Here is a 227720-nt window from a genome sequence, read left to right as displayed (position 1 = left end):
CGTCAACGATGCGCCGAACAACCGCCTCGTCTCCGACAACCCGTTCATCGAATACGTGCCGGCGTCGCCGCTCGCGATCGCGAGGACGATGGCGGAGATCATCGATCGGCCCGATGCAGTCGAGCGATCGATCGCGATGTCCAAGTCGCTGGCCAACGTCGACTGGGCGGACTCAGGGGCACAGTTCGTCGAAGCGTTCGAAAGGGTGATGAGTGCCTAAGACCCTCGTGATCGGTGCGAACGGATTCATCGGTTCGCACCTGGTGGATGCGCTCGTCGCCGCGGACCACGAGGTCCGCGCCTTCGACCGCTTCAGCTCCCGCACCCCGACCTTCGCCGCCACCGACGTGGAGATCATGCAGGGTGAGTTCCTCAGCCGGTCCGACCTCGAAGCTGCCGTGCAGGGCATGGACTTCGTCGTGCACGCCCTCTCGACGACGACCCCCGCGACCGCCGAGAGTGATCCGACCCTGGACATCCGCACCAACGTCGCGCAGACAGTCGAACTCCTCGAGTCCTGCGTCGACGCCAACGTCGGCCATCTCTATTTCACCTCGACCGGAGGCGCCATCTACGGGCCCCAGGGCAAGGCGGAGTACTCCGAGTCCGACCGCGCCCTGCCGATCTCGCCGTACGGCATCGGAAAACTGTCGATCGAGCACTACCTGCAGTACTTCAAGACCAAGCACGGTCTCGCGTCGACCTCGTTCCGGGTCTCGAACCCGTACGGAACCCGGCAGCACCCCAACCGCAAGCAGGGTCTCATCCCGATCGCGCTGCGGCAGATCGCGCTCGGGCGGCCGGTGATCCGGCTCGGGGACGGGTCGATGGTCCGTGACTACGTGTACGTAGAAGACCTGGTGAGGATGCTCGTCCCTGTCCTGGGGCGCGCGACCGAGTACGGTCTGTACAACGTCGGCAGCGGGACGGGGACGACCGTCAACGAAGTCCTGGAATCGCTTCGCCGCGTCGTCGGGGCCGACTTCGCGGTCGAGGAACGCCCCAAGCCGCCGACGTTCGTCGACACCGTGGTGCTGAACACCGCGCGGTTCCGCACGGAGTTCGGCGAGGTGCCGATGACGCCGATGGATGAAGGGATACGCCGGACCTATGACGAAATCCGATCCGCAACCGACCGCTGACACGTCGTCGTCTGCGACGCCGCTCGCCACGGTCGCGATCCTCACCTATAACGGCGAGACCTACCTTCGGCGGATCCTCGAGCAGGTCAGCGCCCAGGAGGTGGACGGCGAGGTCGAGATCCTCGTGATCGACTCCGGATCGACCGACGGGACGCTCGGCATCGTCGCAGAGTTCCCGCACGTCCGCCTCCACCAGATCCCGAACAGCGAATTCGGTCACGGCCGCACCCGCAACCTCGCGGCGGAGTTGGCACGCGGCGAGTTCATCGCCTTCCTCACCCACGACGCGATCCCCGTCGACCACACGTGGCTGCGCGAGCTGCTGGCCCCGTTCGCGATCGACCCCTCGATCGTCGCTGTCATGGGCAAGCAGGTTCCCCGCCGTGGCGCGTTCCCCCTGCAGAAGTACGAGATCCAGGGCGTCTTCCGCAACTTCGGCCCGGACTTCGGCACGTCCGTCTTCTACAAGGACTCGTTCGTCACCGACGATGGCGTGCTCGGGGCGATCAGTTTCTACTCCGATGTGAACTCGGCCGCCAGGCGCCGCTTCCTCCTCGATGTCATCCCGTACCGCGACGTGCGCTACGCGGAGGACCAGCTCTTCGGCAAAGACCTGATCGAGGCGGGATACCGCAAGGCGTACGCGCCCCGGGCGAGCGTCGAGCACTCGAACGACCTCACCCGCGACGAGTACCGGCAGCGGATCTTCGACGAGACCGTCGGCCTGCGCCAGATCGGGACGCCCATCCAGCCGCTGAGCACGAAGGGACGCCTCCGCCTGACCGTGCGGGGGATCGCCGGCGACAGCCTGCGCATCGTGCGCGACCCGGACTTCGGCTGGAAGCGCAAGCTCTACTGGCTCGCACTGAATCCGGCCTACCAGGTCACCAAGTGGGAGAGCTACCGCAGGTCGACGCTGGTCGACCTCGACGACCCCGACGCCATCCGGGCGGGTTCGCTGGAGCATTCCCGCAAGAAGTGAAGGGTGCCCGCCCGCTGCGGCGCGACTACTCGATGGTGAGGGTCGGCGACAGGCGCAGGATGCCGTGGCCGATTGCGCCACTCGGGCTGTCGAAGCTCACCGCGGCCGGCGCCTGGTCGAAGTTGCGGCCGGTACGGTCACCGAGACCGACATTGACCAGGTACTTCCCCGTTCCGATCCGCACATCCGGGAAGGTCATCGTGAGCACGTGCTTGCCCTTGGCGTTGGGGAGCGCGACGTTGGTGTCCCACGTCGTGGCCTCGTAGAGACGCGTTCCGAGCGGGGTGTCGATCGACATTCCCATTCCCCAGTCGGGGACGGGCTTGCGGATGTCCACTTCGACGGTCAGCGTGAGGTCCGACCGGCCGTCGCGCACATCCATGCGTGCACGGACGTCGTCGATCAGGTAGGGGAAGTCGTCGCGAAGGGTGCCGTGGCGCCGGTTCGACGCGAGGCGGTCCTCCTCGTAGCCGTTGCGCAGGATCCGGATGCCTTCGGCCGGGTCGCCGTCGTGCTGCACGATGCCGCCGTGGAGCACGAGCACGCGGTCGCACAGGTTGCCCACCTGGTCGGCGGAGTGGCTCACGAGGACGATCGTGCGGCCCTCGCTCTGGAACTGCGAGATCTTGTCCATGCACTTGCGCTGGAAGGGCTCATCCCCGACGGCGAGCACCTCGTCGACGAGCAGCAGGTCGGGATCGACGTGCACCGCGACGGCGAAGGCGAGCCGGACGTACATGCCGGAACTGTAGAACTTGACCTGGGTGTCGATGAACGACTCGATGCCGGAGAACTCGACGATCTCGTCGAAATGGCGGTCGGTGTCGGCGCGCGACAGGCCCAGGATCGCGGCGTTGAGGTAGACGTTCTCGCGACCGGTCAGGTCCTGGTGGAAGCCGGCCCCGAGCTCCAGGAGGGCCGCCATGCGGCCGCGCCGGGCGACGGACCCGTCGCTCGGCTGGAGGATGCCGCCCATGATCTTGAGGAGCGTGCTCTTGCCCGAGCCGTTGTGGCCGACCAGTCCCACGGTGGAGCCCACTTCGATCTCCGTGCTCACGTTCCGGAGCGCCCAGAAGTCCTCGCGGTGCTTGCGGGACGCTTTGAAGTTGACGAGTCGCTCTTTCAGCGACTTGTCTTTGTGCAGGACGAAGCGCTTCGAGACGTCATCGACGCTGACCAGGATCGGTGAGGTCATGGTTAAAGCTCCTGTGCGAAGTTGCCCTGAAGGCGGGAGAAGATGCGCTGGGCGAGCCACACGAGCACGAGGCTGACGACGAGCGTGATGGCCAGACGCAGCTCGAGGTGATCGGGCCAGGCCTGGGTGAAGGACCCGGTCGCCTCGCTTCCCGCAGCCCACAGCGCCTTCTGCATGGCGATGATGCAGATCGTGACGGGGTTGGCGAGGTACAGCTGTTCGAGCCAGTTGCCGTGAAGGGCTTTGTGCACGAACGTGAACGAGTACACGATCGGGGAGGCCCAGAAGAGCACGACGAGGGCGATCTCGACAAGGTGCTCCGTGTCGCGGAGGTAGACGTTGACCGCGGACAGCACGAGGCCGACAGCCGTCGAGAAGACGATGAGGGTGACGATCGCGACCGGCGCGAACCAGAGCCGGCCGTCACTGGGGAACGATGCGAGGAACGTGATGGCGACCAGCAGCACGACGGCCTGGACCGCGAAGTTGAAGATCGCGCCTCCCACCGAACTGAGCGGGAAGATCTCGCGCGGAAGGTAGACCTTCTTCACCAGCCCGGCGTTCGAGACCATCGAGGTCGTCATGCTCGACACGCTCTCGGCGAAGAGTCCCCACGTGGTCAGGCCGATGAACACGAAGATGGCGAAATCGGGCACGGCGCGCGCAGCGCCGAGGATCTGGCCGATCGCGAAGTAATAGATGAGAAGCTGCACGAGCGGACGCACCAGGCTCCACACGATGCCCAGCGAGCTGTCCTTGTAGCGCGCACGAATCTCGCGGCGCACGAGCAGCCAGAGGAGCTCGCGCCGTCCCCAGATCTCCGCGAAGGACTTGCCCGTACCCGTGATGAAGCCGGTCTTCTGGCCGACGTGCTGCATCGGAAGTACGGCGATTCGGGACGCGCGCTCCTGAGCCTCTGCGTCCATAGTGGTCATAGCTGTACTTGTCACTCGCCTCACCGACGCGTTCGCGGTGCCTTCGTTCTCGGGTTCACAGTCCGTTCGACGAACAGACAGGCTTGATTCTAAGGGAAATATCTGTACGTGTTGTGAGACGGTCCGCGCGCGCCGGAACGATAGCCTGATCAAGCCGCACCGACCGAGCGGCACGAACTCACGGGGACCCGATGACAACACGGTGGTGGAGTGCGCGCGCTATCGCTTCCTGCGCGCTGCTCACTCTCGCGCTCACCGGCTGTACGTCCGGTGGGATCGGGTTGCCCACGGACTCGAGGGCACCGTCGGCCACGTCGCGGTCGAACACTCCGACGCCGACACCGACGGCTGAGCCGGACGCCGTCATCGTCGTCGCGTCCGACGATGCGGACGGGAAGGCCGTGACGACCTCCGGCTATGTGGACGGGATCATCGAGGACGGCGGATCCTGCGCGTTCACCCTCACGTCCGGGAGTTCCAGCGTGACCACGACGACGATCGGTCAGGCGGACACCTCGACGACGTCGTGCGGCCAGGGGATCACCCCGATCGAGAAACTGTCCCGCGGCACGTGGAACGTCGTTCTGACGTACACCGCCGTGTCCCAGAGAACCGTGGTGTCAGAGCCCGTGAGTGTGGAGATCCCGTGAAACCCTTCCGACTCCTGGCGGCGGGCCTCGCGATCGCGCTCGCAGTCACGGTCATCAGTGCCGTCCGCTCGGAGCAGCCGGCCGCCCAGGCCGCCGACGGCAGGCAGTTCGATCCCGGCGACATCATCAGCGATGCCTTGTTCTTCGACGGGAGCGTCCTGAGCGCCTCCGACGTGCAGACCTTCCTCAACGGCAAGGTCGGAACCTGCCGCTCCGGCTACACGTGCCTCAAGGACTACCGCCAGACGACGTCGTCCAAGGCCGCCGTCGCCGGACGGTGCGCCGCATACACCGGCGCGGCGAATGAGCCAGCCTCGGCGATCATCGCGAAAGTCGGCGCCGCCTGCGGCATCAGCCAGAAGGCCCTGATCGTGCTGCTCGAGAAGGAGCAGAGCCTCATCACGGACGACTTCCCCGGCTCGGGGCAGTACCGTTCGGCGACAGGATACGGATGCCCGGACACATCCGTGTGCGATACGCAGTACTACGGCTTCTTCAACCAGGTCTACAACGCCGCGCTCCAGTTCAAGCGGTATGCGGCGACCCCCGCGAGCTGGAACCACGTCGCCGGGCGGGTGAACGCGGTGCGCTTCAGCCCGAACGCTGCCTGCGGTTCCAGCAACGTCTTCATCCAGAACCAGGCGACGGCCGGCCTGTACAACTACACGCCATACCAGCCGAACGCTGCAGCCCTCGCGAACCTGTACGGAACCGGTGACGGCTGCAGTTCCTACGGCAACAGGAACTTCTGGCGGATCTACACCGACTGGTTCGGATCGACCATCTCCGGCACGAGCCTGCTGCGCACCGTCACCGACTCGACCGTCTACCTGGTCTCCGGTACGAACAAGTACCCGATCGCGAACGCGCAGATGCTGGCGGCGTATGCGCCGCTCGGCCAGATCGGCTACGTCTCGGCCCAGTACCTGAGCGCTTACAAGACGATGCAGCTCGCCGGGAGGGTCATCCGTTCTCCGGGCGGCACCATCTATTTCACGGACGCGGGCCTGAAGTTGCCGTTCACGTCGTGCGGACTGGTCGTCGACTACGGCGGCAAATGCGACGTGTCCGGCTTCGTGCAGTTGACCGACGAGCAGTTGAGCCACTTCGCTCCCGGGCCGAACATGGGGCCGATCCTCGGCACGACGGCGGGTGCCAGGTACTACGTGACGGCGGGCACCAAGCGCGAGATCCTCGACGACCAGTCGCAGGCCGCGGCGGGACTTCCCGCCGGCTTCAACGTGCTCACCGAGTACGCCGTCGCAACGCTGCCGTACGGCAACCCCGTGATTCGCGACTCGGTCTTCGTCTCGGAGCGCGGGACGTCCAACTACTCGTACCTCGGAAACGCGGCCCGCTATCCCGTCGCTGCCAACACTGTGGCGGCCGTCGGGCTGCCGAAGAGCGCGGCAGGGAGCCTCAGCACGGCGAGCCTCGCGAAGATCCCCGCCGGCGCCACCGGCTTCACCGGGATCGTGACGGCCGCGCCGACCGGACCCGTGTCGATCGTCACCGCCGCCGGACGGTTCACCTGGAGCGGCTCGGCCGCCCTGCCGGCGGTCACCGTGCCGCAGGCGTTCCTGGATGCGCGTCCCGTCGTCGGCGACGTCGCAGCGGGCGCGTCGATCAAAACGGCGTCGAGTGCGACCGTCTACATCGTCATGACAGACAAGATCCTCCCGGTCGGGGCGTGGGAGTCGCTCCTGGCGCTCAACGGGGGCAAGGCGCCGACGATCAAGACGGTGCCGGATGCACTGGTCGCCGCATTGCCCACGGGACCGGTGGCGCTCACGGCGGGCACACTCGTGCGCACGCCGACCAATGCGACCGTGTATCTGGTCAACGGCGTGACGAACAAGATCCCGCTGTCCGACTTCAACTACACGACCGCGGCAGGCATCACGACCTGGACGATGACGACCCAGGCCAGACTCGATGCCTATGCGCTGGCACCGGGGCTGCTGGGATTCGGCGTCACGTGCGGAACCCAGAACTACGTGAGCGCGGGCGGGTCGCTGCACGCCGTGAGCGCCGACCTGCAGCCCGCCTATCCGTTCGCGTACATGCAGCTCGACGCCTTCACCTGCAAGCTGCTGAAGGTCGGCACGAACGCGACGGCGTTCATCCGCACGCCGGACGGGTCGATCTACTTCCTCGACGCCGGCAAGAAGCGCCCGATCACCACGTGGGCGAAGTACGTCGCGCTCAGCAAGGGAGCGCCCTTCCTGAACGTCCTGGCGAAGTTCGGGCAGGTGATCCCGACCGGACCCGCCGTGTGAGCGAGCGCCGTGCGCCGGCTGGCATTCCCGCAGAAAGCTGGCGCTAGGCTTCTCTGGTGCCCACCCCAGAAACCGCCTCGAAGCGTGCAACGCGCTTCCGGTCGATCGTTCTCGTCCCGGTTCTCGCCCTGATCGCGCTGCTGTGCTGGGCTGTCGCCTCACCGATCGGCTCGAGCCCGGACGACGACTTCCACCTGACGAGCATCTGGTGCGGTCTGGGCGATCGCCCGGGGCTCTGCGAGTCGGTTCCCGGCCACCCCGAGCAGCGGGTCGTGCCGTATGCGGTCGGCCAGACGAACTGCGACCGACACTTCGCCGGAAGCGAGGAGACCTGCCCGGTCGACGGGCTCGCCCCCGATTCGTCGATCGCCACCACGCGCGGCAACTTCGTTGGAACCTACCCGCCCGTGTACTACGCCTTCATGGGATTGTTCGCCAGCACGAACTACACGGTCGCAGCCCTCGTCATGCGCATCGTCAACATCGTCCTCTTCGTCGGTCTGAGCTCACTGCTGTACTTCCTTCTCAGCCCCAGCAGGCGGCGGACACTGTTGTGGGCGTGGTCCATCGTCATCGTGCCGCTCGGTGCGTTCCTCGTCGCGTCCAACAATCCGAGTGCGTGGGCGGTGATCTCGGGAGGCACGCTCTGGCTCGCTCTTGTCGGCTATCTCGAGCAACGCGGCTGGCGCAGCATCGTGCTCGGTGTCCTCGCTGCCGTCTCCCTGATCATGGGAGCAGGAGCGCGCGCGGACTCCGCCGTGTACGGGGTGATCGCCGTAGGGGTTGCTGTCTTCATGACCTTCGAACGGACCAGGGCCTTTCTGCTCAAGGCGCTCGTTCCTGTCGTCTTCGTGATCGTCGCCGCGGCCTTCTACCTGTCGGCGAACCAGTCGTCGGTCGCGTCAGGGGGCCTGTCCGGCGAGCACGCCGCCAGCGGTGCCGGCGGCCTCTCGCTGGTCTGGAACAATCTCCTGCAGGTGCCCAGCCTCTGGGCAGGAGTACTCGGCACCTGGGGCCTCGGCTGGCTCGACGTCCTCATGCCGGCGGTCGTCCCGGTTCTCGGCATCCTCGCGTTCGGAGCGGTGACGTTCACCGGGCTGATCTCGATCACGGTGCGCAAGATCATCGCGCTCGCGGGAATGGGTGTGCTCCTCGTGGCGATTCCGTCGTGGATCCTGTACAAAGGCCACGCGACCGTCGGCCAGGAGGTGCAGCCCCGGTACATCATGCCGCTCGTCATCATCTTCGCCGGGATCGCCCTGCTGCAGGCCGGCCCGCGACTGATCCGCTTCACACGGGTTCAGACCCTGGTCGTCATCATCTCCGTCGCGATCGCCAACACGATCGCCCTCCACACGACGATGGCGCGCTACATCACCGGTCCGGGAATGCATAGCTTCAACCTGAACCATTCCGTGCGCTGGTGGTGGAACACGCCCGTGTCGCCCACCATCGTGTGGCTGATCGGAAGCCTTGCGTTCGCGGCCGCCGTCGCGATCGCGCTCTGGCAGGCGTCGGCGCGTCGCCTTCCGGACGACGTGATCGTCGGCGAACGACGGTCAGCGGTAACCGTCTGAACGGATCGCCTAGGCGACACCGATCACGCGGTAGGTCACACCCGGCCATGTGTCGGGAGCGCTCACACGCCTCCCGTCGATGAAGGCCTTGACGCCAGGCAGGTCGGCGGGACCGGTCGTGCGGTAGTCCGCGTGGTCGGTCTGCACGATCGCCGCGTCGATCGCGTCACCGAAGTGATACGGCTCGAAGCCGAGTGCGCGCAGCTCGTCGTCGGTGTACAGGGGGTCGTGGACCAGCGGCACGGCGTGGCGCGACCGGAGGGCGTCGACCGTCGGGAAGACGCCGGAGAACGCGGTCTCCTTGACCCCGCCGCGGTAGGCGGCACCGAGGACGACGACGCGCGCCCCGTCGATCGAGCCGTAGGCGCCTTCGAGCATCGAAACCGCGTGCGACGGCATCGCTGCGTTCGCTTCGCGTGCCGCCTTCACGATCGTGGCCTCCGGATCGTTCCAGAGGTAGAGGCGGGGGTAGACGGGGATGCAGTGGCCGCCGACGGCGATGCCAGGACGGTGGATGTGGCTGTACGGCTGCGAGTTCGACGCCTCGATCACCTGGTAGACGTCGATCCCCGAGCGCTCGGCGAATCGTGCGAACTGGTTCGCGAGGCCGATGTTGACATCGCGGTAGGTCGTCTCGGCGAGCTTGGCGAACTCCGCGGCCTCCGCCGAGCCGAGGTCCCACACGCCGTTCGGCCGGGCCAGATCGGCGCGCTCATCGAAGTCGAGCACCTCGCGATAGAACTGCGTGGCCTTCTCGGCGCCCGAGGCGGAGAGCCCGCCGATCAGCTTCGGATACTTGCGGAGATCCGCGAAGATGCGACCGGACAGCACGCGCTCGGGAGAGAACACCAGGTCGAAGTCTTCGCCCTCGACGAGGCCGGACACCGATTCGATCAGCGGCTTCCAGCGGGTGCGCGTCGTGCCGACGGGGAGCGTGGTCTCGTAGGAGACGAGCGTGCCGGGGGTGAGCGTCGCGGCGAGGGATTTCGTCGCGGCGTCCATCCAGCCCCAGTCGGGCCTGGCATCCAGGTCGACGAAGAGCGGGACCACGATGACGACGGCGTCGGCGTCTGGCACGGCATCGGCGTAGTCGGTCGTCGCCCGCAGATTGCCCGAGGCGACCACACCGGAGAGGAGCTCGGCCAGGTCGGTCTCGCCGGGGAACGGCTCGACGCCCGCGTTGATCAGTTCGACGGTTCGCGGATTGACGTCGACACCGACGACCTCGTGGCCTTTCGTCGCGAACTGGACCGCAAGCGGAAGTCCGATCTTTCCCAGTGCGATAACCGCGATTCTCATGTGCGAAGTGGTCCCTGAATACGTCATTCACCGATATTGTCTAGGCTTTCAATCCTATTCGTGACTGATGGCGCGAACGAACGAGAGCGCTCCACGCTTCGGGAAGGACACGGTTCGAGGATGGGGAACCCCCTGAAGTCCCTGGCCTCCACGGTCGCCAGGAAGGCGGCCGCGAATCGTCACCGACTGCCCAGCTGGGTCACCTCGGGCCTCGACCGGGCGATCGAACGGCCCAACACCCTGTACGGCTCGCTCGCGTACCGGATCATCGGAGCGGAGGACGGGCCGGCAGGCCCGAACCCGGTGCTCGGCGCGGAGTCGACCCGGGTCTACATCGGGCCGGCGAACTATGCAGGCCAGGGTCGTGAATGGGCCGCCGCCGCCGAAGCAGGTCGCGATGACACGAGGGCCGTGAACATGGTCGTCGGCGTCCCGGGGATGATGCGCTTCGACGCCGACATCGAGGTGCCGCTGCGCACCTACATGGGCAGCGAGAAGTGGCAGCACGACCAGTTCACCTACGTCGCTGGTTTCACCCACAGCATGATCGAGAGCGGCCGGTCGCTCTTCGGTGCCCTCTACGAGCACGATGCGTTCCGGGAGGCCTCCGCCCTCGCCGCTGCGGGAGTGAGCGTCTCGATGATGTGCCACGGCTCCGACGTGAGGCAGCACACCCGTCACCGGGAGAACCATCCGTGGTCGCCCTATGCCGACCGCTCGCTCTACAGCCGTTCAGCCGAGCGCAGGGCCGCCCTGCTCGTCGAACGCCTGGGAGCGTTCAGCGGCCCGGTGTTCGTCTCGACTCCGGACCTCCTCGACGACGTCCCGTTCGGCATCTGGTGCCCCGTCGTCGTCGACACCGAACGCTGGCACCGAGGCGCGGACCCCCTGGAACGCGACCGTCCGCTGGTCGTGCACTCGCCGAGTTCGTCGTCGATCAAGGGGAGCGACCTTATCGAACCGCACCTGCGACAGCTCGAAGCCGAAGGACTGATCGAGTACCGGCGACTCGAAGGGGTCCCGTGGGAGCGGATGCCCGACATCGTCAGGGACGCAGACATCGTGCTCGATCAGTTTCGCATCGGAAGCTACGGTGTCGCCGCGTGCGAGGCGCTGGCGGCCGGCCGGGTGGTCGTCGGCCAGGTGGCTCCGCACATCCGGGCACGCGTGCAGGAACGCTCCGGCCTGGACCTGCCGATCGTCGAGGCGAGCGTCGAGACCGTCGGAGACGTCGTGAGGGCGCTCGTGGAGGATCGGGACGAGGCCCGCCAGACAGCGGCGCGCGGCGTGGACTTCGTCGCGGCGCTCCACGACGGGTTCGCTGCGGCGGAGTCCATGAGCCGGAGTTGGCTCGGCTCCTCCGGCCTGCGCGCCCGTCCCGCGCGATGACGGTCCTGGCGCATCCTGCGAATAGGCTTGGTCCATGCGTGTCCTGAGCGTCGTCGGCGCCCGTCCCCAGTTCGTCAAGCTCGCGCCGATCTCGGCGGCGATGAGCGGCCGGGCCGACCATATCGTCGTCCACACCGGCCAGCACTACGACGAGCTGATGAGCGATGTCTTCTTCCGCGATCTCGGCATCCCGGCGCCGGATGTCAACCTCGCCGTCGGGTCCGGAAAGCACGGGGCGCAGACGGGGGCCATGCTCGCCGGCCTGGAGCCGGTGTTCGAGGAGTACCAGCCGGACTGGGTCCTCGTGTACGGCGACACCAATTCGACCATCGCCGCAGCCCTCGCCGCGGTCAAGCTGCACCTGCCCCTTGCCCACCTCGAGTCCGGCCTTCGTTCCTTCAACCGGCGCATGCCTGAGGAGCACAACCGGGTGCTCACCGATCACGCGGCCGATCTGCTCCTCGCTCCGACGGAGGTCGCGATGCAGCACCTCGCCGATGAGGGACTCGGCGATCGCAGCGTTCTCGTCGGCGATGTGATGACGGATGTGCTCTACCGGGTCCGCGACTCAGCCCTGGCCGAGAACCCGGCACCGCCGCACGGACTCACAGCCGGCGAGTACTACGTCGCGACGATCCACCGTCCTGACAACACCGACGACGGCCCGCGCCTCGAGCGGATCATCGCGGGTCTCGCCGGGCTCGACCGACCGGTGCTACTCCTCGCCCACCCGCGCCTGGTCGTCGCCGCCGCCTCCGCGGGCGTCTCGCTCGAAGGCGGATCGATCGTCCTCACCTCCCCGCTCGCCTATCCGGACCTGGTCAGGGCCGTGAGCAGCAGCCGCGGTGTCGTCACCGACTCCGGTGGGCTGCAGAAGGAGGCCTTCCTGCTCCGCGTTCCCTGCACCACCGTGCGCCCGGAGACGGAATGGGTCGAGACGGTCGAGCTGGGCTGGAATGTCCTGGTGGGGTCGGAGGTCGAGCGCCTCGCCGAGGCGGTCGAGCGTCCGAGGCCGGCGGACACCACAGCCGCACCCTACGGCGACGGCAATGCGGCCGAGCACGTCGTCGACGTGCTCATCGACCGCGCGAACGCCTCCTGAGCGCTTTCAGGGTCACCTCGGCGGCGCGGTGCCCGGTCGCTGCGATCGAGGCGTGTTCACGCACCCACGCCACGCGCGCCTGGGCTGCCAGGGCCGAATCCCCGCTCCGCCATGCGCGCGCGGCCGTCAGCATCGCCTCGGCGACGGCCGCAGGGTCGTAGTCCGCACGCCAGCCCAGGCCGCTCTGTTCGACGAGCTGTGCACCGACGCCGATCCCGGCGAACACGACAGGCGTTCCGCAGGCGGCCGCTGCGTAGGTCTTGGTGGGCTTCGCGAAGTCGTAGCCCACTCCGGGCCGGATACTCGCCAGCGCGGCCGTGGCGCCCCTGATCCATGCGGCGGTCTCCGCCGGGGGGATCACGCCATGCATGTGGACGCAGGTGAGCCCGAGCCGCTCCGCCACATCGCGGATCGCCGGCTCCTCGACGCCCTGGCCGAAGAAGTGGAGGCTGGCTGACGGGAAGTCGTGCAGGATGTGCGGCATCGCCTCGACGAACACGGTCGGTCCCTGCCATTCGGACATGGCACCGGTGTACACGAAGGTCGGTGAGACCGTGTCGGCGACGGGTCCGTCCGGACGGAAGATGTCGGTGTCGACGCCGTTGCCGATCGAGCTGACCCGATCGCCGGGCACGCGGAACGACCGCACCTTCTCGGCGACCTCGTCGGAGACGGCGATCACGGCTGCGGCCCTGCGCATGACGAAGCCTTCGACGCGCCGCATGACTGCGATGACCGGTTTCGGCGCACCGAGGGCGATCAGTCCATCCGTCCAGACATCCGCCGCGTAGTAGACGAACGGGCGCCTGCGGAGCCAGGAGGTCACCGCGACGACGAGTCCCGTCGTGGGCGGCGGCTCCGAGACCACGAGGTCCGCGCGGGCGACGAGCAGACGGAAGAAGAGCGGGATGTCGAAGCTCAGGTACTGCACGTAGCCGCGGACGTTGCCGCCCGCATCCCGCAGCACGGCCGCACGTGCCGTCGACACGCCGGGGTCGACCGGCTCCGGAGCCGAGCCTGTGGGCGGTGTCGTCGTGACGACGCGCACCGTCGCACCGGCGGCGGCCAGGCCGCGCGCGAGAGCACGGAGACGGAACGAGGCCGCGCCGACTTCGGGCGCGTAGAGCCGGGTCGCGATGACGATGCGCGGGGTGGCCCCACTCACTCGGTGACGTTCACCGTCCTCGACTCGTTAGCGGAGGTGATCACGGCTTCGGCCACACGGACGTTCGCGAGACCTTCCCGCATGGTCACGATGTTGCCCCCTCGACCGAGGATCGCGTCGCGGAACGCTTCGTGCTCGAGCCGGAGCGGCTCGCGCTTTGCGAGTGCGTAACGGGTCATGGTGCCCTCGGAGACACCGCGGAAGGCCATGACGGACTCCCACTCGGTGTTCACGGTGCCGTTCTCGTAGAACGTGAGGTCGCCGCCGATGGTGTCGGCGACGAATGCGCCGCGCTCGCCGGTGACGACGGTGACGCGCTCCTTCATCGGAGAGAGCCAGTTGACGAGGTGGTTGGTGATGACCTGGTTCTCGAGGCGTGCGGTGAAGGAGACCATGTCCTCGAACTCGCGGCCGCTGCGCACCGTCGTGTGCGCCGAGACCGAGGCGAACGGGCTCTGTGCCAGCCAGGAAGTGAGGTCGATGTCGTGAGTCGCGAGGTCCTTCACGACGCCGACGTCCGCGATGCGGGCGGGGAACGGTCCCTGCCTGCGGGTCGCGATCTGGTAGACCTCGCCGAGCACGCCCGCCTCGATGCGCTCGCGGAGGCTCTGGAGGGCCGGGTTGTAGCGCTCGATGTGGCCGACGGCGCCGACGAGACCGCGGGACTCGAAGGCCTCGACGATCCGTGTGCTCGACTGGACGTCGCCCGAGATCGGCTTCTCGACGAGGGCGTGGATCCCCGCGTCCGCGAGGCGGAGGGCGAGATCTTCGTGGTAGGCGGTCGGGACGGCGACCACGGCGGCGTCGATGCCCGACGAGATCAGATCTTCGACGGATGCCGAGACCTCGAGGTCGCCGGCGACCCGGTGGGGATCTCCCATCGCGTCGGCGACACCGGCCAGCACGACGCCGTCCGTCTCGCGGATCACGCGCGCGTGGTGCCGGCCCATCATCCCCAGGCCGACGAGACCGATTCTCAGGTCTGCCATCACGAACCCGCCTTCGCGAGGGCGTTGACCGCCGAGACGATGCGCTCCAGGTCGCCGCGCGACAGCGAGGGGTGCACGGGGAGGGACAGTACTTCTGCAGCGGCCCGCTCGGTCTCCGGCAGGTCTTCCGTGCGCTGGAAGGAGGGAAGGCGGTGGTTGGGGATCGGGTAGTAGACGCCGCTGCCGACCGCATACTCGTCGCGAAGGGCCTTCGCGAAGCCGTCGCGGTCGCCGGCGACGCGGATCGTGTACTGGTGGTAGACGTGCGTCGCGTCCGGCGCGACCGGAGGGATGACGACGCCCTCGAGTTCGGCGTCGAAGAATGCGGCGTTGTCGCGGCGCTGCTGCGTCCAACCGTCGATCTTGGTCAGCTGCACCCGGCCGATGGCGGCGTGCAGGTTGGTCATCCGCGCGTTGAAGCCTACGATCTCGTTCTCGTACTGCTTCTCCATGCCCTGGTTGCGCAACAGGCGGAGCCTGCGGGCGACGTCGTCACTGCCTGTGGTGACGATGCCTCCTTCGCCGGAGGTCATGTTCTTCGTCGGGTAGAGGCTGAACATTGCGAACGAGCCGAAGGCGCCGACCGGGACGCCGGCCTTGGTGGCGCCGTGCGCCTGGGCCGCGTCTTCGAAGAGCTGGAGGCCGCGGCTGGACGCCAGGTCGCCGAGAGCGACCACGTCGGCCGGGTGGCCGTACAGGTGCACCGGCATGATGCCCACGGTGCGCTCGGTGATCACCGATTCGACGGCAGCGACGTCGAGCGCGAAGTAGTCCGGCTCGATGTCGGCGAAGACGGGCGTTGCGCCGGTCAGTGCGACGGAGTTGGCGGTCGCGGCGAAGGTGAACGACGGCACGATGACCTCGTCGCCAGGGCCGACGCCCGCCGCCAGGAGGCCGAGGTGCAGGCCGGCCGTGCCGGAGTTGACGGCGACGGCGTGACGGCCGTCCACGAGGTGCTCCGAGAACTCGGTCTCGAAGGCGGCCACTTCGGCGCCCTGTGCGAGCATGCCGGTCGCGAGGACGGCGTCGACCGCCGCCCGCTCTTCGTCGCCGATGATCGGCTTGGCGGCCGGGATGAACTCCAGTTGGTCGCTCATTCGGAAACCTCCCTCAGTTCGTCGTTCTCTTCGCGGTAGCGTGCGCCCGTCACCGGGCAGACCCACTCGTCGCCGTCGGGCTCGAGCGGGACGCCTGCGCGCCCGACCCAGCGGATGCGTCGCGCAGGTACCCCGGCCACGAGCGCGAAGTCCTGGACATCCTTCGTGACGACGGCGCCGGCGGCCACGGTCGCCCAGCGGCCGATGGTCACCGGGGCGACGCACACCGCCCTGGCACCGATGGAGGCGCCTTCGCGGATCGTGACTCCGACCGGCGTCCAGTCGTGGGCGCTCTTCAGTTCCCCGTCCGGCGTGACCGCGCGGGGATAGGTGTCGTTGGTGAGCACGACGGCCGGACCGATGAACACGCCGGCTTCGAGCACAGCGGGCTCGTAGACGAGGGCGTAGTTCTGGACCTTGCAGTTGTCGCCCATCACGACGCCCGTACCGATGTATGCGCCCCGGCCGACGATGCAGTCCCTGCCCATCCGCACGCCTTCGCGCACTTGAGCGAGGTGCCAGATCTTGGTGCCTTCGCCGATCGTCGCTTCATCCGACACATCGGCCTCGGGTGCAATAAAGACCAACGCGTCTGGTCCTCTCGGGTGATTCGGGAGTCGGAAGGCGGGCGCTTCCGCAAAGAAACTACCATGTGAACCTCGGGTGACGCCGGGCGGCGGACCCCTCGGCCAGCGTGTGCACAGGGGGCCATCAGGCCGGGCCGGTTAGGATTGGGGCAGTCCGTCAGGCCGAGCCGACCTCGTCGGGGCAGCACACGCGCGAACCGAAGCAACCGAGGAGTCACCATCAGCACGCCCGTCGAGCAGCGTACCTGGCTCGTGGTCCCACTCTTCAACGAAGCCCCGGTGGTCCGCGGCGTCATCGAACAGGCCCGTGCGACCTTTCCGAAGGTGGTCTGCGTCGACGACGGCAGCTCCGACGATTCCGTGGGGGAGGCGACGGCGGCCGGTGCGATCGTGGTGCGTCATCCGATCAATCTCGGCCAGGGCGCATCCCTCCGGACAGGGCTCGACTACGCGCTGCGCGACCCGGAGGCCGACTATTTCGTCACCTTCGACGCCGACGGGCAGCATCTCGCCGAGGATGCACTCGCCATGGTGAAGATGCTCGACTCCCAGCCACTCGACATCGTCGTCGGTTCGCGGTTCCTCGACGGCCGCACCTCCGTCTCTCCGCTGAAGCGGGTCGTCCTGAAACTCGGCATCCTGTTCGAGCGGCTCAGCACGGGCGTCCGGCTGACGGATGCGCACAACGGCCTCCGCGCCCTCAACCGTCACGCGGCTCAGACCATCGCAATCACGCAGAACCGCATGGCCCACGCTTCCGAGATCGTGTCGGAGATCGGCCGCAACGACCTGAGGTGGGCCGAAGCGCCTGTCCACGTCATCTACACTGACTACTCCCGTTCGAAGGGCCAGTCCGTGTGGAACTCGGTGAACATCCTCAGCGATCTTTTCTTGAAATAGGAGCCCAGTGTGGACAACGGGCAATTTGTAATCAAAGTCATCCTGGTGCTGGCGTTCGCCGCCTTCGCCGTCTTCCTCATGCTTCCCGGGCGCGGCGTCCGGCACGCGGCGATCCGGCGCCTCACCATGGTCGGCCTTCTCGCGGTGACGGTGCTCGCGGTGGTCTTCCCGTCGATCGTGAACGAGGTGGCGCACTTCGTCGGCGTCGGGCGCGGCACCGACCTGCTCCTGTACGGGCTGATCGTCGTGTTCATCGGCAACTCGATCCTGGTCCAGCGCAGGCACCGCAACACCGAGCGGCAGATCACCGAGCTCGCACGCCAGCTCGCGATCCTGCAGGCGCCGTCGCCCGATTCGGTGGACACCGCCGTCGAACGCGTTGCCGAACACCCGGCCGACACCGCTGGTGGCCCCCGGCCCATCCCTTAGGATCGGTCGTATGCGGACCCTGATCACCGGCGGAGCCGGCTACATCGGCTCGCACGTCGCCCGGCTCCTCAGGAACCGCGGCGACTCGGTCGTCGTCGTCGACGATCTCTCGACGGGCTTCGCCGACCGGCTGGGCGACGCCCGATTGGTCAGGCTCGACCTCGCGTCCGACACCGCCCCCGCGATCCTCGACGGTGTGCTCCGGGAGGAGCGCATCGACGCCGTCCTGCATTTCGCCGCGCGCAAGCAGGTCCACGAATCGGTGCAGCGGCCCGCGTGGTACTACGCGCAGAATGTCGGTGCGCTCGCCAACCTGCTGCTCGCGATGGAGTCCGCCGGGGTCTCCCGCCTCGTGTTCTCCTCGTCGGCCGCCGTCTACGGCGCCGTCGAGGGAGACGCAGTCTCCGAGTCCGCGCCGACGCATCCGGTGAACCCGTACGGACGGACCAAACTCGTCGGCGAGCAGCTCATAGACGACGCCGCGATCGGCTCCGGGGTCTCAGCGGTCAGCCTCCGGTACTTCAACGTGGGCGGGGCAGGGTGGCCCGAACTGGCGGATCGCGCGGTCCTGAACCTCGTGCCCATGGTCTTCGAGCGCATCGACGCAGGCCTGCCGCCGGTGATCTTCGGAGACGACTATCCCACTGTCGACGGCACGTGCGTGCGCGACTACGTCCATGTCCTCGACCTCGCGGACGCGCACATCGTGGCACTCGACCACCTCGCCTCGGGCGCGCACGGGCACGCCGTCTTCAACGTCGGCACGGGCGAGGGGACGAGCGTCAAAGCGATGGTCGACGAGATCCTCGCCGTCGCAGGCTCCGGGCTGCGCCCGGAGATCCACCCCCGGCGACCGGGAGACCCGGCGAGCGTGGTGGCCTCGCCCGCTCTGATCGCCGAGAAGCTCGGCTGGCGGGCCGAACGCGGTCTGGATGAGATCGTCCGCTCGGCCTGGGACGCCCATCTGACATGACTCCTGGGATCTCGGTCGCGCTCTGCACCTACAACGGCGCCGCCTTCATCGAGGAGCAGCTGACAAGCATCCTCGATCAGGGCCGCGTCCCCGACGAGCTCATCGTCTCCGACGACGGATCGGACGACGGGACGCTCGAGATCGTCGCCGCGACGGTCGAAGAAGCCGCGGCGCGCGGTGCCACGACCGAGGTCGTGGTGCTCGCGGGAACCACACCATCCGGCGTCACCGCCAACTTCGAAAGGGCCGTCGCCCGAGCGACGTGCCCGCTGATCGCGCTCAGCGACCAGGACGACGTCTGGCACCGGGGGAGGCTCGCGGAACTGGCGGCACGGTTCGACGACGACCGCCTGACCTTCCTGCACACGGACGCGCGGCTGGTCAGCGAGAACGGTTCGCCGCTCGGCGCCACCCTCTTCGAATCCCTCGAGCTCTCCGAGAACGAGCTGCGCCTCGAAGAGACGGGGCGAGCGTTCGATGCGCTGCTGCGCCGGAATCTCGCGACCGGCGCGACCGTCGTCTTCCGCCGCGAGCTCCTCGACGTGGCGCGCCCGTTCCCGCCCGAGTGGGTGCACGACGAGTGGCTCGCCATCATCGCGGCGGCGACCGGTCGCGTCGGTGTCCTCCCGGAGACGACGATCGACTACCGCCAGCACGGCGGGAACCAGATCGGTGTCACCAACCCGACGCTGCGATACAAGGTCGGGCGCGTACTCCAGCCGCGTGGAGAGCGCAACGTGAAGCTCGCGCGGCAGTTCCGGGTGCTCGCCGTACGGCTCGAAGCACTCGGGGATGCCGTTCCGCGCAGCTATGTGGATGCGGCGCGACAGAAGGCGGATTTCGAAGAGCGGCGTGCGGCGATGGCGCCCAATCGCCTTCTCCGGGTCGGTGCCGTGTTCGGGCTTGCGCGCCGGGGACTCTACGGCCGGTACGCCAGCCGGGGACGCTCGGACATCATCCGCGACCTCCTGCAACCGGCTTAGGCTCGTGCCGGGGCAGGGCGCTGCGCCAGCTCATGCCCTGCGACGCCTTGACCGCGCAGACGACGAGGAGCAGCCAGCCCGCCTCGACCAGGATCGAGCTCTCGAAGACGCTGGTCACCAGGAGCGCGACGAGCACCAGGGGCGCCCACACGTAGACGACGCTGCGTTTGTTGGACGCGAGCAGCCATGAGCGGCCGAACGCGAGCGCGATGAGGGCGACGAACAGGATCAGGCCGATCAGGCCGATCTGGAGGTAGACATCCAGATAAGCGTTGAGCCCGTTGGCGTGCTCGGCGCCGGTGTTGGCCTGGATTGCGGTGAACGGGTACAGGTCTTCCGGCCATCCGCCGACCCAGCCCCAGCCGAGGATCTGGTCGACGGGGATGAGCTGCCAGATCTGGATCCAGAGCCGGTAGCGCACCGAGAAGTCGGCTCGCGCGTTCAGGAGGTCGATGACGCGCGTGCGGTAGACGTAGGCCAGCACGAGGCTGAGCACCGTGATGGCGGCGAGGCCCCACTGGTAGAAGGGCCGCAGGCGGGCGGGAACCTTTCTCACGGCGAAGAGGGCGAGCGTCGCGAGGCCGACGATGACGGAGACGGCTGCGATCACAGGGGAGTGGGTGAGGAGGATGCAGAGCACCGCCAGCGCGATAGACGCCGCGGCCGTCGCCGGGCGGACGGACCGCGTGCGCAGTTCGACCAGGAACGTGACGAAGGCGATGAGCGCGACGATGCTGAGCTGGTTGCGGCTGCCGAAGATCCCCTGGATCGGTCCACCGAGCCCGATGTCGCCCTGGATGCCGAGGAACCGGATGGGCAGGTCGATCAGCAGTCCGCTGAGCACCTCGAGGGCGAGCGACACCGACAAGAGCACGCGCAGAACGTCACCGACGACCCGGACGATCTGGATCGCATCGCGCACGAGGGCGATGTAGATGCCGAGGAATGCGAACGTGAGCTGATAGCCGATCCCGGCGAACGTCGCCCACTGGTAGTTGCTCCAGAAGATCGAGAGAGCGCACCAACCGACGAAGACGAGGATCGAGATCGGGAGGAGACCATGCCATTCGATCGTCTCGCGTTGCGCGATGAACGAGATGGCGGCGAGCAGGACGAGAGCGGACAGCGCACCGATCAGCCCCGGCCAGCCCATGACGCTCCGGATGGCGTGCGTCGAGAACCCGACGCCGACGGCGACGAGCGAGAGGGCGGAGGCGAATCGCGCTGAGCCGAAGAACTCCGTGAGCGCGGCCGGCACCAGGGGTCGACGGGTCACGGCCATGCGCCAATCCTACGGCGCGGCACGTTTCGTCTTCACGGAGATCACGACCAGGAGCATCCAGCCGGCTTCGACGAGCATCCTGCTCTCGGCCGCGCTCTGCGCGATGAGTGCCGAGATGAGGAGCAGGGGGAGCAGGGTGAGCGCGGTGTACGGCAGATCGTCTGCGACCCGCACCCTCGGACGGTCGACGGCGGTGAACCAGCTGCGTTTCAGGGTCGTCGCCACGAGGAGGATGAAGATCACGAGGCCGATGACCCCGAGTTGGAGCCAGACGTCGAGCCAGGCGTTGTGCGCCTGCAGGTAGGTCACACCCTTGCGCACGGCGAGGGTCTTGAAGGGCTCGACCCACGGAGCCCAGTAGCTCACCCATCCCCAGCCGAACACGGGGCGCTGGGATGCCAGGGCGGTCACCGAGTGCCAGATGTCGAGCCGGCCGGTCAGGTCCTCGCTCTTGCCGAAGAGTTTCAGGAGCTGCCCGGAGAACGCCCAGATGAGTCCGACGGCGGCGACGACGGCGGCGAATATCGTCAGGTAGACGGGTCGCCGACGGTCGGGGCGCACCCTGCGCATCCACAGGGCGAAGAGAAGGACGACGGCGGTGAACACCCCGGCGATGATGACGGTCGCCGACCGGGTGAGCACGAAGGTCGCGCCGGCGATCACGAGCCAGGCGATGCCCCAGCCGCGACGGACGACGCCGTCGGCGAACTGGATGCCGAACACGACGAGCGCGAGGAGCGCGACCATCGCCAGGAGGTTGCTGTTGCCCTGGATGCCCTGGATCTGGCCGCCGTGGAACAGGAGACCCCGGCTCCAGTAGAACGCCTGGGGCACCTTCCCGGTTCCGTAGTCTGTCCAGAAGGGCAGCACAGGATGCCGGACGAACGCGGCGACGATGAACTCGAACAGCAGGGAGAGGCCGAGGATCCAGCGGAACGCATGCGACAGTGCGCGCAGGAGCTGCGGCCACTCGAGGCAGAGCGCGAGGAAGAGGGCGGCGACGGTCGTGCACCATTGGAGCGCGACGCCGATGGCGCTCGCTCCGGGGTAGTCCGACCAGGCGATGGAGAGCGTAGCGAGGAGCAGGAACAGCGCGAGCGTCACCGGCAGCCGGCGCCAGAGCAACGGCGGGCCGATGCGCGCGAGAAGCACGATGCTGCCGACCACGAGAGCGGCCGCGATCAGCCCCCAGCCCCACCAGCTGAGCAGGTTGCGCCAGAAGTCGCCGGCGAACAGCGTGAAGACCAGGAGGGTCGAGAACGCACCGACGGCGATCGGTTTACGCGCAGTGCTCATTGGGCAAGGGTATTGGACTTCGCGGCGGTGCGCGGTCGCGCGCCTCAGGCGAACGCGGCGTGGCCGGTGATGCTCCGGCCGACGATGAGGGTGTTCATCTCGCGCGTCCCCTCGTAGGAGTAGAGGGCCTCGGCGTCGGCGAAGAACCGGGCGACGTCGTAGTCGATCACGATGCCGTTGCCGCCGAGGATCTCGCGGCACCAGGCGACGGTCTCCCGCATCCGGGCCGTCGCGAACGCCTTGGCGAGCGCGGAGTGCTCGTCGCGCTGCTCACCGCGGTCGAGCATCTCGGAGACGCGCGTGCACATCCCGATGCTCGCGGTGATGTTGGCGAGGGACTTCACGAGCATGTCCTGGATGAGCTGGTGCGAGGCGAGCGGCTTGCCGAACTGCAGGCGCTCCGTCGCGTACTTCAGCGCGGCCTCGTACGCGCCGACGGCGACGCCGATCGCCGCCCAGGCGACCTCAGCGCGGGTGAGGCGGAGCACTGCTGCCGTGTCCTTGAAGCTGTTGGCCCCCTGCAGGCGCAGGCGTTCGGACACCACGACGTTCTCGAGCGTGATGTCGGCGTTCTGGACGATGCGCAGCGACTGCTTCCCCTCGATCTTCGTGGCCGAGTACCCGGGCGTGGAGGTCGGAACGATGAACCCCTTGACCTGGCCGTCCTCGGCGCTCTTCGCCCAGATGATGGTGATGTCGCTGAACGTGGCATTGCCGATCCAGCGCTTCGACCCGTTGAGCACCCAGTCGTCGCCGGAGCGAGTGGCAACAGTCTGGAGCCCGCGCGCCGAGTCGGAGCCGGACTGGGGCTCGGTGAGACCGAACGCGCCGATCACCTCGCCGGAGGCCAGTTTCGGAAGCCATTCGGCGCGCTGCTCGGCCGAGCCGCAGACGCCGAGCGCGCCGACGACGAGGCCGTTCTGGACGCCGACATAGGTGCTGACGCTGGCATCGACCCTCGCCAGCTCCAGTGCGACCCAGCCGCGGAAGACCGCCGAGTTCTCGAACCGCTTGGTCTCGTCGAAGCTGAGGCCGACGACGTCCCGGCTGTGCAGGCCGTGGATGATCGAGGTGGGGAACTCCGCCCGCTCCCAGTGCTCGTTCACGATCGGCTTGACATCGTTCTCGAGATACGCGCGGAGTTCGGTGACGAAGTCCTTCTCGCGGTCGGTGAGGAGGTTCTCGTAGCCGTAGAAGTCGCTCGCGAGGGTCTCGAATGGCATGGGTGCTCCGTTGCGGTGGGAGGGGGATGGATGCGCAGGCCAGCCTATGCAGGCGCGAAGGAGCGGCAAAAGCAGTTGGTAGTTTGGTCTAACGATCGAAAGGGACCGTCTCGGATGTTTGTGCGCATCAGCAACACCCCCCGCGACTACGCCTGGGGGTCGACGACCGCCATCGCCGAGCTCCTCGGGCACGCCCCGTCGGGTGGCCCGGAGGCAGAGCTGTGGCTGGGCGCGCATCCCGGGTCGCCGAGCGTGATCGTCGACCCGGCGGCGACCAACGGGGCGCGCACGCTGGCCGAGTGGATCGACCGCGTGCCTGCAGCCGCACTGGGTGCGGATGGGACGCGTCTTCCTTACCTGCTGAAGGTGCTGGCGGCCGCGGGACCACTGTCGCTCCAGGCGCATCCGTCGTCCGAGCAGGCGCAGGAGGGCTTCGCGCGGGAGAACGCTCTCGGCCTGCCGCTGGACTCGCCGGATCGCAACTACAAGGACCCGTTCCACAAGCCGGAGCTGATCTACGCCCTGAGCGACACCTTCGACGCTCTCAGCGGCTTCCGGGAGCCCGAGGCGGCCGGGCGTGTTCTCCGGTCGCTCGCGGAGGAGGCCGATGAGGCAGGGCGAGCGCTCATCGGACGACTGGCCGCTCTTCTGCAGGCCTCGGATGCGCGTGACGCCCTTCGGGATGCGACGGCCTGGCTGCTCAGCGGCGAGCCCGCCGTCCGGCACCTGGTCGATGTCGTCGTGGCCGCGGCGGAGCGATCCGGCGCTCGTGGCGATTCCGAGCTCGCATCCGCCGTCGACACGGTCGGACTGCTGGCCCGCGCGTTCCCCGGCGATCCCGGCATCGTCCTCGCCCTGCTGCTCAACCGCACCACGCTGCGACGGGGTGAGGTGCTCTACCTGCCCGCCGGAAACATCCACGCCTATCTCGGCGGGGTCGGGATCGAGCTGATGGCGGCCTCTGACAATGTGCTGCGCGGAGGGCTGACCGGCAAACGCGTCGACGTGCCCGAACTGCTCGCCGTGCTCGACTTCTCCCCGTTCACCGTGACGCCGCTCGCGCCGGCGTCGAGCGGACCCGGACTGGAGGTGTTCCGGCCGGACGTCGAGGACTTCGCCCTGGCTGTCGTGCACGTCGACGCAGGGACGCCGTCGACGGCCGTCGTGCTCCCCGGCGCCGCCACGGCGATCTGCACAGACGGATCGGTCGTGCTGACGGGAGACGCCCACAGCATCCGCCTGGCCCGCGGCGAGGCCGTCTTCATCACGCCGGACGAGCGGGAACTCGGCGTCGCCGGAACGGGCACCGTGTTCATCGCCACGCCCAATGCGTAGCGCGCGGTAGGGTTCTTTTTCCGGTCCATCGAGGAAGGCGACGCATGGCGTGGTTGGTGACAGGCGGCGCGGGATACATCGGCGCGCACGTGGTGCGGGCGTTCCGTGACGAGAGCATCGAGGTCGTCGTGGTCGACGACCTCTCGAGCGGGCACGCCGAGTTCGTGCCGGCGGACGTTCCTTTCTATCGGGGCACACTGCTCGACGGTGAACTCCTCGAAACGGTCTTCCAGGAGCACACGATCACGGGCGTCGTGCACATCGCCGGTTTCAAGTACGCGGGCGTCTCCGTGCAGCGACCTCTGCACACGTACGAGCAGAACGTCACGGCGACCGCGATCCTCCTCGCGGCGATGGAGGAGGCCGGCGTCGACGCGATCGTGTTCTCGTCGAGCGCGGCCGTCTACGGAACGCCGCACACCGACCTCGTCACCGAGGAGACTCCGAAGGCGCCGGAATCGCCGTACGGCGAGACCAAGCTGATCGGGGAGTGGCTCCTGCGCGACCAGGGCGTCGCAGTCGGCCTCCGCCACACGTCGCTGCGCTATTTCAACGTCGTCGGCTCCGGATCGGACGACCTCAGGGACACGAGCCCGCACAATCTCTTCCCGATGGTCTTCGATGCCCTGGTCGAGGGGCGCACGCCGCGGATCAACGGTGACGACTATCCGACCCCGGACGGCACGTGCATCCGCGACTACATCCATGTGTCCGACCTCGCGGCCTCGCACGTCGCGGCGGCGAAGCGCCTCGATGCAGGCCTCCCGATCGAGCCGGTGTACAACCTCGGCAGCGGCGACGGGGTGTCCGTCGGCGAGATCATGGCCGCCGTGGCGTCGGTTACCGGAAAACCTTTCACCCCAGAAGTGGGGCCGCGACGAGCGGGGGATCCAGCCCGTATTGTCGCATCAGGCGAACTCGCGGCTCGAGACCTGGATTGGCGCATGCGGCACACGCTCGCGCAGATGGTAGCCAGCGCATGGGCTGCACGACAGGCCGTTTCCTGATCATTCTCAGGAAACAGGGGTAGAACACCCGGGCGTGTCGCGATTGTTGCCGTCCATCGGCGCGTCGCGAACCCTCGACGGCCAGTTGAGCCTTTACGATTCGCGACTTGACTACTTCGAACTACACCGGTGTAATTACTGTTAACACGTTCGTTGACGTGGGATGCACGACATGGGTGGGAGATCGATATGGCTGGTCCCGAATATCGCTCTGGAGTACCCGACGACTGGTTCGTCGATCCCGTCAGACTGGGCGTGCCAGGGGTTCGACAGGCTGTCGACGACGACAATCCGCTGGCCTGGCAGTCCGACTCGCTCTGCGCACAGACCGACCCGGAGGCGTTCTTCCCCGAAAAGGGTGGATCGACCCGCGACGCGAAGAAGATCTGCGCCTCCTGCGAAGTGCGCACGCAGTGCCTCGAGTACGCGCTGGCGAACGACGAGCGGTTCGGTATCTGGGGCGGGCTCTCCGAGCGCGAGCGCCGCAAGCTGCGCAAGCGCGCCGTCTGATTTCCGGCGCGCCCGCAGACTGACGCCCGATCGACAGGCGCCAACTTAGGCTGTCTCCGATGTATCCGAGAGTCACAGCCATCATCGTCGCCCGCAATGGAGGCGACCACCTTCAGCGCACTCTCGACGCCCTCAAAGCCCAGACCCGCCAGCCCGATGTGGTCGTCGCCGTCGACTGCGCGTCGACGGACGATGCCGCGCAACTCCTCGCCGACTTCGCGCCCACCCACCTGGTCTCCGTGCGGGAGAGGCTGCCCTTCGGCGCAGCGGTGGCGACAGGTGTCCGGGTAACGCCTCCGGCCGCCGGCGACCACGACTGGCTGTGGCTGCTTGCGCAGGACACGGCGCCGGAGCCGGGTGCACTCGAGGCCCTCCTCGGAGCCGTCGAGGTCTCTCCGTCGGTCGCCGCGGCCGGGCCGAAGCTCGTCGAATGGGTCGACCCGCACACCATCCGCGAATTCGGCGAAGCGATGACCCAGTTCGGCGCCGCGGTCAATCTCGTCGAGAACGAACTGGACCAGGCGCAGCACGATGGTCTCAGCGATATACTCGGCGTCTCGCCGGCGGGACTGATCGTGCGGCAGTCGCTGTGGGATGAGCTCGGCGGGTTCGATCCCGCGCTTCCGGCCGTCGACGACGGGCTCGACTTCTGCGTGCGCGTCCGGCTGGCCGGCTTCCGCGTGGTTCTCGTCCCCTCGGCACGGATCGCTGTCGCGGGAGACGGCGTCGCCGGGCCCAACACCTCGCGCAAGGGACGCGTGCGCCGCCGACTATTACGCGAACGACGGGCGGCGCAACTCCACCGCCGCATGGTCTACGCGCCCGCCGCCGCTGTGCCCGTCCACTGGCTCACGCTCGTACCTCTGGCGCTGTTCCGCTCGATCGGCCGCATCGTCGGCAAGGAGCCCGGCGCGATCGGCGGGGAGTTCGCGGCCGCGTTCCGCACGGCCTTCGCCGGCATCCGCGTGGGCTCCGCCCGACGCAACCTCGCCCGGCACCGGGTGGTCGGTTGGGCGGCGATCGCTCCGCTGCGCATCCCGATCGCCGAGGTGCGACGCGCACGAGCGCTGAAGCGGGAGGCCGCATATGTCGCACTGCGCGGGGAGCGGCGCGAGCTCAACTTCTTCGGCGGGGGCGGCGCCTGGACCGTGCTCGCCGCAGCTGTCCTCGGAATCGGCCTGTTCTTCCCTCTGCTCGGTGCGAACGCCCTCGGTGGTGGTGCCCTTCTTCCCATGCCGTCGAGCGTCGCCGACCTCTGGACCACACTCGGCTACGGCTGGCGTGACATCGGACTCGGATTCGTCGGTGCCGCCGATCCGTTCGCCGCCGTGCTCGCCGTCCTCGGAACCGTGACGTTCTGGCAGCCGACGTTCTTCCTCGTCGCCCTCTATTTCGCTGCGCTTCCGCTGGCCGCACTCGGCGCCTGGTTGCTCGCATCCCGGCTCACCCAGCGATCCAGCCTCCGCGTGTTCGCGGCGCTCGCCTGGACGATCGCACCGCCGCTGCTCATCGCGATGCAGACGGGACGCCCGGCCGCGATCCTCGTGCACATCCTCCTTCCCTGGCTGTTCTACGCAGGAATGGCCGCTGCCCGGTCCTGGGCGCCAGCCGGCGTGACCGCGCTCCTGGCTGCGGCGACCGTGGCGTGCGCGCCGTCGCTGATTCCCGCGCTCCTCGTCGTCTGGGTCATCGCACTCGTCCTCAGCCGGCGGCGGTTCGCGCGGCTCATCCTGACGCTCCTGCCCGCTCTGGTGCTCTTCGCTCCACTCGTCTGGCAGCAGGCGCAGCGCGGCGCGTGGCTCTCGATCTTCGCGGACCCCGGAGTCGTGATCCAGAGTCGGCCGGTCCCTGCGTGGCAACTCGCGCTGGGGTTCCCTGACGGGATGCTCGGTGGCTGGCACACGCTGGCGGCCCAGTTCCACATCCCCGGCGTCGGCCCGAGCGTCGTCGTCGCCATCCTGCTGGCGCCCCTCGGAGTGCTCGCGCTGCTGTCGCTGTTCCTCCGCGGCTCCGCCCGCGCCGTCGTCGCCCTCGTCGTCGCGTTGCTCGGCTTCGCGACCGCAGTCGCGGTGACGCTCGTCTCCGTCTCGGTCGCGGCCTCGACGGCAGTGCTGATCTGGCCGGGTGCGGGAGTCAGTCTCTACTGGCTGGGCCTCGTCTCGGCAGCCGTCATCGGACTCGGCCCGATCGGACGGTTCGCCGCCCTCCCCGCCTTCGCAACCCTCGCCACGATCGCCATCGCGGCGACTCCCGCCGCCATCGCGATGCCCGTCGGCGCATCCTCCGTGCAGGCGACAGACGGGCGCACCCTTCCCGCCGTCGTCACCGCCAACGCGGCGAGTGCTCCGCGGACGGGGACGCTGCAACTCACAGCGCAGCCGAACGGTGGGATCGCAGCGGTCGTGCTGCGCGGGTCCGGCATGACGCTGTCGGGGCAGAGCACGCTCAGCAGCACCGATCGGACGCTGTCCCCGGAAGAGCAGTCGCTCGCGACCCTTGCAGGAAACCTGGCGTCGCAGAGCGGGTTCGATCCGACGCCGCAGCTGAAATCACTCGGAATCGACTACGTCCTGCTCGCCCCAGCCGCGACGTCGATCGATTCTCGGACCGCGACCTCCCAGGCGAAGGCCACCAGCCTGCGGGCGACCATCGCGCTCGATGCCGACGCTGCGCTCGTATCGGTCGGGAGAACCGCGACCGGCACGCTGTGGAGCTTCCAGCGCGGAACCACCGACGTACCCCCGGCAGCACAGATCCCGCCGGACGCGGGCGGCGTCTGGCGGACGATCATCCTCACGGTGCAGGCCGTGGTGATCGGTCTCATCCTCCTGCTCTCGATCCCCGCGCGACGCACCTACGAAAGCCTCGTGGCGGAAGGGATGCGCCGCCCGAAGCGGGCGACGAAGCCCGGCAGCGTGGATGCGACGGAAGCGGACGAACCCGAGACGGCCTCCGATGACGAGGACGACGCTGACGAGGATGCAGACGCCGACGAGGACCGCGGCGACGCCCGCTCCGAGCTCGACGCCGACCTCGAGGATGATGACGTCGAGCCGGTCTCGTGGCCGGATGAGCGGGAACATCCCGCCGGCCGCGAAGACGACGAAGCCTGGGACCGCCAGGAACCTGCTGTCGCCCGTGCGAACGGAGGCGAGAATGCCGAGTAGACGAGGAATCGCCCGCGAGAGTGCGCGCGCCATCGCCGGCGTTGCCGGGATCGGTGTCGCGGTGCTCGCGATCGCCGGTGCGACCTGGCTTCCGCTTCCGAGCTTCTCGGTGACTCCGCCGACTGCGACCGTGGCTCCCGTTCCGACAGCGCAGGAACGGACCTGCCCTGGCCCGCTGCTGACGCTGGCCTCCGACGCGTCGGCCGCCACCGGCGCCGCGGCCTTCGCGCCGCCGACCACGGTCTACGGGACGGATTCCGGTGCCCAGATCCGGACCAGGCCGATCACCCCCGTCGACAACACCCAGGGCGAGAGAAACGGCACACCGATCACGTTGACCGTGCCTGCGCCGTCGGGGTCATCGGTTCCGCCGCTCATCGGCGCAGCCCAGTCCCAGCAGGCCGCTCTCGAGGACTTCGCAGGAATCGCAGCAGCGTCGTGCGAGGAGGCGCAGGCGGACAGCTGGCTCGTCGGCGGGGCGACCACACTGGGCCAGACGAGCCTGGTGCTCCTCTCCAACCCGAGTACCGTGCAGGCGACCGTCGACCTCTCCATCTTCTCGGAGGCGGGCGCCGTCACCGCTCCGGGCGCGACCGGGATCACCGTGGCCGCCGGGACCCAGCGGGTGGTCCCTCTCGCCGGACTCGCACCTTCGATCGCCGCTCCCATCGTCCACGTCGTCTCCACAGGTGGTCGCGTCGTCGCCTCGCTCGAGCAGAGCGACATCGTCGGGATCGCCCCGCACGGGGTGGAACTCGTGGGTGCGACGACTGCGCCCTCGACCCACCAGGTGATCCCTGGGATGCTCATCCGGACGCTGGCCGCAATCCAGTCCGCCCAGGGTGGGGAGGGCTACGGGAGCGACCTGCCCGCCGTCCGGCTGTTCGTGCCCGGCACCGAGGCTGCGACCGTACGGATCGGCGCGCTCGGCGAGAAAGGGACGGTGATGGGCAACTCCTACTCGGCGACCGTGAAGCCGGGCGTTGCCACCGAGATCCCGCTCGACCATCTGAGCGACGGTAACTACACCGTCACCATCGACTCGACGCAGCCCCTCGTCGCGGCGGCACGCACCTCCACCGTTTCGGGCAAAGCGTTCGACTTCGGCTGGTTCGTCGCCACCCAGCAGGTGGACGACTCGCTCCTTGCGGCCGTGCCGCCCGGCCCCGGCGGTTTCCTGCACTTCGCGAACAGCGGCGAAGACGGTCCCGACGTCACCGTGAAGGTCGTCGTCAAGGGTGCGGCGAAGTCGGTGGTCGTGCCGTCCGGGGGAAGCGCCGGCATCGCGCTCGCGACGGGAACCTACCAGGTCACCGGTGCCAAAGGACTCTACGTCTCCACGAGCTTCAGCGGCAAGGGTCTCGTCTCGTCGTTCCCGGTCGGGCCGCCCGGCCCACTTGCCAAGCCGATCGAGGTCTACCCGAAATAGCCGTGCCGCCGGTCGCGGCTCAGTAGTGCCGGAAGCGCTCGGGCGCCAGGTCCCAGGGATCTTTGCCGAGAAGCTCGGCGACGGCCCGGAACACGCAGCTCTCGACGAGCATCCGCTGGTGCAGTTCGTCGTTGCGGTGAAGTTTGCTGAGCCGCTGGATCGGGACGCGGTAGAGGATGATGCGTCGCTCGCGCGGGTCGACCCGCCAGCGCTCGACGCCATCCGGACCCATCGCGTTGATCGGGGCGGCCGCCACCTCGAATCGCACGTGCTCCAGCTCCGCGGGCCAGATGCCCTTCAGATAGTCGGCGGTCGCCGCGACGGTCATGTCGAAGAGGTCGATGCGGTTGTGCAGCATGGGCAGGTGCGGCCCCGTGACAGGCCCGCGCGCACCCCGTCCGTGGCGGTTCCGCCAGCGTGCGGCGGTGGGCGGCTCACTGCTTGCGCGGCGGGAACGGGGCATGTCGTCATCCTACGTCGCCTGACCCTCCGGTAGTCTGGGCGCGATGCTGACCCGACCGTGTTCCCGTGTCGCGTGCCCCCGAGATGCGGTGGCGACGCTGACGTACGTCTACGCCGACTCGATGGCCGTCCTCGGTCCGCTCAGCAACGCGCACGAGCCGCACTCCTACGACCTCTGCGCCATTCACGCCGAACGGCTCTCAGCGCCGCAGGGCTGGCAGGTCGTGAGACACGCCGTGCTCGGTGAAGTAGGTTATGGGGCGTGAACAGCTCCCTCTCGCCTGACCGGATCCACGCCGATTTCGATGCAGCAGTCAAGACCTACGACGTTCGGGGGCTCGTCGGCAAGACGCTGACCGTCGAGATGGTCGAAGCGATCGGCGCTGCCTTCGTGGATGAACTCGGCGCGGCCGGACAGGATGTGGTGGTGGGCCACGACATGCGGGACTCGTCGCCCGGCTTCGCAGCGGCCTTCTCCGACGGCGTTCGCGCCAGGGGTGGGAACGTCGTCTCGATCGGGCTGTGCTCGACCGATGAGTCGTACTTCGCATCGGGCTACCTCGCGTCAGCCGCCGCGATGTTCACCGCCAGCCACAACCCGGCGACCTACAACGGGATCAAGCTGTCGCGCGCCGGCGCGCAGGGCCTCAGCCGCGACACCGGTCTGGCAGCGGTCAGGGAGCGCGCAGAGAAATACGTCGTCGACGGCATCGACCCGGTTGCGGCGACCGGCAGCATCCGCGAGATCGACGTCCTGGCCGATTACGCCGCGTTTCTGCGGGGGCTGGTCGACCTGTCCGGTATCCGCCCGATCAGGGTCGTCATCGACGCGGGTAACGGGATGGGCGGTCTGACCGTTCCCGCCGTCCTCGGCCAGGCGGCCGGACTGCCCGCCCTGCCGATCGAGATCATCCCGCTCTACTTCGAGCTCGACGGGACGTTCCCGAACCATGAGGCGAACCCGCTCGAGCCGTCGAATCTCGTCGACCTGCAGAAGGCGGTCGTCGACAACGGGGCCGACCTCGGGCTGGCCTTCGACGGGGATGCGGACCGCTGTTTCGTCGTCGACGAACGGGGCCGGGCGGTCAGCCCCTCCGCCGTGGCCGCGATCGTCGCGCTGCGGGAGATCGCGCGGGCCCGCGCCTTGGATCCGGATGCGGACATCGTTGTGATCCATAACCTGATCACATCGAAGATCGTGCCCGAGACGATCGTCGCCGCCGGCGCGACACCGGTTCGCACGCGTGTCGGCCACTCGCTCATCAAGGATGCGATGCGCGAGACCGGTGCGGTCTTCGGCGGCGAGCACTCGGCGCACTACTACTTCCGCGACTTCTGGAGTGCGGACAACGGGATGCTCGCGGCGATGCACCTGATCGCGGAGTTCGGTGCGCAGGACGGACCGCTGTCCGCGCTCTCCGACGCATACACGCCGTACGCGTCATCCGGCGAGATCAATTCCACCGTGGAGGACGTGCCCGCCGCCTTCACCCGCGTCGTCGAGGCGTTCACCGGTCGCGGAGAGTTCGACGAACTGGACGGGCTCACTGTCACCGGGTTCGTCGCAGGAGACGAGCCGTTCTGGTGGTTCAGTGTTCGTCCGTCGAACACCGAGCCGCTGCTCCGGCTCAACGTCGAGGCGGCGGACGCGGCCACGATGGCGCGCATCCGCGACGAGGTCCTCGAACTCATCCGCCACTGAGCCGCACGGACCGGCGCCCTGCTTCCGAATGAGAGAATGACTGCATGGTCAACGCACCCTCCTTCGCCGCATCCGACACCGCTCTCCCGTTCAAGGTCGCCGACCTCGCCCTCGCCGAAGCGGGCCGTCACCAGATCCGTCTTGCGGAGAACGAGATGCCGGGGCTCATGGCGCTCCGTGCCGAATTCGGCGAGACGAAGCCGCTGGCCGGCGCGAGGGTCGCGGGATCGCTGCACATGACGGTGCAGACGGCGGTGCTCATCGAAACCCTCGTCGCCCTCGGCGCGCAGGTGCGCTGGGCCAGCTGCAACATCTTCTCGACCCAGGACGAAGCGGCCGCAGCCATCGCGGTCGGGCCGCGCGGAACGGTCGATGCACCGGCCGGTGTCCCGGTGTTCGCCTGGAAGGGCGAGACGCTCGAGGAATACTGGTGGTGCACGCAGCAGATCTTCGACTGGACCGGTGAAGCGGCCGCTGCAGGAGCCGACTGGGTCGGTCCCAACCTCATCCTCGATGACGGCGGGGACGCCACGCTCCTCGTCCACTCGGGGCGCGACTTCGAGCTCGCAGGTGCGGTGCCGGCCGACGCCGTCGGTGACAGCCACGAATACCGGGTCATCCTCGCGGCGTTGCGCGCATCCCTGGCCACCTCGCCCGACCGGTGGACGCGGATCGCGGCCGGGATCATCGGGGTCACGGAAGAGACCACGACCGGTGTTCACCGCCTGTACGAGCTCGCGCGCGACGGCAAGCTGCTCTTCCCTGCGATCAACGTCAACGACTCGGTCACGAAGAGCAAGTTCGACAACAAGTACGGCATCCGTCACTCGCTTCCCGACGGGCTCAACCGGGCGACCGACGTGCTCATCGGCGGCAAGGTCGTGTTCGTCGCCGGTTACGGGGACGTCGGAAAGGGAGCTGCAGAGGCTCTGCGCGGACAGGGCGCCCGCGTGATCGTGAGCGAAGTCGACCCGATCAACGCGCTCCAGGCGGCCATGGACGGCTTCCAGGTGGCACGGATCGAGTCGGTCGTCGACCAGGTCGACATCTTCATCACCGGAACCGGGAACCTGAACGTCATCACCACGGAGCACATGCTCCGCATGAAGCACCAGGCGATCGTCGCCAACGTGGGGCACTTCGACAACGAGATCGACATGGCGCGCCTCGAGGAGATGGCCGGCGCTGAGAAGGTCGAGATCAAGCCGCAGGTCCACGAGTGGCGGCTGCCGACGGGCCGCAGCGTGCTCGTGCTCTCCGAGGGCCGCCTGATGAACCTCGGGAACGCGACAGGGCACCCCAGCTTCGTGATGAGCAACTCGTTCACGAACCAGGTGCTGGCCCAGATCGAACTGTACTGCTACCCGGAGAAGTACCCGGTGGGCGTGTATGTGCTCCCGAAGCACCTGGACGAGAAGGTCGCCCGGCTCCACCTCGACGCGCTCGGCGTCGAGCTGACCGTGCTCACGCCGGAGCAGGCGGCGTACATCGGCGTCAGCGTCGATGGTCCCTACAAAGTGGACCACTACCGGTACTGAGGCCCCACAGGTTCGGGGCTCAGGGAAGTTCCGCGAACGCTCGCACCGGGAACGTCCCGAAACCCTCGACCTTCGGCGGCGCGGCTGTGAAGCGGGCACCATGGGCTGGAACGCCCTCGAGTCCGGTCAGGTGCTCGACGACGTGGATCCCCGCCGCGAGCAGTAGGCTGTGCGCCGGCCGGGAACCACCGGACTCGGTGTCATCGATGTTCAGCGCATCGATCCCGACCAGGGCGACGCCCGCATCCACGAGGTGACGCGCTCCCTCCTCGGTGAGGAAGGGTGAGCCCGACGCGTAGGCCGGCGTGCCGAAATGCCGGTCCCAGCCGGTGTGCAGGAGCACCGCCGTCCCCTCCAGGCCGCGGTCGAAGAACACCGACGCCGGGATGCCGCGCTCGATGGCACCGGTCAGGTGGATGACCTCGGCAGGAAGCCCGACGAGCGTCTCCAGCCGGAGCGAAGCGAGGTCGCCGCCGTCGGCATAACGGTGGAACGGGCTGTCGAGATAGGTGCCGGTGTTGCCGATCATCGTGATGACATCCATCGCGAACTCGGTTCCCGGGGCATACCTGGTGCGGGAGTCCTCCCGCGTCAGGTGCGGGGTGATGACAGGTTCGGGAAGGCCGGGGTAGGTGACGAGTCCAGCCCGGATCGTGTGACTGAGATCGACGATCCGCGGTCCATTGCGCTCTTCTCGTTGCTGGTTCATGTCACCTTTCCGGGAAACCATGGGGCAGGGCGTCGAGAACCGGTGCGAGACGTTCGAGCCGTTCGCGTTCGAGTTCGAGCGCTCGGAAGTCCCGTTCGCGCCGCAGGGCGGCGACGCCGACGAGGAAGGTCTCGGAGTCGACTGCCGGCACGGGTGAGACGAACGCGGACGCCTCGCCTGCGAGCTCTGCGCCGAGCCCCGCTCTGGCTGCGGGGGTCATTCCCGGGGCCTGGTGGAGGAACTGGGCGACGCGGCGCGAGAGACGGTCGGGCAGCCGCGCGACATCGGCGATCGCTGCCCAGCCGGCCAACTGGGGCGGCATCGCGAACCCGACGACGTCGACGGACGGAACCCTCTCCAGCTGGCTGTAGGTGCCCGCGATGAGGTCGCCGAGACGTTTGGACCGCGCGTTCAGCAGGCCGACGAGTGCGGCGAGGCCGCCGAAGGTCATGTAGATCTCCACGACGCCCGTCAGCGCCCGGATGAACGCGTGCCGCAACTGGGTGGCGCCCCCATCGTCGCGGACGATCCTCCCGCCGACTGCGAGCTTGCCGAGCGATCGCCCGTGGGTCGCGACCTCGACGGTCATCGGCGCGATCACGAAGGAGAACACGAGGCTCACAGTGACCAGCGCACGCTGCAGCGCCTGGTCGAGCGCGCCGGACGAGAAGACGATCACGAGGACCAGCACGACGAACAGCAGGACGTAGACGAGCCAGTCCAGGGCCGCTCCGGCGGCGCGGAGAATGTAGGACGTGGGCCTGACGTCGAGCGCGACCGCTTCACCCGTGACGAGTTCGTGTTCGACTCCACCGTCGACGAGGTCGATGCGCGGAGCGCCCGGGGCAGCCATGGCTATCATCTAAGCAGATGGATCTCGACGCATACTCCGCAGCGCACCGCGCCGAGTGGGACCGGCTTGCCGCTCTCGCCAGGCAGCGGACGCTCGACGGCGAGCAGGCGGACGAACTGATCGAGCTGTACCAGACCGGTGCGACGCAGCTGTCGGCGATCAAGACGCAGGCAGGGTCGACCAGCCAGGGCGACCGGCTGTCCGTGGCCCTCTCGACGGCCAGGCTCCGGTTCACCGGCACCGGCGCGAACATCCTCTCGCAGCTGCCGCGGTTCTTCGTCCTGCAGCTGCCGGCGGCGCTCTATCGGCTCCGCTGGCTCACCCTGGCGGTCGCCGTCGCGTCGCTCGTGGTGGCCGGCCTCTTCGCCTGGTGGGCTCTGGGCGACCCGCAGGTGATGGCGAACTTCGGCACGGATGCGCAGCTCAGGCAGATCGTCGACCACCAGTTCATCGACTACTACTCGAGCAACCCCGCGGCGTCGTTCGCCGGGCAGGTCTGGACCAACAACGCGTGGATCGCAGCCCAGTGCATCGCGTTCGGGATCGTCGGGTTCTACGTCCCGGCCGTGCTGCTCCAGAACGCGCAGAACATCGGAGTCTCCGCCGCCGTCCTGTTCGCGTACGGCCGCGGCGACGTGTTCTTCCTCTACATCCTCCCGCACGGTCTGCTCGAGCTGACGTCCATCTTCGTCGCCGCCGCCGCAGGCCTGCGGATCTTCTGGGCGTGGATCGCACCCGGTCCCCGCACGCGTGCCCAGGCGCTCGCCGAAGACGGACGTGCGCTGTTCACCGTCGCGGTGGGGCTGGTGCTGACACTCTTCGTGTCCGGACTCATCGAAGGTTTCGTCACCCCCTCCGACCTGCCGTGGCCGGTGAAGATCGGCATCGGCGTGCTGGCCCTCGCAGCCTTCCTCGTCTACATGCTGGTGGTCGGCCGGCGCGCGGTTCGGCTCGGCGCATCCGGTGACCTGGATGCATTCGAGGCCGGGGCACGGAGGGTCGTCGCCGGCTGAAGGCCGGTCAGTCCTTGCGGACGCCGTCGAAGATCAGCTTGAAGGTGGAGCCCGCGATGATCGCGCCGACGATCGGTGCGACGATCGACAGCCAGAGCTGCGCGAGAGCGGTCGGCCCTCCGTAGATCGCGGTCGCGATGGAGCGGGCCGGGTTGAACGAACCGTTCGAGACCGGGATGGCGATGAGCGCGAGCACCGTCAGGGTGAGGCCGATGGCGATCGGTGCGAACCCGGCTGCGCCGCGGGAACCGGTCACTCCGAGGATCACGAAGACCAGGATGGCTGTGGCGATGATCTCGACGAGCAGCACGGAGACGAACGAGAAGCCGCCGGGCGACAGCTCGCCCCAGCCGGTGGAGGCGAAGCCGCCGGTGCGCGCTGCCGCGAGGAATCCGCTGGGACCGCCCGAGGCGATGGCGACGAGCAGCGTGCTCGCGGCGATTCCGCCGATGAGCTGCGCGCCGACGTATGCGGGGAGGTCCCTCCAGGCGAACCGGCCCGCGATCGCGAGGCCGATCGAGACGGCCGGGTTGAAGTGGCCGCCGGAGACAGGGCCGAACGCGTAGGCGCCGACGAGGACACTGAGCCCGAGGGCGAGCGCGACGCCGAGGAAGCCGACGTTCAGGCCGCCTTCGCCGCCGCTGAATCCCGCTGCGAAGACTGCCGTCCCGATCACGCCGAAGACGAGGAGGAAGGTGCCAGCGATCTCGGCCCCGAACCGTGCTGCGAAGGACGGCGCTGTTGTGATGGCGGGGGTTTCGGCGATGCGGTTCTGCGTCATGGACCTGGCTTTCGGTTCTCGTCGGGAGCGCTCCGTTCGGAGCCGCCCCAAAAACCTAGTGGAATTCCGCTTCGAGCCGCGCGTCATCGCCGCATGTCGCGTGTTCCTCCTGCAGCCCCGTCCGTGGCGGGCGGCTCACGGGGTGATCGGACGGCCCGCGGCGGCATCGCGGTAGACGGTCTCCAGGATGGGGATCCAGCGATCAGGCGTGTGCTTGTTGAGGACCCACGGGCGGGCGTTCATCCGCGCGGAGGCTGCACGAGGGTCGCCGAGCGCGACCAGGGACTGCTCGACGACCTCGGTCACCGACCCGAGCAGCACCGGAGGCGGGTCGCCGCCGTCCTGAAGCGTCGGGACCGGGCAGAGGACGGTCGGTCCGATGGCCATCGCCTCGAGTTCGCTGACGGCGATGATGCCGGCGGCCTGGCCGATCGCCACATCGGCCGTCGCGATCAGGTCGAGGAATGCCGCGTGGCCGAGGCGGGGGACCAGTGCGACCCCGAGCTCCGCTGCGGCAGGCGCGGCCGGTCCCCAGTCGAGCCCGACCAGGCGTGTGCCGCGCGGGAGTGCGGCGCGCAGGGCGCGTGCGGTCTCCAGCTGTGTTTCGACGCCCTTCGTGTCATCCCACCGGGAAACGAACAGCACGGTCGGTGCGCCCGCCTCGGAACCAGGGCGCCAGGCGGGGAGCACCTCCGGCTCGACGAAGGCGGGCATGTAGTGTGCGTCGGGCCGGGCGCTCGTCGCCTCCTCGACCGTGTCGAGGTTGGTGTAGTAGACGGCACTCGCGCCGTCGATCGCCCGCTGCACCTCGTCGTGCGTCGCCGGGGACTTCCAGAGACGGCGGATATCCGTGCCGTGGAGGTGGAGGACATATGGCCGCCGAGGGATATACGGATGCCTCAGGAGACTCGCCGCCGTCGCGTAGTGGACGTGGATCACGTCGCTGGCGCGCGCCGTACGCATGTGGCGGAGCACATACGGGATTGCGGCCAGTCTGCCGGTGCCGGCGCCGAACCCCGCTTCGGGCCGCACCTTCTCCGGAGGAAGATAGCCCCAGGCAAGACCCTGGCGGCCGGCCGCGTCGACAAGCGAGCGCGCGACGAACGCACAGTCGTTGAAGTGGGTCACCCGCGGGACCGATGTTGCTGACGGCACTCGGTAATTCTGGCATTGCGCTTCCGAGGAACCGCTGACAGACGGGCCGGCGCTCACAGGCGCCCGGCGGCCTTGAGCGCGAGGTAGTGGTCGCTGAGGGCGGGCGGGAGGTCAGCGGGGGCGCCGGTCACCACATCCGCCCCGAGACGCCGGATGGCGGCCGCGATGCGGGCGATGTCGAGCAGGGCCCGTTCGGCGGCGGCGGCGCGATAGACCTCGGCCCGGTCGGCGCGCTGGCTGGTCGCCCGGATGGCTTCGGGATCGGTGACGGATGCGACGACCACCGTGTGCTTCCTGGTGAGCTGCGGCAGGACGGACAGGAGCCCGTGGGAGGCGCCCGGGGCGTCGATGGAGGTGAGGAGCACGACGAGAGCGCGCTGGCTGGTGATGGACGACACCTGGCCGGGCACCGCTGCCCAGTCCATCTCGATCAGTTCCGGGTCGATCCCGGCCATCATGTCCACGGTGCGTGCGAGGAGCTCCGGACCGCTCGCCCCCTGCACCCGGCCTCGTACACGCCGGTCGTACGCCATGACATCCACCCGGTCGCCGGCCCGCGTCGCGAGCGCCTCGAGGAGCAGGGCCGACTCGAACGCCGTGTCGATGCGGGGCTCGTCGTCGACCCGCGCTGCGGCAGTGCGGCCGGTGTCGATGAGGATGATGACGCGGCGATCGCGTTCGGGTCGCCAGGTGCGCACCATGACGCGCTGCCCGGCGCCGCCCGACGGATCGTGCCTGCGTGCCGTCGCCCGCCAGTCGATCGAGCGCACGTCGTCGCCACGGACGTATTCGCGCAGGGAGTCGAACTCGGTGCCCTGTCCGCGCAGCATGACGCTGGTCATCCCGTCGAGTTCGTGCAATCGCGCGAGCCTGGAGGGCAGGTGCTTGCGCGCGTTGAACGCCGGGAGCACGCGGATGCGGCCCGACGCGGCCAGCGTCGCCTGGCGGGCCCACAGGTGCAGCGGACCCCATGACCGCACGGTCACCTGGGCGACCCGGCGCTCGCCGCGTCGTGTCGGAACCAGCGTGGTCGTCACCCGCCTGCGCTCGCCGGCGGGGATGCGCACCCGGGCACGGGTGGACAGTGCGCCGGCGGACGGTTCCCAGGCATCGCGGACCACGGCCCGCAGCATCCGCTCACCCGTATTCGTCAGGTAGAGCTCGCTCAGCGCATCCGTGCCGAGCCTGATCCGGCCGGGAACCAGACGCTCGATCGCTACACGTCGAGGCGACGCCGCCAGGGCGAGGTCCACCGCTCCGACCGCGACCGCGAACACGAGCCAGCCGGCGAGGATGAGCAGCGCTGTGCCTGCCTCGGCGCCGAAGAGCACCAGGGGGATGACGCCGAGCGCGATCAGCACGACGAAGCGGCCGGAGACGGTCATGGCGCGTCTCTAGATCGGGACCTGGACCTGCTGGACGATCGAACGGAGGATCGCATCCACCTCGACGCCTTCCAGCTCGGCTTCAGGACGCAACTGCACGCGGTGACGCCATACGGGCAGCAGCATGGCCTGGACATGGTCGGGCGTGATCGAGTCGTAGCCGGACAGCCAGGCCCAGACCTTCGCGGCGGCGAGGAGCGCTGTGGTCCCTCGCGGACTGACGCCGAGCTTCACCGACGGGCTGCGGCGCGTCGCCCTTGCGAGATCGACGATGTAGGCGAGGACATCGGAGGAGGCCCCGACCGAGGCCGCTGCAGCGCGGGCCGCCGCGAGTTCCGCGGCACCGAGCACCGGGGTCACACCGGCCGCGGCGAGGTCACGCGGGTTGAAGCCGGCCGCGTGGCGCCGCAGCACCTCGACCTCGCTCTCGCGCTCCGGGATGTCCAGGGTCAGTTTGAGGAGGAACCGATCGAGCTGGGCCTCGGGAAGTGTATAGGTGCCCTCGTATTCGATCGGGTTCTGCGTCGCAGCGACGATGAACGGATCGGGGAGCGGACGGCTCACTCCGTCGACGCTCACCTGGCGCTCCTCCATGGCCTCGAGCAGCGCCGACTGCGTCTTCGGAGGCGTGCGGTTGATCTCGTCGGCCAGCAGGATGTTCGTGAACACGGGGCCTTCGCGGAACTGGAAACCGCCGGTCTGTCCGTCGTAGACGAGCGATCCGGTGACGTCGCCGGGCATCAGGTCGGGGGTGAACTGGATGCGCCGCGTCTGCAGGCTGAGCGCCTCGCTCAACGACCGCACCAGAAGAGTCTTCGCGACCCCGGGAACCCCTTCGAGGAGGACGTGACCGCGGGCGAGCAGGGCGATGATCAGCCCCGTCACGGCGCCGTCCTGCCCCACCACGGCCTTGCCGACCTCCGCGCGGACGCGGCTGAGGGCCGTGCGAAGCGCGGCGGCGTCCGCTGCGGGGTCGGCCGGTGCCGGCGGGGTCGTTGCCGTTGTGACGTCGGTCATGGTTCCATTCTTCCGGTCGGACGGTCGTTTGCGGGATTGATGGCTGCCAGCGTGGCCGATTCGAGTGCGGCCAGGCGGTCGGACAGCGCAACGAGCTCGGCGTCGGTGCGAGGGTGGGCGTCGACCAGGAGGTCACGCACGACATTCCGATCGCTGCCGGTCAGTGCGGCCACGGTGTCGCACACCTCGGCGACGGACGCGGTCGACGGCAGCCCTGTAGCGGCGCCGAGCCGGCCGATGGTTCCGATCCGCAGGCTGTCGATGGCCCGAAGGCGCGCAGAGGACCGTTGGTAGAGCCGGGCGCGGCCCTCCATCGTCTCCCCGCTGCGCACCAGCACCGGCAGGTTCTCGACGACCAGCGGGCCGAAGCGCCGGCCGCGCCAGATGGCAGCAGCGAGGAAGACGGCGGCCAGGAGCAGGACGAGCGGGGTGACCCATCCCGGCGTCAGAGCGTTGAGGTCGGGGGGCCCGCTCGCCGGCACGTCCTGCAGCGTCGGCAGGTACCAGACGAGGGATGCGTGCTCGCCGAGCAGGTTGAGGGCGAGTGCCGCGTTCCCCGCGCGCGCGATGCCCTCGTTGTCGAAGATGCTCGTCGAGCCAACGAGTTGCACGGTCGTCCCGTCGGCGGTGGCGCTGACGAATGCGAAGCCGCCGTCCCCGGTGGGGAAGCATCCGGTCGCACTGCCGGAGGAGACCCGCAGAGCGGGCGACTTCGCTGTGGGCTCGATCGTCTGCGCCCGGTTCGCTGCCGGCAGGCTGCATGACGCCGCGAGGATGCCGCTCCTGCTCGCGGGCCCCGCGTTGTGGACATCGGCGGCAAGGGACTGGAGAGCGGCGAATCCCGGCCCGACGACCACGAGCGTCGATGCGCGGGTCTGGAGTTCGGTGTAGCGGTTCTCGTCGAGATAGCCCTCGGGGTCGTAGACGAGGATCGTTCCCTCTCCCGGGGCGAGGTCGCGCACCTGTGCGATGCTCGATGCGGTCTTCACGTCCACGCCCTGCTGCCTCAGGACCTCGACGACCGCCTTGGCTCCCGCCGGGGCCGCGTTCGCCGCGTCGAGCGGGATACCGGCGGAGCGGCTCCCCGTCGTCAGGAAGCCGATCGCCGCGATCAGGAGCGCGATGACCCCGACGACGATCCAGCCGACGCTGCGGCGAGCGACCTGCCGGGGGGAGGATGAGATCGCCGGAGCATCGGCGAGGGGTGCGACCCCGGGCGTCGAGGTCGGCGCCGGATCGGTCAGCGTCATCGCGTCGTCGCCTGTTCGACCGGGTCGGCGAGCGCGGTCGGCCGTGCCGACTGCAGGGCGAGGTCGAGGGCGACGAGCTCGTCGTACTCCGCCGGTGCGGCCGAGCTTCCGAGATAGCGCACGCTGTCGAACGTGCGCGCTGCAGCAGCCAGACGCTCGCGCTCGGCCGGCACCGCTGACGACGCGCGCGCGGCGAAGCCGTTCGCCGTCGTGCCGGGCATCAGCATCACGATCGTCCGCTCATCGAAGGACTGCGCGATCGCACGGAAGCGCTCCTCAACGGCAAGTGTCCAGTCGCCGGCTCTCGCGGCCCGCTCGGCCGAGGCGCGGAGCGCTGCAGCATCCCTTCTGTCGTCCGCGCCGAAGAGCGCGGCGTCGTTCAGTCGGCTCCTGCGGTTGATGCGTGGCAGCCCGAACACGACGAAGGCGACGGCCAGGAGCCCTGCCGCCAGGATCACGATGACGACGAGGAGGATGCCGCTGAAGCTTCCGCCCCCGGCCGAGAACAAGGAGCCGAGCCAGTCCTGCACCGCCTTCGATGCCAGGTCGAACCAGGTCGGCTTCGCAGCCTGGTACTCCGGCTTGGCCAGTTCCTGCACGACCCAGTCATGCGCCTGCGGCGCGTCGGGGTCCACCGGGACGGACAGGATCAGGCTCATGCGCCGGGATACGCCGTGTTCGCCGTGTTCGCAGGGGAGGGCTCGGCCGGCTGGTACGGGTCGGGCAGACCCTGGACCCCGGCCTGGCGTGCTTCGACGAAACGGACCAGCTGCAGGTCGAGACCTTCCTTTCGCATCCGCAGGTCCAGATAGATCAGTGCGACCGCCGACGACTGCACCACGGCCATCACAGCGCCGATCACGGCGGTGACGACCGTGGAGACCGCGTTGATGCCGAGTTGTGACAGGAAGACCTGCGCCACGGACGGGTCGGATGACGATGCGCCGAGGCCGGTCGGGTTGCTGAGCACGGTGATGAAGCCACCGATGAGCGCGATCGGCGTGGTGATGATCTGCGTGACGAAGTAGACGATCATGCCGATCAGCAGGATGACGCCGAGCGTCTTCCAGAAGTAGCCCCGGGTCAGGTGCCAGGAGCGCGCCATCGAAGCGCGGATGGGCAGACGCTCGAGCACGATCGCGCTCGGGACGAGAGCGAGTTTCGTATTGAGCCACACGAAGATGACGATCGCACCGATGGCAGCGAGGACCGAGTAGGCGATGCCCGCACCGATCATGGCCCGGCCGCCGGCGAAGAGCGCGACGGCGATACCCGCAAGCACCCCGGCACCGATGGCGATCGCGACAGAGACGAGGACTGTCCACCCGATGAGCGCGCCGATCCGCGGGCGGGTGAGCCGCCAGAGGGACCCGAGGGTGAGCTTCTCGCCGAGGGTCTCCCGCGCCACCTCGTTGACCACGACACCCTGCAGGAGGGAGGTCGAGACGGCGGAGACGACGATCGATACGAGGCCGAGGAGGATGGCCCAGCCGACGGCCCCGGCCTGAAGCGCCCCTTGGTCAGCGGACGACGCGTTGTCCACGCGGCTGAACAGTAGGGAGAGGCCGCCGATGATGAGGAGCGAGACGATCGCCTGCGGGATCCCCTGGATGAGCAGGGCGGCGCCGACGGTGACCTTCGGGTTGCGGCGAAGGACCTGGAACGGTGCGCCGATCAGCGTCCCGAAGCCAAGGGGCCGCAGCGGGACCAGTCCAGGCTTCGGCGGGGGAGTCCAGCCGGGCTGCTGGCCATACGGGGGCGGAGGGGCGCCGTAGCCCTGCGGTCCTTGGCCCTGCTGGCTGTACGGATACGGATACGGGGGAGGCGGAGGCGGCACGCTGCCCGGCGCGTACTCGCCGTAGCGGGGACGGGGCGCGGGCGCGCTTCCGGGTGCCTGCCAGCTCTCCTCGGCGGGCCCTGGTTGCTCTCCAGTCACGTGATGGCTCCTTCTACCCCGGTTCCGGTGCGGATTCCGTTACCCATGCTGGCACATACCTGCGCATCCGCCCGTCAGGGTTCACGATCCGTGCAGGTGTCTCGACTACTCTTGTGCAAGAAGTTCTATGGCTTGCCGCGCACCTGCTGCGGCGCCCCAGCGGGAAACGGGTATATGAACGGTCGCATCCTGGTTGTCGACGACGACACCGCCTTGGCCGAGATGATCGGCATCGTGCTGCGCACGGAGGGTTTCGATCCGCAGTTCTGCGAAGACGGCGCGCTCGCGCTGGATGTGTTCCGCACGTCCAAACCCGACCTCGTGCTGCTCGACCTGATGCTCCCCGGCCTCGACGGTATCGAGGTGTGCGGGCGCATCCGCGCGGAATCGGGCACTCCGATCATCATGCTGACCGCGAAGTCCGACACGGCGGATGTGGTCAAGGGCCTCGAATCGGGTGCGGACGACTACATGGTGAAGCCCTTCAACCCGAAGGAGCTCGTGGCGCGCATCCGCACCCGGCTCCGTCCCGCACCGGCGGCCCCTGCCATCGAGCAGCTCCGGATCGGCGACCTCGTCCTCGATGTGGCCGGTCATGAGGTGAGGCGCGGCGAGACGCGGATCAACCTCACCCCGTTGGAGTTCGATCTGCTCCTCGCGCTCGCCTCCAAGCCGCAGCAGGTCTTCACCAGGGAGATGCTGCTCGAACAGGTCTGGGGCTATCACTACAAGGCGGACACGCGGCTGGTGAACGTCCATGTGCAGCGGCTGAGGGCGAAGGTCGAGGACGACCCGGACAACCCGAGGATCGTCATGACCGTGCGCGGGGTCGGATACCGCGCAGGCGCAGTCACCTAGGAGTTCCGGTGGCCGAGGATTCCCGGACCCGCACGATGGGCAGGCCCCGCAGGCTGGGCTGGCGGCGGTGGTGGCAGATGGCACCCGCGCGCCTCGCACACCTCTGGCGCACCTCGCTCCAGGTCCGCACGGTGGCGATCACCCTCGCCCTCACTGGAATCGCCATCCTCGTCACCGGCGTGTACATGTCGCTCAGCATCTCGAACGACCTCTACCAGTCCCGCCTCGACCAGGCGCTCCGCGACTCGAGTCGTGCGACGACAGCGGCCCAGACGACGTTGAACGCGTCGGACATCACCGGAGGGGACTCTGTGAGGAATCTCCTCGACTCCGCGCTGCAGACCGTCAAGGCGTCGACGTCGAGCCGCCTGATCGCGGCCTTCCGGGTGCCGGGCCAGGACTCGACGTTCCTTGCGCCGGCGGACCGCTCGAGCCCGGGGTTGTCCGGCGACGTCATCTCGGATCAGCTCCGCACGGCCGTCCAGCACGGCGGCACCAAGCAGTTCTACCAATCGGTGAAGCTCCCGGGCGCCAACGGGGCGACGGACCCAGGGATCGTGGTGGGGTCCCAGCTGACCCTCCCCGTCGTCGGCCGGTACGAGCTCTACATCGGCTACGACCTGAGCGACGCCGAGAGCACACTGCTCTTCGTGCAGAGCACTCTGCTGCTCGCCGGTCTCGCGCTGATCCTGCTCATCGGTGCCGTGACCTGGGTGATCGTGCGCTTCGTCGTGCGCCCGATCCGCGTAGCCGCCGAGACGAGCGAGAGGCTGGCCGCCGGTGACCTCGCCGTGCGGATGCCGGAGAAAGGCGAGGACGTCTTCACCTCCCTCGCGCGATCGTTCAACGGGATGGCGGACAGCCTCCAGAGCCAGATCAACCAGCTGGCAACGCTCTCGCAACTGCAGCAGCGCTTCGTGTCCGATGTCTCGCACGAATTGCGCACACCACTGACGACGATCCGGCTCGCGGGCGACGTCATCTACGACCAGCGCGAGACCTTCCCGCCGGCGACCGAGCGCACGGCGGAACTGCTGCACACCCAGATCGAGCGGTTCGACCTCTTGCTGTCCGACCTCCTCGAGATCAGCCGTTACGACGCCGGGTCGGTCGTGCTCGATCCTGAGCCGACGAACCTCGTCCGGCTGGCCGAGGATGCGATCGACGGGATGCACGCCCTCGCCGACCAGAACGGGAGCGAGCTGCGGCTGGAGGCACCCGGCGGCTACTTCGAGGTCGACATGGATCCGCGGCGCATCCGCCGCATCGTGCGCAACCTCCTCGGTAACGCCATCGAGCACGGCGAGGGCAGGCCCGTCGTGGTGACCGTCGACAGCAACGAGAGCGCGGTCGCGCTGGCTGTGCGCGACTACGGGCTGGGCATGAACCAGCAGGAGGTCAACCACGTCTTCGATCGGTTCTGGCGCGCCGATCCGTCGCGCAAGCGCACCATCGGCGGCACCGGGCTGGGCCTGGCGATCTCGCTCGAGGATGCGACGCTGCACTCCGGCTGGCTGCAGGTCTGGTCTGCTCCGGGTGCGGGTTCGTGCTTCCGGCTCACCCTCCCGCGCGTGCCGGGTCGGGGCATCGCATCCTCGCCGCTTCCCCTGCCGCCGGATGATGCCGGCGCAACCGGTGAGACCCACGGCGTCGTCGCTGCCACCGGGAAGACGGGAACGGAGGTGCGTCCGTGACCTCCCGCTTCGCAGCGCGCATCCGCGTCGTGGCCGTCCTCACGGCGGTCGCGGCGGCCCTTGCGGGCTGCGCGAGCATCCCGGACTCCGGACCGGTGCGCCAGGGCGCGCCGATCACCCAGCGAAACGATCCGCTCGACCTCGACTTCAACCCGTCGCCACCCGCCAAGGGCGCCACCCAGGACCAGATCGTCCACGGGTTCATCGATGCGGCGTCGAGCCCGAAGAACGACTTCATGATCGCCCGGGAATACCTGACAGCGTCGATGTCGTCATCGTGGAATCCGAACGAGTCCGTCACCGTCGACCAGGGCACCGGCCGGCTCTACAACCAGCTCTCCGACGGATCGTCGACCGCGCGGTGGCAGGTCGACGTGACTCCTGTCGCGAACGTCGACGCCGTGGGCGCCTACCACGGGGTCTCGTCGTCCGCTCCGATCTCCCTCCGCTACAACCTCGTGAAGGTGGACGGAGAGTGGCGCATCTCGGTGGCGCCGAACGGGGTGGTCATCGATGACCCGACGTTCCGCGCGGTCTATGCCCCGCAGCCCCTCTACTTCTACAACGCGTCGTTCACCTATCTGGTGCCCGACCTGCGTTGGTTCCCGTCGCGGGTGGGCAATGCCGCAACCAGGGTCACGAACGCTGTACTCGCGGGACCTGCCAAATGGTTGTCCGGCGCCGTCACCTCTGCATTCCCGCCGGGCACGCAGCTCGCACTGCCGTCCGTCACCATCTCCAACGGCAGGGCCGACGTCGATCTGAGCTCTCAGGCGGGCCAGGCGGATGCGCTCACCCTGCAGAGGATGAAATACCAGCTCGAGCAGAGCCTCGGCTCGATCGTGTCGAGCGTCCAGCTGTCGATCGAGGGGACGACGCAGGCCGTCGCCGACCTCTCGGCGGCCAACGCGCCGATCCAGGATCCGCAGGTGGACACTCACGCCCTCGTCTACCGCGCCGGCCAGTTCGGGCCGCTCACGGCGACGACGGTCGAGGACATCCCCGGTATCTCCACCAAGGTCGCGTCACTGCACCCGACATCCGTGTCGCTCACCGCGAACCGCACCACCGCCGTCGCGCTGTCGCAGGGTCACGTCTACGTTGTCCGCAAGGCGGAGGGGGCGCCCCAGCGCGTGGACGCCAGGGCCGGGTTGATCGCACCCGCCGTCGACAACTACGGGTATGCATGGTCCGTGCCCGCCGACAAGCCGGGTGCTCTCGTCGCCATCGGGTCGGACGGCGTGCAGAAGACGGTCAAGACGAACTGGCCCAACGCGACGCGCATCGTGTCGCTCCAGGTGTCCAGGGATGGAACCCGCGTGATCGCGGTCCTGCAGTCGGGGTCGGCGTACGCGCTCGTCGCGTCGGGCATCATACGTACACAGGACAACCTCCCCGCGTCGCTGACCGAACCGATCGAACTCGGAACCGGTCCCGGACGACCGCTCTCGGCGACCTGGGTCGACCAGCTCAACGTCGCTGTGCTGAGCGACACGGGCCAGGACGGGACGTCGATCGCGCAGCAGCAGATCGGCGGCACGCTGAGCTCGGCGACAGGGCCGGCGAACGGCGCGACGATCGTTGGTGCCGGGGGCCTGTCGACGTACCTGGTGCTGACGGACGACGGGTCGCTGCAGGCGCCGACGGGCACCGGTTGGCAGGCGCAGGCCGACAAGGTCGGTGCGCTGGGGACGCAGCTGGGACAGCCCCAGTAGCGCTCCCGGCACGATCCCTTCACAAAAAGCGAAGCGTGTCGCTCGTCCACCGATTAACGCGTGGGCGCCCTCTCCACACCGCGCTGGCCGGACGATGGGGGGATGGACGATCCCCTGCTGACCCTGCGCGAGGCGTGGCTGGATGCGCTCGCCGTGCTCTCACCGACGGAATGCAGCGGATGCGGAACACCCGATCGCGCACTCTGCGGCGACTGCCGCGCAGCGCTCTCGCCGATGCCTGCACGCGCCGAGCTGGCGGGACTGAGCGTCTGGTCGGCGCTCGACTACGCGTCCGTTCCGAGATCGGTGCTGCTGGCCTTCAAAGACGGCGGGCGCACGGATGCCGCACCTGCGCTCGCGGAGGCGCTGCGGTCTGCGATCGCTGCCGCCCTGCACGACGCCAGGGGGAGCGCCGCGGACGGTGGCCTTCGGATCGCGACCGTTCCTTCGACCCGGGCTGCCTTCCGGCGCCGGGGGTACCGGCCCGTCGAACTCCTTCTCGGCCGCTGCGGCCTGCGCAGTGAGAAGGTGCTCCGGGCGGTTCGTCGCACCGAGGACCAGGCTTCTCTGGGGGCCGCGGAGAGGAGTCTGAACCGCGCCGGATCGCTCCGCGCGGAGCCCCGGGCGGCAGGGCGCGCCTACCTCATCGTCGACGACATCCTGACGACGGGATCGACCATCCGCGAGGCCGCGCGGGCCCTCCGGCGGGCCGGAGCGCAGGTCGCCGGAGCGGCCGTCGTCGCCCGCACGGAGCGTCGCGACGGGCTGAACGGATGGAATCCCGATCCGGTCGGATTCGCTGGTGACTTATCCACGGGTCAGCACTACGGTAGGTGAAAAGGCGTGGATGACTCGCCCTTCGTGACCCGGGCGGTGTGACACGCCGATCAGGGAGGCCCTCATGGAAATCAACATCGTCGGACGCAACCTCGGCATCACCGATCGATTCCGTGAATACGCGACAGAGAAGGCCGCCAAGGTCACTCATCTCGCAGAGCGCGCTATCACTTTCGAGATCAAGGTGAGCCGCCACAACGAGAAGCTCGGCAGCCAGAACGGCGACGACCGTGTCGAGCTCACGCTGGTCGGGCCGGGGGCAGTGGTGCGCGCTGAAGCGACGGGCACCGACAAGTATGCTGCGTTCGACGTTGCCATCGCCCGTCTCCTCGAACGGGTCAGACGTGCGAAGGACAGGCGGAAGGTCCATCGTGGCCAGCATCGCCCGACGTCCCTTCGCGAGGCGAGCACAGGGGGCTTCAGCGTCGTCGACATCACACCGGCGCCGGTCGCGGTCCTCGAGCAGGTACGAACCGGAGCTGTTCCCGTCGTCGCCGACGAGGTCGAACCCGGGGAGGACTCCGACGACTACTGCCCGGTCGTCATCCGCAAGAAGGTGTTCGCATCCGTGCCGATGACGGTGGACGACGCTCTCTACTACATGGAGCTCGTCGGGCACGACTTCTACCTCTTCATCGACCAGGAGACGGAGCGGCCGAGCGTCGTCTACCGTCGCAAAGGCTGGGACTACGGTGTGATTTCGCTCGACGAAGACGCCGATGAGCTGCAGGAGGTCGCGACGGCGAGCCGAAAGCTCAGCCACTGAGCCGCTGACCGCGTTCGGGGGCCGAGCAGGCTCAGCCCCCGAACAAGTAGCATTGCTATAGTTGCCGGCTGCGGTCGGTTAGTCACCCGTGCGTCCGGCCGGACGACAGGCGCATGGCGCCCAGACATACAAAGTGGAGTGCATCAGTGGCCTCAGTACTGGAAAAGGTTCTCCGTGTCGGCGAGGGGCGGATCCTTCGCAAGCTCGAGGGATACGCCAAGGCGGTCAACGCTCTGGAAGACGACTTCCAGGAGCTCACCGACGAGGAGCTGAAACACGAGACCGTCGAGCTGCGGGAGCGCTACAGCAATGGCGAGTCCCTCGACGACCTCCTCCCCGAAGCGTTCGCCGCAGTTCGTGAGGCGGCGAAGCGGACCCTGGGCATGCGGCACTTCGACGTGCAGATCATGGGCGGCGCGGCCCTGCACCTCGGCAACATCGCGGAGATGAAGACCGGTGAGGGCAAGACGCTCGTCGCCACCACCGCCGCCTACCTGAACGCCATCGCCAGCCGAGGCGTGCACGTGGTGACGGTGAACGACTACCTCGCGAGCTACCAGAGCGAGCTCATGGGCCGCGTCTTCCGTGCCCTCGGCATGTCGACCGGCGTGATCCTCGCAGGCCAGACCCCGGAGGAGCGGCGCGAGCAGTACGCCGCAGACATCACCTACGGCACGAACAACGAGTTCGGCTTCGACTACCTGCGCGACAACATGGCGTGGCAGGCGAGCGACATGGTCCAGCGCGGGCACTTCTTCGCCATCGTCGACGAGGTCGACTCGATCCTCATCGACGAAGCCCGTACGCCGCTGATCATCTCCGGCCCGGCCTCCGGTGAGGCCAACCGGTGGTTCAACGAGTTCGCGAGCCTCGCGAACCGGCTGACCCCCGACGTCGATTACGAGGTCGACGAGAAGAAGCGCACCGTCGGCGTCCTCGAGCCGGGCATCGAGAAGGTCGAGGACTACCTCGGGATCGACAATCTCTACGAATCCGCGAACACCCCGCTCATCTCGTTCCTGAACAACGCCATCAAGGCGAACGCTCTCTTCAAGCGCGACAAGGACTACGTCGTGATGAACGGCGAGGTTCTCATCGTCGACGAGCACACCGGCCGCATCCTCATGGGTCGTCGCTACAACGAGGGCATCCACCAGGCGATCGAGGCCAAAGAGGGCGTCGCGGTCAAGGCCGAGAACCAGACGCTTGCGACCGTGACCCTGCAGAACTATTTCCGCCTCTACAAGAAGCTCTCCGGCATGACCGGTACCGCCGAGACCGAGGCGGCGGAGTTCATGAGCACGTACAAGCTCGGCGTCGTGCCGATCCCGACGAACAAGCCGATGCAGCGCCTAGACCAGTCCGACCTCGTCTACAAGAACGAGGAGGCGAAGTTCGGCCAGGTCGTCGAGGACATCGTCCGTCGCCACGAGAAAGGTCAGCCCGTCCTCGTCGGCACGACGAGCGTCGAGAAGAGCGAGTACCTCTCGCGCCTGCTCGCCAAGAAGGGCGTGCGCCACGAGGTCCTCAACGCCAAGAACCACGCCCGTGAGGCGGCCATCGTCGCGCAGGCGGGCCGTCTCGGCTCGGTGACCGTGGCCACCAACATGGCCGGGCGCGGCACCGACATCATGCTCGGCGGAAACGCCGAGTTCATCGCCGTGGCAGAGATGAACGCTCGCGGACTCTCGCCGGTCGAGACCCCCGACGAGTACGAGGCCGCGTGGGACGATGTCTACAACGAGGTCAAGGCGAAGGTCCAGGAAGAGGCCGACAAGGTCATCGATGCCGGTGGTCTCTACGTCCTCGGCACGGAGCGGCACGAATCGCGTCGGATCGACAACCAGCTGCGCGGCCGCAGCGGACGCCAGGGCGACCCCGGTGAGAGCCGTTTCTACCTGTCGCTGACGGACGACCTGATGCGCCTCTTCAATGCCGGCGCGGCCGAGAGCCTGATGGGGCGTGGAAACGTTCCGGAAGATCTCGCGATCGAGTCCAAGGTCGTCAGCCGGGCCATCCGGAGCGCCCAGTCGCAGGTCGAGGCGCGAAACGCGGAGATCCGCAAGAACGTGCTCAAGTACGACGACGTGCTGAACCGCCAGCGCGAGGCGATCTACAGCGACCGGCGTCACATCCTCGAGGGTGACGACCTCCACGAGCGCACCCAGAAGTTCCTCACCGACGTCATCGACGAAGTGCTCGACTCTCACACCTCTGACGGCAACGGCGACGACTGGGACTTCGACGCGCTGTGGGGCGAGCTCAAGACGCTCTACCCCGTGGGTGTCACCATCGACGAGGTCATCGCGGAGGCTGGAAACCGCGGACGGATCAACCGCGAGTTCATGCGCCGCGAGATCCTGTCGGATGCGCGGCTGGCCTACCAGCGTCGCGAAGAGAGCCTCGGCTCGCCCGCGATGCGCGAACTCGAGCGCCGTGTCGTCCTGTCGGTGATCGACCGCCGCTGGCGCGATCACCTCTATGAGATGGACTACCTGAAGGACGGCATCGGCCTGCGCGCCATGGCCCAGCGCGACCCGCTGGTCGAGTACCAGCGCGAAGGCTATGCGATGTTCCAGCAGATGATGGGCCAGATTCGCGAAGAGACGGTCGGCTTCCTTTTCAACCTCGAGGTCGAAGTCAACCAGGCGCCCGGTGAAGTGGCCGGACCGTCGGTCGCGGCGAAGGGGCTCGCCCGTGCCGAAGCCGAACAGCAGCGGTTGAGCTACTCGGCTCCGAGCGACTCGGGGGGAGTCGAGGTGCGCAACCAGCGCGGACAGCTCGAGCAGGCGGCGACAGCCCGTGCGCAGCGCGCCCAGGCCGAAGCCAACGCCCCTGCGCAGCAGGCGCCGCAGGCTCCCGCCCAGCGCGGCGCCTTCGGCCAGCGTGTCGAGGAGGAGCAAGCGCCGGTGAACCGTGCCGAGCGTCGTGCGCAGGAGAAGAAGCGCCGCTGAGTACCTGCCGGGTCTTCGTCCGCGTCTCCATCGGGAGGCAGGTCGCGAGCCGGAGCCGATGACGCCGAGGAGCCCGAGCTCCCCGGCGTCATCGCTGCCTTCCCCGTGCCCGCAGAGCGGGCGAGGGCTGCCCGGCTCAGAGCACGTTGATCGCGCTCGCCCGCCAGCGGCCGTCGAAGGACTCGAGCCTGATCGCGACGGCGCGCGACCGGGAACGCTGGTGAACGACCACGACCGCCTCGATCACGTCGTCGCGCGGAAAAGTGATCCGTGGTTCGCCCACTGTGAGCTGCGGACGGCGGACGGTGCCGCCGGTGATCCTCCTCGCACGGCTGGCGAGGACGACCCGCTTGAGCAGGTGACGGTAGACGTCGTCGGTCACCCAGCGAGACAGCTGGTCCAGACCACGGACGCCCGCGAGCACCTCGACGACGCAGCGGGCGAGGTTCACCAGGAGCGTCGAGGGCTCAGGGAGACCGAAGGGGACACCAGCGCGTGCACCGAAATAGTCGTCGCGCACGTCGGGCGGCGCCTCGGGCGGACGCCGCCGGCGAGTGCCGACGGAGTGCTCGCGGTCGTCGTTCAACGCATGGCTCATAGATTCCCCTCGCTCAGAGCCCGCCGCTGGGCGGACAGCATCGTGTCGTAGCGCCGGCCGTCGCAACAGACGTACTGTCGCCACCCGAGGCCCGCCCTGCCCGGGGAATCGGTCGCGCTGATCTGCAACTCAAGCAGCTATCGCAGGCCGCTGTCCAGAGACCACAGGCCGTGTGGATAACTCCGGGCGCGCGAACGGCGGGCGCAGCACGTCTGCCTAGACTATGAAGGTGTCGACGCTCAGTGATCTCGTGCTTGCCCAGGGCCGCTCCTCCGAGGCCGACGTCGACTGGCTGCACATGCTCGTCGGCGACTGGCAGCTCCTCGCCGATCTCGCGTTCGCCGACATCGTCCTCTGGGTCCCCACCGACGACGGCAGTTTCGTCGCTGTCGCCCATGCGCGCCCGTCGAGCGCCGCCACGCTGTTCTACCGCGACTTCGTCGGCCAGCGAATCAAAGCCGAGTGGCGCTCGCAGGTGACCGAGGCGTTCGAGACCAAGCGCATCATCGACACGTCGGCACCCGACTGGTTCGAGGAGACGCCCACCCGGGTGCGCGCGGTTCCCGTGATCCGACGGCTGAGCGCCGTGTCACCGCAGACCGCTGATCAGCCGGTGGCCGTGATCACCCGCCACTCGAACTTGAGTGAGGCTCGCACACCCAGTCGCCAGGAACTGACCTTCAACGACTGCGCCAACGACCTCTTCAACATGATCGCGACGGGCGACTTCCCCGACCTCGGGGCTCCCACCGGCCCGCGGCGCGGCGCGCCCCGCGCATCCGACGGTCTCCTTCGACTCGACGTCGACGGAGTGACGACCTTCGCCAGCCCGAACGCCCTGTCGGCGTTCAACCGGATGGGCTTCACCGATGAACTCGAAGGCGAGTCGCTCGCCGAGGTCACCACGCGCCTGCTCAGCGGGCGCATGGTCGTCGACGAGTCATTGCCGCTGGTCGTCACCGGGCGCGCGCCCTGGCGCACCGACATCGAAGCGCGCGGGGTGACGGTGTCGCTCCGCGCCATCCCGATACGCAACCGCGGAGAGCGCGTGGGCGCGATTGTGCTCTGCCGCGACGTGAGCGAACTGCGTCACCAGGAGCGCGAGCTCATCACCAAGGACGCGACCATCCGCGAGATCCACCACAGAGTGAAGAACAACCTCCAGACTGTGGCCTCCCTGTTGCGCATCCAGGCCAGGAGAACGCACTCCGACGAGGCGCGCGAGGCGCTCAGTCAGGCGATGCGTCGTGTCGCGGCGATCGCTGTCGTGCACGACACGCTCTCGACGGGGCTCGCACAGATCGTGGACTTCGATGATGTCTTCGATCGTGTCCTGCTGCTTGTGGCGGAGGTGGCGTCGAGTCACAACACCACGGTTCACCCCAAGTCGTCGGGGAGTTTCGGAGTGCTGCCGAGCGAATACGCGACACCGCTTGCGCTCGCGCTGACCGAACTGGTCACCAACGCCGTCGAACACGGGCTGGCCGGCCGCGAAGGTCAGGTCGAGATCATCGCCGACCGCTCCGAGGATGCGCTCACCGTCAAGGTGGTCGACAACGGCTCAGGGCTGCCGGAGGGCAAGGTCGGTTCCGGGCTCGGGACGCAGATCGTGCGCACCCTCATCCAGGGAGAGCTGGGCGGGACGATCGACTGGCACACGATGATGGGCCAGGGCACAGAAGTGACGATCGATGTTCCGCTGCGCTACCTCACGAAGGCCTGATCGCCGAAGCGGGTCTCATCGGCTGCGGAGTCGCCGAGGATCCTCTGCGCCGCACGAGGCTAGGTGTTCGATGTGCAGCGGCAGAGGCCTCGAAGGCGCCCTCCGTCAGGAAGCGCGACGGGCGCGTGCAGCGCGGCGCTTGAGTGCGCGACGCTCGTCTTCGGAAAGACCACCCCAGACGCCGGAGTCCTGCCCGGTCTCGAGCGCGTACTGCAGGCAGATCTCGGTGACGGTGCAGCGTGCGCACACCGATTTCGCCTTGTCGATCTGGTCGACGGCAGGACCTGTGTTGCCGACAGGGAAAAACAGTTCCGGGTCAGCGGTGAGGCAGGCTGCCTTGTCGCGCCAGTCCATGGGGGTGCTCCTTTGTTGCCGAGTGCATGGCCGAACGGCCTGAAATGCGGGTAAGCGTCGAGTTACAGGGTGATTGATCCGTGGGGATGAGACCTGCCCACGACCCTGTGAGCGTCAACTCGACCTCAAATATGCTCCCATACTGGATAAGTCAAATCAACAGTTTTGTATGGGATAACCCTGTGAACACACGCTCGAAACCTTCGGATGGTATGGCTCCGCATGACGCCGCCTCCGGTGCGGCCCGTCCGCCGCTGCTCATCGTCCTCGCCGTCCTGCTCTTCCTCGAGGCCGCAGGCGCGATCGCGCTTGTCATCTGGCTCGCTGTCGAGCTCGCCGCAGCGAGTTCCGGAGCGTACGCGAGCGGCATCGCACTTCTCCTCCTTGCGATCCTCGCCGCAGGCTGGATCCTCTTCACCGCCGTCTCGACGCTGCGCCTGAAGTCGTGGGTGCGCGCATCCGCCGTGACCTGGCAGGTGCTGCAGATCGCCGTCGCGATCGGCAGCTTCCAGGGGCTGTACGCACGCCCCGACCTCGGCTGGGCGCTACTCGTGCCGGCCCTCGCCGGCATCGGACTCGCCCTCGCCCCGTCCGTCGTGCGTGCGACCACTCGCAACAAATCGGAACACGATTAGTCCTGCGCGGGAACAGAAGCAAGACTCGAATCGTTATGGCGAATATCGTGACTGACACAACTAATGCCACCCGTGCGCCCTCATCCACCGTCGATACCGCCCGAGCTGGCTACCCGCAGTGGCGGGCCTGGCGCCTGCAGACCGTGACCGGACCGACCGGCAACCTGAGCCTCATCGAGACGCGGTGGCTTTCCGCCGAAGACGAGACCACTCCCGAAGATGCCGTGGCCGGCCTTCCGGCATCCGTCGTGGCCACTCCGATCCAGAGGCGCAACCTCGACACCGGCGAGCCGGAACGGGGAATCCGGCTCTGGGATGCGCAGTCACCCGCGATCCGCGCATTCGAGACGGTCACGGCCTTCCCGTTCAATCCCGACTGGGTGATCGAGGCTGAGTTCACACCTGTCTCGACCGAGCGCACGGTGCCGTTCGAGCACATCCGCGACAACGGCGGCACCCGCGATCTCGTCGTCCCCGGTGACATCACGTTCACGCTCGACGGTGTCGACTACTCGCTGAGCGCCTTCGACGACGACGGCACCCTCTTGCTGGTCTTCGGCGATGCGAGCAACGGCGACGACGGCCCGCAGGGCACCTATGCATCCGGCCGCTTCCTGTTCGTGAATCGTGCCGGAGACGACCCGGAGCGCGTCGTGCTCGACTTCAACCGGGCTTTCGTCCCGCCCTGCGGCTTCTCTGCGCAGTACAACTGTCCGTTGCCGCCGCGCAACAACCGCTTCGACCGCGTCGTCGACGCAGGCGAGAAGCGCGTCGTCTTCCGCGACGGCTACGACGTGCACTGAAGCACGACCGCACGACACCCCCGACCCGCATGATCCGGCGGGGCTGGTACAGCCCTGCCTCCAACACACAGCACTCACAGCACTCACAGCACTCACAGCACTCACAGCACAGGAGATCACTTGAGAAAGTCAACGACGGCCGTCATCGCGACCGCCATCGCAGCAACGCTCGCTCTCGCCGGCTGCTCGGGCGGCGCTTCCCAGAGCTCGTCCGGAAACAGCGCATCCATCGCCGTCGGCTCGCTCTACGAGCCCCAGAACCTCGACAACACGGGCGGCGGCGGCCAGGGCGTGAGCGAGGCGTTCAACGGCAACGTGTACCAGGGCCTGTTCCAGCTGACCGACGACGGCAAGGTCGTCCCGCAGCTGGCGACGAAGACCGCCGTCTCCAGCGACGGCCTCACCTACACGTTCACGCTGCGCGACGGAGTGACGTTCCACTCGGGCAAGGCGCTGACCTCTGCGGACGTCAAGGCGAGCATCGAGCGGGTCGTCGCGCCCGACTCGCAGTCGGCCCGCAAGTCCAGCTTCGCCGTCGTCTCCACGATCGCCACCCCGGACGCGAAGACCGTCGTGGTCACGCTGAAGAGCCGCTCGATCTCGTTCGTGTACAACCTCAGCTACATCTGGATCATCAACGCTGAGGCGAAGAACCTGAAGACCAGCGAAGACGGCACGGGTCCGTACAAGCTCGGCTCGTGGAAGCGCGGAAGCTCGCTCAGCCTCGAACGCTGGAGCGGCTATTGGGGCACGCCGGCGAAGAACAAGGAAGTCGTCTTCGACTACTTCACCGACGCCACCGCGCTGTCGAATGCCCTGCTGACCAACCAAGTCGACGTCGTGACCAGCGTCCAGAGCCCGGATGCGCTCGCCCAGTTCGAGAGCAACAAGGACTTCGTCGTCAACAACGGCAAGTCCACGACCAAGGAGCTCCTCGCCTTCAACGACCGCGTCGCGCCGTTCAACAAGACCGAGGTGCGCAAGGCGGTCTACTCGGCCATCGACACCAAGAAGCTCCTGAACTCCATCTGGGGCAAGTACGGCACGCTGATCGGTTCGATGGTGCCCCCGACCGACCCGTGGTACGAGGACCTCACGAAGGTGAACCCGTACGACGTGACGCTCGCCAAGAAGGAGCTGGCCGAGGCCGGCTACCCGAACGGATTCTCTTTCACCCTCGACACCCCCACCTACGACCCGCACCCCGCGGTCGCCGAGTTCCTCAAGAGCGAACTCGCAAAGGTCGGGATCACGGTCAACATCAACTCGATCTCGGCCGACCAGTGGTACAGCAAGGTGTTCAAGGAGCAGAACTTCCAGGCGACGCTGCAGGAGCACGTCAACGACCGCGACGTCGTCTGGTACGGAAACCCGGACTTCTACTGGGGCTACAACAACCCGCAGGTGACGAAGTGGGTCGACGAAGCCGAGCAGTCGACCACCCAGGCAGAGCAGACGGCCAAGCTGAAGCTCGTGAACGAGCAGATCGCGAAGGATGCGGCCAGCGCCTGGCTGTACCTCTACCCGCAGATCGTGGTCGCGTCGAGCACCCTGAGCGGCTACCCGCTGAACGGGCTCAACTCGCAGTTCTACGCCTACGACATCGTCAAGAAATAGCACCAGAGAGAACGGCCACGGCGCTTCGGGGCGCGCGATCCGCAAGGGCCGCGCCCCGGAGCGTCTAGCCTTGAACACGCCATGACCACGTACCTGCTCCGACGATTCGCCTTCCTGGTCGTCTCGTTGCTGCTTGCGATGGTGGTGCTGTTCATCCTGCTCCGCGTCCTGCCCGGCGACCCGTCGAACGCCCTCCTGTCCGTCAACGCGACGAAGGAGCAGATCGCGGCGGCCCAAGCACAGGTCGGCTCCGACCAGCCGCTGCTGCAACAGTTCGCGACCTGGTTCGGCGGAATGCTCACCTTCAACCTGGGGGAGTCGTTCATCACGTCGCTGCCGGTCGGCCCCGAGATCGCCTCGCGGCTGGCGGTGACCATTCCGCTCACGCTGCTCGCGTTCGTCATCGCCCTCGTCCTCGCGCTGGTCATCGGCTTCGTCGCCGCCTGGAAATCGAACACCTGGTACGGCGTCGCCCTGTCGGCGATCTCGCAGCTCGGGATCGCGGTGCCCGTGTTCTGGGTCGGGATCCTGCTCGTGAGCGCCTTCTCGATCAACCTCCGGATCTTCCCGTCCGGCGGGTTTCCGCGCGACGACTGGGCCGATCCGGCATCCGCGCTCACCTCGCTCGCGCTTCCGGTGATCACCGTCGCCGTCGTGATGAGCGCATCCATCGCCCGGTACGTGCGCAGCGCGACGCTCGATGTCATCGGTAGCGACTACCTCCGCAACGCCCGCGCGCTCGGTTCGAGCTTCGGCCAGGCGATGCGGCGCCACGGCGTGCGCAACGGGTCCGTTCCGGTGATCTCGATTCTCGGAATCGAGCTGGCGACGACGTTCCTCGGAGCCGTGGTCGTCGAGAGCGTGTTCACCCTTCCGGGACTCGGAAGCATGCTCCTCAAGGCCATCGCGCAACACGATTATCCGAACATCCAGGGCATCCTCTTCGTCAGCACGCTCGCCGTGCTGATCATCGGCTTCGCCGCAGACGTGCTGCAGCGCATCATCGACCCGCGCCTGCGCCAGAGCATCTCGGGCAACCGATGAGCGCCGTTGTCGAGCAGGCCGCGGGAGGTGCTCAGGCACCCACCCGTCGCAGGAGCAGGTCGGCGACCCTCGGTATCGGGGCGGTGCTCGTCGGCGTCGTCGTGCTGGTCGCCGTGCTGTCGCTCGTGTGGCTTCCGTATGCACCCGCGGACATCTCAGGCAGCCGCCTCGAGGGCCCCGGGGCGTCGCACCTGCTCGGAACGGACAAGCTCGGACGCGATCTGCTGACCCAACTGATGATCGGCGCCCGCATCGCGCTCACCGTCGGCATCGGATCGGTCGCCATCGGAGCGTTCATCGGTGTGACGCTCGGGCTGCTCGCGGCCTTCGCAGGTACCTGGCTCGACGACACGATCTCGGCTGCACTCGACATCGTCATCGCGTTCCCGACGCTTCTGCTCGCGATGCTGATCGTCGCCGCCCAGGGGGCGTCGCTCGGGTCGGCGATCCTGGCGATCGGCCTCGCGATGTCCGCCGTCGTCGCCCGGCTCACCCGGGTGCTCGCCAAGCGGATCCTCTCGCAGCAGTATGTGACCGCCGCCCGGACCTCGGGGACGGGCTGGGCCGGCATCGTGGCCCGGCACATCCTCCCGAACATCTGGCCGACGCTCAGCGTCAACCTCGCTCTCCAGTTCGGTGTCGCCGTGCTCGCCGAGGCGAGCCTCTCGTACCTGGGACTCGGGGCTCCGCCGCCGAACGCCTCGTGGGGGCGACTGCTCCAGGAGGCGCAGGGAACCGTCTCGACGGCGCCGGTGGGTGCGATCGCGCCAGGGGTCGCCCTGGTCGTGCTCGTGATCGGCGTCAACCTCGTCGCCGACGGGCTTCGCGACGTCGCCGATCCGACACGGAGGAGGTCCCGATGAGCGCACTGCTCGAGGTCACGTCACTGGGTGTCGCGGCTGCCGATGGGTCCCCACTCGTCCACGCCGTGAGCTTCAGCGTCGAGCCCGGTGAGCGCATCGGGCTCATCGGAGAGTCGGGCTCGGGCAAATCCCTCACATCCTTCGCCGTCACCGGTCTGCTGCCCGCCGGGCTGACGGCGTCCGGAAGTGCCGTCCTGGATGGCGTCGAAGTCGTGGGCGCCCGCGAACGCGACCTGGTCCCGCTGCGGGGACGGACCGCATCCGTCGTGTTCCAGGAACCCCTGACCGCACTCGACCCGCTCATGCGGCTCGGCGATCAGGTCGCAGCGCCCCTGAGACGCCACCTCGGGCTCCGCGGGGCCGCACTCCGCGCCGCGGTCGTCGAGGCGCTGGCCGAGGTCAGCCTCCCGGACCCGCAGCGGATCGCGAAAGCGTACCCGCACGAGATCTCAGGCGGACAGCGCCAGCGCGTCGCCATCGCGGCCGCACTCGCCTGCCACCCGCGTCTGCTGATCGCCGACGAGCCGACGACCGCGCTGGACGTGACGGTCCAGGACGAGATCCTCAGCCTGCTCGACAGGATCGTCGCCGAACGTGGGATGGCCCTCCTCTTCGTCAGTCACGACCTCGCCGTCGTAGCGCGGATGACCGACCGGGCGCTGGTGCTCCGTGCCGGGCGGGTCGTCGAGAGCGGGCCGGTCGACCGGCTCCTAAGAGCCCCTGAGGACCCGTACACGACCGAACTCGTGCGGAGTGCGCGGGCCCTCGACGCCGCGCTGGAGGTGTCATGAGCGCCATCCTGGAGTTGCGGGACGCGGGCTACAGGTACCGGGGGAGCGACAAGCCGGCCCTCGAGGCCGTCTCCTTCGCTGTGGAGGCCGGGCACAGCGTCGGACTGGTCGGGGAGTCCGGAGCAGGCAAGACCACACTGCTGTCGCTTCTCCTCGGGCTGTCCGCGCCGACGAGCGGACAGGTGCTGTTCGACGGCGAACGGCTCGACCTGAAGGACAGAGCGCGGATGCGCGGATTCCGTCGCGCGGTCCAGACCGTCTTCCAGGATCCGTACTCGTCGCTCGATCCGCGCCAGAGCGTCGGCCGGATCATCGCCGAGCCGCTGCGCTCGCTCGGCATCGCACGCGGAGCGGATGCTGCGGCACGCGTCGCCGAGGCCCTCGAGTCGGTCGGGCTCCCCGCGGATGCGGTCAGCCGCTACCCGCACGAATTCTCCGGCGGCCAGCGTCAGCGCATCGCCATCGCGCGTGCGGTGGTCGGGCATCCGCGGCTGCTGCTCGCGGACGAGCCGGTCAGCGCGCTCGATGTTACGACGCGCATCCAGATCATCGACCTTCTGGGCGAGCTGGGCGAGACCCGCGGTCTGACCGTCGTCATGGTCTCGCACGATCTCAGTGTCGTCGCGGCGCTCTGCCAGCGCACCGTCGTGCTGCGAGGCGGCCGTGTGGTCGAGCAGGGAGAGACACCCGATGTGCTCGGCTCGCCGCGCGAGGACTACACGCGGCGGCTGCTGGAGTCGGTTCCGCGCCTGCCCGCGTAGGGGCTACGCGTCGATGCCGAGCTTCTTGCGGAGGCTCGCGACGTGCCCCGTCGCCTTCACGTTGTACAGCGGCAGGCGCACCGTGCCGTCGGGGTTCACGACGAACGTCGACCGCAGCACGCCGGTGACGGTCTTGCCGTACAGCGACTTCTCGCCGTAGGCGCCGTACGCCTGGTGGACAGCGAGGTCCTCGTCGGAGAGCAGCGGGAAGTTCAGCCCGTCGTGCTCCTGGAACTCCTTGTTCTTCGCCGGGACATCCTTCGAGATGCCGATGACCCGGTAGCCGGCGGATTTTAGCGAGTTGAGGTTGTCGCGGAAGTCGCACGCCTCCGTCGTGCATCCCGGTGTCATCGCCGCCGGGTAGAAGTAGACGATCACGTTCTCGCCGGCGAAGTCGCCCAGCGAGACGTCGTTCGAGTCCTGGTCCTTCAGGGTGAAAGCGGGTGCCGTAGCACCGGCTTCGAGTCGTTCTGCAGTCATGCTCCAACGCTACCGCGAGCCGCCCGCCGCGACGCCCGCGAACGTCGTCAGGAGGCGCTGGAGCGAGTCGAGACGCGCGCGTCCGGTCTCACCCAGCCTGCCCTCCTCGACGGCCTCCTCGATCGCGCAGTCGGGCGCATCCGGCAGGTGGGTGCATCCCCGGGGGCAGTCCTCGGCGACGGTGGCGAGGTCGCTGAACGCCTTGAGGATGCTGTCGGTGTTGACATGTCCGAGCCCGAACGAGCGCACGCCCGGCGTATCGATCACCCAGCCGCGACCCTCCGGGGTGTCGACGCGAAGCGAGACCGTCGACGACGAGGTGTGGCGTCCACGTCCCGTCACCGCGTTGACGACGCCGATCGCCCGGTGTGCGCCCGGGACGAGCTCATTCACCAGCGTGGACTTGCCGACACCCGAGTGCCCGACGACGACCGTGTCGTGGCCGACGAGGGCAGCGCGGATGACGTCGACCGGGATCGCGTCCTCCCGGCTCGTGAACACAGGAAGGTCGAGTCCTGCGAAATTCTGGAGGAACTCGGACGGGTCGGCGAGATCGATCTTCGTCACGCAGAGCATCGGTTCGATTCCCGCGTCGTACGCCGCGACGAGGTAGCGGTCGACGAGCCTCGTGCGCGGTTCGGGGTTCGCGGCCGCGACGACGATCAGCATCTGGTCCGCGTTCGCCACGATGACGCGCTCGACCTCGTCTGTGTCGTCGGCGCTTCTCCGCAGCAGGGTCGTGCGTGGCTCGATGCGAACGATCCGGGCGAGGCTTCCCTCCTCGCCGCTGGTGTCGCCCACGATCGCGACGCGGTCGCCGGTGACGATGGCCTGGCGGCGCAGTTCGCTGGCACGGGCGGCCGTCAGCTGGCGTTCATCCGCCGTGTTCTCGTCGAGCATGACGGTGTAGCGGCCGCGATCGACGCCCAGCACGCGCCCGATCTTCGCGTCGCTGTGTTCGGGGCGCGTCTTCGTGCGGGGGCGCGATCCTTTGCGGTTCGGGCGGGTCCGGATGCTCGACTCGTCGAACTCGTCCTCGTCGTCCTCGTCGGCGCCGTCGTCCCACCAGCTCACCGCGGCCGCCTTCGCATCTAGGCGGCGCCGTCCGTGAGCATCGCCTGCCACAGCTGTGTGAACTGCGGAAGCGTCTTCGCCGTCGTCGCGACGTTTTCGATCTCGACGCCGGGCACAGCGAGCCCGACGATCGCGCCGGCGGTGGCCATCCGGTGGTCGTGGTAGCTGCGCCAGACGCCGCCGTGCAGCGGGCGCGGAACGATCCGCAGGCCGTCCTCCAGTTCGAGGACCTCGCCGCCCAGGCCATTGATCTCGGCGGCGAGAGCGGCCAGCCGGTCGGTCTCGTGGTGGCGGATGTGCCCGATCCCGGTGACCTCGCTCGGCCCGTCAGCCAGGGCGGCGAGAGCGACGACCGCTGGCGCGAGTTCTCCGCCGGTGGTCAGATCGAGTGTGACGCCCTGGATCCCGCCGGCGCGGACGCCGCCGGCGGACACGGTGAGGCGGTCGCCGACGACCTCGACCGTCGCGCCGAAGAGAGGGAGGATGCCGGCCAGATCGGCCCCGACCTGCGTCGTCGTGGATGGCCATCCCGTGATCGTGACGCTGCCGCCCGCGACCAGTGCCGCCGCGAGGAATGGTGCTGCGTTGGAGAGGTCGGGCTCGATGTCCACATCGGTGGCGCCGATCGCGCCGGCCGACACCGTCCACTCGCCCTGGGCGGGAGAACCGACGAAGACACCGCGCGCAGCGAGGGCGGCGATCGTCATCTCGATGTGGGGGAGGCTCGGCAGGCGTTCGCCCTCGTGGGTGAGGTGCAGCCCGTCGTCGAAGCGTGCCGCAGACAGCAGGAGCGCGGAGACGAACTGGCTCGACGACGACGCATCGATGGTGATCCTCCCGCCGGCGACCCGTCCCGTGCCGTGGACGGTGAAGGGGAGGCTGCCACGTCCGTCGTCGTTGATGTCGACGCCGAGATCGCGCAGCGAGGTGATCATGGCCTTCATGGGGCGGCCCCGGGCCGACTCGTCGGCATCGAACGTCGTCGGTCCGAGTGCGAGACCCGCGACCGGCGGGACGAAGCGCATCACTGTCCCGGCAAGGCCGCAGTCGATCGTGGTGCTGCCGAACAGCTCCTCCGCGGGAGTGACGCGGAAGTCGGGACCGAACGCCCCGGAGCCAGGGACCTCGTCGATGGCGGTGCCGAGCGCGCGGAGAGCCTGCACCATGTTCGCGCTGTCGAGCGAGTGGAGGGGGCTGCGGATCAGCGACGGGCCATCGGCCAGTGCGGCGAGGACCAGCTCACGGTTGGTCAGCGATTTCGACCCGGGGAGAGAGACGGATGCGCGCAACGGACCGTCGGCGACCGGCGCAGGCCACAGCACGTTGGGGTCGTCGGCGGCCCTGTCGCCGTAAGGGTCGAAGTCCGGAGCGGAATATTTCGAGATCAGCATTGTTGTCAAGATTATCCGCGATCGGCCGCGGTGGAGGCGCGAGAACCTGAGGAAGGATGGCTGAGCATGGCAGCAACCGCTGTTCAGGCAGCTGAGCGTCCCTCGGAACTCGCAGAAGCTGCACTGCTCGCAGAACTAGACTGGCCCGTGATGACCACCGCACCAGAAGATCTCGGATCCCTCTTCGAAGAGCAGGCGCTCCCGTACATGGACCAGCTGTACGCGGCTGCCCTGCGGATGACGCGCAATCCCGCCGACGCACAGGACCTCGTCCAGGAGACGTTCGTCAAGGCATACGCGGCGTTCCGGCAGTTCGAGCAGGGTACGAACCTGAAGGCGTGGCTGTACCGCATCCTCACCAACACGTTCATCAACACGTATCGCAAGAAACAGCGCGAGCCGTACCAGGGCACCATCGACGAGCTCGAGGACTGGCAGCTCGGTGGCGCTGAATCGACGACCGCATCCACGACGCGGTCCGCTGAAGCCGAAGCGATCGATCACCTCCCGGACAGCACCGTCAAGGATGCCCTCCAGGCCATTCCGGAGGACTTCCGGATGGCCGTGTATTTCGCTGACGTCGAAGGCTTCTCCTACCAGGAGATCGCCGACATCATGAAGACCCCCATCGGCACCGTGATGAGCCGCCTCCATCGCGGTCGCCGCATGCTGCGGGAACTGTTGACTGACTATGCGCACGAGCGGGGACTCTCCGCCGTGCAGACCCCCAGGAGTGCGAAATGACCGACTGCGGCTGCGACAAAGCCAAAAAGGATCTCGAAGAGTACCTGCACAACGAGCTCTGCAACGAAGACGCTGCGGACATTCGTGAGCACCTCGAGAACTGTGCAGACTGCAACCACGAAGCGCACCTCGGCGTTGTGCTCACTGAGGTCGTGCAGCGGGCGTGCAAAGAGACGGCGCCGGAAGTCCTTCGTGCCCAGGTGCTGCTGAAGATCCGCGAACTCCAGTCGACCCACACTGTCTGAGCCGACCCGGCACCGCGTTAGTTCGGCGAAGGGGTTTCGCGCTCAGCCGGCCATGACCGAACTGAGGACGAAGAAGCCCCCGGTGGAGTCGGTGACCTGGCAGAACCGCCCGAACTCGCTGTCCCATGGTTCGCGGACGACCGCTCCGCCGAGTTCCCGCACCCGTGCTGCGCTCGCATCCACGTCGTCCACCCCGAAATACACGAGCCAGCTCGATGGCATGCCCGACGGCAGCACGGTCGCCGCGTCGTAGACACCGCCGACCGGACTGTCGGGGCCGGGGCCGAACGTCACGTAGCGGAAGTCCTCGGTGTCGCTGAGCACTGCGGGATGCCAGCCGAACACGTCGGTGTAGAAGCCCACCTGGGCGTCGAAATCGCGAGCGTTCAGTTCGTGCCAGACGACGGAGCCCACCTCGGCGGCCAGCTCGTAGCCTCGATGTTCGGCCGGCTGCCACAGGCCGACGGCAGCTCCGCCAGGATCCGCGACGACAGCGAGCCTGCCCTGGTCGCCGACGGTCATCGTCGGTGCGAAGACCTGCCCACCGCCGGCGACGACCGTCGCCTCCGTGGACTCGGCGTCCTCGACGAGGAGATACGTCATCCACGAATCCGGGGCATCCGCGCCGCCCATCGCGCCGCCCAGACCGGCCACGCGGTGGCCGTCCTTGAGGAAGGTGACATATCCGTCGTACTGGTCGTCGTCCGAGACGAGAGGCTCCCAGCCGAAGAGACCGGAGTAGAAGTCACGTGACGCTGCGACGTCGTTGCTCATGAAATCCACCCAGCACGGTTCGCCGAGTCGATGGGTCGTCAGGACGGTCATGATGCGCTCCCTACCGCCGGGCGGACCGGCACGAGTCGGCACCGTTCCGATGCCCGCGGCCAGCCTACGACCGTCCTCGGATGCGCCGGAAGGCCCGGATGTGCGGAAGGCCCGGATGTGCGGAAGGCCCGGATGTGCGGAGGGCCCGGATGTGCGGAAGGCCCGGATGCGCGGAACGCCCCGGACGCGGTGTCCGGGGCCTTCCATCGTGTCGTGCGGATGACGCTCAGCTACTGCAGGGTCAGCGCGCGCTGGATGAGCTGCGCCTGCTCCTGTGCGTGACGCTTCGCCGAACCGGCTGCTGGGGACGCGGACGGTGCCCGCGAGATCACGCCGAGCGGACGCGGTCCGAGCTTCGAGGTCTCGAGGATCATGTACGGCCAGGCGCCCTGGTTCTCGGGCTCATCCTGCACCCAGACCAGCTCGGCGTTGGGGTAGGAGTCGACGAGCTGCTTGAGCTGCGTGGCAGGCAAGGGATAGTACTGCTCAACGCGCACGAGGGCGATCTCCGGGTTCGGGTTCTTCTCCAACTCGTTCAGCAGGTCGTAGTAGACCTTGCCGGCCATCAGGAGCACCCGGCGGACCGATCCGCGGTCGCTGATGCGCGCATCGTCGATCACAGGCTCGAACTTGCCCGAGGTGAAGTCGGGAACATCGCTCGACGCGCCGCGGAGTCGCAGCATCGCCTTCGGCGTGAACACCACGAGCGGCTTGCGCGGCCGGGCGTACGCCTGACGACGGAGCAGGTGGAAGTACGATGCCGGCGTCGAAGGCCGTGCGACGGTCATGTTGTTCTCTGCGCACAGCTGCAGGTAGCGCTCGATCCTCGCCGACGAGTGGTCGGGTCCCTGGCCCTCGTAGCCGTGGGGGAGCAGGAGCACCAGCGAAGAACGCTGGCCCCATTTCTGCTCGGCCGACGACACGAACTCGTCGATGATCGTCTGGGCGCCGTTCGCGAAGTCGCCGAACTGCGCCTCCCACAGCACCAGGGCATCCGGTCGCTCCACCGAGTAGCCGTATTCGAAGCCCATCGCCGCGTACTCGCTGAGGAGCGAGTCGTAGATCCAGAACTTGGCCTGGTTGTCGCTGAGGTTCGCCAGCGGCAGCCACTCCTGTCCGTTCGCCCGGTCGTGCAGGACCGCGTGACGTGACACGAACGTGCCGCGGCGGGTGTCCTGGCCGGCCATGCGCACCGGCGTGCCCTCGAGGAGCAGCGAACCGAGCGCGAGCAGCTCGCCGAAGCCCCAGTCGATCCCGCCGTTGCGGCTCATGTCGAGGCGCTTCGTCAGCAGCTGCTGCAGCTTCGGGTGGACCGTGAAACCCTGGGGCGGGTTGTTGAACGCGTCGCCGATGAGGCGGATGACCGCGTCGCTGACCCCCGTCGTCTCGGGCTCGCCCGCGCCGTCCTCGCCCTGCTGGGCTGTCGGGCGTTCGAGGTCCGCGACCGACTTCGCGTCGGCCGTGATGATCGGCATGGAGTTCGTCTGGGCTGCGTGCGTCTCCATGAACGCGCGTTCGAGGCGCTCCTGGAAGTCGCGGTGGGCCTGCTCGTACTCGTCCTGCGTGATGTCGCCACGTCCGACGAGGGCTTCCGTGTAGAGCTTGCGGACGCTGCGCTTGGCCTCGATGAGGTTGTACATCAGCGGCTGGGTCATCGACGGGTCGTCGCCCTCGTTGTGGCCACGGCGGCGGTAGCAGACGAGATCGATCACGACGTCGCGCTTGAACTCCTGGCGGTACTCGAAGGCGAGCTGCGCCACGCGCACGACAGCTTCGGGGTCGTCGCCGTTCACGTGGAAGATCGGCGCCTGGATCGTCTTGGCGACATCCGTCGAGTACACCGACGAACGGGCTTCCGAGGGAGACGTGGTGAACCCGACCTGGTTGTTGATGTTCACGTGGATCGTGCCGCCCGTGCGGTAGGCGCGCAGCTGCGACAGCTGGAGCGTCTCCATGACGATGCCCTGGCCGGCCATCGCGGCGTCGCCGTGGATGAGGATCGGGAGGGTCAGGAACGTCCCGGCCGGGCGGCGGTCCTGCTTCGCGCGGACGATGCCTTCGAGCACGCCGTCGACCGCTTCGAGGTGCGACGGGTTCGCTGCGAGATAGACCGGGATCTCCTCACCGTTCGCACCCTTGAACGTGCCCTCGGTGCCGAGGTGATACTTCACGTCACCCGAGCCCTGCACGGTGCGCGGGTCCTGGGTGCCCTCGAACTCGCGGAAGATCTGGCCGTACGTCTTCCCCGCGATGTTCGTCAGCACGTTGAGGCGACCGCGGTGCGCCATGCCGATCGCGACCTCGTCGAGGCCCTCCTCGGCGGCTCCCTGCAGGATCGTGTCGAGCGCTGCGATCGTCGATTCGCCGCCTTCGAGGCTGAACCGCTTCTGGCCGACGTACTTCGTCTGCAGGAACGTCTCGAAAGCCTCGGCCTCGTTCAGCTTGCCGAGGATGCGCAGCTGCTCGTCGTGCGGGATGGTCTGGTACTTGCGCTCCACCTTCTCCTGGATCCACCGGCGCTGTGCCGGGTCCTGGATATGCATGTACTCGATGCCGATCGTGCGGCAGTACGAGTCGCGCAGCACCCCGAGGATGTCGCGCAGCAGCATCTGGCGCTTGTCGCCACCGAACTGGCCGGTGACGAACTCCCGGTCGAGGTCCCAGAACGTGAGACCGTGGCTCGCGATGTCGAGGTCGGGGTGCGAGCGCTGGACGTACTCGAGCGGATCGATGTCCGCCATCAGGTGTCCGCGCACGCGGAACGCGTTGATCAGCTCCTGCACGCGAGCGGTCTTGTCGACCGCGCTGGCCAGGTCGACGCTGATGTCCGGCGCCCAGTGGATCGGGTCGTACGGGATGCGCAGGGCGGCGAAGATGTCTTCGTAGAAGTTGCGCTTGCCGATGAGCATCTCGTGGACGATCTTGAGGAACTCGCCGGAGCCCGCACCCTGGATGACCCGGTGGTCGTAGGTGCTGGTCAGTGTGATCGTCTTGCCGATCGCCAGCTCGGTGAGCGTGTGCTCGCTCGCGCCCTGGAATTCCGCGGGATATTCGAGGGCTCCGGCGCCGATAATCGCGCCCTGTCCCTTCATCAGGCGGGGGACCGAATGGACCGTGCCGATGCCGCCCGGGTTGGTGAGGGAGATCGTCGTCCCGGCGAAATCGGTCGCCGTGAGCTTGTTGTTGCGGGCCCGCGTGACCAGGTCTTCGTAGGCCGTGAGGAACTCGCCGAAGCCCATCGTGTCCGCGCGCTTGATGCTCGGGACGAGCAGTGCCCGGGTGCCGTCGGGCTTGGGCAGGTCGATCGCGATTCCGAGGTTCACGTGGGCCGGCGCGACGACGGAGGGCTTGCCGTCGACCTCGTCGTAGAACACGTTCTGGCTCGGGAACTCCTTGAGCGCCTGGACGAGGGCCCAGCCGATCAGGTGCGTGAACGAGACCTTGCCGCCGCGTGCACGACGCATGTGGTTGTTGATGACGATGCGGTTGTCGATCAGGAGCTTCGCCGGGATCGTGCGGACGCTTGTCGCCGTCGGGACCATGAGGCTCGCGTCCATGTTCGCCGCGAGGGACTTCGACATCCCGCGCAGCGGCGTCACGACGTCCTGGGGTTCGGGCTCTTCGGCAGCCTGGGTCGACGTGATGACCGGCTGCGGGGCCGTGACCGGTGCATCGGCGGGGACCGGCTGCGGCTTCGGTGCGACCGATGTCGTGCGTGCGACCGGCTGGCTTCCGATCACCGGGATGGGTGCCGTCACCGGGCGGGGTTCGACCGGGGGTGCTGCATTCTCGGGAGCGGACGGCTGTGCTGGTGCAGCCTGGGTGGGCGGTGCTGCCTGAGGCGCCTGGGCCACGGAAGCCTCAGGTGTGGTCGGCTCAGCAGGCGCGGGCGGGTTCGGTTCGGCCGGTGCCGGGACGGTCGGCTCGGTCGGTGTCGGAACGATCGGCTCGCTCGGTGTCGGTGCGACCGGTTCGGTCGAGGATGCGGGAGCCGGAGGTGCGGCGTTCTCGTCTTTCACGGTCGGGTGGTAGGTCTCCAGGATCGGCCACCACGACTTGTCGACCGAGTTCTTGTCCACGATGAACTGTTCGTAGAGTTCGTCCACGAGCCACTCATTGGCTCCGAATTCGCCCGACGATCCGTCGTCGGTTCCCACACCGGTCAATTGGCTCGACACAGCCGATCGCCCACTCTCTCCGTTGATCTCGCATTCGATCAGGCAGCGCTGCGGCCACCTTCTTCTGTCCAGTCGTCAAGCCTAATCCCATTGCCCGAGGGCTGCGGCCGACAGGCTATGGGGATAGCTTTATTCCCATGCAGTTCTATGGGACGACCCCGAGTCACGATCTGACGTACTCCGATGTCTTCCTGGTTCCGTCCCGTTCATCCGTGACGAGTCGGCTCGACGTCTCGCTCGCTCCCGGCGATGGCACCGGAGCCACCATCCCCATCGTCTCGTCCAATATGAATTCGGTCACCGGAAAGCGTCTCGCAGCGACCATCGCCCGACGCGGGGGAATCGGTGTCCTCCCGCAGGACATGCACCTGCAGGACCTGGATGATGCCATCCGCTGGGTGAAGGCGCAGCCTGTCGCGTTCGACACCCCCTATGTGCTCGCACCGGATGAGACCGTCGCAGCAGCTCTGAGGCGGGTTCCCGCCGTCGAAGGACACGGGATCGTCATCCGCGACCAGTCCGGCGAGTACCTCGGGTGCATTTCCGCATCCCAGCTCGGCACCGCTCTCCCGGATGCGCGGCTCGGCGACCTCCTGCACGGTGCGCTCACCTCGCTCGATGCCGACGACATCCCCGACGGCCGCGCCGCGTTCGAGGTCATGAGCGCTGCCGGGCTCGAATTCGCACCCGTCCTCGAACACGGACGTGTCATCGGAACCCTCAGCCTTCGCAGCGCACTGCGGTCGACGATCTACGAACCGGCCGTCGATGCACACGGTCGGCTGCGCGTCGCAGCCGCGGTCGGCATCAACGGTGACGTCGGCGGCAAGGCCAAGGCCCTCGCCGCTGCGGGCGTGGATGTCATCGTGCTCGACACCGCCCATGGCGATCAGGAAGGCATGCGACGGGCGATCGAGACCGTCAAGGGACTCGGACTCGGTCTTCCCATCGTCGCCGGGAACGTCGTCACCGACCAGGCCGTCCGTGATCTCGTGGAGGCCGGAGCGGACATCCTCAAGGTCGGTGTCGGGCCCGGCGCCATGTGCACGACGCGGATGATGACCGCCGTCGGGCGGCCGCAGTTCTCCGCAGTGCTCGAAGCGTCCGCTGCGGCGCGCGAGCTCGGTGCGCACGTGTGGGCGGATGGCGGGGTTCGGTATCCGAGGGACGTAGCGCTCGCGCTCGCCGCTGGTGGAGCGTCGGTCATGATCGGGTCGTGGTTCGCCGGGACCATCGAAGCTCCGGGCACGCTTGATCGTGACGAGAACGGCGCGCTGTACAAGGAGAGCTGGGGGATGGCCAGCACCAAAGCCGTGCAGCAGCGCTTCGAGCGGCTCGACGCCTATGAGCGGGCTCGCAAGACGCTCTTCGCCGAGGGCCTCTCCAGTTCGCGCATCTACCTGGATCCGCTGCGGCCGTCGGTCGAGGATCTGCTGGACATGATCACCACTGGTCTTCGGAGCTCGTTCACGTATGCGGGTGCGCGCTCAGTCGTCGAGTTCCACGATCGTGCTCTGGTCGGCATCCAGTCCGCCGCCGGTTACGAAGAAGGCAAGGCCCTTCCCGTCAGCTGGTGAGTGTCCAGCGGCGCTGGTCGGCCTCCCGGAACCAACTATCCCTCCCGGTATACTTGGCCTGACAATGGACGACCCCCCTTCTGCCGATAGCCCATTCGCCTCGGCGCGGCCAGCGGTCGCGCTGAGCCATGACGGGCGCTCATCCCGGATTCGCGGTGGTCACCATGGCCTATGAGTGGATCATGCTCGGCATCGGAGTGGTGCTGACGATCGGTACGGGCTTGTTCGTCGCGAGCGAGTTCTCACTCGTCAACCTCGACCGCAGCGACCTCGAAGCACGACGCGGACGCGGCGAGACCCGCCTCGGCATGACGATCGCGGCGCTCAAGATCACGTCGACCCACCTGTCGAGCGCCCAACTCGGCATCACGCTCACGACGCTGCTCACGGGTTACACGATGGAGCCTGCGATCAGTTCCCTCCTGACCGGTCCGCTGACATCCATCGGAATCCCGTCCGGCGCGGTCCCTGTCATCGCGACGACGGTCGCCATCGTGGTCGCGACACTGCTGTCGATGATCCTGGGCGAACTGGTCCCGAAGAACTTCGCCCTGGCCCTTCCCATCGCGACGGCCAAACTGGTCATCCCGTTCCAGACCGTCTTCACCGCAATCTTCAAACCGTTCGTCGCGCTCCTCAACGGCACGGCCAACGGGGTGATCCGGCTCTTCGGCTTCGAACCGAAGGAGGAGCTGTCCGGCGCCCGTACAGCGGAGGAACTGTCGTCGCTCGTGCGTCGTTCGGCGTCCGCGGGCGTACTGGAGGCGGATACGGCGACGCTGCTCAGCCGCACGCTCGCGTTCTCGAGCCACTCCGCCTCCGACGTGATGACCCCGCGTCTGAGGATCGCGAGCGTCAAACGCACGGACCCGGCACGGGCGGTCCTCGAGCTCGCGCGCAGCACGGGGTTCTCGCGGTTCCCGGTGGTCGACGAAGACGTGGACGATGTGGTCGGGCTGGTGCACGTGAAGCAGGCGGTCGCGGTGCCCCGGGCACGGCGCGAACGAGTGCCGGTCTCGGCACTGCAGACGGATGCGCTGCGGGTGCCAGAGACGATGAGCCTGGATACTCTGCTCGGCGAGTTGCGAGCGAGCGGCTACCAGATGGCCGTGGTGCTCGACGAGTACGGCGGAACATCCGGGATCGCGACGCTCGAAGACCTGGTCGAGGAGCTCATCGGCGAGGTCGCGGACGAACACGACCGGACCCGCGCGGACGTGGTGCGCGGACGTGATTCGCTGACCTTCCCGGGCATCCTCCGGCCGGATGAGCTGCTCGAGCGTGCGGGTGTCCTGGTGCCGGAGGAGGGACCATACGAGACGGTCGCTGGTTTCGTGATGAACGAGCTCGGCCGACTCCCCGTCGTCGGCGACGAGGTGCTGATCGATGGTGGGATGCTGCGGGTCGAGCGTCTCGACGGTCGCCGTATCGACCGCATCCGCTTCACACCGGACCCGGACGAGCCGCGGGCCATCGATCCGGCTGGTCGGAAGCGAGGCGACGATGAGTGACTGGGCCGGTCTCGCCTGGCTGGTGCTGCTGCTCCTGGTGAACGCGTTCTTCGTCGGGGCCGAATTCGCCGTGATCTCGGCACGTCGGTCCCAGATCGAGCCGCAGGCCGAGCACGGCAAGCGGAGCGCCCGAACGGCGTTGTACGCGATGGAGCACGCGACCCAGATGCTGGCGACGACCCAGCTGGGCATCACGGTGTGTTCGCTGCTCATCCTGAACGTGTCGGAGCCGGCGATCCATCACTTGCTGCAGGGTCCGCTTTCGCTCACGGGATGGCCGGACCAGGTGATCGCGACGATCGCGTTCATCATCACGCTGGTCCTGGTTTCGTTCCTTCACGTCGTGTTCGGTGAGATGGTGCCGAAGAACCTGTCCTTCTCGATGCCGGACCGCGCGGCACTCCTGCTCGCTCCGCCATTGGTCGCGATCGCGCGGGTGTTCCGCCCGATCATCGTGGCGCTGAACGCTTCGGCCAACGCTGTTCTGCGCTTGTTCCGTGTGGAACCGAAAGCCGAAGCTGCCAGCACCTTCACGCTCGATGAGGTGGCGACGATCGTGACCCAGTCGACTCGGGAAGGTGTTCTCACCGATCGCACGGGCGCACTCACGGCGGCATTCGAGTTCACGGAGAAGAAGGTGCACGATGTGGCGCTGCGCCTCGGAAAGCTGGTGTCGCTTCCGCACAATGCGACACCGCGCGATGTCGAGCGGGCGGTCGCGAAGCACGGATTCTCGCGGTACGTCGTCCTGGACGAGTCGGGGGAGCCCGTCGGCTACCTCCACCTGAAGGATGTGCTCGATCTGGAGGAGACCGGTTTCGAGCTGCCGGTGCCGACGAAGCGCATCCGCCGGCTCGTCACGGTCTTCGCGGAGAGTGATCTCGAGGATGCACTGGCCAGCATGCGACGGTCGGGCGTCCACCTGGCCCGTGTGTTCAATTCGGACGGTGAGACGACGGGTGTGCTGTTCCTCGAGGACATCATCGAGGAGTTGGTCGGTGAGGTCCAGGACGCGACGCGTCGCGCCTGAGCTGCCCCACCTGAACCGCCACGCGCTCCTGATCCGTCAGGCCCCGGAGCCGTCGGGCCCCCGGGCCGTCAGGCCTCCGGCCAGCGCGCCCGGAGGTACTGACCGGGCCAGTAGTCGATCTCGACCCCCAGCTCGTGCGCCGCACGGAGCGGGAAGTGCGGATCCCGGAGCAGTTCGCGGGCCAGCAGCACCGCATCCGCCCGCCCTTCTTCGACCACGGCCGCGGCCTGCTGCGGCGTCGTGATGAGTCCGACGGCGCCGACCGCGACATCCGACTCGTGCCGGACGAAGTCGGCGAACGGAACCTGGTAGCCGGGACCGAGAGGGATGCGCACGCCTGCGACGTTTCCCCCGCTCGAGATGTCGAAGAAGTCGGCGCCGGCTTCGGCAGCCCACGTCGCGACCGTTGCGGTCTGCTCCTGGTCCCACCCGCCGTCGGCGTAGTCGGACGCGGAGAGCCGCACGATCACCGCGATCTCGTCGTCGACCTCGGCACGCACGGCACGCACGATCCGGAGGAGGAGCCGTGCCCGGTTCTCGAGTGACCCGCCGTATTCGTCTTCGCGCAGGTTCGACAGCGGGGAAAGGAACTGGTGTACGAGGTAGCCGTGCGCGCCATGGATCTCCAACACCCGGAAGCCCGCATCGACCGCGCGCCGTGCCGCAGCGGTGAAGTCGGCGACCACCTGGTCGATCCCGTCTGCGTCGAGTGCCCGCGGCTCGTCGTACCCGTCGAAGGCGACAGCGGACGGCGCGACGGCCTGCCAGCCGCCTTCGGATTCCGGGACGGATCCGTGTCTTCCGTCGGAACCCCACGGTGCCCAGGTCGATGCCTTGCGGCCCGCGTGCGCCAGCTGGATTCCGGGGACTGCGCCGCGGTCGGCGATGAATCCGACGATGCGCGCCCAGGCGTCGCGCTGCGCGTCGTTCCAGATGCCCGTGTCCTCCGGCGAGATGCGGCCCTCGGGGCTCACCGCGGTGGCCTCGGTGAGAACGAGTCCGGCCCCACCGGTCGCGAGGGACCCCAGGTGCACGAAATGCCAGTCGTGCGGAACCCCGTCTCGGAGGGAGACCGAGTACTGGCACATGGGGGAGACCCAGATGCGATTGCGCATGGTTGCGCCACGGATGCTCAGCGGGTCGAAGAGAGATGGCATGGAGTGTAGGAATCCGTTCCGGGATCGGCGTGGGCGGGTGGGGCAGGCGGCACTGACGGGCCGGGACCGTCAGGCGGCCAGCGACGTCAGGAAGCGTCGAAGGTCGGAAGCCCCGGTGAAGACATGACCGGTGATGCCGAGGCCTTCGGCACCGCGGACGTTGTCTTCCCTGTTATCGATGAAGATCATGTCCGTCGCACTTATTCCGAGTTCGCCCATCACGATCTCGAAGATATCGGCGCTCGGTTTGATCGTGCCGAGCTCTCCGCTCACGAAGACGGCCTCGAACAGGTCGCCGAGCGACCCGTGGCGGAAGTACGAACCGAAGTCGCGGCCGGCGTTGGAGAGCAGTGCCAGGCGCGTGCCGCCCTCCTGGAGGTCGATCAGGACCTCGAGTGTCTCGTGGTCGATCGAGAGCCAGCTGCGGAAGTCCGCGAGCCACAGTCGGTGGATCTTCGAGTCGCTCCACTGCTCACCGAGCTCGGCCCCGATGCCCCGCCAGTAGTCGCGGATGCTCATGGTTCCCTGGTCGAGTGCGTCACGGTGCCGCCAGTACGCGGGCCAGAATTCCGACGATTCGCCACCGGCGATACCGGCGAGAACTGCTCGGTCCGCCTCGCTCGGGCTGACCGAGATGACCTCTCCGTAGTCGAAGACGACGACCTTGCCGGGGATGCTGATGCTCGCGTTCGCTGTCACTCTGCTGACCTCTTTCATCGTTTTCAACCTATCGTGAAGGCATGAGCACGAATGCCCGGGGTTCGCGAACTGTGGATGGCGCGACGGTTGTGGAGAAGAAGGCCGCGTGGCGCGACTGGACGGCCGCCGACGCGAGCATCTGGATCACCGCCCCGATGGAGACCGACGACAAGTACAGCAGGGGCGTGCTGGGCGTCGTGACCGGCTCGGATCGCTATCCGGGCGCCGCCGTTCTCGGCGTTGAAGCCGCCGTGCGCACGGGAGTCGGGATGGTCCGTTATGCCGGAGCGGCGCATCCGGCCGAGCTCATCCTGCAGCGACGCCCGGAGGTGGTCACGGCGCCCGGGCAGGTCCAGGCCTGGCTCGTCGGCTCCGGGATGGATGCGGAGACCCGCGGCGAGGACGACGCGACCCGCCTCCGCGCAGCCTTCGCCGAAGCCCGGCCGATCGTGGTCGACGCGGGCGCACTCGACCTGATCCACACGGCGACCGGACCCGTCGTCATCACTCCGCACTACCGTGAGCTGGCACGGGCGCTGGCGGACGAGACCGCACGCACTGGGGCCGCCGGCGCAGGCCCGGCGCATGTCCCGTCCGCGGAGGAGATAGCCGCGGACCCTGCGCGCTGGGCGGTCCGCGCAGCCGAACTCCTCCAGGTCACAGTGCTGCTCAAAGGTCACACGACCTACGTGGCCGACCCGTCCGGCGTGCGGCTGCGCGTCACCGCCGGCCCGGCCTGGCTCGCCACGGCCGGAAGCGGAGACGTTCTCGGCGGGGTGCTCGGGGCGCTCGTGGCCACCCACGCGCGTGCCGTGGGGGCGGATGCGTCGGCCCTGGCGATGCTGGCGGCGACAGCGGCGTTCATCCACGGCAAAGCCGGGGAGCGGGCGTCCGGGGGCGGTCCGATCGCCGCGCTGGACATCGCGGAAGCGCTCCCGGCGACCGTGGCCGAGCTCCTCGCCTGACCGGCAGCATTCGCGTCGGCAGCGGCACGCAATGCCGCACCGGTACGATGGGCGTCTATGGCGTTCGAACCGGCACTGCGCGCGGGGTCGGCGACGCCGGAAGCTGATGCGTCCGGGCTTCGCAGGGTCTTCGCATCCCCTCTTGCGCTCTGGATCGCCTTCCTTCTCGTGCACCTGGTGCTTGGCTTCCTCGCGTTCCATTCGGCCGGCGAGCCGCTCGGTGACGTCTACCTCGTCTACGAACCGTGGGCGCAGCTGGCGCAGGCCGGCTCGGTGGTGGGCATCCAGTCGGACTGGGTCTATCCGATCGGCGCGCTCGTTCCGATCATGCTTCCCCTGCTGCTCGGCCCGGACAACTACATCGGGTCGTGGCTGACCTTGGTGCTCCTGCTCGATGCGGGCGCGTTCGCGGTGCTGACCATCGGGCGCCGCCCCCGCCAGCTCGTCGCAGCGTGGTGGTGGCTCGGATTCCTGCTTCTCCTCGGCCCGGTCGCGATCGGTCGGCTGGATTCGGTGTCGGTCCCGCTGGTGATCGTCGGACTCCTCTGGCTGACCCTGCGCGAGCGGGTGGCGGTCGTGATGCTGACCGCGGCGACCTGGATCAAGGTCTGGCCCGCAGCGATCCTCGCCGCCGTCGTCGTCTCGCTGCGCACGCGCTGGCAGGTCGTCGTCGTGGCGGCGGTGACGAGCCTCATCCTCGTCATCCTCGCGCTCACCTTCGGCAGCGGCTGGCACGTGCTCAGCTTCATCACGATGCAGACCGGCCGCAGCCTGCAGATCGAAGCGCCGATCAGCACGCCGTGGATGTGGGAGGCGGCGTTCGCCCGACCCCACGCGTTCGTCTACTACGACCCGCTGCTGCGCACCTTCCAGGTCACCGGGGACGGCAGCACGGCGGCGAGTTCCCTGATGAACCCGCTGCTCGGCATCGCCGTCGTCGTCGTCCTCCTCATCGGGATGCGGGCGGTTCGATCGGGCGCACCGATGACGCGGCTGCTGCCGTCCCTGAGTCTCGCGCTCGTCGCGACGTTCATCGTCTTCAACAAGGTCGGATCGCCGCAGTACATCACCTGGCTGGCCGCCCCCGTCGTGATCGGGCTCGTCTACCGCGGTCGCGCCTTCCGGACCCCGTCCATCCTGATCGCCGTGACCGCGCTGCTCACGCAGGTGGTGTATCCGAACCTCTACGACCTGGTCCTGAACGTGCAGCCGGCCGGCCTCGCAGTGCTCACGCTCCGCAACCTCATGCTGCTGATCGTGCTCGGATGGTCCGTCTGGTCGGTCTGGCGTGCCGCGCATCCGACGGCGGACAATACCGATGAGGTGCCGGTGCGCGTGTGGCCGTTCACGGCCCTTCCCGCCGAGGATGCGGCCGACGGCGACCGCGAGGACGAAGAGGGCGTGGAGGCGAACGCGGATGTGGATGCGGATGCGCGACCGAGCGCCGACGGAGGGATGGTGCGGATGTTGGATGACGGCATCCCCGCACCGCATCCCGTCGCCGAGGCGTCCGGTCCGTTCGAAACGAAGGAGTAGGAACCATGCTTGTTGCATTCTCGGTGGCGCCGAGCGGCGGCGAAACGCCGGACGCGTCCATCCACGAAGCCGTGGCGGCGGCCGTGAAGGTCGTTCGCGAGTCGGGCCTGCCGAACCGGACGACCTCGATGTTCACCGAGCTCGAAGGGGAGTGGGACGAAGTCTTCGGCGTGATCCGCCGCGCGACGGAGGCGGCCGGCGCCTATGGGACGCGCGTGTCGCTCGTACTGAAGGCGGACATCCGGCCCGGATACTCGGGTGAGCTCGACGCGAAGATCGAGCGGCTCGAGACGGCGATCGACGAGTCGGGCGGCGGCGCAGCGTAAGCCCGATCCCGCGAGTCGCACGAGAGTCGTCCGGCGGCACTTCGGTTGCCGCCGGTCGGTCCGGTCCGATAAGAAGAGTGCATGCTCACAGGCACAAGGGTCGGGCTTCGGGCCCGTCACGAAGACGACATCCCCATCCTGCTGACCGAACTCTACGACGACGTGGTCAACTCTTCGCGTGCGGAATCCGGCCCCTGGCGGCCGATCAAGCCGGACTCGAAGGACCCGCGGCTCGTCGTAGACGAGACGAAAGAGGCGTCGGTCTCGTTCTCGATCGTGGAGTTGGCGGGCAACACGCTCATCGGCGCGGCGACGCTGTGGGGGATCGACAATCACAGCCGGTCCGCGCACATCGGACTGGGACTGCTGCCGGCAGCCCGCGGCAGAGGTTACGGCACGGATGTGGTCGCGGTGCTCTGCGACTACGGGTTCGTCGTGCGCGGGCTGCAACGGCTGCAGGTCGAGACGCTGGCGGACAACGCCGCGATGCTTCGCGCCGCCGAGCGCAACGGCTTCGTCCGCGAGGGTGTGCTGCGCTCCTCGGCCTGGGTGATGGGGGAGTTCCTCGACGAGGTGCTGCTCGGGCTCCTCGCCGGGGAGTGGAAGCAGGGCGGGAAGCCGGGCACCGAGTAGGGGTCGAAACGCAGATGTGAAGGAATGTATCGAATCGATTCGATTTTCGGTGATTTCCCTGTAGTCTCGTCGTGTGAACCCCGCCACCAACGGGCCGACGCAGTTGTCGTCGGCCCGTATTCGTTTTGCGCTCCTGGCCTTGGCCATGGGCGGTTTCGGCATCGGCTCCTCCGAGTTCGTCTCGATCGGGCTGCTGCCGAACCTCGCGCACGACCTGCTGCCGTCGCTCTATGCGGCGTCGCCGTCGGATGCGAACGCGCAGGCCGGATGGGTGATCTCGGCCTATGCGCTGGGCGTTGTCGTCGGCGCGCCCACGATTGCGGCAGTCGCGGCGCGCCTGCCGCGCAAGAAGCTCCTGCTCTGGCTGCTCGTCGCCTTCGCGGTCGGAACGGTTGCGTCGGCCCTTGCCCCCACGTTCGGGCTCGTTCTGCTCGCCCGGTTCCTGACCGCGCTCCCACACGGCGCATACTTCGGCATCGCCTCGCTGGTCGCCGCCTCGCTCATGGGGCCGGGCAACCGCGGCAAGGGCGTCGCGTTCGTGCTGTCCGGCCTCACGATCGCGAACGTGATCGGTGTGCCGCTGATCACCTGGCTCGGCCAGGAGCACGGCTGGCGCATCGCCTACCTCGTCGTGGCGGCGATCTTCCTCGCGACGTTCGTCGCGGTGGCGTTCCTCGTCCCGTGGCAGGCAGGCAATCCGGAGGCGACGATGCGCAGGGAACTGCGCGCCTTCACCCGTCTGCAGGTGTGGCTGACCCTCGCGATCGGCGCCATCGGCTTCGGCGGCTTCTTCGCCGTCTACACCTACGTCGCTCCGATCGTCACGGAGATCACCGGCCTCGGCTCGTCGGCCGTTCCGCTCGTGCTCGTGCTCGTCGGAATCGGCATGACCGTCGGCAACTTCGTCGGCGGTTGGGGAGCGGACCGCAACCTCAAGCGGTTCATGCTGATCGCGTTCGGAATCGTGCTCGTGAGCCTCGCGGTGCTGTTCTTCACCGCGGCGACCGTGGTCGGCCTGCTGGTCTCGCTCTTCGTGATCGCCGCCGCATCCGCGGCGCTCTCGCCGGCCATCCAGACCCGGTTGATGGATGTGGCGCACGACAGCCAGTCGATCGCCGCTGCCCTGAACCATTCGGCTCTCAACCTGGCCAACGCATCCGGAGCGTTCCTCGGCGGTCTCACGATCGCTGCCGGCTTCGGTTACCTCTCGCCGATCGCTGTCGGCGTGGCGCTCTGCATCGCGGGAATCGCCCTATCGGTGCTGAGCTTCGGCATCGACCGCTCGCGCCTCCGCCGCGCATCCGCTGCCCGCACAGCGCGCGCATCCGCCCCCGGCACCGCGCCCGTCCCCCTCTGACACGCCCCGCCCGCTCCCGCCGCTCTCTCGCGCGTTGCGAGATGCGAGCAAAGCACGCAACACGCCGGCGAAAAGCCACCTATCGCACAACTCGCGGCCGCGGGTCGCGAGGAGCCACGGAACGAGCGAAGCGAAGGGCCGTCGCGTCGGGCCGCAGCGGAGCCAGCGGGCGCCGGGCGGGGACCGGCGCGCCATAAGCGCAGGCCGGGCGCTCGCGAAGGACCCACGGAACGCGCGAAGCGAAGGGCTGTCGCGTCGGGCCGCAGCGGAGCCAGCAGCGCGCCGGGCGGGGACCGGCGCGCCAATAAATTCAGTCCCCCTGCAGCAGGATCCCGTCCTGGATCGCGCGCTTGCGCAGCGCCACCTTCGTTCCCACGTCGTAGCCGGCGACGCGGTACTTCTCGCGGATGCGCTTGAGGTAGCTCTTCGCCGTCTCGTCGGAGATCCCGAGCTGGAACGCGACCGCCTTGACGGGTTCGCCGGCACCGTAGAGCGCCATCACGCGGCGTTCCTGTGCGCTGAGCTTGGGCGCCCCGCCCACTTCACCAGCGTTGAGCGCCAGGTCGAGCTCCGCGGAGATGAACGACTCGCCTTTGCTCGCCGCACGGATCGCTTCGACGATCATCTCGGCGTCTTCGCTCTTGACGAGGTAGCCGAGCGCGCCGGCGGCCAGAGCCTCGCGGACGACCGCGGGCTCCGAGTATGTGCTCATGAGCACCGTGCGCACGCCTGTCGTCTTCAAGGTCGACAACTTCAGTGACACGGGGATGTTGTCTTTGAGGTCGAGGTCGAGGAGGACGACGTCGACGGGGAACTCCGGATGCGTCAACAGTTCCGGCCAGCTCGCGACGGCCGCCACCATGCGGATGTCGTCTGCTGCGCTGCGGATCCACTCGGTCAGTGCGCCGAGGAGCATCTTGTGGTCGTCAACGATCGCGATTCGGATGGGCTGCGCTGGCTCGCTCACGTGTGGCCTTTCGTCATGCTTTCGCCGGGGGCTCCCGGCTAGAGGTCGGCCGGGTTGTCGACGATGCTTTCGATGTTGATCTGCAGCGTCGTACCCGAGAAGGTCTCGACGTATCGGCCCACCTTTCTGATAGCTTGCCACGTCGCGGGGTCTACCCCGTTTCTCGGCACACCGGTGGCTGAAATCGTGATCGGGATGTGAATTCCGGCTGACGGGTCCATTCCGTGCTCCCGGACGCGCCGTTCGAGTGTCACCTGGAGCTCGCGCGCCTGATTCTGGCCGAGTCTCACGGGGTCGCTGATCAGCAGCCAGATCGCCGTGAGAAGACCGTCGCGCTGGTCGCGGGTGAGCAGTCCGGCGAGGCCGTCGGGGTCGCTCACTGTGACGGCAGGCCCGAGCAGGGCGGATTCGGTGACCGCGTGGTAGAGCCAGGTCTCGCGGCGGCCCTGGATCAGGTGCAGGCGCAGCTCGGTCGCGATGGAGGCCGCCTCGGACGCCGTGTGCTCGTCGAGGGGCAGCGGTGTTCGCCCCGTCGCGACCCCGTCGAGGAGGCGTTCGGCCGCGAGGTCGAGGCGGGCGAGCTCTTCACTGGCCATCATGCCGACGGCGAAGCGCGGGGAGCTCACCGTGCTCTGCACCTGTACGAGATCGAGTTCGAGCTGGACGACGGTGCGCAGCGATCGCACGATCTGCACGCCGAGGAGCGGCGGTGCGACGGAGAGGGCGATCGTGATGAAGGCGGGTCCGAGTGCGAACGGGTCGTGCTGGCCGTGGAGGGCGAACGCTCCGGCGAGGACGATGCCGAGCGCGATCGAGGTCATCACGATGTCGCGCGGAGGCCGGAGTGTCACGCACAGCAGCAGGGCTGCCCCTACGGCCACGGCTGCCGTCGGCGGGGCCCCCCGGTCTCCGGAGTTCCAGGTGCCGGCGATGTCGAGCCCGACGACGACGGCCCACGCGGTGAGTGCGCCGGCCCACAATCCGGTCGGCAGTTGTTCGGAGTAGCGGCGGTGGACGACCAGCCCGACGACGAGCGTGGCGAACAGTATCGCCCACGCGGCGATCGTGTAGCCGATCGCGGGGTAGCTGTCCAGGTTGAGCAGCATGACCACCACTTGGTAGGCGATCAGTACGCAGCCGGTGAGGTTGAAGCCGATTTCGAGGCGGGAGCGGTTGAGCGCATCCCGTTCGGTCGCGCTCGTCACCGTGGATGCGAGGGATGCGGTCACTTCGGCACCTCCAGCACCACGGTCGTGCCCGATCCGGGCGAGGAGAAAAGGCGGGCGTTCCCGCCGACGTCGCGGAGCCGGGCGACGATCGACTCGGTGAAGCCGAGCCGCCCTTCTTCGATGCTGGCGACGTCGAACCCTTTGCCGGAGTCGGTGACCATCGCACGCACAGTCGTCTCGTCGTCGGTGATGGTCACGTGCGCTTCGCTGACGCCGCTGTGCCTGCGCACATTCTCGAGGCATTCGGCGAGGGCGAGCAGGAACGAGTCGAGCACGTCGCTGGGCAGGAGCACCTGGCCGGTCCCGTGCCAGTTGACTTCCAGCCCCATCCGTTTGAAGCGCTGTTTGACGGACTCGAGCGTGTTGCCGAGGGTGGACTCCTCGACGGGTTTGAGCTTGTAGTCGCCGGAGGCTGTCGGGTCGGGGTTGAAGCCGAGCCGGAGCTGCCGCAGGAGCGCAGCATCCTCTGCCGCCTGCTCGATGAGCGCCGAGGAGCTGACGCCGACGCCCGAGTGGGCGAGCAGCGTGAGCGTGGCGAGCACGGTGTCGTGCAGGAGGCGCGCACCCTGGCGGCGGCGGGCTTCGGTCTCACTCGCGTGGCGCTCGACCCGGTAGGCGCGGCTCATGGTGGTGATCCGCTTGAGCGTGCGGGGCACGGTGCGTGACAGCCACACACCGGTGATGGTCAGAGCACACCATCCGGCGAGGGTGAGCGCGAGAGGCTCGGCGAGGCGGGATCCGGTCAGGAGGAGGGCGCCGGCCACGGCGGTGAAGGTGACCGCGAACGAAATGACGAGGGCCGTGACCCGTCTCGGCGTGGTGACGAGCACGATCGATGTCGATGCGACGGCGCCTCCGGCGAGCATCCCCACCGCGCTCAGCGCAGCCGGGTTGAGCCGCACACCCGGGAGCACCTGCATCAGGACGAGCGCCACGCCGGCGGCCACGATCGTGACCACCCAGATGCCCGGGTGCAGCGAGCCGAGACGCAACTGGCCGTAGGCGAGCCCGGCGAGAAGGACGACGGAGGCCAGGTAGAGCGGCAACGGCATGGCGCCGGGGATGCTCAGGCAGAGCAGTGTCGTCGCGGTCGCCGTCAGGCCGACGTACCGCGCCGTGGTGCTGAGAAGGCGATCACGCTCCCTCTGGATGCGCGACATTCGACCTTCTCTCATCGGCGGGCGGAACTCCAGCGCATCCGCGCCGTCGTGTGTTCCGCGCGTCTTGTCTATACCGCGAACAGACGGCGAAGCTGCTCGCCGACGAGGTCGTCTTCGATCAGGAAGCCGTCGTGTCCGAAATCAGACTCTAATACGACGGTGGAGTCTCCGTCGATGTTGCCGGGCAGGTGTCGCGCGATCTCCACCTGGCCTTCGAGGGGGAAGAGACGGTCGCTGTCGATGCCGACGACCAACGCGCGCGACGTGGCGCCGGCCAGCGCTGCCTCGACACCGCCCCGCCCGCGCCCGACGTCGTGCGAATTCATCGCCTCGACGAGGGTGATGTAACTGTTCGCGTCGAACCTCCGGGTGAACTTGTTCCCGTGGAAGTCGAGGTACGACTCGACGGCGAAGCGCCCGCCTTTGCCGAGCGGGCTGATCTCGCTCTGCCACTCCCGTTCGAAGCGGTTGTTGAGCTCGGATGGGCTGCGGTAGTTGAGGAGCGCCATCCGTCGCGCGAGAGCGAGGCCTCGGTGCGGGCCGTCCCCGTCGTCCGCGTCGTAGTAGTGGCCGGACCGGAAGAGGGGATCGGTGCGAACGGCTTCGATCTGCACGGAGTTGAGCGCGATCTGGTCCGCGGTGGAGCGCGGTGGTGCGGCGATGACGGCGACCCGCTCGACGCGCTCCGGATAGCCGACCGCCCACTCGAGCGACTGCATCCCGCCCATGGATCCGCCGATGACCGCGGCCCAGCGTCCGATCCCGATGGCGTCGGAGAACGCGGCCTGCGCGTTGACCTGGTCGCGGATGGTCGTGAACGGGAAGCGCGGACCCCACTCGTAGCCGTCGGGGGCGAGCGAGGCGGGTCCGGTGGACCCTTGGCAGCCGCCGATCATGTTGGGGGCGACGACGAACCAGCGGTCCGTGTCGATGGCCTTGCCCGGCCCGACGATCCCGTCCCACCAGCCGGCGGTCGGATGCCCGGGGCCGCCGGTTCCGATCAGGTGGCTGTCGCCGGTCAGCGCGTGCAGGACGAGGACGGCGTTGTCGCGCGCGGGGGAGAGCTCACCCCAGGTCTCGTATGCGATCCGCACGTAGGGGAGGTTCTCTCCGCTTTCGAACGTGAAGGCGCCGATCCCGGCGAACTGGCGGTTGCCCGCGGGGTCGCTCTCGCGCCAGGCACCGCTCGCCGGGGGCTTGCCGAGGAGCGACCGGACCTGCGCCTCGGTGATGAAACTCGACGGCGCCGTGTCTGCCGATGTCTGCCACTCCATAGCCCAATTCTCTCTGACCGCAGGGTCGCCCGTCGCCGTGTTACGTCGCGCGCGCGTGCCGCCGACGTGGCGGGCACAGGAGATACGACGGAGGGCCCACGATCAGGTGATCGCAGGCCCTCCATCGGTGAACCGCTAGGCGCGGGCGGCCTCTGCGACGGAGCGTGCAGCGGCGAGGCCGGCGTCGAGGTCCGCCTTCAGGTCGTCGATGTTCTCGAGACCGACCGAGAGGCGGACCAGGCCCGGGGTGACCCCGGCGGTCAGCTGCTGCTCGGGCGTGAGCTGCGAGTGGGTGGTAGACGCCGGGTGGATCACCAGGCTGCGCACGTCGCCGATGTTGGCGAGGTGGCTGAACAGCGTGAGGTTGTCGACGAGGGCTGCGCCCGCATCCACCCCGCCCTTGAGTTCGAACGACAGCACCGCGCCGACGCCCTTCGGGGCGTACTTGTTGGCGGCCGCGTACCACGGGCTCGTCGGGAGCCCGGAGTAGTTGACGGACGCGACATCCGGGTGGTTCTCGAGGTACTCGGCGATCTCCTGGGCGTTCTGCACGTGGCGCTCGACACGGAGGGAGAGGGTCTCGATGCCCTGGATGAGCTGCCAGGCGCTCGCGGGGGCGATCGCCGAACCGAGGTCGCGGAGCAGCTGCACGCGCGCCTTGATGATGTAGGCGAGGCCGTCGCCGACCGCGGCCGTGTAGCTGGCGCCGTGGTACGACGGGTCGGGCTCGGTGAGGCCGGGGAACTTCGCGACGTTCTTCGACCACTCGAACTTTCCGCCGTCGACGATGACGCCGCCGATGACCGTGCCGTGGCCGCCGAGGAACTTCGTGGCGGAGTGGATGACGATGTCCGCCCCGAACTCGAACGGGCGGATCAGGTACGGCGTCGCGATCGTGTTGTCGACGATGAGGGGTACGCCCGCCTCGTGCGCGACATCGGCGACCAGCGAGATGTCGAGGATGTTGATCTTGGGGTTGCCGATGGTCTCCGCGAAGAAGAGCTTCGTGTTCGGGCGGACGGCGCGACGCCATTCGTCGGCGTCGTCCTGGTTCTCGACGAACGTGGTCTCGATGCCGAGCTTTGCGAGCGTGTACTTGAAGAGGTTGTAGGTGCCGCCGTAGATCGAGCTCGACGAGACGATGTGGTCGCCGGCCTGCGCGATGTTCAGCACGGCGAACGTCTCAGCGGCCTGGCCGGATGCGACGAGGAGGGCGCCGGTGCCCCCTTCGAGCGCTGCAACGCGCTCTTCGACGACCGCCTGTGTCGGGTTCTGGATGCGCGTGTAGATGTTGCCGAACTCGGCGAGCGCGAACAGGTTCTTCGCGTGCTCGGAGTTGTTGAACACATACGAGGTGGTCTGGTAGATCGGCGTCGCCCGCGCATTGGTGACGGGGTCGGGCGATGCGCCCGTGTGGATCTGCTTGGTCTCGAACTGCCATTCGGCGGCGTTGGTCATTGTGCTCTCCTGGGAGTCGGGTGGTCGGTGAGCGTGATCCTGTCACCGCAATCCTCAGGCTAGGCGCGCATCCGGCACGCGGCAACGAAGCCGAAATACTGCGTAATCCGGGCGGACGAGGAAAATAGGGGTCATGACGAAAAGGCGAGTGGTCGTGACGGGTGCGAGTTCGGGCATCGGGGCGGCGACAGCGCGGCTCTTCCGCGCCCAAGGCTGGGATGTCGTGGGTGTCGCCCGGCGCACCGAGCGTCTCCAGGCGCTCGCCGACGAGATCGGGATCGCGGTCTTCACCGCGGACCTCACGAACCAGGACAACGTGGATGCACTGCGTCGCCACCTGGAGGAGACCGGGCCCATCCATGCGCTCGTGAACAATGCCGGCGGCGCGCTCGGGCTCGACACGGTCGAGAAGTCCCTTGCCGAGGACTGGGTGCGGATGTTCGACATCAATGTCGTCGCGACCAAACGCGTGATCGAGGCGCTGCTCCCGCTGCTGCGCAACGGAGCGGCCCAGAGCGGGCACGCGGACATCCTGAACGTGACGTCGATCGCCGCCCACACCGCGTACGTGGGAGGCGGAGGCTACAACGCCGCGAAGTTCGCCGAGCACGCGCTGACCGAGGTGCTGCGGCTGGAACTGAACGGCGAGCCCATCCGCGTCATCGAGGTCGCACCGGGCATGGTCGCGACGGAGGAGTTCTCCCTGGTGAGGTTCGGCGGCGACAAGGCGCGCGCCGATGCCGTCTACGAGGATGTCCCCGACCCTCTGACCGCGGAGGACATCGCCGAGACGATCGTCGCGGCCCTCGAGCGGCCCCGACATGTCGACCTCGACCTGATCGTGATCAAACCGGTGGCGCAGGCCGCGCCCTACCGCTTCCACAAGGGCGAACTCGCAGTCCGAGACGACAGCTGATGGCCGCGAAGCCGGAGCCGGCCGGGAACACTGAGGCGCGCGACCGCTGGGAGGCCGTGACGACGTGGCCGCTGCTGATCGCATCGGTCCTCTTCCTCATCGCCTACTCATGGCGCATCCTCGACCTGCACCCGTCGCCGACGCTTGTGGTCGTCCTCGCCACCATTCTCATCGCCGTGTGGGTGGCGTTCGTCGTCGACTACATCGTGCGCGTCTGGCTGAGCCCTGACAAATGGTGGTTCATCAACCACAGCAAGGTCGACCTGCTGTCGGTCTTCATCCCGATCGCCCGCCCGTTCCGTCTGCTCAAGTACCTGGGGAGGCTGCCCCTCCTGGGCGGCAATTCGGGCGCCGCGCTGAGGCGCCGGGTCATCATCATCGCCGCGACGTTCGTCGTGATGTTCATTTACGTGATCTCGCTCGCCGAATACGCCGCCGAACGGGACGCGAAGGGTGCGAACATCACGAGCTTCGGGGACTCGATCTGGTGGGCGTGCGTGACCATGGCCACTGTCGGCTACGGCGACTACTTCCCGATCACCATCATGGGTCGGGTGCTCGCCGTCATCCTCATGATCGGCGGTGTCGCGATCGTCGGTACGGCGACGGGAACGCTGGTGTCGTTCCTCAACGATCGGATGGTCACCGTTCGCACCCGCGAGCAACGCGATCGCATGGCGATCGTCGAGGACGACGAGCCGAGCGACTCCGAACCCGGCTGACACGCGGGCGGGGGGATGGCCACAGGTGCGGCCATCCCATCGACGTCCTCAGGCGACCGGCGCAGGAACTTCCGCCACGCCCTCCTCCGGCGCGCTGTCCGCGAACGCGAGCTTCGGCACGAAGAACAGCAGCACCGCGGCGACGAGGGCACCGAGCCCGCAGATCGTCCACACCAGCATGTAGCCGAAGAGGCTCGCGGCGGTCGCGGTGACCGCTGTGGCACCGGTGAGCAGAACGACGCCGAACACGGCGGATGCGAACGATCCGCCGATGGTCTTGGTGGTGTTCGTGAGGGCTGCGGCGATCCCCGTCTGTCCGCGTGGCGCGGCAGCAGCAGCGGCCGCAGGCAGCGCACCCACGAGCGCCCCGGAGCCGACGCCGGCGATGCTCATGTTCAGCATCACCTGCCAGGTCTCCTGGTGGAACGGGAGGAAGAGGAGATACCCGATCGCGACGAGGAAGGATGCGCCGATCAGCGCCACGCGCGGCTTCGTCCACTTCGAGACGAGCGGGAAGAGCACGGCGCCGACGATCATCGACACCAGGTAGACGCCGATCAGCGTCGAACGGTCACTCGCATCGAGCCCGAGTCCGTAGCCGTTCTTCGGGTCCGTGCCCGCGAACGTGCTCAGCGGCGCCTGCGCACCGAGCAGGCTGATGCCGATCAGACCGGCCGTCAGCTGCACCGGCCACATGTTCGGCTGCCGGAACACCCGGATGTCGATCGCCGGGTCGTCCTGGCGGAGCTCGTAGCGCACGAAGGGCACGATCACGGCGACTCCGATGACGATGAGCGCCCACACCCAGACGGCGCCGGGGCCGTTGATGCGCAGGAAGGTGAGGCCAGACGTGATCAACAGGAGCGACAGCGTCAGCATGGTGAAACCGGCGACATCGAGGCGTCGCTTGCCCGGCATCGGCTCCGACTCCGGGACGCCGAACCAGATGGCGAAGAAGACGAGCGAGACAGCGATCGCCGGCACGATGAGCGTGAGCTGCAGGTTCTGGCCGAACGCGGTGAAGAGGCGTCCCGCCGCGAGCGCGCCGACGATCGCGCCGACCTCGAGGGCGACGACCAGCAGGCCGGCCGCGCGGCGGGTGCGGGATGCTGCGGTGCCGGTGCGACGGCCGCGGTCGAAGATGAGCGCGATCTCGAGTGGGAGCCAGACCGTATAGAAGCCCTGCAGCGCGAACGCGATGAGGTAGCCGGTGAAGTTGCCCGCGAACGCGATGCCCCACGACGCCAGCGCCGTGAGCACCGTTGCAATCAGCAGGATGCGCTTGTGGCCGAACATGTCGCCCAGCTTCGCCAGCACCGGCACGACGAGCGCGGAGAGCAGCAGCTGCGCGGCCTCGAACCAGTTGTAGTCGGCGTCATGGATGCCGAGATGCTTGACGATGTCGGAGATCAGGGGCACGTAGTAGCCCTGCAGGATCCCGCTCGTGATCTCCACCAGGAACAGCCACCCGATGAGGCCGGCTGTGATGCCGATCGTGCGGTTCGTGCGGGTTCGGGCACCCGTCTTCGTTGACGTCATTCGAGGATGCTAACAGCACGGAAGCGCACCCCGGGTACGGTAGGTGGATGGCCACCGACATCGACGATTCAGGAACCGCCGTGCTCACCGAGACCGAACGAGAAGTGCTCGGCTGGCTCGAGTTCGGAGAGGCCGCCCGGCACCTCGCATCCGAGGTCGTGGAGAGCGGTTTCCAGCCCGACCTGGTCGTCGCCATCGCTCGCGGTGGGCTGCTTCTGGCAGGCGCCATGTCGTACGCGCTCGGCATCAAGTCGTGCGGCGCGCTGAACGTCGAGTTCTACACCGGGGTGGATGCGCGCCTGCCCGAGCCCGTCGTCCTCCCGCCGATGATCGACCAGACCGCGCTCGACGCTAAACGGGTGCTGCTCGTCGACGATGTCTCCGACTCGGGACGCACACTCGCGATGGTCGTCGAGTTGATCGAGGCGAGCGGGGCAGAGGTACGCACGGCCTGCCTCTACACGAAGCCGCGGACGGTGCTCGAGCCTGACTTCTTCTGGCGGCGCACGGCGCGCTGGATCACCTTCCCGTGGTCCGCGCTGCCGCCGGTGACCGCCGCGACCGGGGCATAGGCGGCCACGTGGTGCCCAAGAGCCTGGCGGAGCTGGCGGCCGACGGCTCGATGGATGCCGGCTGGGCGCGTGCTCTCGAACCGGTCGCCGACCGCATCGCGGCGATGGGCGACTTCCTCCGTGCGGAGACCGCTGCCGGCCGGGGCTATCTGCCGGCCGGACCGAACGTGCTGCGTGCTTTCGCTGCGCCGCTGGAAGACGTGCGCGTGCTGATCGTCGGCCAGGACCCGTACCCGACACCCGGCCACCCGATCGGCCTGTCGTTCGCCGTCGAACGGCACGTGCACCCGCTGCCGCGGAGCCTGCAGAACATCTACACCGAACTGCGTTCCGACCTGGAGATCATGCCACCCGCGCACGGCGACCTGACCGCGTGGAGCCGGCACGGCGTGATGCTGCTCAACCGCGTGCTCACCGTGCGGCCGGGGGAGCCCGCCTCGCACCGGGGGAAGGGATGGGAGCAGGTCACCGATCACGCCATCCGCACCCTGGTCGGCCGTGACCAGCCGCTCGTCGCCATCCTGTGGGGCCGCGACGCCGGCACCCTGAAGCCGATGCTCGGCGGGACGCCGGTGATCGAGTCCGCGCATCCGAGCCCCCTGTCCGCATCCCGCGGCTTCTTCGGTTCGCGCCCGTTCTCCCGGGCGAACGCGCTGCTCGAGAAACTCGGAGCAGCCCCCGTCGATTGGAGTCTCGACGACTGATCGGCCCGGCCGGAGAGCGTTAACGCGGCCGAAACAGCGCAGGCGTAAACTCGCATGGTGCTTGAGGAGGAATACCAGACCCGACGCGAACTGCCGCGCCACCTGCGTAAGCCTGCGCCGGAAGAGCCCCCGTTCGAGTACTCGATCCGTGATGCTGCCGCCGGCGACCTTCCCTGGGTGCGCGAGATCTACAACCACTACGTCGCCAACAGCACCGTGACCTTCGACGAAGACGCGATGACGCTGCGCGAATGGAAGTCCAAATTCGCCTACCTTCAGAAACTCAAAATGCCGTTCATCGTCGCGGTGTCCCCGAACGGCCAGATCCTCGGATACGCGCTCGTCTCGCCGTGGAAGCAGAAGCGCGCCTACCGGTTCACGGTCGAGAACTCGATCTACCTGGGCGCCGCCTCCACCGGCAAAGGCCTCGGTCCGGTGCTGATGCAGGCGCTGATCGACAAGTCGAAAGCCGCAGGTCTGAAGGAGATGATCGCGGTCATCGCCGACAAAGGCGCCGAAGCCTCGATCAAGATGCACGAGAACTTCGGCTTCACGGAGATCGGGCGGATGGGCAGGGTCGGCTACAAATTCGACCGCTGGCTCGGCACCGTGCTGATGCAGAAATCGCTGAAGTAGCCATGACGCGGTCGTAATTCAGGAACTCATGTGACGGATGCGCACCAGCGCGACGCGCCCCGGCCGCTCGGGTACACATCCGCCCCTCCCGGCACACACGTTCCTGAATTGTGAACGCGGCGCCTTGCGCGTGCGTGAGACCGTGCCGGGCTCGGACACGCACAACAACGGTTCGGTAACGTGCGCTGCGCGGGGCGGTTGGCGCTTGCTAGGGTCATCCCAATAGGTTCCACGATGTATGTGTCGGGGGGAATATGCGCCGCAGGAGGGTAGTGTCGACCGCACTCGCGGCGCTCGTCGTCTTCGGTCTGTCCGGCTGCGTGTCAACGGTGGCCAAGTCCCCTTCCCACACCCACGCCGCCAGTCCTGCTCCGGCGCCGACTCCGACACAGGCCGTCGCAACCGCGCCGACGAATCGCGTCCCGACGACCTGCGATCAGCTGGCATCGCCGAGCGCGGCGAATACCGTCGTAGGCGGGCCGGTCTCTCTCGTGACCTCGAAGCAATTCACCCTGAACCCCCTTTGGTACGCGAATGATCGTGTCGGAGCGTTGGAGTGCAGGTGGAACGTCCCGACGGAACCCAACGTGTACCCCCGGAACGAGCTCTATGTCGGGATCGTCGCTGGTGGCTCTCAGGCGGCGCTCGACTATTTCCACGGCCAAGTGGGTGGGCCGGGGGACGGCACGAATGAGTCGTTCTTCAATTGCGTACCCGGCAACACGCTCTGCGGCTTCGGCCAGATGTCTGGGGGGTACGCGATGCTCGCGACAGCGTCGAACAAGTCGGGCAGCCTCGATTCGGCGGCAGCGCGGAACCTGTTCGGCTCGATCCAGACGCTGATGGCATCGTTTCCGACTGCGACTCCTCTCTGGCAGCCTCCCACCGCGTCGCTTCAGGGAGTCCCGAGCACCGGGTTCCTTCCCCTCGCCGAGCTCGACGCGATCACGGGCGCCACGGGCATGCACGAAGTCAGAGCCGAAGGCGGCGAAGATGCGATCTCCCTGCTCGGGGCGGCCACGATCGTCGGCGGCTTCTACACGACCTACAGTGAGAGCGCAGGGACGAAAGCCATCCAAATCGCGGATCTTCCCGGTGGCACGACGTATTACGACGCCGAGCGGGCAATGCTCGACCAGGGCGCGACGAAGACGCAGCCAGTCACGGGCGTCGGCGAACAGGCGTATTCCTGGGCTGGCAGGTTCAACCCGCAGGATGATGCGACAACCTATCTCAATGTCGAAGCAGGCAATAGCTGGGTACAGGTCTCGAGCGCCACGCTCGGCCTCGCCACATTGAAGGCGACAGCAGCGGCAGTGCTCACACACCTCGGCTACACGGGATAGTCCGCACGCCGCAGTTCGTGCGCTCCCACACCGAGTCCTGAATCGTGTGGTTGGCACCCCCCCGGCACCCGCGCCGTGAGTCGCAGGAGTCCCCGAATAACGATTCCGACAATCGCGCGATTCCGCGATGCACGGTGGGATAGTCTCCTCGTGTCCAGGCTGACGCGATCCATTCTCGGGGGGGCATATGCGATACGCACGCACGACCGCGGCGCTCGTAGCGACCGCTTCAGTTGCCCTGCTGGTGGGGTGTGCGCCGAGCGCGCCGGTGCCGACGACCACCACCGCATCCGTCGCCACTGCGACACCGACGCCGACGGCGCCGGTCGCGACTGCGCCTGCGTTGCGCGTCCACGCGACCTGCGATGAACTCGTGCCCCCGTCGATGGTGCAGGAGTTTGCGGGCAAGGCCCTTTCTCCGGTGGCGCCGTCAAGGACCAGCTCGGTGACGTCGTTCGGGGATGCCCGCGTGGGCGCGCTCGAGTGCCAGTGGTCGGACGGCCGTACGACAGGCGTGGATGGGACGGCACTGTATCTGACGATCGCACCTGATGTGACCCGCGCCGGCTTCGAGTCGTTTCTGAACGGAGAACAGGGCGGGGACACGCAACCTTCACCGCTCGGGCCGGACACGTACCTGGTGTCCCAGGGCAGTACGCCCGTCGGATTCGAATTCCTCACCGAGCATTACGGGGTGAGCGCAACCGTCTTCAAACCCGCGGCAGTCACGCTTGCGCCGACGGCGGCGGCCACGCTGCTGCAGCGCGTCTACGGCATCGTCTCGGTCCTTCCCGCGCCGGACCCCCTGTGGCATCCGACGCCGGACCTGCGTGGCGCCACCGACTGCGACAGTCTCGCGACGTCTGATCAGCTCGCAACGACGGTCGGTCTCCACAACGCTCGCGTGGTGAAGGACGACGGGGGCGAATATTCGCCGTCGCTGTACGACATCGATCGGCAGGTCGGCGGCTACTGGTGCGATTGGGTGTCGGACACTGAGTCGGCGGATTTCGCGAGTGTCGCAATGCTTCCCGGCGGCGCAACCTACGCGGCCTCCGCTGTCGCCGGCTCGCATGAGATCGCCGGACTCGGAGACTCGGCATTCCTCAGCCCGGGTGGACGGCTCGACGTCATTGCAGATGGTGGCTGGGTTCAAGTGGCAGCCAGTGGTGCTACCGATGACCAGCTTGTCGCTCTCGCACGGACGGTGCTCCAGAACAACGGCTACGCGCAGGGCTGACACGCGGGCGCACGGGGTATGTCGCACAGCGTCCGGCACTGGCTAAGGTGTCGTTCGTGACCACGACGACACCGAATTCTGAGATCGCTCCTGCCGACAGGGCGGAGTCGGCCAACCTGCCGCTGCGCCAGCGCCCGGTCGACATCTTCTTCCTGGTGATGTTCTCGCTCTTCATCGTCACCTGCATCATCAGCGATGCCATCCCGACCCTGGGCATCCCGCAGACGGCGACGACCCACAACCTGTTCGCGCAGTGGAACTACACGTACTCATCGCAGTACGACCCGCTCTACGAGAACCCGCCCATCTGGCTGCGGTTCATCACGGGCACCTCGGCATTCATCTACCTGCCGTTCTACGTGCTGCTCAACATCTGCCTGGTCAGGGGTTACAACTGGATCCAGCTGCCGAGCGTCATCTACGCGACCATGATCATCAGTCTGACCGCCATCCCGATCTTCGGCGTCGAGTTCTTCGGCGATGCAGCGCAGCGCACGCCGCAGCCGATCATCTTCCTGCTCTACAACGGGCCGTACGTCCTCGTGCCGCTGCTGCTGTTGATCCGGATGCGCAAGCCGCTGCCCTTCACCCGCAAATTCTGATGGACGCACAGAACGAGAACCGGCCGCGGGTGCGGCAGTTGCGGGTCGTCGTCGAAGCGGACGACTACGAGGCGGCCGTCGCGTTCTACCGCGACGTGCTCGGGCTGCCGGAGCAGGAGTCCTATGCCGGAGACGCCGGCGCACTGGTGACGATCCTCGACGCCGGTCGGGCCACCCTCGAGATCGCCAACCCGGCCCAGAAACGGATGATCGACGACGTCGAGGTCGGGCGGCAGGTGGCCCCGCACATCCGCCTCGCCTTCGAAGTCGACGACACGGTCGCGGCGACCGACGCGCTCGTGGATGCGGGGGCCGACCTGGTCGCCGAACCCACCGTGACCCCGTGGCAGTCCCTCAACGCGCGGCTCGATGCGCCCGCCGGGCTCCACATCACCCTCTTCGAAGAACGCGGCGAAACCGAAAGCTGAGCGTTCCCTTTCACTCGGTTTCGGAAATGATGGGGGTTTCGTCCGGCGATCGGATGCCGACCTAGATTGAGACCGACGTCATCGACGATCCGGATGCTCGCAGAGAGCGACCGGGCCGTGGCGAGGCAGATGCGAAAACCGGGACCGGCAGGAATGAAACCTGCCGGTCCCGTCCATGTGTTCAGCGGAGGCCGAGCACAGGAAAAGGCACCTCCCATCATGGAATGAGGTGACTTCTCCTGTGCTCGAGCCGCAAGCAGCGGTTACGACTTGGGGGTCGCCCGCCGGAGGAGGAAGAATCCGGCGAGCGCGCCCAGAGCGGTCGGGACCAGGAGCCAGGCGACGAGCCCGACCGGCCCGGTCGCGACGAACCACTCGCCGACGGCCCCCCAGGTGCCGGTAAAGGTGAAGAGAGCGACCGCGCCCAGCAGGATCAGCACCAGGATCGCGCCCGCGACGAGCAGCCCGTTCACCTTCCAGCGGGTGAAGATGATCGCGCTGGTCGAGCCGACGTAGAAGCAGAACAGCAGCCCGACGAACACGGTGAACAGTCGCTCCCACAGGGTCTCGCCGAAGTAGATCGACGTGAAGAGGTGGCCGCCGAGGCCCCAGCCGTTGGTCCACTCCTCCACGTACGCCAGCAGTGTGAAGGCGATTGAGTAGCCGGCCGCGAGCAGCCCGAAGGTCAGGGATGTGCCGAGATAGAAGTCGCGTCGCGTGACGCTGTAGCCGAGCGCGAACGGGAACGTCATCGCGATGATCGTCACCCCGAGCACGAGCATGTACACGAAGATGTAGAAGCCCGCGCCGCTGTACCCCGTGTGGTCGAGGGTCTCGGCCCGGGCGGCCGGCGGCGTCGCCGACCAGATGATCCACCAGATCGCATAGTTCACGAGCCAGATGAACGACATGATCATGACCGGCACCCAGATCGTGGTCATCTTGTTGACAAGATTGAGGCGGACGACGCGCCAGATGCGGCGTCCGGATGCGGGAGACGTTCTGACAATGGCCGCGTCGGTGGTGTAAGTAGTCATGCGCTCTGCTCGAATTCTGTCGCCTGGACGTTGGTCTTGCGGACGATGAGTTGCTGCAGCGAAACGGGGGAGAGCTCGAGGCCGGCAGCAAGGGCTTCCGCGCGCTCGCCGGGGCTGAGCGCGCCGAGGGTGACGGATGCGAGACCGCCGATGCCTTCACGGTGCAGCACCTCGCGCCCGGCGGCGAAACCGTCGACCGCGCTGCGCGATCCGACCACCGTGGTCGCTGAGCCTCGCACGGCGTCGGCCTCGTCGTCGATGATGATGCGCCCCTGGTCGATGACGAGCACGTGCTCGAGCAGGTTGGCGACCTCGTCGATCAGGTGCGTCGAGAGGACGACGGTGCGTGGATGCTCGGAGTAGTCCTCGAGGAGGCGGTCGTAGAAGTTCTGCCTGGCCACCGCATCCAGCCCCAGATACGGCTCGTCGAAGAACGTGAGCGGGGCCCGAGACGCGAGCCCAACGATCACGCCGACCGCCGACAACTGGCCGCGCGAGAGCTTCTTGATGCGGCGGTTCAGCGGAAGCCGGAAGTCGTCGATGAGGCGCTCGGCGAAGTCCGCATCCCAGTTCTCGAAGAACCACGGAGCGCTGCGGAACACGTGCTTCGGCATGTAGTCGTCCGGATAGCGCTGGCTTTCTTTGATGAAGCAGACGTTCTGGAGGACCTTGGCGTTCTCGGCCGGCTTCTCGCCGAAGACAGCGATCTCGCCGCGGGTGGCGAAGTCCTGCCCCGTCAGCAGCTGCATGATCGTGGTCTTGCCTGCGCCGTTGCGGCCGAGGAGGCCGTAGATGCGGTTCGGTTTCACGGTGAAGCTGACGTCGTCGACCGCCGTGAACGACCCGAAGCGTTTGGTGAGGCCGTCGACGCGGATGGCCGGGGCGATGGAGGTGGTGGTCATGCGCTGACCCCTTCCTTGTCGATCATGTCGGCGAGCTGCGCCGGGTCGATGCCGAGTTTCGCCGCTTCGATGAGGAGCGGCCGGAGGTATTCGTCGCGGAATGCCTCGCGACGCTTGCTGATGAGGCGCTGGCGGGCGCCGTCGGCCACGAACATGCCGATCCCTCTCTTCTTGTACAGGATCCCGTCGTCGACGAGGACGTTGACGCCTTTGCCCGCGGTGGCGGGGTTGATGCGATAAAAGGCCGCGAACTCGTTGGTCGACGGCACCTGCGTCTCAGCGGGGTAGACGCCGTCGATGATGTCGTTCTCGATCTGTTCGGCGATCTGAACGAAGATCGGCTTGCCTTCTTCGATCATCCGGTGCTCCCTGCGTCGGCTAACCGCCTTGGTTAACTACTCATGTAACTAACCAACCAGCCGGTGCGGATTTTGTCAATACCTCAGATGAGGTTGATCGTCACGTCGTCGACGTAGAGCAGGCCGCCGATGATCGTCGCGAGCAGGCAGGTCGCGAGGAACAGCCCGGGATGCGCGAGCCCGACGATCAGCCGGTGCGTGCGCGGCGCGTCCGCCAGGAAGGATTTGGGGATGCGGGTGTGTGCCGGCCGTGCCCCCCAGCCGCGAAGCCGGGACAGGAACCACGAATAGCGCACCAGCAGCACCACCCAGAGAAAGACGATCACGACCGGCGCTGAGGCCAGCAGGAGGCTGAGACCGAGCCCGAGCGTCGTGAACTCGTTGTTCTTGCCCTCGGCCTGAAGCTGGGCTGCGATCGTGGCGCTCAGCACGACCGAGATGGTCCAGGCGAGAAATGCGAACACCCAGCCGGCGAACCGCGAGAAGAAGTGGCCGAGCACCGACTCCGACCGCCCCAGATGCGAGTGGGGTGTCTGGCTGAGCACGACGACGGTCGCCGCGAAGGTCGGCAGCACGGCGAAGATCGCGATCACGAACCAGATCCAGTGGTGCCAGTTGAAGTGGTCCGCGGGCACCAGCAGCAGGATCCAGACGGTCGCCCACAGCCATCCCGCTGTCAGCGCGTGGTCGACCAGCCAGTTCGGATGCCGTTCCTCGAAATGCGACGCGAAGCCGCCGACCGTGTACCGCGCGATCGCCTGCTCCACAGGTTCCTTCGCATCCATGCCCTCACTGTAGTTGCGCGGATAGTCTCTCAACATGGCTGAACTGCATGAGCTGACCGCCCTCGAACTCTGGGAGGAGCTGCAGGCCGGCTCCGTCTCCCCGGTCGAACTCGCAACCCACTACCTCGATCGCATCGACCGGCTGAATCCGGAACTGGGCGCCTTCGTGACGGTCACTCGGGATGCCGCGATCGAGCGGGCTGAGCACGTCGCGTCCGCGGTTCCGCGCACTGCACCCTTGTGGGGGCTCCCGTTCGGCGACAAGGACCTCTGGCTGCGGGCCGGCGTCCCGGCTGGGTTCGGCTCGCGGCTGATGGCCGGGTTCGTGCCTGAGACGTCCGACGAGATCGTCGAGACGCTGGATGCGGCGGGCGGAGTGAGTCTCGGCAAGACGAACGCCCCGGAGTTCGGCCTCCCCGCCTACACGGAGAGCCTTGCCGCGCCGCCCGCGCGCAACCCGTGGAGCACCGACCTCGGTTCCGGCGGGTCGAGCGGCGGGGCTGCGGTCGCGGTCTCCGCAGGGCTCCTGCCTTTCGCGCCCGGCTCGGACGGCGGCGGATCCATCCGCATCCCGGCTGCCGCGTGCGGGCTGGTCGGTCTCAAGCCGACACGCGGTCTGGTCCCGGCGGGGAGCGGCATCGACTCCCTCGCCGGGCTCGTGGTCGACGGACCACTGGCGCGGACGGTGGCGGATGCCGCCCTCCTTCTCGACGGGATGATCGCCCACGCGCACGGCCGGATCGACCACCACTACACGCTTCGTGCTCCCGACGAGAACGACGGACCGCTTCTGGGGGCTGCGATCCGCGGCGAGGGACGTTTCCAGCTGGGGGTCATGACGACCTCCGCGTGGGACGACGCTTACGAGATCACCCTCGATCCGGCGGCGCTCGCCGCGCTCGACGAGGCCGTGCTGGTATTCGACTCGCTCGGCCATGGGATCGAGCAGACAGCGCTCCAGCTCGACGAGACGTACGCGCCCGCGTTCCGCACGATCTGGCAGGCGGGGGCTGCGCGCATCCCGGCCGAAGGCGACCGGCTCGACCTGCTCGAACCGCTCACGCGCTGGCTGGTCCTGCGCGGCCGGGAGCTCACCGCCCGGGAACTGAGCGAGGCGCTGTCGGCGCTGACCGCCTACGAGCGCTCGCTGGTCCGCCAGCTGTCGGGGTTCGACGCCGTGCTGACCCCGGCGATGGCGATGACGCCGCGTCCACTCGGCTGGTTCGACCAGCAGGACGGCGAACACAACTTCGCCCAGCAGGTGCAGTACACGCCGTTCACCTCGATGCTCAATGTGAGCGGGCTGCCCGCGATCGTGCTGCCGGTCTGGCAGACCGACGACGGTCTTCCCATGGGTGTGCAGCTGATCGGGAGACCAGGAGGGGAGGCGACGCTGCTCTCGCTCGCCCGCCAGCTCGAGCGCCGCATCCGCTGGGATCGCCGGCATCCGCCGGTCTGGTGACCGCGTCGCGATCGGCCGGTACGCTCAGATTTCCTTAGGTTAGGCATGCCTATACTGAAGGCGACATGTACAGGCCGGATCACGCGAAGCACACCGGGAGCACCGCGCACCATGACGATCGGGTGCAGTACCTCCTCGTCGGCGACGAAGGGTCGCTCACGGAACTCGAGAGCGAGCTCGCGCTGCTTCCGCTGTGCGCCCGTGGCCGCGTCTTCGTCGAGGTCGAGAGCCCCGACGACGTCTCGGTGCTGTCGACGCCGCTGCGCATGACGGTCACCTGGCTTCCGCGGACCCAGCGTGGTGGGGCACCGGGGAGCGGCGAACCGTGTCGTCGCGGTCAGGCCGGTCTTCGTGCCGTCAGGGCGTGGACGGCCGAGATGCTGTGCGACGGACCGGGGGAGACGCACGCGATCCTCGCCGGCGGCTACGCCCTGGTCGCGGACATCCACGAGCACCTCGTCGACGAGATCGGAATGCGCCCCGACGCCGTCTCCGCGCCCTCAGCGTTCCGGCTCCGCGCCTCCCGCTGACCGGGCCGGGTGCCCGCCCGCTGGCGCTGCCACCCGTCCGCGCTGCCGCGCACTCTCCGCCGAGAGTGCCCGTTCCGGCCGAGAGTACCCCGTGCAACGGACTATCTCGGCCGCAACGGACTATCTCGGCGCCAAAGGCACGAGCACGAGGCGCGAGCGCCGGCTCCGGGCCAGTCAGGCGAGCCCGGTCAGCTGCGCCGAGAGCGCCCACAGGTCGCGCCCGAGCTGCGCATCCTTCGCCTGCGCGCGCACCCGCCCGTTGGCCCTGAGCTGGTCGAAGTAGGTGCCGCTCGGCGCGCCGACCGGCAGATCGCCGGCGAGCGCGATCAGCGGCACGGCACCGGCGTCGGCAGGGATGCCGTAGTTTCCGCGGGTCACCCGGTTGCCGAAGCGGATCAACCCGCTCGACCGCCCGAAGTTCGTCACCACGGTGCCCGGATGGAACGAGTACGCATCGACGCCGGTGCCGGTGAGCCGTTCGGCGAGTGTGCGGATGAACAGGATGGTCGCCAGCTTCGAGGTGCCGTAGGCGCGCCACCCGCCGAGCCACGGCCGCTTCTCCCAGTCCAGATCGTCGAGGCGCAGATGTCCGAAGAGGTTCGCCAGGCTCGCTGTCGAAACGACCCGCGGTGCGCGCTCGCCGTCGCCCAGGTCGCCGGCCGTGGCGATCAGCCGCGGCAGCAGCAGGTTCGTGAGCAGGAAGGGCGCCAGGTGGTTGCTCTGGATGGTGCGCTCGTGAGCGTCGGCGGTCAGTTCCCGGCGCGAATGGAGCCCGCCCGCGTTGTTCGCCAGCACATCGATGCGTTCGTAGCGGTCGAGCAGTGCGTCCGCGAGACTGCGCACATCGTCCAGCCGGTCGAAGTCGGCGAGGAAGGCCGTGCCTCCGACTCGTTCGGCGACGGCTTTCGTCCGTTCGGGGTTGCGGCCGACGACGGCGAGGTCTGCGCCCTGTTCGGCGAGCCGTTCCGCTGCGACCGCGCCGATGCCGGAGCTCGCCCCGGTCAGGACGATCGTGCGTGCGCGTGCGGTCACCGATAGCCGCCCTTCTCGAGGCCCGCTTCGATCTCGAACCGGTTCTTCAGCGGGTTGCGACCCGCGGCAAGGTACAGCAGCGGGAAGATCATCCCGTACCGTTGCCACTGCCGTTTGTGCACGGCCTCATGCTCCATCACGTCCTCGCTCACATTCTGGGCCGTGAGGTAGCAGCCGCCGAGGCACGATCCGCCGCGCCCGAACGACCACGCGGGCAGTCCGCGGAACACGAACAGCCCCTCCCTGCGCTCGATCGGCCCAGTGCTCCAGATGAAGCCCCACACCAGCCCGACCGCTGTCGCGTACAGATAGCCGAGGCGGCTGATCGGGGAATCGAACAGCAGGTCTTCAAGCCGTTTCACGTCACTCCGTCGGTCGTCCGTATGATTCGAGCAGCCGCAGCCAGACTTCGCTGAGCGTCGGGAACGACGGTACGGCGTGCCAGAGCCTGCCGAGTGGAACCTCGCCGACGATCGCGATCGTTGCGGAGTGGAGGATCTCCCCGACATCCGCCCCGACGAAGGTGGCGCCGATCACGACCTGCCGGTCCTCGTCGACGATCATGCGTGCGTGGCCGACGTACTCGTCGGCTGCGATGCTCGCGGCGGACAGCCCGCTCATGTCGTAGTCGACGACGCGGATGCGGTGGCCGGCTCGCTCCGCTGCCGCGGCCGTCAGCCCGACGGATGCGACTTCCGGGTCGCTGAAGGTGACCTGCGGAACGGCCGAGTGGTCGGCTGTCGCGACATACGTCGTCCAGGGCTCGGATGGGAGGGTGCGGCCTTTCGCACGCGCCGCCATCGCGTCTCCGGCGATGCGCCCCTCGTATTTGCCCTGGTGTGTGAGAAGCACCCGGTGCGCCACGTCGCCGGCGGCATAGAGCCAGTCGATCGGAGAGCCGTCTGCGGCGATGACGCGCATCGAGTCGTCCGTCTTCAGCCAGTCGCCCGATGAGAGCCCTACACTCTCGAGGCCGAGGTCGTCGGTGCGCGGCAGGCGGCCGACGCAGACGAGCAGCTCGTCCGCTTCGACGACGTCGCCGTTGTCGAGCTCGATGCGCACCGCGTCGGTGGCGGTACGTTCGACGCGGCTGACACCGGTGCCGAGGTGCACCGTCGCCCCGAGCCCCTCGAGTGCCTCGGCGACCATCTCACCGGCGAAGGGCTCTTCCTTCGACAGCAGGGTGGTGCGGGCGATGACGTCGACCTTCGAGCCGAACCCGGCGTAGGCAGTGGCCATCTCCACGCTGACGACTCCTCCGCCGAGGATGGCGAGGCGGGCGGGGACGTGCTTCGCACTGGTCGCTTCGTGGCTCGTCCAGGGCCGGCTCTCCCGAAGTCCGGGGATGTCGGGAAGCATCGCGACCGATCCGGTGACCACGGCGATGGCGTGCTTGGCTGTGAGCTTCGTCACCGATCCGTCGGAAGCCGTGACGCTCAGTTCGCGGGGCGCCGTGATCGTTGCGTGGCCGCGCACCAGGTCGATGCCGGCGCTGCGGACCCACTCGGCTGCGCCGTCGTCTGTCCAGTCGCTCGTCATCCAGTCCCGTCGCCGCAGGACGGCGGCGACGTCGAGCTCGCCGGTGATCGCCTCACGCGACCCTCCGACCCGGCGGGCGGCGCGCAGCAGGGCGCCGCTGCGCAGCAGGGTCTTCGACGGCATGCACGCCCAGTACGAGCACTCGCCGCCGACCAGTTCGGCCTCGACGAGGGCAGTGCGCATCCCGCCCTGGGCAGCACGGTCTGCGACGTTCTCGCCGACGGTGCCGGCCCCGATCACGATCACGTCGTATTCGGCTGCGTTCATGGCTGCTCCTTCACGGTCTCACGGTCGGTCTCACGGTCACGTTCTCGCTGGAAGTGTCTCGGTGCAACGTCCGGTGTCGCACCCCGGATCGCCACTGTACGCCCGGCGTCCGAACGCCGGAGCGGTCTCAGCGGCCAACGAACCCGGCTTCGGTGCGTCGCAGGAACGCCTCCATGCCGATGCGCGCATCCTCGGTCTGGGCCAGCCGCGCGAGCGTCGGCTGGAGTTCGGATTCGGCCGCAGGGTCGCCTTCACGGATGGCCCGCTTGGCGTTGGCGAGCGTCGCCTGCACGGCGAGGGGCGCCTGGGCGGCGATGCGCTCGGCGATCGCCAGTGCACGATCGAACTGCTCGCCGTCGGGGACGACCTCCTGGACCAGCCCGATGCGGTGTGCTTCCGCGGCGTCGAAGGTGTCCCCGGTGAGGATCCAGCGCATCGCGTTGCCCCACCCGACGGCTCGAGGGAAGCGCAGGGTTGCGCCGCCGAAGGGGAGGATTCCGCGGGTGACCTCGATCTGCCCGAACCGGGTCGACTCCGCTGCGACCGCGACCTCGCTCGCCAGCAGAAGTTCGATCCCGAGGGTGAAGCAGGTGCCCTGCACGGCGATCACGACGGGTTTGCTGAGGTGCTCACCGGAGACCTGCCAGGGGTTGATGCCGCCCTCTGTGACGTAGTCGATGCCGTCCGCGGTGATCCGGGGGCCGAGGTCGGCCAGGTCGAGGCCGGCCGTGAAATGGTCGCCGACCGCGTAGACCAGGCCGACGCGCAGTTCGGGGTCGCGTTCGAGCATCCCGTAGGCGAGCGCCAGCTGCGTGAGCAGTTCGAGATCGGCTGCGTTGCGCTTGTCGGGTCGGTTGAAGCCGATGAGCAGAACGTGCCCGCGGCGTTCGGTGAGGATCCTGGGTTCGGTCATGATCCGAGGCTACCGCCGCCCGCCGCAGCGATCATCCGGCCGTGTTCGATGGCAGCGGTGCGGTCAGCGCGCCGAGCACCCGCAGGATGACAGCGAGGTCGGCCGAGGCAGCGTCGACCGACTCCGGCGCGAACTCGGTGAGGGCGGCACCCGCCAGTTCGAAGCGGCCGCGTACGGCGCGGATGAGGTCGCAGAGCTGCTCCGGCTGCACGCCGAACGGCTCGGGGAACCCGATACCGGAGACGGTCGCCGGATCGAGCACGTCGAGATCGACATGGAGGTAGACGGCGGATGCGCCGGTCGCCTCGATCGCGGCGATGACGGCCTCGGAATCGGCCAGCTCCTCGACGCCGAGCACGCGGATGCCTGCGGAGTCGACGTATGCGCTCTCGCCGTCGTCGAGTGCCCGCGTTCCGGCGAGGATCACGTTCGACGGGGACAGCACTTCCGCTCCGGTCGACGCGAGGCCCTCTGGCCCGTCGCCGAGGAGCGCTCGCAGGACCATGCCGTGGAAGGCGCCAGACGGAGACGTCTCCGCATTGTTGAGGTCGCCATGCGCGTCGAACCAGATGAGCGCCACCTCGCCCGCGGGCCTGGAGGCCACGACGTGCTGCACGCCGGCCAGGTCGGCGCCGCAGTCGCCGCCGATGGTGATCACCGGAGCCTCAAGCGCCCGCAATTCCCCGAGGGCGGACTCGCGGATCGCGTGAAGGGCCGAGAACCGGTCCACACCGGTCTCGAGAGACTCACCGGCCTCCATCGGCACCTCGACGACGTGGGTGGCCGACGCCGGAAGGTCGCCCTGGATCGCCTCCGTTCCGTCGATCAGGCGCATCGCGCGCGACGAACCCGAGCCTTGCCATTGGGGTATCACCAGGAAGCGTGCAGCCACGGACCCAGTCTGCCCTACATGTCGCGGTAGCGCTCAGCGGATGCGAGGGCTGTGCGCAGTTCCGCTTCGGTGAGCCGCGGACCGTAGGCCGGGGTGTCGCGCTGGTAGCGCCAGCCTTCGGCGAGCGGGCCCGCGTCCACGACATCGAACCCGATGCTGTCGATGAAAGCGGCGGCCGCGGCTTTGGCGTCAGCGTCGTCACCCGCGATGGCCAGCGCTCGCCGGCCAGGGGAGCCGGCGGGAAGGCCGTCCGCGGTGAGCGCGGAAGCGAAGATGTTGTTGAACGCCTTCACGATGTGCGCGGAGGGCAACTGCTTCTGCAGCAGCTCCGATACCGTCGTGGTCTCGTCGTCGAGGGCGGCGATCTGTCCGTCCCGCTGCGGGTAGTAGTTGTTGGTGTCGATCACGGTCTTGCCGTCGAACGCCTCCGCCGGAAGCGACCCGATGTTCTTGAGCGGCATGGTCACGACGATCAGGTCGGACGCCCGCGCAGCGTCCGCGACCGTCGCCGCGCGAGCCGACGGCCCCAGCTCGCCGACGAGCTCGGTGAGGGTCTCCGGCCCCCGCGAGTTGCTCACGATGACGGTGTAGCCGTGTGCGACTCCGAGGCGGGCGAGCTGGCTGCCGATGTGTCCTGCGCCGATCAATCCAAGTGTTGTCATGTTCGAGTGCAACGACGGTCGGCCTCGCGGTATTTCGCTTCCGGCCGAGTGTGTTTCGGGGTGTTACAGAACGGATGCACGGCCGGCGCGCCCCGGGCACACTGGATGTCATGCCCGCATCCCGCTCCCTCGCCGTCGTCGAGGTCACGCGTTTCCGGGCACACGATCCCGCCTACCACGACTACGTGCAGATTCTCATCGGCCGGACCATCGCACTCGCCGAAGAGCTCGGCTGGAACGTCGACCGCGTCGCAGCGGCCGACCTCGGCCCGGCGTCGCTGCTGGCGCAGACCGACTCAGCCGACGCGGTCGTGATCATGGGCGGCGAGGACATCGCACCGGAGTTCTACGGCGCCGAGACCGGCTACGAGGGCGAGAGCGCGCACTTCCCGTCCGCCGACGAAGGCCAGATCGCCCTGGTGCACCGCGCGCTCGACCGTGGAACGCCGCTCCTCGGCATCTGCCGCGGCCACCAGATCATCAACGTCGCCCTCGGCGGGACGATCGTGCAGCACCTCGGCGATTCGACGGTGCACAAGAACCACGGCGCTCCGATCGAGCGGATCATGGCGTCGCACACCGTCGACATCACCGCCGACAGCGGACTCGTCTCTCTGCTCGGCGCAGACGCGGTGCGTGTGCAGAGTGCGCATCACCAGGCGGTGGCCTCCCTCGGCGAGGGCCTCGTCGCCGTCGGCCGCACGCCCGAGGGAGAGATCGAGGCGATCGAGCACGAGACGGCGCCGATCCTCGGGGTGCAGTGGCATCCGGAAGACCCGGGTGCGCCGGGCGGCCAGCTCGCGGCGCTGCTCGCATCCCTCGACCGTGCGCCGGTCGCGGTGCGCGCCGCAGCCTGACCTCGGCCCGGCGCCCCCTCAGTCCTCGACGGGCCACGCCTGTGCGCCAAGGAGTGGCACGAAGCTGACCGCTCCGAGATTCTCCTCGCGCAGGCGGCCGTGCGGGTCGAGGGTGAACGCCGCCAGGTGCTGCGATCCCCGCGGTGAGCCGATGGGCATGACGATCCGCCCGCCGGGCGCGAGCTGCTCCACCCAGGCGTCCGGCACGGACGGCCCGGTGGCGGCGGCGAGGACGGCGTCGTACGGGGCGCCGTCCGGCCAGCCCAGCGAACCATCGCCTTCGATCACGTCGACCCGGTAGCCGAGGTCGTGGAGGCGGGTGGCCGCGCTGGCCGCGAGGCGCGCCTGGCGTTCGATGCTGACGACGCGGTCGGCGAGCTCGGCAGCAACGGCAGCCGCATAGCCGGATCCCGTCCCGACATCGAGCACCACATCATCCGGTCCGATCCGGGCGCTCTCGACCATCAGGGCGACGATGTACGGCTGCGAGATGGTCTGGCCGTCGCTCAGCGGCAGCGGCCGGTCGTCATAGGCGTACTCGACGATGTCCAGCGGGACGAATTCGTGCCTGGGCACGCGGGCCATCGCATCGAGGACCCGCGGGTCCCTGATTCCACGCGGGATGAGCTGGCGCTGAACCATCCGGCGCCTGGCGTCGTCGTATGCCGTGAGATCCTCCCTCGTTCCGATTAGACCACTGGGTCGCGCACGGCGAAAGGTGCGAGAAGTGGTCGGACAGGAGTCGGTCAGCCCGCGATGGAGAACGACGCCTGCCGGGAGGAGAGCTCGGCCCGCGCGGTCTCCAGCGCATCCCGCCCGGCTCCGACCGCCTCGAGGGCGAGCAGCCCGGCACCCAGGATCGGCGCTGCCGTCACCAGCTCGACGTGGGCGAGGGGAGCACGTGCGGCGAGTCCGCGGTCGATCGCGGACAGGAGCCGTTCGTCGCGGGCGCCGATGACGCCGCCGCCCAGCACCAGCGGGGTCGGCCTCTCGAGCAGGTCGAGCTTGCGCAGCGTCGTCTCGGCGAAGGTCACGATCTCCTCCGCCTGGCGGTCGACGAGACCTGCCGCCACGGCGTCCCCCTCCTGTGCGGCACGGAACACCGCCGGGCTCAGAGCCGAGAGTTCGGCGTTCGCCAGCCGTCCGAAATGCATCGCCTCGATCACCGCCTGGACGTCGGGGAGGCCGAACACGTCGGGCACGGCGTCGACCAGGACGGTCACCGGTCCCCGCCCGTCGACGGCTCGCGCCGCATGCCAGAGCGCGTTCTCGCCCAGGTGCCAGCCGCCGCCCCAGTCGCCGGAGATCATCCCGAGCGACGCGTAGCGGACCACCGCTCCGTCCGCGCGGACACCGACGCAGTTGATGCCGGTCCCGCAGACGACGGCCACCGCATCCGCCTCGCTCGTTCCTGCGCGCAGCAGCGCGAACAGGTCGTTGTCGACGATGGCCGCGCGGCCGGTCACCCCGGACGCCCAGGCGAACCCGCTGATCGATCGGGAGAACGAGACCACTTCCGCCGGCAGGTCGAGCCCGGAGAGGTAGATGTTCGCCTGCACGATCGGGCGGCCGCCGAGCTGGGCTGTGATCTCCCCGACCAGGTCGTCGATGAGGGCGATCGTCGCCTCCAACCCGATGATGTGCGGGCTGGAGGTCGCCGCCCGCGCCGTCGCGAGCACGTGGCCCGCCAGGTCGAGGGCGACAGCATCCGTCTTGGAGCCGCCGCCGTCGACGGCGAGGACGACGCCGTCCTCGGGGTCGGCGACGCTCATCGCGCCCACGCCAGGTGCTCCCGATTGCGTGCGAGCAGCAGGTCGGCGAGCTTCTCGGCCTTGTCGTACTGTCCGACCAGCGGATGCGCGAGCAGCGCGCGCACGACGCGGTCGCGACCTCCGTGCACCGCCGCATCGAGGGCGAGGCGCTCGTAGCCGGCGACATGGGAGACGAGCCCCGCGATGTCCGCGGGCAAGGGGTCGACCGGGAGAGCGGTGAGCCCGTGCTCGCCGACCACGGCCGGCACTTCGATCACGTGGTCGTCGGGAAGGAACGGCAGGGTACCGCCGTTCCGCAGGTTCACGATCTGCGTGTCACGTCGATTCGAGGTCAGGGAGGCGATCAGGTCCACTGCTGCCTCAGAGTAGAACGCGCCGCCGCGCTTGGCCAGCACATCCGGTTTCGTATCCACCGAGGGGTCGGCGTACAGCTCGAGGAGCGCGCGCTCGACCTCCTGCACGGCCTCCGCCCTGGTCGGGGCGCCGAGTTGCTCGCGCAGCACCTCGTCGTGCGCGTAGTAATACCGCAGGTAGTACGACGGCACGCTGCCGAGCAGGGCGATGAGGGAGGCGGGAAGCTCGATCTCCTCGGCCAGCCGGTCGAGGTGGGCCGCGAGCAGTTCGGGCAGAGCGTCGCGGGTTCCGCGCTCGTCCGTCACGAAGACCGCGCGCTCCCAGGTCAGGTGGTTGAGGCCGACGTGCCCGAGCGTGACGGCCGTGTGGTCGACCCCGAACAGCGCGGCGAACCGGCGCTGGAACCCGATGGCGACGTTGCACAGACCGACCGCGCGATGCCCCTCCTGCAGGAGGGCGCGCGTGACGATGCCGACCGGGTTCGTGAAGTCGACGATCCACGCATCCGGTTTCGCGTGCGCGCGCACCGCCTCGGCCACCCGGAGCACCACAGGAACGGTGCGCAGCGCCTTGGCGAAGCCACCGGCGCCCGTGGTCTCCTGGCCGATGCAGCCGCACTCGTGGGGGAACGTCTCGTCACCGTGCCGCGCGGCCTGGCCGCCGACACGCAGCTGGATGAGCACCGCATCCGCATCGGACACGCCGGCCACCAGATCGGACGTCGCGACGATCCGCCCGGTGTGCCCGGCCGCGCGGAACATCCGTTCGCTCATGCCGCCGACCAGTCGCAGGCGCTCGGGGTCGGTGTCGACCAGCCACAGCTCCTCGATGGGCAGCAGATCGCGCATGCGGGCGAACCCGTCGATGAGCTCGGGGGTGTAGGTGGAGCCTCCACCGACCACAGTGAGTTTCACGGCTATCCCTTCACGCCGGTGAGTGTGATGCCTTCGACGAACACGCGCTGGGCGAAGAAGAAGATGATCACGACCGGGACCGTTACGAGGATCGTCATCGTCATCGTGAGTCCCCAGTCCGTGCCGTGGACACCGCGGAACGACGCGAGCCCGTAGGCGACCGGCCAGTTGTCGGCGTTCTCCGAGGTGTACAGCAAGGGGCCGTAGTAGTCGTTCCACGAGTTGAAGAACATGAAGATCGCGGTGGCGGCGATACCCGGCTTCGCCATCGGGATGATCACCCGCCACAGCACCCCGAACTCGCCGCAACCGTCGATGCGCGCCGCATCCGCGTACTCGCTGGGGATCGTCAGGAAGAACTGGCGCAGCAGGAAGATCGAGAACGCGTCCCCGAGGAGGTTCGGCAGGATGAGCGGCCAGAGGGTTCCGGTCAGGTTCAGCTGGGACCACATCACGTAGATCGGGATGGCCGTGACCTGCGGCGGAAGAAGCATCGCGATGATGATCGCGGTGAACAGCACATTCGCACCGCGGAACTTGATCTTGGCGAGCGCGTAGGCGGCGGGGACCGAGGAGAGCAGCATGAACGCGGTCGCGAGCACGGCGTAGAGGGCGGAGTTGCCGAACCATTGGAGGAGCGGGACCGTCTGGAACACCGTGAGGTAGTTGCTCCAGACGAACGGCTGCGGCCAGAGGGATGCGGTGAGGGTCTGGTCGCTCGACATCAGCGACGTGAGCACGACGAAGACGACCGGAGCGATGAAGACCACGGCCAGAGCCACCAGCACCGTGTGCTCGGCGATCCAGCCCAGCAGCCGCCGGCCGCGCAAGGGCGGCGTGCGGCGCTTCGGAGCGGGCGCGGGCGGTGGCGGCGCGGGCCGCTCGGTGAGAGTGGCGGAGGTCATTGGGCGCCTTCCGGGGTGAACGCCTTGAAACGGCGGAGAAGGAGGATGAGGATCAGGCTCGACACGAGGAACAGGATCACCGCGAGGGCGGAGGCGTAGCCGAGCTGGTACGTACTGAAGCCGCGCACGTACAGCCATTGCGTGTAGGTGAGGAGGGACTGGTCCGGGTAGCCGATGTTGGTGCCGATCCCCTCACCGACCACCGCCTTGCCGGAGGCGACCCCGGAGGCGACGGCCGCCTCCGTGAAGTACTGAACCGCGGCGATCACCCCGGTCACCAGAGCGAAGAGCAGCACGGGCGAGATGCTCGGCATCGTGACGTAGCGCACCTGTTGCACTCCGTTCGCGCCGTCGAGCGACGCCGCCTCGTACTGCTCCCGGGGCACGTCGAGCAACGCCGCGAGGAAGATGATCATGATGTCGCCCATGACCCAGATGCCCAGAAGGGTCAGCGACGGCTTGGACCACGCGGGGTCGTTGAACCACAGCGGTCCCTGGATGCCGAACACTTTGAGGATCTGGTTCACCGGTCCGGTCCCCGGGTTGAACAGGAACACGAACGCGACGACGCTGGCGACCGGAGGCACGAGGGCCGGAAGGTAGAAGATCGTCCGCCAGACACCCGACGCCTTCTTGGCGCGAGCGAGGAGCCCCGCGATCAGCAGCGCGAAGACCAGCTTCGCCGGCACCCAGAACACGATGAACCAGAGCGTGTTGACGGTCGCCGTCCACACGTTCGGGTCCTGCGTGAACAGGTAGACGTAGTTGCGCAGACCGATCCACTGCGGCGGCGACACGAGGTCGAACCGGGTGAACGAGTAGTAGACGGATGCGATCAGCGGGTAGACGAAGAAGATCACCAGACCCAGGAGCGCTGGGCTCAGGAGCGCGAGTGTCGCGAGCTTGCGCTTCCTGCTCGCCCGCGAGGAGCGGCCGGCGGTCGCCGTCCGCCCCTCGCTTGTGGTGGTCGAGGTCACGTCACGGACCCGAGACGAGCGCCAGCGCGTCGTTGATCTGCTTGTCGACGCTCTTCAGACCGGCCTGCACGTCGCCGCCCTCGCTCTGGTACTTGTTCCACCAGTCCTGGAAGGACTGCTGGTAGCCGGCACCGAGCGGACTGGCCGGTGTGGTGGAGACGTTCTTGTTCGCCGCGACGTCCAGGAATGTCTTGTACTGGTCGGACACCTCGAGGTCGGGGGAGTTGAGCGCGTCGGTCGTCGTCGGCACGTTCTTGAGCCCGTTCGCGAGCTTGACCACAGCCCCCGTGTCGGTCGTCAGGTACTTCAGGAGCGCCCACGCCAGTTCAGGGTTCTTCGATCCCTTGGAGATGCCGATGATGTTCCCTGTCATATATCCGCCGCCGTACAGGTCGGTGTGGTCGTCGGCCGTCGGGAACGGCGCCGTGCCGTAGTTGAGGTCCTTCGCCTGGTCGGCGATGAACGCTGTGCGGTACTCCCCGTCCATATTCATGGCGACCTTGCCCTTCTGGAAGGCGTTGTCGGCCGAGAACTCCTGGCCGAGGCCGGAGGTGAACGTGTTCAGCTTGTCCCAGCCGATCTTGTCGACGAAGGCCTTCTGCCAGTTGATCAGCTCGGTCCAGCCCGGCGATGAGCTGATCGCGCTGGTACCATCGGCCTTCAGCCATTCGGCGCCGGCCGCGGGACCGTAGTGCGCCGCCGCGTTCTCGTACCAGCCCATCGTCGGGTTGAATCCGAGGGTCTTGAGCGAGCCGTCGGAGTTGTAGGTCGTCAGCTTCTCGGCCATCTTCTCCAGCTCGGAGAGCGTCTTCGGCGGAGCTGTGTACCCGGCGGCGGTCAGAAGGTCCTTGTTGTAGTAGAGGCCGTAGACGTCGGCGAGCATGGGCATCGAGCAGCGGTTGCCTTTGTACTCGGTGTAGCTCTTCACCGTCGGCGAGAACTGGCTCATGTCGACCTTGTCGCGCTCGATCACACTGTTGAGGCTGCGAAAGGCGCCGGTGGAGCAGAAGTTGCCGACGATGTCGGTCGAATACGAGAGCCCGACGTCGACCTTGCTTCCGGTCGCGATCGCCTTGCGGAGTTTCTCGTCGTCCTGGCCCGCGTGGACCTCGACCTTGATCTTCGGGTACTTCTTCTCGAAGTCGTCGACGACCGACTGGATGACCTTCGCCTCCCGGTCGGAGAAGAAGTGCCAGAACGAGACGGTGCCGGAGAGATCGGACGGGGCCGTCGTCTGGAAGGCGGTGCTGCTTCCTCCGCCGGAACAACCGGCGAGGCTCAGCGCTGCGGCCGCGGTGACCGCGACGGCAGCGATGAGGTGGCGGGAACGAGACTTCACTGTGTCTTCCTCACTGTTCTTGATGGGGTGCATTGGGTCTGGGGCAGGGGGAGAGTCAGGCGGTGATGCGGCTGACCTCGGAGAAGAGCGTGTTGCGGACTTCGGTGAGCAGGTACTCGCGTGCTCCGCGGAGTACCGGATGCTCGGCCACGTCGGTCGACACGATGGTCGCGGTCCAGCGCGTGGCCCGCCGCACCTGCTGACCGACGAGTTCGGCGAGGCGATCGCCGCCGGCGCGCCCGGTGGGACCGCCGAGCACGACCAGTTCGGGGTCGAGGATCGCCAGGACCGGGATGATCCCGGCGGCGATGCGGGGTGCGAGGTCCTGGAGCACCGCATCCCGCTGTGGCGAGGTGGCGAGCGCCTCGACGAGGGTGCCGTAGCTGCGCCCGCGGATCCCGTGCGACCGCGCGATGCGTGCCACGCTCGTTCCGCCGATCAGGCCCTGCAGGTCCGAGGCGTGGGGGTCGAGTGCCGCAGCCGACTTCGGGATGGGCAGGTAGCCGATCTCGCCCGCGCCGCCGGATGCACCGCGGTGCAGTACTCCGCCCTGGTCGACCGACAGGCCCAGGCCGTCGCCCATCCAGAGGAGGACGAAGCCGCCGGCGTCCTCGCCGGCCCCCCCCGAGCGTTCCGCGATGGCGGCGAGGTTCACGTCGTTGTCGATGTGGATGCTGATGCCGAGCGCGTCTTCGAGGTGGCGCCGGATGCCCTTGCGCGGCCATCCGGGCAGCGTCTCGACGAAGCTCAGCTCGTCGGTGCGCGGATCGAGGGCGCCCTGCACGCCGACGGCGACGGCGCGCACTGCATCCGCTGACACCCGGGCGGCTTCGCAGGCCGCGTCGATGGCGGTCCGCACATCCGTCTCCGCGGAACGGTCCCGGGCGGAGCGCGACAGGGTGACTGTGACCGTCGGATGCTCGCGGCCGCTCGCGTCCACGACGGTCGCACGCATGACCTGGTAGTTGATGTCGACGGCGACACCGAGCACCCGGTCGGCACGCACCGCGTAGCTGGCCGCGTTCGGGCCGCGTCCTGCCGAGACTTCGCCGACGGCGTGGATGAGCCCGGCGGTCTCGAGGCGGGCGACCATCTGGGCCGCGGTGGGCTTGGAGAGGCCGGAGAGTTCGCCGATCCGGGTGCGGGTGAGCACCCCGTGCTCGAGAAGGAGCGCGAGGGCTGTGCGGTCGTTCGTCTCTCGGAGCCACGAGGGCGTTCCCGGAACCGGTTTCGGTGTCACGCGGCGCACATCCCTTCCTTGGAACGATTCTGGTCAGAATGTATCAGGAAAGTTTCTTAATAGTAAGAGATCGTTTCGACTGAACGTCAGCATTCACAAAACAGGAGTTGGTGTGACGGATGTGGCGGGCGGGCTCCTTACGAAGGCAAACCCCTGGTCGGATGCGCGGCCGAGCCGCCGACGCGCGCAGATCTCCTGAATTGCTGACGCCGCCCATCCGGCGCGATCGGTCAGACCGAGCGGGCGAGGTCGGCGAGCCGGTCGAACGCCGCGTCCAGGTCGCGGTCGACGCGCTGCCGCGCCGGGTCCGCCAGGTGCCAGTCGACGATCTCCCCGGCTCCGTGCGCGAAGCTGACGCGGGTCTGGAACTCCGGCACGAGCGCCTTCACCTTCGTGTTGTCGAACAGCATGGAGTGCGCCTTGTCTCCGACGAGACCCGGTCCGAGTTCCGGCACCACTGCCGCGATCGTCTCCGATGCGACGTGCACGAGGTCGGCCTCAACCCCCAGTCCCTCGGCGAGCCAGCAGTAGATCTGGTCCCAGGTCGGCGCCTCATCCGACGTGATGTGGAAGGAGTCGCCCACCGCCTCCGGACGCCCGAGGAGCCCGACGAAGGCGACCGCGAAATCCGTGTTGTGGGTGATCGTCCACAGGCTCGTCCCGTCGCCGTGCACGATGACCGGCGCCCCGCGCCGCATGCGCTCCAGATCCGTCCAGCCGCCGCTCGTGGGGATCAGGGTCCTGTCATAGGTGTGCGATGGCCGTACGATCGTGACAGGGAAACCGCGTTCGCGGTACGCCTCGACCAGCAGGTCCTCGCAGGCGATCTTGTCCCTCGAGTACTGCCAGAACGGGTTGCGCAGGGGCGTCGACTCGACGACCGGAACCCGCGCGGGCGGTTTCTGGTATGCCGACGCCGAGCTGATGAAGACGTAGTGCCCGACCCGGCCCTCGAACAGCTCGAGATCGGTACGGATATGTTCCGGCGTGAAGGCGAGGAACTCGGCCGCGACATCGAAGCTGCGTTCGCCTAGTGCCGCCCGGACGGTCTGCGGATCGCGGATGTCCGCGTGTAGTTCCTCGACGCCCGGAGGGAGCGGCCGGTTCGTCGGACGACCCCGCGTGAGCACAGTGACCTCGTGGCCCTTTTCGACAGCCAGGGCGACACAGGCCGAGCTGATCACTCCGGTGCCCCCGATGAAAAGTGTCCGTGTCGCAGCCATTGCGTTCCGATCCCTTCTGTGAGCTCGCCCCGGTATCGAATCAGCGTAGCCCCGCGCCGCGCGGCTGGGTGAGCCGCTGAAGGGTCAGCTCCGGATGAGCTCTTCGTAGACGGCCTGGCTGGCCGGGCTGGGGGAGACACCGAGCTCATCCCGGAGCACTTCGCGGAGGCCGGCGTAGACGGCGAGGGCCTCCGCCGGGTTGCCCTGGTCGCGAAGCGCACGCATCAGCACCTGGTACCCGCTCTCACGGAGCGGAGCGAACTGGATGAGCTCCCTCGATGCACGGACAGCGGCCGGGAGCTCCGTCCCGCCCATGCCGGCGCAGGCCGCGGCGTACGCCTCGAGCGCGCGGATCCGGAGTCCCGCCATGAAGCGCCGCTGCTCGTCCACCCACGGATTGCTCTCGCCGGCGAGGAACTCGCGCTCGGCGACGAAGAGGGCGACGAGCGACGGCGCCCACGCCCGAGGGAAGTCCTCGAGGGCGAGCTGCGACTCGGCCCGATGGACGGCGCTCACTGCGTCCTCCACATCCACGCGCGTATCGGCGTCGAGCACGAGCCGGATGGTCGCGTGACCCTCGACGCGCCCGGCCCCGAGCATCCGCCGGAGTTTCGAGATCAGGGGCGTCAGCCCCGTCTCGGATCCGCCGCGCGACGATTCTCCCGGCCACACGGCTTCGGCGAGCTCGGAGCGGCTCGCCGGACGGTCGCGATTGAGCACGAGGAAGGCGAACAGGATGCGCCCCTGTCGGCCGGGAATCCTGCCTTCGAGACGTTCGCCGTCCGCTTCGACGATCGTCGTGCCGCACAACTGGATCCGCGTCGGTTCACGCGACGCCAATGTCATGCCAACATTCTGTCAACAGTCCCCGACTACACCTAGGCAAGGAGGACGAGATGTCCAGGATCATCCGCTGCGAATGCGGCTACATCGCCCGAGGTGACAGTGACTCCGAGGTGATCGCCGACATCCGGGCGCACATGAAGTCCGACCATCCCGCCCTCTATGAATCAGTCGGGCAGGAAGACCTGCTCAGCTGGATCCAATTGGAGTAGAAGACCGGGAGGCCCACAATGTCGTCGATGACAGCAGGTGCGAACAGCACGATGACGCGGACGGAGGTGCTCGTGTCGCCGGACTGGCTCGCGAGCCGCCTCGACGATCCGTCCGTACAGGTGATCGAGGTCGACGTGAACGCGAAGAACTTCGATGCCGGCCACATCCGTGGCGCCCTTCTCTGGAACGTCTACCGGGACTTCCGGGACGGCGACTACGGGCTGGTGGAAGAGCCGGCCGTTGCGAGCCTGATCCGCCGGTCGGGGCTGACGCCCGACACGACGGTCGTCTTCTACGGCTACGCGCCCGCGCTCGCGTTCTGGATGATGAAGCTCTACCGGCACGCCGACGTGCGCATCCTGGACTGCTCGCGCGACTCCGCCCGGGATGCGGGACTCGCGTGGACGTCGGACGCCGCGACACCGCAGCCGAGCGACTATCCGATGCCCGGACTCGATCTGAGCATCCGGGCGACGCAGGACGACATGACGGCGTCGATCGACGACCCTTCGACAACGATCGTCGACCTGCGCACCCGTCCGGAGTTCGACGGCCTGCAGTTCTGGCCATCCGGCGGCATGGAGCCGGGCGGTCGCGCCGGTCACATCCCGTCCGCGATGCAGATCAGCCTCGACGGCGTGTTCGACGAGGCCGGGCGGTACCGGGATGCGGGCGAACTCGCGCGCGTCTTCGCGCCTGCCCTGGCCGACGCCACGCGGCTGATCACCTACTGCACCGTGGGCGGCCGAGGCGGCACAGCGTGGTTCGTCCTCACCCGACTGCTCGGGATCCCGGGCGTGCGCCTGTACGACGGATCCTGGGCCGAGTGGGGCAAGAACCCGGCGAATCCCGTCGCCATGTGAACTCCCGCGACGATGGTGCGAGCCAGCGGTGTGAAAATGTGCCCCCAGTAGGATTTGAACCTACGGCCTTCTGCTCCGGAGGCAGACGCTCTATCCCCTGAGCTATGGGGGCCAGGAGTGCGAAACCTAGGTTAGCATCACTGCTTCGGCAGGTTGTCCAGCACGTTCTGCATGAGCGGTGCCGCGTCGCCCGGCTCCTGGAATGCGGGCGAATTCGCTACAACCCAATAGGTGCCGGTGAAGATCTGGACTTCGCCCTTGGGGCCGCGCAGAGCGAAGTAGCCTTCGACCTGCGGCGGCACGCCGTAGGTCGGGACGGGCTGGCTGTTCGTCACAGCGGCGTTCTTCAGGCCGTCGAGCTCACTCGCTGGCGGCTTCGCCACCGCGATCTCGATGACGTCGTTGCTGGTCTGGTTCAGCCAGCCGCACGCGACGCCCTTGTACGAGACGACCGCCGCCTCCAGGGAGCCGGAGCCGGCGGCGTACCCGGGATCCGCGCCGAAATTCGGGTTGTAGGCGTACATCTGGTTCGCCGAGACGATCTGGTCGCAGGTGAGAGTGACCGGCGTCGGGGGATCGGACGGCGTCGGAGTCGGTGTCGGGGTGGCGCTCGGCGGCGTCGACGGCGCCGTCGTGGAGGCCTGGGTTGCGGTCGGCGCGGGCTTGGCGTCGCCGGCGCAGGCGCTGAGGGCGATCGTGCCGGCCACGACCACGAGGACCGCGCCTGCGCGCGCGAAACCTGCGAATCGATTACGGGTCGGTTCAGCCATGTCGGATTTCCTTGTGCGATGCGGATGTGCGGAAGGTCGTGAATCGCGCACCGTCGCGCGTCATCGCGACCTTATCAAGAGCGGATGGGTGCAACCGTCCACGCACCGGCTTTCGTTGCCGAATCGATGCGGCCGACTCTCGGCCGGCCCTCGGCCGCCGCCCGGTAGAATCGTTCGCTGTGACTCCAGCCGACCTCTCCGCCGCCCTGCTCGACATCGTGACCTCGATCGTCGACCGGCGACGAGCGGCCGATCCTGACGCGGCGCCGGTCGTCCTGACCATCTCCGACGTCCCGCTCGAGCGCCCGAAGAACCGCGAGCACGGTGACTGGGCGTCGAACGTCGCGATGCGGATCGCGAAGCCGCTCGGTGCGAACCCGCGCGAACTGGCTGCCGAGATCGCCGAGAAGGCTGCCGGCATCGACGGTGTCGCATCCGCCGAGGTCGCCGGCCCCGGCTTCATCAACTTCCGCCTCGACGCGGCCGCCGCCGGGCAGCTCGCGAAGACGATCGTCGACGCCGGTGAGGCGTTCGGCAACGGCTCGATCTACGCGGGCATTCCGATCAACCTCGAGTTCGTCTCCGCGAACCCGACCGGGCCCATCCACATGGGCGGCGTCCGCTGGGCCGCCGTCGGAGACAGCCTGGCGCGCATCCTCGCCGCAGAGGGCGCGGATGTGACGCGCGAGTACTACTTCAACGACCACGGTTCGCAGATCGACCGGTTCGCCCGCAGCCTCCTCGCCGCCTACCTCGGCGAGCCGACGCCGGAGGACGGCTACGGGGGCGCATACATCGGCGACATCGCCCAGCAGGTCGTCGAGCGCTACGACGGCGACGTCGCCGCCCTGTCGCGCGAGCAGCAGCAGGAAGTGTTCCGTTCGATGGGCACCGAGCTCATGTTCGCCGAGATCAAGTCGAAGCTCCACGGGTTCGGCGTCGACTTCGACGTGTACTTCCACGAGGACTCCCTGCACGAGTCCGGCGCCGTCGAGCGGGCCATCGAGCGTCTCCGCGAGCAGGGGCACATCTTCGAAGAAGACGGTGCGGTGTGGCTGCGCACGACCACCTTCGGCGACGACCGCGACCGCGTGATCATCCGCAGCAACGGGGAGCCCGCGTACATCTCCGGTGATCTGGGCTACTACCTGAACAAGCGCGAGCGCGGGTTCGAGCAGAACCTGATCATGCTCGGCGCCGACCACCACGGCTACGTCGGGCGCCTGATGGCCGCGGTCGAGGCGTTCGGGGACACCCCGGGGGTCAACCTGCAGATCCTGATCGGCCAGATGGTCAACCTCGTGCGCGACGGTGAGCCGGTGAAGATGAGCAAGCGTGCAGGCACCATCGTCACGCTCGACGACCTCGTGGACGCCGTGGGCGTCGATGCGGGCCGGTACGCGCTCGTGCGCTCCTCGAGCGATTCGCAGCTGGACGTCGATCTCGACCTGCTGAGCAAACGGACCAACGAGAACCCCGTCTTCTACGTGCAGTACGCGCACGCCCGCACCCGTTCGGTCGCCCGTAACGCCGTGACGGCGGGCGTCGACCGCAGCGCGTTCGCACCCGAGCTGCTCACCCACGAGACGGAGTCGGCCCTCCTTGGAGCCCTCCAGGAGTTCCCCCGCGTCATCGCGCTGGCCGCCGAGCTGCGCGAGCCGCACCGGGTCGCCCGCTACATCGAAGAGGTCGCCGGGCTCTACCACCGCTGGTACGACGCGACCCGCGTGATCCCTCTGGGCGACGAACCCATCACCGACCTGCACCGCACCCGCCTGTGGCTCAACGACGCCACCAGCCAGGTGATCCGGAACGGTCTCGGCCTCCTCGGAGTGTCGGCGCCGGACCGCATGTGAGGATGGAGCGATGACGGACGCAACCCAGCCGACCGAGCCGCTCGTCCCATCCGCCGCCGTCCCGCCGCCGACGCCCCGCAGGCGGCGCCGCGGGATGTGGGCGATCATCTGGGTGGCGGTCTCGGTCGTCGCCCTCGTCATCCTCTTCTTCGTCGCGGACGGACTGGTCCGCGCCTATGCCGAGAGCCGCGTCAAAGCGGAGATCGAGCAGAACTTCCCCGACTTCGTGCAGGGAGACGTCAGCGTAGAGATCGGCGGAACCTCCGTCATCGCGCAATACCTGTCCGGCTCGTTCGAGCAGGTGACTCTGGATGCGCCCAAGCTGACGGTCGAAGGCGTCCCGCTGGCCGCATCCGTCGTCGCCAACGGCGTGCCTGTCGACCAGACCAAGCCGGTGTCCGACCTCGCGGGCACGATCACCATCAGCGAGTCGTCGATCAACTCGCTCCTACGCCTTCCAGGCGCCACCGGCGACGTCACACTCGGCGACGGCACGCTGAAGTACGACGGGACGACGAAGGTTCTCGGGCTTTCGATCGGCTACACCGTGACCGTGGAGCCCACTGCGGCGGGCGACTCGATCGACCTGCAGCCGACGAAGGCCGAGGTGAAGGCGGGCGGCGGCAACCTCGATCTCTCGAAGCTGCTGGGCGCCGTCGTCTCGAAACCACTCTCCGTCTGCGTCGCGCAATACCTGCCGGCGGGCGTGCAGGTCGATGACGTCACCGTCGTCCCCGGTGCGGCGACCATCCACCTGACCGCTCACGACCTGGTGCTCTCGCAGGAGACGCTCGCGACCAAGGGAAGCTGTTCGTAACGAAGTCGAAGCGGATCGGCGAACCTCGCTAGAATTCCGGTACCACGCGCTTGACGCGTCATTTCTCCAATCGGCTTCAGGGACCAAGCCGGGTCCGCTCGCCCCGAGAGACCCCCACTCGTCCCGACCCGTGAGGTTTTCCCTGTGGCTTCGAATCCGCTCGCACCGGAATGGCTGGTCGTCCCCGACGACGCCAACACGCTCTCTCCTGCCCTCTGGTCCCGCTCCGTGACGCGGTCGAACGGTGAGCTCACCGTCGGCGGTGTCACCGCAGGCGAGCTTGCAGAGCAGTTCGGAACGCCTGTCTACGTCGTCGACGAGACGCACGCGAGGGAGCGCGCTGCCGAAGTCCGGGATGCGCTGGCCTCCGCCCTCGAGCGGGTCGGATCGTCGGCGAAGGTCTATTACGCGGGCAAGGCGTTCCTCAGCATCGAGGTCGCGCGGTGGATGGCCGACGCCGGTCTCAACATCGACGTGTGCAGCGGCGGCGAACTCGCGGTCGCGCTCGCCGCAGGCGTCGACCCTGCCAGGCTCGGCTTCCACGGCAACAACAAGTCGGTCGCCGAGATCGAGCGGGCGGTGTCCGTCGGCGTCGGCGCGATCGTGATCGACAGCTTGCAGGAGATCGAGCGGGTGGCCGAGGCCGCGTCCAGCCAGAACCGCGTGCAGCGGGTGCGCCTGCGCGTCAACAGCGGTGTCCACGCCCACACCCACGCCTTCCTGGCGACCGCCCACGAGGACCAGAAGTTCGGTATCTCCCTCGGCGACGCGGCGGAGGCGGTGGCGCGCATCCGTTCCCACGCTGGCCTCGATTTCCTCGGGCTCCACTGCCACATCGGCTCGCAGATCTTCGGCGCAGACGGCTTCGCCGAGTCGGCAGCGCGACTGCTCGCCGTGCACGCGGAACTTCTCGCCTCAGGCCCGGTGCCCGAGCTGAACCTCGGCGGCGGCTTCGGCATCGCATACACCGTGCACGACGACCCGTCCCCGATCGGCGAGCTCGCCGACCGCATCGCGGACGTGGTGGCGGCAGGATGCGCGACCCTCGGCATTCCGGTCCCGATCGTCGCCTTCGAACCGGGTCGCTCGATCATCGGAACGGCAGGCTTCACCCTGTACACGGCCGGAACGACGAAGGACGTCCTCGTCTCCGCCGCCGACGACGGCGTCACTGCTGTGCGCCGCTATGTGAGCGTCGACGGCGGGATGAGCGACAACGTCAGGCGGGCCCTCTACGGAGCGGACTACGCGGTGCGCATCGCGAACCGCGTCAGCGACACCGAGCCGGCGCTCGTCCGCATCGCGGGAAAGCACTGCGAGAGCGGCGACATCGTCGTCGACGCCGACTACCTTCCCGGAGACGTGCGGCCGGGCGACCTCCTCGCCGTGCCGGTGACGGGCGCATACTGCTGGTCCCTCGCCAGCAACTACAACCATCTCGGGCGGCCGCCGGTGGTCGCGGTGCGCGACGGAGCGTCCCGCGTGATCGTGCGCGGCGAGACCGAGGCCGACCTTCTGGCACGTGACGCCGGATTCCGCGAAGGAGCATCCGCATGATCGAATACCGCAACCTGAGGGTCGCGCTGCTCGGCGCCGGCTCGGTCGGCTCGCAGGTGGCGAAACTCCTGCTGGAGCACGGCGAGGAGCTCGCCGCCCGTGTGGGCGCGAGTCTCGAACTGGTCGGCATCGCTGTGCGCGACGAGAACGCCACGCGCGACGTCGACCTGCCGAAGCACCTGTACACGACCGATGCCGAATCCCTGATCCTCGGCGCCGACATCGTCGTCGAGCTGATGGGCGGCGTCGAGCCCGCGCGCAGCTACGTGCTGCTCGCCCTCAACTCGGGGGCGGATGTCATCACGGCCAACAAGGCGCTCCTCGCCACCCACGGGCCCGAGCTCTTCGAGGCCGCTGAGCAGGTCGGCGCCCAACTCTATTATGAGGCGGCCGTCGCCGGGGCCATTCCGATCATCCGACCGCTGCGCGACAGCCTCGCCGGCGACCGGGTCAACCGCATCCTCGGCATCGTCAACGGCACGACCAACTTCGTGCTGGACCGCATGGACGTCAACGGAGAGACGCTCGAAGACGCGCTCGCGACGGCGACCGAACTGGGCTACGCCGAAGCAGATCCGACCGCCGACATCGGCGGGTACGACGCGGCCCAGAAGGCGGCGATCCTCGCAAGCCTCGCGTTCCACACCGCCGTCCCGATCGAGTCGGTGTACCGCGAGGGCATCACCTCCATCACCCGCGCCCAGGTGGAGTCCGCTCGGGCGAACGGTTCCGTCATCAAGCTGCTCGCGATCTGCGAGCGGATCGTCCACCCGGTGACCGGGGTCGAAGGCGTCTCCGCGCGCGTCTATCCCGCCCTGATCAGCGGAACGCATCCGCTCGCCGCCGTCCACGGCGCGCACAACGCGGTGTTCGTCCAGGCCGCTGCTGCAGGCGACCTGATGTTCTACGGCGCGGGAGCCGGGGGGATCGAGACCGCCTCCGCCGTGCTCGGCGACCTGGTGTCGGCCGCGCGCCGGCACGTCGTCGGGGGCCCCGGCGTCGCAGAGTCCACCCACGCACAACTGCCCGTCCTCGACGTCGGGCAGATCATCACCCGGTACCAGATCACCCTCGAAGTCGTCGACCAGCCGGGTGTGCTCGCGACCGTCGCGCGCATCCTGAGCGACGGCGGCGTCTCCGTCGAGACGATGCAGCAGTCGGTCGCCGGCCTGCGCGATCCTGGCCTGCACGGTCAGGAGCATCCGGTGGCCACCGCTACCCTTGTAATCGGCACCCACGAAGCCGAGGAGGCCGCGCTTGCGGCCACCGTGGAGGCGCTGGGCGCGAGTGATGTGGTCAGTGCCATCGCATCCGTTCTCCGAGTCGAAGGATCGTAATGCCCGCCGAATACACCCCACGCCCGAACAGCCGCCAGTGGCGGGGAGTCCTGCGCGAGTACGCGGACCGCCTCGACATCACGGACGCGACGCCGATCATCACCCTCGGCGAAGGCGGAACGCCGCTGCTGCCCGCTCCCGCCCTGTCCGCGCGGACCGGGGCGAATGTGTTCGTGAAGTTCGAAGGGATGAACCCGACCGGTTCGTTCAAGGACCGCGGCATGACGATGGCGATCTCCAAGGCCGTCGAGCACGGCGCCAAAGCCGTGATCTGCGCATCCACCGGCAACACGTCGGCGTCGGCTGCGGCCTACGCGACCCACGCGGGCATCAAGGCCGTCGTGCTGGTGCCCGAAGGCAAGATCGCCATGGGCAAGCTGAGCCAGGCCATCGCCCACAACGCGCAGCTGCTACAGGTGCAGGGCAACTTCGACGACTGCCTCGAGATCGCCCGCGACCTGGCGACCAACTACCCGGTGCACCTGGTGAACTCGGTCAACCCCGACCGCATCGAGGGCCAGAAGACCGCCGCGTTCGAGGTCGTCGAAGTTCTCGGAGACGCTCCGGACTTCCACATCGTCCCGGTCGGGAACGCAGGAAACTACACGGCGTACCACCGCGGCTACACCGAGGAGCTCAAGCGCGGGGAGTCGACGAAGCTGCCCCGGATGTTCGGATTCCAGGCGGCGGGCAGCGCCCCGCTCGTCGTCGGCCACCCCGTCAAGAACCCCGACACGATCGCTAGCGCGATCCGCATCGGCAACCCGGCGTCCTGGGATCTCGCGCTCAACGCCCGCGCCGACAGCGACGGCTACTTCGGCGCGATCGAGGACGCGCGCATCCTCGAAGCCCAGCGCATCCTGTCCGCCGAAGTGGGCATCTTCGTCGAGCCGGCCTCCGCGATCAGCGTCGCAGGGCTCCTCGAGCGCTCCGCGGCGGGAGTGATCCCGGCAGGCGCCACGGTCGTGCTGACTGTCACCGGCCACGGCCTCAAAGACCCGCAGTGGGCGCTCCGCACCGCGGACGGATCCGACGTGCAGCCGACCGTCGTCCCCGTCGACGCCACCGCAATCGCCGAGGTCCTCGGTCTGGTGGCGGGAGCCGGGGCGTGAGCTTCTCCGCCGGCGACCTGAGGGGCCGGTCCGTCACGGTCAAGGTCCCGGCCACCAGCGCGAACCTCGGTCCCGGGTTCGACACCCTGGGCCTGGCGCTCGCACTGTACGACGAACTCGAGGTGCGCGTGCGGGATGAACCCGGCGCGACCGTCGAGGTGCACGGCGTCGGTGCAGGCGAGGTCGCGACCGATGAGACCAACCTCGTCGTCCGTGCGATCGCGCACACGTTCGCGGCCGTCGGCCACCCGCTGCCCGGGCTCGACCTCGTCGCGCGCAACGCCATCCCGCACGGGCGGGGGATGGGTTCGTCCGGCGCCGCGATCGTCTCCGGCATCATGGCGGCGAAGGGGCTCCTCGAGGGGATCGTCGAGATCGACGCGCAAGGTCTGCTCGCCCTCGCGAACGAGATGGAGGGGCACCCGGACAACGTCGCCCCCGCCTTGTTCGGCGGACTCACGATCGCCTGGGTCACTCCGGAGGGGCCGCGGTTCAAGAAGCTCATCGTGCATCGCGGCGTCTCGCCGCTGGTCTTCGTGCCCGAGCACGTGATGTCCACGGCGCTCGCCCGCAGCCTCCAGCCGGAATCGGTTCCACACGAAGACGCGGTCTTCAACCTGTCTCGCTCGGCCCTGCTGGTGGCGGCGCTCATCCAGAGCCCCGAACTCCTTCTCGCCGCGACGGAGGACAAGCTCCACCAGAGCTACCGCGCCTCGGCGATGCCGGAGACCGACCGGCTCATCACCCTCCTGCGCGACAGCGGCTTCGCAGCCGTCGTCTCCGGCGCTGGACCCTCGATCCTGGTGCTGTGCAGTGACCCCAGCCAGCGCCTCGCCGCCGCAGACCTCGTCGCCCAGAAGGCCGAGACGCGCTGGCAGCCCTTGATGCTCGCCGTCGACTTCAAGGGTGCGACGGTGCAGACGACGACTGTCGGGACCGCCGACACGCCTGCAGCCTGACGGAATATTCACCCATGCCAGAAGTGTTAGACTTCTGGCAGCACCCGGGAGAAACCGCGTAACGAGCGAATCTGGTCTTCGGGTGATTTTCTAGCAATCAAGCTGTTACTCCTGCCTGTGTACCCGGGCCTCTAGCACCGAGTACCGACGCCGTGTGGATCAGAACACACCGCGTGAAAAGGCAGTTCACGTGACACGCACTCCGGACGCCAGCGAAAAACGCTCGTCGGAGGAAAGGAATCCTCTTAGTGACTGATGTCAATCTCCACGCCCCGGGTGTGGAAAAGAGCGAACTGACGACTCTCAAGGTGGCGGAGCTCCAGGCTCTCGCCGCCCAGCTGGGTATTCAGGGAGCCAACAAGCTTCGTAAGGGAGAACTCGTGGATGCGATCTCCGAGATCCAGAACCATGGCGACGGCGAGGCGGCGGCCGACGCCGCCGTCGTGACCGCGCCCGCGGAGTCGGAGACGACCGAACCCGCACGCGCTGCGTCGCAGGTGCTGATCGAACCGCTCATCGCCGAGCCGACGACCAGCCCCGCTGTCGACGTCGCGACGGATGCGCCGACCGCGCCCCGTAAGCGCGCGCCGCGTCGGGCGACGAGTGCGGATGCCCTCGGCGGCGTCCCCGCCGGTTCGCACGTCAACTCGGCCGCGACCGGGGTCGAATCGCTGATCCCCGCCGTCGACGCCCTTCTCGATCGTGCCCAGGCCGCAGCGGCCCAGCGTGACGGTGCTGAGGATCGCTCCGGCGACCAGGCCGCTCAGGAAGGCGCCCGCGCCGAAGGCGGCCAGCGCAACAATCGCCGCGGCCAGCGCAACGGTGCTGAGCGCGGCCAGGGCGACCAGCAGGCCGCGGCCGCGCCGACCGAGGCCGCACAGGCCGAGGGCACGCAGGCCGATGGCACGCAGGCCGAGGTCACGCAGGCCGAGTCCGCTCAGGCCGACGGCACGCAGACCGATGCGCAGGGCGATGGGGGCGAGCAGCCCCGCCAGGGACGCAGCCGCAACCGCAACCGCAACCGCAACGGCCAGAACCAGGGCGGCGAGTCGCAGGGCGACCGCAGCCAGGGTGGCCAGGCTCAGGGTGACCGCAGCCAGGGTGGCCAGGCTCAGGGTGACCGCAGCCAGGGTGGCCAGGCTCAGGGTGACCGCAGCCAGGGTGGCCAGGCTCAGGGCGACCGCAATCAGGGTGACCGCAACCAGGGCGACCGCAACCAGGGTGACCGGGAGCAGGGCGACCGCCAGGGCCAGAACAACCGCAACGCGCAGAACCAGAACGGCCCGGCCGGCCAGCTTCAGGTCGAGGGCGAGCGCAGCGGCCGCAGCCGCTACCGCGACCGTAAGCGTCGCGGACAGGGCCCGACAGACGACCTCGAGCCCGAGATCTCCGAGGACGACGTCCTCATCCCCGTCGCGGGCATCCTCGATGTGCTGGACAACTACGCGTTCGTCCGCACCTCCGGCTACCTCCCCGGTTCGAGCGACGTCTACGTCTCGCTCGGACAGGTGAAGAAGTACAACCTCCGCAAGGGAGACGCCGTCGTCGGTGCCATCCGGCAGCCGCGCGAGGGTGAGAACAACGGGCGCCAGAAGTACAACGCGATCGTCAAGGTCGACTCGATCAACGGCCAGACCGTCGAAGAGGCCGAGAACCGCGTCGAGTTCGGCAAGCTCACTCCGCTCTACCCGCAGGAGCGACTGCGCCTCGAGACGGAGCCCGGCAAGCTGACCCAGCGCATCATCGACCTCGTCGCCCCGATCGGCAAGGGCCAGCGCGGCCTCATCGTCGCGCCGCCGAAGGCCGGCAAGACGATCGTCATGCAGCAGATCGCCAACGCGATCACGACGAACAACCCTGAGGTCCACCTCATGGTCGTCCTGGTCGACGAGCGTCCGGAAGAAGTGACGGACATGCAGCGCACGGTGAAGGGTGAGGTCATCGCCTCCACCTTCGACCGTCCGGCGGAAGACCACACCACCGTCGCCGAACTCGCCATCGAGCGCGCCAAGCGACTGGTGGAACTCGGCCACGACGTGGTCGTGCTGCTCGACTCGATCACGCGACTGGGCCGCGCCTACAACCTGGCCGCCCCCGCATCGGGACGCATCCTGTCCGGCGGTGTCGACGCATCCGCTCTCTACCCGCCGAAGCGTTTCTTCGGAGCCGCGCGCAACATCGAGCACGGCGGATCGCTCACGATCCTCGCCTCCGCGCTCGTCGAGACCGGCTCCAAGATGGACGAGGTCATCTTCGAGGAGTTCAAGGGCACCGGCAACATGGAGCTCCGCCTGTCCCGCCAGCTGGCCGACAAGCGCATCTTCCCCGCCGTCGACGTGAACGCCTCCGGCACGCGTCGCGAAGAGATGCTCATGGGCGCCGACGAGGTCAAGATCACGTGGAAACTGCGTCGCGCTCTCGCGGGCCTCGACCAGCAGCAGGCCCTCGAGATCGTCCTCGGCCGCCTCAAGGAGACCACGAGCAACGTGGAGTTCCTGATGCAGGTGCAGAAGTCGATGCCTGCCCCGGCGAACACCCACGGAACGGCGCACTCGCACTCGAACGAGCACGACCACCGCTAACTGTGTGAGTGCCCGCCCGGATCGACCCCCGTGTCGACCGGGCGGGCACTTTTCCATTGGTGCGAAGGCAGCACCACGAGAAGAATGAAGGCAGCGCCTCGCTGCCGAGGGAGAAGAAGAGATGTTCGAGTCGGTCACCGGTCTGCTCGCCGAGCATGACGACCTGCAGGAGCAGCTCGCCGACCCCGACCTGCACAGCGACCCTGTCCGCTCCAAGCGCGTCAACCGCCGCTACGCCGAACTCAGCCGGATCGTCGCCGCCTACCACCAGTGGAAGCAGCTCGAGGACGACCTGGCTGCCGCACGCGAGCTGGGTGCCGAGGACGAGACCTTCGCCGAAGAGATCCCCGAACTCGAAGAACAGCTCGAGGATTCGAGCGAGAAGCTGCGGCGCCTCCTCATCCCGCGCGACGAGAACGACGGCCGCGACGTGATCATGGAGATCAAGATGGGCGAGGGCGGTGCCGAGTCCGCGCTCTTCGCTGGCGACCTGCTGCGGATGTACCTCCACTACGCCGAGTCGAAGAAGTGGAAGACCGAGATCCTGGAGCAGACCTCGAGCGACCTGGGCGGCATCAAAGATGTCCAGCTCGCCATCAAGGGCAACTCGAGCGACCCGGCGCAGGGTGTTTGGGCGCACCTCAAGTACGAGGGCGGCGTGCACCGTGTGCAGCGTGTTCCTGCGACCGAGTCGCAGGGGCGCATCCACACCTCCGCAGCCGGCGTCCTCGTCTTCCCCGAGGTCGACGAGCCCGAAGAGGTCGAGATCAGCCCCAACGACCTCAAGATCGACGTCTACCGGTCGAGCGGCCCGGGCGGCCAGTCCGTGAACACCACGGACTCCGCCGTGCGCATCACGCACCTCCCGACCGGCATCGTCGTCGCCATGCAGAACGAGAAGAGCCAGCTGCAGAACCGCGAAGCCGGGATGCGCGTCCTCCGCGCACGCGTGCTCGCACGCCAACAGGAGGAGCTCGACGCTGCCGCCTCCGCGGTGCGCAAGAGCCAGATCCGCACGATGGACCGCTCGGAACGCATCCGCACCTACAATTTCCCCGAGAACCGGATCGCCGACCACCGCACCGGCTACAAGGCCTACAATCTCGACGCGGTCATGAACGGCGCGCTCGACCCGGTCATCGAGTCGTGCATCGCCGCTGACGAGGAGTCCCGCCTCGCCGACCTCGCCGCCGACGCCTGACCGTTTCCCGCGCATTCGCGCCCGCGCATTCGCGCCTGCGCATCCGCGCCTGCGCATCCGTTGAGTCCGGGAAAAGTCCGCTGAATCAGCCGATTTCGCGGACTTTTCCTGGACTCGACGCCCGGCGCGGCCGGGCTCGACGCCCGGCGCGGCCGGCGGCCCCGGGTCAGATGTAGATGCCGGGGTCGATCCAGGTGTCGCCGGGGATCTGCTCGGTGCCGGTTCGCGGGCGGGCCGTGGCCGGCACCCCGACGAGCAGCGAACTCGGGGGAGCATCGTGGACGACGACGGCGTTCGCGCCGATGACGCTGTGCGCACCGATCGTGATCGCGCCGAGCACCTTCGCCCCGGCCCCGATCGTCACACCCTCGCCGATCGTCGGGTGCCGTTTTCCGTGCCCGCGGCCTTTCCCGCCGAGCGTCACCCCGTGGTACAGCATCACATCGTCGCCGATCTCCGCGGTCTCGCCGATGACGACGCCCATGCCGTGATCGATGAAGAACCGACGCCCGATCGTCGCGCCGGGGTGGATCTCGATTCCGGTGAGGAACCGGGTGAACTGCGACACGATCCTGGCGACCGTGCGAGCACGTGCCAGCCAGAGCCGGTGGGCGAGCCGGTACGCCCAGATGGCGTGCAGTCCCGAATACACGACGAAGATCTCGGCACCATTGCGGGCCGCTGGATCGTGGCGTCGCGCATTGGCGATGTCTTCGCGAATTCGGGACAGCACGGTCATTCTGGCTAGTCGACCAGATCTGCCCAGAGGGCGGTCGAGATGTACCGTTCACCGGTGTCGGCGACGATGGCGACGATCGTCTTGCCGGCGTTCTCGGGGCGCTTCGCCTGCTCGAGGGCGGCCCAGACGATCGCGCCGGATGAGATGCCGGCGAGGATGCCCTCTTCCGCGGCCAGGCGCTTCGCCACCGCGATCGAGTCGTCGAATGTGACATCGACCACCTCGTCGTACACGGTGGTGTCGAGCACTTCGGGCACGAAGTTCGCGCCGATGCCCTGGATCTTGTGCGGGCCGGGCTTTCCGCCGGACAGGATGGGGGAGTCGATCGGCTCGACGGCGACGATCTTCACGCCGGGCTTGCGTTCCTTGAGCACCTGGCCTACGCCCGTGATCGTGCCACCCGTGCCGATCCCCGAGACGAAGATGTCGACGCCGCCGTCGGTGTCCGCCCAGATCTCCTCGGCGGTCGTCGCCCGGTGGATGGCCGGGTTGGCCTCATTGGCGAACTGCTTCGCCCAGACAGCGTTCTCAGTGTTCGCGACGATCTCCTGGGCTTTCTCGACGGCACCGCGCATTCCGTCCGGACCCGGGGTCAGCACGATGTCCGCGCCGAACGCACGAAGGAGCACGCGCCGTTCCTTGCTCATGGTCTCCGGCATGGTGAGGATCACCTTGTAGCCGCGTGCCGCTGCGACCATGGCGAGCGCGATGCCCGTGTTACCACTGGTGCCTTCGACGATCGTGCCGCCGGGCTTCAGCTCGCCCGACGCCTCGGCCGCGTCGATGATCGACACCCCGATCCGGTCTTTGACACTCGACGCCGGATTGGCGAACTCGAGCTTCACGAGTACGGTGGCGTCTGCCCCGTCGGTGATGCGGTTGAGCCGGACCAGCGGGGTGTTTCCGACCGTTTCGGCGACGTTGGCGTAGATGTGACCTGGCATGACTCTCTTCCTCGTGAAACGCGGGTGGATCGTTAGCGCCACCAGCCTAATCTCCCGTCTTCGGCCCATGGGTTGTGTGACGCCGTGTGATGCCGGGGCGCAGCGCAGAAGATAGGCTCGACGGGCGATGACCAGTGCTCCCCAACCAGACCCTGCCACCTTCCGGTCCCTCCGCGATGAGGTCGCGGCCCTGCTCGAACAGGCCGGCGTGCCGGACCCGGCGGTCGACGCCGAACTCCTCGTCGGGCACGTCATCGGCGAGGGCCGGGGCCGCGTCCAGGCGCTTGTCGCCATGGATGCGGCGGTCGAGCCCGACATCCGGCGTGCTGTGCTGGGACTGGCAGACCGCCGCGCCGCTCGCGAACCCCTCCAACACATCACCGGCCGAGCGCCGTTCCGTTCGCTTGAACTCGCAGTGGGTCCCGGCGTCTTCGTGCCCCGGCCCGAGACCGAGCAGGTCGTCCAGTTCGCGATCGACGCGCTGCGTGCGGTCGCCTCACCGGAGCCGCTCGGCGTCGACCTCGGCACAGGGAGCGGCGCGATCGCCCTCGCGATGGCCACCGAGGTCCCGCACGCGCGCATCGTCGCCGTCGAGAACTCCCCGGAGGCTTTTCCCTGGGCGAAGCGCAACTTCGACGAGTCCGGAGCGACGAATGCCCGCGTCGTCTTCGTCGACCTGGCGGATGCTCTTCCTGAGCTCGACGGAATCGTCGATGTCGTGATCTCGAACCCGCCGTACATCCCGGCCGACGCCATCCCGCGCGATCCCGAGGTGCGGCTGTTCGATCCGGAGCGCGCGCTGTACGGCGGCGCGGACGGTCTGGATGTGGTGCGAGCCGTGTCCCGGACCGCGCTGCGCCTCCTGCATCCCGGCGGCACCCTGGTCATTGAGCACGGCGAGCTCCAGGGCGCGGAGATCCGCGCACTGCTGGCGGCGGATGGCTGGCGCGGCCCCGCCACGCACCGCGACTTCACGACGCGCGACCGCGCCACCACAGCCATCCGCTGACCGCGCGCCCTGGTGCCCGGGCGATGCCGATTGGTGGCGTAACGCCGCAAACTCTACTTTTCGCACCTTTTGCGCGAGCCGACCGGGGTCAGCCGCGCTTCGCAGTCCGCTCGCGTGCCTTCGCGATGACCTCGCGTTCGCGCTTGCGTGCATCCCGCAATCGCACTTCGGCTTCCCGCCGCGCCTTGGCCGCCTCGCGCACCGCCTTGTCGTTGGGCACCGGTTCCGGGCGCTCCGGAGCCTCGGGCACCGGTTCTCCGGCGTTGCGCGCGTCCACGTAGCGCTCGATGCCGTCGAGGATGCGCTCCAGGCCGAACGTGAAGTCGTCCTGTCCGTCTTCCCCCGGCGCAGCGGTGTACGCACCGGAGGCGACGAGCGGCCCCAGGTAGGGGAACCGCTCCGGCGTGATGAGTTCGGCCAGCGCGGCCGCGTACGCCTCGCCGCTGACCGAGCCCGGGCCGTTCTGCTCGGCCGCGCGGGCGACGTCGCGTTCGACGATGCCGAAGGCGCGCGAATACGACGCGAGCAGCAGCGCCGTCGACATCTTCTCCAGGTCGGACAGCGGAAGGTCTTTCATGATGCGCAGGCCCCAGTCGAGCACCGCCAGGTTGTTGGGGGTCATCGGGATGCCCGAGATCGGCACGTCGCCGAACCACGGATGCGCCGTGATGACGCTCATCGATACGGCAACCCAGTCGCGCATGCCCTGTCGCCAGTCTGCCTCGTCGTCTTCGGGCGGGATCGGCACCGCGCACACCGTGTCCTGCATGAGCAGGAGCAGGTCGTCTTTGCTGGTCAGGTACCGATAGAGCGACATGGTCGTGAAGCCGAGGGATGTGGCGACCCTGCTCATCGAGACCGCGCCGAGCCCTTCTGCGTCAGCGATCTCGATCGCGGCGTCCACGATGCGTTCGATGCTGAGCTCGCGCTTCGGACCGCGTTGCGGACGCTCTGCGATTCCCCAGCTGAGTGCGACGGCACGGGGGAGTGCTTCTTCGACAGCGTCGGCCATTTCGCCGCCTTCCAGGGTGGTCGTTGACACCCATCCTAGAACTGTGTATTACTTAAACAAAACCGTGTGCGACGTAAACAGTTTGCGTCATACGCAGAAAGGAGAACGACATGGCCATCCCCGCGATCGACGTGCGAGGACTCGAGAAGTCCTTCGGCGCCCAGCGCGTGCTCCACGGAGTCGACCTCAGCGTGCCGGCCGGCACCGTCTTCGCCCTGCTCGGCCCGAACGGAGCGGGCAAGACGACGCTCATCAACATCCTGTCCACCCTGGTCGCGCCCGACGGTGGCACGGCGGTCGTCGCCGGCCACGACGTCGTCACCGACCCGGAAGGGGTGCGTGCAGCCATCAGTCTCACCGGGCAGGCGGCCGCCGTCGACGAAGTGCTCACCGGCGAAGAGAACCTGCGCATGATGGCGCGGCTCTCGGGCTACTCGGCGGCGGATGCGCGAAAGCGCGCCCAGGAGCTCATCCAGCGTTTCGACCTCGGCGACGCCGCCCGACGCCGCGTGAAGACCTACTCGGGAGGGATGCGCCGCCGCCTCGACCTCGCGATCAGCCTGGTCGCCACGCCGCCGGTCATCTTCCTCGACGAGCCGACCACCGGCCTCGACACCCGCAGCCGCCAGACCCTCTGGGACATCATCCTGGGGCTTGCGGCCCAGGGCATCACGATCCTCCTGACGACGCAGTACCTCAACGAGGCCGACCAGCTCGCCGACCGGATCGCACTCATCGATGGTGGCGTGGTCGTCGCCGACGGGACGCCGGCCGAACTGAAGGCGCGGATCGGCGGCGACGTCGTCGAGCTCCGTGGCCCCGACGAAACGCTGCTCAGCGAGCGTGCGACCGACGGCACCGTGCACGACCTGCGGCGCGCGATCGACGAACTCGATGCGGCGAGCGTTCCGGATGCTCATGTCACTGTCCGCAAACCGAGCCTCGACGACGTCTTCCTCGCGCTCACCGCATCCGGCGCCCAGCGTGCACACGAACTGGAGGTCTCTGCCTGATGTCCACCGCATTCCTGCCGCCCCGGAGCGTCCTGCCCGCCGGCCCGTCCGCGACGGTCGATCGCGCCGTCCCCGCCGCGACGAGCACAGCCGTCTTCATCGGCCGGAGCATCCGTCACACTCTGCGCAACGTCGAAGTCCTCAGCATGGCGATCATCCTGCCTATCATGCTGATGCTGATGTTCACGTACGTCTTCGGCGGCGCGATCGACCCGGGCGGCGACTACGTGAACTACGTGGTTCCCGGCATCATCCTGCTCTGCGCGGGCTTTGGATCGGCGAGCACCGCCGTCGATGTCGCCGACGACATGAGCAACGGGATCATCGACCGGTTCCGCACCATGCCGCTGCGCAGCGACGGCGTGATCGTCGGGCATGTGGTCGCGAGCCTCCTGCGGAACCTCTTCGCGACCGGCGTCGTGATCGGCGTGGCCCTGCTCGTCGGTTTCCGTCCGACGGCGAACGCTGCGGAGTGGTTCGGAGCGCTCGGGCTGATCGCCCTGTTCATCCTCGCCATCACCTGGCTCTATGCGTCGATCGGCCTGGCGGCGCGCAGTGCGGCCGCGGCGAGCGGGTACGGTTTCGTGCTCCTCTTCCTTCCGTACCTCTCGAGTGCCTTCGTGCCGACGGACACCATGCCGGAATGGTTGCGGTGGATCGCCGACAACCAGCCGATCACGCCGATCATCGAGACGATCCGCGGACTGCTGATGGGCACGCCGATCGGCGACCACGCCTGGTGGGCGGTCGGCTGGTGCCTGATCATCCTGGCGGGATCGGCGCTCTGGGGCGCCTGGTTGTTCCGCCGCAAAGCCGGCCGCCGCTGACGGGCTAGCGCCGGCTGAGGCGCGCGACCCCGATCTTCGAGTCGGCCATGCCGTAGAAGACGTAGTCGACGCCCTCGACCGTCTCGATCGCCGTGGGGAACACCACGTTCGGAACGGTGCCGGAGCGCTCGTCGTCGGTCTCGGCGGTGAGCAGGGGACCCGTGGTGCGGTCGATGACCCGCCACGGCTCCTCGCCGTCCAGAATCATCGCGCCGGCCGCGTAGTTGACGTTCTGCTGCTGGGCCAGCGAATTGACGATCACGCCGGTGACGCCATGGTGGAGCAGGAGCCAGCCTTCCGGGATCCGGCGGGGCGCGGGACCGCCGCCGATCTTCAGCTCCTCGAAGTCGAATTCCGGGCCGGCGAGGAAGCGGTTGCCCCGCCAGCGAGCGAGCTCCCGCACGTCGTGGCGCACCGCGGCGAGCGGGATGAACGCGATCCAGATGCTGGGGCGCGGGTCGGGGATGTTCCGCGGCGGCCGGTTCCCTTCGCCGGCCCTCACCTCGCCGAGCTCCCAGACCGGCCGGTGGAGCACGGCGAGACTCTCGACGCCGTCGGGCGACGTCACCGGTTCGGGGAAGAACACCGTGTCCTTGTTGTGGTAGAGCCCCAGGTCCACGCCGAGTTCGTCGTCGTACTGGAACGTGACCGGGCCGAGACGGCGCCAGGTGCGGAGATCGTCCGAGACTGCGACCGCAGTGCGCGGACCGAGCGGCCCGAACGCCACGTACGTCATCACGTGCAGGCCGAGGGCCGGGATGGTCGTGATGCGCGGGTCTTCGACGCCGGCGTTGTTCGCTCCCTGCTCCCATTCCCGGTCGGGCTCGAGCACGACACCTTCGCGCGTGACGCTCACGGGGACTCCGTCGACGACGTTCACCTTCGCGAGGCCGACACGCGAAACGTTCCCGTCGGCGACGAGGCGCGGCAGCAGGTAGAGCTCGCCGTCCGGCCCGCGGCCGCTGGCCGGGTTCAGGACCCCTTCCGTCTCGAGTGCATTGTCGTCTTCCGGAGTCATCACGACGCCGACCCGTTCGAGGTAGTACGGGAATTCGTCCGGTGTGCTCATGAGGTCGTGTTTCCTTGGGTGGGGGTCGATCGGTAGAAGTAGAGCTCGCGGGTGTGCGGCGGAGCGTCCCAGCCTTGCGGGAACACCCAGTCGCCGTCGAGCTGGAGCAGTCCGCCCCAGGCGAGCGAGCCGCCGCGGTTGATCGCCAACTGCGTGAAGGGTTCGTCCGTCGTGTAGTGGGCCTGCGCTGCTGCGAACTGCCCGTCCGCATCGCTGTAGAAGAAGTCGAGCACGAGGTCGTCCGGGCGGTGCGCTCCGACGACGGCGCACGCGACCTCGTAGAGCGACCCACCGAGTTCGCCGAGGTCGAGGTAGGGCTGCCGCTCGAAGCGCCAGTCGAGGAGATCGCTGGATCGGCCGACGGTGGGCACCCCACCGCATCCCTCGGAGAGGAACATCAGGTAGTCGCCGCCGATCTTCACGGCCCCGCCGTCGCCGTTGCGCGGGATGACCGCCCCTTTCGCCCACAGGCGCGATACCTCGTACGGCACCGCGAGCCCCCGCTTGTCCCAGGTGACCAGGTCGTCGGAGACCGCGACCATGATGTCGCAGCCGACGTCGCCGAGGGGGTAGTCCGGCGACGGATAGGTCTCACGGTCGGGGGAGCCGGCGATCGAGCGGATGCCGTTGTAGAACATCACGTATCGACCGTCGACCGCGTAGACCTTCGGGTCCTCGCAGCCCAGCGTCTCGTTGTCGAACGTCGGGTAGATCACCGGGTTGGCCGCGTCGTCGGTCCAGCCGACGCCTGGACGGTGCACAGCGTGACCGATCCGGCTGGCGGTGGACTCCTTGCGCGGCGAGGCACGATAGAAGAGGTGCAGTTCGTCGCCACGTGTGATGATCGTCGGGTTGAAGATCGAGTCGCTCGTCCAGCCGATCCCGGTCGGGTCGTCCCACTGCCCGCTCGGTTCGAAGGTGAGCGATTCGTCACGCGTGAACGGGCCGATCGCCCAGTCCGGATGCTCGTCGTAGTGCTCCGAGAACTGGTCGGTGCTGATGCGGTCGGTCAGTGCGTTCGTGTGCTCCAGAGCCGACGCGTAACTGTCGCGGAGCGCGCTGGTGTCTGCGGGTTGCATGGGTGACGGGCCTCCTAGCCCTTGACCGACGAACCGAAGTCCGTCGCGATGAAGTAGCGCTGGAACGCGATGAACAGGATGACGACCGGGGCTGCGAGCACGACGGCGCCGGCGAGGATCGCGCCGTAGGGGTTCGAAGTGGATGCGGCCACCGTGTTGATGTAGTTCGCGAGCGAGACGGCGAGCGGCTGCATGCTGGCGTTCTTGGTGATCAGGAAGGGCCAGAGGAATTCGTTCCACGGCCCGATGAAGGTCAGCAGGATCACGGTGACCAGTGCCGGCTTGACCAGCGGGAGCGCGATCCGCCACAGTACCGCCATCTCGCCCGCCCCGTCGATGCGTGCCGCGTCGAAGAGCTCCTGCGGGATCTGCAGGAAGTACTGCCGGAAGATCAGCACCGCAGTCGAGTTGATCGCGAACGGGAGGATCATGCCGAGGTAGTTGTCGGCGAGCCCGTAGTTGCGCGCGATGAGCACGTACAGCGGGATGATGGTCAACTGGAAAGGCACGACCTGCACGAGAAGGGCCAGCGCGAATGTCGTGCCGCGTCCCCGCCACCGCAGGATCGACAGCGCGTAGCCGGCGAGCACCCCGAACAGCACGGTGCACAGCAGCACGCCTCCTGTGAAGATCCCGGAGCTCACCAGTCCGTTGAGCAGGCTGATCCGTGAGTTGATGTTCACGTAGTTGTCGAACGTCAGGTTCCCCGGGTGGGGAAAGGCTCCCGCGACGGTGGTGTCGGGCTGCGCTTGCAGCGAGCCGGCCAGCATGTAGTAGAAGGGGAAGAGGAACGCGATCGCACCGATGGTGAGTACGACTCCCTGGAGCACGGCCTGCCCGCGCGTGAGACCGCGGGCGGACCCCATGTCCCGACGGCGTTTGCGGGGCTTGCTCAGTACGGGCGGTGTGGGGCCGGCTGCCGGCCTGATGGATGTCATGATTCCCGTCCTCCGGCGAATCGGTTCTGCAGGAAAGCGATGATGAGCACTCCGATCACGAGCACGATCCCGATCGCCGCGGCGAAACCGGGGTGTCCCTGCTCGATGCCCTGCTGGTACATGAGGAGCACCGGGGACGTGGATGCGCCGTTCGGTCCGCCGCCGCCGGTCAGCAGGTACGGCTCGGTGAAGAGATTCGCACCGACGATGGTCGACAACAGCAGCACGAGGACGGTCGCAGGACGGACGCCGGGCACCGTCACAGAGAAGAACGATCGGATGCGCCCAGCCCCGTCGGTCGCGGCCGACTCGTACAGCTCCGTCGGCACATTCTGGAGCGCTGCCAGGTAGAGCAGGATGTAGAACCCGAGCTGCTTCCAGGTCACATAGATCGCGATCGACGGCATCGCCAGGGCCGGGTTGATGAACCAGGTCGGATTCGGCGCGAGAGGCCCGAGAATGTGGTTGACGAGCCCGTCCCCGCTGAACAGGAACAGCCAGACGCCGATGATCGCGACGCTCGCCGTGACGTACGGAACGTAGTAGCTGACCCGCAGGAAGGTCCGGAAACGCTTGATGCTGTTGAGGCCGCTCGCCAGCACGAGCGAGAGGATGACCGTGAGCGGGACGTTGATGATGAGGAAGATCCCCACGTTCGCGAACGACTGGAGGACCGCCGGGTCGGTGAACACCTGCACGTAGTTGTCGAAACCGACGAAGGGCCGGTCGACGACGGCGCCCGGAGCCGAGAAGAAGTAGTCGAAGAACGACATGTAGACGGCGAAGGCGATCGGGTAGGCGAAGATGACGAGGATGAAGACCATGTAGGGGGCAGTGAAGAGCCATCCGAGCGGATGCTTCCCGAAAACGCGGACACGGAGCGGCTTTCCCGCCCGGCGGCTCTCGCGCCCCGGCCGCCCGGGGGCGGGGGGCTGCGTGAGCCCTCCCGCCGCCGGGGTCGTGCTGGTGTCGGCCATGATGACTACTTCTGCGACTGCAGCTGGTCGATCTTGTCGGAGGCCTGCTTGAACGAATCCTCGACCGTGCCGCTGCCGCTGATCACGGACTTCGTGTAGGCGTCACGCAGGGCCTGCATCTGCGCGATCGTGTTCGGGCCCGACGGGTCGTCGACCGTGCGCGCCGCCTGGGCACCGAACTCCTTGTAGGCCGGGTTGGCCGCGAAGTAGCTCGCGTACACCGACTGCAGCTGGTCACGAATCGGCATCTGGCCGGTCACGTTGAGGAGCTTGCCGTCCTGGTCCTTGCTGGTGGCGAACTTCAGCACATCCCACGCCGTGCCCTGGTTCTTGCACGAGGTGTACATGCCGATGTTCTTGGCGTCGGGGAAGGTGTAGGTCTTGTCCGCCGAGACGCCGTCCTTGGTCGGCACCGGCACGGAACCCCAGTTGACCTTGCCCTTGTAGTACGCGATGGCCCACGGACCGACGATCGCCATGGCGGACTTACCGTCGGCGAAGGCGTCACCCTGGTACTGCTCCTTGCCGGCGTAGCCGTCGGCGTAGATGGTCTTCCAGAAATTGGCGACGGTGATCGCGTCCTGGCTGCTGAGCGTCGACTTGCCGTTCTCGAGCATCCCCTTGCCACCGGTCTGGGCGGCGTAGAGCGGGAGGAAGTCGAAGTTCGGCTGGAAGAACTCGCTCGTGGGAGCCGGGTAGATCGCATATTTCGCTGCTCCGCTGGACGTCAGCTTCTTCGCAGCTGCGAGGAACTTGTCGTAGGTGGACAGGTCGGGGTTGTCACCGAGTCCGGCCTTCGCGAAGATCGCCTTGTTGTAGAAGATCATCACGGGGTTCGACTTCCACGGCATCTGGAAGTAGTCGCCGTTCGGGGACTTGTACTGGGCGGCCGCGCTTCCGCTTCGGCTCTCGATGTAGGAGTTGCCGTCGCTGAACTTGGAGAGGTCGACGAGTCCGCCCTGCTTCTCGAACTGGCCGGTCACGGCCGGCAGGTTGTTGAAGACGAGGCAGGGAGTGGTGCCGGCTGTGATGGCAGCGCCGATGACCTCTTCCGTGCTCTTGCCGGCTGGGACTTCCTGCGCCTTGATCTGCTCTTTGGGGTGCGAGGAGTTCCACGAGTCGACCATGGCCTTGCCCCACTGCACCTCCTGTGCATTGTTGGAGTACCAGATCGTGATCGGGCCGTGGGCCTTCATCGCATCGGTGGCGGAGCCGCCTGAACCGCTGCACGCGGACAGGCCGAGCGCGAGCGCGCTCGCCGCGGCGATCCCGATGAGGAGTTTGCGTCGTTGCATGGTGATCTTCCTTCGTGATTCTTGGATGGATGGTGCCGTTGAGTCAGTGGGGCGCGTCGCGCCGGTGCGGTGGGCCTGTCGACCCGCGCACCACGAGGCCCGCGGCGGGCAGCGCCACGTTCGGTGCTGACCCCTCGTCGATGAGGCGCAGCAGGGAGTTCGCCGCGGCGATTCCCCATTCGGCGGGGTCGTTCTCCAGGGTGGTCAGCGACGGATAGACGTAGGTGCCGACCTGCGATCCGTCGAGGCCGGTGATCGACAGGTCGCCGGGGAGGGACAGGCCGCGCCGGTGGGCGACCGACATCCCGGCGATCGCCATCGGGTCGTTCCCGAAGATGATGGCGGTCGGGGGCTCGGTCGAGTCGAGGAGCTGTTGGGTGGCGGCGGCCCCGGCTTCCGGCGTGAAGTCGGTCGGAACGACGACCGGGGTCAGTCCGGCCGCGCGCATGGACTGCTCGTATCGCTCGCGGCGGAGCCGGCCGTGGAGCATCCGCTCGTCGCCCGAGACGTGGGCGATCTGCCGGTGGCCGAGGTCGATCAGGTACTGGGTGAGGGCCTCAAGCCCCTCGTCGTAGTCGCGGCTGACCACCGGGAAGGTGCTCTCGGTGTCCGGGGCTCCCAGCGACACCGCCTGCATCCCGAGGGATTCGATGAGCCGGATGCGGTGGTCGTCGGCGAGGAGGTCGGTGATCAGGAATCCGTCGACCCGCTTGTCCTGGGCGAGTCGTGTGTACGCCCGTGCTTCGGCTTCGCGGTCGGGTACGACGCTCAGCACGAGCACCTGGCCGCGCTCGCCGAGAACCGTCTCGACTCCCGCGATGAAGGCGGAGAAGAAGGGGTCGGATTCGAGGATGCGCGGGTCGCGCCGCACGATGAGTCCGAGCGCGTACGCCCGCTTGCTCGTCAGGCTGCGGGCGCTGGGGTTGGGGTGCCAGCCGAGCTGCTCCGCGGCGTCGAGGATCCGCGTGCGCGTCTCCGGCGCGACGCCGGCGCGGTCGTTGAGCGCGAGGGAGACGAGGCCTTTGCTGACCCCTGCGACACGGGCGACGTCGTTGATCGTCGGCTGCTGCTGTGACATCGCCATCTCCCTCGGTGGTCCCTAAACCGGTTTAACCGATCTGTTGAGGACGCTAAACCGGTTTAGAGGCGAAGTCAACCCCCCTGCAAAGAAACTCGGAGGCGGTGCGCTGCGGCTCAGGAGCGCTCGTGCCGGGCGGCCGCGAAGGCCTCGATCGCGACCGCGAGCGCCTCCGGCGTCGTGAAGAGGTGGCCGGTGATCCCGATCGACTCAGCACCCGCGACGTTCTGGGACATGTCGTCGGCGAAGAAGGTTTCGCCCGGTTCCGCGCCGTACCGTTCGAGCACACGGCGGAACACCGTCGGGTCCGGTTTCCGTGCGCCGTACTCGGACGAGGTGAACAGGTGCTCCTCGCCGAAAAGCGGTACGAGGTCGGGTGCCAGTGCATGCAGGTGCTTGGCGGTCAGCGCCCCGTTGTTGGTGAGCAGCGTGATCGTTCCGAGCTCGGATGCGCGTCTCACCGCGGCCAGCGAGTCCTCCCACGGAGTCATCGCCGCCGCTCGCGCCCGCACCCAGTCCTCCTCGCTGACGTCGACCCCGAGCGCTGAACGCATCGCCTCCAGGTAGTCGTCCGCTGTCGAGTACACGCCTGCCTCGGCGGCCCACTCGCCCTCGTCATTCCACCAGCGTTCCCGGAGCTGCCCGAGGTCGAGGCCCGTCAGCTCGGTCATCGCGGCCATCCGGTGCCGCCAGTCGTACTCGTAGAGCACGTTGTCCATGTCGAAGATGAACAGCATCAGCGGTCCCGCCGGGCGAAAGCGCGCATGGCGTCGACCAGGCCCTCGGTGTCGAAACCGTCGCGGGTGCGCCGCAGTTGGAAGGCAGCCATCCCCACCGCGCGGGCTCCTGCGACATTCGCCGCCGAGTCGTCGAACAGGATGGCGTCCTCCGGGCGCACGCCGAAGCGGCCGAGGGCGCGCGTGTAGATGCGCCGCTCGGGTTTGCGTGCTCCGAGCACGGCCGAGACGAGGTCGTTGCCCTGGAGCGCATCCACGATCTCCGGTGTGAGCACCGGCAGCGAGTCGCGGAACGGGATCGGGTTGTTCGACAGAAGAGAGACGGTGCCGAGCGTCGCCGCCTCGTGGAGGGCGTCGATCACGCCGGGAATCGGCGTCATCGCGGCCTTGCGGGCGCGCTGCCACTGCTCGAGCGTGAGGGATGCTCCGGTCACCTCGGCGAAAGCGGCCAGATACTCCTCACTCGTCGAGTACTCGCCGATCTCGGCGGCCCGTTCGAAGCCCCCTGCCCACCAGCGGGAGGCGAGCCGGTACTGGCTGACGCCGCCCAGCTCGGCGAGCATGGGCAGCCGCTTGTGGAAGTCGTAGTCGTACAGCGTCTTGTCGCAGTCGAAGAAGTAGACATCCATCGCGTCAAGTATCGCCCAGTACTCAGGGTGTCCGGTCCGCGCTCAACTATCATTGGTGCCGACATGGCTCCCATCTATGACTGCTCGGTCGATTCCGAACTCCTCACCGGCATGAGACTCGCACGCGCGGCGATCGGCCGCGGCGAGCTCGTCGTCATCCCCACCGACACCGTCTACGGGGTCGCTGCCGACGCGTTCGACGCAGCTGCGGTGCAGCGGCTGCTCGACGCGAAGGGTCGTGGTCGCCAGTCGCCGCCGCCGGTGCTGATCCCGGGCATCCCGACGCTCGACGCCCTGGCGCAGACCGTTCCCCAGGCCGTGCGCGACCTCGTCGCCGAGTTCTGGCCGGGCGGGCTGACGATCGTCGTGCCTGCGCAGCAGTCGCTGGTCTGGGACCTCGGCGAGACCAAGGGCACGGTGGCGCTGCGGATGCCGAGCGACACGATCGCGCTCGAGCTGCTGTCGGAGACCGGCCCGCTCGCCGTCTCGTCCGCGAACCTGACCGGGCAACCGTCCGCGCGCACCGCGAAAGAAGCAGAAGCGATGCTCGGCGACTCCGTCTCCGTCTACCTCGACGGCGGAGAGGCGGGCGCGGGCTACGAGGGCCACGGCGCCGCCGACTCCTCGTCGACCATCGTGGATGCGACCGCGCTCGCTGCGGGCGCGGGCCCCCTGCGCATCCTCCGTCACGGCGTCATCACGGAGGAGCAGCTCCGGGCGGTCGTCGGCGACCAGCTGGCGGCGAACGAGACCGCCGCGGGCGAGCCGACGTGACCCTCCTCCTCGCGCTCGCGCTGATCTCGGCCGTCATCACCTTCGTGATGTCGCTGGTCGTCTACCGGCTGAGCCTCAAGTACCGGCTCTACCCGAAGATCCGCGCCCGGGACGTGCACACCAGGCCGACCCCGCGCCTCGGTGGCATCGCGATGTTCCTCGGGATCGTCGTCGCCTTCGGTGCGGCCTATCTCCTGTCGAGCCAGTTCGCGGTGCTCAACCTGATCTTCGCCGACCCCGGCCCGATCCTCGCCATTCTCGCCGCGTCGCTGCTGATCGTCGCGATCGGGGTCGCCGACGACGTCTGGGACCTCGACTGGATGACCAAGCTGGCCGGCCAGTTCGTCGCCGCTGGTCTCGTGGCGTGGCTGGGCGTCCAGATCTACTCGCTGCCCATCGGCGGCATCACCGTCGGCTCTCCGCTGATGAGCATCGTGATCACTCTCTTCGCCATCGTCCTGGTGATGAACGCGATCAACTTCATCGACGGCCTCGACGGGCTCGTCGCCGGTGTCGCCCTGATCGCCAACGGAACCTTCCTCGTCTACACGTACCTACTGCAGCGGGAGATCAACCCGACCAACTACTTCAGCCTGGGCGGCGTCATCGCGGCCATCCTCGTCGGGGCGTGCGCCGGGTTCCTCCCGCTCAACTGGCACCCGGCGAAGATGTTCATGGGAGACGCCGGCGCGCTCCTCGTCGGGTTGCTGATGGCGACCTCGGCGATCTCGGTCACGGGCAACATCAACCCGGAGACGCTCCCCACCCTCGGCCGCTCGGCACTGGTGCCCGCGTTCATCCCGATCATCCTGCCCTTCGCGGTGCTCATCGTGCCGCTCCTCGACTTCGGACTCGCCGTCGTACGGCGCCTCCGTGCGGGCAAGTCGCCCTTCAGCGCCGACCGCAAGCACCTCCATCACCGGCTGCTCGACATGGGCCACTCGCACCTCCATGCCGTGCTCATCTTCTACGCGTGGACCGCCGTTCTCTCCATCGGCTGCCTGCTGTTCTTCTTCCAGCCGTACTGGATGGCGATCGTCTTCATCGCGATCGGCCTGGTGGTGTGCGCCGCGTTCACCTTCGCGCCGCTCAGCAGGCGCAAGATCGCCGAAGCCGCTGCGGAGCTGTCGCCCGCCGGATCGGCTGAAGCCGACAATACCGCGCAATACGACCCGCTCGACCGCGCATCCGACGACCAGCCGATCGACGCGGACGAACCCGTCGCTACACCGGCCGCCACCACCAAGGAGCTCTAAGTGACCGACGACCATAACCCGAAGCCGGCGCGCACCGTGCCGTCGTCGGAGCCCGTGCTCCGCAACGTGCTGAAGTGGGGCGGATTCCTCGCGATCGGCATCGCCGTCATCGGCGCGATCGTCGGCTTCATCTTCGCCGGCTGGGTCGGCGTGACCAGCGCGCTGATCGGCACGGCGATGGCCGTCGTCTTCCTCGGGATTACGGCCGCCAGCATCCTGCTCGCGAACCGGTTCTACGGTTCGGACATCTATGTCCCGGCCTTCTTCGGCATCGTTCTCGGGGGGTGGCTGCTCAAGTTCGTCCTGTTCCTCATCCTCGCGTTCGCGCTGAAGGGACAGCCCTGGATCAACCCCACGATCATGTTCCTGAGTCTCATCGCCGGGGTCATCGGATCGCTCGTCGTCGACGTGCTCGTCGTGTTCCGCTCGAGGATCCCGTACGCCAGCGATGCCACGCTGCCGGGGGAGCACCCTAAAGCATGATTCGATTCGTTACCTCAGCGAAACTCTTGTAGAGTTATCGGAGATTCCCCCCACCCGCTCCGCGATTCTCGTGGAAATCCCGGGTGGCCCATGTTCGTCGTCGCGAGAGCTTAGCTCGACGCCCCGAAACAGGAGATAGCGCTGTTAGCTAACGCTGTGAACCTGCTGGTCCAGACCACGACTACCGACGATGGTAGCTTCCATGGTCCGTCGATCGGTGAGTTCTTCCCGCCGGCCATCTTTTCGATCGGCGGCTTCGAAGTCAACCGCATCATGCTGGTTCGCTTCGTCGCCGTCCTCGCGATCATCCTGGTCTTCTGGCTCGGCACGCGCCGCATGAAGCTCATCCCCGGTCGCGGGCAGAGCATCGTCGAGATGGGTCTCGACTTCGTGCGCGTCAACATCGCAGAAGACCTCCTCGGCAAGAAGGACGGCACGCGATTCCTGCCGATCCTGACGTCCATCTTCTTCATGGTGCTGTTCATGAACCTGACGGGCATCATCCCCTTCCTGAACATCGCCGGAACGTCCGTCATCGGTGTGCCTCTCGTTCTGGCGATCGTCGCGTACACCTGCTTCATCTACGCCGGTATCAAGAAGAGCCCAGGCAACTTCTTCCGCAACGCACTCTTCCCGCCCGGTGTGCCGTGGTTCCTCTACATCCTCGTGACTCCGATCGAGTTCGTCTCGACCTTCATCCTGCGCCCGGTCACGCTCACGCTCCGACTTCTCATGAACATGGTCGTCGGCCACCTCCTGCTCGTGCTCTTCTTCAGCGCGACGGCGTTCTTCCTGTTCACCGCCGGAAGCTGGTGGTCGCTCTTCGGGATCGGCACCTTCGCATTCGGCTTCGCATTCTCCCTGTTCGAAATCCTGGTGGCAGTCCTCCAGGCTTACGTCTTCGCACTGCTCACGGCTGTCTACATCCAGCTCGCAGTCGCCGAGGAACACTAATCGAGCTGCGCGCCCGCACAGCTCACATCACGGAAGGAAACACATAACGTGGACATCGCTGCTATTTCCGGCAACATTGCCACCGTCGGATACGGCCTCGCGGCCATCGGCCCCGCGATCGGCGTCGGCATCGTCGTCGGCAAGACGATCGAGGGCGTCGCGCGTCAGCCTGAACTGGCCGGCCGCCTCCAGGTCCTGATGTACATCGGTATCGCGTTCACCGAGGCGCTCGCGTTCATCGGTATCGCGGTCGGCTTCATCTTCGTCTAATCCTCTTTATCTTTCTTCAGTAAGGAGGAACGATGCTCAACGGTGTGGTTAGGGCCGCAACGAGTGAGACGGTCAATCCGCTCGCCCCGGCGTGGTACGACATCGTCGGATCGCTGATCTGCTTTGCCATCATCCTGTTCTTCTTCTGGAAGCTCGTGCTTCCGCGAATGAAGAAGCTGCTCGATGAGCGTGCGGAGGCCATCGAAGGCAACATCGCGAAGGCCGACGAGGCCCAGCACAAGGCGGAGGCGCTCCTCGAGGAGTACACCGAGCAGCTGGCCGACGCGCGTGCAGAAGCCGCGAAGATCCGCGAGCAGGCTCGTACCGACGGCCAGAAGATCCTGGCCGACCTGAAGGAGCAGGCCTCGGCCGAAGCTTCGCGCATCACTGCTACGGCACAGGCGCAGATCGAAGCGGAGCGCCAGGCGGCGGTCGTCTCCCTGCGCGGTGAGGTCGGATCGCTCGCGATCGACCTGGCCTCCGGGGTCGTCGGAGAAGTTCTCAGCGACGACAAGAAGGCGCAGGCCATCGTCGACCGCTTCCTCGCGGACCTCGAAGCCAGTGAGGCGAAGGCAGGATCGGGCCAGTAATGGGAAGCGCCACCAGAGAAGCATTGGCCAACGCCGTGTCGGCACTCGCCGAACTCGGCGCCAAGGCCGATCTGGCGACGGCTGAAGACCTGTTCTCAGCAGGACGAGTCGTGGCCGGCTCCGCCCAGCTCCGGGCAGTCGTCAGCGACCCTTCCGCCGACCCACAGGGCAAGTCCGCGCTCGTCGAGCGCGTCTTCGCTTCGCTCTCGCCGAGCGCAGTGTCGCTCCTGGCGACGGTTGCCGCGCAGCGCTGGTCGCGGCAGAGCGATGTGCTCGCCGCGATCGAAGAGCTCGGAATCAGGAGCATCGCGCAGTCGGCTCCCGACGGGACCGACATCGAGGGCGAGCTGTTCACGTTCGGAGGCGCCGTGACCTCCAACGCCGAACTGGAACTCGCCCTGCGCAGCAAGCTCGCAGACCCAGCGGGCAAAGCAGCCCTTGCCGACCGTCTGCTCGCAGGCAGGGCATCGGCGCAGACCGCGGCGATCGTCCGACAGCTCGTTCTCCAGCCGCGCGGCCGCAGCATCCGCGAGGCCCTGCGGGAATCCGCGCGCATCGTGGCCGACCAGTCGGGCCTTTCGATCGCGACCGTCACGAGCGCTCGCGCGCTGCCTGCGTCCCAGATCGCACAGCTGCAGACCGTGCTCTCCGCGAAGTACGGAACGCGTCTCAAGATCAACGAAATCGTCGACGCCACCGTGCTCGGCGGCGTGCGGGTGCAGGTCGGCGACGATGTGATCGACGGAAGCATCGCACGCCGCATCAACGATCTACGACTTCAGCTGGTGGGCTGACCCGGCGGGTCGACCACCTCAACAGCATCTGGGACTCGCAAGGTCCCGCAACGATAGGGAACAAAGATGGCAGAACTAACGATCAGCCCCGATGAGATCAGGGACGCGCTCAAGGACTTCGTCTCGGCCTACGAGCCGAACAAGCTCGACGCGACCGAGATCGGGCACGTCATCGACGCGTCGGACGGCATCGCCCACGTCGAGGGGCTCCCCGGCGTCATGGCCAACGAGCTCATCCGCTTCTCGAACGGTGTCTCCGGCCTCGCGCAGAACCTCGACGAGAACGAGATCGGCGTGGTCATCCTCGGCGAGTTCGACGGGATCGTCGAAGGCATGGAGGTGACCCGCACCGGCGAGGTGCTCTCGGTTCCCGTCGGCGACGCCTACCTCGGCCGTGTCGTCGACCCGCTCGGCAACCCGATCGACGGTCTCGGCGAGATCGCTGCTGAAGGACGCCGCGAGCTCGAACTCCAGGCTCCGGGCGTCATGCAGCGCAAGAGCGTTCACGAGCCCCTCCAGACCGGCATCAAGGCGATCGACGCGATGATCCCGGTCGGCCGCGGCCAGCGCCAGCTGATCATCGGCGACCGCCAGACCGGCAAGACGGCGATCGCGATCGACACGATCATCAACCAGCGGGCCAACTGGGAGTCCGGCGACGAGAACAAGCAGGTCCGCTGCATCTACGTCGCGATCGGCCAGAAGGGCTCGACCATCGCCTCCGTCAAGGGCGCGCTCGAAGACGCCGGCGCGATGGAGTACACCACCATCGTCGCGGCACCGGCCTCCGATCCCGCGGGCTTCAAGTACCTGGCGCCGTACACCGGTTCGGCCATCGGCCAGCACTGGATGTACGCCGGCAAGCACGTCCTCATCATCTTCGACGACCTCTCGAAGCAGGCCGAGGCCTACCGCGCCGTCTCGCTCCTCCTGCGTCGTCCGCCGGGACGTGAGGCCTACCCCGGTGACGTCTTCTACCTGCACTCGCGCCTGCTGGAGCGTTGCGCCAAGCTCTCCGACGAGCTGGGTGCCGGCTCGATGACCGGTCTCCCGATCATCGAGACGAAGGCGAACGACGTCTCCGCCTACATCCCGACCAACGTGATCTCGATCACCGACGGCCAGATCTTCCTCCAGTCCGACCTGTTCAACGCCAACCAGCGTCCCGCGGTCGACGTCGGCATATCGGTGTCCCGCGTCGGCGGCGACGCCCAGGTCAAGTCGATCAAGAAGGTCTCCGGAACTCTCAAGCTCGAGCTGGCCCAGTACCGCTCGCTCGAGGCGTTCGCGATGTTCGCATCCGACCTCGACGCGGCGAGCCGTCGCCAGCTCGCTCGTGGGGCACGCCTGACCGAGCTGCTCAAGCAGCCGCAGTACTCGCCGTTCCCCGTCGAGGAGCAGGTCGTCTCGATCTGGGCCGGAACGAACGGCAAGCTCGACGAGGTCCCGGTCGAAGACATCCTGCGTTTCGAGTCGGAGCTGCTCGACCACCTGCGTCGCAACTCCGACGTGCTCGACGTGCTCCGCGAGAGCAACCAGCTCTCCGACGAGACCGTCGGAAAGCTCGAGACCGAGGTCGACAGGTTCAAGCTCGAATTCCAGACCGGTGAGGGCAAACCGCTCGCCTCGGTCGGCAGCGAGAAGTTCGAGGCGAGCGCCGAAGAAGACGTCAACCAGGAACGCATCGTCAAGGCGAAGCGCTGACGCGCACACGAACGCACAGTTCCGCCAGCACGAGACGCATCGACGAGTTAGGTAAGTAGGAGACATGGGAGCGCAACTTCGGGTCTACCGGCAGAAGATCAAGTCTGCCCAGACGACCAAGAAGATCACTCGGGCCATGGAGCTGATCTCCGCCTCACGCATCCAGAAGGCGCAGGCGAGGGTGGCAGCATCCACGCCGTACGCACGCGCCATCACGCGCGCGGTGTCCGCTGTCGCCACGTACTCCAATGTGGAGCACGTGCTGACGACCGAGCCGGAGAAGATCGAACGCGCTGCAATCGTCATCTTCTCGTCCGACCGCGGACTCGCGGGCGCATTCAACTCGAACGTGCTCAAAGAGTCGGAGCAGCTTGCAGAACTCCTGCGCAGCCAGGGGAAGGACGTCGTCTACTTCCTCGTCGGCCGCAAAGCCGCGGGGTACTTCAGCTTCCGTCGTCGCGCCTTTGAGCGGGTGTGGACGGGTGGAACCGACGCGCCCGAGTTCGAGACGGCGAAAGAGATCGGCGATGCGGTCCTGGAGTCGTTCCTCCGTGACGCATCCGACGGCGGTGTGGATGAGATCCACATCATCTACAACCGCTTCGTCAGCATGCTGACGCAGGTTCCGGAGATCGTCCGACTGCTCCCGCTCGAGGTCGTCGAGGGCATCGAGGAGCCCGGTGACAACGAGGTGCTCCCGCTCTACGAGTTCGAGCCCGACGTCGAGACGGTGCTGGACTCGCTGCTGCCGGTCTACATCGAGAGCCGCATCTTCAATGCCATGCTGCAGTCGGCCGCATCGAAGCACGCCGCGACGCAGAAGGCGATGAAGGCGGCGAGCGACAACGCCGACAAGCTCATCCGCGATTACACCCGGCTGGCGAACAACGCCCGCCAGTCCGAGATCACCCAGCAGATTTCCGAGATCGTCGGTGGCGCCGATGCACTGGCCACCGCCGACAACTGATCCGGTCACGAACCACGTTTGACGTAGAACGAGAAGAGAAGACAATGACAACGATCGCAACCGACGAGACGCAGACCGCGCCGGTGCAGGCCGAAGGTGCCACCGGACGCATCGCCCGCGTCACCGGCCCCGTCGTCGACATCGAGTTCCCGCACGACTCGATCCCCGGCATCTACAACGCCCTCAAGACGACGATCACCATCGGTGAGTCCTCGCACGAGATCACGCTCGAGGTCGCACAGCACCTCGGTGACGACCTCGTCCGAGCGATCGCGCTCAAGCCGACGGACGGTCTCGTCCGCGGCCAGGAGGTGCGCGACACGGGCGGTCCCATCACGGTTCCCGTGGGCGACGTGACCAAGGGCAAGGTCTTCAACGTGACCGGCGACGTGCTGAATGGCGAGCCGGGCGAGAAGATCGAGATCACCGAGCGCTGGGGCATCCACCGCCAGCCCCCGAAGTTCGACCAGCTCGAGTCGAAGACCCAGCTCTTCGAGACCGGCATCAAGGTCATCGACCTTCTAACCCCGTACGTGCAGGGTGGAAAGATCGGCCTCTTCGGCGGTGCCGGTGTCGGCAAGACCGTCCTCATCCAGGAGATGATCCAGCGCGTCGCGCAGGACCACGGCGGTGTTTCGGTGTTCGCCGGTGTCGGCGAGCGCACCCGTGAGGGCAACGACCTCATCCACGAGATGGAGGAGGCGGGTGTCTTCGACAAGACCGCCCTCGTGTTCGGCCAGATGGACGAGCCGCCGGGAACGCGTCTGCGCGTGGCGCTGTCCGCTCTGACGATGGCAGAGTACTTCCGCGACGTGCAGAAGCAGGACGTGCTGCTCTTCATCGACAACATCTTCCGCTTCACTCAGGCGGGCTCGGAAGTCTCGACGCTGCTCGGTCGCATGCCGTCCGCGGTGGGCTACCAGCCCAACCTCGCCGACGAGATGGGCGTCCTCCAGGAGCGCATCACCTCGACCCGTGGACACTCGATCACCTCGCTGCAGGCGATCTACGTGCCTGCCGACGACTACACCGATCCTGCGCCCGCGACCACGTTCGCCCACCTCGACGCCACCACGGAGCTGTCGCGTGAGATCGCGTCGAAGGGCCTCTACCCGGCCGTCGACCCGCTGACGTCGACCAGCCGCATCCTCGACCCCCGTTACCTGGGCGAGGACCACTACCGTGTGGCCACCACGGTCAAGCAGATCCTCCAGAAGAACAAGGAACTGCAGGAGATCATCGCCATCCTCGGTGTCGACGAGCTCTCCGAGGAAGACAAGATCACGGTGTCGCGTGCGCGCCGCATCCAGCAGTTCCTCTCGCAGAACACCTACATGGCCAAGAAGTTCACCGGCGTCGAAGGATCGACCGTTCCGCTGAAGGACACCATCGAGTCGTTCGACGCGATCGCTCGCGGTGACTTCGACCACGTGGCCGAGCAGGCGTTCTTCAACGTCGGCCCGATCACGGATGTCGAAGAGAAGTGGGCTCAGATCCAGAAGGAGAACGGCTGAGCATGGCTTCGCCGCTGAAGGTGAGCGTTGTCGCGGCCGACCACGAAGTGTGGTCGGGCGAGGCGAACATGGTCGTCGCCCGCACGGTCGAGGGCCAGATCGGTATCCTGGCCGGCCACGAGCCGCTGCTCGCGATGCTGGCAGCCGGCGAGGTCCGCGTGACGCTCGTCGGCGGGTCGGTCGTGACCGCGCAGGCTGACGAAGGATTCCTGTCCGTCGAGAACGACACGGTGACCGTCGTCGCCCGCCAGGCGGAACTGGTCTAGGCGCGATGGTCGAAGCGGGGGGAGCCGTCGACCGGCAGTTCGGGGATGTGCGCGTACCGGTGCTCATCGCCATGGCCGGTCTTCCCGGTGCGGGCAAGTCCACTATCGCCGAGATCATCGGTGCGCGTCTCGGTGCCACAATCGTCTCCGTCGATCCGATCGAATCCGCGATCCTCAGTGCGGGGATCGACTCCGACCAGCCGACGGGCCTCGCCGCCTACCTCGTCGCCGAGACGATCGCGGAGCAGGTTCTGCTCGCGGGTCGTTCGGTGATCGTGGACGCGGTCAACGCGGTCGAGCCTGCGCGCCTGCAGTGGCGTGACCTGGCGCTTCGCGCCGACGTCAAACTGCGTGTGATCGAGGTGGTCTGCAGCGACCAGGATCTGCACAAGGCGCGACTCGAGAAGCGCATCCGGAGTCTGCCGCACGTCGACGAGACGTCGTGGCACGCGGTCGAGCAGAGCGTCGAAGAGTACGACGAATGGAGGGGCGCCAGCGCGGCCCTTCCGCGGATCACGGTCGACACGACCGCGACGATCGGCGAGAACGTCGAGACTGCGCTCGCTTTCCTGGAGGGATAGTGCTCATCCTCCTTCCGCCGTCGGAGACCAAGAACGACGGAGGGGCCGGCGGCGCGCTCGAACTCGGTGCCCTGGGTTTCTCCACGCTCACGAAAACCAGGCGGGCTGTGCTGAAGGCCGTCGCCGAGCTGTCCCGCGATCGTGAGGCGAGCATCCGTTCCCTGAAGCTCGGGCCGAAGCAGCACGCCGAAGTCGACAGGAACCGGGCGATCCGCAGGTCATCCACAATGCCTGCGATCGAGCTCTACACGGGCGTGTTGTACGACGCCTTCGACGCGGGTTCGCTCACGCCCGCAGAGATGGCGCGAGCCAGCGAGGTGCTTGCCGTGCACTCGGCGCTCTTCGGCCTGGTCGGCGCCGGCGACTCCATTCCGTCGTACCGGTTGTCGTTCGATTCACGCCTTCCGGGAACGCCTCTCAAACGGCAGTGGGCTGGCCCCATCACAGACGCGCTGGAACGATCGTCCGGTCTGATCGTCGACCTGCGGTCGGAGGGGTACGCGGCGCTCGGACCGCTCCCGTCGGCGCCGGACTCCGTCTACGTGCGGGTCCTGGCGAGGGATGACGCGGGTCGAGCCAGAGCGCTGAACCACTTCAACAAGCAGGCCAAAGGTCTTTTCGCGCGTGCGCTCGTCTCAAGCGGGGCAGAATTCGAGGATGCGACGGAGCTTCTCGACTGGGCCAGGGGCGAGGGGTATGAGGTCGAATTGAACGGCCGTGAACTGGAACTCGTCGTTCCGGCGGTGACCGGCGAGCCCGGTCGGCTCATGGCAACGCTCCGCTGACGTTTTCGGCAATCAACACGCTGAAAAAGCAGCAGGAGAACATGCTGGTACGCATCTCAAAAGTGAGATATGCTCAGCCCAAGGTGAAGCTCAAATCACAGCTTCGCATCGGGCTATGCGAAACAGAGGAGGAGCATTGAGCCTGGGAGGGCTCTGGACCAGCGACGGTCGGTCGCTGCGACAAGTCCCCCCCAATCTGTCGGGCCGACGCATCGGATGCACAGCGCGAATCCCCTCGCGCTGGGGTCGAAGAGTTCGGACGCGTGATGATCCCCTAACTCCGCCTGCGGTCGGGCACGTGCGGAGGTGATCACACGAGCGAGAGTCTGGAGCTTACGACTCTGCCGCTGTCGTCGGCCCGACCTTCTCAGTTCTCCCCATGCTCCTCTGCGCGGAAACAGCCGGCGACGTGGTCGTCGACCATCCCGGTCGACTGCATCAGGGCGTACATCGTCGTCGGACCGACGAAGCGGAAGCCGCGCTTGCGCAGTTCTTTGCTCAGCGCCGTGGACTCCACGGTGACTGCCGGGACCTCGCTGAAGTCGGCCGGCCGCGGACGCCCTGGGGCAGGAGCAAACCCCCACATCAGTTCGGAGAGTCCGACATCGAGCCCGAGCACGGCCTTGGCGTTCGAGATCGTCGCCTCGATCTTGCCGCGGTGGCGGATGATCCGTTCATCGACCAGGAGTTGTTCGACATCCGCCTCCGTCATGGCGGCGACACGCTCCGGTTGGAAGTTGTGGAAGGCCTCGCGGAACGCGGGCCGCCTCCTCAGGATCGTGATCCACGACAGGCCCGCCTGGAATCCCTCAAGGCAGAGCTTCTCGTAGAGCGCCCGGGGATCGCGCTGCTCTCGTCCCCACTCCTCATCGTGATAGCGCCTGTATTCGGCATCGCTCCCTGCCCAGGAACAGCGGGCGCGTCCGTCGTCTCCGATGATGGTCGCGCTCATGCGGCCAGCATGATCCCCTCATGGGTGAGCAGCCACAGCTTGGTGGGGATGCCTTCACCACCGCTGTAGCCGGTGATCCGGCCGTTCGACGAGAGGACGCGATGGCAGCCCACGATGATCGGAATGGGATTGGCACCGACCGCTCCACCGATCGCTCTGCCGGACCCCGGGCGGCCGATCTCATCACCCAGCTCGCCGTAGGACGTGAACTGCCCGAATTCGAGGTGCCCCAGCGCATCCCAGACGCTCCGCTGGAACTCGGTGCCGTCGAGTCGTAGGGGGAGGTCGAAGTCTTTGCGGGTTCCTGCGAAGTATTCGTTCAGCTGCCGTGCGGCCTCGTCGAGAACGGGTGCAGTGCGCTCGGGGTGCTCTTCGAGGGGAAGGTGGCCGTCGCGCTCGATGGAGAGCGACGTGATCGCCTCGCCATCGCTGGTGAGCTCGAGTCGGCCGATAGGGCTGTCCGTGCGGATCAGGTACGCGAATGAAGTGCTCATGTCTCGACTGTAGACGGCGCCGCCGACACCTTCGCGCGGAAATCGGACATTGGGGACAACTCGCCTGGGCGGGTGTGGAGAAGGTCCGGGCGGCACCGTCGAACGGTTAGCCTTGGCAGATGCCGAACACCGAAAACACTCCGGCCGACATCGATGCGATCGTCGCAGAAGCCCTCGGGCTTTCGCCTGTGATCGACGGTCACAACGACTGGGCATGGGAGTGCAGGGAGAACCGCGGCTATACGGTCGAGGGGCTCTCCGAGCTGCTTCCCTCCGACACCGACATCCCCCGGCTGCGGGCGGGTGGGTTGGGAGCGCAGTTCTGGTCCGTGTACATCGGCGACGAGCCGGAACGGTCCCCTGCGGTCCAGGGAACGCTCGAGCAGATCGACTGGGTGCACAGGCTCGTGGCACGCTACCCGGAGACCTTCGCGCTCGCCCGAACGGCCGACGACGTGGAGGCGGCCATCCGGTCCGGCAGGATCGCTTCGCTCCTCGGTTCGGAGGGTGCGCACTCGATCAACGATTCACCGGCCGTGCTCCGGATGCTCGCAGCGCTCGGTGTGCGTTACCTCACCCTCACACACGTCAACAACACCGCGTGGGCGGACTCGGCCACCGATGAGCCCCGGTTCCGAGGGCTCTCCGAGCGAGGCAGGGACTACGTGCGCGAGCTCAACCGGCTCGGTGTCCTCGTCGATCTCTCGCATGTGTCGCCGGCGACGATGCATGACGCCCTCGACGTGACCGAAGCGCCCGTGATCTTCAGCCACAGCTCCTGTCGGGCTCTGTCCGACCATCCGCGAAACGTCCCGGACGATGTGCTTGTGCGACTGGCGGCGAACGGAGGAGTCATCATGATCACCTTCGTGCCGCAGTTCCTGTCGGTGGCTTTCAACGAGTGGTCGGAGGGGCCGCGTACCGAACCTGCACCTGTGGTGACGATCGCCGACGTCGCCGACCATGTCGAGCACGCCCGCGCGGTCGCCGGCCTCGACCACATCGGGCTCGGCGGCGATTTCGACGGAACGGACATCTTCCCCGAGGGCCTCGACGGCGTGGACGGCTATCCCGCCCTGCTCGCCGAACTCGCCCGCCGGGGCTGGACGGCACCCGAACTCGCAGCGCTCACCGGTGGCAACATCCTGCGGGTTCTCCGCGCGACGGACGCGGCCTTCACGAACCCGGACCCAGGCGTTCCGGCACTCGAACTCTGATTCGCCGCGAGTCGGAAACTCGCCGGAAACGTCGGAGCCCTACGCTGAGCGAACAGCGCAAAGAAGGGGTAGTAATGACCAGGTCTCACATGGGCCGCACCATCGCGGGCGTCATCGCGGTGGGCGTCGCCACCGCACTCGTCATCACCGGCTGTTCGCCCAGCGGCGGCACGAAGTCCACCAGTACCAAGACCCTCGTGGTCGATCAGTCCTTCGACCTGAAGACGTCCGATCCCGGCCGGGCTTTCGAGCTCACCGGCAGCATCGTCGACCGTGCACTCTACGAGACCCTTCTGACGTTTAAGGGGTCCGACGTCACCAAGCCGGTCCCTCAGCTCGCCACCTACAAGGAGTCATCAGACAACAAGACGCTGACCCTGACACTCGACGGCAAGCACAAGTTCTCCGACGGCTCGACCGTCACGGCCGATGACGTCGTGTTCTCGCTCAAGCGGGTCCAAGGGCTCAAGGGTAACCCATCGTTCCTGCTCGACGGCGTAACTGTGAACAAGGTCGATGACAACACCGTCACCCTCATGAGCGCGACGCCGAACCCGGCGCTTCCGTTCATCCTCCCGAACCCCTCGCTCGGAATCCTCAACTCGAAGCTCGTCAAGAAGAACGGCGGAGCCGAGGACGACACGGACAAGGCTGAGGCGTTCCTCAACAAGACCTCGGCCGGGTCCGGCCCGTACGAACTCGAGTCCTACAACGTGAACACCAAGGTCGTGTTCAAGCTGAACCCGCACTACGTCGGTGACGCACCGGCGTACGGCCGCGTCGTCCTCGAGAACGTCGCCGGTCCGACCCAGAAGATCAACGTGCAGGCGGGCTCCAGCCAGGTCGCGCTCGACCTCAACTCCGACCAGGTGCAGGGACTCGATGGGGGCTCCACCAAGGTGATCAAGGGGGTCTCGCCCTATGTGATCTACACGTGGTTCAACCAGAACCCGACCGTGGGCGCCGGCGTGACGAACAAGGCGCAGTTCCTGACCGCGATCCGCCACGGCATCGACTACTCCAAGGTCCTCTCGATCGCCGGAACGGGATCGACCCAGCCCGGCGGCATGGTCCCCTCGATGTTCCTCGGCGCACTCGAGTCGGATCCGTCGAACACGTTCGACGCGTCGGCCGCCAAGACGGCGCTCGCCGCATCCGGCTACTCCGGCCAGCCTGTGAAGTTCTCGTACCCGAACGACATCACGGTCAACGGACTTCAGATGCAGACCCTCGCCGAGGCGATCCAGGCTCAGCTGAAGGACGTCGGGATCACGATCACCCTCGCGCCCTCGCCGATCTCGACCTTCCTCGACGCTTACCGCGCCGGAAAGCTCCAGTCGGGAATCATGTACTGGGGTCCGGACTTCCCGGACCCGTCCGACTACCTCGTGTTCAACCCCGGTGAGTCGCTCGGTCTCCGTGCAGGATGGGCGAAGGGCGCCGACCCTGCGGTGACGACCCTTGCGGACGCAGCGGCGTCGGCAGTCGGTTCCGCGGATCGCACGAAGGCATATCAGGCCTGGCAGACCCAGGCGAACGCCACGGGGCCGTTCCTGCCCGTTGTCCAGCCCGGCCAGTACGTCGTCACGGCGACATCGATCTCCCAGCTCGAACTCAATCCCGTGTGGACCGTTGACCTCGCAGAGATCAAGTAGCTCGACCCTGGAGGCGCCCGCGCCCGTCACGCGCATCGTCGACGAGCGCAGGCGCCTCCCCCCTCTCGTCCGCTACATCGCAATCCGCCTCGGCATCAGCATCCTGCTGATCTTCGGCGTCACGCTCGTCACCTTCACGCTCACCAACCTCGTTCCCGCTGACCCGGCGCAGGCCGCGCTGGGGGAGCGGGCAGCGAGCGACCCGGCCGTTGTGGCCGAGTTCCGCAAGGCCCAGGGCCTCGACAAGCCTGTCGTCGTGCAGTACTTCGTCTACCTCGGACACCTGCTGCAGGGGAACCTCGGCGTCTCCACCCAGACGCACAACCCGGTCGCGCAGGACCTCTCGGTCGCCTTCCCTGCGACGGCCGAGCTCGCGATCTTCGTGATCGTATTCTCGATCATCATCGGAATCGGCCTCGGGCTCTACGCTGCCCTCCGCCACAACCGGTTCACCGACCAGCTCATCCGGATCTTCAGCCTCGGCGGGATCTCCATCCCGACCTTCTGGCTGGCGCTCGCAGTGTTCTACATCTTCTTCTACCAGCTGCACTGGGCACCGGGAAGCGGCCGACTCGACCCGGCCGCGCAACCTCCACCCACGGTCACGGGCATGTACACCATCGACGCCCTGCTGGCCGGCCAGTGGGACACGTTCGTGGACGCGCTCTCCCACCTCGCCCTCCCCGGGCTGGTGCTCACGCTGTACACCGTCGGCCTCCTCATCCGGTTCTCCCGCTCGGCCGTGCTCGACATCCTGGGGCTCGACTACGTGACGGCGGCCCGCGCCAAGGGGCTCACCTCGAGGCGGGTCGTGTTCGGATACACGCTCCGCGGTGCTCTCCTGCCGATCCTGACCATCGTGGGACTCGCCTTCGGATCGCTCCTGTCCGGAACTGTCCTCACCGAGCAGGTCTTCTCCTGGGGCGGAATCGGGCAATACGCGTACAAGGCGGCGACGACGCTCGACCTCCCAGCCGTCATGGGCGTGGGTCTCATCGTGGGGCTCGTCTACATCATCACCAACTTCGTCATCGACGTGATCTACGGTCTGGTCGACCCGAGAGTGAGGGTCCAGTGACCGCAACCCTTGACGTCGCCGTCAAGCGCAAACGCCCCATCCTCCCGCGGGTGTGGCGCAGGCCGATGGCCATCATCGGCGTGGTCGTCATCGCGATCTGGCTGATCATCGCCATCTTCGCCCCGCTGATCGCGCCATACGATCCACTGGCCCAGAGTTTCGCACGGCTCGCGCCGCCGAACGCCGAACACTGGTTCGGCACGGATGCGGTGGGTCGGGACGTGCTCTCGCGCACGCTGTACGGTGCCCGCGTCTCGCTGCCGCTCGCGCTCATCCTCGTCGTCTCGTCGATGATCATCGGCTCGATCCTGGGCGCCGTAGCCGGCTACTTCGGGCGCGGAGTCGACGAAGTGATCATGCGCATCTCCGATCTCGTCTTCGCATTCCCGACGATCATCCTCGCCATGATCGTCGCGGCCTCGCTCGGCCCGAGTCTCACGAACGCCGTCATCGCGCTGCTCGTCGTCTCCTGGCCGAGCTATGCCCGCGTGATGCGGTCGATGGTGCTGGGGGAGCGCGCACGCGAATACGTCATCGCCGGACGGCTGCTGGGTGCGACCGCATTCCGGTCGCTCGGCCGCGACGTCCTGCCGAACGTCGCTGCCCCCGTCCTGGTGCTTGCGACACTCGACTTCGGCAACGCGATTCTGCTCCTCTCGGGGCTGTCCTTCCTCGGACTCGGCGCGACGCCGCCGACCCCGGAATGGGGATCCATGGTCGCCGACGGGGTGCAGAACTTCAGCGCCTGGTGGCTGGCCGCGTTCCCGGGCCTCGCCATCTTCACCGTGGTCATGGCGTTCAACTTCCTCGGCGACGCGATGCGCGACGCGCTCGACCCGCGGTCGGCGGGCAAGGTCCAGGGGGTGTCCGTATGACCGGGCTCACCATCTCGGACCTGACCCTCGAACTCGGCGATCCGAAGTCTCCGAAGCAGATCCTCCGCGGCATCGATCTCGAGGTGCCGTCCGGCCAGATCAGCGGTCTCGCAGGCGAGTCCGGATCGGGCAAGACAGTCACCGGACTGACCGTCTGCGGACTGCAGCCAGCTGGTTCGCGCGTGAAGGGGACCATCCGGCTCGACGGTGCGCGGACATCGGTCGACAATCTGCTCGCTCTGTCGCCGACGCAGCTCAATCGGCTTCGCGGGCGCGAGCTCGCCATGATCTTCCAGGACCCGACAGCGAGCCTTCATCCGATGATCTCGATCGGTGGCCAGCTCACCGATCATGTGCGCCACCACCTCGGACTCGGGCGGCGCGAAGCGCGCGAGCTCGCCGTCGAGCTCCTCGAACGCGTGCGAGTGCCGGAGCCCGAGAAGGCGCTGGCGAAGTACCCGCACCAGTTCTCCGGTGGGCAGTTGCAGCGCATCGCCATAGCGATCGCGATCGCCTGCGAACCGTCGGTGCTCATCGCGGACGAGCCGACCACCGCGCTCGATGTCACCGTGCAGGCGGGCATCCTCCGCCTCCTGCGCGAACTGTGCGACACGATGGATCTGGCGATCCTGCTCGTCACGCATGACCTCGGCGTGATGTCCGCCGTGGCAGACACCGTGGCCGTCATGCACAACGGATCGATCGTCGAACACGGGACGCGCTACCAGGTCATCCGCGAACCGAAGACCGCGTACACGCGCTCGCTGATCGAGTCGCTGCCGGCCGTTCCGCCGCCCCCGGAGGTCGTGCACGAGGTGGCGGTCGAAACCGGGATCGAAGACGAGACCGGCATCGAAAGCGAGACCGGGATCGATGACGATACGAACGAAATGAAGAGCGACGGGGAGGGGAAGGCATGACCGGGGAACTGGTGGTCGACCACGTCAGCGTGCAATACCGGCGCCCCGGGCAGGGGAAGCTCACGGCTGTCGACGACGTCTCGCTCACCCTCGGAGCCGGCGAAGTCGTCGGCCTGGTGGGGGAGTCCGGCTGCGGAAAATCCACGCTCGCCCGTGCGATCTGCGGGTTGGAGCCCCTGACCGCCGGAACGATCGCGTTCGACGGTGAGCCGGTCCCGCGGCTGCGACTGCGGGCACGGCCGGTCCGGCTCCGTCGCATCCAGATGGTGTTCCAGAACCCGTACGCGTCGCTGAACCCGCGCCGCAAGGTGGGCGCCCAGATCGCTGATGCGTTCGCCGTTGCCGGCCCGGATCGCTCGACCGTTCCGCAACTCCTGTCCGATGTCGGTCTCGACGCCGACGCCGCAGAACGCTACCCGCATGAGTTCTCCGGCGGCCAGCGCCAGCGCATCGCGATCGCCCGGGCGATCGCCGCGCGGCCGGATGTGCTCATCGGCGACGAGCCGATCGCATCCCTCGACGCCTCGCTCCAGGCCAAGGTCGCCCAGCTGATGAGGGACGTCGCACTCAAGAACGGCGCCTCGCTCCTCTTCATCAGCCACGACCTCTCGGTCGTCCGCGTCATCGCCGACCGAGTCGCCGTCATGCAGGCGGGGCGCGTCGTGGAGACCGGGCCGATCGATCAGGTCTGGAATGCGCCGACGAACGACTACACCGCGCGACTGCTCGCTTCGATCCCGGTCCCCGACGGTCTGGGCAACCTCCCGGTCGGCTGAGCACGGGCCCTCCCGCCCACGGTCGGACGGTCCGGCCGGTCCGGCCGGCGCAAGGACGGATAGCCTTGGAGCATGGCTCAGATCGACTATCGCACCCTCGGTAACTCCGGCCTCGTCGTCTCCACGATCGGCCTCGGCTGCAACAACTTCGGCAGGCAGGGCACCGCCACTGAGAGTCAGGCAGGCACGGACGCCGTGATCGGGGCAGCGATCGACGCGGGCGTGACCCTGTTCGACACGGCCGACATCTACGGGGCGGAACGCGGACTCTCCGAGACCCTCATGGGAAAGGCACTCGCGGGCAAACGCGACCAGATCGTGCTCGCCACCAAATTCGGCATGGACATGGGGGGAGCGAACGGACCGGATTGGGGGGTCCGCGGGTCGCGGCGCTACATCCGCCTCGCTGTCGAAGCCTCCCTGCGACGGCTGCAGACCGACTGGATCGACCTCTACCAGCTGCACACCCCCGACCCGGCGACCCCGATCGAGGAGACCCTCGCCACCCTCGACGACCTCATCACCGAGGGTAAGGTCCGCTACATCGGGCACTCCAACCTCACCGGCTGGCAGATCGCCGAAGCGGAGTTCACCGCACAGCTCGGCGGCCACCCGAAGTTCGTCTCGGCGCAGAACGAGTACAGCCTCCTGGTGCGCGACGCCGAGAAGGAAGTACTGCCGGCCGTCAACCGGTTCGGCCTGGGATTCCTGCCGTTCTTCCCGCTCTACAACGGTCTGTTCACTGGCAAGTTCTCCCGCGAGGGCGGTCCGGCCGACAGCCGCATCATGATGATCCGCAAGCACCTCGCCGACGATGCGCCCTGGGACATCATCGAGCAGTACCAGGCGTTCTGCGACGCGCGCGGAGTGACCATGCTGGAGGCGACGTTCGCGTGGCTCCTCGCCCAGCCCGGGCTGACGAGCGTGATCGCGGGTGCCACGAAATCCGAGCAGATCATCCAGAACGCGGAGGCGGCGACCTCGTGGACGCCGAGCGCGGACGAGGTCGCGACGGTCTCCGACCTGTTCGCCTGAGCATACGGCCCGGATCGAGCATCCCGGCCCGGATCGCTCCGAGGTCGAGTCGCGCCGGGACGCGCCGCAGTTTTCGCCGTCGGCGAACGCGCCGCGCATTGCTGAGTGAGTACTCACTCAGCTAATCTCGACCTCATGGTGCAGAATCGGCGGGCGCAGCCGCTGTCGGTCGAGGAACGGCAGTCGATGATCATCGACGCCGTCATTCCCCTGCTCATCGAACACGGCCGGGCCGTGACGTCCAAGCAGATCGCCGAGGCCGCCGGAATCGCGGAAGGTACGATCTTCCGTGCGTTCGGCGACAAGGACACGCTCGTGACCGCGGCCATCGAGAAGTACCTCGACCCTGAGCCCCTGCGCCAGGCGCTCAGGTCGATCGACCCCGCGCTCCCGCTCGAGAACAAAGTGCGCGCGATGATCTACCTCATGCGGGAACGATTTTCGAGCATGTTCCGCATGATCGCGGCGATCGGGGGAGAACGGCCGCCCATGCAGAACGCCCGTCACGAGTTCCCGGCCATCATCGCCGAGGTCCTCGCTCCCGAGGCCGCGGAGCTCAACTGGCCGCCGGAGCGCGTGGCGCACCTCATCCGAATGGTCAGCGTCGCATCCTCCTTCCACGCGCTCAACGAGGGCATGGAGTTCAGCGTGGACGACCTGGCCCGCATCGTCCTCTACGGCGTCGCCGGCCGACCGGCCCACGAGACCGAAGAAAGCACCCTCGAAGCTCTCATCAGCACCGCCACAGAATCCATCACCGCATCCACCACCGCATCCGTAACGAACTAGGACACACCATGCTCCTGAAACTCCTCGGGCGCTTCCTGCGCCCGCACTGGCGACTCCTCGTCGGTGTCGTCTTCTTCCAACTCGCCCAGTCGCTGCTCTCGCTCTGGCTGCCGACGCTGAACGCCGACATCATCGACAACGGCGTGGTCAAGGGCGACACCGAATACATCATCTCGGTAGGGGCGGGGATGCTCGCGGTCACCGTCCTGCAGGTAGCGTGCTCGATCACCGCCGTCTACTTCGGTGCGAAGGTCGCGATGCGCGTCGGCCGCGACCTGCGCGGGGCGATCTTCGTCAAGGTCGGGGAATTCTCCGAACGCGAAGTGTCCGCGTTCGGTGCGCCGTCGCTGATCACCCGCAACACCAACGACGTGCAGCAGGTGCAGATGCTCGTGCTGATGACCTGCACCCTGCTGGTGTCGGCACCGATCCTGGCGATCGGCGGCATCATCCTGGCCCTCCAGCAGGACATCCAGCTGTCCTGGCTGATCGTCGCCAGCGTGCCCGTGCTGCTGATCGCCGTGAGCCTCATCATCGTGCGGATGGTGCCGCTCTTCCGGCTCATGCAGGCACGCATCGACAAGGTGAACAAGGTGCTGCGCGAGCAGCTCAGCGGCATCCGCGTGGTCCGCGCGTTCGTGCGTGAGGACGTCGAGATCGAGCGGTTCAAGCAGGCCAACGAGGAGGTAACCGACACCGCGCTGCGGGCGGGGCGCCTCTTCGCGCTGATGTTCCCCATCGTGATGCTGGTGCTGAACGTTTCGAGCGTCGCGGTGATCTGGTTCGGCGCGTTCCGCATCCAGGACGGCTCGATGCAGATCGGCACGCTGACCGCCTTCCTGCAGTACCTGATGCAGATCCTCATGGCCGTGATGATGGCGACCTTCATGGCCGTCCTCATCCCGCGCGCATCCGTCTGTGCGGACCGCATCTCCGAAGTGCTCAACACGGAGTCGACCGTGAAGTCGGCGGCGACTCCGGTGAGCGTTCTCGAGACGCACGGGACGGTCGAACTGGTGGATGCGAGCTTCGCGTACCCTGGTGCCGAGCAGCCGGTTCTCAGCGACGTCAGCTTCCTCGCGCAGGCGGGACGCACCACGGCGATCATCGGCAGCACCGGCGCAGGCAAGACCTCACTGGTCAACCTGATTCCGCGGCTGTTCGACGCGACGAGCGGCCTCGTGCTGGTCGACGGTGTCGACGTCGCCGAACTCGAACCGGACCTGCTCTGGTCGCGGATCGGGCTTGTGCCGCAGAAACCTTACCTCTTCTCCGGCACCGTGGCGAGCAACCTGCGCTACGGCAAGCCCGACGCGACCGAGGACGAGCTGTGGTCGGCGCTCTCCGTCGCGCAGGCGCGCGACTTCGTCGAGGCGATGCCGGACCAACTGAACGCCCCCATCGCCCAGGGCGGCACGAACGTCTCCGGCGGCCAGCGGCAGAGGCTCGCCATCGCCCGCGCGCTGGTCAAGCGGCCCGAGATCTACGTCTTCGACGACTCGTTCTCTGCGCTCGACGTGGCGACGGATGCGCGCCTCAGACAGGCGTTGAAACGAGAGATCTCGGATGCGACGTTCATCATCGTCGCCCAGCGGGTGTCGACCATCGTCGACTCCGACCAGATCCTGGTGCTCGAAGACGGCCGCATCGTCGGCCGGGGCACCCATGAAGAACTCCTCGAGACCTCCGAAACATATGCGGAGATCGTCTCGTCCCAGCTCACCGCGGAGGAAGCAGCATGAGCGCGACAGAAGAGAAGACACCTGCACCGCGTCCCCCGGTGCGGCGCGGGCCGGGTGGCGGCGGGCCCTTCGCCGGCATGCAGGGACCGGCCGAGAAGGCGATGAACTTCGGTCCGAGCGCGAAACGCCTCGCCGGCCGGCTCTCGCCGGAGCGCTGGGGCATCGTCTTCGTGACGATCCTCGGGGTGTTCAGCGTAGCCTTCGCCGTGCTCGGGCCGAAGATCCTCGGGAACGCCATCAACCTCGTGGTCGCCGGAGCGTTCTCGCAGTCGATGCCGAAGGGGACGACCCAGGAGCAGGTCATCGCCCACCTGCGCGCGACGGGCCAGTCCCAGCAGGCCGACATGCTGAGCGGCATGACCCTCACTCCCGGCGAGGGGATCGACTTCCACGCGCTCAGCATGGTGCTGATGGGGGTCCTCGCGCTGTACGTCTTCTCGTCGGTATTCGGCTACCTGCAGGCGTACGTGCTCAACGGGATCACCCAGCGCACCGTCTACCGCCTGCGTGAAGAGGTCGAATTCAAGATCAACCGCCTTCCGCTGAAGTACTTCGACGGGATGCAGCGCGGCGAGCTCCTCAGCCGCGTGACGAACGACATCGACAACATCTCCCAGACCCTCCAGCAGACCCTGAGCCAGCTGCTCACGTCCCTGCTGACGGTGATCGGTGTCGTCGTGATGATGTTCATCATCTCGCCGATCCTTGCCCTGATCGCCCTCGTCACCATTCCGCTCACGCTCATCGTGACCATGCTCATCGCCCGTCGTTCGCAAAAACTGTTCGTCGCGCAGTGGAAGCACACCGGCGAGCTGAACGGCCAGATCGAGGAGGCCTTCACCGGTCACGCACTCGTCAAGGTGTTCGGCCGTCACCGCGAGGTCGAGGAGCAGTTCCGGCTGAAGAACGAGGAGATGTACAAGGCGAGTTTCGGCGCCCAGTTCATCTCGGGCATCATCATGCCGGCCATGATGTTCGTCGGAAACCTGATGTACGTGGTCATCGCGGTGGCCGGCGGCCTGCAGGTCGTCTCCGGAGCCCTCGGGATCGGTGACGTCACCGCGTTCATCCAGTATTCGCGCCAGTTCACCCAGCCGCTCACCCAGCTGGGGTCGATGGCGAACCTGCTGCAGTCCGGTGTCGCCTCGTCGGAGCGCGTGTTCGAGCTGCTCGACGCCGACGAGCAGTCCGCAGACCCCGACGAGCCGCAGAGCCCCAAAGGAACCCTGGGTCGTCTCGAGTTCGAGGACGTCTCCTTCCGCTACACGGAGGAGACCCCGCTGATCGAGGACCTGTCACTGGTCGCCAAGCCCGGCCAGACGGTCGCGATCGTAGGCCCGACCGGTGCGGGCAAGACCACGCTGGTGAACCTGATGATGCGGTTCTACGAGATCGACTCCGGCCGCATCACGCTCGACGGCGTCGACGTCGCGACGATGACACGAGACGACCTGCGGAGCCGGATGGGGATGGTGCTGCAGGACACGTGGCTGTTCGGCGGCACGATCCGCGACAACATCGCCTACGGTCGGCCGGATGCGACCGAGGAGGAGATCCTCGACGCGGCCAGGGCGACCTACGTCGACCGGTTCGTGCACTCGCTGCCGGACGGGTACGACACCGTGCTCGACGACGAAGGCTCGAATGTCAGCGCAGGCGAGAAGCAGTTGCTGACGATCGCGCGTGCATTCCTCGCGCGGCCCAGCGTGCTCATCCTCGACGAGGCGACGAGCTCGGTCGACACGCGCACCGAGGTCCTCGTGCAGAAGGCGATGAGCGCGCTTCGCGCCGACCGCACGAGCTTCGTGATCGCCCACCGTCTCTCGACGATCCGCGATGCCGACCTGATCCTCGTGATGGAGTCCGGCCGCATCGTGGAGCAGGGCACCCACTCCGAACTGCTCGCAGCGGGCGGCGCGTACTACAACCTGTACAACTCGCAGTTCGCCGCGGCGATCTCCGAGGACGTCTGACGCACCCACGTGGAACGGGGTCACGCTGTCGGCGTGGCCCCGTTCCTCGCTGCCGGCCCGCGCGGGCCGGCACGGATCAGTGCCCGCCGGCGGCCGTGAGCGCCCAGCCGGCGCGGGTCAGTGCCCGGTCAGCGGTCCCATCAGGCGGGCGGCGACGGACGGGCGGCGGGTGATGCGTTCTTCCGCGTCGGCGAACTGCATCCCGACCAGTCCTGCATTGGCTCCGGCGAACCGCAGGGGTTCCGGCTCCCAGCGCGGCGACCGGTGGTTCACCCAGGCGAGCGCCGTGAGGTCGGTGCGGGCTCCGGTGATGAGGTCGGCGAGTGTGCGTCCGGCGAGGTTGGTGGTGCTCACGCCGTCGCCGACGTAGCCGCCCGCCCAGGCCTCTTTGCGGTCGGCGTCGAACCCCACGGAGGCGTGCCAATCTCGCGGCACACCGAGGGGGCCGCCCCACTCGTGGGTGATCCGCGCATCCGCCGCCGCAGGGAAGAGGTCGACGAGCGCCCGCCGCAGGTGGTGCGTGACGCGTCCGACGCGGTCGTAGGCGGGACGGATGGCGCTGCCCCGGTGATACCGCGCTCCGCGCCCCCCGAAGGCGAAACGGTTGTCGGCGGTGCGCTGTCCGTAGATCAGCAGGTGACGGAAGTCGGTGAACGTCTGGCCGTGTTCGATTCCGATGCGATCCCAGACCGCGTCGGAGAGCGGCTCCGTCGCGATCATCAGCGAGTACAGGGGCAGGATGCGCCGCCCGACCTGGCGCAACGCCGAGCCGTAGCCTTCGGTCGCGTTCACGACTGTCGCGGCGCGGACCGTTCGCGGTGTGCTGCCGACGACGGCATCCACCCGCCCATCCGCCCAGGACCGCACCTCGGTGCGTTCGTAGATGCTCGCCCCGCGCCGTTCGACCGCGCGGGCGAGGCCGCGGACGAGCTTCGCCGGCTGGATGCGGGCGCACTCGGGCGTGAACGTCGCGGCGATCGCGCTCGGCACGCCGAACCGCTGCCGGACCGTTTCGGTACCGAGAAGCGATACCTGGTCGACGCCGAACCGCGCGGCCTCGGCGACCTCAGCGCGCGCGCTCGCCAGCTGCACACCGGAGCGCACGAAAGCGACGGTGCCACCGCGAACGAAGTCGCAGTCGATCCCCTCGGCCTCGGCGGCGCGTCCCACCTCGTCGACCGTGTCCACCATCTTGCGGCGGAGGGCCACGGCGGCATCGAAGCCGTAGCGGGACTCGAGCGCCGAGGCCGACAGCGGGAACAGGGACGAGCTCCAGCCCCCGTTGCGCCCTGAAGCGCCGAACCCCGCGACGTCCTTCTCCAGGACGGCGATGGACAACGTCGGGTCGGCCTCCTGCAGGTAGTACGCGGTCCACAGGCCGGTGAGGCCGCCCCCGACGATGCAGACGTCGACGTCCACATCCTCGCCCAGGGAGTCACGCGGCCGCAGGTCGTCCGCGCCCGACGCGACGAGCGCATCCATCCAGAAGCTCACGCGCCTGTACTCGTCGCTCATTTCTCGTCCTCTTCGTTCGGGCGCGCTCGAGTCCGGGAAAAGTCCGCGATTTCACCGAAATCCTGCGGACTTATCCCGGACTCAACGCTCTAGAGCCTGGTCCACGCCTCGGAGAGCACGCCCCGGAGGATCTGGCCGATCTCGGTGAACTCAGCCGGGCCGATCGTCAGCGGCGGAGCCAGCTGGACGACGGGGTCGCCACGGTCGTCCGCGCGGCAGTACAGGCCCGCGTCGAACAGCGCCTTGGACAGGAACCCGCGCAGCAGGCGCTCCGACTCGTCGTCGTCGAACGTCTCCTTGGTGGCCTTGTCCTTCACGAGCTCGATGCCGAAGAAGTAGCCGTCTCCGCGCACATCGCCCACGATGGGCAGGTCGAGGAGCGTCTCCAATTCGGCACGGAAGAGCGGCGAGTTCTCGCGCACGTGCTCGTTGAGCTTCTCCTCCTCGAAGATGTCGAGGTTCTCCATCGCCACGGCGGCCGAGACCGGGTGACCGCCGAAGGTGTAGCCGTGGTAGAACGACGTGTTGCCGTGCTTGAAGGGCTCGTAGATGCGGTCGCTCACGATGGTGGCGCCGATCGGGGAGTATCCGCTCGTCATGGCTTTGGCGCACGTGATCATGTCGGGCACGTAGCCGTACTCGTCGCACGCGAACATGTGGCCGATGCGGCCGAAGGCGCAGATGACCTCGTCGCTGACCAGCAGGACGTCGTACTTGTCGCAGATCTCACGTACGCGCTGGAAGTATCCGGGAGGCGGCGGGAAGCAGCCGCCCGAGTTCTGCACGGGCTCGAGGAAGACCGCAGCGACGGTGTCCGGCCCTTCGAACTGGATCATCTCCTCGATGCGGTTGGCCGCCCACACGCCGAACGCTTCGAGGTCGTCGCTGTGCTCGGGCGCGCGGTAGAAGTTCGTGTTCGGAACGCGGAAGCCGCCGGGCGTCAGCGGTTCGAACATCTCCTTCATCGCAGGGATGCCGGTGATGGCGAGCGCGCCCTGCGGGGTGCCGTGGTAGGCGACGGCGCGGGAGATCACCTTGTGCTTGGTGGGCTTGCCCTGCAGTTTCCAGTAGTACTTGGCGAGCTTGAAAGCCGTCTCGACCGCCTCGCCGCCCCCGGTGGAGAAGAACACGCGGTTGAGGTCGCCGGGCGCGTAGCTCGCGAGCCGGTCGGCGAGTTCGATGGCGTTCGGATGCGCGTACGACCAGATCGGGAAGAAGGCGAGCTGCTCGGCCTGGCGCGCGGCGGCCTCGGCCAGCCGCTTGCGTCCGTGACCGGCGTTGACGACGAACAGTCCGGAGAGGCCGTCGATGTACTTGCGTCCCTGCGAGTCCCAGATGTGGTGGCCTTCGCCGCGGGTGATGATCGGCACTCCGTGCCCGTCTTCCATGACGGACTGGCGTGCGAAGTGCATCCAGAGGTGGTCCTTGGCCTTGGCCTGGAGTTCGGCCTCGGTCGAGGTGGACGGTGCTGCCGTGGTTGTACTCATGTGTTACCGCGTTCCCCAGTTGTAGAACTGTTTGTGGAGTTTCAGATAGACGAACGTCTCGGTCGAGAGCACACCTTCGAGGGTGCGGATCTCCGAGTTCAGCATGGTGATGAGATCGAGATCGTTCTCGCACACCACCTCCGCGAGGATGTCGAACGTGCCCGCCGTGAGGACGACGTAGTCGACGGCCGGCATGGCCGCCAGCTTGTCGGCCACGACCCGGGTGTCGCCGCTCACGCGGACGCCGATCATCGCCTGGCGGTAGAACCCCAGCTGCATCGGGTCGGTGACGGCGACGATCTGCATCACGCCGGACTCCGTCAGCTTCTGGACGCGCTGCCGAACGGCGGCCTCGCTCAGCCCGACCGCCTTGCCGATCTCCGCGTAGGAGCGTCGGCCGTCGGCCTGCAGCTGTTCGATGATCGCCTTTGACACGTCGTCGATCTGCATCGGCTTGCCCGGCGTCGATGCCCGAAGGGTGCTCATGGGTCGATTCTGTCAGTGAGATTCACCTTCGGCAAGTGATTCCGTATATATCGGCCCATTTTGCAGACGAAATCAGTAGACTCACGGCATGAGTACGCAAGAACTCCGCAATTTTGTCAACGGAGACTACGCAGAATCGCGCGCGACGGAGCGCATCGACCTCATCGATCCGGCGACCGAAGAGGTCTACGGCACCTCCCCGGTCTCGACGGAAGCAGACGTGGCCGAGGCGTACGCCGCGGCAGGCGATGCGTTCGAGGTCTGGGGCGACACGACCCCCGGCGAACGCCAGCTCGCACTCTTCCGGATCGCGGATGCGATGGAGGCGCGCGCAGAAGAGTTCGCGGACCTCGAGTCTCAGGACACCGGAAAGCCCCGTGCGACCCTCGTCGACGACGAGATCCTGCTCTCGGTCGACCAGATCCGGTTCTTCGCCGGCGCCGCCCGCAACCTCGAGGGACGTAGCGCGGGGGAGTACATGAGGGACCACACGTCGTTCATCCGCCGCGAGCCCATCGGCGTGGTCGGGCAGGTCACGCCGTGGAACTACCCCCTGAACATGGCGGTGTGGAAGTTCGCGCCGGCGATCGCGGCGGGCAACACCACGGTGCTTAAGCCATCGGACACGACTCCCCAGTCCACCCTGCTGCTCGCCGAGATCATCGCAGAATTCGTGCCGTCCGGCGTCGTCAACGTGATCACCGGCGACCGGACGACCGGCGCCGCGATGACCCAGGACCCGATCCCGCAGATGATCTCGATCACCGGTTCGGTGCGGGCTGGCATGGAGGTCGCGCGTGCGGCATCCTTCGACCTGAAGCGCGTCCATCTCGAACTCGGCGGAAAGGCGCCGGTGATCGTCTTCGACGACGCCGATATCGAGAAGGCCGTCGAGGGCATCGTCGCCGCCGGGTACTTCAACGCAGGTCAGGACTGCACTGCGGCGACGCGCCTGCTCGTGCAGGAGGGCATCCACGACGAGTTCGTCGCGGCACTCACGGCCTACGCACGCGTGAACGCGACGACCGGGGCGCCCGACCAGGACGGCATCCTCTTCGGTCCCGTCAACAATGCGAACCAGCTGGCCCAGGTCTCCGGCTTCATCGACCGCCTGCCAGAGCACGCGACGGTCGAGCTCGGCGGTCACCGCCAGGGTGCGAACGGCTTCTTCTACGAGGCGACGATCGTCTCGGGCCTCCGGCAGGACGACGAGGCAGTGCAGCGCGAGATCTTCGGGCCTGTGCAGACCGTGCAGAAGTTCACCGACGAGGCCGAGGCGATGCGCTGGGCCAACGGCGTGCAGTACGGCCTGGCGTCCTCGGTGTGGACCCGCGACCACGGTCGCGCGATGCGGTTCGCCAAGGGGCTGGACTTCGGCTGCGTCTGGATCAACACGCACATCCCGATCGTCGCCGAGATGCCCCACGGAGGATTCAGGCACTCCGGATACGGCAAAGACCTCTCGATGTACGGATTCGAAGATTACACTCGGATCAAGCACGTCATGAGCTACATCGGCTCATAGCCGCAGCGGGTCGCCCGGGCGGAACCCCCACGTATCGTCGGCAGCAGGAGGCATCAGGAGTGACCCCCGGCTATACGCGATACGCTCCGACCAGCGGGCGGTCGCACTGGCATTTCGTGGCGGGCCGGAACTTCGTCGCCGTATTCGACAGCAGCGCGACTGATTCCGTGGTCGACGCGCTGTGGTGGCTGGCGGAATCGGATCTTGCGACCATCGAGTCGATCGTCGGCGCCTTCCCGCTCGCCGGCGACGACGCCGTGCGCTCCTTCGCCGCAGCGACGATCGCGATGCAGCACGACACCGGCGAGGCACTGGTCACCGCCGTGGTGCGCGGTTCCGCTAGCGTCGATGTCTTCTCGGTCGGTGGCTCCCGCAGGTTCGCGGCCAATGGGACGCAGCCGTGGGTGCTCGCCGAGTTCCGGTCGGTGACGGGGCTCGTCCTCGGTGGCGACGATCATCCGACGCGTCCGGTTGCGACGGCGGCGCGTGACTCCCTGCCGCTCGGCGCGGGTGTCGTCGACGGCGAGCTGCTCGTCTGGTCTACGCATCCCATCCAGCGCACCGGCGAACCGACGGACGCGGCCCCTCTCGCGCGCACGCCGGCCGAACCGGACGACACCCCGGCCGCAGGCGAAGCGGATGAGACGATCATCCGGCCCAAGAGGGTGCCGCCCGTGGTGGATGTGGTGACCGCCGCGATCGCTCTTCCCACTCTGGACGATACGGTCCGGGCCGCTCGGCGACCGGTGCTCGTGCAGGCTCCGGAGTCGATGCTCGGCATCCGGATCGGGTCGGCCGACCCCATCGAGCTGGACCTGCCCGTGCTGATCGGCCGCAGTCCGCGACCACCGCGCGTCGTCGCAGGCGTCACGCCGCGTCTGATCGAAGTGGAGTCGCGCGGTCACGAGGTGTCGTCGACGCACGTGCAGCTCGAGCAGGTGGGGGACACCGTCGTGGTCACCGACCTGCGCTCGACGAACGGAACCCTCGTGTCGTCCAGGGAAGGTCTGCAGAGCCGGCTCAAACCCGGCGAGTCGATCGTGGTGCTGCCTGGCGCCCGGGTGGACATCGGCGACGGTAATATCATCGAGATCACCCCCGCCAGGGATCTACCGTGATGACCCACTCGTCAGGCACGACAACGAGAGGATGCACGTGACCCAGATCGGTCGCAGCAACAGACGCCACAATGTGGCCGTGCCCGGAGGCTCTGGCGCCCGTGTCGGCCTCGCCTGGGCAGCATTGAGCGACAAGGGCTACCGTCGTTCCGTCAACGAGGACAGCCTGCTCGCCCGCTCTCCGATCTTCGCCGTCGCCGATGGGATGGGCGGCCATACCGCGGGCGACTTCGCCAGCACCGCTGTGGTCACGCGGCTGGCCGAGCAGGTCTCTGTCGATTTCGTCCGCGAGGATGCGATCAACGACGCGCTGCGCTCCGCCGTGGACGACATGGGCCGCGGTGTCGGACACACGGACCTCGGCACAGGGACGACGGTCACCGGGCTGGCGCTCACGCTGGTCGACGGCGTGCCGCACTGGCTCGTGTTCAACATCGGGGACTCGCGGGTCTACAGCTATCTGGACGGGGTCCTGGAGCAGCTCACCATCGATCATTCGATCGTGCAGGAGCTGCTCGATGCGGGGGCGATCACGGCGGCGGAAGCCGAGGTGCATCCGCACAGCAATGTGATTACCCGGGCTGTGGGGTTCAACGAAGATCCCGTACCCGACTACTGGTTCATCCCGATCGTCGCGGGCACCCGGCTACTGGTCTGCTCGGACGGGCTGACGAAAGAGCTGACCGAGCACGGGATCCGCCACTTCCTCCGCGAAGGCCATTCGCCGCTCGACGCGGCGCAGCAGCTGATGGATGCGGCCCTCGGCAACGGCGGACGCGACAACGTGACCGTCGTCGTGATCGATGTGCTGGAGACGCCGGAGAGCGGTGCGCGCGGTGAGGGCTCCCTGCGCCGGGCGATACGCCGCCACTGAAGCTGGACGCGACACCCGACGTTTGCCCCCCGAGTTGGGGGTGTTTTGGGTATCCCCAGAGGGACGCGGGAGACAGGAGCACACCCCGGGCCTGCCTAGAATAAGGAAACGTTTGCCGTTCAACCCGTGGCGGCGGGCGTTTTGATGACACCGACAGAGGCCGCACTGCCTAGCGGAGTGCACGATTTCATACGGGAGGCGACATGGCCAGGCGTTTGCCATCCCAGCCGCCGAACCTCCCCGGATTCTCGTATGTCCGCGTGCTCGGGTCCGGCGGATTCGCCGATGTCTTCCTCTACGAGCAGAACCTTCCCCGGCGTCAGGTCGCGGTCAAGGTCATGCTCGCCGAGGTCGTGACCAGCCAGGTGCGGCAGATGTTCCAGGCCGAGGCGAACCTCATGGCCCAGCTGAGCACGCATCCGTCGATCCTCACCGTCTACCAGGCGAGCGTCTCCGCCGACGGCCGTCCCTACCTAGTAATGGAGCTCTGCTCCGCAGCGATCGGCCAGCGCTACCGCTCGGAGCCACTGGCGGTTCCCAGCGTGCTGAGCATCGGCATCCGCATCGCCAGTGCGGTCGAGACAGCCCACCGGGCCGGCGTGCTCCACCGTGATATCAAGCCGTCCAACATCCTGACCACCGTCTACGGGCATCCGGTGCTCAGCGACTTCGGCATCGCAGCCACCCTGGGCGAGGCCGACATCACCGAGGCGATCGGGCTCTCCATCCCCTGGTCGGCCCCCGAAGTGCTGCTCGACGAGACCTCCGGCACGATCGCCAGTGAGATCTGGGCGCTCGGAGCGACCATCTACTCGCTGCTCGCGGGTCGCTCGCCCTTCGAGGTCCCCGGCAAGGAGAACACGTCCGCCGAGCTGATCTCCCGTATAACGCGCGGCCGGCCCCAGCCGATCGACCGGGCGGATGTGCCGCCGCGGCTTGTCGCGGTGCTGGAGCGGGCCATGTCAAAGAAGCCCAACTCCCGGCAGCACACGGTGCTCGAGCTGATCCGGGAACTGCAGGCGGTCGAGGCGGAGCTCGGGCTCGCGCAGACGCCGATCGAGGTCGCCATGGACGACTGGGCGCTCGCGACCGCGGCCGATCCGGAGGATCGCACCCGGATCAAGGGTGTGGTGAGCGTCGATCCGTCGGCGAACGTGCGCCGGCGCCGATCGGGTGGGGGAGCATCCACCGGACGCGCTCCGGCGGGCACCATCGTGCGTGAGAGCCTCGGCAGTTCCGACGTGCCGCCGGCCCCCCAGCCGTCGCGCTGGTCCCGCGCCCTCGTGCTGTCGATCGTCGCGTGCTCGGTCCTGGTCGTGGCGCTCGCCATCACGGCGACCCTGGTCCTGGTCCGCGTGGGTGCGAGCGGGGACATCCCCGTCGTGCGGGACCTGTCGGGGCAGCTCACCCAGGGGACGGTCGTGTTCAGCTGGAGCGACCCCGGCCTCCAGCCCGACGACGCCTACCAGGTGGCGGTCGGGGATTCGCCGCCCAGCATCCAGCGCGGCACCGAGTTCCGCGTCGATGCGAAACCCGGTGAGCGGGTCTGCGTGACCGTGACCGTGAACCGCGACGGACGCACAGGCCAGCCGAGTGCGGAGAAATGCGTCGAACGGTCCGCGGGCCCATGAGGTGGTCGTGGCTCGCAGCGCACAAGTCGCTCGTCGCAACGGCGACGAGCGGTACGGCGATCGTCGCGCTGGTGACGACGATGGCCGTCGTGTCGAGCGGCTACAGCGCCCAGCGGATGGACCTCGGCGACGCGTCCGTCTGGGTGGCCAGTGACGCCAAGAAGGCGATCGGGCGGGCCAACACCGAGATCGACAGCCTGAACACGGTCGTGCCGTCCACGGGGAGCACCGTCGATGTCGTCCAGGACGGCACCAACGTGCTGCTCGTCGACACCGAGTCCAACACCGTCGCCGTCGTCGACCCCGCGACGAGCGAGTCCGGTAAGAGCATGCCGCTGCCGCCACGGCAGCCATCCGTCCACCTGGCGGGCGACCAGGTGGCGATCGCGTCGGAGGCGACGGGTCAGATCTGGCTCACGACGGTCGGGGACCTCTCCAACTTCAATTCGGGTGCGGCCCCCACGCTCGACCTCGGCGGTGCTGCCAAGACGACCATGGATGCGTCCGGCGTGCTCTACGCCTTCCTCCCGGACACGGGCGTGGTGCACCGCATCGACACGTCGGGCAACGACACGGTCAGCACGACGGAGAAGGTCCCGCAGGCGGCCCAGGGTGTCAACGACACGATCACGACGGTCGCCGGCCACTGGGCTCTTCTCGACCCCGACCGGCGCGTCCTGTATCTCCATGGACGCGCCGTGAACCTCGCGGGCATCATGGGGGCGTCGACGGACCCCGTGCTCCAGCAGCCGAGCACTGCGGGAGACAGTGTGGCGATCGCGACGTCGACCGGTCTGATCCGGGTTCCGCTGGACGGTTCCTCGCCTACCGTGCGAGTCGGCGGCCGCACCGGCGCGCCGGCCGCACCCGTCGTGGTCGGCGGCTGCACCTACGCCGCCTGGACGGGCGGGTCGAGCTGGTCGTCGTGCAGCGACGCCTCGCCGGGGACGACGCAGGTTCTTGCGCAGGTGCCGCCCGGCGCATCCTTCGCGTTCAAAGCCAACGGATCCCGTGTCGTGCTGAACGACGTGAAGTCCGGCGTGGCGTGGGCGGTGCAGCACGGCAACGCCGTCATCAACAACTGGGACCAGCTCGTCCAGAAGAAGAACAACCAGGAGCAGGTCGACCAGAGCAAACAGGACACTCCACCGCAGTACACGAAAGCCCAGCAACCGCCGGTCGCGGTCAACGACTCGTTCGGGGCGAGGCCGGGCCGCGCGACGCCGCTTCCCGTGCTCCTCAACGACTTCGACCCCAACGGCGACGTTCTGGTCATCGATTCGTTCACCGGCATCCCCGCAGCGCAGGGAACGGTCGAACTCGTCAACAGCGACCAGCTCCTGCAGATCACCCTCCCGGAGAACGCCTCCGGCCGCATCTCCTTCCAGTACACGATCTCCGACGGCCACGGCGGGAGCGCATCGGCCACGGTCACCGTGACGGTTCGCCTCCCAACGGAGAACTCGCCCCCGGTGTGCACCCGGACGGCCAAAGCGGTCGTCCAGTCCGGCGGCCGGGTGACGAGCCAGGTGCTCGGCAACTGCTACGACCCCGACGGCGACGCGTTCTTCCTCGCATCGGCCACGGTTCCCGCACCGGATTCCGTCACCTTCACTCCGCAGGGCTCCGTCGCATACTCGGACAAGGGCCAGGGCGGCACGCTCAAGGATGTGGCACTGGTGGTGTCCGACTCGCGGGCGGACGGCACGGGCACCCTCTCGGTGACGGTGCGCTCGCCGGGGTCTGTGCCGATCATCGCCGATCCATTCGCCGTCCTCGCCTACCAGGGCCAGGAGGTGACCGTCTCGCCACTCCTCCACGTGCGCGGAGGCACCGGCACGGTCCGGCTGAGCAATGTGCCGGCGAAGGCGGACTCGACGATAACCCCCGACTTCCAGGGCGGTACTTTCCGCTTCACGAGCGACCAGGTCGGTACGCACAACCTCGAATACGCAGTCACGGACGGCGTGCTCACCGCCACCGGGACGATCCGGATCGACGTGAAAGCCCCTCCTGGCGCGAAGACCCAGCCGATCGCCGTGCCCCACACGGCGTTCATCCGGGAGCAGACGACGCAGACCGTCGACGTCCTCGCGACAGACATCGACCCGTCCGGCGGGGTGCTCCTGATCACAGGCGCGACCCCTCCGCCCCCGAGTGCAGGGGTCCGCGTCGAGATCCTCGGCCAGCGCCTGCTCCGTGTCACGCTCAACCGCCCGCTGGACGCGCCGATCAATTTCCACTACCGCATCAGCAACGGTCTCGCCGAGACCGAGGGCACGGTGACCGTCGTCCAGCTCCCGCCGCTGACGATCCACCAGCCGCCGATCGCGAACCCGGACACTGTCTCCGTGCGGGTCGGCGACGTGGCGGACATTCCCGTCCTGGCCAACGACGTGCAGCCCGACGGCGACACGCTCACCCTGGACCCGACGCTCGTCTCCCCGCTGCCGTCGGGCGCAGGACTCCTGTTCGCCTCCGGCAACCAGCTGCGCTACCTGGCGCCGTCGAAGCCGGGTAACTTCACAGCGGTGTACAGGGTGACCGGCGAGGGCGGCCAGTGGGCGACGGCCGAGGTCAGCATCGCGGTGCGCGAGCGGGACGAGGCGACGAACAACCCGCCGGTGCCGAAGACCGTCACCTCCCGCGTTCTGTCGGGTGACACGGTGCGCATCACGATCCCTCTGTCGGGGATCGACCCGGACGGCGACTCCGTCCAGCTCATCGGACAGGAGACCAACCCGCAGAAGGGCGCGGTCATCGCATCGGGTCCCGACTGGATGGACTACCAGGCGGGGGAGTATTCGGCGGGAACGGACACGTTCACGTATGCCGTGGTGGATGCTCTGGGCGCCAGGGCGACCGGCGTCATCCGCGTGGGCATCGCCCCGCGGATCGACGGGGCGCGCAACCCGGTCGCTGTCGAGGACGACGTGACGGTCCGCCCGGGCAAGACCCTCTCGATCCAGGTGCTGGCCAACGACTCCGACCCTGATGGCAGCCCGCTCTCGATCACCAAGGTCACCTCGCTGGACGGCAAGGCCACGGCGAAGATCGTCGGCAGCATCGTGACGGTGAAGGCGCCGAAGACCGAGGGCGTCACGAGCTTCATCTACACGATCCAGAACGAACGCGGCGGAACGAGCGAGAACTTCATCAGGGTGACGGTGAGCAAGGACGCGCCGCTCGCGCGTCCGGTCGCCAGCGACACCGTGCTCGGCCTGTCCGACATCCTCGGTAAGCGGACCGTCTCGGTCAACGTGCTCGCCAACGTCTTCTTCGCCGACGGTCCGGTCAGCAGCCTCAAGCTGTCGGTCGTGCCGGGGTACGGCAACAACGCCGAGGTGACGAGCAACAAGCGCATCCGCATCACCATCACCGCGAAGAGCCAGATCATCCCGTTCAAGGTCGCCCACCCCGACGACGAGTCCGTCGCGTCCTATGCGTTCGTGCGCGTTCCCGGCTACGACGATGCGCTCCCGCAGCTCAAGCGCGGCGCACCGAAGCTGAGCGTTCCGAGTGAGAAGCAGCTGACCATCCACCTGAACGACTACATCGTCGCGGTCGGCGACCGCAAGGTCAAGCTGACGGATGCCGCCACGGTGCGCGCGACGCACTCCAACGGCGACGACCTCGTCGTGAACAACGACACCCTGCAGTTCACCAGCGAGGCCCGGTACTTCGGCACGGCCTCCATCTCCTTCCAGGTGACGGACGGTTCGAGCGCCACGGACCCCAACGCGAACGTCGCGACGATCGTGCTCCCCATAACGGTGACACCGCGCCAGAACCAGCCGCCTGTGTTCACCGGCGCCCTCATCGACTTCGAGCCGGGCCAGTCCAAGACGATCAACCTCACGAAGCTCACGAGCTACCCGTACGCGAAGGACCAGAACGAACTCGTCTACACGATCCAGGATCCGAAGCCTGCGGGAGTGGCGCTGAGCCTCAGCGGGCAGAAGCTCACGATCGCGGTCGATGCGGACACGTCCAAGGGAGCGCATCCGTCCATCTCCATCGGAGTGAAGGACGCGATCAATGCCGGCCAGGCCGGACGGATCGACCTCAACGTCGTGCCGTCCACCCGGCCGCTCGCAAGCCCAGCGGCCGACCAGGTGATCGCCCCCAGAGGCAAGACGACCAGCGTCGATGTGCTCGCGAACGACAACGCGACGAACCCGTTCCCCGACAAACCGCTCAGGGTCATCGGCGTCCGAGGACTGAACAGTGCGAACCTCCCCGCCGGTGTCTCGATCGCGCCGAGCGCCGACAAATCCACTCTGAGCGTCACGGTCGCGGCCACGGCGCTGCCGGCCGATACTACGCTGCAGTACGAGGTCGCCGACGCGACGGGCGACCCGGATCGCTACGCGTGGGGGACGGTCACCGTCTCGGTGCAGGACCGCCCAGGACCGGTCTCGAACGTGCAGGTCACGAACTTCGCCGATCGGGCACTCACCCTCTCGTGGATTCCCGGAGCGTTCAACAACTCGGCGATCGTCGGCTACGACCTCACCGTGACTCGGGTCGATAACGGCCAGGTGTTCGGCACGACGACGTGCGTGAGCACGACGTGCACAGTGCCGACCCCGGGCAACGGACCGGACAACGCCGTCCACATCACGGTCGCGGCCCATAACGGCCTCGGTCTCTCCGACCCCGTCCCGTACACCGACGCCGTCTGGTCCGACCTCGTCCCGACGGCGCCCTCGAATGTGTCGACCACTCCGCTCGACCACGGCCTGCGGTTCACCTGGACCAAGCCGCCGGACGCGCCGGGAGCGAGCCCGATCACGTCGTACCTCGTGACGCTCGGCGGCACCACAGCCTCGTACTCCGCCTCCGGCAAGGATGCGGTGGGCACTGTGTACTCACTCAACCTGACCGATGCGAGCATCGCGAACGGGTCGAGCGTGCCGTTCACCATCGCGTCGCGCAACGACTTCTATGCCGGGCGGACCAGCTGGAACCAATCGACGGGCAGTGGGGCTCCGGCGGGCGCGCCACTGGCGACCGGAGCAACGCCCGTCGCCACCCCGCACAACAGCGACGGAAGCACGGCGACCTTCTCGTGGGGCGGCGTCTTCTCCGACAACGGACGGGCGATAACGTCGTACTTCGCAGGTGTCTATCAGGGCGGCAATGCGCCCTCGTGCACGGTCACGGGTGTGGAGAACGGTCAGCCCACGCTGTCGCACGACACCTTCGACGCGCACTTCAAGCCGGTGACCGACGGAACCTCGGTCGACTTCGGCGGCCTCACACCGAATCGCACGTACTCCTTCATCGTCTACGCGTACAACGGTCAGGGCTGCACCGCAGGCCCGATCGTGCAGGCGGTGCCGCGGCTCACGCCCGGAACACCGACGGATGTGCAGACCACGGCGCCGCCGACCGACGACGGCACCGGACTGTTCGACTTCTCGCTGACCGGGGTCACCTATCGGGCGGGCGGGGGCACCAACGGAACGGTCGTGAACTACTGGCTCACCGGTGCAGGCGTGTCCGAATCGGGCCAGCTCGGTCTCAGCGGCGGCGTGCTGGCACCGGCCGGTACGCGTCACTACGGGGTCTCACTGACGCTCCAGGTCCAGGTCTGCGACCTGTACCCGGGAGCGGACCCGCTCTGCAGCGGCGTGTTCACCAAACCGCTCGGCACCCCCGTCAGCACGCAGCTCTCCGGAGCGCGCTACGATCCGACGACCCGGTCCTTCAGCTGGACGGGCTGGCCGTCGGGCGCGTACGACTACGTGCGGTTCAGCTGCGACGGCGGGGCCACCCGTACGGACATGCCCTCCGTCGGCCAGACCCCGACGTGCACGGTGACCCCGACCGAGACCGATCCGACGATCACCGTGTACGTCGGGGCGGACGGAATCGCTTACGAACACAGCTGGAGGAGTGCCGACCTTGGATAGTCCCTCGACCGCCATACTGATGAATGGAACGCCGCCGATGAGCAGTGCCCCGCAGACGAGCACGATCGAAAGAGAATCGACCATGACGATGACGCCGGAGCAGGCGACCTGGTTCTCAGGCGTGTTCGAGCGCCTCGTGTCGAATGTCGACCAGGTGCTTCTAGGTAAGGCGGCCATCATCCGGCTCGCGCTCACGGCTCTCTTCAGCGAGGGACACCTGCTGCTCGAGGACTACCCCGGCACAGGCAAGACGTCGCTGGCACGGGCGATCGCGCAGAGCGTCCGCGGGACGAGCAACCGGGTCCAGTTCACCCCCGACCTGCTGCCCGGCGACATCACCGGCGTCAATATCTACGATCAGCGAACAGGCAACTTCGAGTTCCACCGCGGGCCGGTGTTCGCGAACATCGTGCTGGCGGACGAGATCAACCGGGCGAGCCCCAAGACGCAGTCCGCGCTCCTCGAGGTCATGGAGGAGGGGCAGGTGACCGTCGACGGCGTGACCCATCCTGTCGCCGGCCCGTTCATGGTCATCGCCACCCAGAACCCCATCGAGCAGGCGGGAACCTACCGCCTCCCCGAAGCGCAGCTGGACCGGTTCATCATGAAAGCGTCGATCGGCTATCCCGATCACGAGGCGACCATCCGCATCCTCGAGGGGTCGGAGCGCAAGGCGCACGAGATCGTCGTCCCCGAAATCGTGCCGGCCGCGACGGTCGTCGAGATGGCCGCGCTCGCCAGGTCGGTGCACGTCGACGCCTCGATCAACGACTATGTCTCCCGCCTCGTCGACGCGACCAGGACGGCCACCGAGGTGCGCCTCGGCGTCAGCGTGCGTGGCGCGCTCGCCCTCGTGCGCGCATCCAAGACGCTCGCTGCGGCGAACGCCCGCTACTACGTCACGCCGGACGATGTGAAAGCCCTCGCCGAGCCGGTGCTCGCCCACCGTCTCGTCCTCGACCCCGAGGCGGAGTTCGAAGGGGTGACCACCTCCAGCGTGGTCGCGCAGATCCTCATCGAGACCGCCCCGCCGATCGATCGGCCCGCCGTGTGACGAACACCGCGAAACTCTCCCAGACGGAGCTCACCAATGCGCGTGCCCGCATCGTCGGCACGCGCGACGGCGTGCTCGCGGACGCCATCGTCGCCCTCGTCCGCGTCACCCGCGCGGCGGGAGCAGCGATCTCGCGCGCCTGGGCCTGGCTGACCGGAGTGATCACCGCCCTCGGCTGGTCGATCGTCGTCGTGGGTATCGTCTCGCTCGTCGCCGGGTACGTGCTCGGCTGGGTCGAAGCGGTCGTCGTCGGGTGGACGGCGCTGGTGATGATCGCCATCGCGACGCTCTATCTTGCCGGCCGCAACTCCTACGACGTCACGCTCGGCCTCCCCGGCAACCGCGTCGTGGTCGGCGACAAGGCGCCCGGCGAGGTGATCGTCGCCAACCCGACCCGCAGGCGGCTCCCGGGCGTCCGTGTCGAGGTTCCCGTCGGCAACGGACTGGCCGAATTCGCCGCCCCGTCCCTTCCTCGCGGCGACAGCCACAGCGACGTCTTCCTGGTGCCGACATCGCGCCGGGGGATCATCCCGATCGGACCGGTTCGCACGGTCCGCGCCGACCCGGTCGGCCTCCTGCGGCGCGAAGTCGTCTGGGCGGAGTCGCTCGACCTCTTCGTCCACCCGCGCACCATCGCGATCCCGAGCATGAGCACGGGCTTCGTCCGCGACCTCGAAGGTGCCCCGACCCGCGACCTCACTGCGAGCGATGTGGCGTTCCACGCCCTGCGCGAATACGTGCCGGGGGATGAGCGCCGCAACATCCACTGGAAGAGCACCGCGAAGACCGGCAGCTACATGGTGCGGCAGTACGAGGAGACGCGGCGCAGTCATCTCCTCGTGGCGCTCAGCCTCTCGAAGTACGACTACGCGACCGCTGAGGAGTTCGAGCTCGCGGTCAGCGCCACGGCATCCCTCGGAGTGCGGGCGATCCACGATTCGCGCACGCTCTCCGTGGTGGCCAGCGAGGAGACGCCGGACTTCGCCAAACGTGTCGTGCACGCCGTGCGCCGCATCTCGACGCTGAACCGCGGCAGGCTCCTCGACGACCTCTCGGCCGTGGAGACGGCCCACTCCGCCCTGCGCGTCCCCGAGCTCGCACGGATCGCGGCCGAGGGTGCAGCGGGCACCTCGATCGCGTTCCTGGTCTGCGGCTCAGCGGTCACTCCCGCCCAGCTGCGCTCCGCATCCGCCCACTTCCCCGTCGGCGTCGACGTCGTCGCCGTGGTGTGCGACACCGGGGCGACCCCGCGTCTGCGCCAGGTCGCCGAACTCAGCGTGCTCACGATCGGATACCTGGAAGACCTCCAGAAGAGCCTCGCGAAGCGGATGGCGGCCTGATATGAACAGGACACGCGCCGGTTTCGTGGTGATCAACACCGTCCTCGCCATCGTGACGACGGGGCTCGCTGCCGCGTCCTTCTGGCCGATCTACCAGGATGTCGCCTTTTTCACGATGCTGACAGTCACGGTGGCCGTCGGCGCAGCGATCGCGCTGTGCGGCGCGCTCTTCCGGTGGCCGAGCATCGTCGTCGCCTGTGTCGTGGTCGCCGCCTACTTGCTGCTCGGCGTGCCCCTCGCCGTCCCCAGTGAGGCGACCGGGGGCGTCCTGCCGACCGGATCGGGCCTCGCGACGCTCGTGACCGCGACCTGGGAGAGCTGGAAACAGCTCGTCACGATCTCTCTGCCTGTCGGGTCGTACCAGGCGCTGCTGGTGCCGGCGTTCATCCTCATCCTCCTGTCGATCGTGATAGGCCTGACCGTCGCCCTGCGGGCGAAGCACGGTGAGCTCGCCGCGGTTCCGCCGGTGCTGCTGCTCGCCGCCGGGATCCTCCTGGGCCCCGGTTCGTCATCGCTTCCGATCGGGCTGACGCTCGGGCTGATGGCCATCCTCCTCGTCTGGCAGATCTGGTTCCGCTGGCAGCGGAGATCGGTCTCGATCGGTCTCCTGGCCGAGCACACCGGCGTGCTCGTGGAGACGCCGCGAGAGCGCCGGTTCGCAGGTGCGCGCACGATCGTCGGCGCCGCGGTCATCCTCGTCGTCGCTGGCGTGGCCGGAACGGCCGCCGCCATCGTGCTCCCGGCGCACAGCGAACGTCAGGTGGTGCGGACGGCGATCGAGCAGCCGTTCGACCCTCGCGACTACGCGAGCCCGCTCAGCGGCTTCCGCAATTATCTGGAACCCGCAGAGTCCGACCAGCCGATGCTGACCGTGACGGGACTGCCGGCCGACCACCGCATCCGGATCGCCACGCTCGACACATACGACGGGATCGTCTACTCGGTAGGGACCGACCAGGTCTCGAGTTCCTCCGGGTCGTTCACCAGGGTGCCGTACCGCCTCGAGCAGTCGGGCGTCAACGGAACGAAGCACGCGATCACCGTCACCGTCAACGGATATTCGGGCGTCTGGGTGCCGGGCAGCGGGCAACTGCAGCAGATCACGTTCACGAGCGGCGACGCTGAGGCCCTCGCCGGGTCGTTCTACTACAACGACACGTCGGGGACGGGAGCGGTGACCCGGGGGCTGCGGGCGGGCGACTCGTACACGCTCGATGCGGTCGTCAAGCCGCAGTTCACACCGGCCGAGCTCGCCGATGCCGAACCCGGGACCGCCTCGGTGCCGAAGCCCGGCGTCGTTCCCGATGAGCTCACCCAGACGCTTCAGAAGTATTCATCGACACAGAACACCGCCGGTGCGAAGCTGGCGGCGGCGCTCAAAGGTCTCCAGACGGATGGCTACATCAGTCACGGTATCGGCCCGAACGAGCCGGTGAGCCGGTCCGGCCACGGTGCAGACAGGATCACGCAGCTCCTCACCGACGACCCGATGGTGGGCGACCAGGAACAGTACGCGGTCACCGCCGCACTCATGGCGCGGCAGCTGGGCTTTCCCGCACGGGTGGTGGTCGGCTTCGTCGCACCGGCCGGCACGACCACGGGTCCGGTGGCACTGACCGGCGCGGACATCTCGGCGTGGATCGAAGTGCAGACGCGTGCCGCCGGCTGGGTCACGGTCGACCCGACGCCGCCGATCCGCCCTATTCCGCCGAAGCAGCCGGAGACCCCGACGCAGATCTCCCGCCCGCAGACCAACGTCCTCCCGCCGGTGGACGACACCCAGAGCCAGCGCGACGTGCCTCCCCAGGCGCAGGTGGACAACACCGACCAGAACAGCCCCGATCCCCTGCTGGCCGCGATCCTGGCCGTTCTCACGATCGTGGGGTGGTCGCTGCTGGGAATCGCGGTCGTCTCGGCCCCCTTCCTCGCCGTTATCGGCGCCAAGTGGCGCAGGCGGACCCTGCGACGCACCGCGCTCACCTCGGTCGACCGGATCTGCGGAGGCTGGCGCGAGTTCGCCGACGCCGCGATCGACCATGGCTACGATCCGCCGCCGTCGGCGACGCGAACCGAGTTCGCACGGACCATCGGCGGTTCCCGGGCATCCGCGCTGGCCTCGGTGGCCGATCGTGCGGTGTTCAGCCCCATCGCGCCCACCCCGCTCGAAGCCGATACAGTGTGGCGTGCCGTAGACGAACTGCGACACGCACTGGCCAGACGCCAGAGCCGCTGGCGCAGGTTCGTGGCACTCATCTCGCTGCGGTCGCTCGGAGTCAGCCGCAAGCGCAAGGTCCGGAGGCGTCGATAGTGAATTGCAGGGTGTGCGGCAGCGAGCTGCCCGAGGGAGCGCTCTTCTGCGGGGAGTGCGGGAGTTCGGTGACGGCGACTCGCGTGCGTCCGCCGGCTGTCGCCGACCCGCGTCCATCGGACACGAGCATCGTGGAACCGCTCCCGAAGCCGGCCGTCGTCGGCAGATTCCCCGGAGCGGACGACGCATCCGGCGTACCCGGCTCCGCGGCGGAGGTGGTGTCGATCGAGTCGGCGCCGGTACTCGATCCGCCATCCGAACGCGAAGCCGAACCGGCGGAACCGGTCGGATCCCACGTCGCCTTCACACTCTCGTTCAGCACGGGCGAGGCCGTCCGCGTGAGCGGAGGCGGCCTGCTCGGGCGTCGCCCGATCGCGCAGCCGGGGGAGGCGTTCGACCAGCTCGTCGCGATCAACGACCCCACCCGTTCGGTGTCGAAGACCCATCTCGAATTCGGTCTCGAGGGTGACGAGCTCTGGCTGTGCGACCGCTACTCGGGCAACGGCACCATCGTCCGGCCGCCGGGCGGGGTGGTTCGCCAGTTCGAGCCCGGGCGACGGTACAGGGTCGCGCGGGGCACGCGCGTGGAGATCGGCGACCAGTACTTCGACGTGAACTGATCGCCGATCCAGCGCTCCTGTTCCGTCAGCCCGCGATCGCCGAGCCGACGGTTCCCGCGGTGAGCCCGTGGCCTGCCGCGACGGCGTCGTTGGTCACGATGCCCGCGTGGGTGTTGAGCCCGAGGGCGAGCGACGGGTCCGCCGAGAGCGCTTCGCGCCAGCCACGGTTCGCCAGCGCCCGTGCGTAGGGGAGGGTCGCGTTGGTGAGCGCGTACGTCGAGGTGTGCGGAACGGCGCCCGGCATGTTGGCGACGCAGTAGAACAGCGACTGGTGGACGGTGAATGTCGGGTCGGTGTGGGTCGTCGGGTGCGAGTCGGCGAAGCATCCGCCCTGGTCGACGGCGATGTCGACGAGTACGCTTCCCGGCTTCATCCGCGATACCAGTTCGTTGCTGACCAGCTTCGGCGCCTTCGCGCCGGGCACGAGGACCGAGCCGATCACGAGGTCGGAGGCCACGACGGCCTTGTCGATCTCGAAGCTGTTCGAGGCGATCGTCTTGATGCGACCGGCGTACAGGGCGTCGAGTTCGCGGAGCCGGGCGATGTTGGTGTCGAGGACCGTCACCTCGGCACCGAGGCCGACTGCGACGCTGGTCGCGTTGGTTCCGGCGACGCCGCCGCCGAGCACCGTCACGATCGCCGGATGCGTTCCAGGGACACCGGGGACCAGCAGGCCGGGGCCGCCGTTGGGCTTCATCATCGTGTTCGCGCCGACGATGGGGGCGAGGCGTCCTGCCACCTCGCTCATCGGAGCCAGGAGGGGGAGCGCGCGGTTCGGCAGCTGCACCGTCTCGTACGCGATGGCCGTCACACCGGCCTCGAGGAGGGCGCGGGTGAGTGCCTCCTCTGCAGCCAGGTGAAGGTAGGTGAAGAGCACGAGGTCGGGCCGGAAGAACCGGTACTCGGACTCGATCGGCTCCTTGACCTTGAGCAGCAGCTCCGCGCTCTCCCAGGTGCTCTCCGCGTCGGGAAGGATCGTCGCACCGGCCGACGCGTACGCCTCGTCGGGGATCGATGACCCGATGCCGGCGCCTGTCTCGACGAACACTTCATGGCCGTTTCCGACGAGGTCGTGGACCCCAGCCGGGGTGATCGCCACCCGGAACTCGTTGTTCTTGATTTCGCGGGGGATCGCGACCTTCATGGTGCTCCTAACACATCTTCGATGACCGTTCGGCTGAAACCAGCGTAAACCGTCCGACCAACGATTTCGACCGGCGAACGTGCGCTTCGGTGCTGATTTCGTAAAGTTTATGTTTCCAAATGGTCGATTTCCCCATTCAGTGCTGCGCTCGAGCGTATGCCTGTGGCAGGATCGATCCACCGCGACGTCGCGGGAATACGCAACCCTAGTGTCGTATATCGAAGGAGCACCTACGTGAACTCGAGGCAGCTGCCCCAGGACCCGATGATCCAGAGCCTCATCCAGCACGCACGTCGATCCCAGGTCACTCGGCGCGGCATGCTCGCCGGCGCTGGTGCCGGTGCCGCAGCCCTCGCGCTCGCCGCGTGCTCGACCGGAGGCGCCGCGAACAAGCCAAAAGCGGCCAAGGACCAGTCGTCGACCGACAAGACCCTCACGTGGGCGAACTGGCAGGCGTACCTCGACCAGGACGACAGCGGCAAATACCCCACACTCGAGGCGTTCCAGAAGCAGTCGGGGCTCACGGTGAAGTACGACGTCGCCGTCGACGACAACAACACCTACTACGCCAAGGTCAAGGACCAGCTGGCGCTCGGCAAGGACATCGGCGCCGACACCGTCTGCCTGACCGACTGGATGATCGCCCGGCTCATCCGTTTCGGCTACGTGCAGACCTTCGACGAGGCGAAGATCCCGAACAAGAAGAACCTCACCCCGGCGCTCGCCGACGCCGACTTCGACCCCGGCCGAAAGAAGTCGTTGCCGTGGCAGAGCGGGTTCGCCGGGATCTGCTGGAACAAGAAGAAGATTCCCAACGGCCTCAAGTCCGTCGATGACCTCTGGGACTCGAGCCTCTCCGGCAAGGTGGGCGTCCTCAGTGAGATGCGCGACACGATGGGACTGATCATGCTGCAGCAGGGCGTGGACATCTCGAAGAGCTTCACCGACGACCAGTACATGAAGGCGATCGACAAGCTCACCAAGGAGGTGAGCGACGGGCAGGTGCGCAACATCAAGGGCAACTCCTACCTGAACGACCTCAAGAGCGGCGATACGCTCGCCGCGATCTGCTGGTCGGGCGACATCACCCAGCTGAACGCCGAAGCCGGGGACAACTGGGAGTTCGCGCTGCCGGAGGCCGGCGGAACGCTGTGGAGCGACAACTTCGTGATCCCGATCGGATCGCCGCGCAAGTCGAACGCCGAAGAACTCATCAACTACTACTACGAGCCGGCTGTGGCTGCGGAGGTCGCTGCCTGGGTGAACTACATCACCCCGGTTGTCGGAGCCAAGGACGAGGCGGTCAAGATCGACCCCGCCCTCGCGGACAACCAGCTGATCTTCCCCGACGACACGACGCTCTCGAATGCCCACATCTTCCGCTCGCTCACTCCGGCGGAGGAGCAGAAGTACCAGGCGGCCTTCCAGAAGGTGATCCTGGGCGCCTGATGGCCAGGGGAGAATTCGCCGAGTCCGGCGCCGATCTGCAGCTGGTCGGAATCACCAAGCGGTTTCCGGGTTTCACGGCGATCGAGAATCTCGACCTCACCGTTCCTGCCGGTTCGTTCTTCGCCCTGCTCGGGCCGTCCGGCTGCGGCAAGACGACGACCCTGCGGCTCGTCGCGGGACTCGAAGAGCTGACGGCGGGCAGCATCCTCATCGGTGGCAAGGATGTGACGTCGACGAAGCCGTTCCAGCGGCCGGTGAACACCGTCTTCCAGAGCTATGCCCTCTTCCCTCACATGACGATCCTCGAGAACGTCGCCTTCGGACTGCGCAGGCGGAGGATGGCCGACCCGGTCGCGCGTGCGCACGAGGCGCTGCGGCTGGTCGAGCTCGACCACCTCGCCGCCCGCCGGCCGGCCCAGCTCTCGGGAGGCCAGCAGCAGCGCGTCGCCCTCGCCCGCGCAGTGGTCAACCGACCCGCTCTCCTGCTGCTCGACGAGCCGCTCGGAGCGCTCGACCTGAAGCTCCGCCGCCAGATGCAGCTCGAGCTGAAGTCGATCCAGACCGAGGTCGGGCTCACTTTCGTCCACGTGACCCACGATCAGGAGGAGGCCATGACCATGGCCGACACGGTCGCGGTCATGAACAAGGGTGCCATCGAGCAGATGGGCTCGCCCGAGGTGCTGTACGAGAAGCCCTCCACCGTGTTCGTCGCGAACTTCCTCGGCCAGTCCAACCTCTTCGTCGGCCAGGTCCGCGACGACGGCGGCACGACGATCTCCCTGGACATCGCCGGGCACCGCCTCGTGGTCCCGAAGAGCCGTGCCCAGCGCCAGCAGGGCAGGGTCACGGCCGGGGTCCGGCCCGAGAAGCTGTCGCTGCACCCGACGGAGGCGAGCATCCCGAGCGGTCGCAACCAGCTCGGACCCGGCCGGGTCATCGATGTCTCCTTCAGCGGCGTCAGCACCCAGTACCTGGTGGACGTGCCCGGCGCGGGAACGATCGTCGTGTTCGCCCAGAACATGGCGTCAGGACCCGTGGTGGCTCTCGGCAGCGAGGTGTGGGTGTCCTGGGATGCCGAGCACACCTTCGTGCTGGCCGACGACGCGCCTGCCGACGCGCCGGAGGGCACCTTCACTGAGGATGCGGACACGGCGATGATCGCGGCGCAGACGCGGGAGCGGCTCCTCTCCGAGCTCGAGGAGGCCTGACGTGGCGCTCGCCGCCTTCACGACGGCGGCTCCGGCCCAGGAGCCAGCGCAGCGCCGCAAGAGCGGGATCGCGCTCGTCCTCCTTCTGCCGGGCGTGCTGTACCTGATCCTGTTCTTCCTCACCCCGCTCGTCTCGCTGATCATCACGTCGTTCCAGGCCCCGGTCGAAGGCGGCGACATCGGGCAGTACCAGGCCGCGTTCCAGTGGCAGAACTACACGGATGCGATCTCCGAGTACTGGCCGCAGATCATCCGCTCGTTCGGCTACGCGCTCATCGCCACCGTGTGCGCCCTGCTCATCAGCTATCCGCTGGCGTACTTCATCGGCGTCAAGGTGCGGCGGTTCCCGTTGCTGCAGAACCTGCTGATGACCCTCGTCATCGCGCCGTTCTTCATCAGCTTCCTGCTGCGCACGCTCGCGTGGAAGCAGCTGCTCTCCGACGACTCGTGGTTCACCAGCTCGCTGAAGGCGCTGTCGATCCTGCCGCCCGAAGCCCATCTCACGGGCACCCCGTTCTCGGTGATCTTCGGTTTGACCTACAACTTCATTCCGTTCATGACGCTCCCGCTCTACTCGACGCTCGAACGGCTCGACACCCGGCTGCTCGAAGCGGGCAACGATCTGTACGCCGGCGCCTTCACGACGTTCCGCAAGATCACCATCCCGCTGTCGATGCCCGGCATCGTCTCGGGCACGCTCCTGACGTTCATCCCGGCGGCCGGCGACTACATCAACGCGTCGCAGGACTTCCTGGGGAGCGCGGACACCTCGATGATGGGCAACGTCATCGAGAGCAACTTCCTCGTGCTGCAGAACTACCCTGCGGCGGCGGCCATGTCTGTGATCCTCATGGCGGTCATCCTGGTGATCGTCGGCTTCTACGTGAAGCGGAGCGGAACGGAGGACCTGCTGTGAAGCGCACACGTTTCCGGTTCCGCGGACTGGGCCTCGCCACGTATTCCGTGCTCGCGCTGGCCTTCCTGCTCATCCCGATCGTCTACACCTTCATCTTCTCGTTCAACGCGGCGCTCAAGAACAACATCGCCTGGCGCGGGTTCACGCTCCACAATTGGACCAACGTCTGCGATGCGCCGGGCATCTGCGACGCGTTCGCAGCGAGCATCGTGATCGGCATCGTGTCGACGGTGGTCGCCACGGTGCTCGGCACCATGATCGCGATCGCTCTCATGCGCTACCGTTTCCGGTTCCGCTCGCAGACGAGCCTGCTGCTCTTCCTGCCGATGGCGAGCCCGGAAGTCGTGCTCGGTGCAGGGCTGGCGGCCCAGTTCCTCAGCCTGGCCGTGAACAAGGGCTTCGGGACGATCATCATCGCGCACGTCATGTTCTGCATCAGCTTCGTGGTCGTGACCGTGAAGGCGCGTGTGGCGAGCCTCGATCCGGCGCTGGAGGAGGCCGGGCGCGACCTCTACGGTTCGCCCAACGCGGTGTTCTGGCGCATCACCTTCCCGCTGCTGCTCCCGGGGATCCTGGCGGCGGCGCTGCTCTCGTTCTCGCTCAGTTTCGACGACTTCATCATCACGAACTTCAACGCGGGCGCTGTGACGACGTTCCCGATGTACATCTACATCGCTGCGTCGCGCGGCATCCCCGCGCAGGCGAACGTGATCGCCTCCGCGGTGTTCATCCTGACGATCCTCGTCGTACTGATCACGCAGATCACCGCCGCCGCGCGTGCCAGACGGCTCGCGCGCATCCGCTGAGCCCCCAACCGCGTGGCCCGGTCGCTTTCGCGCCGGGCCACGTCGGGGACAGCGGAATCAGGCCGGGTAGGTCACCCGGATCGAACCGACAGGAACGCCTCCACCGAGCACGGCGAGATCGAGGTCGGGTTCGAGCGCATCCACGTCCGCCGCAGCGACGGCGCCTGCATCGGCGAGCAGGCGCAGCGCGACGATCGAGGCCGCACGCAGGCTCCCGTCGAGCACCTTGAGCGCGACGGTCGTGCCGTCGGCCGCGGCCATCACCATGACGCCCTCGGCGCCCAGCTTCGCGAAGACGCCGAGCCGGTCGATGACCACCGTGTTCGCGCGGCCGGGGCCGTCGATGGCCCAGCCGTCGGCGAGGACCGCGTTGCGCAGGATGGCGGCGTTGCGGTAGAGCGCGAACGGCGAACCGGTGGATGCGGTCGCGATCCGGTGGATGCCCCGGGCGAGCGCCTCCAGCGACATCGCGTAGACGGGCGCGCCGCATCCGTCCACGGCCATCGCGGCGGCTTTCTCGCCGGTCAGGCGTTCGACCGTCTCGCGGATGCGCACCTGCAGCGGGTGCTGCGGGTCCAGGTACGTGTCGGTCGCCCATCCGTTCGCCACGCAGGCGAGCAGCATGGCGGCGTGTTTGCCCGAGCAGTTCATGAAGAGGGGCTGCTTGGTCTCGCCGGCGCGGATGAGGGTCTGGCGCGCACCGGAATCGAGCGGCCAGTCGGCGGGGCACTGCAGCGCGGTCTCCGGCAACTGCGCCTGTGCGAGGAGTCCCCGTACGACCGACAGGTGGGCCGGAGTTCCACCGTGACTGGCGGTCGCGAGTGCGGCAGCCGGGCCGTCGAGTGCGACGCCGGCCCCCATGACCGCGATCGCCTGGAACGGCTTCATGCTCGACCGGGGCAGGATGAGCGCGGCAGGGTCGCCCAGCGAGCGGATGACCGATCCGTCCGGTCCGAGCACGATCGCCGACCCGAGGTGCCGGGATTCAGCGAAGCCGCCCCGCTCGATGACCGCGAGTTCGACCGCGTCGGCACCGCTGAAGGTGCCGAGCGGAGCCGTTCCCTGCGTCACAGGGCGGCGAAGGCGTCGTCGAGGACCGACACCGCGTCGGCGATCAGTTCGTCCGTGACCGCGAGACTCGGCAGGAAGCGCAGGACGTTCCCGTACGTGCCGGCGGTGAGGATGAGCAGGCCGTGCTGCGCCGCGTACGTCGCGATCGCGTTGACCGCTGCAGCGTTCGGCTCCTTCGTCGTGGATCCGGTGCCCGGCTGCACGAGCTCGATCGCGAGCATCGCGCCGATCCCGCGGACGTCGCCGATGATGTCGTACTTCTGCTGGAGGTCCAGGAGGGCCGGCTTGAGTGCTGCTTCGATGCGGCGCCCTTCGGCGAGCAGGTCGCTGCGCTCGATCTCCTCGAACACGGCGACGGCTGCGGCGGCGGCGACGGGGTTGCCGCCGAACGTTCCGCCCAGGCCCCCGGGGTGGGCGGAGTCCATGATCTCTGCGCGGCCGGTGACGGCGGCGAGCGGGAGCCCGCCCGCGATCCCCTTGGCGCTCAGCACGAGGTCGGGGACCAGCCCGAAGTGCTCGCTCGCGTAGTAGGCGCCGGTGCGCGCCATCCCGCTCTGGATCTCGTCGGCGATGAAGACGACACCGTTCGCGGTGCACCACTCCTGCAGCGCAGGCAGGTAGCCGTCGGCCGGCACCATGAAGCCGCCTTCGCCCTGGATGGGCTCGACGACGAGGCAGGCGAGGTCGGATGCTCCGACGATCTTCTCGAGGTACGCGATCGTGCGTGCGGCCGCCTCCGGGCCGCTGAGGCCGTCGTGGTAGGGGTACGAGCTCGGCGCGTGGAAGACGTCGCCGGCGAACGGACCGAACCCGGTGGCGTACGGCATGGCCTTGAAGTTCATGGCCATAGTGAGGTTGGTGCGCCCGTGGTACGCGTGGTCGAGCACGGCGACGCCGCGGCGGCCGGTGTGCTTGCGCGCGATCTTGACGCCGTTCTCGACGGCTTCCGCACCCGAGTTGACCAGGACCGTCTTCTTCGCGTGGTCGCCGGGGGTGTGCTCGGCGAGGAGTTCGGCGACGCGCACGTATTCCTCGTACGGCGTGACCGTGAAGAGGGTGTGGATGACGTCCTGCAGCTGCGACGCTGCAGCCTCGACGACGGCCTTCTCGGTGTGGCCGATGGTGGTGACGCCGATCCCTGCCCCGAAGTCGACGAACTGGTTGCCGTCGACGTCGACGAGGATGGCGCCGTTGGCTTTCGCGATGTAGACGGGGAGGACGGACGAGACGCCTGCCGGGACGACGGCGAGGCGACGTTCGTGCAGTGCCTGCGACCGGGGTCCCGGGATGGCGGTGACGATGCGGCGTTCCTGAGGAATGGAGGCGACGGGGGCGTTCGGGGACGCAGTGGTGCTCAGCGTTTCAGTCATGATGGGCCAAGTTTAGCCCGGCCCGATCGGCTGCGCCGAGTGCGGCGCGAGCCGTGCGCTGCTGACAGAATCGAAGGATGAACAGCGAACACGGCTACGCAGTCTCGGTCGAGTGGACGGGTAATCGCGGCACCGGTACGAGCGGTTACCGCGCGTACGGTCGCGACCACGTCCTGTCCGCGGAGGGCAAGCACGATATCGACGGTTCATCGGATCGCGTGTTCTTCGGCGACCGTGACCGCTGGAATCCGGAGGAGCTGCTGCTGAGTGCCCTCAGCCAGTGCCACATGCTCAGCTACCTGCATGTGGCGACGAACCACGGGGTCGTGGTGGTCGCATACTCGGACGAGGCCACCGGCGTGATGGAGGAGACCGGGAACGGCGGCGGCCACTTCACGAGTGCCACGCTGCGGCCGCGGGTGACGGTCCTCGATGAGAGCATGGTCGAGGCGGCCAGGGCCATCCACGAGGAAGCGGCGGAGAAGTGCTTCATCGCCGCTTCCGTGAACTTCCCGGTCGGCCACGAGCCCGAGGTCTACGTGGTCGTCTGACCCGCGGGCGTTCGCTCAGGCGGTTGCGCAGCTCAGAGCGGCCGAGGCGCCGGTCGGATTGGATGGGGCCGGTGCGGCGCCTGCCGCCGTGTCCTGTTCCGCCCAGTGCCGCATCGCGGCGGCCCAGCGCCCATCGCGCGCGACCTCGATCTCGTGTTCGCGGGCGTCGCGCTGCCGTCGCATCAGGCGGTCTTCGTTGTCGCGTTCCCGGAACTGCGCGGTGCTGATCAGCCAGAGTGCGAGCGGATGCATGGTGTCCTCCTACGACGATGTAACCTGCAAACTATTTTTACTAGTTACATCGTAGCGTAACCCGCTATGGGGTTACAATGGTTATATGCGTAGGAATGCACTGGCCGAGACGGAGCCCACCGACGTCGCGACCGACAAGCCGGAGACCGAAGCGCCGGAGCCCGTTCTCGGCGCCGATCTGCTCGTAGCGTTCCTCAACACGCTCGACGTCGAGGAGGGCACGGACGTGCTCGACGACGGCGAGGCATTCGGTGCCTGGTGCGCCGGGCACGACGTTCTTCCCGGGGACCGGATCGAGACCCGCTCGGTCCGGGATTCCCTCCGGTCGTTCCTCGAGGGCGGCACGCCGTCGCTTCCCAGCCTCGAACTCGAGACGACCTGCGGGGAGCGCGGAGTCGCGCTGCGGGCGCGCACAGCCGCCGAAGCAGCGGTCGCCTCCTCGGTGGTGCTGAGCATCCAGGGCTCGATGGGACGCGTGAAACTGTGCGCCGCGGAGGACTGCCGCTGGGCGTTCTACGACCGCTCGAAGAACGGTTCGCGTACCTGGTGCAGCATGGGCGTGTGCGGCAACCGCCAGAAAGCGCGCACCTACCGCGCCAAGGCCGGTGCGGACGGGTAGGCGACCGCGCGTGCCCTAGAGGCGTTCGTGGGGAAGCGCCCGCCTGACGCGTTCGACCGCCGTCGCCGGCGGCGCCTCGTTGTACTTGTTCGCCAGTTCCTGCCCGGAGAGGGCGTGGATGGCCGCCATCACTTCATCCGTCGCGAGGCGCCGGGCGCGCCCGGAGTCTGCGCTCCCGTAGTGGGAGAGGTCGATGGGCTTGCCGAACGTGACAGTGACGGGGCGCACGCGGGGCAGGCGTGTTCCGACCGGCTGCAGATCGTTCGTGCCGATGAGCCCGACGGGGACCACAGGCGCCCCGGTGGTGAGCGCGAGCCAGGCGATGCCGGTGCGGCCTTTGTAGAGCCTGCCGTCGAGTGACCTTGTCCCTTCCGGGTACAACGCGAAGGCGGCGCCGGTGTCGAGGATGCGCTTGCTCTGGTCGAGCGCCTCCTGCGCGGCCTGTCCGGCTCCGCGCTCGACTCCGACGGCGCCGATGGCGGTGAAGAAGGTGCGGGAGAGTGCGCCCTTCAAACCGGTCCCCGTGAAGTAGGTCGACTTGGCCAGGAACTGCACCCTGCGGGGAGCCATCAGGGGGATCACGACCGAGTCGATGAAGGACAGGTGGTTGCTGGCGAGGATGACCGCCCCGGTGCGCGGCACGTTCTTGCGGCCGATCACGGTGGGGTGGTAGATGAGCCGGGCGAGCGGCGCGATGACGGTGCGGATGAACAGGTAGAGGAACCCGGGACGCCGCGGCGCCTCCGTCGTCCCGCCATCGGGTTCGATTTCCGTCACGTCATCGACAGTAGCGAGTTCTGTATGCCCTGTGTGGAATGCACTTCGCGGTCGCGGATTGCTCTTCACAAGTCGAATGGCCGGTCAGCTGGGCAATCGCGCCCGCCGACGAAGTCGAGGCACCCTGGAAGCCAGTCGGGGAACCGCACCCTGAGCGGCGACCCGAACCATGCGGTGAAGATGCGGGAGAAGTTGAGGTTGCCGAACGTCGAGCACGCGCCCGCCGGTCCCTTCGGGTGCGCGAGCGTCTCAGCGTTGGGCTGGTATGGCGTGTAGTTGTAGAGGTTCGCCGTCGCCTGGTTCCGGATGCGAACCGTACTCGCTCCGCAGGCGGTGTCCGGGTGGTACTGGATGGGCACGCGACCGATGCGGTAGTGCCACTCATCGGGATGGAGGGTGTATTCCCGGAACTGCCAGGCAGCCCGGTACACCTGGTTGAAGAACCCGAGATACTTCTTGTCGCAGGCCGCTGTGTCCGGGCAGGCGTACCCGGTCGCCTTCGCGTATCCGGAAGCGCTGGGTGCGGTGAGGAGCGACTGCTCCTTCTGGAGGAGCACCAGGAGCACCTGTGGATTGATGCCGCACGCGACCGCCACCCGCTGGATGATGCTGCTGGCCGCTTCGTCGCGCCGGCCCGCAATCGCGACGCAGTGGTTCGGTCCTTGGGCGGGGATGCTGCGGCTGTCCGTCGAATAGTCGGCCAGGCACGGCGACGCGTCCTTCGGCACGCAGGTCCTGGCTTCGAGGAACGTCTGGATGTCGTCAGCCGACATCGACCGGAAGTTGTAGAACGAATCGTCGCTGATGATCAGCCCCGGATGGAACGGCGGGTCGGATGCGGCGACGGCGGGCGTTGCGAAGATCGTCGCGACGACGGCCATCGCAGCCGCCGTCGCACCGATGATCATGGCGGCCCTGCCGCGGAGTCCCATACTGTGCCGGTTCAGCTGAACTGCGCGAGCGCTTCTTCGAGAACCGTTGCTGCGTCGTCGATCAGCTCTTCGCTGATGACCACCGATGGCATGATGCGCAGCACGCTGTCCCAGCTTCCCGCGTCCAGAGGGATGACGCCGTTGGAGGTCGCATGCTTCAGCACGGCCGTCAGCACCTCGGGATTCGGCTTCTTGGTACCGGGGTGAACGAGCTCGACTCCGAACATGGCGCCCTTGCCGCGCACCTCCCCGACGACCGGAAAGCGCTCGGCCCAGTCGCCGATCCGCGCGAGCAGCGCACGCTCGACCCGCTTCGCCTCGGCGATCAGCCCTTCCGTCTCGATCACGTCGAAGACCGCGAGAGCGGCTGCGGTCGAAACAGGGTTGCCTCCGAATGTTCCGCCGATCCCGCCGGGCTGGACGGCATCCATGATCTCCGCGCGTCCCGTGACGGCAGCGAGCGGGAACCCGCCTGCGATGCCCTTCGCGCTCGTGACCAGGTCAGGAACGACGCCGTGCTGCTCGATCGCGTACCAGGTGCCGGTGCGGCCGATGCCGGACTGGATCTCGTCGGCCACGAAGACGATGCCGTTCTCGGTGCAGAATTCGCTCAGGCGCTTGAAATATCCGGGTGCGGGGATGATGATGCCGCCATCGCCCTGGATCGGCTCGACGAACAGCGCCGCGAGCTCGGTCGCCCCGATGTGCGTGTTGATGTAGTCGATCGTGCGCTCCGCCGCCTCTTCTCCCGTCATGCCCTCGGGGTCGCGGAACGGGTAGCTGATCGGCACGTTGTAGAGCTCGCCGGGGAAGGGGCCCATGCCGGCACGCTCCGGCCACGGGCGGTAGGTCATCGCCATCGTGAGATTCGTACGGCCGTGGAAGGCGTGGTCGAGGGATGCGATGGCTCGCCGTCCCGTGTACTTGCGGGCGATCTTCACCGCGTTCTCGACGGCCTCGGCTCCGGAGTTCACGAGGATCGAGTGCTTCTCGAAGTCGCCGGGGGTGATCTGCGCGAGCTTCTCGGCGACGCGCACGTAGTTCTCGTACGGGGTGACGGTGAAGAGGGTGTGTGTCAACTTGGCCGCCTGCTCGGCCGCCGCCGCAGCCACAGCCGGGTGGGCGTGGCCGATCGTCGTCACGCCGATGCCGCAGCCCAGGTCGATGAGCTGATTGCCGTCGACGTCGACCAGGATCGCACCGGAGCCGCTCTCCATGTAGATGTTGGCGAGCGTGCCGGCGCCCCGGCTGACAGAGGCGACGCGACGCTCCTGGAGGGCGACCGATCGTGGCCCAGGGAGAGCGGTGACGAGTTTGCGGGCCTGCGGGACGGAGAAGTCGCGTGTCATACGCTCCATCGTAGGTCGGCCGTGTTTCCGGCTCGTCACCACGCCCCCGGCCGGACGCAACCGGCGGGGAACGGACAGCATCCGTTAAGTCCACTGTCAGCTTCGGCATAGCCCGATGCGTCAGACTGGGTTCCTGCCCCCTTCATCTTCTGAAAGTGATCCCGTGCGCAAAACCCTCTCCCTGATCGCCGCAGCCGGCGCCATCCTCGCCCTCGCGGCCTGCAGTTCGGGTGCCCCCGCGCCGACATCGACCAGCGGTCCCGCGGCCAGCAAGTGCGTCAGCACGCCGTCCGGCTCGACGTCCGAGTCCATCTCCGTGAAAGGCGACTTCCGTGCGACACCGACGGTGAAGTTCGCGACCCCGCTGAAGGCGACCTCGACCGAGCGCACCGTGCTGATCAAGGGCAAGGGCTCGAACGTCGAGCCGTCCAGCACGGTCGACATCGCGCTCGCCGCGTACAACGGAACCACCGGGAAACTGCTCAGCGCGAGCGGCTTCGACAAGACCACCCCGGTGCCGATCGTGGTAGACCCCACCCAGTACGTCCCCGGCCTGGTGCGCACGATCGAGTGCGTGCCCGTCGGCTCCCGCGTCGTGACGACCTCCACGGTGAAGGACTCGTTCGGCAGCGCCAACACCTCGAGCCTCGGGCTCAAGGCGACCGACACCGTCGTCTTCGTGGCCGATGTCGTCGATGTGGTCCCGACCCGTGCGAACGGCACCCCCGTGGCGCCGACGGCCGGCTTCCCCACGGTGAAGCTGTCGAGCATCGGCCAGCCGACCATCACGATCCCCAAGTCGGCTCCGCCGACCACGACCAAGATCGCACTGCTCAAGCAGGGCGACGGCGCAGTCGTGAAGTCCACCGACACGATCTCGATCCAGTACCAGGGCGTCCTCTGGCGCACCGGCAAGGTCTTCGACCAGAGCTGGGGGCGGTCGGTCTACAGCGGTCCTGTCACCGGCTTCGTGCCCGGCTTCACCAAGGCACTCGAAGGCCAGAAGGTCGGTTCGCAGGTGATCGCGATCATCCCGCCGGCCGACGGCTACGGCACGAAGGGCAATGGCGACATCAAGGGCACCGACACCATGGTGTTCGTGATCGACATCGTCAAGACCACGCACTAGCCAAGTAGCATGGGCCCTGTGCGCAGGGTAGTGATTCTCGGCTCGACCGGGTCGATCGGAACGCAGGCCCTCGACGTCATCCGTGCCAACCGGGACCGGTTCGCCGTCGTCGGTCTCGCGGCCGGGCGGAACGCAGAGCTCCTTTCAGAACAGGCGGCGGAGTTCTCTGTCGCCGAGACCGCGCTCGGTGCAGACGACGCAGAACGCCTGGTGCGTTCCGTCGATGCCGACGTGGTGCTGAACGGCATCACCGGATCGGTGGGACTCGGACCGACGCTCGCGGCACTCGAATCCGGGCGCACCTTGGCGCTCGCGAACAAGGAATCGCTCATCGTGGGTGCCGACCTGGTGAAGCGGATCGCGAAGCCCGGACAGATCATCCCCGTCGACTCCGAGCATTCCGCGATCGCCCAGGCGCTGCGCGCGGGGACGGCCGCCGAGGTGTCCCGGCTGGTGCTCACCGCATCCGGCGGCCCTTTCCGCGGGCGGAGCCGGGCGTCGCTCCGCGATGTGACGCCTGCAGAGGCCCTCGCCCATCCGACCTGGGACATGGGGCTCGTCGTGACGACGAATTCGTCGACCCTGGTCAACAAGGGCCTCGAAATCATCGAAGCGCACGTGCTGTTCGACGTGCCGTACGAGCGGATCGCCGTGACGGTGCATCCGCAGTCCGTGATCCATTCGATGGTCGAGTTCGTCGACGGCTCGACGATCGCCCAGGCGTCGCCGCCCGACATGCGCCTGCCGATCTCTCTCGGTCTCGACTGGCCGAACCGCGTCGCCGGCGTCGGGGTTCCACTCGACTGGACGGCCGCCCACACCTGGACCTTCGAACCGCTCGACGACGATGCCTTCCCCGCCGTCGGGCTCGCCAAACGGGTGGGAGTCGCCGGGAACACCTACCCTGCGGTCTTCAATGCGGCGAACGAGCAGGCGGTCGCGGCCTTCCACGCCGGGCGGATCGGCTACCTCGACATCCTCGAGACCGTCCAACGCGTCGTGGACGCCCACGAGCCGGAACACGAGGTCACTCGCGAGACCCTGGCCGAGGCAGAGCTGTGGGCGCGAGCGGCGGCCGATCGGCTGATCGCCGCACACTGAGCCACCCACCGCTCGTCCGCCGAGCACAGGGAAACGCATCCCATACTCGGGAGATGAGATGTCATTTCCTGTGCTCGAGCCCGACAGGTGGTGGGCCCACAGGGAACATCCGGCCGCTTCCAAGCTGGCCGGAGGTAGTGTTGCCGCGTGGAATCCGTGCTCCTCTTCATCCTCGGCGTCGCCATCATGGTGGTCGGCCTCGCCCTGTCGATCGGCCTGCACGAGATCGGGCACCTGGTCCCCGCGAAGCTCTTCGGCGTCAAGGTCACCCAGTACATGATCGGCTTCGGCAAGACGCTCTTCTCGTTCCGCAGAGGTGAGACCCAGTACGGCGTCAAGGCGATCCCGCTCGGCGGTTACATCTCGATGATCGGGATGTTCCCGCCCGGCAAGGACGGCGAGGGCGCGCGCAACGCGACCACCGGCTTCATGCAGACCATGGTCCAGGATGCGCGTGAGCAGAGCGCACAGACCGTCACCACCGGCGACGAGGACCGTACCTTCTACCGGTTACCGGTCGCCAAGCGCATCGTCATCATGCTCGGCGGCCCGGTGATGAACCTGCTCATCGGCATCGCCCTCTTCGCGGTCCTGCTCATGGGCTTCGGCACGGCCCAGAACAGCACAACGGTCGCCACGGTGAGCACGTGTCTCATCTCGCCGACGGCGACGAGCCAGACCTGCTCGGCGTCCGACCCGGCCGCCCCGGCCTACGCTGCGGGGATCCGGCCCGGCGACCGCATCGTGAGCATCGATGGGAAGACCATCACCAGCTGGGACCAGTCGACCGCGATCATCCAGAAGTCGGCCGACCGTGCGCTGACCGTCGTCGTCGAGCGTGACGGGGCGCAGCAGACGTTCACGGTGACGCCCGCGATGACGAAGAAGTACGTGACGAACGCGCAGGGCGCTGTGCAGAAGGACGCGAGTGGCGCATCCGAGACCATCCAGGCGGGGTTCGTCGGAATCGGTCCGCTCCGTGAACTCGTGCCGCAGCCTGCCACCGCGGTGCTGCCGGCCGTCGGCACCCAGATCGGCGCCGTCGGCGGGATGATCGTCGACCTGCCGCAGCGCATGGTCGGCGTCTGGAATGCGGCCTTCGGACCGGGGGAGCGCGACCCCAACGGCCCCATCAGCGTCGTGGGCGTCGGTCGCGCCGCCGGTGAGCTGACGGCACTCAACAATGTTCCGGTCGTCGACAAGGTCTACACGATGATCGGCCTGCTCGCCTCGCTCAACATCGCGCTGTTCGTCTTCAACCTGATCCCCCTGCTGCCGCTCGACGGCGGTCACATCGCCGGGGCGCTGTGGGAGGGCATCCGCCGCAGCTGGGCGAAACTCTTCAAGAAGAAGGATCCGGGCCCCGTCGACATGGCGAAGCTGATGCCGCTGACCATGGCGGTCGTCGTGGTGCTCGGCGGCATGAGCCTGCTGCTGATCTACGCGGACATCGTCAAGCCGGTCAACCTCTTCGGCTGAGAGTAGACCCGGGTCCCGCCCTCCCCTCGCGGCGGCGACCTAGACTAGAACCGTGGCTGCAATCAATCTCGGAATGCCGAAAGTGCCCGAAGTCCTGGCTCCGCGACGCAAGTCCCGGCAGATCAGAGTCGGCAAGGTCCTGGTCGGTGGGGACGCTCCGATCAGCGTCCAGTCCATGACGACCACACCGACACCGAACATCAACGCGACGCTCCAGCAGATCGCCGAACTCACCGCCTCCGGATGTGACATCGTCCGTGTCGCCGTGCCGAGCCGCGATGACGCCGAGGCTCTTCCGATCATCGCGAAGAAGAGCCAGATCCCGGTGATCGCCGACATCCACTTCCAGCCGAACTACGTGTATGCCGCGATCGACGCCGGGTGTGCCGGGGTTCGTGTCAACCCGGGCAACATCCGCAAGTTCGACGACCAGGTCGGCGAGATCGCCCGGCGCGCGAAGGAGACCGGGGTCTCCATCCGGATCGGCGTGAACGCCGGTTCGCTCGACCCGCGACTCCTGCAGAAGTACGGCAAGGCGACGCCCGAGGCGCTCGTCGAGTCGGCGGTCTGGGAGGCGAGCCTGTTCGAGGAGCACGACTTCCACGACTTCAAGATCTCCGTCAAGCACAACGACCCGATCGTGATGGTCAAGGCGTACCGTCTCCTCGCCGAGCGGGGCGACTGGCCGCTGCACCTGGGCGTGACCGAGGCGGGTCCGAGTTTCCAGGGCACGATCAAGTCGGCGACGGCGTTCGGGATCCTGCTCTCCGAGGGCATCGGCGACACGATCCGGGTCTCGCTGTCGGCTCCTCCCGCCGAGGAGGTCAAAGTCGGCCTCCAGATCCTGCAGTCGCTCAATCTCCGGGAGCGCAAGCTCGAGATCGTCTCCTGCCCGAGCTGCGGCCGCGCGCAGGTCGACGTCTACAAGCTCGCCAACGATGTCACCAGCGGACTCGAGGGGATGAGCGTACCGCTCCGCGTCGCGGTGATGGGATGCGTCGTCAACGGTCCCGGCGAGGCGCGGGAGGCGGACCTGGGTGTCGCGTCCGGCAACGGGAAGGGCCAGATCTTCGTGAAGGGGGAGGTCATCAAGACCGTCCCTGAGTCTGAGATCGTCGCGACACTCATCGCGGAGGCGAACCGGCTCGCCGCAGAGATGCCCGACGTGACGAGCGGCGAGCCCGTCGTCACCGTGAGCTCATAGGATCCGCATAGCCGCTCTGTGGCACTGGTGCTTTATCCTGTCGGCATGCGTTTCCGACGAGAGAGGATCCCGGTCGCGCTGGCGGCCGGCGTGCTGCTCGTCGGCGTGTCCCTGGCCGTGGGGGCGGTTGCCGCCGTCGGTAAGCCCACGATCGTCGCGCACACCACGGAAGCCACCGCAACCGGACCGACCGTGGTCGCCATCGGGGATTCGATCATGGAGGGCCATGGCCTCGACCCGAGCCAGGCGTGGCCCGCCCTTCTCGCGGAGCAGTACGGCTGGCGTCTCACGAACCTGGCCAGCGACGGCTCGGGTTTCGTCATGACCGGCAACAACGGTGACACGTTCGCCGACCAGGTTGCGGCGGCCGCCCGGCTGGACCCGTCGATCGTGCTCCTCTCGGGCAGCAGCAACGATCTCGGCAGCGACGACACGATGATCGCGGGCGAGACGGCTGCGACCATCCGGGCCCTCCACGCAGCCCTGCCGCGCGCGGAGATCCTCGCCGTCAGCCCCGTCTGGAACGACAAGGACGTGCCGCCCCAGCTCGACGACATCGACCTCGATGTCGTGCGGGCTGTCTCGGCGGTCGGCGGCCGCACACTGGACATCGGCCAGCCGCTCTTCGGCCGGCCCGCTCTGCTGCAGTCCGACGACGTGCATCCGACGCCCGCGGGCCAGCAGGTGATCGCGGCGGCCGTCGCGCAGGCCCTCCAGCATCCGGGCGCCTGATCCCCAGGCCGCGCAACGCGCTCGTTCCCGCCCTCTAACATGGAACGGTGCCTACACGCCTGTCGAACTACTTCCTCCGGACCCTTCGTGAAGACCCTTCCGACGCAGAGGTGACCAGTCACCGGCTGCTCGTGAGGGCCGGCTACATCCGCCGCCAGGCCCCCGGCATCTTCGCGTGGCTTCCGCTGGGTCTCCGGGTCAAAGGGAAGATCGAGCAGATCATCCGCGACGAGATGGGGGCCGCCGGCGCGCACGAGGTCCATTTCCCTGCGCTGCTGCCCCGCGACCCGTACGAGGCCACCGGGCGCTGGGAGGAGTACGGCGACGGCATCTTCCGTCTTCAGGACCGCAAGGGCGGCGACTACCTTCTCGCCCCGACGCACGAAGAGGTCTTCACCCTGCTGGTGAAAGACCTGTACTCCAGCTACAAGGACCTGCCGCTGTCGATCTACCAGATCCAGGACAAGTACCGCGATGAGGCACGTCCGCGCGCCGGCCTGTTGCGCGGGCGCGAGTTCACGATGAAGGATGCGTACTCGTTCGACTACACCGACGAGGGGCTCGATACGAGCTACATGGCGCAGCGCGACGCCTACGAACGCATCTTCACCCGACTCGGTCTCGAGTACGTGATCGTGCAGGCCGATGCCGGGGCGATGGGAGGCTCGCGCAGCGAGGAGTTCCTTCACCCGACCCCTGTCGGCGAGGACACGTTCGTGCGCTCGGCGGGCGGCTACGCGGCCAACGTCGAGGCGTTCACCACGGCGGCGCCCCCGGCCCGCTCCTACGAGAAGCTGACCCCGGCCGAAGTGCTCCACACGCCGGACACCCCCACGATCCAGACGCTGGTCGACCTGGCGAACGACAAGCATCCCCGCCCGGACGGGCGCGCGTGGACGGCGGCGGACACTCTCAAGAACGTGGTGCTCGCCCTCGTGCACCTGGACGGTCGGCGCGAACTCGTCGTGGTCGGGCTGCCCGGCGACCGTGAGGTCGACTTCAAGCGCGCCGAGGTGGCGTTCGCGCCTGCCGAGGTGGAGCAGGCGACGCCGGAGGACTTCCTGGCGAACCCCGGACTGATCAAGGGGTACATCGGTCCGTGGTCAGCGCTGGGTCCCGTGCTCGGCGAAGACGCGAGCACCGGCATCCGCTACCTCGTCGACCCGCGCGTCTCCGACGGATCCGGGTGGATCACGGGCGCGAACGAAGAGGGACACCATGTGTTCGGGCTGGTCGCCGGGCGCGACTTCTCGAACGACGGCACGGTGGAGGTCGGAGAGGTACACCCCGGTGACCCGGCTCCCGACGGTTCCGGACCGGTCGAACTCGCTCGTGGCATGGAGATCGGCCACGTGTTCCAGCTCGGCCGCAAGTACGCGGACGCGCTCGGGCTGAAGGTGCTCGACGAGAACGGCAAGCTCGTCACCGTGACGATGGGGTCGTACGGTATCGGCGTCACGCGCATCCTCGCGATCATCGCCGAGCTCAACAACGACGACAAGGGCCTGATCTGGCCCGCGTCGGTCGCCCCGTTCGACGTGCACGTGGTGGCGGCGGGCCGCGAACCGGTCGTGTTCGACGTCGCTGAAGCACTCACGGCGACGCTCGAGGGCTCGGGCCTCGACGTGCTCTTCGACGACCGTCCGAAGGTGTCGCCCGGCGTGAAGTTCGGCGACGCCGAGCTCATCGGTGTGCCGAAGATCGTCATCGTCGGCCGGAGCGCTGCCGAAGGCGTCGTCGAACTGTGGGATCGGCGCACCCGCGAGCGCACCCAGGTAGCGGTCGCCGACGTGGCTGGGCAGCTCTCCCGCTGAGTCCGTCGGCCGGCGCCGACCGGGTCAGAGGCGGACGACGAACGCGCGCACGCAGTAGTACACGCCGTACGCGATCAGCCCGAGCGCGACCAGGAACAGGATGAAGACGCCGAACGGCAGGCCGCGCAGGGTGAGGATGGCGCCGTCCAGGCCGTTCGCTTTGGCGGGGTCGTAGGTCGCAGCGGCGACGATGAAGAGGATGCCCACGATGCCAAGCGCGATCCCTTTGGCGATGTAGCCGACGACGCCGAGGGTGATCGTCGCGTCCCCTGCCGCGCCGGGAGGCGTCTGGATGTCGCGGGCGAAGCTCTTCCGCGCGCCGCGCACCACGTACCCGACCCCGATCCCCGCGATCAGGAGGCCGATGAGGATGAGCAGGAAGACTCCGCCGGGAGCGGCGAGGATCTTCGCGCTCGTCGACGAGGTGGACGATGCGGAATTCGATGAGCCACCCAGAGCGACCACGATCCCGACCCAGGCGAGGCCGAAGTAGACGATGCCCTTCGCGGCCTCCTTCACCCTGGTCGCCCAGCGGCGTTTCGGATCGGCCCCGGGCGCCACGATGGTCTGCAGGATCTGCCAGAGGCCGAGCGCGAGGAGCCCGATGACGACGACCCAGACGATGATCACACCGCCGGGCGTCTTCATGAGCTGGTTGAAGGCTCCGGACTGGTCGGCTTCGCCGCCTGTGCCGAAGGCGATGCTGATGGCGATCGCCCCGATCAGGATGTGCACAACCCCGACGGCGACGTTGCCGACGCGGGCGAGGGCCTTCACGGCCGGGTTGTTCTCCGCGGATCGCGCGGCGCCCTTAACTTCTGTTGTCATCACCAACACGGTACGCGCGCCCGGCGGATTGTCCAGCGTTACGGGCGGGCCCGCGATCGGGTACCGTAGATAGCTGAGTCCGTCGCGCGGTTCGCGGCGGCAAGATCTGAATAGAGGAGGCCGGCATGGACATCGACCTCAGCGTCTTGCGTCTCATGGAACGCGAACGAGAGATCCCCTTCGACGAGCTGGTGGAGATCATCGAACAGGCGATCCTGACCGCCTACCTGAAGCACACCAACCAGGCAGATCACCGTCATGGTCACACGGACCAGCCACCGGCGGCGCGCGTTCACCTCGATCGCAAGACCGGTCACGTGTCCGTCTACGTCCCCGAGCTCGACGACGAGGGGAACGTGATCGGCGAGGCCGAGGACAGCCCGAGCGACTTCGGCCGGATCGCGGCGTTCGCCGCCAAGCAGGTCATCAACCAGCGGCTGCGCGACATCGCCGACGACGCGGTGCTCGGTGAGTTCCGCGGGCGCGAGGGCGACATCGTCGCCGGCGTGATCCAGCAGGGTCCGAATCCGCGCATGATCCACGTCGACCTGGGCAGCGTCGAGGCGATCCTTCCTCCGGAGGAGCAGGTTCCCGGCGAGGAGTACACGCACGGCTCGCGCATCCGCGTCTACGTGACCAGTGTCTCGAAGGGCCTCAAGGGGCCGTCGATCACCGTCTCGCGCACCCACCCGGCGCTCGTCCGCAAGCTGTTCGCGCTCGAGGTCCCCGAGATCGCGAGCGGTGTCGTCGAGATCGTGTCGCTGGCGCGCGAGGCCGGACACCGCACCAAGATCGCCGTTCGGGCGACCGAGCCCGGCGTCAACGCCAAGGGCGCCTGCATCGGCGAACTCGGCCAGCGCGTGCGCGCAGTGACGGCCGAGCTCAACAACGAGAAGATCGACATCGTCGACTATTCGCCCGACCTCGCGACGTTCGTCTCGAGCGCCCTGTCGCCGGCGAAGGTGACGAGCGCGTTCGTGATCGACGAGTCGCTGAAGGCCGTCCGCGCGCTCGTCCCCGACTATCAGCTGTCGCTCGCGATCGGCAAGGAGGGCCAGAACGCCCGACTGGCCGCCAAGCTCACCGGCGCGAAGATCGATATCCAGCCGGACTCGATCCTCGACGAGGAATGACGCTGGGTCGAGGCAGACGAGCTCGCAGCTTGGCGGTGTAGGATGGTACCCGTAAGAACGTGCGTCGGTTGCCGTTCTCGCGCCTCCCGGTCCTCACTTCTGAGGGTTGTCGCCCGGGGTTCAGAACTCGTGGTGGACCATTCCGCCACTCTGCCCGGGCGTGGTGCGTGGCTGCATCCGACAGGTGAGTGCCTCGAAAGGGCCGTGCAGCGACGTGCCTTCGGGCGGGCGCTGAAGGTCGAGGGGCTCCTCGACACCATGGCCATCCAGGCCGCACTACGAGAGAACAGGCTGAACGGCACAGTGAACTCAAATGAGTGACAACTAATGAGCGGCTCGAAATGAGACCCGTCCGTTACTAACGGTCTGCCCTGTCCGGGTCAGGCCCAGACAGGAGAATTGTGGCTGCAAAACCACGCGTACACGAGGTCGCTAGCGAACTCGGAGTCGACAGCAAGGTAGCCCTTGCAAAACTGAAGGAAATGGGCGAGTTCGTCAAGGGACCGTCCTCCAGCATCGAACCGCCGGTGGCGCGCAAGCTTCGTGCTGCGCTCCAGGCGGATGGCCTCGCCGCGCCCGCGGCAGCGCCAGCGCCGGCCGCTCCCAAGGCCCGGCCGACCCAGGCGACCGTCGCCGCCCCGGCTCCGGCATCCGCCGAGCCCGTTGCCGCAGCGCCGTCGGGTCCCGTTCCGAGCAAGCCGCTGTCGGTTGCTGAACGCCAGGCGATCGCCGAGGAGAAGGCCGCAGCCGAGAAGGCCGCAGCGGACAAGGCAGCCGCTGAGAAGTCGGCGTCGACCGCTTCCGCTGCCCCGGCAGCGGAGACCCCCGCGGAGGCAGACGCCGCCAAGCCGGAGTCGCCCCGTCCTGGCGGCAGCATCCCGCGTCCGGGCGCACCGCGTCCCGGCAACAACCCCTTCGCCTCGAACCAGGGCATGGGCCAGCGCCCGGCAAACCCGCGCCCGGGCAACAACCCGTTCGCGAGCGCGCAGGGCATGGGCCAGCGTCCGAGCCCCGGCAACATCCCGCGTCCGTCGGCGCCCCGACCCGGTTCGCCGCGTCCGGGTGCCCCCGCTCAGGGCCAGCGTCCCGGCGGCTTCCAGCGTCCAGGCGGCGCAGGCGGAGCCCGCACCGGCGGCTTCCAGCGCCCGGGTGGCGCCGGTGCAGGTGCCGGTGGCGGCTTCCAGCGTCCCGGTGGTGCAGGTGCAGGTGCCGGTGGCGGCTTCGGCGCGCCCCGTCCGGCCGGCGGCGGTGGCCGCGGTCGTGGCCCCGGCGGCGGAACCGCTGGTGCGTTCGGTCGCGGTGGCGGCAAGAGCAAGGCCCGCAAGTCGAAGCGTACGAAGAGGCAGGAATTCGAGCTGCGGGAAGCCCCGTCGCTGGGTGGCGTGAGCGTACCCCGCGGCGATGGCAACACCATCGTCCGCCTGCGTCGCGGCGCCTCTATCTCGGACTTCGCCGACAAGATCGATGCGAGCCCGGGAAACCTGGTCACGGTCCTCTTCCACCTCGGCGAGATGGCGACGACGACCGAGTCCCTCGACGAGGCGACGTTCGGCATCCTGGGCGAAGAGCTCGGCTACAAGGTGCAGATCGTCTCGCCTGAGGACGAGGACAAGGAGCTTCTCGAAGGCTTCGACATCGACCTCGACCAGGAGCTCGAGGACGAGACCGACGAAGACCTCGAGATCCGTCCGCCGGTCGTCACGGTCATGGGCCACGTCGACCACGGTAAGACGCGACTCCTCGACGCGATCCGCAATGCGAACGTCGTCGCCGGCGAGGCCGGTGGCATCACACAGCACATCGGTGCCTACCAGGTGCGGACCGAGCACGACGGCCTCGAGCGGGCCATCACGTTCATCGACACCCCGGGTCACGAGGCGTTCACCGCCATGCGTGCCCGTGGTGCCCAGGTCACCGATATCGCGATCCTCGTGGTCGCGGCCGACGACGGCATCATGCCGCAGACGATCGAAGCGCTCAACCACGCCCAGGCGGCGAACGTGCCGATCGTGGTCGCGGTGAACAAGATCGACAAGCCGGACGCCAACCCCGCCAAGGTGCGCCAGCAGCTCACCGAGTTCGGACTGGTCGCCGAGGAGTACGGCGGCGACGTCATGTTCGTCGACGTGTCCGCCCGTAACGACATCGGCATCCAGGACCTGCTCGACGCAGTGCTCCTGACCGCCGACGCCGGACTCGACCTGCGCGCGAACCCGAACAAGGATGCACGCGGCGTCGCGATCGAAGCGAAGCTCGACAAAGGCCGCGGTGCGGTCGCCACGGTGCTCATCCAGTCCGGAACGCTCCGCGTCGGCGACGCGATCGTCGCCGGAACGGCCTACGGCCGGGTCCGCGCCATGGTCGACGAGAACGGCGATGTGGTCGATGAGGCCACCCCGTCGCGTCCCGTCCAGGTGCAGGGTCTGTCGAGTGTTCCGCGAGCCGGTGACACCTTCCTCGTCACCGAGGAGGACCGCACGGCCCGTCAGATCGCCGAGAAGCGCGAAGCCGTCGAGCGCAACGCCCAGCTGGCCAAGGCCCGCAAGCGGATCAGCCTCGAGGACTTCACCCGTGCTCTCGAAGAGGGCAAGGTCGAATCGCTCAACCTCATCATCAAGGGCGACGTGTCCGGTGCCGTCGAGGCGCTCGAGGACTCGCTCATGAAGATCGAGGTCGACGACTCGGTGCAGCTGCGCATCCTCCACCGCGGTGTGGGTGCGATCACCGAGTCCGACATCGACCTGGCGACCATCGACAACGCGATCGTGATCGGCTTCAACGTCCGCCCGGACGTCAAGGCCCGCGAACGCGCTGCCCGCGAGGGTGTGGATGTGCGCTTCTACTCGGTCATCTACAACGCGATCGAAGACATCGAGAACTCGCTCAAGGGCATGCTCAAGCCCGAGTTCGAAGAGGTCCAGTCGGGTGTGGCCGAGATCCGCGAGGTGTTCCGCTCCTCCAAGTTCGGAAACATCGCCGGTGTCATCGTGCGGTCCGGAACGATCACGCGCAACGCGAAAGCACGGGTCATCCGCGACGGCGTCGTCGTCGCAGACGGTCTCGCGATCGAGTCGCTGCGCCGGTTCAAGGACGACGTCACCGAGGTTCGTACGGACTTCGAAGCCGGTATCGGCCTCGGCAAGTACAACGACATCCAGATCGGCGACGAGATCGAGACGATCGAGATGCGCGAGAAGCCGCGCGTCTGACCGACCAGGGGCCGGAGGTGGGAAACCACCTCCGGCCCGTCCGGTTCGACTCCCCGGTGGGGAGAGAGAGGGGACTTTCGATGGCAGCCCCGGAACGCGCGAGGAAACTCGCCGACAGGATCAAAGTGATCATCGCCAAGCGGCTGGAGCGCGGCATTCGCGATCCCCGCATGGGATTCGTCACCATCACCGATGTGAAAGTGACCGGTGATCTCCAGCACGCCAGCGTCTTCTACACGGTCTACGGGACCGACGAGGAACGCGCGGACACCGCCGCCGCGCTCAAAGCCGCAACCGGGATGTTCCGCACGGAAGTGGGCAAGAACATCACGTCGCGGCTCACGCCGTCTCTCGAGTTCATCCTCGACGCCATCCCCGAGAACGCCGCGCACATCGAAGACCTGCTCCGTGAAGCGCGCCAGCGCGACACCGAGGTCGCGGGTCTCGCGGCGTCGGCGCAGTACGCCGGCGACGAGGACCCCTACGTGAAACCGCGGGAGTTCGACGCCGACGGAGAGGACGACGACTTCGGCAGCGACTTCTACGCCGACGACGACGATGCCGCGGAAGAAGAGGCGGAAGAAAAGGTCGCCGAAGAAGAGGCCGCCGAGAAGTCGTAGCCTGGGATGCGCGCCCGGCGGTAGCCTTCGAGCATGTACGCCGTATCGTTCTACGACAGCGATCCCGACAACACGGATCCGAAGCATTTCGAGCGTCTCGTCGAGACCTATCCACGCCATCGCGCATACCTCGACGAGTTCGCGAAGGGCGGCGAGGTCCTGATGATCGGCACGTTCGGCAACCCCGCCACTGAAGGATCGATGGCCGTGTTCCGCAGTCGCGAGGCCGCCGAGCGGTTCCGCGAGAGCGACCCGTTCTACACCGAGGGCCTGGTCTGGCGGTCGCGGATCCTCGACTGGAACCCGCTGGTATTCGGCGAGGGCGGAGCGCTGGTCGACGGTTAGGGCAGCACGAGCCCCTCGGGCCCCTCGACCGCGAGGCCGTCGGAGAGAAGGCCTGCGATGGCTCGGTCCCGCTGCGCCACATCCGGCCACACCCCGTCGAGCTCCGCACGGGTCACGGGGATGTGCGATGCGCGCAACTCTGCCATCACCAGCCCGCGGACCTGCCGGTCGGAGCCTTCGTACTTCTTCTGCACGGCCCTGCGCGGGCCGTCGTAGGCCGGGTAGCCGGCGAGGCGCCACGCGCATGCGTCGCGCACCGGGCATCCGTCGCACAACGGCGACCGCGCCCTGCAGACGATGGCACCCAGCTCCATCATCCCGGCGTTGAACGCCACCGAGGCCGCCCTGTCGGCGGGGAGCAGCGACTCCATCGCGGCCAGGTCCCGCTTGCTCGGAGGGCCGGGGTCTGCGCTGCCGTCGATCGCGCGCGCGATGACGCGACGGATGTTCGTGTCGACCACCGGATGACGCCCACCGTAGGCGAAGACCGCGACCGCGCGTGCGGTGTAGTCGCCGACACCGGGAAGAGCGAGCAGAGCATCCACGTCGTCGGGAACGACACCGCCGTACTCGTCGGTGATGGCGACCGCGCACGCGTGCAGCCACAGCGCGCGGCGCGGGTAGCCGAGCGACTTCCATGCCCGCACGGCCTCGCCGGGCGGCACGGCGGCCAGGTCCGCCGGCGTCGGCCAGCGCGCCAGCCATTCCTCGAGGTGCGGGATGACCCGGGAGACCGGCGTCTGCTGCAGCATGAATTCGCTGACGAGCGTGCCCCAGGCGGGAAATCCCTCACGGCGCCAGGGGAGGTCGCGCCGGTTCGCCTGGAACCACCCGATGACCGTCGACGCGAACGGCAGCGGCGCGGAAGCGGCTGCGAGTTCGGTCACGAACCCAGCGTAGGCGGCCCGGGCGGCCTAGGCTCGACACATGCAGCTGCTGCCGACACCGCGCAACGATTTCCTGAGAGAACTCGTGGGGGAGATCGCCCACAACTACGGTCATGGCCGCGTGATCGTCGCCGTCGACGGCGTGGACGGGTCGGGCAAGACGACCTTCGGCGACGATCTGGGCGCCGCGTTCCGCGAGGCGGGACATGACGCGTTCCGCGCATCCATGGAGGACTTCCATCGTTCGCGTGCCGAGCGGTACCGCGACGGCCGCGAGTCGCCAGAGTCGTTCTACCGCGACTCGTTCGACTACCAGACGTTCCGCCGTGTGCTCGTCGATCCTTTCCGCATGGCAGGCAGCACCGGATTCCAGACGACAGCGTGGGACGTCAAACGCGATGCGCCGACACTGAGCCGGTGGATCACCGGGCAGGCGGACGGCGTGCTCATCGTCGACGGCGTGTTCCTCAACCGACCGGAACTGCGCGGGATCTGGAACTATTCGATCCTGCTTGAGGTCCCGTGGGACGTCGCGTACGCCCGGCTCGCGGAACGCGACGCCCGCAACCCCGACCCGGATGCGCTGGCCAACGCCCGGTACCGCGAGGGCCAGGAGCTGTATTTCGCGGAGGCGAACCCGCGGCAGTACGCGAGCGCGCTCGTCGACAATGCCGACCCCGCGCATCCTCGGCGGATCTTCGCCGACAGCTGCTGACGCGTTACAGGAGGGGCACGACCGTGGCGCGCACCTCGTCGGGTGGGACGAAGGCGCCCGTGTGCTCCACGCGGTGCACGAGTCCGACCAGGGCAGCATTGATGGGAGCGTCCCGGCCGATGCGGGCAGCCTGGTCGACGACCGCCCCGTTGAGGTAGTCGATCTCGGTCGGCTGGCCGCGCCGGATGCTCTGGAGCGTCGAGCCGGGATTCGGGGTGCGCCCCATCCGGCGCTTCATCAGCAGCGGGACCGCCTGCCCGATCGCGAGCGGGCTGCGCGCCACGAATCGGAGGATGCCGTCGGTCAGCCCCTGCAGGCTTCCGAAGTGCACGCCGGAGTCGATCGCGATGCGCACGGATTCCCGCAGGCTGCCGGTCACGATCCGGCGTAGGTGCCGGTCGCCCAGGGTCTCCTGGACGCTGAGCCCGGTGATCGCCGGCATCGCGTTGATCTGGTTGACCATGAGCTTCGTCCACCGGCAGCCGGTGAAGTTGGCGGTCGCCTCGCACGGCATCACGGCGCCGAGCACGCGGGCGACGAAGAGAGTGGGAGCACTCGGTGCGCCGTCCCCAGAACCGAGATAGGTGGTCGCCGCTGTCGTGACGCTCACCTGACCGGGGGAGAGGTAGCTGGCGGCCCAGAGGGCGAGCGCTCCGACGCAGTCGGAGTCGGGGAGGAGGGCGGATGCTTCGCTGAGTCCCGTGAGGCCGTTCTGCACGATCACGACGGGGATGCCCGCGAGCAGCGCACTGTGTTCCTGGATGGCCGCACCGGCGTCCTGGGCTTTCGTGCAGACGAGCGCGAGCTCGGGAGCCGTCGTGAGGGTCTCAGCGGCCGCGACGTGCGCGGTGTGGGTTCCCCATCCGCCCGACAGCTGCAGCCCTGTCGCACGGATCGCCTCCAGATGGTCACCGCGGGCCGTGACCTCCACGTCGTGGCCGGCCCGGTCGAGGAGCGCGGCGATCGTCCCGCCGATCGCGCCAGCTCCGATCACTCCGATTCGCATCCCCCCAGCGTATTGCGGGGGCGCACACCGATCGGACGGGTTCTGCCGGAACGCAGCGGGTGGAGCGGCAGAACCTGTCCGATCGATGCAGGCGACTCGGATGCAGGGTGACTCAGGCGGCGCGAACGGCCTCGGGCGCTGGGATCTCCGACGGTGCCCCTTCGCGGCGGCGGATACCCGAGGGCAGCGCCAGGGAGATCAGGGCGGCCAGTCCGAGGACTCCTGCGGCGACCCCCACCGCGGGAATCGCCGCGTGGACGTAGCCGGTCGGTGTGAGGGTGCCGCCTGCACCGGTGAACACTGCGGTGAGCACTGCGACACCGAGCGCGACACCGATCTCACGGAGCGTGGAATTGGTACCGGAAGCTTTGGCGTGGTCGTCCGGCACCATGTTCGCGAGCACCGCGGTCGAGCTCGGCGCGAACACGAGCCCCATGCCGATACCGGCGAGTGCGAACGCCGGCCACATCTCGCTGTACGGTTCGGTCGCTGACAGCGTGAGAGAGACCCACAGCATCGAGACCGTGAGGAACACCAGGCCCACGAAGATCGGAAGGCGGGTTCCGGTGCGCGGCGAGAGGAGGCCCGTGAGCGGGGCCACGACCATCGGTGCCAGCGTCCATGGCATCGTCAGCACGCCGGCCTCGAGAGGGGTGTGACCCTGAACGACCTGCAGGAACTGGATGAGGATGAAGACCGCGCCGAAGATGCCGAAGGAGAAGGTGATGCCGACGAGGTTGGCGACGGTGAAGCTCCGGTCGCGGAACAGCCGGAGCGGGAGCAGCGGAGACGGTGTGCGGGATTCCCAGATGACGAACGCAATGAGGAGGAGCCCTCCGGCGATCAGCGAGCCGAGGACTTCGAAGGAATCCCATCCGGCCGGGTTCCCGCGGACGATGCCGTAGACGAGGCCGAGCAGCCCAAGACCGGCGAGGAAGAGGCCGACCACATCCGCTCGCACGCGCTCGCCGAAGCTGTTCGGCAGGGCGAGGAAGACCAAAGGTACTGCGATCACGCCGAGCGGCACGTTCAGCCAGAAGATCGCCTGCCAGTTCCAGCCCTGCACGACCGCGCCGCCGATCAGCGGGCCGAGGGCGACACCGAGGCCGGCGATGCCCCCCCAGATGCCGATTGCAGCGGGACGGAGGCGGAGCGGAACCGTGCCGGCGAGAAGGGTGAGGGAGAGCGGCATGAGCGCTGCGGCGCCGATCCCCTGTACCGCTCGGGCCGCGATGAGCATCCACGGTTCTGTCGCGAGTGCGCAGAGCGCTGAGGCGATGGTGAAGATCGCGATGCCCCCGACGAAGATACGACGTCGACCGAACCGGTCGCCGAGCGCCACCGCCATGAGCATCATGGTCGCGAATGTCAGCGTGTAGGCGTTGACGACCCACTGCAACTGTTCGATGGACGCGGTCAGGTCGCGCGCGATGACCGGGAGAGCGCTGGTGACGACGAGGTTGTCGAGTGTCGCCATGAACATGGGCAGGGATGCTGCGATGATGGCGAGCCAGAGGGGCACGCGCCGTGCGGGTGAGGTCATCGCCCAGCTCCATTCATCGGAAAGGATTGTGGTTATTGGATGATTACTAAGCGACAGAGTAGTAATCGACTGATAACCTGTCAAGTGTGAAAGACAAATCGGCCGAGCGTATCCCGGCAGGTGAACGACGCGAGTCGATCCTCGCCGCCGCGAGCCTCGTGTTCGGCGAACGCGGCTACTTCGGGGCGACCACCGACCAGATCGCCCGGGCTGCGGGCATCAGCCAGCCCTACGTCGTCCGCATGTTCGGAAGCAAGGAGAACCTCTTCCTCGAGGTCCTGGACCGCGCTGTCAACAAACTCATCGAGGCCTTCCGCGCCGTCCTCGCCGAGGCGAAGGACACCGACGACCCCGACGACGTGCTCCACGTGCGGATCGGGTTCGCCTACGTCAACCTCATCGAGGACCGCGGCATCCTGCTCTCCCTCATGCAGGCGTTCAGCATGGGCGGTGACCCTGTCGTCGGCCGCAAGGCGCGCGACGGCTTCCTGGCGATCTACCGGTTGCTGCGGGACGAGGCCGGCTTCGAACCGGAACGCATCCGGGACTTCCTCGCCCACGGCATGCTCCTCAACACCGTGCTCGGCCTTCGACTGCCCGACGAGTACGAGACCGACGACGCAGCGCACGCCCTCGTGGAATCGACGTTCGGCCCGAAACTCCAGATGGTGCTCGACCTCGCCGCGCTCGAAGCAGCCGGCCAGCCCCGGGCCGTCGGGGCCGAGGCATGAGCCAGGCAGACGGCGCGCTGCAGCAGGCACCGCCACCGAGCGGCATCCTGCTCGTCGACAAGCCCGAGGGCTGGACCAGTCACGACGTCGTCGCTCGCACGCGACGCCTGGCGGGAACGCGCAAGGTGGGGCACGCCGGGACGCTCGATCCGATGGCCACCGGTCTGCTCATCCTCGGCCTCCAGAGCTCGACCAGGCTCCTCACCTACATCGTCGGCACCGACAAGGAGTATTACGCCACCATCCGCCTGGGCGCTTCGACGACGACGGACGACGCCGAAGGCGATGTGGTCACCCAGGCCGGCGGCGAGCAGCTCGACGCGGTGGCGCCGGATGCGATCGTGGCCGCGATCGCGAACCTGACCGGCGAGATCGAACAGGTCCCCAGCTCGGTGAGCGCGATCAAGGTCGACGGCAAGCGAGCGTATGCGCGGGTGCGCGCGGGGGAGGACGTGGTGCTCGCCGCGCGCCCCGTCACCGTCTCCGTGTTCGAGCTCCTCGCCACCGAGCGCGTGGTCGTCGACGGCGAGACGGTCGCGATCGACCTCGCCGTTCGCGTCGTGTGCTCGTCGGGCACCTACATCCGCTCACTCGCCCGCGACCTCGGCGAGGCGCTCGGCGTCGGCGGCCACCTGACACGGCTGCGGCGGGCCCGCATCGGTCCGTTCGACGTCGCGGATGCGCGGCCCATCGACGGTCTCGACGTCGCGTCCAGCATCATCCCGCCCGCGGAGGCCGCGTCGAAACTGTTCGAACGCTTCGAGCTCACCGAACAGCAGGCCCTCGATCTCGGGCACGGCAAGCGCATCCACGTGCCAGACCGCGACGGCGGAGGAGAGCCGGTCGCGGCGATCGCGCCGACCGGCCACCTGGTCGGCCTGATCGAGTTCCACGGCAAGGAAGCACGGACCCTGGTCAACTTCCCCTCGGACGAGATCGCATGATCGAGTGGTTCACGGCGGTCCAGGTGGCCGTCGCCTGCATCGCCGGCGTGCTCTGCATCGCGCTGGGGCTCGCCGGCCGCGTCCCTTCCGACCTCACCATGGGCGCCGTCGCACTCGTCGAGGTCCTGCTCGTCGGTCAGCTCGTCGTGACGATCGTGGCGCCCGCGGTGGGGAACGAGCCGACCGGGAGCCTCGCGGAGTTCTACATCTACTTGATCTCGGCGCTGATCCTGCCGCTCGCAGGCGGCTTCTGGGCCCTCATCGAGCGCAACAGGTGGAGCACCGTCATCCTCGGCGCCGTCTGCCTCGCGATCGCCGTCATGGTCTACCGCATGGGCCAGATCTGGTTCGTGCAGGGAGCGTAGTGTCGCGCGTCTAGAATCGTAAGGCGATGCCAGAACAGACCCCCGCCGTGCACCAGGCGAAGACCAGAAGACCGCGTGTCACCGGCGTCGGCCGTCTCCTCATCCTCGTTTACGGCATCCTCGCCCTCGCGGCCACCGGCCGGAGCGTCTTCCAGATCATCGACCGGTTCGGCGAGGCGCCCGTCGCCTTCACCCTGTCCGGTCTGGCGGCGATCGTCTACATCGTCGCGACCATCGCGCTGATCGCACCGGGCCCCGTCTGGTACCGCGTCGCGTGGTACACGATCTCGTTCGAGCTCGCCGGGGTGATCGTCATCGGCAGTCTCAGCCTGTTCGCGCCGGATGCCCTCGGTCTCACCAGCATCGACCCGTTCGGCCGCCAGGCGACGGTCTGGTCGGTCTACGGCATGGGCTATCTGTTCATTCCGCTTGTGCTCCCGATCCTCGGCATGATCTGGCTCTCGAAGAACAAGCCGGTGGTCGAAGAATCGTGAGGGTGTTCAGGACGCTCGAGGAGGTGCCGGCCGATTTCGGGCCGAGCGCCGTCACGATCGGCAAGTTCGACGGCGTGCACTCCGGGCACCGGGCGGTGATCGCGACGCTGGACGAGGTGGCGGCTTCGCTCGGCCTCACTCCGACCGTGATCACATTCGACAGGAACCCGCTCGAGCTCCTCGCGCCGGAGAAGTGCCCGCCGGCACTGACCGGCATCGACCAGAAGCTCGACCTGCTCGCCGGCACCGGGGTCGACGCCACCCTCCTGCTGACCTTCGACCGGCAGACGGCCGACCTGAGCCCCGAAGCGTTCGTCGAGAGCATCCTGGTCGAGCGCCTGCACGCGCGCGTCGTGCTCGTCGGGGCGGACTTCCGCTTCGGTTCGCGCGGCGCCGGTGACGTCACGAGGCTCGAGGAACTGGGCGAGAAGTTCGGTTTCGTCGTGCGCCTCATCGACGACGTGCGGCCGGAGGGAGGCAGGCGCGTTTCGTCGACCTGGATCCGGGAGCTGCTCGCCGACGGCGACGTCGCACACGCGGCCAGGCTGCTCGGTCACATCCCGGCCGTGCGCGGGATCGTCGTCCACGGCGCCGCCCGCGGTCGCGAACTCGGCTATCCGACGGCGAACCTCTCGCCGGAATCCGAGGGCCTGATCCCGGAGGACGGCGTGTACGCCGGCTGGCTGACGGATGAGGGCGTGCGGTATCCGGCGGCCATCTCGGTGGGCAACAACCCGACCTTCGAAGGAGTGCCGCAGAAGCAGGTCGAGGCGTATGTGCTCGACGAAGACATCGACCTGTACGACCATCGCGTCGAGATCGCGTTCGTCGAACGCATCCGCGGCATGGTCGCCTTCGCGGGAATCGACCCCCTGATCGCCCAGATCGCCGCGGACGTGGAGCAGGCCCGCGCCATTCTGTCCTGACCCGGGACGGCCGCACGGCGTCCCGATAGGATCGAACGGTGCCAGATCCTCTGCAGCGTCCCCTCTGGCACGGCAGGACCCTGGCGCTGGTCGGCATCCTCCTCGTCGCCGCCAACCTGCGGACGGCCGTCGCCGCCCTGTCGCCGATCTTCGCGGAGATCCGCGTCGACTTCGCGCTCTCCAGCATCGCTGTCGGCGTGCTCGGGATGCTGCCGCCGGTCTGCTTCGCCGTCTTCGGGCTCGTAGCCCCCGCTTTCACCCGCCGCGCGAGTCTCGAGACCGTGATGGTCTTCTCACTCGTCACCATCCTGCTCGGCGACCTCGTGCGCGCGTTCGCCGGCTCGTTCGTCGTGCTGGCGGTCGGCTCCGCCATCGTCTTCGCGGGTATGGGCGTGGGCAACGTGCTGCTCCCGCCGCTCGTCAAGCGCTATTTCCCCGATCGGATCGGTCTCGTCACGTCGCTCTACGCGACCGTGATGTCCATCAGCACGCTGCTTCCGCCGCTCATCGCGGTGCCGGTGGCGGACAGCCTCGGCTGGCGCGTCTCAGTGGGGATGTGGGGAGCGCTGAGCGTACTGGCGGTGCTGCCGTGGCTGCGCATCCTCATCTCGCACCGGCCCGCGCACCCCGACCACGATGTCGAGGTCGAGGAACCGGGGCGCCGTGCGCTCGGCCGCGTCTGGCACACAGCGATCGGCTGGTCGCTCACCGTCATCTTCGCCGTCTCGTCGCTGAACGCCTACGCGATGTTCGCCTGGCTTCCCCAGATCCTGCACGACACGGCGGGCACCGATTCCGCCGAGGCCGGCGCTCTGCTGTCGTTGTACGCGGCGATGGGCATCCCGTCGAGCCTGCTCGTGCCGATGCTCGCCTCCCGGCTCAGGAGCGTCGGGGTCCTGGTCTACGCCGCCGTCGCGTGCTTCGTGGTCGGCTACCTCGGGCTGATCCTCGCACCGGGGACCGCGACCTGGGTCTGGGTCGTGTTCGCCGGCCTCGGTCCGCTGCTGTTCCCGCTCTCGCTCGTGCTCATCAATGTTCGCACGCGAACGCACGAGGGCTCGGTTGCGCTGAGCGGCTTCGTCCAGGGCGCCGGCTACACGCTCGGCGCGCTCGGTCCTCTCGTCGTCGGCGTGCTGCACCAGGTGACCGGCCAGTGGACCCTGGCACTCGTGGTGCTGCTCGCCACGGCGGGGGCTGCCGCGGTTGCCGGCTCGATCGTGGCACGACCGCACCAGCTGGAGGACAGCTTTCCTGATCGTTGATCGCGGGCGCAGCTCAGGGGAGCAGGTTCGCCCGGTGAACGAGGGCGCCTGCGCCGATGAGCGGGCCTTCGCCGGACAGCGACGACGGAACCACCCGTACCTTGCGCACGAAACCGAAGTAGTGCTTCGCGATAGTGGTCCTGACGACGTCGAAGAGGTCGGGCGTCGACTGCGAGAACCCGCCCCCGATGGCGACGAGCTCGAGGTCGACGAGAGCTGTCGCCGACGCGATGGCGCGGCCGATCGCCTCCCCGGTGCGTTCGATCGCCTGGCGGGCGACCGGGTCGCCCGCGGCGTAGGCGGCGGCGAGATCTTCGCCGGTCGTGCCCGCGAAGCCCTGGCGGCGAGCCCAGGCGACGGTGTGCGGACCGGAGGCGATCGCCTCCAGGGCGGTGGGGTTGCCGAAGGTGTCCTCGCCGGTCATCCCGCCGACCTCGACGTGCCCGATGTGGCCGGCGTTCCCGGTCGGACCGGTGATGACCCGGCCGCCGACGATCAGGCCGCCGCCGATCCCGGTCGACACGACCATCCCCATGACATTGTCGACTCCCTGCGCGGCCCCGACCCAGTGCTCGGCCATCGTGATGGCAACGCCGTCCATCTCCAGGGCGGCCGGCACGGTGTGGCCGGCCTCGGCCGCGACGCCCGCGACGAACGACCGCATCGGGTAGTCCCGCCAGGCGGGGACGTTGAGCGGCGAGACGAGTCCGTCGACGCGCTGGATGGGGCCGGCGCATCCGATGCCGATGCCGATCACCTCGGCGTCCTCCGGAACCGCAGCCAGGGCGTCGCGGACGACAGCGGACACGGAGGTCTCCAGCACTTCCGAGGTAGCGGCACGGCCCGTTGGCTGGCGGTGGCGCGAGCCGGCAAGGACTTTCCCGTCAGCGTCGACGAGGGCGGATTCGACTTTGGTGCCGCCGAAATCGACGGCGAGGGCGAGGGGTGTGCGCACCCGTCAAGAGTAGGGGAAACGCATCCTGCTCATATGAGCGAAGACCGCGCAAGCGTTGCTCCGAGCGATCCACCTTCCTAAGCTGAAGGGGCGCACCGTGCGAAAGGAGACAGCCGCGATGAACGACAGCGACGAGATCCTCGCCGTGAAAGCAGCAGAACTCTATTACGAAGCGGGCAAGACGCAGGATGAGATCGGCCTCGCCCTCTCGGTGAGCCGGTGGAAGGTCGGCCGGCTCCTCGTGCAGGCTCGTGAGCAGGGCTTCGTGCGCATCGAGATCGTGCATCCGAGTGCCCGGCGGTTCTCACTCGAACGCGAACTCTGCGGCTTCTACGACCTCGACGACGCCGTCGTGGTGCCCACGATCGACTCCGACTCCGATGTGCAGGCCAGGGTCGCCCAGGCGGCAGCCGACTACCTCACCACCCTCCGGCCGGTGCCGCGCACCCTCGGCGTGAGCTGGGGTCGCACGCTGCACGCGGTCGCGGCGCGGCTGCGTCCTGGCTGGGCCGTCGGCGTCAACCCCGTGCAGATCAACGGAAGTGTGAGCAGCACCCGCCAGGCCACCGCCGCGGCCGACACCGCCGTCGTCATCGCGCGCAAAGCGCAGGGGACGGCAACCCTGCTTCCGAGCCCGGCCATCTTCGAGCAGGCGGCGACCCGGCGCGCGATCGAAGCGGACCGCGCTGTGCAGAGCGTTCTCGAGATCGCGCGCAACGCATCCGCCTACCTGTTCAGCGCCGGCGTCGTGGACACCAGTTCCGTACACGTCGACAGCGGCTACCTCACCGCGGACGACGTCCGCAGTCTCGCCGCAAAGGGCGCCGTCGGCGATGTCGTCGGCCGGTTCATCACCGAAGACGGATCCGTCGCCGACGACGAGCTGAACAACCGTACTCTCGGCATCACCCTCGACGAACTGCGGTCAGCGCGCGTCAGCATCGCGGTCATCGCCGGAGAGGCCAAGCACAGGATCGCGCACGCGGTCGTCTCGAGCGGTCTGTGCACCACGCTCATCACCGATGAGGCGACCGCCAACGACCTGCTCGGCAGGTCGACGAACGCCGGCCAGGCAGCCGGCGAGCACGTCAGAACCGAAGGAGTGAAGTGACCATCGAAACCACGCCTCCCGGGCGATCCCTCGCACCGGCGGCACGAGCGGTGGACGTGCTGGGCGGTGACCTCACCGAGGCCAGCCTGCGCCGTTACCTCGAAGGCATCCCAGGGGTCGACGCGGTCGGCCTCGAGCAGCGCGCTGCCGGACTCGGTACGCGCTCCATCAAGACCACCAGCAAGCGCTGGGCGCTCGACAAGATCATCGAGCTCATCGACCTGACGACGCTCGAGGGAGCGGACACTCCCGGCAAGGTCCGGTCGCTCGTCGCGAAGGCCCTGACACCCGACCCGAGCGACCTCAGCACGCCGCGGGTCGCTGCTGTCTGCGTCTACGGCGACATGGTGCCGTTCGCGGTCGCAGCGCTGGGTGACGCCCACGCGGGCACGACCCCGGGCGGCATCAGCGTGGCGGCCGTGGCCACCGCCTTCCCCAGCGGGCGCGCCTCACTCGGGGTCAAGCTCGCAGATACGGCCGACGCGGTCGCCGCTGGCGCCGACGAGATCGACATGGTCATCGACCGCGGGGCATTCCTCGCCGGCCGTTACGGCCTGGTCTTCGACGAGATCGTCGCGGTGAAAGAGGCGTGCCGCCGCGACGACGGCAGCTACGCGCACCTCAAGGTGATCCTCGAGACCGGCGAGCTGAACACGTACGACAACGTGCGCAGAGCGTCCTGGCTTGCCATCCTCGCGGGAGGCGACTTCATCAAGACCTCCACCGGCAAGGTGTCCCCGGCCGCGACGCTGCCGGTCACCCTGTCGATGCTCGAGGTCGTGCGCGACTGGCACCGCCTCACCGGCGAGAAGATCGGCGTGAAGCCGGCGGGCGGCATCCGCTCGTCGAAGGACGCGATCAAATACCTCGTCACGGTCGCCGAGACCGCCGGCGAGGAATGGCTGCAGCCGCACCTGTTCCGGTTCGGCGCGTCGAGCCTGCTGAACGATGTGCTGCTCCAGCGGCAGAAGATGACGACCGGCCACTACTCCGGCGCCGACTACGTGACGATCGACTAAGGACGGACAATGAGTTTCCTCGAATACGCACCGGCGCCGGAGTCGCGGGCCATCCTGAACCTGCGCGACCAGTACGGTCTCTTCATCGACGGCGAGTTCGTCGACGGCGGAGGCCCGGCGTTCCAGACCATCTCACCGGCGTCCGAAGAGCGCATCGCGACGATCGCGACGGCCGACGCGGGCGACATCGATACGGCGGTCGCGGCAGCACGCCGGGCATACGACCGGGTCTGGTCACGGATGAGCGGCTCCGATCGCGGCAAGTACCTGTTCCGCATCGCGCGGCTCGTCCAGGAGCGGTCGCGGGAACTCGCCGTCGCCGAGAGTCTCGACAACGGCAAGCCGATCAAAGAGAGCCGCGACGTGGACGTCCCGCTCGTGGCCGCCTGGTTCTTCTACTACGCAGGATGGGCGGACAAGCTCGACCACGCGGGCCTCGGTCCGGCTCCGCGTGCGCTCGGCGTCGCAGCGCAGGTCATCCCCTGGAACTTCCCGCTGCTCATGCTGGCCTGGAAGATCGCTCCGGCGCTCGCCGCGGGCAACACCGTCGTGCTGAAACCGGCGGAGACCACGCCGCTGACCGCGCTCCTCTTCGCCGAGATCGTTCAGCAGGCGGACCTGCCGCCCGGTGTCGTCAACATCGTGACCGGCGCGGGGGAGACCGGACGGTTGCTGGTGAACCACGCCGATGTGAACAAGGTGGCCTTCACCGGGTCGACGGCGGTCGGGC

At 67.8% G+C, this 227720-nt stretch carries 211 protein-coding genes, 1 tRNA gene and 1 pseudogene (2 of these 213 only partly in view); 129 read left to right on the top strand and 84 right to left on the bottom strand.

Translation table 11 applies throughout. The annotated features are described in order from the left end of the window. The 3 genes in view from ACV7NN_RS05715 to ACV7NN_RS05705 are tightly spaced (each overlapping or abutting the next) and all read left to right on the top strand, a layout consistent with a single transcriptional unit that may run on beyond the window. Positions 1-220: the 3' portion of a rhamnosyltransferase WsaF family glycosyltransferase gene (locus ACV7NN_RS05715; protein ID WP_463351243.1), read on the top strand. Its footprint begins 1001 nt before the window's first position; only the last 220 of its 1221 coding nucleotides appear in the window; its start codon lies beyond the left edge, outside the window; its stop codon occupies positions 218-220. Beyond that, positions 213-1142 (top strand): NAD-dependent epimerase/dehydratase family protein, encoded by a 930-nt coding sequence (locus tag ACV7NN_RS05710; protein ID WP_463348611.1) that lies wholly within the window; start codon positions 213-215, stop codon positions 1140-1142. The genes ACV7NN_RS05715 and ACV7NN_RS05710 overlap by 8 nt, the downstream gene beginning before the upstream one ends. Next, positions 1111-2124 (top strand): glycosyltransferase family 2 protein, encoded by a 1014-nt coding sequence (locus tag ACV7NN_RS05705; RefSeq protein ID WP_463348610.1) that lies wholly within the window; start codon positions 1111-1113, stop codon positions 2122-2124. The genes ACV7NN_RS05710 and ACV7NN_RS05705 overlap by 32 nt, the downstream gene beginning before the upstream one ends. Positions 2125-2149: 25 nt before the next feature. Here ACV7NN_RS05705 and ACV7NN_RS05700 read toward each other — a convergent pair whose 3' ends face one another. Together ACV7NN_RS05700 and ACV7NN_RS05695 are read right to left on the bottom strand one after the other, a co-directional pair. After that, entirely contained in the window at positions 2150-3319 is a 1170-nt protein-coding gene (locus tag ACV7NN_RS05700) for an ABC transporter ATP-binding protein (protein ID WP_463348609.1), read from the bottom strand. Between the two features lie 2 nt (positions 3320-3321). Continuing rightward, positions 3322-4254 (bottom strand): ABC transporter permease, encoded by a 933-nt coding sequence (locus ACV7NN_RS05695; protein WP_463348608.1) that lies wholly within the window; start codon positions 4252-4254, stop codon positions 3322-3324. Positions 4255-4445: 191 nt separating this feature from the next. On the opposite strand from ACV7NN_RS05695, the gene ACV7NN_RS05690 reads away from it, so the two are divergent. The 3 genes from ACV7NN_RS05690 to ACV7NN_RS05680 are packed head-to-tail and all read left to right on the top strand — an operon-like array spanning position 4446 to position 8760. After that, positions 4446-4904, top strand: coding sequence for a hypothetical protein (locus ACV7NN_RS05690; RefSeq protein WP_463348607.1), 459 nt, complete (start codon positions 4446-4448; stop codon positions 4902-4904). Continuing rightward, the gene (locus ACV7NN_RS05685; RefSeq protein WP_463348606.1) at positions 4901-7183 is read left to right on the top strand and encodes a hypothetical protein; all 2283 of its coding nucleotides are present in this window, start codon (positions 4901-4903) and stop codon (positions 7181-7183) included. Before ACV7NN_RS05690 ends, ACV7NN_RS05685 begins: the two co-directional genes overlap by 4 nt. A gap of 56 nt (positions 7184-7239) precedes the next feature. Beyond that, entirely contained in the window at positions 7240-8760 is a 1521-nt protein-coding gene (locus ACV7NN_RS05680; protein WP_463348605.1) for a DUF2142 domain-containing protein, read from the top strand. Positions 8761-8769: 9 nt separating this feature from the next. Here ACV7NN_RS05680 and ACV7NN_RS05675 read toward each other — a convergent pair whose 3' ends face one another. After that, positions 8770-10059 carry a nucleotide sugar dehydrogenase gene (locus tag ACV7NN_RS05675; RefSeq protein ID WP_463348604.1) on the bottom strand — a complete coding sequence of 430 codons (1290 nt, stop codon included), beginning with the start codon at positions 10057-10059 and terminating at the stop codon, positions 8770-8772. A gap of 120 nt (positions 10060-10179) precedes the next feature. Between ACV7NN_RS05675 and ACV7NN_RS05670 the strand changes: the two genes are divergently transcribed. Together ACV7NN_RS05670 and wecB are read left to right on the top strand one after the other, a co-directional pair. Next, entirely contained in the window at positions 10180-11448 is a 1269-nt protein-coding gene (locus ACV7NN_RS05670) for a glycosyltransferase family protein (protein ID WP_463348603.1), read from the top strand. A gap of 34 nt (positions 11449-11482) precedes the next feature. Next, positions 11483-12550 carry a non-hydrolyzing UDP-N-acetylglucosamine 2-epimerase gene (wecB, locus tag ACV7NN_RS05665; protein WP_463348602.1) on the top strand — a complete coding sequence of 356 codons (1068 nt, stop codon included), beginning with the start codon at positions 11483-11485 and terminating at the stop codon, positions 12548-12550. Here the strand turns inward: wecB and ACV7NN_RS05660 are convergent. From ACV7NN_RS05660 to ACV7NN_RS05645, 4 genes are read right to left on the bottom strand one after another with little or no spacing between them, the layout of a single operon-like run. Beyond that, a complete protein-coding gene (locus tag ACV7NN_RS05660) occupies positions 12525-13715 on the bottom strand; it encodes a glycosyltransferase family 4 protein (RefSeq protein WP_463348601.1) in 1191 nt (396 codons plus the stop codon). The genes wecB and ACV7NN_RS05660 overlap by 26 nt on opposite strands. Then, positions 13712-14704, bottom strand: coding sequence for a Gfo/Idh/MocA family protein (locus ACV7NN_RS05655; RefSeq protein WP_463348600.1), 993 nt, complete (start codon positions 14702-14704; stop codon positions 13712-13714). Before ACV7NN_RS05655 ends, ACV7NN_RS05660 begins: the two co-directional genes overlap by 4 nt. Beyond that, complete coding sequence (locus ACV7NN_RS05650; protein ID WP_463348599.1) at positions 14704-15801, bottom strand: DegT/DnrJ/EryC1/StrS family aminotransferase; 1098 nt, start codon at positions 15799-15801, stop codon at positions 14704-14706. The genes ACV7NN_RS05655 and ACV7NN_RS05650 overlap by 1 nt, the downstream gene beginning before the upstream one ends. Next, positions 15798-16388 (bottom strand): acyltransferase, encoded by a 591-nt coding sequence (locus ACV7NN_RS05645; protein ID WP_463348598.1) that lies wholly within the window; start codon positions 16386-16388, stop codon positions 15798-15800. Before ACV7NN_RS05645 ends, ACV7NN_RS05650 begins: the two co-directional genes overlap by 4 nt. Positions 16389-16640: 252 nt before the next feature. Here ACV7NN_RS05645 and ACV7NN_RS05640 point away from each other — a divergent pair, with 252 nt between their 5' ends. The 4 genes from ACV7NN_RS05640 to ACV7NN_RS05625 are packed head-to-tail and all read left to right on the top strand — an operon-like array spanning position 16641 to position 19673. Beyond that, positions 16641-17288 carry a glycosyltransferase family 2 protein gene (locus ACV7NN_RS05640; protein ID WP_463348597.1) on the top strand — a complete coding sequence of 216 codons (648 nt, stop codon included), beginning with the start codon at positions 16641-16643 and terminating at the stop codon, positions 17286-17288. 9 nt (positions 17289-17297) lie between these two features. After that, complete coding sequence (locus tag ACV7NN_RS05635; RefSeq protein WP_463348596.1) at positions 17298-17717, top strand: DUF2304 family protein; 420 nt, start codon at positions 17298-17300, stop codon at positions 17715-17717. 10 nt (positions 17718-17727) lie between these two features. Continuing rightward, a complete protein-coding gene (galE, locus tag ACV7NN_RS05630; protein WP_463348595.1) occupies positions 17728-18690 on the top strand; it encodes a UDP-glucose 4-epimerase GalE in 963 nt (320 codons plus the stop codon). After that, positions 18687-19673, top strand: a complete 987-nt coding sequence (locus ACV7NN_RS05625; RefSeq protein ID WP_463348594.1) for a glycosyltransferase family 2 protein — start codon at positions 18687-18689, stop codon at positions 19671-19673. Before galE (ACV7NN_RS05630) ends, ACV7NN_RS05625 begins: the two co-directional genes overlap by 4 nt. On the opposite strand, the gene ACV7NN_RS05620 is transcribed toward ACV7NN_RS05625, so the two are convergent. The 3 genes from ACV7NN_RS05620 to ACV7NN_RS05610 are packed head-to-tail and all read right to left on the bottom strand — an operon-like array spanning position 19645 to position 23474. Then, a complete protein-coding gene (locus tag ACV7NN_RS05620) occupies positions 19645-20955 on the bottom strand; it encodes an O-antigen ligase family protein (RefSeq protein ID WP_463348593.1) in 1311 nt (436 codons plus the stop codon). The two genes, ACV7NN_RS05625 and ACV7NN_RS05620, sit on opposite strands and share 29 nt — an antisense overlap. Before the next feature lie 9 nt (positions 20956-20964). Then, positions 20965-22251: an O-antigen ligase family protein gene (locus tag ACV7NN_RS05615; RefSeq protein ID WP_463348592.1), complete on the bottom strand. Its 1287-nt coding sequence runs from the start codon at positions 22249-22251 to the stop codon at positions 20965-20967. Between the two features lie 44 nt (positions 22252-22295). Then, positions 22296-23474 carry an acyl-CoA dehydrogenase family protein gene (locus ACV7NN_RS05610; protein ID WP_463348591.1) on the bottom strand — a complete coding sequence of 393 codons (1179 nt, stop codon included), beginning with the start codon at positions 23472-23474 and terminating at the stop codon, positions 22296-22298. A 114-nt stretch (positions 23475-23588) separates the two neighbouring features. On the opposite strand from ACV7NN_RS05610, the gene manA reads away from it, so the two are divergent. From manA to ACV7NN_RS05585, 5 genes are all read left to right on the top strand, one after another. Beyond that, positions 23589-24809: a mannose-6-phosphate isomerase, class I gene (gene manA / locus ACV7NN_RS05605; protein WP_463348590.1), complete on the top strand. Its 1221-nt coding sequence runs from the start codon at positions 23589-23591 to the stop codon at positions 24807-24809. A gap of 44 nt (positions 24810-24853) precedes the next feature. Beyond that, the gene (galE, locus tag ACV7NN_RS05600; protein ID WP_463348589.1) at positions 24854-25816 is read left to right on the top strand and encodes a UDP-glucose 4-epimerase GalE; all 963 of its coding nucleotides are present in this window, start codon (positions 24854-24856) and stop codon (positions 25814-25816) included. Positions 25817-26005: 189 nt separating this feature from the next. After that, entirely contained in the window at positions 26006-26326 is a 321-nt protein-coding gene (locus tag ACV7NN_RS05595) for a WhiB family transcriptional regulator (RefSeq protein ID WP_463348588.1), read from the top strand. Positions 26327-26385: 59 nt separating this feature from the next. Further along, a complete protein-coding gene (locus ACV7NN_RS05590) occupies positions 26386-29493 on the top strand; it encodes a glycosyltransferase family 2 protein (RefSeq protein WP_463348587.1) in 3108 nt (1035 codons plus the stop codon). After that, positions 29483-30922 (top strand): DUF5719 family protein, encoded by a 1440-nt coding sequence (locus ACV7NN_RS05585; protein WP_463348586.1) that lies wholly within the window; start codon positions 29483-29485, stop codon positions 30920-30922. The genes ACV7NN_RS05590 and ACV7NN_RS05585 overlap by 11 nt, the downstream gene beginning before the upstream one ends. Positions 30923-30941: 19 nt before the next feature. Here ACV7NN_RS05585 and ACV7NN_RS05580 read toward each other — a convergent pair whose 3' ends face one another. Then, positions 30942-31385: a metallopeptidase family protein gene (locus tag ACV7NN_RS05580; RefSeq protein ID WP_463348585.1), complete on the bottom strand. Its 444-nt coding sequence runs from the start codon at positions 31383-31385 to the stop codon at positions 30942-30944. A gap of 43 nt (positions 31386-31428) precedes the next feature. On the opposite strand from ACV7NN_RS05580, the gene ACV7NN_RS05575 reads away from it, so the two are divergent. From ACV7NN_RS05575 to ahcY, 3 genes are read left to right on the top strand one after another with little or no spacing between them, the layout of a single operon-like run. After that, complete coding sequence (locus ACV7NN_RS05575; RefSeq protein WP_463348584.1) at positions 31429-31650, top strand: DUF3499 family protein; 222 nt, start codon at positions 31429-31431, stop codon at positions 31648-31650. Next, entirely contained in the window at positions 31647-33086 is a 1440-nt protein-coding gene (locus ACV7NN_RS05570) for a phosphomannomutase/phosphoglucomutase (protein WP_463348583.1), read from the top strand. The genes ACV7NN_RS05575 and ACV7NN_RS05570 overlap by 4 nt, the downstream gene beginning before the upstream one ends. Positions 33087-33130: 44 nt before the next feature. Next, positions 33131-34624, top strand: coding sequence for an adenosylhomocysteinase (gene ahcY / locus ACV7NN_RS05565; protein ID WP_463348582.1), 1494 nt, complete (start codon positions 33131-33133; stop codon positions 34622-34624). 19 nt (positions 34625-34643) lie between these two features. Here ahcY and ACV7NN_RS05560 read toward each other — a convergent pair whose 3' ends face one another. Together ACV7NN_RS05560 and ACV7NN_RS05555 are read right to left on the bottom strand one after the other, a co-directional pair. Continuing rightward, positions 34644-35333: a cyclase family protein gene (locus ACV7NN_RS05560; protein ID WP_463348581.1), complete on the bottom strand. Its 690-nt coding sequence runs from the start codon at positions 35331-35333 to the stop codon at positions 34644-34646. Position 35334: 1 nt separating this feature from the next. Next, the gene (locus ACV7NN_RS05555; protein WP_463348580.1) at positions 35335-36186 is read right to left on the bottom strand and encodes an RDD family protein; all 852 of its coding nucleotides are present in this window, start codon (positions 36184-36186) and stop codon (positions 35335-35337) included. Between the two features lie 17 nt (positions 36187-36203). Here ACV7NN_RS05555 and ACV7NN_RS05550 point away from each other — a divergent pair, with 17 nt between their 5' ends. Next, positions 36204-37199 carry a stage II sporulation protein M gene (locus tag ACV7NN_RS05550; protein WP_463348579.1) on the top strand — a complete coding sequence of 332 codons (996 nt, stop codon included), beginning with the start codon at positions 36204-36206 and terminating at the stop codon, positions 37197-37199. 7 nt (positions 37200-37206) lie between these two features. Here ACV7NN_RS05550 and ACV7NN_RS05545 read toward each other — a convergent pair whose 3' ends face one another. The 7 genes from ACV7NN_RS05545 to ACV7NN_RS05515 all read right to left on the bottom strand — a co-directional run bounded on the left by ACV7NN_RS05545 (position 37207) and on the right by ACV7NN_RS05515 (position 44723). Further along, entirely contained in the window at positions 37207-37980 is a 774-nt protein-coding gene (locus ACV7NN_RS05545; RefSeq protein WP_463348578.1) for an aquaporin, read from the bottom strand. Positions 37981-38115: 135 nt separating this feature from the next. Continuing rightward, entirely contained in the window at positions 38116-39135 is a 1020-nt protein-coding gene (locus ACV7NN_RS05540; RefSeq protein ID WP_463348577.1) for a glycosyltransferase family protein, read from the bottom strand. A 53-nt stretch (positions 39136-39188) separates the two neighbouring features. Continuing rightward, a complete protein-coding gene (locus tag ACV7NN_RS05535) occupies positions 39189-40520 on the bottom strand; it encodes a DUF58 domain-containing protein (protein ID WP_463348576.1) in 1332 nt (443 codons plus the stop codon). A 9-nt stretch (positions 40521-40529) separates the two neighbouring features. Continuing rightward, complete coding sequence (locus ACV7NN_RS05530) at positions 40530-41537, bottom strand: AAA family ATPase (RefSeq protein WP_463348575.1); 1008 nt, start codon at positions 41535-41537, stop codon at positions 40530-40532. Then, entirely contained in the window at positions 41534-42787 is a 1254-nt protein-coding gene (locus ACV7NN_RS05525; protein ID WP_463348574.1) for a DUF4350 domain-containing protein, read from the bottom strand. Before ACV7NN_RS05525 ends, ACV7NN_RS05530 begins: the two co-directional genes overlap by 4 nt. Further along, positions 42784-43446, bottom strand: coding sequence for a DUF4129 domain-containing protein (locus ACV7NN_RS05520; RefSeq protein ID WP_463348573.1), 663 nt, complete (start codon positions 43444-43446; stop codon positions 42784-42786). The genes ACV7NN_RS05525 and ACV7NN_RS05520 overlap by 4 nt, the downstream gene beginning before the upstream one ends. After that, a complete protein-coding gene (locus ACV7NN_RS05515) occupies positions 43443-44723 on the bottom strand; it encodes a hypothetical protein (RefSeq protein WP_463348572.1) in 1281 nt (426 codons plus the stop codon). Before ACV7NN_RS05515 ends, ACV7NN_RS05520 begins: the two co-directional genes overlap by 4 nt. Positions 44724-44897: 174 nt before the next feature. On the opposite strand from ACV7NN_RS05515, the gene mtrA reads away from it, so the two are divergent. The 6 genes from mtrA (at position 44898) to secA (ending at position 53547) form a co-directional block, all read left to right on the top strand. After that, complete coding sequence (gene mtrA, locus ACV7NN_RS05510; RefSeq protein ID WP_463348571.1) at positions 44898-45581, top strand: MtrAB system response regulator MtrA; 684 nt, start codon at positions 44898-44900, stop codon at positions 45579-45581. Positions 45582-45616: 35 nt separating this feature from the next. Then, complete coding sequence (gene mtrB / locus ACV7NN_RS05505) at positions 45617-47275, top strand: MtrAB system histidine kinase MtrB (protein WP_463351242.1); 1659 nt, start codon at positions 45617-45619, stop codon at positions 47273-47275. After that, entirely contained in the window at positions 47272-48990 is a 1719-nt protein-coding gene (locus ACV7NN_RS05500) for a GerMN domain-containing protein (RefSeq protein ID WP_463348570.1), read from the top strand. The genes mtrB and ACV7NN_RS05500 overlap by 4 nt, the downstream gene beginning before the upstream one ends. Positions 48991-49092: 102 nt before the next feature. Continuing rightward, entirely contained in the window at positions 49093-49827 is a 735-nt protein-coding gene (locus tag ACV7NN_RS05495; protein WP_463348569.1) for a ComF family protein, read from the top strand. A 64-nt stretch (positions 49828-49891) separates the two neighbouring features. After that, entirely contained in the window at positions 49892-50593 is a 702-nt protein-coding gene (gene hpf, locus ACV7NN_RS05490; protein ID WP_463348568.1) for a ribosome hibernation-promoting factor, HPF/YfiA family, read from the top strand. A gap of 146 nt (positions 50594-50739) precedes the next feature. Continuing rightward, positions 50740-53547 (top strand): preprotein translocase subunit SecA, encoded by a 2808-nt coding sequence (gene secA / locus ACV7NN_RS05485; protein ID WP_463348567.1) that lies wholly within the window; start codon positions 50740-50742, stop codon positions 53545-53547. 136 nt (positions 53548-53683) lie between these two features. Here the strand turns inward: secA and ACV7NN_RS05480 are convergent, their stop codons facing one another. Beyond that, entirely contained in the window at positions 53684-54145 is a 462-nt protein-coding gene (locus tag ACV7NN_RS05480) for an Rv3235 family protein (RefSeq protein ID WP_463348566.1), read from the bottom strand. A gap of 229 nt (positions 54146-54374) precedes the next feature. Here ACV7NN_RS05480 and ACV7NN_RS05475 point away from each other — a divergent pair, with 229 nt between their 5' ends. Next, on the top strand, positions 54375-55868 hold the full coding sequence (locus ACV7NN_RS05475; protein ID WP_463348565.1) for a sensor histidine kinase: 1494 nt from the start codon (positions 54375-54377) through the stop codon (positions 55866-55868). Between the two features lie 105 nt (positions 55869-55973). On the opposite strand, the gene ACV7NN_RS05470 is transcribed toward ACV7NN_RS05475, so the two are convergent. Then, a complete protein-coding gene (locus ACV7NN_RS05470) occupies positions 55974-56222 on the bottom strand; it encodes a WhiB family transcriptional regulator (RefSeq protein ID WP_055890939.1) in 249 nt (82 codons plus the stop codon). Between the two features lie 212 nt (positions 56223-56434). On the opposite strand from ACV7NN_RS05470, the gene ACV7NN_RS05465 reads away from it, so the two are divergent. From ACV7NN_RS05465 to ACV7NN_RS05435, 7 genes are all read left to right on the top strand, one after another. After that, positions 56435-56857, top strand: coding sequence for a hypothetical protein (locus ACV7NN_RS05465; RefSeq protein ID WP_463348564.1), 423 nt, complete (start codon positions 56435-56437; stop codon positions 56855-56857). A gap of 47 nt (positions 56858-56904) precedes the next feature. Further along, positions 56905-57660 (top strand): DUF1684 domain-containing protein, encoded by a 756-nt coding sequence (locus ACV7NN_RS05460; RefSeq protein WP_463348563.1) that lies wholly within the window; start codon positions 56905-56907, stop codon positions 57658-57660. 120 nt (positions 57661-57780) lie between these two features. Continuing rightward, on the top strand, positions 57781-59277 hold the full coding sequence (locus ACV7NN_RS05455) for an ABC transporter substrate-binding protein (RefSeq protein ID WP_463348562.1): 1497 nt from the start codon (positions 57781-57783) through the stop codon (positions 59275-59277). Positions 59278-59358: 81 nt separating this feature from the next. Next, complete coding sequence (locus tag ACV7NN_RS05450; protein ID WP_463348561.1) at positions 59359-60321, top strand: ABC transporter permease; 963 nt, start codon at positions 59359-59361, stop codon at positions 60319-60321. After that, positions 60318-61184 (top strand): ABC transporter permease, encoded by an 867-nt coding sequence (locus ACV7NN_RS05445; protein WP_463348560.1) that lies wholly within the window; start codon positions 60318-60320, stop codon positions 61182-61184. The genes ACV7NN_RS05450 and ACV7NN_RS05445 overlap by 4 nt, the downstream gene beginning before the upstream one ends. Continuing rightward, the gene (locus ACV7NN_RS05440) at positions 61181-61975 is read left to right on the top strand and encodes an ATP-binding cassette domain-containing protein (RefSeq protein ID WP_463348559.1); all 795 of its coding nucleotides are present in this window, start codon (positions 61181-61183) and stop codon (positions 61973-61975) included. Before ACV7NN_RS05445 ends, ACV7NN_RS05440 begins: the two co-directional genes overlap by 4 nt. Next, the gene (locus ACV7NN_RS05435) at positions 61972-62736 is read left to right on the top strand and encodes an ABC transporter ATP-binding protein (protein WP_463348558.1); all 765 of its coding nucleotides are present in this window, start codon (positions 61972-61974) and stop codon (positions 62734-62736) included. The genes ACV7NN_RS05440 and ACV7NN_RS05435 overlap by 4 nt, the downstream gene beginning before the upstream one ends. A 3-nt stretch (positions 62737-62739) precedes the next feature. Here ACV7NN_RS05435 and bcp read toward each other — a convergent pair whose 3' ends face one another. Genes bcp through aroA form a run of 3 tightly spaced genes read right to left on the bottom strand, consistent with a single transcriptional unit; the run spans position 62740 to position 65681 of the window. After that, positions 62740-63216, bottom strand: a complete 477-nt coding sequence (bcp, locus tag ACV7NN_RS05430) for a thioredoxin-dependent thiol peroxidase (RefSeq protein ID WP_463348557.1) — start codon at positions 63214-63216, stop codon at positions 62740-62742. Between the two features lie 9 nt (positions 63217-63225). Continuing rightward, positions 63226-64290 (bottom strand): ribosome small subunit-dependent GTPase A, encoded by a 1065-nt coding sequence (rsgA, locus tag ACV7NN_RS05425; protein WP_463348556.1) that lies wholly within the window; start codon positions 64288-64290, stop codon positions 63226-63228. A 17-nt stretch (positions 64291-64307) separates the two neighbouring features. Further along, positions 64308-65681 carry a 3-phosphoshikimate 1-carboxyvinyltransferase gene (gene aroA / locus ACV7NN_RS05420; RefSeq protein WP_463348555.1) on the bottom strand — a complete coding sequence of 458 codons (1374 nt, stop codon included), beginning with the start codon at positions 65679-65681 and terminating at the stop codon, positions 64308-64310. Positions 65682-65747: 66 nt separating this feature from the next. Between aroA and ACV7NN_RS05415 the strand changes: the two genes are divergently transcribed. After that, positions 65748-66425, top strand: coding sequence for a sigma-70 family RNA polymerase sigma factor (locus tag ACV7NN_RS05415; RefSeq protein WP_463348554.1), 678 nt, complete (start codon positions 65748-65750; stop codon positions 66423-66425). Continuing rightward, entirely contained in the window at positions 66422-66670 is a 249-nt protein-coding gene (locus tag ACV7NN_RS05410) for a zf-HC2 domain-containing protein (protein ID WP_463348553.1), read from the top strand. The genes ACV7NN_RS05415 and ACV7NN_RS05410 overlap by 4 nt, the downstream gene beginning before the upstream one ends. 42 nt (positions 66671-66712) lie before the next feature. Here ACV7NN_RS05410 and ACV7NN_RS05405 read toward each other — a convergent pair whose 3' ends face one another. Then, the gene (locus tag ACV7NN_RS05405) at positions 66713-67495 is read right to left on the bottom strand and encodes a VOC family protein (protein ID WP_463348552.1); all 783 of its coding nucleotides are present in this window, start codon (positions 67493-67495) and stop codon (positions 66713-66715) included. A gap of 230 nt (positions 67496-67725) precedes the next feature. Next, positions 67726-71673 carry a multifunctional oxoglutarate decarboxylase/oxoglutarate dehydrogenase thiamine pyrophosphate-binding subunit/dihydrolipoyllysine-residue succinyltransferase subunit gene (locus tag ACV7NN_RS05400; protein ID WP_463348551.1) on the bottom strand — a complete coding sequence of 1316 codons (3948 nt, stop codon included), beginning with the start codon at positions 71671-71673 and terminating at the stop codon, positions 67726-67728. Positions 71674-71810: 137 nt separating this feature from the next. On the opposite strand from ACV7NN_RS05400, the gene guaB1 reads away from it, so the two are divergent. From guaB1 to ACV7NN_RS05385, 3 genes are all read left to right on the top strand, one after another. Continuing rightward, a complete protein-coding gene (guaB1, locus tag ACV7NN_RS05395) occupies positions 71811-73250 on the top strand; it encodes a GMP reductase (RefSeq protein WP_463348550.1) in 1440 nt (479 codons plus the stop codon). 164 nt (positions 73251-73414) lie between these two features. Continuing rightward, on the top strand, positions 73415-74761 hold the full coding sequence (locus tag ACV7NN_RS05390) for a hemolysin family protein (RefSeq protein WP_463348549.1): 1347 nt from the start codon (positions 73415-73417) through the stop codon (positions 74759-74761). Next, positions 74754-75791: a hemolysin family protein gene (locus tag ACV7NN_RS05385; protein WP_463348548.1), complete on the top strand. Its 1038-nt coding sequence runs from the start codon at positions 74754-74756 to the stop codon at positions 75789-75791. Before ACV7NN_RS05390 ends, ACV7NN_RS05385 begins: the two co-directional genes overlap by 8 nt. A 68-nt stretch (positions 75792-75859) precedes the next feature. On the opposite strand, the gene ACV7NN_RS05380 is transcribed toward ACV7NN_RS05385, so the two are convergent. Continuing rightward, a complete protein-coding gene (locus ACV7NN_RS05380) occupies positions 75860-76948 on the bottom strand; it encodes an NADH:flavin oxidoreductase/NADH oxidase (protein ID WP_463348547.1) in 1089 nt (362 codons plus the stop codon). 69 nt (positions 76949-77017) lie between these two features. Next, positions 77018-77665 carry an HAD family hydrolase gene (locus ACV7NN_RS05375; RefSeq protein WP_463348546.1) on the bottom strand — a complete coding sequence of 216 codons (648 nt, stop codon included), beginning with the start codon at positions 77663-77665 and terminating at the stop codon, positions 77018-77020. A 137-nt stretch (positions 77666-77802) separates the two neighbouring features. Here ACV7NN_RS05375 and ACV7NN_RS05370 point away from each other — a divergent pair, with 137 nt between their 5' ends. The 5 genes from ACV7NN_RS05370 to ACV7NN_RS05350 all read left to right on the top strand — a co-directional run bounded on the left by ACV7NN_RS05370 (position 77803) and on the right by ACV7NN_RS05350 (position 82464). Then, the gene (locus ACV7NN_RS05370; protein ID WP_463351241.1) at positions 77803-78612 is read left to right on the top strand and encodes an ADP-dependent NAD(P)H-hydrate dehydratase; all 810 of its coding nucleotides are present in this window, start codon (positions 77803-77805) and stop codon (positions 78610-78612) included. A 57-nt stretch (positions 78613-78669) separates the two neighbouring features. Further along, on the top strand, positions 78670-80148 hold the full coding sequence (locus ACV7NN_RS05365) for a hypothetical protein (RefSeq protein ID WP_463348545.1): 1479 nt from the start codon (positions 78670-78672) through the stop codon (positions 80146-80148). 5 nt (positions 80149-80153) lie between these two features. Then, the gene (locus ACV7NN_RS05360) at positions 80154-80474 is read left to right on the top strand and encodes a thiamine-binding protein (RefSeq protein WP_463348544.1); all 321 of its coding nucleotides are present in this window, start codon (positions 80154-80156) and stop codon (positions 80472-80474) included. Between the two features lie 81 nt (positions 80475-80555). Next, the gene (locus ACV7NN_RS05355) at positions 80556-81107 is read left to right on the top strand and encodes a GNAT family N-acetyltransferase (protein ID WP_463348543.1); all 552 of its coding nucleotides are present in this window, start codon (positions 80556-80558) and stop codon (positions 81105-81107) included. Between the two features lie 73 nt (positions 81108-81180). Next, complete coding sequence (locus ACV7NN_RS05350) at positions 81181-82464, top strand: MFS transporter (protein ID WP_463348542.1); 1284 nt, start codon at positions 81181-81183, stop codon at positions 82462-82464. A gap of 310 nt (positions 82465-82774) precedes the next feature. Here the strand turns inward: ACV7NN_RS05350 and ACV7NN_RS05345 are convergent, their stop codons facing one another. The 5 genes and pseudogenes from ACV7NN_RS05345 to ACV7NN_RS05325 all read right to left on the bottom strand — a co-directional run. Next, the gene (locus ACV7NN_RS05345; RefSeq protein ID WP_345761618.1) at positions 82775-83431 is read right to left on the bottom strand and encodes a response regulator transcription factor; all 657 of its coding nucleotides are present in this window, start codon (positions 83429-83431) and stop codon (positions 82775-82777) included. Between the two features lie 38 nt (positions 83432-83469). Beyond that, a complete protein-coding gene (locus tag ACV7NN_RS05340) occupies positions 83470-84660 on the bottom strand; it encodes a hypothetical protein (RefSeq protein ID WP_463348541.1) in 1191 nt (396 codons plus the stop codon). Continuing rightward, on the bottom strand, positions 84657-85820 hold the full coding sequence (locus ACV7NN_RS05335) for a sensor histidine kinase (protein WP_463348540.1): 1164 nt from the start codon (positions 85818-85820) through the stop codon (positions 84657-84659). Before ACV7NN_RS05335 ends, ACV7NN_RS05340 begins: the two co-directional genes overlap by 4 nt. A 68-nt stretch (positions 85821-85888) precedes the next feature. Beyond that, positions 85889-87094 (bottom strand): homoserine O-acetyltransferase MetX, encoded by a 1206-nt coding sequence (gene metX, locus ACV7NN_RS05330; RefSeq protein WP_463348539.1) that lies wholly within the window; start codon positions 87092-87094, stop codon positions 85889-85891. A gap of 135 nt (positions 87095-87229) precedes the next feature. Then, positions 87230-88555 (bottom strand): annotated as a pseudogene (locus tag ACV7NN_RS05325) (bifunctional o-acetylhomoserine/o-acetylserine sulfhydrylase); the annotation flags it as partial. A gap of 130 nt (positions 88556-88685) precedes the next feature. On the opposite strand from ACV7NN_RS05325, the gene ACV7NN_RS05320 reads away from it, so the two are divergent. Next, entirely contained in the window at positions 88686-89468 is a 783-nt protein-coding gene (locus ACV7NN_RS05320) for an SDR family NAD(P)-dependent oxidoreductase (RefSeq protein ID WP_463348538.1), read from the top strand. Then, positions 89468-90190 (top strand): potassium channel family protein, encoded by a 723-nt coding sequence (locus ACV7NN_RS05315; protein WP_463348537.1) that lies wholly within the window; start codon positions 89468-89470, stop codon positions 90188-90190. The genes ACV7NN_RS05320 and ACV7NN_RS05315 overlap by 1 nt, the downstream gene beginning before the upstream one ends. A 48-nt stretch (positions 90191-90238) precedes the next feature. Here ACV7NN_RS05315 and ACV7NN_RS05310 read toward each other — a convergent pair whose 3' ends face one another. After that, positions 90239-91729 (bottom strand): MFS transporter, encoded by a 1491-nt coding sequence (locus ACV7NN_RS05310; RefSeq protein WP_463348536.1) that lies wholly within the window; start codon positions 91727-91729, stop codon positions 90239-90241. Between the two features lie 47 nt (positions 91730-91776). On the opposite strand from ACV7NN_RS05310, the gene ACV7NN_RS05305 reads away from it, so the two are divergent. The 7 genes from ACV7NN_RS05305 (at position 91777) to ACV7NN_RS05275 (ending at position 97257) form a co-directional block, all read left to right on the top strand. Further along, a complete protein-coding gene (locus ACV7NN_RS05305) occupies positions 91777-92301 on the top strand; it encodes a phosphoribosyltransferase (protein WP_463348535.1) in 525 nt (174 codons plus the stop codon). Between the two features lie 50 nt (positions 92302-92351). Then, positions 92352-93005, top strand: a complete 654-nt coding sequence (locus ACV7NN_RS05300; RefSeq protein WP_463351240.1) for a uracil-DNA glycosylase — start codon at positions 92352-92354, stop codon at positions 93003-93005. 57 nt (positions 93006-93062) lie between these two features. After that, the gene (locus ACV7NN_RS05295; RefSeq protein ID WP_463348534.1) at positions 93063-93641 is read left to right on the top strand and encodes an N-acetyltransferase family protein; all 579 of its coding nucleotides are present in this window, start codon (positions 93063-93065) and stop codon (positions 93639-93641) included. A 587-nt stretch (positions 93642-94228) separates the two neighbouring features. After that, a complete protein-coding gene (locus ACV7NN_RS05290; RefSeq protein ID WP_463348533.1) occupies positions 94229-94987 on the top strand; it encodes a hypothetical protein in 759 nt (252 codons plus the stop codon). A gap of 187 nt (positions 94988-95174) precedes the next feature. Beyond that, positions 95175-96227: a hypothetical protein gene (locus tag ACV7NN_RS05285; protein WP_463348532.1), complete on the top strand. Its 1053-nt coding sequence runs from the start codon at positions 95175-95177 to the stop codon at positions 96225-96227. A 56-nt stretch (positions 96228-96283) separates the two neighbouring features. Next, a complete protein-coding gene (locus ACV7NN_RS05280; RefSeq protein WP_463348531.1) occupies positions 96284-96829 on the top strand; it encodes a DUF2781 domain-containing protein in 546 nt (181 codons plus the stop codon). Then, positions 96829-97257 carry a VOC family protein gene (locus ACV7NN_RS05275; protein WP_463348530.1) on the top strand — a complete coding sequence of 143 codons (429 nt, stop codon included), beginning with the start codon at positions 96829-96831 and terminating at the stop codon, positions 97255-97257. The genes ACV7NN_RS05280 and ACV7NN_RS05275 overlap by 1 nt, the downstream gene beginning before the upstream one ends. Before the next feature lie 263 nt (positions 97258-97520). Here the strand turns inward: ACV7NN_RS05275 and ACV7NN_RS05270 are convergent, their stop codons facing one another. From ACV7NN_RS05270 to ACV7NN_RS05255, 4 genes are all read right to left on the bottom strand, one after another. After that, positions 97521-98294 (bottom strand): hypothetical protein, encoded by a 774-nt coding sequence (locus ACV7NN_RS05270; protein WP_463348529.1) that lies wholly within the window; start codon positions 98292-98294, stop codon positions 97521-97523. After that, positions 98291-99196, bottom strand: a complete 906-nt coding sequence (locus tag ACV7NN_RS05265) for an ABC transporter ATP-binding protein (protein ID WP_463348528.1) — start codon at positions 99194-99196, stop codon at positions 98291-98293. Before ACV7NN_RS05265 ends, ACV7NN_RS05270 begins: the two co-directional genes overlap by 4 nt. Continuing rightward, on the bottom strand, positions 99193-99555 hold the full coding sequence (locus ACV7NN_RS05260; RefSeq protein ID WP_463348527.1) for a GntR family transcriptional regulator: 363 nt from the start codon (positions 99553-99555) through the stop codon (positions 99193-99195). The genes ACV7NN_RS05265 and ACV7NN_RS05260 overlap by 4 nt, the downstream gene beginning before the upstream one ends. A gap of 83 nt (positions 99556-99638) precedes the next feature. After that, on the bottom strand, positions 99639-100340 hold the full coding sequence (locus ACV7NN_RS05255; protein ID WP_463348526.1) for a hypothetical protein: 702 nt from the start codon (positions 100338-100340) through the stop codon (positions 99639-99641). Between the two features lie 34 nt (positions 100341-100374). Between ACV7NN_RS05255 and ACV7NN_RS05250 the strand changes: the two genes are divergently transcribed. After that, positions 100375-101802, top strand: a complete 1428-nt coding sequence (locus ACV7NN_RS05250; RefSeq protein WP_463348525.1) for an amidase — start codon at positions 100375-100377, stop codon at positions 101800-101802. Positions 101803-101867: 65 nt separating this feature from the next. After that, positions 101868-102332 carry an SIP domain-containing protein gene (locus ACV7NN_RS05245; RefSeq protein ID WP_463348524.1) on the top strand — a complete coding sequence of 155 codons (465 nt, stop codon included), beginning with the start codon at positions 101868-101870 and terminating at the stop codon, positions 102330-102332. Positions 102333-102506: 174 nt separating this feature from the next. On the opposite strand, the gene ACV7NN_RS05240 is transcribed toward ACV7NN_RS05245, so the two are convergent. The 6 genes from ACV7NN_RS05240 to ACV7NN_RS05215 all read right to left on the bottom strand — a co-directional run bounded on the left by ACV7NN_RS05240 (position 102507) and on the right by ACV7NN_RS05215 (position 107637). Then, the gene (locus ACV7NN_RS05240) at positions 102507-103364 is read right to left on the bottom strand and encodes an SDR family NAD(P)-dependent oxidoreductase (RefSeq protein WP_463348523.1); all 858 of its coding nucleotides are present in this window, start codon (positions 103362-103364) and stop codon (positions 102507-102509) included. After that, positions 103361-103726, bottom strand: a complete 366-nt coding sequence (locus tag ACV7NN_RS05235; RefSeq protein WP_463348522.1) for a Fe-S oxidoreductase — start codon at positions 103724-103726, stop codon at positions 103361-103363. Before ACV7NN_RS05235 ends, ACV7NN_RS05240 begins: the two co-directional genes overlap by 4 nt. A 1-nt stretch (position 103727) precedes the next feature. Continuing rightward, a complete protein-coding gene (locus ACV7NN_RS05230) occupies positions 103728-105170 on the bottom strand; it encodes a dihydrolipoyl dehydrogenase family protein (protein ID WP_463348521.1) in 1443 nt (480 codons plus the stop codon). Between the two features lie 127 nt (positions 105171-105297). Continuing rightward, entirely contained in the window at positions 105298-106083 is a 786-nt protein-coding gene (locus ACV7NN_RS05225) for a crotonase/enoyl-CoA hydratase family protein (protein WP_463348520.1), read from the bottom strand. Positions 106084-106114: 31 nt separating this feature from the next. Continuing rightward, positions 106115-106975, bottom strand: a complete 861-nt coding sequence (locus ACV7NN_RS05220) for an arginase family protein (protein ID WP_463348519.1) — start codon at positions 106973-106975, stop codon at positions 106115-106117. A gap of 14 nt (positions 106976-106989) precedes the next feature. Beyond that, positions 106990-107637: an NADPH-dependent F420 reductase gene (locus ACV7NN_RS05215; protein ID WP_463348518.1), complete on the bottom strand. Its 648-nt coding sequence runs from the start codon at positions 107635-107637 to the stop codon at positions 106990-106992. Between the two features lie 110 nt (positions 107638-107747). Here ACV7NN_RS05215 and ACV7NN_RS05210 point away from each other — a divergent pair, with 110 nt between their 5' ends. Continuing rightward, positions 107748-108494 carry a gamma-glutamyl-gamma-aminobutyrate hydrolase family protein gene (locus ACV7NN_RS05210; RefSeq protein ID WP_463348517.1) on the top strand — a complete coding sequence of 249 codons (747 nt, stop codon included), beginning with the start codon at positions 107748-107750 and terminating at the stop codon, positions 108492-108494. 18 nt (positions 108495-108512) lie between these two features. On the opposite strand, the gene ACV7NN_RS05205 is transcribed toward ACV7NN_RS05210, so the two are convergent. The 9 genes from ACV7NN_RS05205 to ACV7NN_RS05165 all read right to left on the bottom strand — a co-directional run bounded on the left by ACV7NN_RS05205 (position 108513) and on the right by ACV7NN_RS05165 (position 118064). Continuing rightward, on the bottom strand, positions 108513-109136 hold the full coding sequence (locus ACV7NN_RS05205) for a protein-L-isoaspartate(D-aspartate) O-methyltransferase (protein WP_463348516.1): 624 nt from the start codon (positions 109134-109136) through the stop codon (positions 108513-108515). A 104-nt stretch (positions 109137-109240) separates the two neighbouring features. Then, positions 109241-110266, bottom strand: a complete 1026-nt coding sequence (locus ACV7NN_RS05200; protein ID WP_463348515.1) for an N-acetylglucosamine kinase — start codon at positions 110264-110266, stop codon at positions 109241-109243. After that, positions 110263-111534 (bottom strand): 6-phospho-beta-glucosidase, encoded by a 1272-nt coding sequence (locus tag ACV7NN_RS05195; RefSeq protein WP_463348514.1) that lies wholly within the window; start codon positions 111532-111534, stop codon positions 110263-110265. Before ACV7NN_RS05195 ends, ACV7NN_RS05200 begins: the two co-directional genes overlap by 4 nt. A 2-nt stretch (positions 111535-111536) precedes the next feature. Next, on the bottom strand, positions 111537-112439 hold the full coding sequence (locus ACV7NN_RS05190) for a carbohydrate ABC transporter permease (RefSeq protein WP_463348513.1): 903 nt from the start codon (positions 112437-112439) through the stop codon (positions 111537-111539). After that, positions 112436-113416 carry a carbohydrate ABC transporter permease gene (locus tag ACV7NN_RS05185; protein ID WP_463348512.1) on the bottom strand — a complete coding sequence of 327 codons (981 nt, stop codon included), beginning with the start codon at positions 113414-113416 and terminating at the stop codon, positions 112436-112438. The genes ACV7NN_RS05190 and ACV7NN_RS05185 overlap by 4 nt, the downstream gene beginning before the upstream one ends. A gap of 1 nt (position 113417) precedes the next feature. After that, entirely contained in the window at positions 113418-114755 is a 1338-nt protein-coding gene (locus tag ACV7NN_RS05180) for an ABC transporter substrate-binding protein (protein ID WP_463348511.1), read from the bottom strand. A 55-nt stretch (positions 114756-114810) separates the two neighbouring features. Continuing rightward, complete coding sequence (locus ACV7NN_RS05175; RefSeq protein ID WP_463348510.1) at positions 114811-115995, bottom strand: ROK family transcriptional regulator; 1185 nt, start codon at positions 115993-115995, stop codon at positions 114811-114813. Between the two features lie 230 nt (positions 115996-116225). Next, entirely contained in the window at positions 116226-117218 is a 993-nt protein-coding gene (locus ACV7NN_RS05170; RefSeq protein WP_463348509.1) for an SDR family oxidoreductase, read from the bottom strand. Between the two features lie 84 nt (positions 117219-117302). Further along, entirely contained in the window at positions 117303-118064 is a 762-nt protein-coding gene (locus ACV7NN_RS05165) for an AfsR/SARP family transcriptional regulator (protein WP_463348508.1), read from the bottom strand. A gap of 50 nt (positions 118065-118114) precedes the next feature. Here ACV7NN_RS05165 and ACV7NN_RS05160 point away from each other — a divergent pair, with 50 nt between their 5' ends. Both ACV7NN_RS05160 and ACV7NN_RS05155 read left to right on the top strand, forming a co-directional pair. Then, a complete protein-coding gene (locus tag ACV7NN_RS05160; RefSeq protein WP_463348507.1) occupies positions 118115-118273 on the top strand; it encodes a DUF1059 domain-containing protein in 159 nt (52 codons plus the stop codon). 27 nt (positions 118274-118300) lie between these two features. Continuing rightward, on the top strand, positions 118301-119137 hold the full coding sequence (locus ACV7NN_RS05155; RefSeq protein WP_463348506.1) for a sulfurtransferase: 837 nt from the start codon (positions 118301-118303) through the stop codon (positions 119135-119137). A 39-nt stretch (positions 119138-119176) separates the two neighbouring features. Here the strand turns inward: ACV7NN_RS05155 and ACV7NN_RS05150 are convergent. Together ACV7NN_RS05150 and ACV7NN_RS05145 are read right to left on the bottom strand one after the other, a co-directional pair. Beyond that, positions 119177-119249, bottom strand: a tRNA-Arg gene (locus ACV7NN_RS05150). Between the two features lie 25 nt (positions 119250-119274). After that, entirely contained in the window at positions 119275-119907 is a 633-nt protein-coding gene (locus ACV7NN_RS05145; RefSeq protein WP_463348505.1) for an iron ABC transporter ATP-binding protein, read from the bottom strand. Between the two features lie 179 nt (positions 119908-120086). Between ACV7NN_RS05145 and argS the strand changes: the two genes are divergently transcribed. From argS to prfA, 8 genes are all read left to right on the top strand, one after another. Next, positions 120087-121763, top strand: a complete 1677-nt coding sequence (argS, locus tag ACV7NN_RS05140; RefSeq protein ID WP_463348504.1) for an arginine--tRNA ligase — start codon at positions 120087-120089, stop codon at positions 121761-121763. A gap of 10 nt (positions 121764-121773) precedes the next feature. After that, on the top strand, positions 121774-122580 hold the full coding sequence (locus ACV7NN_RS05135; RefSeq protein WP_463348503.1) for an LmeA family phospholipid-binding protein: 807 nt from the start codon (positions 121774-121776) through the stop codon (positions 122578-122580). 144 nt (positions 122581-122724) lie between these two features. Further along, the gene (lysA, locus tag ACV7NN_RS05130; RefSeq protein ID WP_463348502.1) at positions 122725-124137 is read left to right on the top strand and encodes a diaminopimelate decarboxylase; all 1413 of its coding nucleotides are present in this window, start codon (positions 122725-122727) and stop codon (positions 124135-124137) included. Further along, positions 124134-125474, top strand: coding sequence for a homoserine dehydrogenase (locus ACV7NN_RS05125; RefSeq protein ID WP_463348501.1), 1341 nt, complete (start codon positions 124134-124136; stop codon positions 125472-125474). Before lysA ends, ACV7NN_RS05125 begins: the two co-directional genes overlap by 4 nt. Then, on the top strand, positions 125474-126586 hold the full coding sequence (thrC, locus tag ACV7NN_RS05120; RefSeq protein WP_463348500.1) for a threonine synthase: 1113 nt from the start codon (positions 125474-125476) through the stop codon (positions 126584-126586). Before ACV7NN_RS05125 ends, thrC begins: the two co-directional genes overlap by 1 nt. Continuing rightward, on the top strand, positions 126583-127545 hold the full coding sequence (thrB, locus tag ACV7NN_RS05115) for a homoserine kinase (RefSeq protein ID WP_463348499.1): 963 nt from the start codon (positions 126583-126585) through the stop codon (positions 127543-127545). The genes thrC and thrB overlap by 4 nt, the downstream gene beginning before the upstream one ends. A 248-nt stretch (positions 127546-127793) precedes the next feature. Next, entirely contained in the window at positions 127794-130127 is a 2334-nt protein-coding gene (rho, locus tag ACV7NN_RS05110; RefSeq protein ID WP_463348498.1) for a transcription termination factor Rho, read from the top strand. Positions 130128-130248: 121 nt separating this feature from the next. Further along, a complete protein-coding gene (gene prfA, locus ACV7NN_RS05105; protein ID WP_463348497.1) occupies positions 130249-131328 on the top strand; it encodes a peptide chain release factor 1 in 1080 nt (359 codons plus the stop codon). A 166-nt stretch (positions 131329-131494) separates the two neighbouring features. On the opposite strand, the gene epsC is transcribed toward prfA, so the two are convergent. Both epsC and cysK read right to left on the bottom strand, forming a co-directional pair. After that, complete coding sequence (gene epsC / locus ACV7NN_RS05100) at positions 131495-132067, bottom strand: serine O-acetyltransferase EpsC (protein WP_463348496.1); 573 nt, start codon at positions 132065-132067, stop codon at positions 131495-131497. Positions 132068-132072: 5 nt separating this feature from the next. Then, positions 132073-133011, bottom strand: a complete 939-nt coding sequence (cysK, locus tag ACV7NN_RS05095) for a cysteine synthase A (RefSeq protein WP_463348495.1) — start codon at positions 133009-133011, stop codon at positions 132073-132075. A gap of 127 nt (positions 133012-133138) precedes the next feature. On the opposite strand from cysK, the gene prmC reads away from it, so the two are divergent. After that, the gene (prmC, locus tag ACV7NN_RS05090; protein ID WP_463348494.1) at positions 133139-134020 is read left to right on the top strand and encodes a peptide chain release factor N(5)-glutamine methyltransferase; all 882 of its coding nucleotides are present in this window, start codon (positions 133139-133141) and stop codon (positions 134018-134020) included. A gap of 88 nt (positions 134021-134108) precedes the next feature. Here the strand turns inward: prmC and ACV7NN_RS05085 are convergent, their stop codons facing one another. Then, positions 134109-135062 (bottom strand): TetR/AcrR family transcriptional regulator, encoded by a 954-nt coding sequence (locus ACV7NN_RS05085; protein ID WP_463348493.1) that lies wholly within the window; start codon positions 135060-135062, stop codon positions 134109-134111. Between the two features lie 80 nt (positions 135063-135142). On the opposite strand from ACV7NN_RS05085, the gene ACV7NN_RS05080 reads away from it, so the two are divergent. Both ACV7NN_RS05080 and ACV7NN_RS05075 read left to right on the top strand, forming a co-directional pair. After that, positions 135143-136045 carry an ATP-binding cassette domain-containing protein gene (locus ACV7NN_RS05080; protein WP_463348492.1) on the top strand — a complete coding sequence of 301 codons (903 nt, stop codon included), beginning with the start codon at positions 135143-135145 and terminating at the stop codon, positions 136043-136045. Further along, a complete protein-coding gene (locus ACV7NN_RS05075; protein WP_463348491.1) occupies positions 136045-136872 on the top strand; it encodes an ABC transporter permease in 828 nt (275 codons plus the stop codon). The genes ACV7NN_RS05080 and ACV7NN_RS05075 overlap by 1 nt, the downstream gene beginning before the upstream one ends. A gap of 4 nt (positions 136873-136876) precedes the next feature. Here ACV7NN_RS05075 and ACV7NN_RS05070 read toward each other — a convergent pair whose 3' ends face one another. The 8 genes from ACV7NN_RS05070 to ACV7NN_RS05035 form a co-directional block, all read right to left on the bottom strand. Further along, a complete protein-coding gene (locus ACV7NN_RS05070; protein WP_463348490.1) occupies positions 136877-137941 on the bottom strand; it encodes a glycoside hydrolase family 130 protein in 1065 nt (354 codons plus the stop codon). Continuing rightward, a complete protein-coding gene (locus ACV7NN_RS05065; protein ID WP_463348489.1) occupies positions 137938-139020 on the bottom strand; it encodes a glycoside hydrolase family 130 protein in 1083 nt (360 codons plus the stop codon). The genes ACV7NN_RS05070 and ACV7NN_RS05065 overlap by 4 nt, the downstream gene beginning before the upstream one ends. 14 nt (positions 139021-139034) lie before the next feature. Continuing rightward, a complete protein-coding gene (locus ACV7NN_RS05060) occupies positions 139035-139886 on the bottom strand; it encodes a carbohydrate ABC transporter permease (RefSeq protein WP_463351239.1) in 852 nt (283 codons plus the stop codon). A gap of 68 nt (positions 139887-139954) precedes the next feature. Further along, a complete protein-coding gene (locus tag ACV7NN_RS05055; protein ID WP_463348488.1) occupies positions 139955-140935 on the bottom strand; it encodes a carbohydrate ABC transporter permease in 981 nt (326 codons plus the stop codon). A 5-nt stretch (positions 140936-140940) separates the two neighbouring features. Further along, the gene (locus tag ACV7NN_RS05050) at positions 140941-142230 is read right to left on the bottom strand and encodes an ABC transporter substrate-binding protein (RefSeq protein WP_463348487.1); all 1290 of its coding nucleotides are present in this window, start codon (positions 142228-142230) and stop codon (positions 140941-140943) included. Positions 142231-142273: 43 nt separating this feature from the next. Then, on the bottom strand, positions 142274-143308 hold the full coding sequence (locus ACV7NN_RS05045) for a LacI family DNA-binding transcriptional regulator (protein ID WP_463348486.1): 1035 nt from the start codon (positions 143306-143308) through the stop codon (positions 142274-142276). A gap of 116 nt (positions 143309-143424) precedes the next feature. Beyond that, a complete protein-coding gene (locus tag ACV7NN_RS05040; RefSeq protein ID WP_463348485.1) occupies positions 143425-144045 on the bottom strand; it encodes an HAD family hydrolase in 621 nt (206 codons plus the stop codon). Further along, a complete protein-coding gene (locus ACV7NN_RS05035; protein WP_463348484.1) occupies positions 144045-144674 on the bottom strand; it encodes an HAD-IA family hydrolase in 630 nt (209 codons plus the stop codon). Before ACV7NN_RS05035 ends, ACV7NN_RS05040 begins: the two co-directional genes overlap by 1 nt. Positions 144675-144737: 63 nt before the next feature. Here ACV7NN_RS05035 and ACV7NN_RS05030 point away from each other — a divergent pair, with 63 nt between their 5' ends. The 13 genes from ACV7NN_RS05030 to ACV7NN_RS04970 all read left to right on the top strand — a co-directional run bounded on the left by ACV7NN_RS05030 (position 144738) and on the right by ACV7NN_RS04970 (position 155612). Further along, entirely contained in the window at positions 144738-145448 is a 711-nt protein-coding gene (locus ACV7NN_RS05030; protein ID WP_463348483.1) for an L-threonylcarbamoyladenylate synthase, read from the top strand. Further along, positions 145445-146704 (top strand): MraY family glycosyltransferase, encoded by a 1260-nt coding sequence (locus tag ACV7NN_RS05025; RefSeq protein ID WP_463348482.1) that lies wholly within the window; start codon positions 145445-145447, stop codon positions 146702-146704. The genes ACV7NN_RS05030 and ACV7NN_RS05025 overlap by 4 nt, the downstream gene beginning before the upstream one ends. Next, on the top strand, positions 146705-147187 hold the full coding sequence (locus ACV7NN_RS05020) for a hypothetical protein (protein ID WP_463348481.1): 483 nt from the start codon (positions 146705-146707) through the stop codon (positions 147185-147187). 156 nt (positions 147188-147343) lie between these two features. Further along, the gene (gene atpB / locus ACV7NN_RS05015) at positions 147344-148141 is read left to right on the top strand and encodes a F0F1 ATP synthase subunit A (RefSeq protein ID WP_463348480.1); all 798 of its coding nucleotides are present in this window, start codon (positions 147344-147346) and stop codon (positions 148139-148141) included. 48 nt (positions 148142-148189) lie between these two features. Beyond that, positions 148190-148411: a F0F1 ATP synthase subunit C gene (atpE, locus tag ACV7NN_RS05010; protein WP_163290842.1), complete on the top strand. Its 222-nt coding sequence runs from the start codon at positions 148190-148192 to the stop codon at positions 148409-148411. A gap of 32 nt (positions 148412-148443) precedes the next feature. Beyond that, the gene (locus ACV7NN_RS05005; protein ID WP_463348479.1) at positions 148444-149001 is read left to right on the top strand and encodes a F0F1 ATP synthase subunit B; all 558 of its coding nucleotides are present in this window, start codon (positions 148444-148446) and stop codon (positions 148999-149001) included. Next, positions 149001-149795, top strand: a complete 795-nt coding sequence (locus ACV7NN_RS05000) for a F0F1 ATP synthase subunit delta (RefSeq protein ID WP_463348478.1) — start codon at positions 149001-149003, stop codon at positions 149793-149795. The genes ACV7NN_RS05005 and ACV7NN_RS05000 overlap by 1 nt, the downstream gene beginning before the upstream one ends. Positions 149796-149861: 66 nt before the next feature. Beyond that, a complete protein-coding gene (gene atpA, locus ACV7NN_RS04995) occupies positions 149862-151499 on the top strand; it encodes a F0F1 ATP synthase subunit alpha (protein WP_463348477.1) in 1638 nt (545 codons plus the stop codon). Between the two features lie 64 nt (positions 151500-151563). Then, entirely contained in the window at positions 151564-152466 is a 903-nt protein-coding gene (locus ACV7NN_RS04990) for a F0F1 ATP synthase subunit gamma (protein WP_463348476.1), read from the top strand. A 44-nt stretch (positions 152467-152510) separates the two neighbouring features. Beyond that, entirely contained in the window at positions 152511-153980 is a 1470-nt protein-coding gene (gene atpD / locus ACV7NN_RS04985; RefSeq protein ID WP_463348475.1) for a F0F1 ATP synthase subunit beta, read from the top strand. Positions 153981-153982: 2 nt separating this feature from the next. After that, positions 153983-154246, top strand: a complete 264-nt coding sequence (locus ACV7NN_RS04980; RefSeq protein ID WP_463348474.1) for a F0F1 ATP synthase subunit epsilon — start codon at positions 153983-153985, stop codon at positions 154244-154246. 5 nt (positions 154247-154251) lie between these two features. Then, complete coding sequence (locus tag ACV7NN_RS04975; protein ID WP_463348473.1) at positions 154252-154827, top strand: P-loop nucleotide/nucleoside kinase family protein; 576 nt, start codon at positions 154252-154254, stop codon at positions 154825-154827. After that, positions 154827-155612, top strand: coding sequence for a YaaA family protein (locus tag ACV7NN_RS04970; protein ID WP_463348472.1), 786 nt, complete (start codon positions 154827-154829; stop codon positions 155610-155612). Before ACV7NN_RS04975 ends, ACV7NN_RS04970 begins: the two co-directional genes overlap by 1 nt. 367 nt (positions 155613-155979) lie before the next feature. Here the strand turns inward: ACV7NN_RS04970 and ACV7NN_RS04965 are convergent, their stop codons facing one another. Both ACV7NN_RS04965 and ACV7NN_RS04960 read right to left on the bottom strand, forming a co-directional pair. Further along, positions 155980-156564: a DNA-3-methyladenine glycosylase I gene (locus tag ACV7NN_RS04965; RefSeq protein WP_463348471.1), complete on the bottom strand. Its 585-nt coding sequence runs from the start codon at positions 156562-156564 to the stop codon at positions 155980-155982. After that, the gene (locus tag ACV7NN_RS04960; RefSeq protein WP_463348470.1) at positions 156561-157058 is read right to left on the bottom strand and encodes a methylated-DNA--[protein]-cysteine S-methyltransferase; all 498 of its coding nucleotides are present in this window, start codon (positions 157056-157058) and stop codon (positions 156561-156563) included. The genes ACV7NN_RS04965 and ACV7NN_RS04960 overlap by 4 nt, the downstream gene beginning before the upstream one ends. 119 nt (positions 157059-157177) lie before the next feature. Between ACV7NN_RS04960 and ACV7NN_RS04955 the strand changes: the two genes are divergently transcribed. The 10 genes from ACV7NN_RS04955 (at position 157178) to ACV7NN_RS04910 (ending at position 169118) form a co-directional block, all read left to right on the top strand. Continuing rightward, complete coding sequence (locus ACV7NN_RS04955; RefSeq protein ID WP_463348469.1) at positions 157178-158275, top strand: dipeptidase; 1098 nt, start codon at positions 157178-157180, stop codon at positions 158273-158275. A gap of 74 nt (positions 158276-158349) precedes the next feature. Continuing rightward, entirely contained in the window at positions 158350-159930 is a 1581-nt protein-coding gene (locus ACV7NN_RS04950; RefSeq protein WP_463348468.1) for an ABC transporter substrate-binding protein, read from the top strand. Continuing rightward, positions 159908-161008: an ABC transporter permease gene (locus tag ACV7NN_RS04945; protein WP_463348467.1), complete on the top strand. Its 1101-nt coding sequence runs from the start codon at positions 159908-159910 to the stop codon at positions 161006-161008. Before ACV7NN_RS04950 ends, ACV7NN_RS04945 begins: the two co-directional genes overlap by 23 nt. Next, positions 161005-161883 carry an ABC transporter permease gene (locus ACV7NN_RS04940; protein WP_463348466.1) on the top strand — a complete coding sequence of 293 codons (879 nt, stop codon included), beginning with the start codon at positions 161005-161007 and terminating at the stop codon, positions 161881-161883. Before ACV7NN_RS04945 ends, ACV7NN_RS04940 begins: the two co-directional genes overlap by 4 nt. Next, on the top strand, positions 161880-162803 hold the full coding sequence (locus tag ACV7NN_RS04935; protein ID WP_463348465.1) for an ABC transporter ATP-binding protein: 924 nt from the start codon (positions 161880-161882) through the stop codon (positions 162801-162803). Before ACV7NN_RS04940 ends, ACV7NN_RS04935 begins: the two co-directional genes overlap by 4 nt. After that, on the top strand, positions 162800-163579 hold the full coding sequence (locus tag ACV7NN_RS04930) for an ABC transporter ATP-binding protein (RefSeq protein ID WP_463348464.1): 780 nt from the start codon (positions 162800-162802) through the stop codon (positions 163577-163579). The genes ACV7NN_RS04935 and ACV7NN_RS04930 overlap by 4 nt, the downstream gene beginning before the upstream one ends. A gap of 72 nt (positions 163580-163651) precedes the next feature. Next, positions 163652-164614 carry an aldo/keto reductase gene (locus tag ACV7NN_RS04925; RefSeq protein ID WP_463348463.1) on the top strand — a complete coding sequence of 321 codons (963 nt, stop codon included), beginning with the start codon at positions 163652-163654 and terminating at the stop codon, positions 164612-164614. A 135-nt stretch (positions 164615-164749) separates the two neighbouring features. Beyond that, entirely contained in the window at positions 164750-165403 is a 654-nt protein-coding gene (locus ACV7NN_RS04920) for a TetR/AcrR family transcriptional regulator (RefSeq protein WP_463348462.1), read from the top strand. Positions 165404-165411: 8 nt separating this feature from the next. Beyond that, positions 165412-167145 carry an ABC transporter ATP-binding protein gene (locus ACV7NN_RS04915; RefSeq protein ID WP_463348461.1) on the top strand — a complete coding sequence of 578 codons (1734 nt, stop codon included), beginning with the start codon at positions 165412-165414 and terminating at the stop codon, positions 167143-167145. Beyond that, on the top strand, positions 167142-169118 hold the full coding sequence (locus tag ACV7NN_RS04910; protein ID WP_463348460.1) for an ABC transporter ATP-binding protein: 1977 nt from the start codon (positions 167142-167144) through the stop codon (positions 169116-169118). Before ACV7NN_RS04915 ends, ACV7NN_RS04910 begins: the two co-directional genes overlap by 4 nt. A 117-nt stretch (positions 169119-169235) precedes the next feature. On the opposite strand, the gene ACV7NN_RS04905 is transcribed toward ACV7NN_RS04910, so the two are convergent. From ACV7NN_RS04905 to ACV7NN_RS04895, 3 genes are all read right to left on the bottom strand, one after another. Further along, on the bottom strand, positions 169236-170633 hold the full coding sequence (locus tag ACV7NN_RS04905) for an NAD(P)/FAD-dependent oxidoreductase (RefSeq protein ID WP_463348459.1): 1398 nt from the start codon (positions 170631-170633) through the stop codon (positions 169236-169238). 89 nt (positions 170634-170722) lie between these two features. Beyond that, positions 170723-172120: an aspartate aminotransferase family protein gene (locus tag ACV7NN_RS04900; protein ID WP_463348458.1), complete on the bottom strand. Its 1398-nt coding sequence runs from the start codon at positions 172118-172120 to the stop codon at positions 170723-170725. 3 nt (positions 172121-172123) lie between these two features. Next, a complete protein-coding gene (locus ACV7NN_RS04895; RefSeq protein WP_345761529.1) occupies positions 172124-172606 on the bottom strand; it encodes an Lrp/AsnC family transcriptional regulator in 483 nt (160 codons plus the stop codon). A gap of 88 nt (positions 172607-172694) precedes the next feature. Between ACV7NN_RS04895 and ACV7NN_RS04890 the strand changes: the two genes are divergently transcribed. The 9 genes from ACV7NN_RS04890 (at position 172695) to ACV7NN_RS04850 (ending at position 188994) form a co-directional block, all read left to right on the top strand. After that, positions 172695-174131 carry a gamma-aminobutyraldehyde dehydrogenase gene (locus ACV7NN_RS04890; protein WP_463348457.1) on the top strand — a complete coding sequence of 479 codons (1437 nt, stop codon included), beginning with the start codon at positions 172695-172697 and terminating at the stop codon, positions 174129-174131. 59 nt (positions 174132-174190) lie between these two features. After that, on the top strand, positions 174191-175249 hold the full coding sequence (locus ACV7NN_RS04885; RefSeq protein ID WP_463348456.1) for an FHA domain-containing protein: 1059 nt from the start codon (positions 174191-174193) through the stop codon (positions 175247-175249). A 37-nt stretch (positions 175250-175286) separates the two neighbouring features. Further along, positions 175287-176123, top strand: a complete 837-nt coding sequence (locus ACV7NN_RS04880) for a PP2C family protein-serine/threonine phosphatase (RefSeq protein WP_463348455.1) — start codon at positions 175287-175289, stop codon at positions 176121-176123. Positions 176124-176326: 203 nt separating this feature from the next. After that, the gene (locus tag ACV7NN_RS04875; RefSeq protein ID WP_463348454.1) at positions 176327-177754 is read left to right on the top strand and encodes a serine/threonine-protein kinase; all 1428 of its coding nucleotides are present in this window, start codon (positions 176327-176329) and stop codon (positions 177752-177754) included. Continuing rightward, the gene (locus ACV7NN_RS04870; protein WP_463348453.1) at positions 177751-183672 is read left to right on the top strand and encodes an Ig-like domain-containing protein; all 5922 of its coding nucleotides are present in this window, start codon (positions 177751-177753) and stop codon (positions 183670-183672) included. The genes ACV7NN_RS04875 and ACV7NN_RS04870 overlap by 4 nt, the downstream gene beginning before the upstream one ends. An 82-nt stretch (positions 183673-183754) precedes the next feature. Then, positions 183755-184726, top strand: coding sequence for an AAA family ATPase (locus ACV7NN_RS04865; protein ID WP_463351238.1), 972 nt, complete (start codon positions 183755-183757; stop codon positions 184724-184726). Next, positions 184723-186066 (top strand): DUF58 domain-containing protein, encoded by a 1344-nt coding sequence (locus ACV7NN_RS04860; protein WP_463348452.1) that lies wholly within the window; start codon positions 184723-184725, stop codon positions 186064-186066. The genes ACV7NN_RS04865 and ACV7NN_RS04860 overlap by 4 nt, the downstream gene beginning before the upstream one ends. A 1-nt stretch (position 186067) precedes the next feature. Further along, positions 186068-188374, top strand: a complete 2307-nt coding sequence (locus ACV7NN_RS04855; protein ID WP_463348451.1) for a DUF4129 domain-containing transglutaminase family protein — start codon at positions 186068-186070, stop codon at positions 188372-188374. Between the two features lie 68 nt (positions 188375-188442). Further along, entirely contained in the window at positions 188443-188994 is a 552-nt protein-coding gene (locus ACV7NN_RS04850; RefSeq protein WP_463348450.1) for an FHA domain-containing protein, read from the top strand. Positions 188995-189019: 25 nt separating this feature from the next. Here ACV7NN_RS04850 and ald read toward each other — a convergent pair whose 3' ends face one another. Further along, positions 189020-190138 carry an alanine dehydrogenase gene (gene ald, locus ACV7NN_RS04845; RefSeq protein ID WP_463348449.1) on the bottom strand — a complete coding sequence of 373 codons (1119 nt, stop codon included), beginning with the start codon at positions 190136-190138 and terminating at the stop codon, positions 189020-189022. A 264-nt stretch (positions 190139-190402) separates the two neighbouring features. Here ald and ACV7NN_RS04840 point away from each other — a divergent pair, with 264 nt between their 5' ends. Genes ACV7NN_RS04840 through ACV7NN_RS04825 form a run of 4 tightly spaced genes read left to right on the top strand, consistent with a single transcriptional unit; the run spans position 190403 to position 194517 of the window. After that, on the top strand, positions 190403-191587 hold the full coding sequence (locus tag ACV7NN_RS04840) for an ABC transporter substrate-binding protein (RefSeq protein WP_463351237.1): 1185 nt from the start codon (positions 190403-190405) through the stop codon (positions 191585-191587). Then, a complete protein-coding gene (locus ACV7NN_RS04835) occupies positions 191587-192795 on the top strand; it encodes an ABC transporter ATP-binding protein (RefSeq protein WP_463348448.1) in 1209 nt (402 codons plus the stop codon). Before ACV7NN_RS04840 ends, ACV7NN_RS04835 begins: the two co-directional genes overlap by 1 nt. A gap of 1 nt (position 192796) precedes the next feature. After that, positions 192797-193711, top strand: coding sequence for an ABC transporter permease (locus tag ACV7NN_RS04830; RefSeq protein WP_463348447.1), 915 nt, complete (start codon positions 192797-192799; stop codon positions 193709-193711). Further along, a complete protein-coding gene (locus ACV7NN_RS04825) occupies positions 193708-194517 on the top strand; it encodes an ABC transporter permease (RefSeq protein WP_463348446.1) in 810 nt (269 codons plus the stop codon). The genes ACV7NN_RS04830 and ACV7NN_RS04825 overlap by 4 nt, the downstream gene beginning before the upstream one ends. 57 nt (positions 194518-194574) lie before the next feature. Here the strand turns inward: ACV7NN_RS04825 and ACV7NN_RS04820 are convergent, their stop codons facing one another. Both ACV7NN_RS04820 and gabT read right to left on the bottom strand, forming a co-directional pair. Then, positions 194575-195588 carry an asparaginase gene (locus ACV7NN_RS04820; protein WP_463348445.1) on the bottom strand — a complete coding sequence of 338 codons (1014 nt, stop codon included), beginning with the start codon at positions 195586-195588 and terminating at the stop codon, positions 194575-194577. Then, a complete protein-coding gene (gabT, locus tag ACV7NN_RS04815) occupies positions 195585-196958 on the bottom strand; it encodes a 4-aminobutyrate--2-oxoglutarate transaminase (protein WP_463348444.1) in 1374 nt (457 codons plus the stop codon). Before gabT ends, ACV7NN_RS04820 begins: the two co-directional genes overlap by 4 nt. Positions 196959-197035: 77 nt before the next feature. Between gabT and ACV7NN_RS04810 the strand changes: the two genes are divergently transcribed. After that, the gene (locus ACV7NN_RS04810; protein WP_463348443.1) at positions 197036-197509 is read left to right on the top strand and encodes an OsmC family protein; all 474 of its coding nucleotides are present in this window, start codon (positions 197036-197038) and stop codon (positions 197507-197509) included. A gap of 15 nt (positions 197510-197524) precedes the next feature. Here the strand turns inward: ACV7NN_RS04810 and ACV7NN_RS04805 are convergent, their stop codons facing one another. Beyond that, a complete protein-coding gene (locus ACV7NN_RS04805; protein WP_463348442.1) occupies positions 197525-197761 on the bottom strand; it encodes a hypothetical protein in 237 nt (78 codons plus the stop codon). Positions 197762-197846: 85 nt separating this feature from the next. On the opposite strand from ACV7NN_RS04805, the gene ACV7NN_RS04800 reads away from it, so the two are divergent. Further along, the gene (locus ACV7NN_RS04800) at positions 197847-198380 is read left to right on the top strand and encodes a CGNR zinc finger domain-containing protein (RefSeq protein ID WP_463348441.1); all 534 of its coding nucleotides are present in this window, start codon (positions 197847-197849) and stop codon (positions 198378-198380) included. 15 nt (positions 198381-198395) lie between these two features. On the opposite strand, the gene ACV7NN_RS04795 is transcribed toward ACV7NN_RS04800, so the two are convergent. The 3 genes from ACV7NN_RS04795 to ACV7NN_RS04785 all read right to left on the bottom strand — a co-directional run bounded on the left by ACV7NN_RS04795 (position 198396) and on the right by ACV7NN_RS04785 (position 201447). After that, positions 198396-199157, bottom strand: a complete 762-nt coding sequence (locus tag ACV7NN_RS04795) for a lysophospholipid acyltransferase family protein (RefSeq protein ID WP_463348440.1) — start codon at positions 199155-199157, stop codon at positions 198396-198398. A 65-nt stretch (positions 199158-199222) separates the two neighbouring features. Next, a complete protein-coding gene (locus tag ACV7NN_RS04790; protein ID WP_463348439.1) occupies positions 199223-200089 on the bottom strand; it encodes a hypothetical protein in 867 nt (288 codons plus the stop codon). 11 nt (positions 200090-200100) lie between these two features. Continuing rightward, positions 200101-201447: an aminotransferase class III-fold pyridoxal phosphate-dependent enzyme gene (locus tag ACV7NN_RS04785; RefSeq protein ID WP_463348438.1), complete on the bottom strand. Its 1347-nt coding sequence runs from the start codon at positions 201445-201447 to the stop codon at positions 200101-200103. A 154-nt stretch (positions 201448-201601) separates the two neighbouring features. On the opposite strand from ACV7NN_RS04785, the gene ACV7NN_RS04780 reads away from it, so the two are divergent. The 6 genes from ACV7NN_RS04780 (at position 201602) to ACV7NN_RS04755 (ending at position 208897) form a co-directional block, all read left to right on the top strand. Continuing rightward, positions 201602-202567: an FKBP-type peptidyl-prolyl cis-trans isomerase gene (locus tag ACV7NN_RS04780; protein WP_463348437.1), complete on the top strand. Its 966-nt coding sequence runs from the start codon at positions 201602-201604 to the stop codon at positions 202565-202567. A gap of 18 nt (positions 202568-202585) precedes the next feature. After that, entirely contained in the window at positions 202586-203668 is a 1083-nt protein-coding gene (locus tag ACV7NN_RS04775; RefSeq protein WP_463348436.1) for a 1-deoxy-D-xylulose-5-phosphate reductoisomerase, read from the top strand. A gap of 147 nt (positions 203669-203815) precedes the next feature. After that, on the top strand, positions 203816-205147 hold the full coding sequence (locus ACV7NN_RS04770; protein ID WP_463348435.1) for a M50 family metallopeptidase: 1332 nt from the start codon (positions 203816-203818) through the stop codon (positions 205145-205147). Between the two features lie 73 nt (positions 205148-205220). Continuing rightward, positions 205221-206351, top strand: a complete 1131-nt coding sequence (gene ispG, locus ACV7NN_RS04765; protein ID WP_463351236.1) for a flavodoxin-dependent (E)-4-hydroxy-3-methylbut-2-enyl-diphosphate synthase — start codon at positions 205221-205223, stop codon at positions 206349-206351. A 45-nt stretch (positions 206352-206396) separates the two neighbouring features. Continuing rightward, a complete protein-coding gene (locus ACV7NN_RS04760) occupies positions 206397-207083 on the top strand; it encodes an SGNH/GDSL hydrolase family protein (RefSeq protein WP_463348434.1) in 687 nt (228 codons plus the stop codon). Between the two features lie 47 nt (positions 207084-207130). Next, on the top strand, positions 207131-208897 hold the full coding sequence (locus tag ACV7NN_RS04755; RefSeq protein WP_463348433.1) for a proline--tRNA ligase: 1767 nt from the start codon (positions 207131-207133) through the stop codon (positions 208895-208897). Between the two features lie 24 nt (positions 208898-208921). Here the strand turns inward: ACV7NN_RS04755 and ACV7NN_RS04750 are convergent, their stop codons facing one another. Further along, the gene (locus tag ACV7NN_RS04750; RefSeq protein WP_463348432.1) at positions 208922-209725 is read right to left on the bottom strand and encodes a DUF1206 domain-containing protein; all 804 of its coding nucleotides are present in this window, start codon (positions 209723-209725) and stop codon (positions 208922-208924) included. 125 nt (positions 209726-209850) lie between these two features. On the opposite strand from ACV7NN_RS04750, the gene nusA reads away from it, so the two are divergent. The 5 genes from nusA to ACV7NN_RS04725 all read left to right on the top strand — a co-directional run bounded on the left by nusA (position 209851) and on the right by ACV7NN_RS04725 (position 215032). Further along, entirely contained in the window at positions 209851-210858 is a 1008-nt protein-coding gene (gene nusA, locus ACV7NN_RS04745; protein WP_463348431.1) for a transcription termination factor NusA, read from the top strand. A gap of 42 nt (positions 210859-210900) precedes the next feature. Then, the gene (locus tag ACV7NN_RS04740) at positions 210901-211179 is read left to right on the top strand and encodes a YlxR family protein (RefSeq protein ID WP_463348430.1); all 279 of its coding nucleotides are present in this window, start codon (positions 210901-210903) and stop codon (positions 211177-211179) included. An 80-nt stretch (positions 211180-211259) separates the two neighbouring features. Then, positions 211260-214067 (top strand): translation initiation factor IF-2, encoded by a 2808-nt coding sequence (gene infB / locus ACV7NN_RS04735; protein ID WP_463348429.1) that lies wholly within the window; start codon positions 211260-211262, stop codon positions 214065-214067. 80 nt (positions 214068-214147) lie between these two features. Then, the gene (gene rbfA, locus ACV7NN_RS04730; RefSeq protein WP_463348428.1) at positions 214148-214687 is read left to right on the top strand and encodes a 30S ribosome-binding factor RbfA; all 540 of its coding nucleotides are present in this window, start codon (positions 214148-214150) and stop codon (positions 214685-214687) included. A 33-nt stretch (positions 214688-214720) separates the two neighbouring features. Beyond that, entirely contained in the window at positions 214721-215032 is a 312-nt protein-coding gene (locus ACV7NN_RS04725) for a YciI family protein (protein WP_463348427.1), read from the top strand. Here the strand turns inward: ACV7NN_RS04725 and ACV7NN_RS04720 are convergent. Beyond that, positions 215029-215919, bottom strand: a complete 891-nt coding sequence (locus ACV7NN_RS04720) for an HhH-GPD family protein (RefSeq protein WP_463348426.1) — start codon at positions 215917-215919, stop codon at positions 215029-215031. The genes ACV7NN_RS04725 and ACV7NN_RS04720 overlap by 4 nt on opposite strands. 40 nt (positions 215920-215959) lie before the next feature. Here ACV7NN_RS04720 and ACV7NN_RS04715 point away from each other — a divergent pair, with 40 nt between their 5' ends. Next, the gene (locus ACV7NN_RS04715; RefSeq protein ID WP_463348425.1) at positions 215960-216634 is read left to right on the top strand and encodes a nucleoside/nucleotide kinase family protein; all 675 of its coding nucleotides are present in this window, start codon (positions 215960-215962) and stop codon (positions 216632-216634) included. A 4-nt stretch (positions 216635-216638) separates the two neighbouring features. Here the strand turns inward: ACV7NN_RS04715 and ACV7NN_RS04710 are convergent, their stop codons facing one another. Together ACV7NN_RS04710 and ACV7NN_RS04705 are read right to left on the bottom strand one after the other, a co-directional pair. Continuing rightward, positions 216639-217640 (bottom strand): ketopantoate reductase family protein, encoded by a 1002-nt coding sequence (locus tag ACV7NN_RS04710; RefSeq protein WP_463348424.1) that lies wholly within the window; start codon positions 217638-217640, stop codon positions 216639-216641. Positions 217641-217752: 112 nt separating this feature from the next. Next, a complete protein-coding gene (locus ACV7NN_RS04705; RefSeq protein ID WP_463348423.1) occupies positions 217753-219183 on the bottom strand; it encodes an MFS transporter in 1431 nt (476 codons plus the stop codon). A gap of 86 nt (positions 219184-219269) precedes the next feature. On the opposite strand from ACV7NN_RS04705, the gene ACV7NN_RS04700 reads away from it, so the two are divergent. From ACV7NN_RS04700 to ACV7NN_RS04675, 6 genes are read left to right on the top strand one after another with little or no spacing between them, the layout of a single operon-like run. Next, entirely contained in the window at positions 219270-219914 is a 645-nt protein-coding gene (locus tag ACV7NN_RS04700) for a TetR/AcrR family transcriptional regulator (RefSeq protein ID WP_463348422.1), read from the top strand. Then, entirely contained in the window at positions 219911-220858 is a 948-nt protein-coding gene (truB, locus tag ACV7NN_RS04695; RefSeq protein ID WP_463348421.1) for a tRNA pseudouridine(55) synthase TruB, read from the top strand. The genes ACV7NN_RS04700 and truB overlap by 4 nt, the downstream gene beginning before the upstream one ends. Continuing rightward, complete coding sequence (locus tag ACV7NN_RS04690; RefSeq protein ID WP_463348420.1) at positions 220855-221223, top strand: hypothetical protein; 369 nt, start codon at positions 220855-220857, stop codon at positions 221221-221223. Before truB ends, ACV7NN_RS04690 begins: the two co-directional genes overlap by 4 nt. 26 nt (positions 221224-221249) lie before the next feature. After that, complete coding sequence (locus ACV7NN_RS04685) at positions 221250-221717, top strand: hypothetical protein (RefSeq protein ID WP_463348419.1); 468 nt, start codon at positions 221250-221252, stop codon at positions 221715-221717. Next, positions 221714-222643 (top strand): bifunctional riboflavin kinase/FAD synthetase, encoded by a 930-nt coding sequence (locus ACV7NN_RS04680; protein ID WP_463348418.1) that lies wholly within the window; start codon positions 221714-221716, stop codon positions 222641-222643. The genes ACV7NN_RS04685 and ACV7NN_RS04680 overlap by 4 nt, the downstream gene beginning before the upstream one ends. A gap of 38 nt (positions 222644-222681) precedes the next feature. Next, positions 222682-223905 (top strand): MFS transporter, encoded by a 1224-nt coding sequence (locus tag ACV7NN_RS04675; RefSeq protein ID WP_463348417.1) that lies wholly within the window; start codon positions 222682-222684, stop codon positions 223903-223905. A 13-nt stretch (positions 223906-223918) separates the two neighbouring features. Here ACV7NN_RS04675 and ACV7NN_RS04670 read toward each other — a convergent pair whose 3' ends face one another. Beyond that, positions 223919-224860 (bottom strand): ROK family protein, encoded by a 942-nt coding sequence (locus tag ACV7NN_RS04670; protein ID WP_463348416.1) that lies wholly within the window; start codon positions 224858-224860, stop codon positions 223919-223921. A gap of 97 nt (positions 224861-224957) precedes the next feature. Here ACV7NN_RS04670 and ACV7NN_RS04665 point away from each other — a divergent pair, with 97 nt between their 5' ends. The 3 genes in view from ACV7NN_RS04665 to ACV7NN_RS04655 are tightly spaced (at most 9 nt apart) and all read left to right on the top strand, a layout consistent with a single transcriptional unit that may run on beyond the window. Continuing rightward, the gene (locus tag ACV7NN_RS04665; RefSeq protein ID WP_463348415.1) at positions 224958-225971 is read left to right on the top strand and encodes a sugar-binding transcriptional regulator; all 1014 of its coding nucleotides are present in this window, start codon (positions 224958-224960) and stop codon (positions 225969-225971) included. After that, a complete protein-coding gene (gene deoC, locus ACV7NN_RS04660; protein WP_463348414.1) occupies positions 225968-226990 on the top strand; it encodes a deoxyribose-phosphate aldolase in 1023 nt (340 codons plus the stop codon). Before ACV7NN_RS04665 ends, deoC begins: the two co-directional genes overlap by 4 nt. Before the next feature lie 9 nt (positions 226991-226999). Then, positions 227000-227720, top strand: partial view of an aldehyde dehydrogenase family protein gene (locus ACV7NN_RS04655; protein ID WP_463348413.1) — the beginning only. It continues 800 nt past the right edge of the window; the window shows 721 of its 1521 coding nt (coding positions 1-721); its start codon is at positions 227000-227002; its stop codon lies beyond the right edge, outside the window.

The sequence above is a fragment of the Leifsonia sp. Ger2509 genome (genome assembly GCF_055231915.1).
The sequence above is the reverse complement of the archived record's forward strand: the minus strand, read 5'-3'. Positions and strand labels throughout refer to the sequence as shown.

What these genes read in the sequence shown, in the direction of transcription:
- ACV7NN_RS05705 (WP_463348610.1), top strand. Translation starts at nt 1,111, where the DNA reads ATGACGAAATCCGATCCGCAACCGACCGCTGACACGTCGTCGTCTGCG.
- ACV7NN_RS05700 (WP_463348609.1), bottom strand. Translation starts at nt 3,319, where the DNA reads ATGACCTCACCGATCCTGGTCAGCGTCGATGACGTCTCGAAGCGCTTC.
- ACV7NN_RS05695 (WP_463348608.1), bottom strand. Translation starts at nt 4,254, where the DNA reads ATGACCACTATGGACGCAGAGGCTCAGGAGCGCGCGTCCCGAATCGCC.
- ACV7NN_RS05690 (WP_463348607.1), top strand. Translation starts at nt 4,446, where the DNA reads ATGACAACACGGTGGTGGAGTGCGCGCGCTATCGCTTCCTGCGCGCTG.
- ACV7NN_RS05675 (WP_463348604.1), bottom strand. Translation starts at nt 10,059, where the DNA reads ATGAGAATCGCGGTTATCGCACTGGGAAAGATCGGACTTCCGCTTGCG.
- ACV7NN_RS05670 (WP_463348603.1), top strand. Translation starts at nt 10,180, where the DNA reads ATGGGGAACCCCCTGAAGTCCCTGGCCTCCACGGTCGCCAGGAAGGCG.
- wecB (WP_463348602.1), top strand. Translation starts at nt 11,483, where the DNA reads ATGCGTGTCCTGAGCGTCGTCGGCGCCCGTCCCCAGTTCGTCAAGCTC.
- ACV7NN_RS05655 (WP_463348600.1), bottom strand. Translation starts at nt 14,704, where the DNA reads ATGGCAGACCTGAGAATCGGTCTCGTCGGCCTGGGGATGATGGGCCGG.
- ACV7NN_RS05650 (WP_463348599.1), bottom strand. Translation starts at nt 15,801, where the DNA reads ATGAGCGACCAACTGGAGTTCATCCCGGCCGCCAAGCCGATCATCGGC.
- galE (WP_463348595.1), top strand. Translation starts at nt 17,728, where the DNA reads ATGCGGACCCTGATCACCGGCGGAGCCGGCTACATCGGCTCGCACGTC.
- ACV7NN_RS05625 (WP_463348594.1), top strand. Translation starts at nt 18,687, where the DNA reads ATGACTCCTGGGATCTCGGTCGCGCTCTGCACCTACAACGGCGCCGCC.
- ACV7NN_RS05620 (WP_463348593.1), bottom strand. Translation starts at nt 20,955, where the DNA reads ATGGCCGTGACCCGTCGACCCCTGGTGCCGGCCGCGCTCACGGAGTTC.
- ACV7NN_RS05615 (WP_463348592.1), bottom strand. Translation starts at nt 22,251, where the DNA reads ATGAGCACTGCGCGTAAACCGATCGCCGTCGGTGCGTTCTCGACCCTC.
- ACV7NN_RS05610 (WP_463348591.1), bottom strand. Translation starts at nt 23,474, where the DNA reads ATGCCATTCGAGACCCTCGCGAGCGACTTCTACGGCTACGAGAACCTC.
- manA (WP_463348590.1), top strand. Translation starts at nt 23,589, where the DNA reads ATGTTTGTGCGCATCAGCAACACCCCCCGCGACTACGCCTGGGGGTCG.
- galE (WP_463348589.1), top strand. Translation starts at nt 24,854, where the DNA reads ATGGCGTGGTTGGTGACAGGCGGCGCGGGATACATCGGCGCGCACGTG.
- ACV7NN_RS05595 (WP_463348588.1), top strand. Translation starts at nt 26,006, where the DNA reads ATGGCTGGTCCCGAATATCGCTCTGGAGTACCCGACGACTGGTTCGTC.
- ACV7NN_RS05590 (WP_463348587.1), top strand. Translation starts at nt 26,386, where the DNA reads ATGTATCCGAGAGTCACAGCCATCATCGTCGCCCGCAATGGAGGCGAC.
- ACV7NN_RS05585 (WP_463348586.1), top strand. Translation starts at nt 29,483, where the DNA reads ATGCCGAGTAGACGAGGAATCGCCCGCGAGAGTGCGCGCGCCATCGCC.
- ACV7NN_RS05580 (WP_463348585.1), bottom strand. Translation starts at nt 31,385, where the DNA reads ATGCCCCGTTCCCGCCGCGCAAGCAGTGAGCCGCCCACCGCCGCACGC.
- ACV7NN_RS05575 (WP_463348584.1), top strand. Translation starts at nt 31,429, where the DNA reads ATGCTGACCCGACCGTGTTCCCGTGTCGCGTGCCCCCGAGATGCGGTG.
- ahcY (WP_463348582.1), top strand. Translation starts at nt 33,131, where the DNA reads ATGGTCAACGCACCCTCCTTCGCCGCATCCGACACCGCTCTCCCGTTC.
- ACV7NN_RS05560 (WP_463348581.1), bottom strand. Translation starts at nt 35,333, where the DNA reads ATGAACCAGCAACGAGAAGAGCGCAATGGACCGCGGATCGTCGATCTC.
- ACV7NN_RS05555 (WP_463348580.1), bottom strand. Translation starts at nt 36,186, where the DNA reads ATGGCTGCCCCGGGCGCTCCGCGCATCGACCTCGTCGACGGTGGAGTC.
- ACV7NN_RS05550 (WP_463348579.1), top strand. Translation starts at nt 36,204, where the DNA reads ATGGATCTCGACGCATACTCCGCAGCGCACCGCGCCGAGTGGGACCGG.
- ACV7NN_RS05545 (WP_463348578.1), bottom strand. Translation starts at nt 37,980, where the DNA reads ATGACGCAGAACCGCATCGCCGAAACCCCCGCCATCACAACAGCGCCG.
- ACV7NN_RS05535 (WP_463348576.1), bottom strand. Translation starts at nt 40,520, where the DNA reads ATGACCGTCTCCGGCCGCTTCGTCGTGCTGATCGCGCTCGGCGTCATC.
- ACV7NN_RS05530 (WP_463348575.1), bottom strand. Translation starts at nt 41,537, where the DNA reads ATGACCGACGTCACAACGGCAACGACCCCGCCGGCACCGGCCGACCCC.
- ACV7NN_RS05525 (WP_463348574.1), bottom strand. Translation starts at nt 42,787, where the DNA reads ATGACGCTGACCGATCCGGCGCCGACCTCGACGCCCGGGGTCGCACCC.
- ACV7NN_RS05520 (WP_463348573.1), bottom strand. Translation starts at nt 43,446, where the DNA reads ATGAGCCTGATCCTGTCCGTCCCGGTGGACCCCGACGCGCCGCAGGCG.
- mtrA (WP_463348571.1), top strand. Translation starts at nt 44,898, where the DNA reads ATGAACGGTCGCATCCTGGTTGTCGACGACGACACCGCCTTGGCCGAG.
- mtrB (WP_463351242.1), top strand. Translation starts at nt 45,617, where the DNA reads ATGGGCAGGCCCCGCAGGCTGGGCTGGCGGCGGTGGTGGCAGATGGCA.
- ACV7NN_RS05495 (WP_463348569.1), top strand. Translation starts at nt 49,093, where the DNA reads ATGGACGATCCCCTGCTGACCCTGCGCGAGGCGTGGCTGGATGCGCTC.
- hpf (WP_463348568.1), top strand. Translation starts at nt 49,892, where the DNA reads ATGGAAATCAACATCGTCGGACGCAACCTCGGCATCACCGATCGATTC.
- ACV7NN_RS05480 (WP_463348566.1), bottom strand. Translation starts at nt 54,145, where the DNA reads ATGAGCCATGCGTTGAACGACGACCGCGAGCACTCCGTCGGCACTCGC.
- ACV7NN_RS05470 (WP_055890939.1), bottom strand. Translation starts at nt 56,222, where the DNA reads ATGGACTGGCGCGACAAGGCAGCCTGCCTCACCGCTGACCCGGAACTG.
- ACV7NN_RS05465 (WP_463348564.1), top strand. Translation starts at nt 56,435, where the DNA reads ATGGCTCCGCATGACGCCGCCTCCGGTGCGGCCCGTCCGCCGCTGCTC.
- ACV7NN_RS05450 (WP_463348561.1), top strand. Translation starts at nt 59,359, where the DNA reads ATGACCACGTACCTGCTCCGACGATTCGCCTTCCTGGTCGTCTCGTTG.
- ACV7NN_RS05445 (WP_463348560.1), top strand. Translation starts at nt 60,318, where the DNA reads ATGAGCGCCGTTGTCGAGCAGGCCGCGGGAGGTGCTCAGGCACCCACC.
- ACV7NN_RS05440 (WP_463348559.1), top strand. Translation starts at nt 61,181, where the DNA reads ATGAGCGCACTGCTCGAGGTCACGTCACTGGGTGTCGCGGCTGCCGAT.
- ACV7NN_RS05435 (WP_463348558.1), top strand. Translation starts at nt 61,972, where the DNA reads ATGAGCGCCATCCTGGAGTTGCGGGACGCGGGCTACAGGTACCGGGGG.
- bcp (WP_463348557.1), bottom strand. Translation starts at nt 63,216, where the DNA reads ATGACTGCAGAACGACTCGAAGCCGGTGCTACGGCACCCGCTTTCACC.
- aroA (WP_463348555.1), bottom strand. Translation starts at nt 65,681, where the DNA reads ATGCTGATCTCGAAATATTCCGCTCCGGACTTCGACCCTTACGGCGAC.
- ACV7NN_RS05415 (WP_463348554.1), top strand. Translation starts at nt 65,748, where the DNA reads ATGGCAGCAACCGCTGTTCAGGCAGCTGAGCGTCCCTCGGAACTCGCA.
- ACV7NN_RS05410 (WP_463348553.1), top strand. Translation starts at nt 66,422, where the DNA reads ATGACCGACTGCGGCTGCGACAAAGCCAAAAAGGATCTCGAAGAGTAC.
- ACV7NN_RS05405 (WP_463348552.1), bottom strand. Translation starts at nt 67,495, where the DNA reads ATGACCGTCCTGACGACCCATCGACTCGGCGAACCGTGCTGGGTGGAT.
- guaB1 (WP_463348550.1), top strand. Translation starts at nt 71,811, where the DNA reads ATGCAGTTCTATGGGACGACCCCGAGTCACGATCTGACGTACTCCGAT.
- ACV7NN_RS05390 (WP_463348549.1), top strand. Translation starts at nt 73,415, where the DNA reads ATGGCCTATGAGTGGATCATGCTCGGCATCGGAGTGGTGCTGACGATC.
- ACV7NN_RS05385 (WP_463348548.1), top strand. Translation starts at nt 74,754, where the DNA reads ATGAGTGACTGGGCCGGTCTCGCCTGGCTGGTGCTGCTGCTCCTGGTG.
- ACV7NN_RS05380 (WP_463348547.1), bottom strand. Translation starts at nt 76,948, where the DNA reads ATGCCATCTCTCTTCGACCCGCTGAGCATCCGTGGCGCAACCATGCGC.
- ACV7NN_RS05375 (WP_463348546.1), bottom strand. Translation starts at nt 77,665, where the DNA reads ATGAAAGAGGTCAGCAGAGTGACAGCGAACGCGAGCATCAGCATCCCC.
- ACV7NN_RS05370 (WP_463351241.1), top strand. Translation starts at nt 77,803, where the DNA reads ATGGAGACCGACGACAAGTACAGCAGGGGCGTGCTGGGCGTCGTGACC.
- ACV7NN_RS05365 (WP_463348545.1), top strand. Translation starts at nt 78,670, where the DNA reads ATGGCGTTCGAACCGGCACTGCGCGCGGGGTCGGCGACGCCGGAAGCT.
- ACV7NN_RS05360 (WP_463348544.1), top strand. Translation starts at nt 80,154, where the DNA reads ATGCTTGTTGCATTCTCGGTGGCGCCGAGCGGCGGCGAAACGCCGGAC.
- ACV7NN_RS05355 (WP_463348543.1), top strand. Translation starts at nt 80,556, where the DNA reads ATGCTCACAGGCACAAGGGTCGGGCTTCGGGCCCGTCACGAAGACGAC.
- ACV7NN_RS05335 (WP_463348540.1), bottom strand. Translation starts at nt 85,820, where the DNA reads ATGTCGCGCATCCAGAGGGAGCGTGATCGCCTTCTCAGCACCACGGCG.
- metX (WP_463348539.1), bottom strand. Translation starts at nt 87,094, where the DNA reads ATGGAGTGGCAGACATCGGCAGACACGGCGCCGTCGAGTTTCATCACC.
- ACV7NN_RS05320 (WP_463348538.1), top strand. Translation starts at nt 88,686, where the DNA reads ATGACGAAAAGGCGAGTGGTCGTGACGGGTGCGAGTTCGGGCATCGGG.
- ACV7NN_RS05315 (WP_463348537.1), top strand. Translation starts at nt 89,468, where the DNA reads ATGGCCGCGAAGCCGGAGCCGGCCGGGAACACTGAGGCGCGCGACCGC.
- ACV7NN_RS05310 (WP_463348536.1), bottom strand. Translation starts at nt 91,729, where the DNA reads ATGACGTCAACGAAGACGGGTGCCCGAACCCGCACGAACCGCACGATC.
- ACV7NN_RS05305 (WP_463348535.1), top strand. Translation starts at nt 91,777, where the DNA reads ATGGCCACCGACATCGACGATTCAGGAACCGCCGTGCTCACCGAGACC.
- ACV7NN_RS05300 (WP_463351240.1), top strand. Translation starts at nt 92,352, where the DNA reads ATGGATGCCGGCTGGGCGCGTGCTCTCGAACCGGTCGCCGACCGCATC.
- ACV7NN_RS05285 (WP_463348532.1), top strand. Translation starts at nt 95,175, where the DNA reads ATGCGATACGCACGCACGACCGCGGCGCTCGTAGCGACCGCTTCAGTT.
- ACV7NN_RS05275 (WP_463348530.1), top strand. Translation starts at nt 96,829, where the DNA reads ATGGACGCACAGAACGAGAACCGGCCGCGGGTGCGGCAGTTGCGGGTC.
- ACV7NN_RS05270 (WP_463348529.1), bottom strand. Translation starts at nt 98,294, where the DNA reads ATGACTACTTACACCACCGACGCGGCCATTGTCAGAACGTCTCCCGCA.
- ACV7NN_RS05265 (WP_463348528.1), bottom strand. Translation starts at nt 99,196, where the DNA reads ATGACCACCACCTCCATCGCCCCGGCCATCCGCGTCGACGGCCTCACC.
- ACV7NN_RS05260 (WP_463348527.1), bottom strand. Translation starts at nt 99,555, where the DNA reads ATGATCGAAGAAGGCAAGCCGATCTTCGTTCAGATCGCCGAACAGATC.
- ACV7NN_RS05255 (WP_463348526.1), bottom strand. Translation starts at nt 100,340, where the DNA reads ATGGATGCGAAGGAACCTGTGGAGCAGGCGATCGCGCGGTACACGGTC.
- ACV7NN_RS05250 (WP_463348525.1), top strand. Translation starts at nt 100,375, where the DNA reads ATGGCTGAACTGCATGAGCTGACCGCCCTCGAACTCTGGGAGGAGCTG.
- ACV7NN_RS05245 (WP_463348524.1), top strand. Translation starts at nt 101,868, where the DNA reads ATGTACAGGCCGGATCACGCGAAGCACACCGGGAGCACCGCGCACCAT.
- ACV7NN_RS05230 (WP_463348521.1), bottom strand. Translation starts at nt 105,170, where the DNA reads ATGAACGCAGCCGAATACGACGTGATCGTGATCGGGGCCGGCACCGTC.
- ACV7NN_RS05225 (WP_463348520.1), bottom strand. Translation starts at nt 106,083, where the DNA reads ATGACCGAACCCAGGATCCTCACCGAACGCCGCGGGCACGTTCTGCTC.
- ACV7NN_RS05215 (WP_463348518.1), bottom strand. Translation starts at nt 107,637, where the DNA reads ATGACAACACTTGGATTGATCGGCGCAGGACACATCGGCAGCCAGCTC.
- ACV7NN_RS05210 (WP_463348517.1), top strand. Translation starts at nt 107,748, where the DNA reads ATGCCCGCATCCCGCTCCCTCGCCGTCGTCGAGGTCACGCGTTTCCGG.
- ACV7NN_RS05205 (WP_463348516.1), bottom strand. Translation starts at nt 109,136, where the DNA reads ATGGTTCAGCGCCAGCTCATCCCGCGTGGAATCAGGGACCCGCGGGTC.
- ACV7NN_RS05200 (WP_463348515.1), bottom strand. Translation starts at nt 110,266, where the DNA reads ATGAGCGTCGCCGACCCCGAGGACGGCGTCGTCCTCGCCGTCGACGGC.
- ACV7NN_RS05190 (WP_463348513.1), bottom strand. Translation starts at nt 112,439, where the DNA reads ATGACCTCCGCCACTCTCACCGAGCGGCCCGCGCCGCCACCGCCCGCG.
- ACV7NN_RS05170 (WP_463348509.1), bottom strand. Translation starts at nt 117,218, where the DNA reads ATGGCTGCGACACGGACACTTTTCATCGGGGGCACCGGAGTGATCAGC.
- ACV7NN_RS05165 (WP_463348508.1), bottom strand. Translation starts at nt 118,064, where the DNA reads ATGACATTGGCGTCGCGTGAACCGACGCGGATCCAGTTGTGCGGCACG.
- ACV7NN_RS05160 (WP_463348507.1), top strand. Translation starts at nt 118,115, where the DNA reads ATGTCCAGGATCATCCGCTGCGAATGCGGCTACATCGCCCGAGGTGAC.
- ACV7NN_RS05155 (WP_463348506.1), top strand. Translation starts at nt 118,301, where the DNA reads ATGACAGCAGGTGCGAACAGCACGATGACGCGGACGGAGGTGCTCGTG.
- ACV7NN_RS05145 (WP_463348505.1), bottom strand. Translation starts at nt 119,907, where the DNA reads ATGGCTGAACCGACCCGTAATCGATTCGCAGGTTTCGCGCGCGCAGGC.
- ACV7NN_RS05135 (WP_463348503.1), top strand. Translation starts at nt 121,774, where the DNA reads ATGACGGACGCAACCCAGCCGACCGAGCCGCTCGTCCCATCCGCCGCC.
- ACV7NN_RS05125 (WP_463348501.1), top strand. Translation starts at nt 124,134, where the DNA reads ATGATCGAATACCGCAACCTGAGGGTCGCGCTGCTCGGCGCCGGCTCG.
- thrC (WP_463348500.1), top strand. Translation starts at nt 125,474, where the DNA reads ATGCCCGCCGAATACACCCCACGCCCGAACAGCCGCCAGTGGCGGGGA.
- prfA (WP_463348497.1), top strand. Translation starts at nt 130,249, where the DNA reads ATGTTCGAGTCGGTCACCGGTCTGCTCGCCGAGCATGACGACCTGCAG.
- epsC (WP_463348496.1), bottom strand. Translation starts at nt 132,067, where the DNA reads ATGACCGTGCTGTCCCGAATTCGCGAAGACATCGCCAATGCGCGACGC.
- cysK (WP_463348495.1), bottom strand. Translation starts at nt 133,011, where the DNA reads ATGCCAGGTCACATCTACGCCAACGTCGCCGAAACGGTCGGAAACACC.
- prmC (WP_463348494.1), top strand. Translation starts at nt 133,139, where the DNA reads ATGACCAGTGCTCCCCAACCAGACCCTGCCACCTTCCGGTCCCTCCGC.
- ACV7NN_RS05080 (WP_463348492.1), top strand. Translation starts at nt 135,143, where the DNA reads ATGGCCATCCCCGCGATCGACGTGCGAGGACTCGAGAAGTCCTTCGGC.
- ACV7NN_RS05075 (WP_463348491.1), top strand. Translation starts at nt 136,045, where the DNA reads ATGTCCACCGCATTCCTGCCGCCCCGGAGCGTCCTGCCCGCCGGCCCG.
- ACV7NN_RS05070 (WP_463348490.1), bottom strand. Translation starts at nt 137,941, where the DNA reads ATGAGCACACCGGACGAATTCCCGTACTACCTCGAACGGGTCGGCGTC.
- ACV7NN_RS05065 (WP_463348489.1), bottom strand. Translation starts at nt 139,020, where the DNA reads ATGCAACCCGCAGACACCAGCGCGCTCCGCGACAGTTACGCGTCGGCT.
- ACV7NN_RS05060 (WP_463351239.1), bottom strand. Translation starts at nt 139,886, where the DNA reads ATGGGGTCCGCCCGCGGTCTCACGCGCGGGCAGGCCGTGCTCCAGGGA.
- ACV7NN_RS05055 (WP_463348488.1), bottom strand. Translation starts at nt 140,935, where the DNA reads ATGGCCGACACCAGCACGACCCCGGCGGCGGGAGGGCTCACGCAGCCC.
- ACV7NN_RS05050 (WP_463348487.1), bottom strand. Translation starts at nt 142,230, where the DNA reads ATGCAACGACGCAAACTCCTCATCGGGATCGCCGCGGCGAGCGCGCTC.
- ACV7NN_RS05045 (WP_463348486.1), bottom strand. Translation starts at nt 143,308, where the DNA reads ATGTCACAGCAGCAGCCGACGATCAACGACGTCGCCCGTGTCGCAGGG.
- ACV7NN_RS05040 (WP_463348485.1), bottom strand. Translation starts at nt 144,045, where the DNA reads ATGCTGTTCATCTTCGACATGGACAACGTGCTCTACGAGTACGACTGG.
- ACV7NN_RS05035 (WP_463348484.1), bottom strand. Translation starts at nt 144,674, where the DNA reads ATGGATGTCTACTTCTTCGACTGCGACAAGACGCTGTACGACTACGAC.
- ACV7NN_RS05030 (WP_463348483.1), top strand. Translation starts at nt 144,738, where the DNA reads ATGGCTCCCATCTATGACTGCTCGGTCGATTCCGAACTCCTCACCGGC.
- ACV7NN_RS05005 (WP_463348479.1), top strand. Translation starts at nt 148,444, where the DNA reads ATGCTCAACGGTGTGGTTAGGGCCGCAACGAGTGAGACGGTCAATCCG.
- ACV7NN_RS05000 (WP_463348478.1), top strand. Translation starts at nt 149,001, where the DNA reads ATGGGAAGCGCCACCAGAGAAGCATTGGCCAACGCCGTGTCGGCACTC.
- atpA (WP_463348477.1), top strand. Translation starts at nt 149,862, where the DNA reads ATGGCAGAACTAACGATCAGCCCCGATGAGATCAGGGACGCGCTCAAG.
- ACV7NN_RS04990 (WP_463348476.1), top strand. Translation starts at nt 151,564, where the DNA reads ATGGGAGCGCAACTTCGGGTCTACCGGCAGAAGATCAAGTCTGCCCAG.
- atpD (WP_463348475.1), top strand. Translation starts at nt 152,511, where the DNA reads ATGACAACGATCGCAACCGACGAGACGCAGACCGCGCCGGTGCAGGCC.
- ACV7NN_RS04980 (WP_463348474.1), top strand. Translation starts at nt 153,983, where the DNA reads ATGGCTTCGCCGCTGAAGGTGAGCGTTGTCGCGGCCGACCACGAAGTG.
- ACV7NN_RS04975 (WP_463348473.1), top strand. Translation starts at nt 154,252, where the DNA reads ATGGTCGAAGCGGGGGGAGCCGTCGACCGGCAGTTCGGGGATGTGCGC.
- ACV7NN_RS04965 (WP_463348471.1), bottom strand. Translation starts at nt 156,564, where the DNA reads ATGAGCGCGACCATCATCGGAGACGACGGACGCGCCCGCTGTTCCTGG.
- ACV7NN_RS04960 (WP_463348470.1), bottom strand. Translation starts at nt 157,058, where the DNA reads ATGAGCACTTCATTCGCGTACCTGATCCGCACGGACAGCCCTATCGGC.
- ACV7NN_RS04955 (WP_463348469.1), top strand. Translation starts at nt 157,178, where the DNA reads ATGCCGAACACCGAAAACACTCCGGCCGACATCGATGCGATCGTCGCA.
- ACV7NN_RS04950 (WP_463348468.1), top strand. Translation starts at nt 158,350, where the DNA reads ATGACCAGGTCTCACATGGGCCGCACCATCGCGGGCGTCATCGCGGTG.
- ACV7NN_RS04935 (WP_463348465.1), top strand. Translation starts at nt 161,880, where the DNA reads ATGACCGGGCTCACCATCTCGGACCTGACCCTCGAACTCGGCGATCCG.
- ACV7NN_RS04930 (WP_463348464.1), top strand. Translation starts at nt 162,800, where the DNA reads ATGACCGGGGAACTGGTGGTCGACCACGTCAGCGTGCAATACCGGCGC.
- ACV7NN_RS04925 (WP_463348463.1), top strand. Translation starts at nt 163,652, where the DNA reads ATGGCTCAGATCGACTATCGCACCCTCGGTAACTCCGGCCTCGTCGTC.
- ACV7NN_RS04920 (WP_463348462.1), top strand. Translation starts at nt 164,750, where the DNA reads ATGGTGCAGAATCGGCGGGCGCAGCCGCTGTCGGTCGAGGAACGGCAG.
- ACV7NN_RS04915 (WP_463348461.1), top strand. Translation starts at nt 165,412, where the DNA reads ATGCTCCTGAAACTCCTCGGGCGCTTCCTGCGCCCGCACTGGCGACTC.
- ACV7NN_RS04910 (WP_463348460.1), top strand. Translation starts at nt 167,142, where the DNA reads ATGAGCGCGACAGAAGAGAAGACACCTGCACCGCGTCCCCCGGTGCGG.
- ACV7NN_RS04905 (WP_463348459.1), bottom strand. Translation starts at nt 170,633, where the DNA reads ATGAGCGACGAGTACAGGCGCGTGAGCTTCTGGATGGATGCGCTCGTC.
- ACV7NN_RS04900 (WP_463348458.1), bottom strand. Translation starts at nt 172,120, where the DNA reads ATGAGTACAACCACGGCAGCACCGTCCACCTCGACCGAGGCCGAACTC.
- ACV7NN_RS04895 (WP_345761529.1), bottom strand. Translation starts at nt 172,606, where the DNA reads ATGAGCACCCTTCGGGCATCGACGCCGGGCAAGCCGATGCAGATCGAC.
- ACV7NN_RS04890 (WP_463348457.1), top strand. Translation starts at nt 172,695, where the DNA reads ATGAGTACGCAAGAACTCCGCAATTTTGTCAACGGAGACTACGCAGAA.
- ACV7NN_RS04875 (WP_463348454.1), top strand. Translation starts at nt 176,327, where the DNA reads ATGGCCAGGCGTTTGCCATCCCAGCCGCCGAACCTCCCCGGATTCTCG.
- ACV7NN_RS04870 (WP_463348453.1), top strand. Translation starts at nt 177,751, where the DNA reads ATGAGGTGGTCGTGGCTCGCAGCGCACAAGTCGCTCGTCGCAACGGCG.
- ACV7NN_RS04865 (WP_463351238.1), top strand. Translation starts at nt 183,755, where the DNA reads ATGACGATGACGCCGGAGCAGGCGACCTGGTTCTCAGGCGTGTTCGAG.
- ACV7NN_RS04855 (WP_463348451.1), top strand. Translation starts at nt 186,068, where the DNA reads ATGAACAGGACACGCGCCGGTTTCGTGGTGATCAACACCGTCCTCGCC.
- ald (WP_463348449.1), bottom strand. Translation starts at nt 190,138, where the DNA reads ATGAAGGTCGCGATCCCCCGCGAAATCAAGAACAACGAGTTCCGGGTG.
- ACV7NN_RS04840 (WP_463351237.1), top strand. Translation starts at nt 190,403, where the DNA reads ATGATCCAGAGCCTCATCCAGCACGCACGTCGATCCCAGGTCACTCGG.
- ACV7NN_RS04835 (WP_463348448.1), top strand. Translation starts at nt 191,587, where the DNA reads ATGGCCAGGGGAGAATTCGCCGAGTCCGGCGCCGATCTGCAGCTGGTC.
- gabT (WP_463348444.1), bottom strand. Translation starts at nt 196,958, where the DNA reads ATGACTGAAACGCTGAGCACCACTGCGTCCCCGAACGCCCCCGTCGCC.
- ACV7NN_RS04810 (WP_463348443.1), top strand. Translation starts at nt 197,036, where the DNA reads ATGAACAGCGAACACGGCTACGCAGTCTCGGTCGAGTGGACGGGTAAT.
- ACV7NN_RS04805 (WP_463348442.1), bottom strand. Translation starts at nt 197,761, where the DNA reads ATGCATCCGCTCGCACTCTGGCTGATCAGCACCGCGCAGTTCCGGGAA.
- ACV7NN_RS04800 (WP_463348441.1), top strand. Translation starts at nt 197,847, where the DNA reads ATGCGTAGGAATGCACTGGCCGAGACGGAGCCCACCGACGTCGCGACC.
- ACV7NN_RS04790 (WP_463348439.1), bottom strand. Translation starts at nt 200,089, where the DNA reads ATGGGACTCCGCGGCAGGGCCGCCATGATCATCGGTGCGACGGCGGCT.
- ACV7NN_RS04785 (WP_463348438.1), bottom strand. Translation starts at nt 201,447, where the DNA reads ATGGAGCGTATGACACGCGACTTCTCCGTCCCGCAGGCCCGCAAACTC.
- ispG (WP_463351236.1), top strand. Translation starts at nt 205,221, where the DNA reads ATGCCGAAAGTGCCCGAAGTCCTGGCTCCGCGACGCAAGTCCCGGCAG.
- ACV7NN_RS04760 (WP_463348434.1), top strand. Translation starts at nt 206,397, where the DNA reads ATGCGTTTCCGACGAGAGAGGATCCCGGTCGCGCTGGCGGCCGGCGTG.
- ACV7NN_RS04750 (WP_463348432.1), bottom strand. Translation starts at nt 209,725, where the DNA reads ATGACAACAGAAGTTAAGGGCGCCGCGCGATCCGCGGAGAACAACCCG.
- nusA (WP_463348431.1), top strand. Translation starts at nt 209,851, where the DNA reads ATGGACATCGACCTCAGCGTCTTGCGTCTCATGGAACGCGAACGAGAG.
- ACV7NN_RS04740 (WP_463348430.1), top strand. Translation starts at nt 210,901, where the DNA reads ATGGTACCCGTAAGAACGTGCGTCGGTTGCCGTTCTCGCGCCTCCCGG.
- rbfA (WP_463348428.1), top strand. Translation starts at nt 214,148, where the DNA reads ATGGCAGCCCCGGAACGCGCGAGGAAACTCGCCGACAGGATCAAAGTG.
- ACV7NN_RS04725 (WP_463348427.1), top strand. Translation starts at nt 214,721, where the DNA reads ATGTACGCCGTATCGTTCTACGACAGCGATCCCGACAACACGGATCCG.
- ACV7NN_RS04715 (WP_463348425.1), top strand. Translation starts at nt 215,960, where the DNA reads ATGCAGCTGCTGCCGACACCGCGCAACGATTTCCTGAGAGAACTCGTG.
- ACV7NN_RS04710 (WP_463348424.1), bottom strand. Translation starts at nt 217,640, where the DNA reads ATGCGAATCGGAGTGATCGGAGCTGGCGCGATCGGCGGGACGATCGCC.
- ACV7NN_RS04705 (WP_463348423.1), bottom strand. Translation starts at nt 219,183, where the DNA reads ATGACCTCACCCGCACGGCGCGTGCCCCTCTGGCTCGCCATCATCGCA.
- truB (WP_463348421.1), top strand. Translation starts at nt 219,911, where the DNA reads ATGAGCCAGGCAGACGGCGCGCTGCAGCAGGCACCGCCACCGAGCGGC.
- ACV7NN_RS04690 (WP_463348420.1), top strand. Translation starts at nt 220,855, where the DNA reads ATGATCGAGTGGTTCACGGCGGTCCAGGTGGCCGTCGCCTGCATCGCC.
- ACV7NN_RS04685 (WP_463348419.1), top strand. Translation starts at nt 221,250, where the DNA reads ATGCCAGAACAGACCCCCGCCGTGCACCAGGCGAAGACCAGAAGACCG.